Annotated in this window: 181 protein-coding genes, 3 tRNA genes, 3 rRNA genes, 1 pseudogene and 1 riboswitch (2 of these 189 cut by a window edge); of the genes and pseudogenes, 87 read left to right on the top strand and 101 right to left on the bottom strand. The window is 35.7% G+C overall.

Annotation, left to right across the window (positions count from 1 at the left end):
* Together tilS and metC are read right to left on the bottom strand one after the other, a co-directional pair.
* Positions 1-1,237: the 5' portion of a tRNA lysidine(34) synthetase TilS gene (gene tilS, locus ACSYSW_RS00500; RefSeq protein WP_491705208.1), read on the bottom strand. It extends 68 nt beyond the left edge of the window; 1,237 of the gene's 1,305 nt are visible here — the first part of the coding sequence; the start codon lies at positions 1,235-1,237; its stop codon lies beyond the left edge, outside the window.
* A 90-nt stretch (positions 1,238-1,327) separates the two neighbouring features.
* Entirely contained in the window at positions 1,328-2,518 is a 1,191-nt protein-coding gene (gene metC / locus ACSYSW_RS00505) for a cystathionine beta-lyase (protein WP_491705207.1), read from the bottom strand.
* Between the two features lie 96 nt (positions 2,519-2,614).
* On the opposite strand from metC, the gene ACSYSW_RS00510 reads away from it, so the two are divergent.
* The gene (locus ACSYSW_RS00510; protein WP_491705206.1) at positions 2,615-3,241 is read left to right on the top strand and encodes a 4'-phosphopantetheinyl transferase family protein; all 627 of its coding nucleotides are present in this window, start codon (positions 2,615-2,617) and stop codon (positions 3,239-3,241) included.
* Positions 3,242-3,284: 43 nt separating this feature from the next.
* Here ACSYSW_RS00510 and ACSYSW_RS00515 read toward each other — a convergent pair whose 3' ends face one another.
* Complete coding sequence (locus ACSYSW_RS00515) at positions 3,285-4,058, bottom strand: tyrosine-protein phosphatase (RefSeq protein ID WP_491705205.1); 774 nt, start codon at positions 4,056-4,058, stop codon at positions 3,285-3,287.
* Between the two features lie 106 nt (positions 4,059-4,164).
* Here ACSYSW_RS00515 and pepB point away from each other — a divergent pair, with 106 nt between their 5' ends.
* Positions 4,165-5,436 (top strand): aminopeptidase PepB, encoded by a 1,272-nt coding sequence (gene pepB, locus ACSYSW_RS00520; RefSeq protein WP_491706133.1) that lies wholly within the window; start codon positions 4,165-4,167, stop codon positions 5,434-5,436.
* 122 nt (positions 5,437-5,558) lie between these two features.
* On the opposite strand, the gene folK is transcribed toward pepB, so the two are convergent.
* The 4 genes from folK to syd all read right to left on the bottom strand — a co-directional run bounded on the left by folK (position 5,559) and on the right by syd (position 9,415).
* On the bottom strand, positions 5,559-6,041 hold the full coding sequence (gene folK, locus ACSYSW_RS00525) for a 2-amino-4-hydroxy-6-hydroxymethyldihydropteridine diphosphokinase (RefSeq protein ID WP_491705204.1): 483 nt from the start codon (positions 6,039-6,041) through the stop codon (positions 5,559-5,561).
* A gap of 178 nt (positions 6,042-6,219) precedes the next feature.
* Positions 6,220-7,569, bottom strand: coding sequence for an MATE family efflux transporter (locus ACSYSW_RS00530; protein WP_491705203.1), 1,350 nt, complete (start codon positions 7,567-7,569; stop codon positions 6,220-6,222).
* A gap of 5 nt (positions 7,570-7,574) precedes the next feature.
* A complete protein-coding gene (locus ACSYSW_RS00535; RefSeq protein WP_491705202.1) occupies positions 7,575-8,750 on the bottom strand; it encodes an amino acid aminotransferase in 1,176 nt (391 codons plus the stop codon).
* 122 nt (positions 8,751-8,872) lie between these two features.
* Positions 8,873-9,415, bottom strand: a complete 543-nt coding sequence (syd, locus tag ACSYSW_RS00540; RefSeq protein ID WP_491705201.1) for a SecY-interacting protein — start codon at positions 9,413-9,415, stop codon at positions 8,873-8,875.
* A gap of 725 nt (positions 9,416-10,140) precedes the next feature.
* Between syd and rne the strand changes: the two genes are divergently transcribed.
* From rne to pgi, 7 genes are all read left to right on the top strand, one after another.
* A complete protein-coding gene (gene rne, locus ACSYSW_RS00545; protein ID WP_491705200.1) occupies positions 10,141-12,942 on the top strand; it encodes a ribonuclease E in 2,802 nt (933 codons plus the stop codon).
* A 73-nt stretch (positions 12,943-13,015) separates the two neighbouring features.
* The gene (locus ACSYSW_RS00550) at positions 13,016-13,945 is read left to right on the top strand and encodes an ABC transporter permease subunit (protein ID WP_491705199.1); all 930 of its coding nucleotides are present in this window, start codon (positions 13,016-13,018) and stop codon (positions 13,943-13,945) included.
* Entirely contained in the window at positions 13,938-14,801 is an 864-nt protein-coding gene (locus ACSYSW_RS00555; protein WP_491705198.1) for an ABC transporter permease subunit, read from the top strand. Before ACSYSW_RS00550 ends, ACSYSW_RS00555 begins: the two co-directional genes overlap by 8 nt.
* A gap of 2 nt (positions 14,802-14,803) precedes the next feature.
* A complete protein-coding gene (locus ACSYSW_RS00560) occupies positions 14,804-15,793 on the top strand; it encodes a peptide ABC transporter ATP-binding protein (protein ID WP_491705197.1) in 990 nt (329 codons plus the stop codon).
* A 19-nt stretch (positions 15,794-15,812) separates the two neighbouring features.
* Entirely contained in the window at positions 15,813-16,622 is an 810-nt protein-coding gene (locus ACSYSW_RS00565; protein ID WP_491705196.1) for a peptide ABC transporter ATP-binding protein, read from the top strand.
* A gap of 198 nt (positions 16,623-16,820) precedes the next feature.
* Entirely contained in the window at positions 16,821-17,753 is a 933-nt protein-coding gene (metA, locus tag ACSYSW_RS00570) for a homoserine O-succinyltransferase MetA (RefSeq protein ID WP_491705195.1), read from the top strand.
* Positions 17,754-17,846: 93 nt separating this feature from the next.
* Positions 17,847-19,496: a glucose-6-phosphate isomerase gene (gene pgi / locus ACSYSW_RS00575; protein ID WP_491705194.1), complete on the top strand. Its 1,650-nt coding sequence runs from the start codon at positions 17,847-17,849 to the stop codon at positions 19,494-19,496.
* 107 nt (positions 19,497-19,603) lie between these two features.
* Here the strand turns inward: pgi and crr are convergent, their stop codons facing one another.
* From crr to ptsH, 3 genes are all read right to left on the bottom strand, one after another.
* Positions 19,604-20,107 (bottom strand): PTS glucose transporter subunit IIA, encoded by a 504-nt coding sequence (gene crr, locus ACSYSW_RS00580; protein WP_491705193.1) that lies wholly within the window; start codon positions 20,105-20,107, stop codon positions 19,604-19,606.
* A gap of 9 nt (positions 20,108-20,116) precedes the next feature.
* Positions 20,117-21,844, bottom strand: coding sequence for a phosphoenolpyruvate-protein phosphotransferase PtsI (gene ptsI, locus ACSYSW_RS00585; RefSeq protein ID WP_491705192.1), 1,728 nt, complete (start codon positions 21,842-21,844; stop codon positions 20,117-20,119).
* Positions 21,845-21,910: 66 nt separating this feature from the next.
* Positions 21,911-22,168, bottom strand: coding sequence for a phosphocarrier protein Hpr (gene ptsH, locus ACSYSW_RS00590; RefSeq protein WP_491705191.1), 258 nt, complete (start codon positions 22,166-22,168; stop codon positions 21,911-21,913).
* A 369-nt stretch (positions 22,169-22,537) separates the two neighbouring features.
* On the opposite strand from ptsH, the gene ACSYSW_RS00595 reads away from it, so the two are divergent.
* The gene (locus tag ACSYSW_RS00595) at positions 22,538-23,080 is read left to right on the top strand and encodes a UPF0149 family protein (protein WP_491705190.1); all 543 of its coding nucleotides are present in this window, start codon (positions 22,538-22,540) and stop codon (positions 23,078-23,080) included.
* A 77-nt stretch (positions 23,081-23,157) separates the two neighbouring features.
* Complete coding sequence (gene pepP / locus ACSYSW_RS00600; protein ID WP_491705189.1) at positions 23,158-24,471, top strand: Xaa-Pro aminopeptidase; 1,314 nt, start codon at positions 23,158-23,160, stop codon at positions 24,469-24,471.
* Between the two features lie 213 nt (positions 24,472-24,684).
* Here the strand turns inward: pepP and ACSYSW_RS00605 are convergent, their stop codons facing one another.
* Entirely contained in the window at positions 24,685-25,506 is an 822-nt protein-coding gene (locus ACSYSW_RS00605) for a TonB family protein (RefSeq protein ID WP_491705188.1), read from the bottom strand.
* Positions 25,507-25,659: 153 nt separating this feature from the next.
* Between ACSYSW_RS00605 and ispB the strand changes: the two genes are divergently transcribed.
* The gene (gene ispB / locus ACSYSW_RS00610) at positions 25,660-26,646 is read left to right on the top strand and encodes an octaprenyl diphosphate synthase (protein WP_491705187.1); all 987 of its coding nucleotides are present in this window, start codon (positions 25,660-25,662) and stop codon (positions 26,644-26,646) included.
* Positions 26,647-26,712: 66 nt separating this feature from the next.
* On the opposite strand, the gene ffh is transcribed toward ispB, so the two are convergent.
* Entirely contained in the window at positions 26,713-28,080 is a 1,368-nt protein-coding gene (gene ffh / locus ACSYSW_RS00615) for a signal recognition particle protein (RefSeq protein ID WP_491705186.1), read from the bottom strand.
* Positions 28,081-28,272: 192 nt separating this feature from the next.
* On the opposite strand from ffh, the gene ACSYSW_RS00620 reads away from it, so the two are divergent.
* The 4 genes from ACSYSW_RS00620 to galU all read left to right on the top strand — a co-directional run bounded on the left by ACSYSW_RS00620 (position 28,273) and on the right by galU (position 31,540).
* The gene (locus ACSYSW_RS00620) at positions 28,273-28,659 is read left to right on the top strand and encodes a RidA family protein (protein WP_491705185.1); all 387 of its coding nucleotides are present in this window, start codon (positions 28,273-28,275) and stop codon (positions 28,657-28,659) included.
* A 226-nt stretch (positions 28,660-28,885) separates the two neighbouring features.
* Positions 28,886-30,079 (top strand): amino acid aminotransferase, encoded by a 1,194-nt coding sequence (locus ACSYSW_RS00625; RefSeq protein ID WP_491706132.1) that lies wholly within the window; start codon positions 28,886-28,888, stop codon positions 30,077-30,079.
* Between the two features lie 133 nt (positions 30,080-30,212).
* Entirely contained in the window at positions 30,213-30,362 is a 150-nt protein-coding gene (locus ACSYSW_RS00630) for an entericidin A/B family lipoprotein (protein ID WP_491705184.1), read from the top strand.
* A 257-nt stretch (positions 30,363-30,619) separates the two neighbouring features.
* Positions 30,620-31,540 (top strand): UTP--glucose-1-phosphate uridylyltransferase GalU, encoded by a 921-nt coding sequence (gene galU, locus ACSYSW_RS00635; protein WP_491705183.1) that lies wholly within the window; start codon positions 30,620-30,622, stop codon positions 31,538-31,540.
* A 127-nt stretch (positions 31,541-31,667) separates the two neighbouring features.
* On the opposite strand, the gene cobB is transcribed toward galU, so the two are convergent.
* Positions 31,668-32,366 carry a Sir2 family NAD+-dependent deacetylase gene (gene cobB / locus ACSYSW_RS00640; protein WP_491705182.1) on the bottom strand — a complete coding sequence of 233 codons (699 nt, stop codon included), beginning with the start codon at positions 32,364-32,366 and terminating at the stop codon, positions 31,668-31,670.
* Positions 32,367-32,553: 187 nt separating this feature from the next.
* Between cobB and ACSYSW_RS00645 the strand changes: the two genes are divergently transcribed.
* Complete coding sequence (locus tag ACSYSW_RS00645) at positions 32,554-33,558, top strand: LacI family DNA-binding transcriptional regulator (RefSeq protein ID WP_491705181.1); 1,005 nt, start codon at positions 32,554-32,556, stop codon at positions 33,556-33,558.
* Between the two features lie 130 nt (positions 33,559-33,688).
* On the opposite strand, the gene ACSYSW_RS00650 is transcribed toward ACSYSW_RS00645, so the two are convergent.
* The gene (locus ACSYSW_RS00650; protein ID WP_491705180.1) at positions 33,689-35,158 is read right to left on the bottom strand and encodes a glycoside hydrolase family 32 protein; all 1,470 of its coding nucleotides are present in this window, start codon (positions 35,156-35,158) and stop codon (positions 33,689-33,691) included.
* A 308-nt stretch (positions 35,159-35,466) separates the two neighbouring features.
* Here ACSYSW_RS00650 and ACSYSW_RS00655 point away from each other — a divergent pair, with 308 nt between their 5' ends.
* Positions 35,467-36,429, top strand: coding sequence for a PfkB family carbohydrate kinase (locus ACSYSW_RS00655; protein ID WP_491705179.1), 963 nt, complete (start codon positions 35,467-35,469; stop codon positions 36,427-36,429).
* A gap of 162 nt (positions 36,430-36,591) precedes the next feature.
* Here the strand turns inward: ACSYSW_RS00655 and ACSYSW_RS00660 are convergent, their stop codons facing one another.
* From ACSYSW_RS00660 to gss, 12 genes are all read right to left on the bottom strand, one after another.
* Positions 36,592-38,016: a vWA domain-containing protein gene (locus tag ACSYSW_RS00660; RefSeq protein WP_491705178.1), complete on the bottom strand. Its 1,425-nt coding sequence runs from the start codon at positions 38,014-38,016 to the stop codon at positions 36,592-36,594.
* A gap of 116 nt (positions 38,017-38,132) precedes the next feature.
* Entirely contained in the window at positions 38,133-38,615 is a 483-nt protein-coding gene (locus ACSYSW_RS00665) for a hypothetical protein (protein WP_491705177.1), read from the bottom strand.
* 2 nt (positions 38,616-38,617) lie between these two features.
* Positions 38,618-39,301 carry a hypothetical protein gene (locus ACSYSW_RS00670; protein WP_491705176.1) on the bottom strand — a complete coding sequence of 228 codons (684 nt, stop codon included), beginning with the start codon at positions 39,299-39,301 and terminating at the stop codon, positions 38,618-38,620.
* A 3-nt stretch (positions 39,302-39,304) separates the two neighbouring features.
* A complete protein-coding gene (locus ACSYSW_RS00675) occupies positions 39,305-40,873 on the bottom strand; it encodes an SUMF1/EgtB/PvdO family nonheme iron enzyme (protein WP_491705175.1) in 1,569 nt (522 codons plus the stop codon).
* A 1-nt stretch (position 40,874) separates the two neighbouring features.
* The gene (locus tag ACSYSW_RS00680; protein ID WP_491705174.1) at positions 40,875-42,098 is read right to left on the bottom strand and encodes an ABC transporter permease; all 1,224 of its coding nucleotides are present in this window, start codon (positions 42,096-42,098) and stop codon (positions 40,875-40,877) included.
* The gene (locus ACSYSW_RS00685) at positions 42,091-42,816 is read right to left on the bottom strand and encodes an ABC transporter ATP-binding protein (protein ID WP_491705173.1); all 726 of its coding nucleotides are present in this window, start codon (positions 42,814-42,816) and stop codon (positions 42,091-42,093) included. The genes ACSYSW_RS00680 and ACSYSW_RS00685 overlap by 8 nt, the downstream gene beginning before the upstream one ends.
* A 14-nt stretch (positions 42,817-42,830) precedes the next feature.
* Entirely contained in the window at positions 42,831-44,801 is a 1,971-nt protein-coding gene (locus ACSYSW_RS00690) for a vWA domain-containing protein (protein ID WP_491705172.1), read from the bottom strand.
* 20 nt (positions 44,802-44,821) lie between these two features.
* Complete coding sequence (locus ACSYSW_RS00695; RefSeq protein ID WP_491705171.1) at positions 44,822-45,856, bottom strand: hypothetical protein; 1,035 nt, start codon at positions 45,854-45,856, stop codon at positions 44,822-44,824.
* Positions 45,857-45,947: 91 nt separating this feature from the next.
* Positions 45,948-48,617, bottom strand: a complete 2,670-nt coding sequence (locus ACSYSW_RS00700; RefSeq protein WP_491705170.1) for a putative virulence factor — start codon at positions 48,615-48,617, stop codon at positions 45,948-45,950.
* Positions 48,614-51,640 carry a virulence factor SrfB gene (locus tag ACSYSW_RS00705; protein WP_491705169.1) on the bottom strand — a complete coding sequence of 1,009 codons (3,027 nt, stop codon included), beginning with the start codon at positions 51,638-51,640 and terminating at the stop codon, positions 48,614-48,616. Before ACSYSW_RS00705 ends, ACSYSW_RS00700 begins: the two co-directional genes overlap by 4 nt.
* A 9-nt stretch (positions 51,641-51,649) precedes the next feature.
* A complete protein-coding gene (locus tag ACSYSW_RS00710; protein ID WP_491705168.1) occupies positions 51,650-53,170 on the bottom strand; it encodes an SrfA family protein in 1,521 nt (506 codons plus the stop codon).
* Positions 53,171-53,369: 199 nt separating this feature from the next.
* Positions 53,370-55,244 carry a bifunctional glutathionylspermidine amidase/synthase gene (gss, locus tag ACSYSW_RS00715; RefSeq protein WP_491705167.1) on the bottom strand — a complete coding sequence of 625 codons (1,875 nt, stop codon included), beginning with the start codon at positions 55,242-55,244 and terminating at the stop codon, positions 53,370-53,372.
* A gap of 173 nt (positions 55,245-55,417) precedes the next feature.
* On the opposite strand from gss, the gene ybeD reads away from it, so the two are divergent.
* Positions 55,418-55,684 carry a DUF493 family protein YbeD gene (ybeD, locus tag ACSYSW_RS00720; protein WP_491705166.1) on the top strand — a complete coding sequence of 89 codons (267 nt, stop codon included), beginning with the start codon at positions 55,418-55,420 and terminating at the stop codon, positions 55,682-55,684.
* A 177-nt stretch (positions 55,685-55,861) separates the two neighbouring features.
* On the opposite strand, the gene adk is transcribed toward ybeD, so the two are convergent.
* The 11 genes from adk to putP all read right to left on the bottom strand — a co-directional run bounded on the left by adk (position 55,862) and on the right by putP (position 67,202).
* Entirely contained in the window at positions 55,862-56,506 is a 645-nt protein-coding gene (adk, locus tag ACSYSW_RS00725; RefSeq protein WP_491705165.1) for an adenylate kinase, read from the bottom strand.
* 43 nt (positions 56,507-56,549) lie between these two features.
* A complete protein-coding gene (locus ACSYSW_RS00730) occupies positions 56,550-56,801 on the bottom strand; it encodes a YfgJ family double zinc ribbon protein (RefSeq protein WP_491705164.1) in 252 nt (83 codons plus the stop codon).
* A 4-nt stretch (positions 56,802-56,805) separates the two neighbouring features.
* On the bottom strand, positions 56,806-58,287 hold the full coding sequence (gene der / locus ACSYSW_RS00735) for a ribosome biogenesis GTPase Der (protein ID WP_491705163.1): 1,482 nt from the start codon (positions 58,285-58,287) through the stop codon (positions 56,806-56,808).
* 18 nt (positions 58,288-58,305) lie between these two features.
* On the bottom strand, positions 58,306-59,478 hold the full coding sequence (gene bamB, locus ACSYSW_RS00740) for an outer membrane protein assembly factor BamB (RefSeq protein ID WP_491705162.1): 1,173 nt from the start codon (positions 59,476-59,478) through the stop codon (positions 58,306-58,308).
* 82 nt (positions 59,479-59,560) lie between these two features.
* The gene (locus ACSYSW_RS00745) at positions 59,561-60,253 is read right to left on the bottom strand and encodes a YfgM family protein (RefSeq protein WP_491705161.1); all 693 of its coding nucleotides are present in this window, start codon (positions 60,251-60,253) and stop codon (positions 59,561-59,563) included.
* A 17-nt stretch (positions 60,254-60,270) separates the two neighbouring features.
* Entirely contained in the window at positions 60,271-61,551 is a 1,281-nt protein-coding gene (gene hisS, locus ACSYSW_RS00750; protein ID WP_491705160.1) for a histidine--tRNA ligase, read from the bottom strand.
* Between the two features lie 92 nt (positions 61,552-61,643).
* Positions 61,644-62,753 carry a flavodoxin-dependent (E)-4-hydroxy-3-methylbut-2-enyl-diphosphate synthase gene (gene ispG / locus ACSYSW_RS00755; RefSeq protein WP_491705159.1) on the bottom strand — a complete coding sequence of 370 codons (1,110 nt, stop codon included), beginning with the start codon at positions 62,751-62,753 and terminating at the stop codon, positions 61,644-61,646.
* Positions 62,754-62,841: 88 nt separating this feature from the next.
* The gene (locus tag ACSYSW_RS00760; protein ID WP_491705158.1) at positions 62,842-63,279 is read right to left on the bottom strand and encodes a helix-turn-helix domain-containing protein; all 438 of its coding nucleotides are present in this window, start codon (positions 63,277-63,279) and stop codon (positions 62,842-62,844) included.
* A 56-nt stretch (positions 63,280-63,335) separates the two neighbouring features.
* Positions 63,336-64,202 (bottom strand): pyridoxal kinase PdxY, encoded by an 867-nt coding sequence (pdxY, locus tag ACSYSW_RS00765; RefSeq protein ID WP_491705157.1) that lies wholly within the window; start codon positions 64,200-64,202, stop codon positions 63,336-63,338.
* A gap of 15 nt (positions 64,203-64,217) precedes the next feature.
* The gene (gene tyrS / locus ACSYSW_RS00770) at positions 64,218-65,489 is read right to left on the bottom strand and encodes a tyrosine--tRNA ligase (RefSeq protein WP_491705156.1); all 1,272 of its coding nucleotides are present in this window, start codon (positions 65,487-65,489) and stop codon (positions 64,218-64,220) included.
* A 222-nt stretch (positions 65,490-65,711) separates the two neighbouring features.
* Positions 65,712-67,202 (bottom strand): sodium/proline symporter PutP, encoded by a 1,491-nt coding sequence (gene putP, locus ACSYSW_RS00775; protein ID WP_491705155.1) that lies wholly within the window; start codon positions 67,200-67,202, stop codon positions 65,712-65,714.
* 212 nt (positions 67,203-67,414) lie between these two features.
* On the opposite strand from putP, the gene nth reads away from it, so the two are divergent.
* Both nth and smrB read left to right on the top strand, forming a co-directional pair.
* Positions 67,415-68,056, top strand: a complete 642-nt coding sequence (gene nth, locus ACSYSW_RS00780) for an endonuclease III (RefSeq protein WP_491705154.1) — start codon at positions 67,415-67,417, stop codon at positions 68,054-68,056.
* A 3-nt stretch (positions 68,057-68,059) separates the two neighbouring features.
* Positions 68,060-68,605 carry an endonuclease SmrB gene (smrB, locus tag ACSYSW_RS00785; protein ID WP_491705153.1) on the top strand — a complete coding sequence of 182 codons (546 nt, stop codon included), beginning with the start codon at positions 68,060-68,062 and terminating at the stop codon, positions 68,603-68,605.
* 212 nt (positions 68,606-68,817) lie between these two features.
* On the opposite strand, the gene cgtA is transcribed toward smrB, so the two are convergent.
* From cgtA to rplU, 4 genes are all read right to left on the bottom strand, one after another.
* Positions 68,818-69,981, bottom strand: a complete 1,164-nt coding sequence (gene cgtA, locus ACSYSW_RS00790) for an Obg family GTPase CgtA (protein WP_491705152.1) — start codon at positions 69,979-69,981, stop codon at positions 68,818-68,820.
* Positions 69,968-70,945 carry a DMT family transporter gene (locus ACSYSW_RS00795; RefSeq protein ID WP_491705151.1) on the bottom strand — a complete coding sequence of 326 codons (978 nt, stop codon included), beginning with the start codon at positions 70,943-70,945 and terminating at the stop codon, positions 69,968-69,970. Before ACSYSW_RS00795 ends, cgtA begins: the two co-directional genes overlap by 14 nt.
* Before the next feature lie 126 nt (positions 70,946-71,071).
* Entirely contained in the window at positions 71,072-71,332 is a 261-nt protein-coding gene (gene rpmA, locus ACSYSW_RS00800; RefSeq protein ID WP_491705150.1) for a 50S ribosomal protein L27, read from the bottom strand.
* A 19-nt stretch (positions 71,333-71,351) separates the two neighbouring features.
* Entirely contained in the window at positions 71,352-71,660 is a 309-nt protein-coding gene (gene rplU, locus ACSYSW_RS00805; protein WP_491705149.1) for a 50S ribosomal protein L21, read from the bottom strand.
* Positions 71,661-72,075: 415 nt separating this feature from the next.
* Between rplU and ACSYSW_RS00810 the strand changes: the two genes are divergently transcribed.
* The 10 genes from ACSYSW_RS00810 (at position 72,076) to citG (ending at position 84,559) form a co-directional block, all read left to right on the top strand.
* On the top strand, positions 72,076-73,977 hold the full coding sequence (locus tag ACSYSW_RS00810; protein WP_491706271.1) for an SLC13 family permease: 1,902 nt from the start codon (positions 72,076-72,078) through the stop codon (positions 73,975-73,977).
* Positions 73,978-74,028: 51 nt separating this feature from the next.
* Positions 74,029-74,970 (top strand): methionyl-tRNA formyltransferase, encoded by a 942-nt coding sequence (fmt, locus tag ACSYSW_RS00815; protein WP_491705148.1) that lies wholly within the window; start codon positions 74,029-74,031, stop codon positions 74,968-74,970.
* A gap of 298 nt (positions 74,971-75,268) precedes the next feature.
* Entirely contained in the window at positions 75,269-78,616 is a 3,348-nt protein-coding gene (locus ACSYSW_RS00820; protein WP_491705147.1) for a T6SS effector BTH_I2691 family protein, read from the top strand.
* A 13-nt stretch (positions 78,617-78,629) separates the two neighbouring features.
* Entirely contained in the window at positions 78,630-79,565 is a 936-nt protein-coding gene (locus ACSYSW_RS00825) for a putative type VI secretion system effector (protein ID WP_491705146.1), read from the top strand.
* Between the two features lie 7 nt (positions 79,566-79,572).
* The gene (locus ACSYSW_RS00830) at positions 79,573-79,896 is read left to right on the top strand and encodes a hypothetical protein (RefSeq protein WP_491705145.1); all 324 of its coding nucleotides are present in this window, start codon (positions 79,573-79,575) and stop codon (positions 79,894-79,896) included.
* 13 nt (positions 79,897-79,909) lie between these two features.
* The gene (locus ACSYSW_RS00835; protein WP_491706272.1) at positions 79,910-80,845 is read left to right on the top strand and encodes a putative type VI secretion system effector; all 936 of its coding nucleotides are present in this window, start codon (positions 79,910-79,912) and stop codon (positions 80,843-80,845) included.
* A 26-nt stretch (positions 80,846-80,871) separates the two neighbouring features.
* Positions 80,872-81,177, top strand: coding sequence for a hypothetical protein (locus tag ACSYSW_RS00840; RefSeq protein ID WP_491705141.1), 306 nt, complete (start codon positions 80,872-80,874; stop codon positions 81,175-81,177).
* A gap of 13 nt (positions 81,178-81,190) precedes the next feature.
* A complete protein-coding gene (locus ACSYSW_RS00845) occupies positions 81,191-82,126 on the top strand; it encodes a putative type VI secretion system effector (RefSeq protein ID WP_491705140.1) in 936 nt (311 codons plus the stop codon).
* 601 nt (positions 82,127-82,727) lie between these two features.
* Positions 82,728-83,570, top strand: a complete 843-nt coding sequence (locus ACSYSW_RS00850; protein WP_491705139.1) for a hypothetical protein — start codon at positions 82,728-82,730, stop codon at positions 83,568-83,570.
* Between the two features lie 95 nt (positions 83,571-83,665).
* Entirely contained in the window at positions 83,666-84,559 is an 894-nt protein-coding gene (citG, locus tag ACSYSW_RS00855; RefSeq protein ID WP_491705138.1) for a triphosphoribosyl-dephospho-CoA synthase CitG, read from the top strand.
* Positions 84,560-84,601: 42 nt separating this feature from the next.
* Here the strand turns inward: citG and ACSYSW_RS00860 are convergent, their stop codons facing one another.
* Both ACSYSW_RS00860 and ACSYSW_RS00865 read right to left on the bottom strand, forming a co-directional pair.
* On the bottom strand, positions 84,602-85,288 hold the full coding sequence (locus ACSYSW_RS00860) for a response regulator (RefSeq protein WP_491705137.1): 687 nt from the start codon (positions 85,286-85,288) through the stop codon (positions 84,602-84,604).
* Positions 85,289-85,303: 15 nt separating this feature from the next.
* Entirely contained in the window at positions 85,304-86,899 is a 1,596-nt protein-coding gene (locus ACSYSW_RS00865) for an ATP-binding protein (protein ID WP_491705136.1), read from the bottom strand.
* 178 nt (positions 86,900-87,077) lie between these two features.
* On the opposite strand from ACSYSW_RS00865, the gene ACSYSW_RS00870 reads away from it, so the two are divergent.
* The 9 genes from ACSYSW_RS00870 (at position 87,078) to ppnN (ending at position 97,467) form a co-directional block, all read left to right on the top strand.
* A complete protein-coding gene (locus ACSYSW_RS00870) occupies positions 87,078-88,427 on the top strand; it encodes a 2-hydroxycarboxylate transporter family protein (protein ID WP_491705135.1) in 1,350 nt (449 codons plus the stop codon).
* A 110-nt stretch (positions 88,428-88,537) separates the two neighbouring features.
* Positions 88,538-89,383, top strand: coding sequence for a fumarylacetoacetate hydrolase family protein (locus tag ACSYSW_RS00875; protein ID WP_491705134.1), 846 nt, complete (start codon positions 88,538-88,540; stop codon positions 89,381-89,383).
* A gap of 3 nt (positions 89,384-89,386) precedes the next feature.
* Positions 89,387-90,505 (top strand): [citrate (pro-3S)-lyase] ligase, encoded by a 1,119-nt coding sequence (gene citC, locus ACSYSW_RS00880; protein ID WP_491705133.1) that lies wholly within the window; start codon positions 89,387-89,389, stop codon positions 90,503-90,505.
* Positions 90,502-90,792 carry a citrate lyase acyl carrier protein gene (gene citD / locus ACSYSW_RS00885; RefSeq protein ID WP_491705132.1) on the top strand — a complete coding sequence of 97 codons (291 nt, stop codon included), beginning with the start codon at positions 90,502-90,504 and terminating at the stop codon, positions 90,790-90,792. Before citC ends, citD begins: the two co-directional genes overlap by 4 nt.
* Complete coding sequence (gene citE, locus ACSYSW_RS00890; RefSeq protein ID WP_491705131.1) at positions 90,789-91,676, top strand: citrate (pro-3S)-lyase subunit beta; 888 nt, start codon at positions 90,789-90,791, stop codon at positions 91,674-91,676. The genes citD and citE overlap by 4 nt, the downstream gene beginning before the upstream one ends.
* Positions 91,677-91,789: 113 nt before the next feature.
* Positions 91,790-93,313 carry a citrate lyase subunit alpha gene (gene citF, locus ACSYSW_RS00895; protein ID WP_491705130.1) on the top strand — a complete coding sequence of 508 codons (1,524 nt, stop codon included), beginning with the start codon at positions 91,790-91,792 and terminating at the stop codon, positions 93,311-93,313.
* 135 nt (positions 93,314-93,448) lie between these two features.
* Complete coding sequence (gene citX / locus ACSYSW_RS00900; RefSeq protein ID WP_491705129.1) at positions 93,449-93,997, top strand: citrate lyase holo-[acyl-carrier protein] synthase; 549 nt, start codon at positions 93,449-93,451, stop codon at positions 93,995-93,997.
* A 510-nt stretch (positions 93,998-94,507) separates the two neighbouring features.
* Entirely contained in the window at positions 94,508-95,893 is a 1,386-nt protein-coding gene (locus tag ACSYSW_RS00905; RefSeq protein ID WP_491705128.1) for a hypothetical protein, read from the top strand.
* A gap of 197 nt (positions 95,894-96,090) precedes the next feature.
* Entirely contained in the window at positions 96,091-97,467 is a 1,377-nt protein-coding gene (gene ppnN, locus ACSYSW_RS00910) for a nucleotide 5'-monophosphate nucleosidase PpnN (protein ID WP_491705127.1), read from the top strand.
* Between the two features lie 95 nt (positions 97,468-97,562).
* On the opposite strand, the gene radA is transcribed toward ppnN, so the two are convergent.
* The 3 genes from radA to rsmB all read right to left on the bottom strand — a co-directional run bounded on the left by radA (position 97,563) and on the right by rsmB (position 101,302).
* Positions 97,563-98,942, bottom strand: a complete 1,380-nt coding sequence (gene radA / locus ACSYSW_RS00915; RefSeq protein ID WP_491705126.1) for a DNA repair protein RadA — start codon at positions 98,940-98,942, stop codon at positions 97,563-97,565.
* A 9-nt stretch (positions 98,943-98,951) separates the two neighbouring features.
* The gene (gene serB, locus ACSYSW_RS00920) at positions 98,952-99,926 is read right to left on the bottom strand and encodes a phosphoserine phosphatase (protein WP_491705125.1); all 975 of its coding nucleotides are present in this window, start codon (positions 99,924-99,926) and stop codon (positions 98,952-98,954) included.
* Between the two features lie 86 nt (positions 99,927-100,012).
* Positions 100,013-101,302, bottom strand: coding sequence for a 16S rRNA (cytosine(967)-C(5))-methyltransferase RsmB (gene rsmB, locus ACSYSW_RS00925; protein ID WP_491705124.1), 1,290 nt, complete (start codon positions 101,300-101,302; stop codon positions 100,013-100,015).
* 394 nt (positions 101,303-101,696) lie between these two features.
* On the opposite strand from rsmB, the gene ACSYSW_RS00930 reads away from it, so the two are divergent.
* The 15 genes from ACSYSW_RS00930 (at position 101,697) to ACSYSW_RS01000 (ending at position 120,964) form a co-directional block, all read left to right on the top strand.
* Entirely contained in the window at positions 101,697-102,518 is an 822-nt protein-coding gene (locus tag ACSYSW_RS00930; protein WP_491705123.1) for a sugar phosphate isomerase/epimerase family protein, read from the top strand.
* 38 nt (positions 102,519-102,556) lie between these two features.
* Positions 102,557-103,429, top strand: a complete 873-nt coding sequence (locus tag ACSYSW_RS00935; protein ID WP_491706130.1) for a shikimate dehydrogenase — start codon at positions 102,557-102,559, stop codon at positions 103,427-103,429.
* 109 nt (positions 103,430-103,538) lie between these two features.
* On the top strand, positions 103,539-104,303 hold the full coding sequence (gene aroD / locus ACSYSW_RS00940; protein WP_491705122.1) for a type I 3-dehydroquinate dehydratase: 765 nt from the start codon (positions 103,539-103,541) through the stop codon (positions 104,301-104,303).
* 164 nt (positions 104,304-104,467) lie between these two features.
* Positions 104,468-105,328: an SDR family NAD(P)-dependent oxidoreductase gene (locus tag ACSYSW_RS00945; RefSeq protein ID WP_491705121.1), complete on the top strand. Its 861-nt coding sequence runs from the start codon at positions 104,468-104,470 to the stop codon at positions 105,326-105,328.
* A 264-nt stretch (positions 105,329-105,592) separates the two neighbouring features.
* Entirely contained in the window at positions 105,593-105,883 is a 291-nt protein-coding gene (locus tag ACSYSW_RS00950; protein ID WP_491705120.1) for a putative quinol monooxygenase, read from the top strand.
* 196 nt (positions 105,884-106,079) lie between these two features.
* A complete protein-coding gene (locus tag ACSYSW_RS00955) occupies positions 106,080-108,122 on the top strand; it encodes an oxidoreductase (protein WP_491705119.1) in 2,043 nt (680 codons plus the stop codon).
* Between the two features lie 149 nt (positions 108,123-108,271).
* On the top strand, positions 108,272-110,746 hold the full coding sequence (gene plsB, locus ACSYSW_RS00960) for a glycerol-3-phosphate 1-O-acyltransferase PlsB (protein ID WP_491705118.1): 2,475 nt from the start codon (positions 108,272-108,274) through the stop codon (positions 110,744-110,746).
* A gap of 276 nt (positions 110,747-111,022) precedes the next feature.
* On the top strand, positions 111,023-114,091 hold the full coding sequence (gene fdnG / locus ACSYSW_RS00965; protein WP_491705117.1) for a formate dehydrogenase-N subunit alpha: 3,069 nt from the start codon (positions 111,023-111,025) through the stop codon (positions 114,089-114,091).
* A 16-nt stretch (positions 114,092-114,107) separates the two neighbouring features.
* Positions 114,108-115,079 (top strand): formate dehydrogenase subunit beta, encoded by a 972-nt coding sequence (fdxH, locus tag ACSYSW_RS00970; RefSeq protein WP_491705116.1) that lies wholly within the window; start codon positions 114,108-114,110, stop codon positions 115,077-115,079.
* Entirely contained in the window at positions 115,072-115,755 is a 684-nt protein-coding gene (locus tag ACSYSW_RS00975; RefSeq protein ID WP_491705115.1) for a formate dehydrogenase subunit gamma, read from the top strand. The genes fdxH and ACSYSW_RS00975 overlap by 8 nt, the downstream gene beginning before the upstream one ends.
* Positions 115,756-115,865: 110 nt before the next feature.
* On the top strand, positions 115,866-116,789 hold the full coding sequence (gene fdhE, locus ACSYSW_RS00980) for a formate dehydrogenase accessory protein FdhE (RefSeq protein WP_491705114.1): 924 nt from the start codon (positions 115,866-115,868) through the stop codon (positions 116,787-116,789).
* An 89-nt stretch (positions 116,790-116,878) separates the two neighbouring features.
* Entirely contained in the window at positions 116,879-117,838 is a 960-nt protein-coding gene (locus ACSYSW_RS00985) for an ABC transporter substrate-binding protein (protein ID WP_491705113.1), read from the top strand.
* 323 nt (positions 117,839-118,161) lie between these two features.
* Positions 118,162-119,151, top strand: coding sequence for an ABC transporter substrate-binding protein (locus tag ACSYSW_RS00990; protein ID WP_491705112.1), 990 nt, complete (start codon positions 118,162-118,164; stop codon positions 119,149-119,151).
* A 72-nt stretch (positions 119,152-119,223) separates the two neighbouring features.
* Entirely contained in the window at positions 119,224-120,165 is a 942-nt protein-coding gene (locus ACSYSW_RS00995; protein ID WP_491705111.1) for an ABC transporter permease, read from the top strand.
* 4 nt (positions 120,166-120,169) lie between these two features.
* Entirely contained in the window at positions 120,170-120,964 is a 795-nt protein-coding gene (locus ACSYSW_RS01000; RefSeq protein ID WP_491705110.1) for an ABC transporter ATP-binding protein, read from the top strand.
* A gap of 585 nt (positions 120,965-121,549) precedes the next feature.
* Here the strand turns inward: ACSYSW_RS01000 and rrf are convergent.
* The 14 genes from rrf to tsaE form a co-directional block, all read right to left on the bottom strand.
* Positions 121,550-121,665, bottom strand: a 5S ribosomal RNA gene (gene rrf / locus ACSYSW_RS01005).
* A gap of 92 nt (positions 121,666-121,757) precedes the next feature.
* Positions 121,758-124,652, bottom strand: a 23S ribosomal RNA gene (locus ACSYSW_RS01010).
* Positions 124,653-124,846: 194 nt separating this feature from the next.
* A tRNA-Glu gene (locus tag ACSYSW_RS01015) sits at positions 124,847-124,922 on the bottom strand.
* A gap of 52 nt (positions 124,923-124,974) precedes the next feature.
* Positions 124,975-126,516: ribosomal RNA gene (locus ACSYSW_RS01020) — 16S ribosomal RNA — on the bottom strand.
* Together the 16S, 23S and 5S rRNA genes with 1 tRNA gene alongside form the textbook arrangement of a ribosomal RNA operon.
* Before the next feature lie 436 nt (positions 126,517-126,952).
* Positions 126,953-128,134 (bottom strand): formate-dependent phosphoribosylglycinamide formyltransferase, encoded by a 1,182-nt coding sequence (gene purT / locus ACSYSW_RS01025; protein WP_491705109.1) that lies wholly within the window; start codon positions 128,132-128,134, stop codon positions 126,953-126,955.
* Between the two features lie 97 nt (positions 128,135-128,231).
* Positions 128,232-129,530 (bottom strand): adenylosuccinate synthase, encoded by a 1,299-nt coding sequence (locus ACSYSW_RS01030; RefSeq protein ID WP_491705108.1) that lies wholly within the window; start codon positions 129,528-129,530, stop codon positions 128,232-128,234.
* A 3-nt stretch (positions 129,531-129,533) separates the two neighbouring features.
* Entirely contained in the window at positions 129,534-130,487 is a 954-nt protein-coding gene (gene hflC, locus ACSYSW_RS01035) for a protease modulator HflC (RefSeq protein WP_491706129.1), read from the bottom strand.
* A gap of 14 nt (positions 130,488-130,501) precedes the next feature.
* Complete coding sequence (gene hflK, locus ACSYSW_RS01040; RefSeq protein ID WP_491705107.1) at positions 130,502-131,707, bottom strand: FtsH protease activity modulator HflK; 1,206 nt, start codon at positions 131,705-131,707, stop codon at positions 130,502-130,504.
* Between the two features lie 34 nt (positions 131,708-131,741).
* Positions 131,742-133,025 carry a ribosome rescue GTPase HflX gene (gene hflX / locus ACSYSW_RS01045; protein WP_491705106.1) on the bottom strand — a complete coding sequence of 428 codons (1,284 nt, stop codon included), beginning with the start codon at positions 133,023-133,025 and terminating at the stop codon, positions 131,742-131,744.
* Between the two features lie 22 nt (positions 133,026-133,047).
* Positions 133,048-133,293: an RNA chaperone Hfq gene (hfq, locus tag ACSYSW_RS01050; protein ID WP_491705105.1), complete on the bottom strand. Its 246-nt coding sequence runs from the start codon at positions 133,291-133,293 to the stop codon at positions 133,048-133,050.
* Positions 133,294-133,582: 289 nt separating this feature from the next.
* Positions 133,583-134,503 carry a tRNA (adenosine(37)-N6)-dimethylallyltransferase MiaA gene (gene miaA, locus ACSYSW_RS01055; protein WP_491705104.1) on the bottom strand — a complete coding sequence of 307 codons (921 nt, stop codon included), beginning with the start codon at positions 134,501-134,503 and terminating at the stop codon, positions 133,583-133,585.
* Positions 134,504-134,505: 2 nt separating this feature from the next.
* Complete coding sequence (mutL, locus tag ACSYSW_RS01060; RefSeq protein ID WP_491705103.1) at positions 134,506-136,350, bottom strand: DNA mismatch repair endonuclease MutL; 1,845 nt, start codon at positions 136,348-136,350, stop codon at positions 134,506-134,508.
* The gene (locus ACSYSW_RS01065; RefSeq protein ID WP_491705102.1) at positions 136,350-137,120 is read right to left on the bottom strand and encodes an N-acetylmuramoyl-L-alanine amidase; all 771 of its coding nucleotides are present in this window, start codon (positions 137,118-137,120) and stop codon (positions 136,350-136,352) included. The genes mutL and ACSYSW_RS01065 overlap by 1 nt, the downstream gene beginning before the upstream one ends.
* 27 nt (positions 137,121-137,147) lie before the next feature.
* Positions 137,148-137,615, bottom strand: coding sequence for a tRNA (adenosine(37)-N6)-threonylcarbamoyltransferase complex ATPase subunit type 1 TsaE (gene tsaE, locus ACSYSW_RS01070; RefSeq protein ID WP_491705101.1), 468 nt, complete (start codon positions 137,613-137,615; stop codon positions 137,148-137,150).
* Positions 137,616-137,758: 143 nt separating this feature from the next.
* Between tsaE and tusB the strand changes: the two genes are divergently transcribed.
* From tusB to ACSYSW_RS01085, 3 genes are all read left to right on the top strand, one after another.
* Positions 137,759-138,052: a sulfurtransferase complex subunit TusB gene (tusB, locus tag ACSYSW_RS01075; protein ID WP_491705100.1), complete on the top strand. Its 294-nt coding sequence runs from the start codon at positions 137,759-137,761 to the stop codon at positions 138,050-138,052.
* Positions 138,053-138,113: 61 nt separating this feature from the next.
* Positions 138,114-138,677 carry an L-threonylcarbamoyladenylate synthase type 1 TsaC gene (gene tsaC / locus ACSYSW_RS01080; RefSeq protein WP_491705099.1) on the top strand — a complete coding sequence of 188 codons (564 nt, stop codon included), beginning with the start codon at positions 138,114-138,116 and terminating at the stop codon, positions 138,675-138,677.
* 3 nt (positions 138,678-138,680) lie between these two features.
* Positions 138,681-139,808, top strand: a complete 1,128-nt coding sequence (locus ACSYSW_RS01085) for an anhydro-N-acetylmuramic acid kinase (protein ID WP_491705098.1) — start codon at positions 138,681-138,683, stop codon at positions 139,806-139,808.
* A gap of 73 nt (positions 139,809-139,881) precedes the next feature.
* Here ACSYSW_RS01085 and ACSYSW_RS01090 read toward each other — a convergent pair.
* From ACSYSW_RS01090 to rpsB, 11 genes are all read right to left on the bottom strand, one after another.
* A tRNA-Asn gene (locus ACSYSW_RS01090) sits at positions 139,882-139,957 on the bottom strand.
* 81 nt (positions 139,958-140,038) lie between these two features.
* Positions 140,039-140,671, bottom strand: a complete 633-nt coding sequence (locus ACSYSW_RS01095) for an MBL fold metallo-hydrolase (protein WP_491705097.1) — start codon at positions 140,669-140,671, stop codon at positions 140,039-140,041.
* 19 nt (positions 140,672-140,690) lie between these two features.
* On the bottom strand, positions 140,691-142,076 hold the full coding sequence (locus tag ACSYSW_RS01100) for an MFS transporter (protein WP_491705096.1): 1,386 nt from the start codon (positions 142,074-142,076) through the stop codon (positions 140,691-140,693).
* A 206-nt stretch (positions 142,077-142,282) separates the two neighbouring features.
* The gene (panS, locus tag ACSYSW_RS01105) at positions 142,283-143,275 is read right to left on the bottom strand and encodes a ketopantoate/pantoate/pantothenate transporter PanS (protein WP_491705095.1); all 993 of its coding nucleotides are present in this window, start codon (positions 143,273-143,275) and stop codon (positions 142,283-142,285) included.
* Between the two features lie 11 nt (positions 143,276-143,286).
* A complete protein-coding gene (locus ACSYSW_RS01110; RefSeq protein ID WP_491705094.1) occupies positions 143,287-144,120 on the bottom strand; it encodes a TatD family hydrolase in 834 nt (277 codons plus the stop codon).
* Positions 144,121-144,194: 74 nt separating this feature from the next.
* Positions 144,195-147,449 (bottom strand): exodeoxyribonuclease V subunit gamma, encoded by a 3,255-nt coding sequence (gene recC / locus ACSYSW_RS01115; RefSeq protein ID WP_491705093.1) that lies wholly within the window; start codon positions 147,447-147,449, stop codon positions 144,195-144,197.
* Between the two features lie 154 nt (positions 147,450-147,603).
* Complete coding sequence (locus ACSYSW_RS01120) at positions 147,604-148,578, bottom strand: DMT family transporter (protein ID WP_491705092.1); 975 nt, start codon at positions 148,576-148,578, stop codon at positions 147,604-147,606.
* Between the two features lie 260 nt (positions 148,579-148,838).
* On the bottom strand, positions 148,839-149,396 hold the full coding sequence (gene frr, locus ACSYSW_RS01125; RefSeq protein WP_491705091.1) for a ribosome recycling factor: 558 nt from the start codon (positions 149,394-149,396) through the stop codon (positions 148,839-148,841).
* A gap of 30 nt (positions 149,397-149,426) precedes the next feature.
* Complete coding sequence (gene pyrH / locus ACSYSW_RS01130; RefSeq protein ID WP_491705090.1) at positions 149,427-150,161, bottom strand: UMP kinase; 735 nt, start codon at positions 150,159-150,161, stop codon at positions 149,427-149,429.
* Positions 150,162-150,283: 122 nt separating this feature from the next.
* A complete protein-coding gene (gene tsf, locus ACSYSW_RS01135) occupies positions 150,284-151,144 on the bottom strand; it encodes a translation elongation factor Ts (protein WP_491705089.1) in 861 nt (286 codons plus the stop codon).
* An 82-nt stretch (positions 151,145-151,226) separates the two neighbouring features.
* On the bottom strand, positions 151,227-151,964 hold the full coding sequence (rpsB, locus tag ACSYSW_RS01140) for a 30S ribosomal protein S2 (RefSeq protein WP_491705088.1): 738 nt from the start codon (positions 151,962-151,964) through the stop codon (positions 151,227-151,229).
* Positions 151,965-152,468: 504 nt separating this feature from the next.
* Between rpsB and ACSYSW_RS01145 the strand changes: the two genes are divergently transcribed.
* Both ACSYSW_RS01145 and ACSYSW_RS01150 read left to right on the top strand, forming a co-directional pair.
* Complete coding sequence (locus tag ACSYSW_RS01145) at positions 152,469-154,649, top strand: M64 family metallopeptidase (RefSeq protein ID WP_491705087.1); 2,181 nt, start codon at positions 152,469-152,471, stop codon at positions 154,647-154,649.
* 712 nt (positions 154,650-155,361) lie between these two features.
* A complete protein-coding gene (locus tag ACSYSW_RS01150) occupies positions 155,362-157,818 on the top strand; it encodes a S8 family serine peptidase (RefSeq protein ID WP_491705086.1) in 2,457 nt (818 codons plus the stop codon).
* Between the two features lie 169 nt (positions 157,819-157,987).
* Here ACSYSW_RS01150 and ACSYSW_RS01155 read toward each other — a convergent pair whose 3' ends face one another.
* The 6 genes and pseudogenes from ACSYSW_RS01155 to miaB all read right to left on the bottom strand — a co-directional run bounded on the left by ACSYSW_RS01155 (position 157,988) and on the right by miaB (position 166,151).
* Positions 157,988-158,866, bottom strand: a complete 879-nt coding sequence (locus ACSYSW_RS01155) for a LysR family transcriptional regulator (protein ID WP_491705085.1) — start codon at positions 158,864-158,866, stop codon at positions 157,988-157,990.
* Between the two features lie 491 nt (positions 158,867-159,357).
* Positions 159,358-160,506, bottom strand: coding sequence for a serine hydrolase (locus ACSYSW_RS01160; RefSeq protein WP_491706316.1), 1,149 nt, complete (start codon positions 160,504-160,506; stop codon positions 159,358-159,360).
* Positions 160,507-160,567: 61 nt separating this feature from the next.
* Positions 160,568-161,675, bottom strand: a pseudogene (mrdB, locus tag ACSYSW_RS01165) (peptidoglycan glycosyltransferase MrdB).
* On the bottom strand, positions 161,675-163,618 hold the full coding sequence (gene mrdA, locus ACSYSW_RS01170; protein WP_491706127.1) for a penicillin-binding protein 2: 1,944 nt from the start codon (positions 163,616-163,618) through the stop codon (positions 161,675-161,677). Before mrdA ends, mrdB begins: the two are co-directional and overlap by 1 nt.
* Positions 163,619-163,665: 47 nt before the next feature.
* Positions 163,666-164,658, bottom strand: coding sequence for a PhoH family protein (locus tag ACSYSW_RS01175; protein ID WP_491705083.1), 993 nt, complete (start codon positions 164,656-164,658; stop codon positions 163,666-163,668).
* A 65-nt stretch (positions 164,659-164,723) separates the two neighbouring features.
* Positions 164,724-166,151 (bottom strand): tRNA (N6-isopentenyl adenosine(37)-C2)-methylthiotransferase MiaB, encoded by a 1,428-nt coding sequence (gene miaB / locus ACSYSW_RS01180; protein ID WP_491705082.1) that lies wholly within the window; start codon positions 166,149-166,151, stop codon positions 164,724-164,726.
* Positions 166,152-166,414: 263 nt separating this feature from the next.
* On the opposite strand from miaB, the gene ACSYSW_RS01185 reads away from it, so the two are divergent.
* The gene (locus ACSYSW_RS01185) at positions 166,415-167,644 is read left to right on the top strand and encodes an N-acetylmuramoyl-L-alanine amidase (protein WP_491706126.1); all 1,230 of its coding nucleotides are present in this window, start codon (positions 166,415-166,417) and stop codon (positions 167,642-167,644) included.
* A gap of 64 nt (positions 167,645-167,708) precedes the next feature.
* On the opposite strand, the gene rsmG is transcribed toward ACSYSW_RS01185, so the two are convergent.
* Both rsmG and mnmG read right to left on the bottom strand, forming a co-directional pair.
* Complete coding sequence (rsmG, locus tag ACSYSW_RS01190; protein WP_491705081.1) at positions 167,709-168,317, bottom strand: 16S rRNA (guanine(527)-N(7))-methyltransferase RsmG; 609 nt, start codon at positions 168,315-168,317, stop codon at positions 167,709-167,711.
* Entirely contained in the window at positions 168,295-170,187 is a 1,893-nt protein-coding gene (gene mnmG, locus ACSYSW_RS01195) for a tRNA uridine-5-carboxymethylaminomethyl(34) synthesis enzyme MnmG (RefSeq protein ID WP_491706273.1), read from the bottom strand. The genes rsmG and mnmG overlap by 23 nt, the downstream gene beginning before the upstream one ends.
* Before the next feature lie 584 nt (positions 170,188-170,771).
* Between mnmG and hda the strand changes: the two genes are divergently transcribed.
* From hda to ACSYSW_RS01220, 5 genes are all read left to right on the top strand, one after another.
* Positions 170,772-171,437 (top strand): DnaA regulatory inactivator Hda, encoded by a 666-nt coding sequence (hda, locus tag ACSYSW_RS01200; protein WP_491706317.1) that lies wholly within the window; start codon positions 170,772-170,774, stop codon positions 171,435-171,437.
* A 1-nt stretch (position 171,438) separates the two neighbouring features.
* Positions 171,439-172,218, top strand: coding sequence for a Cof-type HAD-IIB family hydrolase (locus tag ACSYSW_RS01205; RefSeq protein WP_491705079.1), 780 nt, complete (start codon positions 171,439-171,441; stop codon positions 172,216-172,218).
* Positions 172,219-172,564: 346 nt separating this feature from the next.
* On the top strand, positions 172,565-174,262 hold the full coding sequence (locus ACSYSW_RS01210) for a ShlB/FhaC/HecB family hemolysin secretion/activation protein (RefSeq protein ID WP_491705078.1): 1,698 nt from the start codon (positions 172,565-172,567) through the stop codon (positions 174,260-174,262).
* A gap of 226 nt (positions 174,263-174,488) precedes the next feature.
* Positions 174,489-181,925 (top strand): two-partner secretion domain-containing protein, encoded by a 7,437-nt coding sequence (locus tag ACSYSW_RS01215; RefSeq protein WP_491706274.1) that lies wholly within the window; start codon positions 174,489-174,491, stop codon positions 181,923-181,925.
* Between the two features lie 4 nt (positions 181,926-181,929).
* Positions 181,930-182,199: a hypothetical protein gene (locus ACSYSW_RS01220; protein WP_491706275.1), complete on the top strand. Its 270-nt coding sequence runs from the start codon at positions 181,930-181,932 to the stop codon at positions 182,197-182,199.
* Between the two features lie 94 nt (positions 182,200-182,293).
* Here the strand turns inward: ACSYSW_RS01220 and ACSYSW_RS01225 are convergent, their stop codons facing one another.
* The 5 genes from ACSYSW_RS01225 to fkpA all read right to left on the bottom strand — a co-directional run bounded on the left by ACSYSW_RS01225 (position 182,294) and on the right by fkpA (position 185,403).
* The gene (locus ACSYSW_RS01225; RefSeq protein ID WP_491706276.1) at positions 182,294-182,398 is read right to left on the bottom strand and encodes a SymE family type I addiction module toxin; all 105 of its coding nucleotides are present in this window, start codon (positions 182,396-182,398) and stop codon (positions 182,294-182,296) included.
* A 104-nt stretch (positions 182,399-182,502) separates the two neighbouring features.
* Positions 182,503-183,672, bottom strand: a complete 1,170-nt coding sequence (gene nagA, locus ACSYSW_RS01230) for an N-acetylglucosamine-6-phosphate deacetylase (protein WP_491705075.1) — start codon at positions 183,670-183,672, stop codon at positions 182,503-182,505.
* Positions 183,673-183,813: 141 nt separating this feature from the next.
* Positions 183,814-184,167: a sulfurtransferase complex subunit TusC gene (gene tusC / locus ACSYSW_RS01235; RefSeq protein ID WP_491705074.1), complete on the bottom strand. Its 354-nt coding sequence runs from the start codon at positions 184,165-184,167 to the stop codon at positions 183,814-183,816.
* A 15-nt stretch (positions 184,168-184,182) separates the two neighbouring features.
* Positions 184,183-184,563: a sulfurtransferase complex subunit TusD gene (tusD, locus tag ACSYSW_RS01240; protein WP_491705073.1), complete on the bottom strand. Its 381-nt coding sequence runs from the start codon at positions 184,561-184,563 to the stop codon at positions 184,183-184,185.
* A gap of 15 nt (positions 184,564-184,578) precedes the next feature.
* A complete protein-coding gene (fkpA, locus tag ACSYSW_RS01245; RefSeq protein WP_491705072.1) occupies positions 184,579-185,403 on the bottom strand; it encodes an FKBP-type peptidyl-prolyl cis-trans isomerase in 825 nt (274 codons plus the stop codon).
* A 239-nt stretch (positions 185,404-185,642) separates the two neighbouring features.
* Between fkpA and fabZ the strand changes: the two genes are divergently transcribed.
* Genes fabZ through rnhB form a run of 4 tightly spaced genes read left to right on the top strand, consistent with a single transcriptional unit; the run spans position 185,643 to position 188,656 of the window.
* Positions 185,643-186,089: a 3-hydroxyacyl-ACP dehydratase FabZ gene (gene fabZ / locus ACSYSW_RS01250; RefSeq protein WP_491705071.1), complete on the top strand. Its 447-nt coding sequence runs from the start codon at positions 185,643-185,645 to the stop codon at positions 186,087-186,089.
* Positions 186,090-186,129: 40 nt separating this feature from the next.
* Positions 186,130-186,909, top strand: coding sequence for an acyl-ACP--UDP-N-acetylglucosamine O-acyltransferase (gene lpxA / locus ACSYSW_RS01255; RefSeq protein WP_491705070.1), 780 nt, complete (start codon positions 186,130-186,132; stop codon positions 186,907-186,909).
* Positions 186,909-188,063 (top strand): lipid-A-disaccharide synthase, encoded by a 1,155-nt coding sequence (lpxB, locus tag ACSYSW_RS01260; protein WP_491705069.1) that lies wholly within the window; start codon positions 186,909-186,911, stop codon positions 188,061-188,063. The genes lpxA and lpxB overlap by 1 nt, the downstream gene beginning before the upstream one ends.
* Positions 188,060-188,656 (top strand): ribonuclease HII, encoded by a 597-nt coding sequence (gene rnhB / locus ACSYSW_RS01265; protein WP_491705068.1) that lies wholly within the window; start codon positions 188,060-188,062, stop codon positions 188,654-188,656. The genes lpxB and rnhB overlap by 4 nt, the downstream gene beginning before the upstream one ends.
* 50 nt (positions 188,657-188,706) lie before the next feature.
* Here the strand turns inward: rnhB and ACSYSW_RS01270 are convergent, their stop codons facing one another.
* On the bottom strand, positions 188,707-189,999 hold the full coding sequence (locus ACSYSW_RS01270) for an NAD(P)/FAD-dependent oxidoreductase (RefSeq protein ID WP_491705067.1): 1,293 nt from the start codon (positions 189,997-189,999) through the stop codon (positions 188,707-188,709).
* 265 nt (positions 190,000-190,264) lie between these two features.
* On the opposite strand from ACSYSW_RS01270, the gene ACSYSW_RS01275 reads away from it, so the two are divergent.
* The 4 genes from ACSYSW_RS01275 to rraA all read left to right on the top strand — a co-directional run bounded on the left by ACSYSW_RS01275 (position 190,265) and on the right by rraA (position 194,240).
* Positions 190,265-191,236, top strand: coding sequence for an HlyD family secretion protein (locus ACSYSW_RS01275; protein WP_491705066.1), 972 nt, complete (start codon positions 190,265-190,267; stop codon positions 191,234-191,236).
* Positions 191,218-192,366, top strand: coding sequence for an ABC transporter permease (locus tag ACSYSW_RS01280; RefSeq protein ID WP_491705065.1), 1,149 nt, complete (start codon positions 191,218-191,220; stop codon positions 192,364-192,366). Before ACSYSW_RS01275 ends, ACSYSW_RS01280 begins: the two co-directional genes overlap by 19 nt.
* 2 nt (positions 192,367-192,368) lie before the next feature.
* Complete coding sequence (locus tag ACSYSW_RS01285; protein ID WP_491706124.1) at positions 192,369-193,514, top strand: ABC transporter permease; 1,146 nt, start codon at positions 192,369-192,371, stop codon at positions 193,512-193,514.
* 231 nt (positions 193,515-193,745) lie between these two features.
* Positions 193,746-194,240 (top strand): ribonuclease E activity regulator RraA, encoded by a 495-nt coding sequence (rraA, locus tag ACSYSW_RS01290; protein WP_491705064.1) that lies wholly within the window; start codon positions 193,746-193,748, stop codon positions 194,238-194,240.
* Between the two features lie 56 nt (positions 194,241-194,296).
* Here the strand turns inward: rraA and dprA are convergent, their stop codons facing one another.
* Positions 194,297-195,397 carry a DNA-processing protein DprA gene (gene dprA / locus ACSYSW_RS01295; protein WP_491705063.1) on the bottom strand — a complete coding sequence of 367 codons (1,101 nt, stop codon included), beginning with the start codon at positions 195,395-195,397 and terminating at the stop codon, positions 194,297-194,299.
* Positions 195,398-195,579: 182 nt separating this feature from the next.
* On the opposite strand from dprA, the gene def reads away from it, so the two are divergent.
* Positions 195,580-196,092: a peptide deformylase gene (gene def, locus ACSYSW_RS01300; RefSeq protein ID WP_491705062.1), complete on the top strand. Its 513-nt coding sequence runs from the start codon at positions 195,580-195,582 to the stop codon at positions 196,090-196,092.
* Positions 196,093-196,245: 153 nt separating this feature from the next.
* Here the strand turns inward: def and polA are convergent, their stop codons facing one another.
* Positions 196,246-199,014 carry a DNA polymerase I gene (gene polA, locus ACSYSW_RS01305; protein ID WP_491705061.1) on the bottom strand — a complete coding sequence of 923 codons (2,769 nt, stop codon included), beginning with the start codon at positions 199,012-199,014 and terminating at the stop codon, positions 196,246-196,248.
* A 287-nt stretch (positions 199,015-199,301) separates the two neighbouring features.
* On the opposite strand from polA, the gene ACSYSW_RS01310 reads away from it, so the two are divergent.
* Positions 199,302-199,553 (top strand): YfhL family 4Fe-4S dicluster ferredoxin, encoded by a 252-nt coding sequence (locus tag ACSYSW_RS01310; RefSeq protein ID WP_491705060.1) that lies wholly within the window; start codon positions 199,302-199,304, stop codon positions 199,551-199,553.
* 16 nt (positions 199,554-199,569) lie between these two features.
* On the opposite strand, the gene ispH is transcribed toward ACSYSW_RS01310, so the two are convergent.
* The 5 genes from ispH to folE form a co-directional block, all read right to left on the bottom strand.
* Positions 199,570-200,520 (bottom strand): 4-hydroxy-3-methylbut-2-enyl diphosphate reductase, encoded by a 951-nt coding sequence (ispH, locus tag ACSYSW_RS01315; protein ID WP_491706123.1) that lies wholly within the window; start codon positions 200,518-200,520, stop codon positions 199,570-199,572.
* A gap of 68 nt (positions 200,521-200,588) precedes the next feature.
* On the bottom strand, positions 200,589-201,059 hold the full coding sequence (gene lspA, locus ACSYSW_RS01320; RefSeq protein WP_491705059.1) for a signal peptidase II: 471 nt from the start codon (positions 201,057-201,059) through the stop codon (positions 200,589-200,591).
* Positions 201,060-201,228: 169 nt separating this feature from the next.
* Entirely contained in the window at positions 201,229-204,036 is a 2,808-nt protein-coding gene (gene ileS, locus ACSYSW_RS01325; protein ID WP_491705058.1) for an isoleucine--tRNA ligase, read from the bottom strand.
* 254 nt (positions 204,037-204,290) lie between these two features.
* Positions 204,291-205,259, bottom strand: coding sequence for a bifunctional riboflavin kinase/FAD synthetase (ribF, locus tag ACSYSW_RS01330; RefSeq protein WP_491706122.1), 969 nt, complete (start codon positions 205,257-205,259; stop codon positions 204,291-204,293).
* A 184-nt stretch (positions 205,260-205,443) separates the two neighbouring features.
* Positions 205,444-206,103, bottom strand: a complete 660-nt coding sequence (gene folE, locus ACSYSW_RS01335) for a GTP cyclohydrolase I FolE (protein ID WP_491705057.1) — start codon at positions 206,101-206,103, stop codon at positions 205,444-205,446.
* Between the two features lie 228 nt (positions 206,104-206,331).
* On the opposite strand from folE, the gene ACSYSW_RS01340 reads away from it, so the two are divergent.
* Positions 206,332-207,519: an efflux RND transporter periplasmic adaptor subunit gene (locus ACSYSW_RS01340; protein WP_491705056.1), complete on the top strand. Its 1,188-nt coding sequence runs from the start codon at positions 206,332-206,334 to the stop codon at positions 207,517-207,519.
* Between the two features lies 1 nt (position 207,520).
* Positions 207,521-209,488, top strand: a complete 1,968-nt coding sequence (locus ACSYSW_RS01345) for a MacB family efflux pump subunit (RefSeq protein WP_491706121.1) — start codon at positions 207,521-207,523, stop codon at positions 209,486-209,488.
* Positions 209,489-209,563: 75 nt separating this feature from the next.
* On the opposite strand, the gene ACSYSW_RS01350 is transcribed toward ACSYSW_RS01345, so the two are convergent.
* Positions 209,564-210,406 carry a DsbA family protein gene (locus tag ACSYSW_RS01350; RefSeq protein WP_491705055.1) on the bottom strand — a complete coding sequence of 281 codons (843 nt, stop codon included), beginning with the start codon at positions 210,404-210,406 and terminating at the stop codon, positions 209,564-209,566.
* Between the two features lie 15 nt (positions 210,407-210,421).
* Entirely contained in the window at positions 210,422-210,691 is a 270-nt protein-coding gene (locus ACSYSW_RS01355) for a YihD family protein (RefSeq protein ID WP_491705054.1), read from the bottom strand.
* A gap of 375 nt (positions 210,692-211,066) precedes the next feature.
* Here ACSYSW_RS01355 and mobA point away from each other — a divergent pair, with 375 nt between their 5' ends.
* From mobA to metF, 3 genes are all read left to right on the top strand, one after another.
* Complete coding sequence (gene mobA, locus ACSYSW_RS01360; protein ID WP_491705053.1) at positions 211,067-211,642, top strand: molybdenum cofactor guanylyltransferase MobA; 576 nt, start codon at positions 211,067-211,069, stop codon at positions 211,640-211,642.
* Positions 211,643-211,782: 140 nt separating this feature from the next.
* Positions 211,783-214,056 carry a 5-methyltetrahydropteroyltriglutamate--homocysteine S-methyltransferase gene (gene metE, locus ACSYSW_RS01365; RefSeq protein WP_491705052.1) on the top strand — a complete coding sequence of 758 codons (2,274 nt, stop codon included), beginning with the start codon at positions 211,783-211,785 and terminating at the stop codon, positions 214,054-214,056.
* Between the two features lie 128 nt (positions 214,057-214,184).
* On the top strand, positions 214,185-215,063 hold the full coding sequence (gene metF, locus ACSYSW_RS01370; RefSeq protein ID WP_491705051.1) for a methylenetetrahydrofolate reductase [NAD(P)H]: 879 nt from the start codon (positions 214,185-214,187) through the stop codon (positions 215,061-215,063).
* 54 nt (positions 215,064-215,117) lie between these two features.
* Here metF and ACSYSW_RS01375 read toward each other — a convergent pair.
* From ACSYSW_RS01375 to carA, 3 genes are all read right to left on the bottom strand, one after another.
* Positions 215,118-215,194, bottom strand: a tRNA-Met gene (locus tag ACSYSW_RS01375).
* Positions 215,195-215,377: 183 nt separating this feature from the next.
* Positions 215,378-218,596, bottom strand: a complete 3,219-nt coding sequence (carB, locus tag ACSYSW_RS01380; protein ID WP_491705050.1) for a carbamoyl-phosphate synthase large subunit — start codon at positions 218,594-218,596, stop codon at positions 215,378-215,380.
* A 2-nt stretch (positions 218,597-218,598) separates the two neighbouring features.
* Positions 218,599-219,759, bottom strand: coding sequence for a glutamine-hydrolyzing carbamoyl-phosphate synthase small subunit (gene carA, locus ACSYSW_RS01385; protein WP_491705049.1), 1,161 nt, complete (start codon positions 219,757-219,759; stop codon positions 218,599-218,601).
* A gap of 295 nt (positions 219,760-220,054) precedes the next feature.
* On the opposite strand from carA, the gene argF reads away from it, so the two are divergent.
* Together argF and ACSYSW_RS01395 are read left to right on the top strand one after the other, a co-directional pair.
* Positions 220,055-221,065: an ornithine carbamoyltransferase gene (gene argF, locus ACSYSW_RS01390; protein ID WP_491705048.1), complete on the top strand. Its 1,011-nt coding sequence runs from the start codon at positions 220,055-220,057 to the stop codon at positions 221,063-221,065.
* A 90-nt stretch (positions 221,066-221,155) separates the two neighbouring features.
* Positions 221,156-221,656: a phosphatidylglycerophosphatase A gene (locus ACSYSW_RS01395; protein WP_491705047.1), complete on the top strand. Its 501-nt coding sequence runs from the start codon at positions 221,156-221,158 to the stop codon at positions 221,654-221,656.
* 20 nt (positions 221,657-221,676) lie between these two features.
* On the opposite strand, the gene nadK is transcribed toward ACSYSW_RS01395, so the two are convergent.
* On the bottom strand, positions 221,677-222,555 hold the full coding sequence (gene nadK / locus ACSYSW_RS01400; protein ID WP_491705046.1) for an NAD(+) kinase: 879 nt from the start codon (positions 222,553-222,555) through the stop codon (positions 221,677-221,679).
* Positions 222,556-222,716: 161 nt separating this feature from the next.
* Between nadK and grpE the strand changes: the two genes are divergently transcribed.
* Positions 222,717-223,301, top strand: coding sequence for a nucleotide exchange factor GrpE (gene grpE / locus ACSYSW_RS01405; RefSeq protein ID WP_491705045.1), 585 nt, complete (start codon positions 222,717-222,719; stop codon positions 223,299-223,301).
* A gap of 145 nt (positions 223,302-223,446) precedes the next feature.
* On the opposite strand, the gene asd is transcribed toward grpE, so the two are convergent.
* Positions 223,447-224,550 carry an aspartate-semialdehyde dehydrogenase gene (gene asd / locus ACSYSW_RS01410; protein ID WP_491705044.1) on the bottom strand — a complete coding sequence of 368 codons (1,104 nt, stop codon included), beginning with the start codon at positions 224,548-224,550 and terminating at the stop codon, positions 223,447-223,449.
* A gap of 306 nt (positions 224,551-224,856) precedes the next feature.
* A riboswitch (molybdenum cofactor riboswitch) is annotated at positions 224,857-224,992 on the top strand.
* Between asd and moaA the strand changes: the two genes are divergently transcribed.
* Positions 224,986-225,960 (top strand): GTP 3',8-cyclase MoaA, encoded by a 975-nt coding sequence (gene moaA / locus ACSYSW_RS01415; RefSeq protein WP_491705043.1) that lies wholly within the window; start codon positions 224,986-224,988, stop codon positions 225,958-225,960. It overlaps the preceding riboswitch by 7 nt.
* A 25-nt stretch (positions 225,961-225,985) precedes the next feature.
* On the opposite strand, the gene gluQRS is transcribed toward moaA, so the two are convergent.
* Positions 225,986-226,870: a tRNA glutamyl-Q(34) synthetase GluQRS gene (gene gluQRS, locus ACSYSW_RS01420; RefSeq protein WP_491705042.1), complete on the bottom strand. Its 885-nt coding sequence runs from the start codon at positions 226,868-226,870 to the stop codon at positions 225,986-225,988.
* 220 nt (positions 226,871-227,090) lie between these two features.
* Positions 227,091-227,546 (bottom strand): RNA polymerase-binding protein DksA, encoded by a 456-nt coding sequence (gene dksA / locus ACSYSW_RS01425; protein ID WP_491705041.1) that lies wholly within the window; start codon positions 227,544-227,546, stop codon positions 227,091-227,093.
* A 391-nt stretch (positions 227,547-227,937) separates the two neighbouring features.
* On the opposite strand from dksA, the gene gltX reads away from it, so the two are divergent.
* Positions 227,938-229,362, top strand: coding sequence for a glutamate--tRNA ligase (gene gltX / locus ACSYSW_RS01430; RefSeq protein WP_491705040.1), 1,425 nt, complete (start codon positions 227,938-227,940; stop codon positions 229,360-229,362).
* 209 nt (positions 229,363-229,571) lie between these two features.
* Positions 229,572-230,686: the 5' portion of an asparagine synthase B gene (gene asnB, locus ACSYSW_RS01435; RefSeq protein WP_491705039.1), read on the top strand. It continues 556 nt past the right edge of the window; only the first 1,115 of its 1,671 coding nucleotides appear in the window; its start codon is at positions 229,572-229,574; its stop codon lies beyond the right edge, outside the window.

Genomic DNA, 230,686 nt, shown 5'->3' on the forward strand with positions numbered 1-230,686 from the left:
TTAACTGTTCATTATAATAAATAAGTGGAATACGGTTACGTTGCCACGGTGCAATCGCCAGTTCTTGCCATAATTTTTTTAGTGGGCGGGAGCCTTGTCGACCAACAATTCTAAATTGCCCTTGTGCATGAAATCTAACCGTTATTTTTTCATGCTCAAGAGGCTGACGACAAATTAAATCAGATTCAAGACTAAACGTTAAATTACCTAAATTATCAGGTAGCGTTAAAGGTAATGAAAGTGTCCAATCCAATTTGCATTGCTGAATATCGTTGAAAATCGGTAATAAATAAAGTTTATTTTGAAAACGGCGAATTTGTTTATCATTTAAAATAAATTGTGGATTGGCATCTTGACGAGCTAATACCATTGTTTGCCAAATTGCCGTTAATTGTATTTGACTTGGCATACTTATTGCTTGCGATTTTAACCACATACGTAATAACGCATTGCGTTTAGAGTCAGAATAGGATTGTAATGGTGTAATATGTAATCGCTGCTTTTTATCGACAACTAAATTAAAATCATCAGTTAATAATTCGTTTAACAGGCTTTCTTGTTCCTGACAATGTTTAGCACTACGCGCCACCATTTTTGAAAAATGTGCCCATCTTTGCGTTAGTAATGGCATCACCTTTAAGCGCAAAAAATTACGATCATAATGCTCATCTTGATTACTTTCATCTTCAATCCAGGCTAATTGATGTAAATGCGCATATGTTTCGATTTGGTGCCTGGAGATAGTCAATAAAGGACGAATATGTTGATTTTTTTCTTGCGGCATGGCAGATAAACCCGCAAGTCCACTACCTCGTTTTAAAGCAAGCAAAAAAGTTTCAGCTTGATCATCAAGGTGTTGCGCTGTGCATAATATTTCATTGTCTTGGCGATGATGATAAATAGCTTGATAACGAGCCTTGCGAGCTTGTTCTTCGATATTGCCTTTTGTTGTATCTAAATAGACTTTTTCAATAATTAAAGGGATTTGCCATGTGTTACAGATCACTTGGCAATGGGTTGCCCATTCATCAGCATGGTCGCTTAATCCATGATGAATATAAATTGCTCTTAATTGCAAATCGACTAGCCCTTGTTTTTTTAAGCGATATAATGCATATAATAAGACTGTTGAATCAATACCACCACTATAAGCAATAAGCAATTTTCTCTTATCTTTTATCGCCGTTAATAGCGTTTGTTCAATAGTATCATTAATAAGAATTTGAGGATTTTTCATACAATCAAATTTATAGAATGCCTATTAAAAACGTTTAAACTATAACTAAAATTTAAACGTTTTTTAATAATGCATAGGTAAGCGCTAGATTTAGGTATTGACCGAATCAATACGAGCAAGTCCCTCGTCTAGATCATTAATTAATTCATCGACATCTTCAAGCCCAATATGTACCCGAATTAAAGTTCCTGTAAAATCAGCACCTGATATTGGACGTATTTCCGCGATTTCTTCCGGTTGATTGGCTAATATTAACGATTCAAATCCGCCCCATGAATAAGCCATTGCAAAATAATTCAAATGATCTAAAAAGGCTGACAATTGTTGATCGGTTAATTTTTCTTTCAATATAAATGAAAATAAACCACACGAGCCTTGAAAATCGCGCTCATAAAACTCATGTCCTTTACAGCTGGCTAAAGCAGGATGATTAACCCGTTCTACTTTGGGGTGATTTGCAAGCCATTGCGCAATTTTAAGACTGCTTTCATGATGTTGTTTTAATCTTACAGCCAAAGTCCGTAAACCGCGAAGCGCCATATAAGCTGTATCGGCATCGCACATTTGCCCCATTAAATAAGAACGATTTTGTAACCTATGCCAACAACGCTTATTGGCAACAGCAGTTCCTAACATCGCATCAGAATGACCAATTAAATATTTGGTTCCAGCTTGAATAGAAATATCAATATCATGTTCTAACGCATTAAATAAAACACCTGCTCCCCACGTATTATCGATCATAATAACGATTTCTGGATTAACCGATCTTATTGCTTTAACAATAGTTGGGATGTCCATAATTTCCATCGTAATTGAACTTGGAGATTCTAAAAACACAATTTTTGTATTTGGCTTAATCAGATCAGCAATTTCAGCGCCAATTAATGGTGGAAAATAATCCGCACTAACACCAAAATCTTTTAACACTTGATTAGTAAAGGTCTGTGTAGGCTCATACACCGCTTCTGAAAGTAAAATATGATCACCTTGTTTAACAAAAGCTAAAATTGCATTGGCAATAGCAGCCGCGCCGCAAGGATAGAGATAACACCCTGCTCCACCTTCAATTTCGGATAAGGCTTCTTGTAAAGCAAAATGGGTTAAGGTGCCTCGACGACCATAATATAAATGGTGTTTGGTATGATTTTTGGCGGCTTCTTTTTTCGCATCAACCGTATCAAAGACAAGTGACGAAGCACGTTGAATAACTGAATTAACCGCACCTTGCGTGAAACGTTTTTTTCGACCTGCATGAACTAATTTTGTTTGTAAAGCCATAATTTTCCTTTTTATGTTTATAGATTTTATTACCGATTAGCATAACATGCTGGTAAAATAGTAAAAAATAATTTTCATCTAATCACTAAGAAACTTATGCTTATCGTCCAGCTCGCTGATATTGATAAAATCTCGCTCGATTTATCATTACTTCCTCAATCCCTTCTTGACGAAGCAAAACAATTAACACCTTTTAGACAAAAACAATTTTTAGCGTCTCGCTGTTTACTCACAAAACTGCTCAAGCAATATTACAACGATAAAATACAGATTTTACCGCCTATGATGCGTAAAGAAAATAATCGACCTACTTTTAGCGATGTCACTTTGCCCGATTTTAATATCAGTCATAGTCAAAATTGGCTAGCCGTTGGATTATCTTTACAAGGGCAATTAGGCATTGATATTGAAATCGCCCGTAATAATCATAATTACTTAAAAATTGCTAAGCAGTTTTTTTCAACACACGAATACCAATGGTTAATCAATCATTGTGATCCTTTATCGGCTTTTTGGCAATTATGGACATTAAAAGAATCTGCATTAAAACTTTATGCTAAAGGCGTTTGGCAAATAAAATCCATTGCAGTCAATATCCAAAATCAGACCATTAGTGCCCCTTTTGCAGATTCTTTTTTTTACAATTATCAACAAATCGATTCCATTCATCTTGCCATTAATAGCAATCGCACTTTTGATAAAATTATGTTGTTAAAGGATTAAATGTTTCCTTTAATTTTATGCCATCAGGAATTATCTTTTATACTTAGCACAAATACTTATCTTTTAATAATTTTATCTTATCAGCCGTTAAATGATAATCAACCGCTAACCAATTTTCAAACGTTTGATAACGTTTTTTTATGGCATCAAACGCAGCTAAAAGATAATCTTTTTTAGCCGCAAAAATTTGTTCTTGGTGACGAATATCAATACTTGATAATTCGTGCTGATATTGGCTTCGTATCATTGTCAAATAATCGGCTAGCAACTTTTCAGTTTCGAGGTAATCGTCTAATATTGTTTCTTCACTGACACCTAACGCCAACAATGTAAGCGCAACCCCGACCCCGGTTCTATCTTTTCCAACCGCACAATGTTGTACAAGGGGTCTTGCCTCTTTATCTAATAAAAGTGCTATCAACTTGTGATACGCGGGATTGTTAAAAGGTAACAATTGGTAAAGTTTAATCATAAAATCTTTCGGAAATTGCGTTTTTAATTTCAAAGGATCATCTTTTAATTCAGTGGTTAAACTTGCTGTCACATCGGCGTTAAAAGGGTTAGCTGGCACGTTAATATAATTTGTCGTTTGCCAAAGTTTATCGGGATATTTTTGAATTTCTGACAAATCTCGATAATCTAATATATGATAAAGTTTTAAATCATTTTCTAAAAATTGTTGCTCATCAGACGTGATATCTGCAAAAGAGCCTGAACGAAATAATAAACCTGATTTAATCTCTCGATTATCTTTTGTTTTAATGCCACCAAGATCTCTAAAATTAATCCCATTTTTAATTGGCACAATATTTGTCATAACTATTCCTTTTTTACCTTTCATTAACATGTTATGTTAGCATGATTTTTATAAAAATAGATTATTGTTTTCTTTATTCATTATCGAGGTCTTTATTATGTCAATGATGCCTGTTTTACTTTCTGACGAAGTCGCTAAAGCCCAATGGGGGAAAAATGCCCTGCTTAGTTTTACTGATGATGCCATAACCATCCATTACAAAAATGATCAACGCTTAGATGCGATTGCAAAAGCAGGGCGTAAATTAGATACAATGGGTATTTCTGCTGTCAAATTAACAGGCGATAACTGGCAATTAGAAGATTGTTGGCATTTTTGGTCAGCCTATCGAAATGCTAAAAATACTAATAAAATCACTTTTAGCCCATTAAATAGTGACGATAAAAAAGAACTTGATGATAGATTAGCGATTATTGATTGGTGTCGTGATATTATCAATCAATCTGCCGAAACATTATCCCCTTTCGATTTAGCCCAAAAAAGCGGCGATCTTATTTGCCAATATACTAAAGATGTTACCTACCGCATTATTTCTGGCGAACAATTACAAGTCCATAATTATTTAGGGATTTATACAGTCGGCAAAGGTTCAAATAGACCATCAGCTTTACTAGAACTTGATTATAATCCAAGCCAAGATAAAAATGCGCCCGTGATGGCAAGTTTAGTCGGTAAAGGGATCACCTTTGATTCGGGTGGTTATAGTTTAAAACCCAGTAATTTTATGGAAACTATGCGCTCTGACATGGGCGGTGCGGCTTTAATCACAAGCGCCCTCGCTTTAGCTATCGCTCGTGGTTTAAAACATCGCATTAAATTATATCTATGCTGTGCAGATAATTTAATCAATGGCAATGCCTTTAAGCTGGGTGACATTATCCATTATCGTAACGAAACGACAGTCGAAATTATTAATACTGATGCTGAGGGGCGTTTAGTTCTCGCTGATGGGTTAATCAATGCCAGCCTTGATAAACCTAACTATATTATCGACTGCGCAACATTAACTGGCGCCGCTAAAATTGCCGTCGGCAATGATTATCAATCCATCTTGAGTTTTGACGATAATTTAGCCAAGCAGTTATTACAAGCAAGCGAAAAAGAAAACGAACTCTTTTGGCGTTTACCTTTAGCCGAATTCCACCGCTTACAATTTCCATCTTCATTTGCTGATATTGCTAATTCTGGATTGCCAAATACTGCCGGCGCTAGCACTGCTGCCGCTTTTTTATCGTATTTTGTGGAAAACTATAAACATAATTGGCTTCATGTTGATTGTTCGGCAACTTTTCGCAAAAGCCCTACCTCATTATGGGCAACTGGAGCAACAGGTATTGGCGTCAGGACATTGGCGAATTTGTTAGGTGATTTAAAATAGAAAACAACATGTATTTTATACAAAAAAACAAATGATTATGTCGTATACCCTAATCTCTTAGGCGTTACCATTAGTATAAAAACTCATTAGTCATTTATCATGCACAAATGACTAATGAGTTTTTATGACCACAGCATCATTCCCTTCTTATCACACTGCTCAACCAAGGCTTTAAGGACGACATTATCAGGTAGGATTAAATCGGGTGCGATGTCATAAAGTGGGTAAAGAACAAATTCGCGATTTTTCATATGATAATGCGGTACGGTTAATCGCTCACTATTAAGAATAAGGTTATCATACAATAAAATATCAAGATCCAAACTGCGTGCGCCCCATCTGTTTTCTTTTCGTACGCGTCCTTGTGCTTGTTCAATAGCCTGCAATTGATCCAATAACGCAATCGGAGTTAATTGTGTTTCTAATTTTATCACAGCATTTAGATAATCATCTTGATCTTGTGGTCCCAAGGGTTTACTACGGTAAAAAGGTGATACACAGATAACTTTTGTATCAGGTAACTGTTTTAATGCAATAAGTGCCAAATTAGCTTGTTGTAACGGGTCACTTAGATTACTTCCTAATGCAATATACGTAATTGCCATATGATTCTCGTTTTATTTTGTGTTGCGATAAAAGATAATTTTAAAACCGTTAATTTTTAAAACCATTAATTAATGAAAAGTGTATTAACTCATAAATGAGTTAGATTTAAAATCAAGCACATTAAGTTGATTTCAAATCTAACTTTTTAAAAGAATAGATTATTATATTAAAATACCATTAAGCGATATCTAATCGCTTGCTTTCCCATTTGCGAGATTTCCAGCGCAAGGCGTTGACAATGCCTCGTAACCATTCATCACAGGTAAATCCAATCCAAATACCTAATAAACCTAAATGGAAATGAATACAAAGTATATAACCAATTGGAATGGCAACCCCCCACATAAAGATGAGTGACATATAAAACGGAAATTTAGCATCGCCCGTTGCCCGCAAAGCGTTGACCATTATAATATTTTGCGTTCGACCTGGCTCTAAAATCAACGATAAGAAAAATAAGGGTAAGATCATATTTATCACCGTTTGATTATCACTGATCATATTTAGCAAGGGTTCACGAATAATAAAAAAAGCAATGGCAACTATCGAGGTAACAATGATAGTCAGTTTTAGGCTTTTCCATGTGCGTTGATAAGCATCATTAAATCGTTTAGCGCCGACAAGATGACCAACAATTATCTCGTTTCCGACCCCTAATGAAATGGCAAACAGCATCATAAAATAAGAAATCTGGAAAAAGATAGTTTGAGAGGCAATGGCTGTTTGATCATTAAGTAGATTAATAAATGCTAACATAACCAGTGTTTGCCCTGACCATGATAAATTTTCACCGGCCGATGGCAATCCAATTTTGCACATTTTTTTGAGCTGCTCAATATTCCAACGCCAAAAAAGTGAAAAACATAAACGGATTTTTGTTCGATAAAATAGTAAATAAAATAATAAGATAACACCAACTATTCGACCAACAACGGTTGACCATGCGACACCGATGATACCTAATTTTGGCATATCAAAATAACCATATAAAACTATCATGTTTCCTAAAATCGTTATCGCATTAATCACTAATGAAACAAACATGGCCTCTTTAGAATATCCATAAACACGTAAGCAAGATGCCAAAATAATAGCTACCGCTTCAAATATTAAGCAAATACCTAAGATATGAAAATAATCATAACTTGCACCTAAAATATCTTGCGGCGTATTCATCCACTCTAAAACTTGATAACCTAAAACCAAAATAAAAATATAACAAATCACACTTAATAAGAAATTAAATGAGATAGCTAAATGGATGATTTCCCTCGCTTGCGAACGCTTACCAGCCCCTAGATATTGCGCAATAACGACGCTACAGCCAATGCCGATAAAATTAAAAATAGGAATAAAAATATCAAAAATTTGGTTGCCTACAGCTGTCGCAGCGACTGAGGTAATACTAACATGACTTATCATGTATGTATTTATCATCAGCGTCGCCATATGTAGAAAAATATCGATAAAAATAGGCCAACTTAACGAGAATAAAGATTTATTTATAACTGAGTTTTGACTGTCCATAGTATTTACACTGTTTCTATTATTGATTCACAAAGCCTTGACATATTATCTAATGTCATACCTGCTATATTAATTCGTCCAGAATTAACCATATAAATGGCGTATTTATCGCGTAAGATTTGTACTTGCTGTTCATTTAATCCACTATACGAAAACATACCGTTTTGTTTTGTAATAAACGTAAAATCTTGTTGAGCTCCTTTATCTTGCAAAGTTTTCACAAATAACTGACGCATGCGTAAAATACGTTGTCGCATGCTTGTTAATTCGTTTACCCATTCCTCTTTTAATTCGGGGGTATTTAAAATATGCGCAACAACTTTTGCTCCATGAGCGGGAGGATTTGAATAATTTGCTCGAATGAGGGTTTTTACTTGGCTAAACGCACTATCTGCATTATTGCTAGTTGTCGCAATTAACGTTAATGCCCCCACCCTTTCATTATAAAGACCAAAATTCTTAGAATACGAACTGGCAATTAAAAGTTCGGGTTGCGTTTTAGCAAATAATCTTACGCTATACGCATCTTCGATTAAACCTTGCCCAAAACCTTGATAAGCAATATCAAATAAGGGTAACCAGCCTTTTTTTAACGCTATATCTGCAATAATCTGCCATTGCTCTGGCGTTGGATCAATGCCCGTTGGGTTATGGCAGCAACCATGAAAAAGAACGGCATCGCCAGCAGGTACTGAATTAAGATCCTCAACCATCCCCTCAAAATCAAGACGATGAGTTAGAGGATTATAATAACGATATTCACAAATCGAAAGCTTAGCTGCTTGAAACACATTACGATGATTTGGCCAAGTGGGATTGCTTATCCACACATTTTTGACATTAACGCGATGTGCTAAAAACTCTGCCATAATACGTAATGCGCCTGTTCCGCCAGGACAATGAGCTGTTCTTGCTCTCGCTTCTTCTTGTCCTAATAGTAAAACTTGAGTTGTACGATTAAAATCATTAAAGCCATCAATTGCTAAATAATTTTTAGATTTTTCATTTTCTACCAAAAATTGTTCTGCTTTTTTGACACTTCGTAAGATCGGGGTTTGCGTTGTTTCGTCTTTATAAATGCCCACGCTCAAATTAATTTTATTACATCTATTATCATTATTATAAAGATCTGTTAATCCTAAGATAGGATCAGCTGGCGCTGCGATTAAATGTTCAAACATATTTCACCTATTTTTATCGTCGTTGTTTGAATAGACTGCTAATATAAATGGTAACTGGTTTAAGCCATGATAAATAAAATAGTGCTATTACTTTAATTTAATATGTTATAACGTTTACTATATTAATTTAATTGATGTAAAAACGAACTTAAATCTTCTGCAAGAACGATTAATTCACCGGTCATTAAATTTTCGTCAACAACTTGTCCAGTTAAATTATTGATTGCGATGATTTTATTATCATTTTCTTCATTATTATCAGAATCATAAGAAGCAATAAATACTGTTGGCGTGCGTCTTAATTTTTGTTGCTGTAATAAATGACCGATTAGATTTTGTTCAAGTCGATTAAAGTCATCATCGTTCCAGATTTGTATTAACGTTAATTTAATATCATTGAATTGAGTAGCCATATTGGCAGCATATTGAGTACCATAAAAAACATGTGCGCTTGGATGTAAATTTAATACTATCGATTGCTCGACATAAGCCAAATCTTTGGGAGATTCGCGCACTATCGGTCGCCAATAAACTGATAAAAGCTTAGTTTTGACAATACAAGGAGAAGGGATGGCATGTAATGCTTCACTTTGGGGATGCTCATTAAATTGAGTTAACCAACGTGTTGAAAAGTCAAGTAAGGCCGTTTTATCCTGATGGAACATACCAAATTTATCCATAATAAAAATACGATACTTTACTATTATAAACACTCTATAATAAATATGCACGCGCTAACGAATAGGTCATCGCGTTAAAATAAACGGCTTAATTTTCTTGCTATCCTTTGCGGAAACGTGAATAATAGCGGGGATAATTTTGATTTTGTAATGCAGCAATGGCGTTAGACGTTACAATTTTACAAAATAAATAGAGTAAGTAGAACTTTTATGATTTGATATATAGTTTAGTTTGAGCAATTTAAATAGCAGTTAATTACAACCTAAATTAGGTTATTAAACATTGACTATCGACGCTTTGAATCATCAATTAAACGATTATAAATATTAAATGAATGTCAATGAGATAGGTTTCACATAAAATAATAATCAAAATAACATAAATAAAATAATGAATATCCTAAATAAAACATACTCAATAGCTTTTAAGATAGTTTTAATTGAAGCAACTTTCATAAATAGCTTTTGTATAAATTTATATAAAATAGCTACATGTAAGACTGTCTTTTATAAAACTATTTAAAGTAAATTGATGCGGGATGAAAAGGTTTTTTGTGCAGGATTTTGTTTTATGGAGCGTTTTCCCCATTAAGTTGGTTATTTGAGTATAATCCTAAATATGAATTGTGATTCATGTAAAAAGTAAACTAAATATCAATAATAATATTCTACCTGCAATTTAGTCACAGGTTAATTAAGAGTGTAGAATAATGAAACGAATGTTAATCAACGCAACTCAGCAAGAAGAGCTACGTGTTGCACTCGTTGATGGACAACGCTTATATGATTTAGATATTGAAAGTGTTGGTCATGAACAAAAAAAAGCAAATATTTATAAAGGTAAAATCACTAAAATAAATCCTAGTCTAGAAGCTGCCTTTGTTTCTTATGGTGGTGAGCGAGATGGATTTTTACCCTTAAAAGAAATCGCGGAAAGTTATTTCCCATCTAATATTACTGGTCGCCGAAGTATTAAACACCTTCAAGAAGGTCAAGAAGTTTTAATTCAAATTGAAAAAGAAATCCGTGGTAAAAAAGGTGCTGCGTTAACAACTTATATTAGTCTTGCTGGCAGCTACTTAGTATTAATGCCAAATGATCCACGTGCTGGTGGGGTATCTCGTCGAATCGAAGGCGAAGACAGAGCCGATTTAAAACGTATTATCGATGCGATTAATAAACCTCGCGGGGTGGGTGTTATTGCTCGGACTGCTGGCGTCGGTAAATCTCAAGAAGAGTTACAACAAGATTTAGATGCCTTAGTCAATTATTGGTCTGCTATTCAAAACGAAGCAAAAAACCATCCTGCTCCGAGTCTAATTCATAAAGAAAGCGATATTATTACACGCGCATTTCGTGATTATTTACGTGATGATGTTGGTGATATTTTAATTGATAATCCTAAAGTATTAGAGATCGCTAAAAAACGCCTTGCTGACTTAGGACGTATGGAATATATAAATCGCCTTAAGCTTTACGAGGGTGATGTTTCTTTATTTAATTATTTCCAGATTGAAGGTCAAATTGAATCGGCTTTCCAACGAGAAGTCAGGTTACCATCCGGTGGTTCAATTGTTATTGATGTGACTGAAGCATTAACAGCTATCGATATTAACTCAGCTAAATCTATCCGTGGTAGCGATATTGAAGAAACAGCTTTTAACACAAATCTAGAAGCGGCTGAAGAAATTGCCCGTCAATTAAGATTACGAGATTTAGGAGGCTTGATTGTTATCGATTTTATCGATATGACACCTATTCGTAATCAGCGCGAAGTTGAAAATCGCTTAAAAGAAGCCATGAAAACTGATCGCGCTCGCATCCAAACAACACGAATTTCTCGCTTTGGTTTACTTGAAATGTCTCGACAACGCCTAAGTCCTTCATTGCGCGAAGCGACACATCATATTTGTCCACGTTGTCAAGGAACTGGAACCATTCGTGATAATAATTCGCTTTCTTTGTCTATTCTGCGTTTAATTCAAGAAGAAGCCATGAAAGATAACACAGCTCGTATCGATGTTATTGTTCCTGTGCCTATTGCAAGTTATCTCTTAAATGAAAAACGCAATGCCATCATGAATATCGAGAAAATGCACCCAGATGTGAAAATTATTATCGCGGGTGATGATGAGATGGAAACGCCACTCTACAAAGTTATTCGTAAACGTCGAGGCGAAGAAAATGACGTACTGAGTTATAATCTGCCAAAATTAATACGTGAGCTGGAGGAAGAGGAAGAAGAATTATTTAATCCAGAAATTGTGATTGAAAAAGCGGTGTTATCGGGTCCTAAAGTAGACATGACAACAACGGCAAATACAAAAAATGAACCGACTTCAAAAGCAACGAAATCACCTGCTTTATTTAAACGTTTATTGACTAAATTACGTGGTTTATTTGTATCTAAAGAAAATAGTTCTACTGCCATTGTACAAGAAAAACCAAATAGACAACGTCGTCGTGAAAGAACACCTAATCGTCGTCAACGTCAACCAAATAGAACACAGGCAATTAATGCATCTTCAAACAATAATACGAGTGTTAACGAAGCCAAAGAAAACGTTAAAACAAACAACCGCCGTAATAAGCAAAATCTACAATCGAATCAACAAAATAATTCATCTTTAACGACCGCCAATCAAGCTAGCAATAGCAAGAACGAAAAGGTGATTGAAGAAGTTGTAAATAGTAAACAACGCGAAGCAAGACCTAGAAGACAACAACGTACGCTAACTAAAAGCGTTCGTGTTAAATCTAGCGATTTGACTGTTAAGAAAGATTTAGATGTTCAAGAACGTATTGTGATCCCATCACTTTTGCTTCCTGTTATTGCGGTGCCTGAACGCGATCATCAAGTTACATCTGACAATCAGCCTAGACGTCAAAGACGCTCAACTCGACATTTAAGAATAAGTAATCCGCGTAATAAACGTCGAACTAAACATAATGCTCTTAAACAATCGCCAATGCCATTACCATTTGCTGCAGCGTCACTTGAGTTTGCACTCGGTCGAGTCGTGATTGATTATAGTTTGATTACGCCTGATTTTAGTTACGAACCGATTCCTGTCATTCCGAGTTTATTACAACCCGTTATTATTAAAACTGATAATAATATTAATGATAAATCTAGTCATAATCGGGTTAATAACACGACTGATGGTAACGTTCGCGAGATACAACAAAATCATAATGCAATAAATACATCTGCTAATCAATTAAACGATTCTACATCATTAATTGAAAAAACAGCGGTTGAAAAAATAAATGCTGAAAAACCGACTCCAGTTGACGTTAAACCATTAGAGCAAGCAATAACTGCTGCAGGCCATTCATCGTCGGTGATGATGAGAGCGCCAGCGCTCGAAAGTGTTCCGTCAGAAGAGGTAGAAATTAAATCATATTCTTACGATAATTATCAATATGCAGGTAAAGGTAATGCCGGTGGATTAAGTGCATTAAGTCATGCCTATGCGGAGGCTGGCAAACCATTTAATTCTAAAGATTAATAGATCAAAATAGCAAAGTAAGATAATACTTATCTTCTTACTTTGCTATTTTACTTGCGATTAAAGACAAATAATGATTATTTATATTTTCAAAAAAATTTGTACTTTTCTATTTCTTCTTTTCGTGCTCGCGCAGCTCAGTTTTTGTCTTGTTTATTTTGTTCCACATTCTACTTATCAGCATTTAAATTTATTCTCAGCATATCAAACTTTTTTTATTCAATTAGTTAACGGTCAATTTGTATTATTGTTAGGCAAAAATTTTGCTTTTTGGCAAACGCTAAGCGCAACTTTTGAACTTTGTTTATTGGCGTTATTTGTTTCAATGTTAATTGGTATACCCGTTGGCATATTAATTGGTTTAAATCAATTTAAATGGTTAAACAACAGTATTCGAATTAGTTGTTTAATTATTTATGCATGTCCTATTGTCATGATAAGTCTGGTCGTTTTATTTTTTATTTCGCCGTCTCATAATTTTATGATGCATCATGATCAACTTTCTCCCGTAACAAATGTATCTTTATTTGATTTATTTCGTTCATCCGAAAAAGATAAATGGCCAATTTTACTTCAGTTATGGCAATATTTATTTATTCCAACTTTGATACTTGCTATTCAGCCTTGTATTTTAACTATTCAATTAGTCAGCGAAAGTGTCAAACAAACGGCAGGACATAACTTTATAAAAATGGCCATTATTCGCGATACTTCTTCATTCAAAATTTTATATCGCCATTTATTACCAAATTCATTACCTACGATCTTGCCGCAATTAACTTATAATACCAATACCTTATTATTTTCTACCATGGTTATAGAATTATTATTTAATCGAATCGGATTAGGACAATGGGTATTAATGGCGTACCATGAGCATAATTATTTTATTATTTCGATAGCGTTATTAGCATGTGGATTTGTGATCAGTTTATTAAGATTGTTAAGTGAAATTGCGACACTTATCATTTACCCAAGACGCCATAAGGAGATTTATGATTAGTCGTTTTCCGCGATTAGCACGATTAGTCAATCTGTGGCTAACAAAACAATACCATAATTATTATTTAATTATTGGTTTATATGGCATATTACTTATCGCTTTTATTTCACTTTCGACGACGTGGTTTTTCCATGCCAATCTCAAAAATATTTATACCCACTCATTACCACCCGCATGGTATATAAATGGAGATATTAACCATATTTTAGGAACCACTAAACAAGGACAAGATATTTTTGATTTCCTGCTAATCAGTTATCGTACCTCGATTACAATGACAGTCGAGACACTATTAAGCGTGATTATATTTAGTGGAATTATTAATTATCTTCTGTTTTTTATTCCCTCAATCCGTAGTTTTTTATTATTATTTTTGCGATTATTTAATGTGATCCCACCTTTATTAAGTACCATCATTATCAGCTTATTATTAACAGATTCCGTTACATCTATCTTATTAATTGTTGGTCTAACTTATATGCCAAGGTTTATTAATAATATTCATCAGCAAATTCAAAAAGAATCACAAAAAACCTATATTCTGGCATACCGATTAGATGGTTTATCAAGATTTACCATCTTAAATCATTTTATTTTACCGAATACTTTTCCAATTTATATTACTGAAATTGTTGTTCTATTTGGGCAAATTCTTTTAGCCATTACGACGTTAACTTTTTTAGGATTTGCTAATAATGCCCATTATCCTGATTTAGGTATGATGATGTGTACCATGAAAGATTTACTTTCAAGCAATTATTGGGCTTTTTTAGCACCAGGTTTAATGATTGTATTAACCATTGTGTTAGTCAATTTTCTTAATTTTGGTTTATTTGGTAAGAAGATAGGAAATTAACAATGGCTTTATTAGATATTCGCAATCTTACCATTGAATTAATTACCTCGCATGGATTACTACGCGCTGTTGATAGAGTTAATCTTAAACTTAATGAAGGTGAAATTAGGGGGCTAGTTGGCGAATCAGGTTCAGGAAAAAGCTTAATTGCAAAAGCCATCTTAGGATTAACTAATCATAATTGGAAAATTACAGCGGATCGCTTTTATTTTAATGATATCGATTTATTAGCCATAACACCTAAGGAAAGGCGCAAAGTCATTAGTACCCATATTTCGATGATTTTTCAAGAGCCGCAATCATGTTTAGATCCCTCCATGAAAATTGAACAACAATTAAAAGAAGCTATTCCTGCCCGTACTTTTAAAGGTCATTTTTTACAACGGTTATTTTGGCGTAAAAATCGTTCGATTGAATTATTGCATCGTGTTGGCATTAAAAATCACCAAGAAATCTTAAAATCTTATCCTTTTGAATTAACCGAAGGCGAATGCCAAAAAGTAATGATAGCCATCGCACTTGCCAATCAGCCAAAATTACTTATTGCTGATGAACCAACAAACGCGATGGATTCTACAACTGAATTACAAATCTTTCGATTGTTAGCCAGCATGAATCAAAATTTGGGCACAACCATTTTATTAATTAGTCATGATTTACAAATGGTGACTAAATGGTGCCGACGTATTAATGTTTTATATTGTGGGCAAACGGTTGAAATAGCAAATAGTGATGTTTTAATCACAACCCCATTTCATCCTTATACACAGGCACTCATTTATTCAATGCCAAATTATTATAAGGCAATGCCGCATAAAAGCCCGTTAAATGCATTACCTGGCGTCATACCGTCTTTAGAGCATTTGCCTATTGGCTGCCGATTAGGACCAAGATGCCCATATGCGCAACGAAAATGTATACAAGCACCGGCTTTAATCTCTGTCAAAGATCATGCTGTTGCTTGTCATTATCCTTTAAATTTGGATGATTAAACTATATTTAGGTATAACAATGAACCCTATTTTAAATGTCCGCAATTTATCAAAAAAGTTTAAGATCCCAAAAGGATTATTTGGTCATTTATGTATTAAAGCCGTTAATTCCGTCTCATTTTCATTAGATGAAGGTAAAACACTGGCGATTATTGGCGAAAATGGTTCAGGTAAATCCACATTAGCTAAAATGTTAGTGGGTATGATAAAGCCAACAAGTGGCGATATCTGTCTGGATGATAAAAAAGCCACTTATGGAGATTTTAGTAGCCGCTGTCAAATTATTCGTATGATCTTTCAAAATGTGGGGGATTCGTTTGATCCAAGGCTCCGTGTTGGTCAGCTACTTGACGTTACATTAAAATATAATAGCCGATTAACGGCCGCGCAGCGTAAAGACCGCATTGCCGAAGTATTAAAACAAGTTGGCTTATTACCCGATCATGCTCGCTACTATCCTTCCGTTATGGCTGCTGGGCAAAAACAGCGAGTTGCACTTGCTCGAGCTTTAATTGTTAAGCCTAAAGTGATTATTTTTGATGAGGCCATTGCTGCACTTGATATCTCGATGCGATCGCAAATTGTCAATTTATTGCTTGAACTACAAGAAAAGTATCAATTATCTTATATCTTTGTAACACAAGATATCGGCATGATGAAACATATTAGTGATCAAATCATGGTTATGCAATGTGGTGATGTCGTTGAATATGGTAATACAGCCGAAGTGCTAGCTTCACCATTAAGTGATATTACTAAAAAGCTTATTAATAGTTATTTTGATGAGGCACTAACAGCAGATTCATGGCGTAACGATGTTACATCTTAGTCAAGGTTATCATTCAGACAAGATCCGCACAAAAAAATGTAAATATAAAATTGCATATAGGTTAGATAAAAAACTCGACAAATAAATCTAAAACTTTTATATTACCGATTTAGATTTCTAGACGTCTATATGGTTAAATTAAAAAAATAATTAACCTCGTTATTGTAAGGAAATAAAGTGTATTAAGGAGTTTCTGCTATGCCTATTTGTATCCCTGATTCATTACCTGCTGTTGATGTTTTGCGTAATGAAAATGTATTTGTTATGACATCATCACGCGCTAAAACGCAAGAAATTCGTCCTTTGAGATTATTATTTTTGAATTTAATGCCAAAGAAAATCGAAACGGAAAATCAATTTCTACGCTTGTTGTCCAATTCATCATTACAAGTCAATATTCAATTACTACGCATTGATCAACATCAATCTAAAAATACCCCTATTGAACATTTAAACAGTTTTTATTGTGATTTTGATTCTATTCGCGAGCAAAACTATGATGGCTTAATTATAACTGGTGCGCCATTAGGTAAAGTTGCATTTAGTGATGTCGCTTATTGGTCAAAGTTAGTTGAAATCATCAACTGGTCAAAAGAGCATGTTACATCAACTCTTTTTGTTTGCTGGGCCGTGCAAGCTGCTTTAAACGTTTTGTATGATTTACCTAAATTTACGCGACAACAAAAATTATCAGGCGTATTTGAACATAGTACTTTACTCAATAATAACCTCTTAACTCGTGGCTTTGATGATAATTTTTGGGCACCCCACTCACGATTTGCTGATTTCCCATTAGATAAAATAAACACTTATACCGATTTGCAAGTATTAGCTGACTCAGCAATTACCGGTGCATATTTAATGGCAACTACAGATAAACGCATGGCTTTTATTACAGGTCACCCCGAATATGATGCGATGACACTCGCTAACGAATACTATCGTGATCTTAATGCAGGATTAAATCCCGCTCTTCCTCAAAATTATTTCCCGAATAATAATCCGCACTTACCCCCGAAACATGTATGGCGAAGCCATGCTTATTTATTATTTAGTAATTGGTTAAATTATTTTGTCTATCAATTAACACCTTATGATTTAACAACTCGCGATCTAACATGGGACGAATAATGACTTAATTCTATGCGTTACCTTGCATCATCCATAGCATAGTTATATTATTAGAGCAAGTTATATACATCTACATTGTTTAAGGGAATATTTATGTTAAAGTCTATCGATCCAACTACTACCTTATCTTGGCAAGCGTTACAAAACAGTTTTGAAAAAACAAAAGAAAAGACCATCGCACAAATTTTAAAAGATGAACCTAATCGCGTTAATAAACTTAGTATTAATTTTGACGACCAGATTTTTGTCGATCTCTCTAAAAATCGTATTACACAAGAAACGTTAGAACTCTTTTATCATTTAGCAGAAGAATGTGATTTGAAAGGCGCTATCGAAGCAATGTATAGCGGTCAAAAAATCAATCGCACCGAAGATAGAGCTGTTTTGCATATTGCGTTACGTAATCAATCAAATACACCTATTTATGTTGATGGAAAAAACGTAATGGATGATGTCAATGCAGTATTAGACAAAATGCAATCCTTTAGTGAAAAAGTAATTAGCGGTGAATGGAAAGGTTATACTGGTAAAGCTATCACTGATGTGGTTAACATTGGTATCGGTGGATCTGATTTAGGTCCTGTTATGATTACCGAAGCATTGATTCCATACAAAACTCGCCTTAATATGCATTTTGTATCAAATGTAGATGGCACCCATATCGCTGAAACCCTTAAACACTTGAATCCAGAAACAACCTTATTTTTAATCGCATCAAAAACCTTCACGACACAAGAAACCATGACCAATGCACAAACTGCTCGCCAATGGTTATTAGAAGCTGCGAAAGAGGATAGTGCGGTTGCTAAACATTTTGTCGCTTTATCAACCAATAGCAAAGAAGTCGCAAAATTTGGTATTGATACTAACAATATGTTTGTATTTTGGGATTGGGTCGGTGGTCGTTATTCGTCATGGTCGGCAATTGGACTTTCGATCGTTTTAGCCATTGGTTTTGATAACTTTAAGCAATTATTAGCCGGTGGACATAAAATGGATCAGCATTTCCAATCTACGCCTATCGATAAAAATATCCCTGCATTACTTGCCTTAATTGGCATTTGGTATAACAACTTTTTTGGTGCCGAGACCGAAGCAATTTTACCTTATGATCAATATATGCATCGTTTTGCTGCTTATTTCCAACAAGGTAATATGGAATCAAACGGTAAAAGTGTTGATCGTAATGGTAATAAAACACATTATTCAACAGGCCCTATTATTTGGGGTGAACCAGGAACAAATGGTCAACATGCGTTTTATCAGTTAATCCATCAAGGAACAAAATTAATCCCTTGTGATTTTATTGCACCAGCAATTAGTCATAATCCAATTGGCGATCATCATTTAAAATTGATGTCTAACTTCTTTGCACAAACCGAAGCATTAGCATTTGGTAAAGCAGAAGTCGTTGTCGAACAAGAATTTATTAGCGCTGGTAAAAATTTAGAAGAAGTAAAAAATATTATTCCATTCAAAGTCTTTGATGGTAATAAGCCAACTAACTCAATTCTTGTTAAAGAAATTACCCCTTATACTTTAGGTGCTTTAATTGCTATGTATGAACATAAAATCTTTACACAGGGCGTGATTTTAAATATTTTCAGCTTTGATCAGTGGGGTGTTGAGCTTGGTAAACAATTAGCTGGACGTATTTTACCAGAATTAGAAAATGATAAAGCGATATCATCACATGATGCATCGACAAATAATTTAATCAATCAATATAAAAAATGGCGTTAATAATTGCCAAAGTTTAATTTCATTGGCTTTTAACTTCATTGAATGATAAACATAAAAAAACCTTCAATTTCTTGAAGGTTTTTTATTGGAATTGATTTTACTACAGATTATTTTTTAACACGCATAATTGGCGTTTTACCTGCTTCAACCGTCCCAGATAATTTAGCTAATTCTTGGATACTATCCATATTTGAAATAACCACTGGTGTTAAAACAGATTTTGCTTTGCTTTCTAATAAAGGTAAATCAAATTCAATGATAGTGTCACCGATTTTGACTTGTTGCCCTTCATCAGCAATACGTTTAAAACCTTCACCTTTTAATTCAACGGTATCAATACCGAAATGAACAAAAAGTTCAATACCATCATCAGATTCAATGGCAAATGCATGATTGGTTTCGAAAATTTTCCCTATTTTACCATTTACAGGTGCAACAATTTTATTGCCTGTCGGTTTAATAGCTACGCCATCACCAACTATTTTTTCTGCAAAAACAACATCTGGAACATCTTCAATTTTAACAATTTCACCATCTAAAGGTGCAATAATTTCAATGCTATTTTTGTCATCGTCCGATACAAATTGTTTGATTTTATCGAAAAAACTCATCTTAGTCTCCTAACATATTTGCTTTTCAGTGGTGTATTTTTCAATTAAATCGACCACTTCTTCAGCTGTCGCTTTTTCTAAAACACTTTCAGCAAGTTTTTTAGCTTCGGCATAATTGGTATTACGAATTAGTTTTTTAATCTTAGGGATTGATACCGAACTCATACTAAACTCATCAAGTCCCATACCTAATAATAAAACAGTTGCCCTTTCATCACCAGCTAATTCACCACACATCCCTGTCCAAATACCCTCTTGATGAGAGGCATCAATCACATTCTTAATTAATGTTAATACTGCAGGTGATAAAGGATTATAAAGATGAGAAATAAGCTCATTACCACGATCAACCGCAAGGGTATATTGTGTTAAATCGTTTGTTCCTATACTAAAGAAATCAACTTCTTTTGCTAAATGACGTGCAATAACGGCTGCTGCAGGTGTTTCAACCATAACACCGATTTCGATGTCTTTATCAAATTCAATGCCTTCAGATGTTAATTGTTCTTTTAACATTTTAATTTCGGCTTTTAATTTACGAACTTCATCAACCGAAATTATCATTGGGAACATGATACGTAATTTACCAAATGCTGATGCACGTAAAATAGCACGTAATTGAGTATTTAGAACATCTTTGCGATCCATACCAATACGGATAGCTCGCCATCCTAAAAATGGATTTTCCTCTTTTGGCAAATGCATATAAGGAACATCTTTATCGCCACCAATATCCATGGTGCGAACAATAATTGGACGACCATGAGTTGCTTCGGCAACTTCTTTATAGGCTCTAAATTGTTCATCTTCATTTGGATACTCATCGCGATCCATAAATAAGAATTCAGTACGGTAAAGTCCGACACCTTCATAACCATTACGTTCAGCACCAGCAATATCACGCACTGTGCCAATATTGGCACCAATTTCAACCTGATGACCATCTAAAGTAACAGCCGGTAAATCTTTTAATTTAGCAAGCTCTTCTTTATCCGCTAAAAATTGTGCTTGAACTTGTTTTAGTTTTTCTTGCGTTGTGTGATCAGGATTAATATAAATAGCGTTATTAATCGCATCTAAAATAACAAAATCACCTTGTTTGATTTCTTTCGTCGCATTTGAGGTGCCTACAATGGCTGGGATTTCTAAAGAACGCGCCATGATAGATGTATGTGATGTACGTCCGCCTGCATCAGTAATAAAACCTCGAACCATATCTAAGTTTAGCTGTGCAGTTTCAGAAGGTGTTAAATCAGTTGCAACCAAAATACATGGGTGATTAATCGCACTTAAATCTACGATTTTGATACCTAAAATATTTTTAAGTAAACGTTTACCAATATCACGAATATCAGCAGCACGTTCTTTCAAATATTCATCATCTAGATTTTCTAATTCTTTAGCCTGGGTTTCAAAAACAGATTGCACAGCGGCATCAGCGCTTAAATGTTTATTTTTAATTAGAGAAATCACTTCAGATTCAAGATCTTCATCTTCTAGCAGCATAATATGACCTTCAAAAATCGCTGCTTTCTCTTCACCTAACGTTTTCTTTGCATTTTCCATAATGGCGTGTAATTGCTCGCTAGATTTTTCACGAGCCGTTTTGAAACGTTCGATTTCTGCCTCAATTTTATTATCAAGAATGGGTCTATTATTGATAACTATCGGCTCTTCTTTTAATAATAGCGCTTTCGCGAAAGCGATACCCGGAGAGACAAGTATACCTGATACCATATATGTTCCTTTTTAATTTTTAAAACAATTTTGTCTAATCGTTAAATTACGCTTAATTATAGCTCTTTATTCCAATGTAGGAATTAATTTAACGAGATGGTCAACTGCCGCTTTTGCGTCTTCACCATCAGCAGAAATTGTGATCGTTGTACCTTGATTTAAGCCAAGAGTTTGTAATTTAAATAGACTTTTAGCATTGGCATTTTTACCGTTTGATGTCACTGTAACATCAGAATTAAACATTTTCGCTTCTTTAACAAATTGAGCTGCTGGGCGAGTATGGAGACCGTTTGTCGCGGTAATTGTAACTTCTTGCTTATACATAATTAATTAATTCCAAAAAATTGATGATTTATGCGACCAATATTAAATAAAAACTATTTGAAAGGCTACAAAGTTTACTAAGCGCTTTCAAAACATCTTTGTTTATTTCGATCTTTAACTTTTATAAAGTCCAAAGTTATAAAATAATTATTTATAAAAATAATTCCTTTATTAACCACTCTAACCTGTTTATGATTTAGAGATAGATTATAACCGAAAGTAAGCTTTATTGCTGAAAAAATAGCTTATTATTTCAAAATATATATTAAAAAAAAAGCATATTTTTAGAATGCAAATCAACAAAATTATCCATTTCAGTCAGTTAAACAGATATTTTTATACTGAAATTTTAGAAAGCTGGAGAGTAAAATGCTAGAAAAAGTAAATTACAACGATCTAAATCATCAATTGATTCAAGATAAAATTGGTATTACTGCTGCCGAATTACATGGTTTTTTAACGGGCGTCTTATCGGGTGGAAATCAAGATATCAGTTGGCAGCCTTTAGTCGATAATATGCTAAATGACGGGCAAAAACTTCCTGAGCCTTTAGCAACAAAAATACAAAAGCTTTATAACGAAACACGCGCAGCTTTATCAGACGATGATTTTGAATTTCAACTATTACTTAGCCATGGGGATTTATTCCAACAAATTGATGATTTAGTCGGTTGGGTCAATCATTTTCTATTAGGGATAGGTCTTATGCAACCTAAACTTGCGACACTAAAAGGCGATGTTGGCGAAGCTATTTATGATTTAAGACAAATTGTTAAACTCAGTTATGATGATGAAGAAGATCCAGACGAGCTCGCTTTTGCATTTGAAGAAATTAAAGAATATGTGCGCATAACAGCAATTTTATGTTATGAAGAATTTAATGAAACTGACACGTCTACAACACTTCATTAATACAACTATATTTTAAGGTAATATTATCCTTTTAAACATTATCAAAACAAAACCGGCATTCAATTAAGGCTAAAATAATGATAAATAAAAAACATAAACAAGAAATTAGTACGCGTCGACAACGCTTATTTGCCCAAATGAAAAATAATAGTGTCGCTATTTTCTTTACTGCTCCCGAAGCAGTCCGCAGTAATGATACAAATTATCCCTACCGTCAAAATAGTGATTTTTGGTATTTAACTTTATTTGATGAACCTGAAGCCGTTTTGGTAATGATTAAATTAGCCCATAATAAGCAGCGCTGTATTTTATTTAACCGTCAAAAAGATCCCCTTGCCGAAACATGGACTGGTTATCGACTAGGACAAACACAAGCATTAACTAGCGTTTTTGTTGATGAAGCTTATCCAATTAATAACATTAATACGCTTTTAGCGGAATTACTCAATGATAAAGATGCCATTTATCATGCTAATGGGCAATATGCTTATGCCGATAATCTTATCAATCAGACGTTAGAAAAATTACGCAAAGGAGCAAGGCAAAATCTTAAAGCTCCAACAATGATCATTGATTATCGCCCGATCCTTCACGAAATGCGCATGTTTAAATCCGATTATGAAATTGAATTAATGCGTATCGCCGGAAAAATTAGTGCCCAAGGTCATATTCAGGCAATGAAGCGATGCCAACCGGATCTTTACGAATATCAATTAGAGTCTGAAATCCTTTATACATTTATCAATCATGGCGCTCGCTCTCCTTCTTATAATACGATAGTCGGCGGTGGAAATAATGGCTGTATTTTGCATTATGAAAATAATAATTGTCGATTAAAACATGGGGAGTTAGTATTAATCGATGCTGGTTGTGAATATGAATATTATGCCGGTGATATTACGCGCACGTTTCCAATTAATGGCAAATTTACAAAACCTCAACGAGATATATATGATCTCGTTTTAGCGATTCAATATAAAGCGATTAGTTTACTTAAACCAAATACGTCAATTCGAGAGGTCAATAATCAAATTATTCATACCATGGTTGAAGGATTAGTTAAGCTAAATATTTTAAAAGGCAATATTGAAGAGTTAATTGCTAGTAAAGCTTACCAAGCCTTTTACATGCATGGGTTAGGGCATTGGCTTGGTATTGATGTGCATGATGTTGGTAGTAATACTGATAGGAAACTTGAGCCCACTATGGTGTTGACCGTCGAACCAGGTATTTATATTAATCAGCAGGCAGATGTACCTGCGCAATATAAAGGGATTGGTATCCGCATTGAAGACAATGTTTTAATTACCGAAAGTGGCAATGAAGTATTAACCTATGATGCCCCAAAAGAGCCGGAAGAGATAGAATCACTCATGGAGCATGCGCATTAATTATTGCAATTTTATAGCAATAATTAAGCTTCTTTCTTATCCTCTAATAAGCAAACCTATTTTTGCTTATTAGAGAATTCATTTTAAGAGACGTTTTAGATTATTAATCATCTAAAAGACGAAGTGTTTAACATTACCCTCTTTTGTCATTATTATCAAAGTCTTATTTACAATAGCTTGTCTTTAATAAAAGTATTTATAATAAAATAGCAATTATACATCCGAAATCTTGATTGGCTTATTACGCTCAAACACAATTTTAATACTTAAATCTTTTGCGCTGATCGGTTCATATCGCCAAGATTTCATTGCTTGTGCAACCGTACGATTGAAAATATTATTTGGCACTGACTGCGTAAATCGAATATTTTCAACTCTTCCTTGTTGATTTATATCATAAAGTACAACAACATACCCCTCGATTCCCATATCTAACGCATGCCTTGGATATTCAGGCTGTCGTCGATTAATCGGTGATGGATTAGAAGAATAGCGTAGATTATCTGAAATTGAGGGTGCAACCGAAGTTTGAGCAACATTATCAAGCGCAACCTCTTGGCGTACTTGTTGATGAGAAGATCGCTGCATTTGTTTATTCTTTCGTTTTTTATCATGATGTTTTTGACGATCGAATTTTTGCTCGGTTTGCGTAATTTTAGTTTCTGGCTCAATTTTTTTATCTTCAACGACTTCTTTCTCGGATTCAATAATTGGTTCCGGCAGAACTTCATCTATCACTTGGTTATCAATAATCTTGCTGTTTTCATCACCTTTAATTTCTGGCGTTGTTTCAACTAATGATTGTTCTGGTGCCGCAAGCAGGGAAAGATCGACCATCACGGCTTTAATCGAATTATCTCCCTCATTACTAAGCACATTTTCTGCAAGCAAGGTAGAGCTGAATAATAATCCAATTAAAGTTAAGTGCGTAAATAAAGAAATAGAGGTATATTTATAACCACATTTAAGCTGTTTTTTTACAATAGGCGCTTTTTGATTTTGATCGTCTACATCGATATCAAAGTGAATCTTCATAATAATTATCATTTGCAACTAAGAGCCATATTTTAAATGAAAATGAGTATCATTTATAGTGTTTTCTAAAAATATCCTCACCAAAACTTGTTGCTAAAACATATTTATCAGATAATACTTTAAAATTTATTCCTATTTTTAATGGCTAGTTCGATGACAAAACCCTCAATGCAGCAAATTCAAGACCTTGTTCAAGACGATTTGATTAAGGTTAATCAAACTATACAAGCAGAATTAAGTTCTGACGTTGCCTTAATCAATCAACTAGGTAATTATATTATTAGCGGTGGTGGAAAACGATTACGCCCAATCATTGCTTTACTTGTCGCAAAAGCATTAAATTATCAAGGTGATAAACATATCCTGACAGCTGCTTTTATTGAATTTATCCACACTGCAACACTTTTACACGATGATGTTGTGGATGAATCTGATCTAAGACGCGGAAAATCAACTGCTAATGCCATTTTTGGCAATGCTGCAAGTGTTTTAGTTGGGGATTATATTTATACTCGATCTTTTCAAATGATGGTCAAAACTGAATCCCTCAAAGTGCTATCTATTATGTCAGCAGCCACTAATGTCATTGCCGAAGGTGAAGTTCAACAACTAATTAATTGCAATGATCCAAATTTAACTAAAGAACAATATCTTGACGTTGTTTACCGCAAAACAGCGCGCTTATTTGAAGCAACTTCTCATTCTGCCGCAGTATTAGCCAACGCAACTAAAGAACAAGAATTGGCTTTAAAAGAATACGGTAAATACTTGGGTACGGCTTTTCAAATTATTGATGATTTATTAGATTATAATGCCGATAGCAATCAAAAATTAGGTAAAAATTTAGGTGATGATCTTAACGAAGGAAAACCAACCTTACCTTTATTACATGCCATGCATCATACTCAAAATCCACAAGATGCTGAAATGATCCGTCAAGCCATTATTAATGGTAATGGCCGTCATTTATTAGATCGCATTCTCACCATTATGGCACAGTGTGATTCATTAAACTTTACATTAAATGCAGCTAAACTTGAAGCACAAAAAGCGGTCGCGGTTATTGATATTCTACCTGATTCAATTTATAAAAAAGCATTACAAGATTTAGCCTTATTATCCGTTCAGCGCGATAATTAATACCCAAAATTATTGGCGTTGAAAAAACAACGCCAAAATTAGTCAAAAAGGAAATTTTCAAAAGGATTAGCGAGGAGGCAATCCCATTTTTCCGCCCATGAGTCCCTGCATTTGTCGCATCATTTTCATCATGCCGCCACCTTTCATTTTTTTCATCATTTTTTGCATATCTTCAAACTGTTTAAGTAGTTTATTGACATCTTGCACTTGAGTGCCAGATCCCATTGCAATACGACGTTTACGTGATCCTTTAATAATCTCAGGATTAGCACGTTCTTTCAATGTCATTGAGCCAATAATCGCTTCCATTTTACCGGTCATTTTATCGTTCAATTGTGATTTAATATTATCAGGCAATTGTCCAATGCCGGGTAATTTGGCTAACATGGAGGTCATTCCCCCCATATTGCGCATTTGTTTTAATTGATCTTGAAAATCATTAAAATCAAACTTATCGCCTTTTTTAATTTTTTTAGCTATTTTTTCTGCTTTTTCGCGATCAACTTTATCTTGTAATTCCTCAATCAACGAAATCACATCACCCATACCTAAAATGCGCGATGCAATACGATCAGGATAAAAAGGTTCAAGCGCATCGGTTTTTTCGCCCATTCCTAAAAATTTAATCGGTTTTCCAGTTATATGACGAATAGACAGTGCAGCACCACCGCGCGCATCCCCATCGACTTTAGTTAAAATAACCCCCGTCAAAGGTAACGCATCATTAAAAGCTTTGGCAGTATTGGCGGCATCTTGCCCCGTCATAGCATCAACCACAAATAATGTTTCAATTGGATTAACGGCTTTATGAAGTGCTTTAATCTCGTCCATCATATCATTATCGACATGGAGACGACCGGCTGTATCGACAATTAAGACATCATAAAATTGTAATTTGGCATGACTGATGGCTTTATTAACAATGTTAATTGGATTTTCTTTACTCTCTGAAGGGAAAAATTCAACACCAATTGATTGTGCCAATGTTTCTAACTGTTTAATTGCTGCTGGACGATAAACATCGGCAGACACTACTAATACTTTCTTTTTCTGCTTGTCTTTTAAAAGTTTGGCTAATTTAGCAACGCTGGTCGTTTTACCGGCACCTTGTAAACCTGCCATTAAAATTACCGCTGGGGGCTGAGCTGCTAAATTAAGCGAACTATTTTCATCACCCATTGCATGCGTTAACTCAGCTTGTACAATTTTAATGAATTCTTGACCGGGGGTAAGGCTTTTATTAACATCAAGTCCAACTGCTTTATCTTTTACCTGATTAATAAATTCCCGCACAACGGGTAAGGCAACATCCGCCTCTAATAAAGCCATTCTCACATCACGTAGCGCTTCTTTTATATTGTCTTCGCTAAGCCTGCCACGACCACTAATATTTTTAAATGTTTGTGATAAACGATCGGTTAAATTCTCAAACATAAGCATTCTCAATAAAATAAATAAAATTGCCGTTATAATAACAGAAAATTATTTGCTAGCCCATGTTAAGCAGTAGAATAAAATGTTATTTAACTTAACAAAGAACTTACGCCCTATAGGCTAGATTAAAAAGATGAAGGCGTGTATATTTGTATTTTTATCACTATTTACTACATTAAGAGAAAATCTATTATGGGAAAAATTATTAATACAAATGATGCACCTGCAGCAATTGGTCCTTATGTGCAAGCTGTTGATTTAGGTAATATGCTTTATGCATCTGGTCAAATTCCATTAGATCCTAAAACTGGCAACTTAATATCTAAAGACATTCAAGAACAAACTAAGCAAAGCTTAGCGAATGTTAAGGGAATTGTTGAAGCAGCAGGTTATGAAATCAACAATATTATCAAAACAACTATTTTTATTACTGATATGAATGATTTCGCAGCTGTAAATAAAATCTACGAAGAATTTTTTGTTCAACATAAAGCGTCTTTCCCAGCACGTTCATGCGTTCAAGTGTCAAAATTACCTAAAGACTCGAATGTTGAAATTGAAGTTATTGCAGCTAAATAATTGCCGCTAACTTAATGATTTAAATGCATTAATATTCTTATAACTATTAATGCATTTATTACCTAATTCCACAATCATTCTCAACACCTACCATTATCAAATATATCACCCACTCGTTTTATTATTTCTATTTTTAGTAAGGATAAGTTTCCTGTTATAATTGATTGCTACCAAACTTAGTGTAATAATTTATCGCTTATTTTATAAAGAGGATGAAACAATGGAAATGTTTGAACATGTAGAAGCTTATGCCGGTGATCCGATTTTATCACTAGTCACTGATTTTAATAATGATAAAAGACAAGATAAAGTTAATTTAAGCATTGGCTATTATTATGATGAACAAGGACAAATACCACAATTAAATACCATAAAGCAAGCGCGTGATTATCATTATAATAACCATCTAAATGCACAAGCTTATTTACCGATGAGTGGTTTACCTTCTTTTGGTCAAGCTGTACAAACCTTATTATTTGGCAAGCATCATCAAGCCTTAGTGGATGGGCGAGTTGTAAGTGTGCAAACATTAGGTGGCTCAGGTGCTTTAAAAATAGGCGCCGATTTTTTGCATCATTATTTCCCAACTTCACAAGTTTGGGTTAGTGATCCCACTTGGGAAAATCATATCTCCATATTTAACGGCGCAGGGATTAAAGTCAATAAATACCCTTATTTTGATGCAAAAAATCACTGTGTCGATTTTACCGTCATGAGAGAAACCATCAGTCAATTACCGGCTAAAAGTATTGTGTTATTGCATCCTTGTTGCCATAATCCAACCGGCGCTGATCTCACCCATGAACAATGGGATGATTTATTAACACTTATGCAAAAACATGATCTTATTCCATTTATGGACATCGCCTATTTAGGTTTTGGCGTTAATATTGAACACGATAGTTACGCTATCAAAAAAATGGCAGAAATGGGATTATGTGGTTTTGTTAGCAATTCATTTTCGAAAACTTTCTCATTGTATGGTGAGCGTGTTGGTAGTCTATCTGTATTATGTGATAATCCTGATGTAGCCAAACGCGTATTTGGTCAACTACAAGCAACAATACGTAAAAATTATTCAAGCCCTGCTGCCTATGGTGTAACGTTAGCCAATTATGTGCTTAATCATGATGAACTTAAAATTGAATGGTTTAATGAAGTTAATGCGATGCGTGATCGTATTCAGGCAATGCGCCAAGCTTTAGTCGATGCATTAAAAGAGATTGCACCACACCTTAATTTTGATTTTATTACCAAGCAAAAAGGGTTATTTAGCTATACTGGTTTTACTAAAGAGCAAGTTGCGCAATTAAAAGATAAATATGGGGTTTATTTAGTCGGAAGTGGTAGAATGTGCGTTGCAGGATTAAATAAAGATAATGTTTATCGTGTTGCGAAAGCATTTGCTGCGGTATCATAATGATTTAATAAATACTTATTGTTCCATCCTTAAAAAGTATAATTTTTTAAGGCGAATTATTACAGCCATGGATGATTTTTATTGATAAAGGATTATTCTTTTATATTTTATTGCAATTTGAGGGAGTAAAAAAATGTTTCATAAAATGTTAATATTGGTCACAACTATTTTATTAAGTATCACAATTGTAGGATGTAATACCGTTAAAGGCGTTGGTGAAGACGTTCAATCAGGCGGTAAAGCAATTAGTAATACATCTGAAGCCGTTAGCAAAAAACTATAATATATATAATCAATAAACTAGTGAGTTTAATTAGATAACAAAATAACTATTATGTTATCCTTTTAAAACATGGCATTTGGAAAGATGCTCATAAACACTCATTATTGCTAAAAAACAATTAGTATTGATAATTGAAAAAGACGTGACTTACTTATTTTTAGTGTCACGTTTTTTATTGTCGACTAAAAACGATTTTATTATCATAGTGTCTTTATCTAACATAGAAATGCGATCATTGAATTTTTAAAGGAATTAAAATGACTCTCTTATTCGATCCTTCTTGTGAAGGAAAAATTAAAAAAGCTGTGATTCCAGTTGCAGGGCTTGGAACTAGAATGTTACCTGCAACTAAAGCTATTCCAAAAGAAATGCTCCCTGTCGTTGATAAACCTCTTATTCAATATGTTGTGAAAGAATGTATTTCGGCTGGCATCACTGAGATTATTTTTGTTACTCATTCATCGAAAAATTCAATCGAAAACCATTTCGATACAAGTTTCGAACTTGAAGCCATGTTAGAAGCGCGCGTTAAACGCCAACTTTTACAAGAAGTACAAAGTATTTTGCCTAAACATGTGACCATTAGTAGCGTACGTCAAGGACTTGCAAAAGGCTTGGGCCATGCGGTACTTTGTGCCTATCCACTTATTGGTGATGCGCCCTTTGCGGTTGTATTACCCGATGTTATTATCGACGAATATCAATGCGATTTAAGCAAGGATAATTTAGCTGCAATGATAAATAATTACAGCGAAAGCCAACATAGTCAAATAATGGTAGAGCCTGTGCCAAAAGAACTGGTTTCATCTTATGGAATTGTTGATTGCCGTGGTGCTGATTTAGCTGCCGGGCATGTTGCACAAATGTATGCCGTTGTTGAAAAACCTGCTATCGAAAAAGCCCCATCTAACCAATCTATCGTTGGTCGTTATATTCTATCAGAAAAAATTTGGCCTTTATTAGCAAAAACGCCTCTAGGTGCGGGTGGAGAAATCCAATTAACCGATGCCATTGCAATGCTTATTGAACATGAAGCTGTCGATGCTTATTGTATAAAAGGTCGTAGTCATGATTGCGGTAATAAATTAGGCTACGTACAAACTTTTGTTGAATATGCTATGCATCATAAAGACTTAGGCACCGATGTAACAGCATGGCTTAAATCACTAACATTATGATGTTATTTTAATCGATAAAAAAGGTGCCAAGGGCACCTTTTTTATTTCTCTTTTTATTACTCTTTTACTAACAAGAAGGATATTAATTAAAACGCGTTTAATTAATATCCTAATAGCGATTTTAGTATCATTTATTTAAATCCCTTAAAAGATGATTTATATATTCTGGAACAACCTGACTTGCAGGCCCATAAATTTTCTGTGCAAATTGGCTTTGTTTTAAACTTGGCTCTAGATTTAACTCAATCGTTTTGGCACCATTTAAGTTAGCCATTTGTACAAACCCTGCCGCTGGGTAAACATTGCCAGATGTTCCTATTGAAATAAAATAATCTGCTTTTATTAATGCTTCTTCTATTTTATTCATATAAAGAGGAATTTCTCCAAACCATACAATATGTGGGCGAATATTTTGATTTTGTTTATAATCAACATCCTTTGTACAATCTATTATTTGTCCTGTTTTTTCATCTCGAACTTTTAATAACTCGCCATGCATGTGGATAATATTTTTAGATCCTGCCTTTTCATGCAAATTATCCACATTCTGCGTAATAACAGTAACGTGTTCAGATCCAAGCTTTTGTTCTAAATTAGCTAAGGCATAATGAGCGGCATTTGGGTTTACATTAGGATCTGACAATTTATTACGAAGCATATTATAAAATTGATGCACAGCAATAGGATCACGCTGATAACCTTCATAAGTTGCGACATCATCAACATTATGCCCTTCCCATAATCCATTTTCGGCGCGAAAGGTCGATAATCCCGATTCAGCCGAAATCCCTGCTCCCGTTAAAATAACAATGGTCGGTTTATTCATGTTTAACTCCTATATATTCACTTTTGAGCCTACCGCGTAAATTTTGGATTATTTGCAGGCTAAATAACAGAAAATAATGACTAACTGCCACAGACTCATACTTTTTATCATTTTAAATTATGCTATTATCGTATTTGTATATCAAATTCGTTATTATTCTTATATTTTTACGTGGAAAGGAATTTTTATGGCTTCATTAAAGGATGTCGCGAAATTAGCCTCGGTCTCATTAATGACCGTATCACGAGCGATCAATGAACCGAATAAACTCAATAAAGAAACTTATAAACGTGTTCAAGATGCCATTGCAAAGCTTAACTATGTACCCGATTTATCTGCTCGTAAAATTCGTGGCAACAGTAAAGGACCGTTAGCTATTGGTGTATTAGCATTAGAAACGGCAACTACTCCTTTTTCAGTAGAACTTTTGCAAGCGATCGAAAAAACAGCACAAAAACATAATTGGATAACATTTATTGTCAATTTATTCGACGACAAATCTGCTGATCAAGCGATCAACACATTATTATCTTATCGTCCAGATGGGATTATCTATACAACAATGGGGCTAAGAGCAGTCAATCTGCCAACAAAATTAATCGGTAAAAATGTTGTTTTAGCCAATTGCTTAAGCCAATCTGAACAATTAGCTAGCTATATTCCTGATGATTATCAGGGGCAATATTTTGCCATGCAGCAAGTCATCCAAAAAGGCTATCAAAAACCATTATGTATTTATTTAGCGACGGATACAATAGCAGGTAAATTAAGACGTAAAGCCGCTGAGCAAGCATGGAAAGATGCCGGTTATTCTATCGATGATCTGTTAAGCTATCATATAAAATCAGCTCAACAAGGAAGTGAAAAAGAATATATGATAACTGTCGATATTCTTGATAAACATTGCCGTGGTAAACCTGATTTTGATGTGCTTGTTTGTGGTAATGATAGGATTGCTTTTGTTGCTTATCAATATCTATTAAGTAAAGGATTGCGCATTCCACAAGATGTGGCAGTGCTCGGATATGATAATATGGTTGGCACAGGTAGTTTGTTTTATCCCCCTTTGACAACTGTCGAATTACCACATTATCAAATTGGTGAGCAAGCCGCATTACATATTATCAATGGTCTAAAACATAAAAAAGTGACCTATGTCAAATCCGATTATTTACCCCGACAATCATTATAAAGCCATTCTATTAATCTTTTTTAGTGATTTATCTTCATTTTCTTATTTATCGGATTATGTAAAAGCAATAAAAAATGACTTTCAATAAAGGCTAATTACAATAATTAGCCTTTATTTTTAACATTCAATGCTATTCATAAATCGATTTTAATTGCCAGCTTTCAAGTTTATCAATTTTTGCTGTGCCATTTTCAGCAAATAGATTTACTTTGCGCTCGGCAGGTAATTGTGGATAAATACGACTCGAAAAACTATATAAATCATCATTCACAAAAACTTCAACCGATGAAGCATCAACAAAAATACGTAATTTTAATTTATCGGTGTTAGGTAATGGTGCGCTGCGATATCCTTTTAAATCTAATCCTGACAAACTGCGATCTAAGACAACACGATTAGATTGTAAATCTACATATACAAGAGTTGCTTGTTTGCCATCTTTGGTTGCCGCTAATTGCAGCCCAAAACGTTCTGCATTACTTTGCTTTAAATCAAATTCAATATTAATTTCACAAGTGACAGAATCAATATCCGTATTTTTAATTTCATTCGTTAAACTGATATTCGTTAAAACACTAGCGTTTGTACGTAGCGCTTCTAACTCACGAACTGGACGATTTCGAACATTATTATCTTTATCCAAAACAAGTTCACGCGGAATCGTAAATGCTCCCATCCATTTATCTTTTTTACTTGGCATAGCCGATTCCCACATATCCATCCAGGCGAAAATTAAACGTCTTTTATCTGGGGCTAAAAATGATTGAGGTGCATAAAAATCATGTCCTAAATCCATTTCTTGGAAAGGTTTAATCGCTTTGAACTCTTTACCAGGTTGCCAATCACCAACAATATAACCTGATTGGAAACGACTACGATATTGGTATCCCTTAGCCTGCATACCTTGTGGCGAGAACATCAATACCCATTTATCGCCAAGTGGAAAGAAATCAGGACATTCAAGCATATAGACGTCAGGATCGATATCACTAATAACAATATGATCAAAATCCCAATGTTTTAAATCATCTGAACGATAAAGAAGAATTTGCCCAACATCCTCTTTGGTACGTTGACCAACAACCATCCACCATTTACCCGCTTGTTGCCATACTTTAGGATCACGAAAATGCATAATCCCATCAGCAGGTTCAAGAATAGTGCCATATTTTTCAAAATGAATACCATCTTTGCTGGTTGCTAAACACTGAGTTTGACGAATAATTTCATTTTCACCCGTGCCGCTAACGACAATATGCCCCGTATAAATTAAACAAAGCTCACCATTATATTCAACTGCCGAGCCCGAAAAACATCCCGTTCTATCAAAATCATGATCAGGTGCTATCGCAATAGGTAATCTACGCCATGTGACTAAATCATCACTCACTAAATGCCCCCAATGCATGGGTCCCCAATTTTCATCATAAGGATGATGTTGATAAAAAGCGTGATATTGCCCTTTAAAATAAATAAGACCATTAGGATCGTTCATCCAACCTGATGTTGGGGCAAGATGAAAATGGGGATAATATTGTTTGTTCATCACTTTTTCTAATGCTTGAACAGATTGATTTGCTTTATCAATTGCGTGTGACATATTCACCTCTTTAGATTTTATTTTTAGAATCAATAACAACAAGGACACAAAATAGTTTTTCTAACATCATTTAAAGACATGACGATTATTTTATTCAATTAATATCGTTTTAAATTTATTTTTTAAATTTATTGCTTTAAATTAATCACGATTATGTTAACTTAATTTAAGTTGTTAACGTTAACTCTTAATACAATCAATCATTAAATTTGTGATAATAGTCACAGATTTCTATGAATAACAATGTAATTTTTTAAAAATAATTTAGTCTATATATCTTTAGCTACTTTTCCTAAACGAGTAATACTATGAATAAAAATAAAGTTTGGTCTCTTGGCGATGCAGTTGTTGATTTATTACCTTTAGGTGATATGAATTATCAAGCTTGTGCTGGCGGTGCGCCGGCAAATGTGGCAATAGGTATCGCTAAATTAGGGCTACCCTCCGCCTTTATTGGGCGCGTTGGTGATGATCCCTTCGGTCATTTTATGGAAGAAACGTTTTTATCCTATCATGTCGATTGCCAAAGTCTTGAAAAAGATAAGAAAAATAAAACCAGCACTGTAGTTGTAGATCTGGATAAAAATGGTGAACGCAGTTTTACATTTTTAGTTTCACCTTCTGCCGATCAGTTTTTATCTGAAAAATCTATTCCTGAATTTAATCAAGGAGATATCTTACATTTTTGTTCGTTAGCATTAGTTGGCAAAACGTGTCGAAGCACATTAAAAAACGCTATTGATCAATTAAAAAACAAGCAAGGCTCTATCAGTTTTGATATTAATCTACGTGAACAAATGTGGGCAGATAAAAACGAAATGCGTAAAATTATTATGCAATTTTGTTTAGATGCCGACATCTTAAAACTGTCCGATGACGAATTATTTTGGTTAACTGAAAGTGATGATTGGCAAATTGCTCTAGATAAACTAAAACACAATTACCCAGCAAACTTAAAATTAGTCACCAAAGGTGGCGAAGGTAGTATTGTGCTTTGGCAAGACAAAATATACTTTTTTGATGCTTATAAGGTTAAAAGTGTCGATACGACAGGAGCTGGCGATGCTTTTGTAGCAGGATTATTAAGTAGTATTGCGTCAGCAGGTATTCCCGACGATAAATTAATGTTAGAAAGCATAATGACCGTTGCTAGTGCTTGTGGTGCACTTGCGACAACCAAAAAAGGGGCATTAACCGCATTACCTGATAATGCGTATTTGAATGATTTTATTAGTCAAAATCCTGAATTAACAGCTAAATTGATGAGTTAATTTTGGAATAATTGAGATCGAAAAATACATCAAGAATGGTTTTTTTATTTATTCGATAATGCAATATTAAAGAGTTATCATGTTGCTAATGCGCTAACTTCTTCTTAAAGTGACGGATCTATTGTCACTTTAAGAATCATTCATAAATACATCGCCATATCACTATAATTTACAAATCGGTTTACTAATTTTCATATCTGAAACCGCTTTGTTCATTTGCGTAATCATTTCATCTTGATTATTAGCAACAAATACTTTTCCACCTGTTAAATTTGCCACACAATCAATACGATGTTCACCCGCGATATCAACAATATTAATTTTTAATCGAGGTTTTCTAGCTGCAATATTCGCGGTAATAGTACAAATATTATCACGTGAACAACTGTCTTCACCATCGCTAATAATCAACATATAGTCATCACGTTTAACACCGTCAAGCATATTACTGGCCGTTTGAATACCACTGATAAGTGGTGTTCCACCCATTTTATGAGGAACTAAATCCTTAATTTTATTTTTTAGTGTTGTACGTTCATTAAAAGAGTGAAACCTTGTCGATTGGGCACTTGGGCAGTTATCTAATGTAACTAAAGCAATATCAATATTAGCCTGAATTTTATCAATATTGTCTTTTGCGGTTTTTTTGCTGGTCGATAAACGATTAGGTAAACGCGTCATACGTTCCTCATAAATCTCAAAATCTTTCTGTGTTGGAAAAATGGGCCGATTGTAGTAATAATCGTGAGTAGATGCAGGCGATTCAAGTAATGATAATAACATTGATGGAGAATTATCAAAGACGATCACCATTTTTGAAGCTTTTTGATTATTAACAATTTCGGTTTGTAAAATACAATTAGGATCTTTTTTAACTTGTTTTACGGGTATAACAGGTTTAGGAACAACAGGCGGAGCAATATTTTCCGATGCGGGCTGAACAGGTAAAACAGGTTTAATCACGTCTTCTTTTATCGGCTCAACTATAGGGGCAGTTGGGAGTGGTGTTGTGATGGGTGAAGCAACGGGTAAAGGCTCTATTTTAGGTAATTCATTACGCCAAAAATACCAATAAGCCAACAGGGCAATCAACACTAACAATCCTAATAATAACGGTAACCAAAACCACCATCGCCATTTTTTAACGACAGGCGACGGCATTACAACAGGATCAGGTAATACGGGCGGTAAAAAAGTGTTAACAATCACGGGTTCATTATTAATGACATAAATCTGGTTAGCGATACTTTTTAAACGTGGTAACCATGATAATACCAGTTCATTGTTTGCTAATGATTTGTTTTTAATACTTGCTTCGATATCACATAATCGATCAGTTAATGTTTGTTCAATTTGTTTTTTCTGAGCTGAATTTTGTAATGACGAAAGTAACTCAGGTTGACCTTCAAGCTCACTATACCATGCAAGGTAAGTACCATTATCAAGCAACTTTGGTAATGCAAAAATAGAAAATTCTCTTGTTGTAAAATGCGGTTTAAGAAGAGAAAGTAACATCAAATATTCAGAAAATAATCTTTGTTTCTCTGTATTTGTCGCATCAAATGATTGTCGGACTATACGCTGCATGTTTATTCCTTAAATCTAACACGTCATTTAACTTTTGTTAGGATTAAGATTCAAATGACGTGCTTGAATAAATTACCATCAAATAACGACATGAATGATAATTTATTCACTTTTTATTATAAATTTAACGCTTTTTGCAAATGTTGCAATTTGTTATTCAAATTATCCAACTCAACTTGTTTTTCAGCTTCTGATTTACCCGTTTGGTTTAAATTATTCAATTGGTTGTTTATGTCATTTAATTGATTTTGCAAATCAGCTCTATCTTTAGTCTTACTTTTAAGTTCGCTTGTAAGCTTACTTAATTCTTTGCTAATTTTTTGTTGTTGCGCTTGCTTTTGTTTGATGGACAATGAAGTATCATTTTTTTGCTTCTCAATAATTGCTTGAATTTCTTTAAATTTTTGATTCGTTTCAACTTCATTATCTAACAAAATTTTTTTCTGATCGACACGTGTTTGATAATTGCCCGAAAACTGACAACTCATTTTATCAAAAATACCAATATCAGCATTGGCAGGATCGCACTGTTCAAGTGTGGTTGAACAAGCGGTTAGAAATAAAGCGGGAATAAATAAAACAAATGCATATTTTTTCATAATTAACTTACCTTTACAGATGAACGTACTTGACTAACTATATCTATTTGTCGTTCTAAAGCGGAAATTTGTTTATTTAATTGCGCTATTTGAACGTCTAATTTTGCAACATTATTTCCGGATTGCTTTTCTTCACTAGCAATACTTTGCCAGTCATCTCCAGTTTGATTAATACGAACAAGTTTATCTTTAAGATAGGCTAAATTAGCATCAATTTGCACTAATTCTTTTTTCACTTGCGCTTCTTCGATAGTTTTATTTTTAATTTGTGTATTAAGGTTATTTAGCGTAACTAGGTTTTTTTCAAGCACTTGTTTTGAAACATCCGTAATGGCTTTGACTTCCATGGTATTTTTTTGTATATCTTGAATATAGGCATTTAATCTTTGCTCATTATTAGCATATTCTGCTCGTTTAGCATCTAAATAATAATTTGCCCCCATTGCCAAACCACAGCCCACTGACGCAGAAATTAAACATTCTTTTGTATTACCATCTAACAATATACATCCAAGCCCAGCAAGACCTGCACCAATTGCACAAGATTGCCAGCTCGATTTACTAAAAAATTGGGCTGTATTACTTTTTGTTAAAGCCGGATCGACATTACGTGTACTTATGCCAGACTGACAACCAGACAAAACGAATAGACAACAAAATAAAACAACCATAAATTTTTTGTTCATTTCTTATTTTCCCTTAATGTTTTTGCATGATTTTAACCAATTATTACGTTCAATTTTGCCTGATTTTATATATTGATTAATGTGTGATAAATAAAGATCTAAATAAAGATGCATATTCGCCTTACCATTATTTTCTAATTTAAATTTAGTCGGGTTCGCTTGTTCATCAATGATATTTTCTTCGTAATTGGTTGCTGTATTAACCACCATATCAGAATAATATTTTAGAATAAAATCACGTGCATTTTGCGATTCCTTCCGATTGTTATCGAGATTATTTAATTTAGTCGTTGAACACATATTACTGGCATCTAGCTTATCTGCCTCGTTTAAATCGCAGATATTGGTTATCATTTGCTGATAAAGATTCTCATCATATAAGAATTTATCATCTAAATCTGATACATTAGCGCATAAAAAAGCGCCTAACTGTAATGCGGATTGTAATGAACGATTACGCTGTTCATCTCGCGCTTGATTAGCACTGCGCAACAAATTATTTAGTTGTTTTAATTCTTGTTTAGTTTTTTCATCATCAACATGACGCGTGATTTCCTCTAATTCATTAACAACATTATTGCCAAAATCCGGATTCTCATTACCTAACTTATCCCATTCCTTACTCAATTCTTGTATTGTATCGTTGCTATTAATCACTTCGCGCGTATAAATAACTCGAAAACCGGTATCTTTACTGGTTAATACGGAATTTTCAGTATAATAAGGTTTTTCAATTCGGTATGAACTCGTTATTGATGCCTCAGGTGTTAAATAACTGCCACCTCTTACTGTCATAGCACCTTGCTGTCCATGATATCTATCCAGTTTGTTCATTTGAAACGAATCAAACATCATCTCGTTAACATTACCGAGCATATCGTAGAGATCAAGTGGATTGGGTGAGAGCCGACCGATTAATTGTAATTTACCATTTGATGATTTATTACCAGAAAACCAAGCATAATTTTCTAAGCGATTATTATCCATCGGAAAACGAACCGCTCGAAATTCCGATTCGCTCACTTTTACCCCCCCACGAGCCGCATATTCCCATTCGGTATTGGTTGGTAATCTAATATAACCTTTCGGCACATCTCGCATAATTTTTTGTTTTTGTTGCGTTAACAACCAGCGGCTATATTTTTCGGTGAATCGAATAGCATCAAACCAACTGATTTCCGTTACAGGGAAAAGAAGTGTTGTTTGCGGGGTTGGACAAGTATCATTCATTACAGATTGATATTGCAGCTGAGTTAATTCGTACTTCGCCATCATAAAATAACGTTCTTTACCTTGATTGGCAAAACTACCAGCTATATAAGTTGGTGTTGCATATTCGGCAAAACCTAATTCTTTTTGATTGCTACCTAATATAATTTTACTGTCTTCTAGCGGTTCACGAGCCGGCGTAAAAATTTTTTTCATGACCATAAAACCGTTACATGGCATCGGTAAAATCACGTCATCCTTTGCTGGTTTCGGATTATAAAATTTACTATCCCAGTCAGCTGCATAACTAAGAGCAGGAAACAGTAAACTGCAAACTAAACTACCTAATATTAATTGTTTCATGCTAAATTTCTCGTAGACTTTCAGCTGGTTGAATTTTGATTGCATAGCGACCACCCATTGCAACAATAGTTGCTGAAATAAATAAGGTCATTAAAAAAGCAATAAAAAGATGATTTAACGGTAAGGCACTGACAACGGGTTGCGAAGCTAAATAACTGCCAAATAAAGCATTAAATGCAAAATCACCACATAAAAAAAGTAAATACGCACCCAAAAAGGCAAAGCAACTAAGCCATAACGATTGACATAATAAATAATATAAAACACTTTTTTGCGTAAGGCCTAATAAACGTAATAAGGCAATATCTTTACGCTTACGTTCAATATTTGATAAAAATGCACCGATCAGTGACAAAATACACCCTAAAATAGCCGTAATGGCAATAATCGCAAATATCATTGTTAATACATAATTAATCGCCTGCATATTTTCAATAGCATTAACTTGCGTGCGTGTTTCGATATTTTTTTGCCGTAATTTAAACGCCAAAGGTGCCACTTGTTCAAGTGATTTAGCGTATAAACGTGCCCTTGCAAAGGTACTATGCTGCTTAGCATTAAATTCCCCTAGCTGGGGTAAAAAATAACTATTTTGCAAACCATCGTAAAAATCTTCCATTGCCATTAATAAATCAAGATTAACAAAAGCACCTGCACGGCTATAATAACTTTCAGAAACAATACCAATAATATGGAGCTTTGTTTGTCCCTTCTCAATTTTTCCATCTCGCTGCCGTGTTAGCAACATTTTGACAGTATCACCGACGTTAACTTGCATTTTTTCAGCCGCTAATGCCGTTAAATAAATATCATTACTTTGCGTGATGAGCGGTAAAGATTGCGTTAATGGATCTTGCTTAGCTGTTGGTAATACATCAACATTATTAACAAAATGGGTATTATCTTTCATCAAATCCGCTTGAGTATTTAAAGAGCGCGTTAACGGGATCACAAACTCGACTTCGTCTTGCGCTTTTAACCAATCAAACATCTCTGTATTAAATTGCAAATTACCGACAATTTTAACTTCTAGATTTTGTGGATCACTCACCAGTTTTTCACGTAATTCAGAAATTACGCCATATTTAAGACTAAATAATAATAATAATGGGGTAATGACCGAAATTATCGAAGCAATAATACAAAATGAGACTTTTTTGTCATACCATAAATCAGCAAAAGATAATCTTATGATTAACCTTATTTTTTTTATTAAATTAACCATGTAATTCCCTTTGCATATCGGGCAAAAATTCACATTCATGTCGAGAAAGCAGATTTGCCCGATAAGTTAATAAATCCTTACTTGCTATCCTTTCGATATCATGCGTTACAATTATCGCGGCAATATTATCTTCTTGCGCTTGTTCAATAATTAAATCAAATAAAACATTCGCATGATAGGGATCTAATGCTGATGTTGGTTCGTCTGCCAATAATAAAGCCGGTTTATGCATAATGGCACGAATGAAAGCAACTCGTTGCCTTTCGCCAATAGATAATTGTTTTGGAAAATGATTAAGCAAATGAGTAATATTTAATTTTTCAGCTAAATAAGTTAAACGATATATATCCGCTTTTTTCTGCAATAATTCGCATGGCAATAATAGATTTTGTTTTACCGTTAAAAAAGGCAATAATCCGCCTGTTTGTAACATAAAGCCTAAATAACACGAGCGAATATAAGCTAATTTATTTTGCTGATTCTGTTTAATTAAATCAGCAATATTAAATTGCTCATCATTAGCTGACAGCAAAAAAGTGTCAATCTGATTGGGCTTTAATATCATCCCTATCATTTCAAGCAACGTGCTTTTACCGCAACCACTATTGCCTTGAACAACAACAACCTCACCGGCAGATAAAGACATCGCGGGTAATCTTATACAATAAGAGGCGTTACCTTTTCCTCGACATAACGAAAGTTGTTTTAGTGATAGCATTTATTTTGTTCTGATTAAGGTAACATCTCTAACGGTATAGGGTATACATTGTCGCGTAAATCACTATTATCAGCAAGCGGGATCCAGCGATCGACATCAGCATTACAGGTTTGATAGTAACGAATTTTACTATGCAGATTCATAATAAATTTTTCTTGCTCAAGTCCTGTCATACTTTTCCAAACTTGCTCATCTAAACTGGCAATATCACTTTTATAGGGAATATCAGCAAGATATTCACCTAAAAGTCCCATATCAGCAATTTTAGTCACTGAGCCGGATTTCAATTTATTCGGATCTTGCCCCATAGCGGCAGCAACTGATCGTAACTGAGCAAACATATCATCAGGTGAAATTAATCCATCGGTTGCTGCATTTGCAATCTTTGTCACAACATCACTTAAATCACTTAATTGTGATTTAGTAAGGAGTATCCGCGGCTCGGCGGTGCTAACTGTTGGCTTAATTAAATCTTTATCGGCGATCCAACCTTTTAAAACGGTCGGGGCTTTAGTACCTTTAACCTCACCTAAATAAGCAAGCTGCATGGCTTTACCTAACAGTTTAGTATCACTTAATAAATCATCATCTTTAGAATTTACAGCACTACCAATTGCCTCATCGCCCTGATAAGCTAATTTAACTTGCTCCGCTAATGCAATAGCCAACAAATCCACTTTTTTACCAAATTCATTGATATCACCAGCATTAACAGGATAATAAAGCGATTTATGGATAAAATCGTTATAAGTAAGATCGGAATATTGCGCCGCAGCCTTAGCATGATCTTGCTTGCCACTTGATGTTTTAAGGTGGAGTGCATAAATTGCAACCCCTTTATGCTGCGCTTCAAGACGAAGTTGCGAAGAATCTAACCCAGTGCTTGATAATTTGTCATTGCCAGTTATCGCACTAGCATCAGTAATTAAAATAATATAACGGGCGCCAAAATTTTGCCAGTTAATGTCCGTTAGTGCTTGCGCAATGCCAGCATAAGCATCTTCCGAAAAATAAGCCGTCGATACATTAGCTTGTTTTAGACTTGACGCTTTATTAATAAAATCATCTTTATCTACAACATTATTTGGATCCACAAAAATTTTACTCACAAATTCTAATTGTTTTGAGGCTTGTAAACTGGAACGAAACGACACCAAACCAAATTTGACTTGATCGACTAAATGCTCCTTTTCAATTTGCTTATGAACGCGAACCAACGCATCACGAGTCCGGTTAATATAAGGATCCATCGAAATCGTTGAATCAATTACAAATACAATGCCCGCTTTAAAAGGAACCACATGTTGCAAAGAATCTGAACTTGCCGCAGTATTGGTATGATTTTGTTGATTGCTTGTTACTGATGGTTGTTTACTTAATGAGGCAACTTCTAAAATTCGTTCATAATACCCCTGAGCATTCATCACTTCTTCGCCTTGAATAATCGGCAGTAAATAAAAATTCGTTTTGAAATCTATATAAGTATCGGGTTCTTTCGTTATCACATGGCTAACCACTTTATTAGCATTCAAATCCGCACGTATAGGTTTTACTAATTTTGCAGGATCATCTGAATTAATAATACGTGTCAGTGAATCTTTATCTTTAAAAAATAATAGCGGATCACGATCGACTGGATTAGTAAAAACAAGTGTCATCTGCGTATTCCATGCTATTGCACATTGACTACTAATCCATCCCACGGTTTTACCAAATGAATCAGGACCGACATTTAACCATTCTTGATTGTTATCTTGCTTACGATCATAAACATAATAACGGCTAAACGCAGGAATAAAATCGCCCTTTACCGAGTTAAGCTGGGGCTTTAATTCACAGGTTGGCGTACTTAATACACGTTGATATAACGTTGTTTTACCGGCTTGTTTTAAAGGTTCGGCGGCAAAACTCAATGTCGATAAACTGGCTAAACCTACCGTAATTAGCATTGATTGGATGCCTAAAAACGCTGTTTTTTTCATCATAATTCCCCGTATTTAATTTGCTAATTCTTTAATTCTTCAAGTCGTTTTTTAGCAACTTGATTATTATTATCAAGATTTAGCACGGTTTCATACCAATAGGTTGCGGTTTCCTTATCGACGCTAAAGCAGGCATTGGATTGATAAAATTTATCATCATATTCTTTGGCATAATTTAGGGCAATAACGGCATTTTGCTGAGCTTGATTTGCATAAACGCGTTGAGCAATATTGCATTTTTTAGCGGCTTTTGCTTGTTGTACAAGTTGTAATATTTCTTGATTAGTCGGTTTAGATCGCAAACAATCACGCATAAACGCTAATTCGTCTTCGCCGACATTATCTAAACTGCAAAGATTAATCCCAGAAGTCACACCTGTCGAATTAACAATCGTCGAGCTAACAACGGCTGAATCGGTCATCTTATCGTTATCTTTCAGCAAAAAATACGCCATAATAACGGCAATCACCAATAAAATAGCAAGAATTAGCGCAATAATACCGATTCTTTTTTTGGTATTATTAGGTGGCGGCATTATCGCTGTGTCTAAATCGATTTCCTCTGATTGTATATCTGATTCTGGTGGTTTATTTTCTTCAACTAATTCAACAACAACGGTCTCTAACTCGTCTGGCTGTTCAACTGTGTTAAGTGATTGCGCTAAAGGAGTCTCTTCGACAATTTGATTTTCTGGCGGTTGTTTATTTAATGCCTCGGTTGATAGAACAGAGTCGGCAATATTAATCACACCTTCATCGACATAATCCGTATTTTCGTTATCACGAATGTGCATTAAAAAACGGACTTGGCTTTCTTGTGTAACTAGCTCATCGACTATCGCTTGCTCAAAAATTCCTATTAATTGGCTATGATTAAGCTCTAGGCTACTCAACAAATGCCAACTTTTTTCAGGAAGCCACAAAAAACGATTCGATAAGTAATATCCATCTTGATTACGCTGAATCAAAATCGATACTTGTGCACTTCCCTGCCATTTTTGCACAATCAAATGGGTTATACCGGGTTTCTCACTGATTAATTCAATTCGTAATGTCATGGTTGTTTTATTACCTTCAGTTATGGTTTACACCTAAATCAAAAACTCTTTTACGTTAAACTTTTTCTTATAGGATTAATTTTTAATGCTATCAGTCGATTATTTTTGCTTGCATAAAACGCGTTAATATTTCGCCCAATTGGCTATTTTGTTCTTGGCTTATCTCTCGACCAGCATGATGACCCACATTTTCTTGGGCTAATTGAGCAAAAGCAATAAACCAATCGAAAATAGCATATTGAGAATAATTTTTGGTTTTCTCATCTAACATCGGTAATGGATGTGATGAGGCAGTAGAAAATTCGGTAATAGGTGTTGAAAACAAAGGTTTACCTTGATTAAAACGGCTCATTGGCACGTCTGTTTGCCCATTAATAAAACCAAGCCATGCAATAAAATCGGCTAATAAAATACTGTTACTGCTTACTTGTCTTGATGCAATGTCATCACGTTTATTACCGGTATTTTCATTTTGTAAGATATTATCTGTTAATTGTTGTGCAATATTCAATCGACTTGCACCTGTGATAAGTTCTTCAACAATAAAAGATAAATATTTTTGATCTAAGCCAAAAAATTGTAATACTTGTTTATCTAATACTAGCGAACGTAAATGTTCAATCCACGCCATAAATACGGCTTTAGCAAATTTTGATTCGGTTAATTCGCTGGTCTTAATGGGTGTTTTTGGACTCGTTGTTTCAGGAAATAATTCAAAATCCATATTAAATGCAAATTCATCAGATAGCGGCGCAGCTAACATATCATCATGATTTGACGATTCAAATTGTTGGTTTTCGCTAGAATGGTAAAGTAATCGAAGCGTATTTTCAGGCAAAGCAAATAAATTCAATAATTCACCCAATAATAAAGCTTTACCTTGCAGTGCTTTGACAACATCATTGATGATTTGTTTTTTCTTCGCTAATTCTTGAAAATTATCACCCTCATACCAACTGTCAAACCGTAAACGAACAATATAATCAATTTTATTGTTAAGTTGTTCGATAATACGCTTTTGTTTTATTTCAGGAACTGCAACCTGTTCTAAATATTGGCTAATACCTGTCATACCACCATCATTTAGCCTAAGCATGTTATCCCAAATTTGTTCGGGATTGGCGATATAATCTTTAATATCATCATTTTGTGCAAAACTATCTTTTAGTTGTGCCATTTTGGCTTCATAATTTTGATTAAGCGATAATTCTTGATGTGATTTTGGATCAACCTCTAAAAATGGCACATCAAACCCCGGTTTACGCACTAAATAAACGTTATTAAATTTTTGTCCATTTGACCAATTAGTTAACCAATCATAATTACCAAAACGTTCTAAAATAGTTTGCTGTAATAATCCACCTTTACCCCAACTATTTATCAAATTACCATCAGCTAATTGTAAGGAAGAGGCAATACGTTTATCAAACATAGTGATAGCCCACAGTAAACCTGCTTTTTTATTGCTGCGCTCTTCTGCATTCTCACCTTGTGTTTTGGCGATCCAACGTTCTAAAACGGGACCAACATCGTTAACATCCGATTGTTTATCGGATGGAGTACAAACGACAAGCACATTCATTTCTTGATTATCGGTGTATTTTTCAAAAAGATAAGCAACTTTACCGCGTAACAATAATTGTGCAATCGGATTGCCTTCTTTAATCTCGCTGATACTGGTTAAATTTAAACGACCACGATAGCCAGGAAAATCTAACAAATCGACATTTTCAAATGTCGCAACGCGCGTTTTATTAACAAGTGGAAAAATTAATTCTGTCGTTAAAAATGCGAGTTCTGCCATTGAAATCTCAATTTGATTACCTTCGTTTGGCATAATGTTGACTTGCGAATCTCTATCACTATTTATGCGTTCAAGCATATCTACATTCATAATGCTGTCGCTTTGTGATTTAATACCATTTTGTTCTTTGATTAAAACCGTTAAAGGTGCATAAACTTTCTCTGCATGATTTAAACGACCGAGCGTTGTTGCTAATTGGCAATACATTTGCGTAAGTTCGCTAATATTTCCCCACAAGACAGCAAATAATTGCCCACGATCTTCAGTCGAAAGATAAGGTGCAAGCATCATTGCGTGTTCCCAATACCCCCCTTTTAGTGCTTCGAGTGAATTGGCAAAATTTTCGGAAACATAATCATATAAATCAACAATATCATCTTGATTGATACCTAAAACAGGGCTTGCTTGTTTTTTTGTTTCTAACTGCTTTAAGACTTGATTCAACTGTGCAAAATCGATTTTATGACTCATGCGTTGCTGATCGAAATCTTTAAAATATGAATTTAATAAAATTTTGACGAGTTCAATTTCTTGAAATAATTTTAATTCTAACGGAAAACCGTCAACACCACCTTTAGCAATTCGGCTAAAACGCGTGACAAGCCCTGTCGCTTCTTTACCACTGCCAACAGGATTAACATGATCGATAAAATCTAAGATTTGATCGCCAATTTGCGTTTCAAGCTTACCATTTTCACCAGCAGCTAAAGCTGAAATAAGGTAAGATTTACCCGCTTGTGATAAACCAAAAAACCCAACGGCAACTGATTTACTTGCAACGTCACCTAATCGTTTAGCTGTATTACGTAAACGCCGTAAGTCAAAAATTAAATTATCTGCTTCGTTATTCAAACGTTTTGATGAATCGCGAGTTTGCTTTACCCAATTAATCGCTTGTTCAGATGCTTGATAGACCTGTTGCCAAGATTCTGGCAGCTGTGTATTTATAGTTTTCATCGTTTGATAATCCCACTATCTAGCCAATATTGCGTACTTACTAATCCGGAATTGACTAGCGTATTTAGACTTAATTTAATATCGGTGTTTTTATTACATGTGCGTCCATCTGACGCTTTCACATCTTTAATATAAAAATTTTCACCGACATTATTTTTATTTTTGATTCCTAATGTGACATTAAGGACGATACCATTTTCACTTAATCGTTTAGCAATATCTTTATTTTCAATCGTTAAAATATAAAGAGGCGAAGCTGACCAGCGATCTATTTCTAATTGTTTAAAACCAAGGCGTGTAGCACCACGAATTTCAAACGATATATCTGGAAAATCATAATCCGGATTATCTAAATCGATATCGCGATAATAAACATTTTCTTGTTTAATCATATTAAGATTATCTAATTGACCGATATATTTCACGGTTGAATATAATTCCATAATAGAAGAACGAAAATAGAAATTAGTTAATCTTAAGTTTTTACTTAAAAAACATAACATCGCACCTACTGCCGCGGTTGTTTTTGGATCGTCAATACGTTCTTGTTTGTGGAAAGGATACCAGCTACCTGTATGATAACCATGGAGAGGTAAAATGCGACCAGCGGGGATTGAAGCGCGAGATCTAAAATAACTGATAACGCCAGGTAAACGCGATGGGCGTCCCGTTAAAAGTAAAACATCGCATTGATAACAACTAATAATTTCTGATAAAGCATCAAATGTTTTACAAATATTATAGTAATCACCACGAATAAATAAGCGATGCACTTTGCTTAAATTAATCTCTATTGTCATATCAAGGACATTAAATTCTGGATTATTTAGCGCACGTCGAATCGGTTCATTAATAAAATTAAGGACACTCTCAGTTAATGTATTTTGTTGTAATAATTCGCTTATCACTCTATGGCGCGAATGTTCTGTTGCGTGAATGGGATCATATAATTCATATTCTTTTAAGATTTGTAATCCAATTGGCATAAATAATTGTAAGGTCAATTGTTGCCGTAATACCGCATCTTGAATTGATAATTGTTGTGAACCAATAATTTGTGAAAGAACCGGACTTGGATCACTTAACCCCGCCAACTTCAATCCATTTGTAAGAGCGACTAAAACGGTATCTTGAATTAAATCCAATAAAATATCATCACCCGCAACTTTAAAACCATCACGAAAACGTTGCTGTGGTACGATATAAGCATTACTACCGCCAACTTGTTTATTTTCGCCATAATCTAATGCGTAATCATTGATAATTAAGTCAGTCGTACCCCCGCCAATATCAACTGTTGCTATCGTTAATATTTGTTTATTTTCTTTTTCGGGTCTTACCATATTGGCAATAAATTCTTCTGGTCGACCATTATAATTATTTTGTGTTTCATTAAATAAATACACAACTTGCCCGCAGGTTGCTTCGTCCCACTGGATATGGACTTCGGGTATATTAGGGTACACGCGTGTTAAATCAGCAGGATCGTTAAAATTAATATTATTTTCAGTCGTATCCCAACCGAGACTCTTCCATACAAGACCAACCGCTTGATAAACACAATTTTTAAAGATTTCTTGTTCCGGTTTTGGCATTGCCGGTGGGATCGTTAAAATAATCGAACGTAAATACCTTGGCGTTTTAGCATGTTCTAATTTATTACGCTGTGCAACACTATTAATTTGCATTAATGCATGCATAAGAACTTCGCATAACATAAATGTCATTAATGAGCTGCGGGAGTATTTAGGGTGGAAAACCGGTATTTTTCGTGCAAATTCAGCATCATTATTATCATTTAAACTATGTAATGCTTCACCATATTCATTGATAAGGCTTGAAAAAGGCTCGGCTGTGGCAAAAGGTTCATGCTCACTTTTTACATATGAACTATTAAAACGCCAACCTTGTTCATATTTTGTTTGATCCCATAAATAACGTTTAGGGCTTGATAAGCCTGTCGAGCCTTCATTACCTTCTCGGCGACTTGCTAAACGGCTGGCTTCCTTTCCGACACGAACAATACTTGCCCAACGAAATGCATCACGCCTGCCACTTTGTAATGAAAAATGTTCTTTTCCAAAAAACGTTTGTGAAAACTCAACGCGACTTTCAAACGGTTCATTATAAATATATTCAGGTTTAGTTAAATCGCGGATCTCAAGTTCATAACGACGATTTAAACTATCTTTATCTTGCGCATGCTCTTCAATAAGAATGCCACATGTCCTCGAATTACCAACATCTAAAATCATATCAACAGGGATCGATTGTTTAATATCATCACGTAAATTTGACGCGATTTTAATATTTGGTAAATTCAACGCACTGTTTACCATATTAATAATGTTTAAGTAATGCGCATAATAAGCTTTGTTTTTTATCTCGCTAGCAATATCATCTTTATGCATCTTTAAACGTTCAGGCTCTGGCGCAAGGGTTGAAAAAAGATCGATTAACCAATTAGTAATCCAATTTAATTCTAAATACCAATTAATTTGATTTGAGCTAGAGGCTAAGTTAAAAATAGCTCCGGTTTTTACATCATTCTCGGTTGGAGCAAGGTAAGCAACATCTTGTAAATTAGCAAAAATTTTTGTATCAAATGCAAAGGTAACCCGATGCGTATTACCGTCAGGATCTTCGCCTTCGGGAATACTAACAATGCGCATACGACTCCAGTTATGGGGTCCTTTTTCAAAATGATCAGGAGGCGTTACACGCAAAATAGGCACGGGTAGCCATACACCGTCATATAATGCTAAGGACTGCTCAACACTGACTTCATAAGTCGGATCGACAAAAAATGAAGGATTATCTTGTGCATAAAATTGTCCGGTATCGGTATTTTCAATTAAACGTACAAGCGCACCACTTTCTGTTGGATCAATAAAACTGCCATTGATTTGGCTGCGCCAGTTTTTATCTTTCCAATCAATTTTAAGCGCGAATTCAAGAAATTGAATTCCGCTATTCATAATCAGTGTAACTTCTTGTCCATAATGACGTAATTCTGGCAACATAAGAAACCTTTATTGTTTTTTTATCGAGATAGGGAAATATTCCCCTTGCTTATAATATCCTTGGCATTGGGCTTGATTATTCTCATCTGGCGCACACTTAATCTTCGGTAATGCATATTTAGAATTATCACTACATAATGCGTCATTGTCACTGATAATATTTAAATTATTATTATCGATGCCACTACCCACTTTACCAACACAACTAACGCCATCACTTCTTGTAACAGTCACGTTTCCTTGACCCTGATTAAAATCGTATTTTAATTGTAATGGTTTACCTGTTGTACTATCTTGTACTCCACCATTAACGCCCCATGCACCATCTAAAAATTGAGTTGACCCCGATTTTAATGTTTGATCAGACAAGGCAAGTTTATTATTGTTTGCTTTATTAGAATTATCTGCCTTTTCAATAGTCGGTTGGGATTGATCCGTTTTATTCTGCTCAGGAGGAATTTGTGCCGGATCCGTTTTTGTATTATCGCCATTCTTTTCAGAATTATTTTCTGGTGTTTTCTCTATATTATTATCATTATCTGAATTAGGATCCTTAATATCTGAAGCTATATTATCTTCAGGTTTCATGGCAGGGTCGATATCAGATTTAGCTATTTCAGGATTAGCCATGCTATCAATCGCATCCAGGTTTGAAGTTTGTATCAATGAATTAGCATCAGATGATGGGATGACTGTATTAGATTGAATGACAGAATTACCGACAACAACCGGTTTTTTACGTATCGGATCTTCTTTCTTATTGATAGGGGCAACCACTTCCTCGGTTTTAACCGGCAAATTATTTAACGTCAGCTCTGGTTTAAAAAAATAACCACGTAAAACAAAAAACCATAATAATGCTAAGAGTAAAAGTAATAATAAAGGCAATAATAACCAAAACCACAAGCTTTTATACCAAGGTTTAGGCATTACTTTTAATGGCGCTGTCTCTAACGGAATCGTTGATTTAATAACATTAGCGGGTTTTAAGCTAGCTTCTAAACGATAAAACGGTGATCCCGATAAATCGGTGTTCGGATCTGCAAATCCCCAAAAAGTAATGACGGGTTTACCGTCAACAATATAAACAAATTCTTCATTTGGATAACGAATTGCAAGCAGTGAGGGAGCTTCATCTGAATTTTTTACCGCATAAATTAAGCGGCTAAAAAGAAGTAAATCACCTTGTAAATCGGGTTGATTAGCAAGCTTCTTACCTAATAACCTGACATTTTCAGCAAAATCTTGTAATTGTTCTAATGCTGCGGCTTGTTCTTCAGGACTTGCAGATGTCCATGGCACAATGTTATGTTGACCATCATCATTTTGTGATGCAAACGGGATATACCAATCTATAACATTACCCTGATCATTACGTTGTGGGATGGCTAAAAAATCGGCGTATTTTTCACCTAATTTAACACTAAACGTTTTGCGAATTTGCGCTGCAAATTGATAAACAGCCTTACCGTCTTGACCTAATATCTTAAAATTTTTCAGCAAACCACTTCTTAATAAAGTATAAGCCATACTAATTACATAAATTTAACAAATAATTTCTTATTTTAACAGAAACTTACTCCTTGTCATGAGTAAATTAATGATTACGTAAATAAATTATTTCTCTATTATGATTTAAATAAATGCTCATTTAAGCGATTTTTTATCTTATCTTTGATTTATTGCTATCTCCTCTTATGTAAAAGTATTGGTCTTTTTTTAATATTTATCAATCAAATAGATCATCTTGTAATACGCGTAATCCTTGCATATCACTTTCGCCTTTAATCACTAAGCTAGGATCGGAACGTAAACATAAGCCAGCAAAATGACCACCAACTGTAAAAGTACACACTTGCAGATAAACATCCTCAACTTTTGGTAGACACCAGAGTTCTTGATAAATATTTTCTTGTTTAGCAAATTGACCATTCGTTTTACCAAGAATTTGTTCTTTTTGATCAACGAGTTGAATATTACTGCCTCGCCTTCCCGCAATCGGTTTTACCGCATAGCCTTTGTGAATAAGGTTATCATTTAATTCAAACGCAGCTTCTAATAAATAATGATGGTTCGGAAATAATGACCAAAGGACAGGTAAAATAGCTTTATTGCTGGGGATAAGTGTCCATAAAGGTTCATATACCGTAACTTCCGGTCTTAATAAAACATCCATTAATCTGACATTTGGTAAAGGTTTAAGACGATAATTAGAGCATGGTTGTTCTTTTTGTGCCTCGCTTTCATCACGTAACTGTTCAAGGACAGTTTCCCATGCCCATGTCTTCCACACACAAGTAACAGGATTATTTTCATTATCGATTAATTGTTGATTATCATCCCACCTTAATGCCGCTAAGCCATGCAGTATTTTACTTTTAAAGCCCGCTTGTGTGATGGCTTTTTGCATAAATAACGCATGATAATTTTCTTCTTTATCGTTATCTTGCATGATGTGGATAAAAGGTTTAGCTTCACTGCGTTTCCAACAATCGACCAAACAATTAAACAGTTGTTCACCTGGATCTTGTCCCTGCACATAATCGGCTTGCTGCGCCCATTTGCCTAAAATTAACCCCGCTTCAGTATGACAAGAGGCAGAATCAGCATTATATTCATAGGCTTTAATACCTCTTTCATCCATACAAAAATCTAACCGTCCGGTTATCATTTGATAACGCCTTTGTTGCCATGATGTTCGTAATCTCGACCATAAAATAGAGGGAATATTGAAATTTATCAGTAGCCTATCATCTTTTAAGACTTTTTCGGTTGCATGTAAATACATTAAATGTAATTCATTGGTAGCTCTTATCAATTCTTGTTGAGCTCTTTCTGATATCGAAAAATATCGATATTGGTCATCATGATTGATTTTTTGTCCACTGGCTTGTACATAAGCATGAATAATAGGATCTTGTTCATTTAACCAATCATGATTAAATTGCCCTTCATTTTTAACATGTTCACTATGTATTTTAAGATAATTAGGTTGCGTTTCAGGTTGTGGTAGGCTGTATGTCGTATCACTGGTTTGAATCATCCAGCCTAAAATTGTTGTATCTTCAAACGTGTCATGTAAAAAATGACCGCTTGGTGAAACGCTCATTTTTAACTCTCTTGACCAATTTTGTCCATCAGGTAGACGCTCATCTGTGACATTTTGTTCAGCAATGCGCACTCTATCCGTTAAAACTTCAGTAATAATTGCTGCATGCCCTGTACGGCTAAAAACGCCGCCATCATCCCAGACTAAAATCGCGCCGGCTTCTGGAGCTTTTTTACTGCCATTAGCAAATGCTTGCAATGGTAAAAGCGCTTCATCAGTAATATGCCTTAAAAAGCGTAATGAAAAAATTTCGTGCGCCATCCCTACATCAGAGAAAACCGTTCCATAATTAAGATATAAAAAGCGACGCGCAAATTCGACACATTGCCATTTAAATCCCATAAATTCATTATTAATATAACTTCGATAAGAATTATAATCAGGAAACTGTTGTTTATCTGCCTGATCATAATCAGAAGAATACATGGCAACCCCGCCCGGCGCATAGCCTAATAACGTATCAAAAGGCTCTTTTTGTTTAACATTTATTGACATAGCGCTTACCTTTTATTTACAGTTATTCATTATAATAAATCAATTTTATTTAGTTACAATAAGATATACATAAATTACTTGAAGTCTCCCAAAAAGACTATATATGGTGATTATGGTTAATTTTAGTCACTAAAATTGAATTTATCTTACTTATCGTTTGCGAGAAAATCCCTATGCAACCAACTAAATTACACGAATTATTAGAATTTCCCTGTTCTTTTACTTATAAAATCATGGGCGAGGCAAAACCGGAATTAATTGATAAAGTTATTGAAGTTGTGCAACAAACTGTCCCGGGTGATTATATGCCGATTGTTAAGCCGAGTAGCAAAGGGAATTATCAGTCCGTATCAATTACTATCAATGCAACGAATATTGAACAAATTGAAAAATTATATAAAGAACTTGCCGAAATAGATATTGTAAGAATGGTGTTATAAATTTTAAATGCACTTATGAATATTATGGACGGTGATTTTTAACGAAAACTTTTTTACTCATTGAATAATCATGTCGAATAAAACAAATAAGTGGGCATAAATCTCCACTTATTTGCCTAAAAATTAAGTCTATCAATTTAACACTTAATCTAAAATTTAATATTGATCTATTTTAAATTAAGCCAGTAAACGGTTAAGTTCTTGCGTTACTTCGTTAACTTGTTTTGTACCATCAATTTGACAATACTTGACTTTACCTTCACGCGCTTCTTGTTTGTAGTAAAGGACTAATGGTTTAGTTAGTTCGTGATATTCAACAAGACGTTTACGGACAATTTCTTCATTATCATCTTTACGGATAGTCAAAGGTTCGCCCGTCACATCATCAATATCTTCAACTTTAGGTGGATTATGACGAATATGATAAACACGACCTGATGGTGCATGAATACGACGTCCACTCATTCTATCAATAATCACTGAATCTGGCACATCAAATTCAATAACATAATCTACATCAATGTGTGCGGCTTTCATCGCATCAGCTTGTGGCAATGTGCGAGGAAATCCGTCTAACAAAAAACCATTAGCGCAATCAGGTTTAGAAATACGTTCTTTTACTAACGCAATGACAAGATCATCCGTTACTAATTTACCCGATTCCATTAATACTTTTGCTTGAAGGCCAAGAGGTGAACCTTCTTTAACTGCTGCTCGCAACATATCACCGGTCGATATTTGTGGAATGGCATATTTTTGCATAATAAATTGCGCTTGTGTTCCTTTCCCTGCTCCAGGTGCGCCTAATAAAATAATTCGCATGAAATAACCTCTGATGCTGTTAAAAAATATAATATAAAATTAATTATTCTGATAATTGATAATGAGTAATAATTTTTCGGCTAGAAATTAAGCCATCAATCCGACATAAATAACTTACTGAACCACAACCTTTAATTTGTTCTAATTGATCATGACAGATTGGACAGTTGAATTGTTGAATATAGTTGTGTTTACATGCGGGACAATGATAACGATTTGCTGAAATTAATGCCATTTCACCATGACAAACAGGACAAAGTTTGTTATCGCAAGATGACATTAGCGTTGAAATCATAAAATTATTTGCGCCCTTTAACATGCTGCATTAAACGACGACGTTTACGTTGTTGTACTTTTGTTAACGTATTTTTACGCCCTTCAAACGGGTTAACACTTTCTTTAAATTGAATACGAATCGGTGTCCCCATGATTTGTAAAGAACGCCTAAAATAATTCATTAAATAACGTTTATAAGAATCGGGTAAATCTTCGACCTGATTGCCATGAATAACCACAATCGGTGGATTATAGCCTCCAGCATGCGCATATTTTAATTTGACCCGTCGACCTCGTACCAAAGGTGGTTGGTGATCATCTTGTGCCATTTGCATTATTTTGGTTAATAATGCGGTATTAACGCGCCGTGTTGCACAATCATAAGCTTCTTGAATTGAATCAAATAAATTGCCAACTCCACTACCATGCAAGGCAGAAATAAAATGTAAGCGAGCAAAATCAATAAAATCTAAACGATCATCGAGGGTACTTTTAATCTGTTCTTTAATTTCTAAAGATAATCCATCCCACTTATTGACAGCAATCACTAACGAGCGACCGCTATTAATGATAAAGCTGAGCAGTGACAAATCTTGATCAGAAATCCCTTCTCGTGCATCAATCACTAAAATGACAACATTTGCCTCCTCAATCGCTTGTAAGGTTTTAATAACTGAAAATTTCTCAACAGTTTCAGTTACTTTACCGCGTTTTCGGACGCCAGCAGTATCAATTAGGACATATTCGCGCTCATCACGCGTCATTGGGATGTAAATACTATCGCGTGTTGTTCCCGGCATATCATACACAACAACACGATCTTCACCTAAAATACGATTAGTTAAAGTCGATTTGCCGACATTCGGTCGACCAACGATGGCGACTTTAATCGGCTTATCGATAAGCGCTTGCGTTTCATCAATCTCGTCTGCATCGCGAGCCGATTCATTTATATCGTTAATATCTAAAAATTCATCGCTGTCATCATAAGTGTCAGTATTCTCATTAGAAAAATGAAAAACCGGATCTAAAACAGATTCAATTAAGGCTGTAACTCCCCGTCCATGGCTTGCAGCTATAGGGTAGATATCGCCAAAACCCAGCGAATAAAAATCCCCCATTGCGCTATCAGCGTCTATTCCATCTGTTTTATTAGCTACTAAAAAAGTCGCTTTTTGACGTGTTCTTAAGTGATTAGCTATTGCAAAATCCGCAGGCATAACGCCTGCTCTTGCATCCACTAAAAATAAAACAATATCGGCTTCTTCAATCGCTTGCAAAGACTGCTGGGCCATAAAGCTTTCGATACCTTCTTCTGAGCCATCAATACCACCGGTATCAATAACCAAATACTCATTGCCTTTAATTTCGGCTCGACCATATTTACGATCGCGTGTTAACCCAGGAAAATCCGCAACTAACGCGTCTCTTGTTCGTGTTAATCGATTAAATAACGTCGATTTTCCGACATTGGGTCGACCAACTAATGCAACGACAGGTACCATGTTTACTCTCAAATTAATTTAGTTTTTTGTAAAAGCATAAATATTGCCATTTTTTGCTTGTACAATTAATTTATTATCTACAACAATCGGTTTTGCCATAAGTCCACTGCTACTCACTTCTGTTTTAGTCACAATGTCCCCACTTTCTATATCTAACCAATAAAGGTAACCCTCAAAATCACCAACCACAATATAATTTTGGTAAATGACAGGATCCGTTAATTGACGATTTAATAAACTCGATTGCTTCCAAATAGTGCCTCCGCCATTTTTCTTAGCGGATAAAATATTATCGTTTTGATCAACAATAAATAAATGATCAGAATCAGCAGTAAAGCTATGCGTTGAGCCAATTTCCTTGCGCCACATGATTTGCCCATTACTTAAATCCAAGGCAACAAGATTACCGTTATATCCAATGGCGTAAACAAGTGCACCATCAATAATTGGTGTTGTATCAACATCATTAAGTTTAGCAATCTCGGTAGAGCCTGTAGGCTGCGAAATACGTTGTTGCCAAATCAATTGACCATCTTTTAAATAAAAAGCGTTAACGCGTCCGCTATCATCTCCAATAATAATAGCGCCATGAGCAATACTCGGCACTGAATTACCACGTAATGATAAATTAGGCACTTCAAGGGTTAAATCCCAAACTTCATCGCCAGTATCACGATCAAAAGTTTGAACATAACCGTTAGACGTATGCACAACTAGCTTATTTTCACTCGATATGGGTTTTGCAAGAACTTCGCCTTTAGCTTTTTTTTGCCAGATAAGTTTACCGCTTTGACGATCGATAGCATAAACGACTGCACGTTCACTACCAAGATAAACGTTTTTTTCGTCAACCGTTACACCGCCTGAAAATAAAGCACTATGACTACTAAACAAAGTGCTATTTGACAAATCGATATTCCAAAGGGTATTGCCATTTATACTATCAATTGCCTTCACCTGTCCGTTACGCCCAGCAACATATATCACCGAATCATAATTTGCCGGACTAAGTGTTGAATAAACTGTCGGATTACCTGATGTGCTGTTATCCCAAATTTTAGTGACATTAAATTTATTGTCTACTTTTGGTATAGGAGCGACTTGCACTACATCTTCATCACCGCCAAATAATGAACATCCAGCAAGTGAAAACATAACAAGACCAGTAAAAATATATTTTGATAACTTCATTTAATCGATCCTTATTGCATTAATTATTTGTACTCGTTGGCGTTAATTATTATTGCGCCTGATCTTTTACTTCTTGTTGTTCCTACTGGTTATTTTCAGTTGTGTTTTTTTGAGACTCGGCTTCTAACTCATCAATTTGTTTAGCTTTTAAGTATTCGGCTTGATTAAGTTTTATCTTGATATTTTGCTGAACTTGCTTATCTTCAACTAAAGGTAATGCGGTTTGATATGCTGTAACAGCATCGGCTAAACGATCTAATTTTACAAAAATATCACCCTTTATTTCATCAACAAGTGGAGCATAGCTGGCAGATTTAACCTTATCTAAATAGGCTAATCCCTCTTGATATTGAGCTAATTGATAATGCAAACGCGCTATACGAATATAAATAAGTGTTTGGACAGACTCAGCATTCGTTTGATTAAGTGCATCTTTTAATAAATCAATAGCACCAGGATAGTCTTTTAAATTATCGACATAAAATTTAGCAGCTTTTAAATCAGCATAAACACGATAAATGGTATTATCTTGTTTAGCAAAAGCAACCAGATCATTTACTGATTCAGGTTTACTATTATCTAATTTTTCTAATAATTCTGTATAACGTTCAGATGATTCAGCTGCACGTTTAGATTGCTCAAATTGCCAATATTTATAACCACCAAAAGCGACGATTCCAACTATGATAAGCAAGATTATAATGGTTACTTTAAATTTAGGCGAAATTCCTTTTTTTGTGGAAACTTGACGCTCACTGTTTAATTGATGACTCACGTTCTTCTCCTATTACCTTACATTTTTATCGCTAAACAATTCGGCACAACATCATTTTGTGCTATTTCGATTTGCTCGCCAGTTTGTAAATTTTTAATGGTTGCTGTTTGATTAATGGCTTCATTTTCGCCAATAATAATCGCTATTTTAGCACCTAACTTATCGGCTTTCGCAAATTGTTTTTTAAAATTACCCGATCCATAATGAGTAACAACTCGTTTATTAGGCAAATTATCGCGCAATTGTTCTGCAAGAGATTGCGCAACTGAAATCGTTTTTTCATCACCCGATGATATCATATAAATATCAATCGAATTATCGACGCTAAATTCTGGATTAACAGCTTGAATTAATAAAACTAATCGCTCCATGCCCATGGCAAATCCAACAGCAGGTGTTTGCTGACCACCTAATTGTTGCACAAGTCCATCATAACGACCACCACCGCAAACCGTTCCTTGCGCCCCTAAACTATTTGTGACCCATTCAAAAACAGTGCGATTATAATAATCTAGCCCACGAACAAGGCGCTGATTGATATTATATTTTATGCCAGCATTATCAAGTAAGTAACAAAGCTGTGTAAAATGTGCTTTTGAATCTTCATCAAGGTAATCAAATAACTTAGGAGCATCATTTAATAATGCTTGCACCTGCGGATTTTTTGAATCTAATACCCGCAAAGGATTAGTATACATACGACGTAAGCAGTCTTCATCTAATTTATCTTTGTGCTGCTCTAAAAATTCGATTAATGCTTTACGATAATTCGCTCTCGCTTCTAAAGATCCAATTGAATTTAATTCTAATGAAGTATGTTCAGCAATACCTAATGCTTTCCAAAATCGCGCAGTGAGTAAAATGAGTTCAGCATCAATATTTGGACCTTCAAGCCCAAACACTTCAACGCCTAATTGATGAAATTGACGATAACGACCTTTTTGCGGTTTTTCGTAACGAAATGCAGGACCAAAATACCATAAACGTTGCTCTTGGTTATAAAATAAACCATGTTCAATACCTGCACGAACACAACCCGCTGTGATTTCGGGTCTTAATGTAATGCTTTCGTCATTACGATCATTAAAGGTATACATTTCTTTTTCGACAATATCTGTTACTTCGCCAACAGCTCGCTTAAATAATGCCGTATCTTCAACGATAGGAGTACGAATTTCATTGTAACCGTAACTATTTAAAATCCCTTTCACAATCGTTTCAATTTTTTGATAACTTGCACTTTCAGTCGGTAACAAATCATTCATACCACGGATAGATTGTATTTTTTTATTGGTCATTCTAATATTCACTTTAATCAAATTATTCTAGTCAGTTTATAAGTATTATGCTAAATAGTAAAACATCACTTGTGCAAATTCGTTGTTAATTATTAAACATCTTTAGTGACAATCCGATTTTTCATTAATTGCGCTTTGGCTCGGATCCTTGCTTCAAGTTCATCAATCATACCTTCATTATCGATGCGACCTACTCGCACGCCATCATCATAAAAACCACTTTTATTATGCCCACCCGCAACGCCCATTGTCGATGCCAATGCTTCACCAGGACCATTAACAACACAGCCAATAATTGAAACATCCATTGGCGTAATAATATCTTCAAGACGCAGCTCTAATGCATTAACGGTATTAATCACATCAAACTCTTGTCGAGAACAGGTTGGACAAGCAATAAAATTGATCCCTCGCGATCGTATTTTAAGTGATTTTAATATATCAAATCCGACTTTCACTTCTTCAGTCGGATCGGCGGCTAATGAAACCCTTAGCGTATCACCGATGCCTTCTGATAATAATAGACCAAGCCCAATTGCTGATTTTATTGCACCCGCTCTGGCTCCGCCTGCTTCGGTAATACCTAAATGTAACGGTTGCTCTATTTGTTTAGCCAATAATCGATAAGCACTAACTGCTGTAAAAACATCTGACGCTTTGACACTAACTTTAAACTGATCAAAATTAAATTTATCTAAAATATCAACATGCCGCATAGCAGATTCAACAATAGCCTCGGCTGTTGGTTCGCCATATTTTTCTTGAATTTCTTTTTCAAGGGATCCTGAATTTACGCCGATACGAATCGGAATATTATGATCTCTTGAGCAATCAACAACAGCGCGAATACGTGATTCATTACCAATATTACCCGGATTAATACGTAAACAATCGACACCATATTCTGCCACTTTTAAAGCTATTCGATAATCAAAATGAATATCTGCAATAAGCGGAACATTGACTTGTTTTTTGATGAGTTTAAAGGCTTCAGCAGCATCCATAGTTGGAATAGATACACGCACAATATCGACACCGACTCGTTCAAGTGCTGTAATTTGAGCAACGGTTTTGTCAACATCTGTGGTACGTGTATTTGTCATTGATTGGACTGAGATGGGTGCGCCCCCACCGACAGGCACATTACCAACATAAATCCGTTTAGATTCTCGCCTGATTATCTTAGAATCTTTGTGGCTCATAATATATCTGACCATTATAACAATAATAACTAGGCGGCAATCTTAACAAGAAATAGGGCAAATGTCTGTATTAGAATCAGAATATTTACTAACTACTAATCACACCATTAGATGAATCTGGCGTGACATAATGACTGACTTCAATCAGATGGTTTTGATTGTCTTTCCAAATACAAAAACCACTAACACCAACAATACCTAAAAGAACAATCATCATTATCATAAAAATACGACGCCGAATTTTTTTGTGTCTATTATAAGATTTTTGGATTTGATATTGAGAATCAGCTTGGTTATTTAAGTCATCTATATAAGGTTGGTATACGTCTTCAGGCATACCAACAATTTTAGCATAGGAACGAAAATAACCTTTTACAAATACTTGCGGAATATGATCAAGATTATCTTCTTCAATGTTTTTTACAACGCTTTTACTGATATAAATTTTTTCAGCAATTTCATCTTGAGTTAATCCTAATTTTTTGCGTAATTCAGCGAGTATATAACCTAATGAATTATTTTCCATTTTTCCCCATATTAACGGAAATTTAACACATACTTTATTTTTACATATTTTAATAATTAATCAATTTTTTTTGCGTTAAACCACTCAGTTGGATGCGCGATTTCATCTTGCGCAGCGACAAGTTGCAGTTCATATTCATTACGTTTAAGCGTTTCAATCATAACTGCATAAACGGCAGATGTCGTATGTTCAAATGATTCAACCAATGATTTACCAAGCAAAATATTTGCTAAAAATAAACCACTTGTCATATCGCCAACACCTACTGGTTGTTTTTCACCAAAATCAACTAATGGTCTATGAATGTGCCAAGCTTCATCAGCCGTGACTAATAACATTTCAAATCGATTCGTTTGCTCTCCTGCTCGACTTAAATGTTTAACTAAAATAATTTTTGGTCCTTTTTTACAGATTTCTCGACAAGCGATAATTGCCTCTTCAATATTATGGATTGTCTGCTTTCCATTTAATTCTTCAAGTTCTAAAATGTTTGGTGCCATCATATCTGCAATAGCTACAGCTGTATTACATAAAAAATCCGATACCCCAGGTGCAACAAAACAGCCTTTTTCAGGATGCCCCATAACCGGATCGCAAAGATAAACCGCATCAGGATTATTCGCCTTAACTTTTTTCACAATATCAATAATGGCTTGTCCTTGCTGTGCCGATCCCATATAACCACTTAATACAGCATTACAGCGCTTTAATTCATCAATAGCTTCAATACCATCAGCAATTTCAACTAGGGCTTCAGCTGGCATTACTGTCCCTGTCCATTGACGATATTGCGTATGATTCGAGAATTGTACGGTATTTAAAGGCCAGACATTAACACCGATTCGACGCATAGGAAAAACTGCAGCACTATTACCAGCATGCCCATAAACAACATGTGATTGAATGGAAAGTATATTTTTCATAACAGTTATCCTCGGTTATTGCCAAATTAATAAGCAGTAATATTTTTTACCGCGACGTAAAAGCGTATAACGATTAAATAATTTATCACTATCTGTAAAATGATAATCCGCCGCTGATTGTTTTTTCCCATTAATAGCTATGGCGTTTGATTCTATCATGGTTCTTGCTTGTCCTCGAGATGGCGCAAAATCAGCATTAACAATAGCTTGTTGTAAATCCGCTGTCGATTCGATATTAATCGTTGGCATACCATCTTGTGCTAATTGTTCAAAATCAGCTTCAGACAAATCACTTAATTGCCCCGAAAATAAACTTTGGGTAATGCGTTTTGCGGCCGCTAAGCCTTCCTCACCATGCACTAATCGCGTGACTTCCTCAGCAAGAACATATTGAGCTTTTGGTGCAACACCGCTATTTTTATCTTCTTGCTCTAATGCATCTATGTCACTTAACGGCATAAACGTAAAGAATTTTAAGAAACGATAAACATCAGCATCAGCTGTGTTAATCCAAAATTGATAAAATTTATAAGGACTGGTCTTTTTAGGATCTAACCAAACTGCACCACTTTCTGTTTTACCAAATTTAGTACCATCGGTCTTGGTAATTAATGGAACTGTTAAACCATAAACTTGTTTTTGACGTAAGCGACGAGTTAAATCAATGCCGGCAGTAATATTACCCCATTGATCCGAGCCGCCTATTTGTAAAATCACATTATGTGATTGATTAAGCGAGGAAAAATCATACGATTGCAATAAACTATAAGAAAATTCAGTAAACGAAATACCAGCTTCATCACGATCGATACGCTGTTTTACCGATTCTTTATTGATCATGGCGTTAACCGAAAAATACTTACCAATATCTCGTAAAAACGATAAGACATTCATGCCCCCAAACCAATCATAATTATTAGCAACAGTGGCAGCATTATCGCCGCAACTAAAATCTAGAAAAGGCGAGACTTGTTGCTTTATTTTTTCGCTCCATTCTATGACAGTTTGTTCCGTATTTAATTTTCGCTCAACGGCTTTAAAGCTAGGATCACCAATTAATCCCGTTGCGCCACCCACTAATGCAACGGGTTTATGACCCGCTAATTGAAAACGTTTTAGACAAAGTAAAGGCACTAAATGCCCCAAATGCAAGCTATCTGCGGTTGGATCAAATCCACAATAAAGTGCGATAGGGCCTTGTTCTATTTGTTCTAATAACGCCTTTTCATCGGTGATTTGTGCGATAAGTCCACGCTCTTGCAGTTGTTGAATTACATTGACTGTCATAATATTTTACCTATTTAATTTTTTGATGATTAGAACATCTAATGAAACCATGTTTTAATATTGTTATGCTTAATTTTTTTAAACATTATTGCTTAACCAAAACACGATTTATTTTTTAACTTTTCAGTTTATTTGATGATTATGTGAAATTTTCTCTTAAAATCATCGTCATTTTAACATTATTTTTTAGTGGATTTTTTTATTTTATTTGCTCATATTTATTTATAATTTTGTTTGTTCGCAATAAAGCGCAGTAGCTTTGTCAAAATGCTCAGTAATCTGCTTACTTGGTTTTTTATCAAGTAAACTCACAATGACAATCATAAGTGAAGCCAACAAAAAGCCGGGAATCAAGGCATAAAGTCCAAACCATTGAAATTGAACCCAAACTAAAACAGTAATGGCTCCAGTTAGCATACCTGCTAATGCGCCATTTCGTGTCATACGTGACCAAAACACAGAAAATATGACAATTGGACCAAAAGAAGCCCCAAACCCTGCCCACGCATGGCTGACTAAATTAAGGACATTTTCATCAAGCGTAACGGCTAACAATATCGCAATAACTGCGACAGATAATACTAATATTCGACTAACCCAAACTAATTCACTTTGTTTAGCATTCGGTCTGATAAAAACACGATAAAAATCTTCGGTTAATGCGCTCGAACAGACTAACAATTGACAGCTTAATGTGCTCATAATGGCAGCTAAGATTGCTGCAAGTAAAATGCCGGCAATCCACGGATCAAATAATAGTTTAGAAAGTTCAATAAAAATACGTTCATTATTATCACCGGCTACAAGCGCATAAACGGCTGGATTATTGGCAAAATAAGCAATACCAAAAAAGCCGACGGTAATTGCGCCGACTAAACATAAAATCATCCATGTCATGCTGATTTTACGGGCATTTTTCATAACGCTTGCGGAATCTGCCGCCATAAATCTGACTAAAATATGGGGTTGACCAAAATATCCTAGTCCCCAAGCCAGTAATGAAATAATGGCAATTACATTCATATTAGCGAATATATTCGTATAATCAGCATTTAACTTATGAATATTTGCAATCGCATCTGTAAAACCCCCAGCATTAATAATCACCATGATTGGCGTTAAAATAAGGGCAAACATCATTAAACTTGCTTGAATCGTATCAGTCCAACTGATCGCTAGAAATCCACCAATAAACGTATAAAGAATGGTAACCCCTGCGCCTACAAAAATTGCCCATCCATAACTCATTCCAAATGTACTTACAAATAGTTCCGCACTTGCAACAATGCCTGACGCACAATATAAAGTAAAAAAAATCAAGATAATAACAGCGGAAATAACACGTAATAATGAACTGTTATCATTAAAGCGACGAGAGAAATAATCTGGCAACGTTAACGCATTATGATTAATTTCAGTAAACACTCTTAATCGACCAGCAATAAGTAACCAATTAGCATAAGCACCGATAATAAGCCCTATCGCAATCCAACTTTGTGAAATACCTGCAACAAAAACCGCTCCTGGCAGTCCCATTAAAAGCCAACCACTCATATCAGATGCGCCGGCCGATAACGCCGTAACAACACTACCAATACGGCGCCCACCTAAAATGTAATCACCAAAATTGCGTGTTGCTAAAAAAGCAAATAAGCCAATAGCAATCATGCCAATTAAATAAATAGCAAAGGTAACAATCATAGGTAAGGACATGCCGAAAAGCCTATATAAAAAGAAAATAAGTCGGCTAGCTTATCATAAAAGTTGCATGCTAAAAAGTAATCTAATGCCGATATAACTAAAAATTATTACAGCAATGATTTGTTTAGATTTCTATTCACAATAGTGTAATGATTCTATACAGCAGAAATAAAGATAAAAATAGGGTATAATATCGGCAATTTTTAATTGAACAGTTTATCAATGTGAAGCAGTCCACTCGAATTAAAATTCTTGAGCGTTTAAAAGATCATATTAAAGATCCAACGACCGAGCTTGTCTACCAAACCCCATTTGAATTATTGATTGCTGTCGTCCTTTCGGCACAAGCAACCGATGTGAGCGTCAATAAAGCAACAAAACCGCTATTTGCAATTGCCAATACACCGGAGCAAATTTTAGCGCTCGGTGTAGATAAACTTAAAACCTATATTCGAACAATTGGTCTTTATAATACTAAAGCCGAAAATATTATCAAAACATGTCAAATTTTGGTGGATAAGTATCAAAGCCGAGTCCCTGAAAATTTTGAGCAATTAATCGCCTTACCGGGTGTTGGGCGAAAAACAGCAAATGTTATTTTAAATACCGCTTTTGGCTGGCCAACAATTGCAGTCGATACGCATATTTTTCGTGTTTGTAATCGCACAAAATTTGCTCCCGGCAAAACTGTTGAGGCAGTCGAAGAAAAATTATTAAAAGTCGTTCCTTTTGAATATAAAATAAACTGTCATCATTGGCTAATTCTACATGGTCGTTATACCTGTATAGCCCGTAAACCTCGCTGTGGGTCTTGTGTGATTGAAGATCTTTGTGAATATAAAGATAAAGTTTACCCAGGTGAATAAAATATGGCAGAAAAATTTCATTTAAATCGCGCTGATATTCAGCTATTTAAGCAAAGTATTGGTAAAACAAAAAAATTGCAACAAGATACGGTAATTCATAAACCGCAAAAACGATCGCTAAAAGTCACTGAAAAACAAAAATTTGTGCACGAAAAAATCAATAATGAATTTTATTTTTCCGATGACTATCAACCTTTGTTACAAGAAGATCCGATTAGGTATAGCCGCGAAGATGCCGATGCAAACGAGATTAAAAAATTGCGTCGTGGTTTTTATGAGCCACAGCTTTTTTTAGACTTGCATGGACTCACGCAACTTCAAGCTAAAAAAGAAATTGCTGCTTTAATTGCGACTTGTTTGCAAGAGGGGTTAGCTTGTGCCTCAATTATGTACGGGCATGGTAAAAATATTCTTAAGAAACAAACACCGATGTGGCTTGCCCAACATCCTAATGTGATTTGTTTTCATCAAGCCCCCAAAGAATTTGGGGGAGCGGCTGCTTTATTAGTTTTATTTGAACTAGATGATAAACATCATCATTACAGATAAAGGTTCGCCTTAACGAGAAAGTATGGATAAAAATGTTTGATAAACACAAAAAAGCCAACCTAGTTAGACTAAGTTGGCAAACATTGGAAGCAATGTGAGCAATGTCATACCTTATCAGATATCGTAAGCTCTCTGATAAAGCATGATTTAATGATAATAATTCTCATTTTTAATTGCAACAATTATTTGTTTATTTTTTAAATATTTACACTTTATCTTTCATAAAAGGTCTCGACACCTTCTTCATCACTCTCATCCCAATCGTCAAACTCATCATCTTCAAGCGCCTCTTCAATAGCTTGTTGATGATAATCATCCCATTTAAATTCCACTTTTTCGGATGATTGTGTTTCTTGCTCTGCTTCACGAGGGTGTAAATCGATATATTCCATTAAATTCCAGCATAACTCTTTAACACCTTCGCCATTAACTGCTGAAATAAGATAATATTTATCTTGCCAATCTAAAGCTTGTGCAATTTGCTCAGCAATTTTGGTACTTTCTTCAAGCCCTAGCACATCAATTTTATTAAAAACTAATAAACGAGGTTTATTCGCTAACTTTTCACTATAGTTATGAAGTTCTTGAATAATGATCTTTGCATTTTCGACAGGATCGCTACCATCAATCGGCGCAATATCAATTAAGTGCACAAGAATACGACAGCGTTCTAAATGCTTCAAAAATCGAATCCCTAATCCGGCACCTTCGGATGCACCTTCAATCAATCCAGGAATATCAGCAATAACAAAACTCTGCTCATTGCCCATTCTTACAACCCCTAGACTAGGAATTAATGTTGTAAAAGGATAATCGGCAACTTTGGGTCTTGCCGCCGATACTGAACGAATAAACGTTGATTTACCCGCATTTGGCAAGCCAAGCATACCCACATCAGCCAACAAGAGTAATTCTAAAAGTACATCCCGCTTTTCGCCAGGGGTTCCATCCGTTTTTTGACGAGGTGCTCGATTGACAGACGATTTAAATCTGGCATTACCCAACCCATGATACCCCCCTTTTGCCACCAAAACTTTTTGCAAGTTATGCGTTAAATCGCCAATAAGTTCACCTGTGAATTTATCGGTGATCCGTGTGCCAACGGGTACTTTTACCGTAATATCCGCGCCGCGTTTACCGGTGCAATCCGATCCTTGTCCGTTTTTGCCACGCTCAGCGCGATAATTTTTTTCAAATTGGAAATCGACAAGCGTATTAAGATTCTCATCAGCAATAAAAAAAACATCACCACCATCACCACCATCACCCCCATCTGGGCCGCCTTTAGGAATATATTTTTCACGGCGAAATCCAACACATCCATTACCACCATCACCGGCTTCTACTCGGATTGAAGCTTCATCAACAAATTTCATTATTCTTCCTCTTTTTCCGGTTAATTAGCCATCCTTCTCGTGGATGCCATATATAATGTCCAATAGTCGCAAACATAGCGCCAGCAACTACCGACAATGCACCAATATAGCCTAATATATTTAAATGTTGCATTGCAAACTGTTCAGGCCAAATAATGGCAAATAAATCTGAAAAAATTAATGCAAAAAGTGGTGTTAACGTTGTTAAAGCACTCACTTGTGCCGCTTGCCAATGTTCCATCGCCATAACAAGCGCGCCATAAGCGATGAGGGTATTTAAACCACAAAAAATAATCGCAAACAATTGGCTACTATTGGCATTTAAAAATTTAGCTGGCGAAATAAATGGCAATAAAAAAATCGCGCATATTATATAAACCAACCAAAGTATTTGTACTGAGCTTAGTTTTTGCAATAATATTTTTTGTGCAACGGCATAACATGCCCACGATATCGATGCCATAACACCTAACCAAACACCTAAACCATAAGTCGACATATGGGTAAATAGCTCAACAATATTTCTATTAAAAAATAAAATTAATCCTAATAATAAGATACTAATACCTATAATCTGCGTTGGTCGCATTGTTTCTTTAAAAATAAATACACTTGCAATTAAAAATATCACAATTCCTGTTTGTGCTATAACTTGACCTGTAGTTGCTGATAAAAATTGCATGGCGCACGCAAACAACGCAAAATTGCCACCTAAACCTAATCCAGCAATCATTAGAGTGATAAATCGACGACGTTTTTTAAAGAGCGCTAAATTAGGAAAATTCTTTCTATAAGCAAGCCATATACTCAGCCCAATCGCAGAAATGGTTAATCTTGACCAAGCCAATGTATAAGGATCAATGACAACTAAGGCATATTTCAAGGCAATAGGAACTAGTCCCCACATTACAGCGGTTAACATTGCCAAAAGAAAGCCTAATTTAACATTTTGTTGTTTTATCATGTGATTAAACTACGTATTTATTATAAGTATTTATTATGGATATTTATTGATAAATAAGGTATTTGTTAAGAAACGAAAAAAGCCCCACAAAACTTGTGAGGCTTCTTGAACACTAAACCATCTAAACTAGCTATTAGCAACTACACTAACATAACGACGATTTTTAGGTCCTTTAACTTCAAATTTAACTTGCCCATCAATTAAAGCAAATAGAGTATGGTCACGACCACAACCTACGTTAATGCCTGGGTGGAATTGTGTTCCACGTTGACGAACTAAAATATTACCAGCAAGAACTTCTTGACTACCGTAACGTTTAACACCTAAACGTTTACTCTGGGAATCACGACCATTACGTGATGAACCACCAGCCTTCTTATGTGCCATTGTTCGATACTCCTATTTATTAAGCGATTGAAGTGATCTTCACATCAGTAAACCACTGACGGTGACCTTGTTGTTTACGGTAATGTTTACGACGACGGAATTTTACAATTTTAACCTTATCGCCACGACCATGTTCAACAACTTCTGCTTTAATTGTTGCACCTTCAACAAACGGAGCACCAACTTTGATGTCTTCACCATTTGCTACCATTAAAATTTTATCGAAAACAACTTGTGCACCGGTTTCGATTTCTAATTTTTCCAAGCGAACGACTTGTCCTTCGCTAACTCGGTGTTGTTTACCACCACTTTGGAAAACTGCGTACATACTTAACTCCGCAATAAAAACAGACAATTACTGATTCAATATGTCTGAGTTGATTAATCATATAGGGTGCGAATTTTACGCAAAAATAGTTATAGTTGCAAGTACTGTTTAAGAAAAGATCATAAAAAAATAAAATGATCTCTTTGCTTTTCGTTACTGTTTGATTACCGCTTGTTATTTTTCATTTTTAGTTATCGCTTAAATAAACAAGATCATACAAGTAAAACTGTAATTTTTTAAACGTAATAGTACAAAATCAGAAATGCAAAAAATAAAGCGCACAGCCAAAAATTTAACCAATAAATAATGTCGAGATTATGTTAATTAATGAATAATAGCCTGTAAACGTATATTCACATTTGCTTAAATAAATGTAAAATATAAGCTATTTTTTGCTATCAACGAGTTTAAGTCTGTGGGACAGTCATCATTTTGGTATAGCATCGTCGCGTCGGCAAAGATCCCGAATTATTTTATTGAATATTTTCCACTTATTTTAGTTTGCCTCTTACTTCTTATTGCCATTTTCCTTTTTTTATTCAGTAAATTACGTATGGATGTGATTGCCCTACTTATCATTATGGCAATTTCGCTTACTGGTATTTTAACGCCTGCCGAGGTATTAGCTGGTTTTGGTGATCCTAACATCGTTTTAATCGCATTGTTATTCGTGATTGGTGAGTGTTTAGTTAGAACAGGCGTATCATTTAAGATTAGTGAATATATTCTTAAAGTCGCCGGTAAAAATGATATCCGCATAATTACCTTTATCATGCTTGGTGTTGCTTTATTAGGATCGGTGATGAGTTCGACGGGAGTGGTTGCAATTTTTATTCCCGTTGTTATCAGCATTGCAAATCATACAGGCATTCACGTAAAAAAATTAATGATGCCACTTTGTATAGCCGCGCTCATAAGCGGTATGATGACTTTAGTTGCAACAGCACCAAATCTTGTCGTCAATAGTGAATTAAATCGCGCCTCGTTAGACGAATTTAAATTTTTTTCCATTACCCCAATTGGACTTGGCGTTTTATTTGTTGGTATTATTTATACAGTATTAACACGTAATTGGTTACTCACGTCAGCACAACAGCAACAAACCCAATCTGTATCAAATAGACGCAAAATCACTGATTTAATCCGCGATTATAAATTAATTGGACGTGCACATCGAGCACAGATCTTAATGGGATCACCATTTATTGGTCGAACGATCGACGGCTTACACCTACGTAGCCAACATGGCGTAAATGTCATTGGCATTGAACGATGGCGTAAATTTCGTAAAGTGTTAATTCCCGTACGTGGCTCTACCGAATTTCGAGAAAATGATATTTTACTATTAGATATGTCACACTCAGACGCCGACTACCGCGAATTTATTACCGAAAATAGCCTAGAGCCAAAAATTTTACGTGGTGAATATTTCTCGGATGAAGTCAAAGAAGTCGGCATGGCAGAAGTCGCAATATTACCTGAATCTCGCTTATGTGGTAAAACGCTTAACGAAATTGATTTTCGTGGCAAATATCAATTAACAGTTATCGGTATTTGGCGAAATCATGCTCCTGTTGATGCAACAAATTTATTCCAAGAAAAATTAGTAATGGGCGATACCTTATTAGTTTGTGGTGACTGGGCATCAATCCAAAAATTACAAACCCGCACAAATGATTTTGTCGTGCTAGATTACCCTGCTGATATAGATGATATTGCACCAGCAAGTTCGCAAGCCTTAGCGGCATTAATCAATCTTGCCATCATGATTATCTTAATGGTGACAGGTATTGTCCCTAACGTCATTGCCGCTCTTATTGCCTGTCTGTTAATGGGAATAACACGGTGCATTGATATGAATAGCGCCTATAAATCTATTCATTGGCCAAGTTTGGTATTAATTATCGGTATGATGCCTTTTGCTCTAGCTCTCACAAAAACAGGCGGCATCGCCCTTATTTCAAGTGGTTTAGAAAACTATTTACAAGATCTTAGCCCAAGACTGGTATTAATGTTTGTTTTTTTACTTTGTTCAACAGTTGGACTTTTTATTACAAACACAGCAACCGCCATTTTAATTGCTCCCATTGCTATTGAGCTTGCGACAAAATTTGGTTATTCTCCTTATCCTTTTGCCATGACCGTTGCCATCGCAACTTCAGCATCATTTATTACGCCAGTCTCGTCTCCGATAAAAACCATGGTTGTTGCGCCAGGTGGATACAGTTTCAGTGACTTTGTTAAAATTGGTGTTCCATTAACTTTTCTGGTGATGGCGGTCGATGTCGCCTTAGTACCACTTTTCTTTCCATTTTAAAAAAAGAAAGAAGATAACTTTATAAAGTGACAGACAAATTAGGACTTATTTATGAAAATTATTTTTGCAGGCACGCCCGATTTTGCTGCCAAACATTTACAAGCGTTAATCGAATCAAAACATGAAGTGATCGCAGTATTTACACAACCGGATCGCCCTGCTGGACGTGGTAATAAACTTACGGCGAGCCCTGTCAAAAATTTAGCTTTAGCGCATGACATACCGATATATCAACCCGCGACCTTAAAAACACTTGAAAATCAGCAAATTATTCATGATCTTAATGCCGACATAATGATTGTTGTCGCTTATGGATTAATCTTACCGCAAGCCGTACTTGATGCACCTAAATTAGGCTGCTTAAATGTGCATGGCTCACTCTTACCAAAATGGCGAGGTGCAGCGCCAATACAACGCGCTTGCTTAGCTGGCGATCATGAAACAGGCATCACGATAATGCAAATGGATGCGGGATTAGATACCGGTGACATGTTATATAAACTAGCCTGCCCTATCGAATCAAATGATACCAGCGCTTCATTATACGAAAAATTAGCCCTACTAGGTCCAAAAGCATTATTAACAACCCTAACATTAATTGAACAAGGCGAAATACATCCACAAAAGCAAATGCCGACACTTGCCACTTACGCCGATAAATTATCTAAACAAGAAGCCAAACTGGATTGGAACTTACCCACCGCACAGTTAGAGCGCAGCATACGTGCTTTTAATCCATGGCCAGTGAGTTATTTTAATATTCAAGGAGAACCGATAAAAGTCTGGCAAGCAAACACAGCACTAAACCCCCATCATCTGCCAGCAGGTACTATCTTAAATGCCGATAAAAATGGCATCACCATTGCAACCGCTGACGGCGCCTTAAATATGACCCAGTTACAACCTGCTGGCAAAAAAGCCATGTCAGCGCAAGATCTACTTAATTCACGTCAAGATTGGTTTATTGTGGGTAATAAGCTAGAGGATAATTAATAATAAAATTGGAAAATAATTTTTACTAAAAGTATACAATCTAAATAAATTATTTGCTTTACATTCATTATCATTGTATTTTTCCATATAAATCAACTTAATTAAGTTGATTAAATTATAATAGGAAAGGAAATAATATAATGATTCAACTGCATTTTATCTGCTTTAATGCAGATTTAATTTATAATTTGTATAAAGAAAACATTTTTTTACTATTTAGCAACAAACTTCCTTCTAAAATGCATGCTTTGACGTTTACAACCGTTGATTTTAATCATCAAATCCTAGGAGTAAACTAATGAGCGCATGCAACGTCTGTCAATCAAAAGGATTACCTATCTATCCGGTGCGTTATGCTGTTGCACCAAGCAACATGCATAATAGCCTACCTGATTGGGTAAAAAAAGAAAATCTCCCTAAGCTAAGTGAATACAGCAAATATACCTTAAGAGCCATGCGCGCGGGTTACCTTTATTTGTTAAGCCACTATAACAATGAAGAAAACCTAACCCTATCGGTTTATCGTGTCGATGAGGAAGGCGGATTTTGGCAGCAAGACTTAACCCGCGATGTTGCTGCAATGGAGTATGGTCAACATTTATTAACGAGTCAAGTTTATTGCCCTTTAGCGCCCATAGCGCCCCTATGTGGCAGTAAAAACCATCAACCACATAATATTCAATTTATCACACTGCCAAGAGCCGAGGAATGTGAAACCGCGTGGCTTGCCTTTAGTGAGCACCGCTGGAGTTTTACGACTTTATATCAATATTTAAATGACCCGATGCTGCGTAATTTACGTATGCAAATCATTCAACCAAAGCAATGGTTAGCGTATCAAACCGGTCAAGAAAACGTAGCCGTTGCCAATGAACAAAACCTATCTGCTGTGATGGAGATGAGTTTAACGGAGCCGTTTAATCATTTAAACAATCGATACCCGTATATTTTTCCCTATGTTTATGATGAAGCACTCAATGCACAGCAAGAACGCTTTAAGCAGCCTATTTCAGCGACCAGTCATCAAGAAGGCAAAGCCTTTACCTATCATCGTGAACGAATGACAAGTCGAGCTACCTTAACCCCCTGGGGCAAAACCAGAGGTGAAAAGTTTGATAGGTCGACAAGTTCATCTTATGTGCATTACTTGGCAAGCAAAATGGCACAAGGTGAGCGTAATGATGGCGGTAAAGTGCCGATGATGGTTGCTGTGATGGATAGTATCGGTATTACTGCTGAATTAAGTCATTGGAGTAATAGCGCTATCCATGCATTAAAAACGGTGCTAGATGAACGCCAATGGCAAAATGCAAGCTGTAGCAGTATTTCGCTATTAGAAGAGACGGTTAAAGAGCGGGAATATGCCAAAAGAGAAAAGGATTATACAAATTTTGTCTATAAGAAAAATCAGCAATTTATCAATAAAGCTAAAAATTTCGAGTCCGCCATGGAGGCAGCGAGCAGGGACTCCGACGCACAAGTAAGTATTTTGATGCCTCGTCCAAAAACGGGCTCCGACAGTTTATTAGCATTTCGCATTGATACTATTTTACGTGCTGAAAAAGAAAGTCACTATTTAACAAACAATGCCGAAAAAAGAGAAAGGTATGCGGATTTAACGCGTAGTGCTCGTCGTTTGATGAATTATATCACCTATCATTATAGATATAAATATTTAACGGATGGGGCTCATCTTTCCCTACTAAAGCGCATTCACTCACTCAAGGGACATGAAAGCATTGACGAATTAAAGTCACTGAAACAACAAGTCGATACCTTGTGGACACATTATCATACGCAAGCTGAGGCTTATCAAATTAGGTGGACTAAAAAGAATACGGACGTGAAAGTCGATAAAGAATGGGAAAAATATAAACACTGTTTAAACGTTGATTATTATGAAAACTACAAACACGATTATGCGACGTTTTTAAATAAGTGTGATAGCTATATGAGTGCCTTAATTGAAGATACCTTAGCGTGGGTCAATTGCTCGACGTTAGCCATCCGTCATCCTCTATCCTTAGCGGCGGATGATATGGCACGTGATAGTCGTCATTATCGGGGATTTGCGAATGACATTTTAATGACACTTGGCATGCGAATTGATGAGCCGTCTATTAATGACTTTATGCTTAAGTTGGTTGAAGATAACACCTTAAATGGGCACAATATTTTATGGTCAGCCGTATTTGCAGACAAAGACATTGATAAGGCAACGCAACGCCGTGTTGTGACCCTTTTATTATCGTTAGATAAAACGACATCATTTAACACGATGACGTATAGCGATTTACTTGATAAGTTAGAAACGGTATTGGTTTTTGCAGAAGATGACTCACCCAATCGGGAATTAATTGTTCATTTATCGACTGAAATTGAACAATTAAAAGATTCGATATTTTCTGAAAGTGAGACGCATTATGTGACAGATACCGGCCAAGCGATGCTGAGTTTTGTCGATAGTCAACGGGGGGAGAGCCATACTATAGACCCAAGCTCACCCATTACCGCGGCACATATCAACAATGTTAAAGCCAGTTACCCTTCTTACCTCATGGTATTATTACGTTATCTCCTAAAAATTGAGGGCAATGTCTCCTCTGAATTTGCCCGTGCATGGTTAATTTTATCGCTGCCACGTGGGCTTAGGCGAGATACTATCATCACGCTGTTACAAGGTTACGATAAGATTAACCCCCAACTTATTATGGCCATAAAAAGCAATGTTAATTTAACGGCTCAAAAAATAGGGAGAGGATACCAAGCGGTTACCGATATCACCCGAAACGTGTTAGCGGCTAAACATGCTAATAGTACGGTGGTTTATGGATTACTGGCACTGCAAATCTATCATCTTTTTCAACTGATGAATGATGACAGTTTAAAGACTCACAAACAACAAAATGAAATCAATGCCCAGCTTGCGGTGGCAGGCTCGGCGGCGTTATCGCTCAGTTTACGCTTAGCGACGGATTATTCAACACGTTTTAGGGTGAGCGAGAGTGTATTAAGTAAAGTGAAATTTGGTGGCAATATTTTTGGTTTTATCTCGGGACTGGCACAAATTGGGGTGATGTGGGGGCAAGATAGCAGCCAAAAAACAGGTGGTGAAAAATTCATTTATCGTATGTCTCTTGCTAATCAAGCGATTAGTACTGCTGATTTATTTTTTAAGATGAGAAATACCAGTCTTGTCGAGTTTTTAAAGACGTATGGTAATGTAGTCATTAGTTTAATACGAAATAATATCATTCGGTTTATCACAATTGCGGTTTTTGGCTCATTAATTCAACTTGTTCTTATCTTTTTAAACCCGTGGGTAGCATTAGGATTATTTGTGATTGAACTGCTCTTTGCGCTCTTTAAAGATGATGAAATTGAACATTGGTTAAAGCGTTGTTATTTTGGTCTATATCAACACGACCACCGCGCCTATTGGAAGAAAAAAAGTTATAAAACCCAGACTGAAGAAACGGATGCGTTAAAAGCCATATTTGAAAAATATGAGCAAGAACTTAATACGTATTACCAAGAGCAAGAAGAAAAAAGGCAAGCCGAGGAGAGCAAGAGAATACAAGATGAGTTCGCGCCTTATCTACTTAATTGGCCTGCAAAATTACAAAGTCTTGGTCCACTTAATTAATATAAGGAATACTATGCCATACGCTAAATTTAATGATGATGATAAATGTTATAGCAGTAAAGAGGAGTTATTTAAAGAGACGGGGATCCAAATTGAGGACCCAACATTACCACCTAAAAAACTGGTCAAACTAAAAGGGATCCTTTCAGAGTTTAAAGCTATTGCTTGCCAAGCACCGTTATTCGATCGTGCATTTTTAACCGAAAAGCAAAAACAAAAACGTAAACGGCAATGGCAACGCAGTGCTAAAGTGGCCATGTTAACCGGTAATACAACGGGGGCATTAGCCGCGCTTAATCATACCGATGATAACGATGATCGTTATGATTATATCCCCGCCATATATTTCACGGCAAAACTGAATGATGACATTAATTTAAAAGGTTGGCTGGGTTTTTACCATTTTCATGATGGTGATGAGGTTGAAGTGGTTGCCGAAAAACACGACGATCATTACGAAGCCTATGCAATGCTAAAACCGAGTGAACAAATTATTTCGATTATGCCCCCTTGCAATGGCGGGCGTTGGCGATTATTGCAGGTTTTTATCCCTTCTTATTTTGTCTTTTATGTTTTGTTTTCTTTATTTGTGACGCTACCTTTTGAGTTTACACTAGAAAATTTAATTGATTCATTTGCTGCAATGGGATTAATGCTAGGGGCTGCAGGTATTTATCTTTATAGATATTATAGAAATAGTTTTGCGTTATTTGCTGAACGAATTTTTACGACATTGGGTTGGCAAAATCCGAAAAGCATTAATTTACGAAAAATGACCCGCAAGCATATTGATGAATTACTAAAAGCGGGTAAATATCCATTAAAGTGGGAGCCAAGTAAATATGCGTTCACCTTACCAGCAAAAAACTTTTTACGCTCCGAGCCCGGTCTTTTTTATTATCAGCTTGATGTTGTCTTTGGTAAGAAAAAATCAAAAATTAAAAAATAACCCCTGGGTGGCGTTAGGATTATTTGTAATTGAGCTGCTCATTGCGTTCTTTAAAGATGATGAAATTGAACATTGGTTAAAGCGTTGTTATTTTGGCCTATATCAACACGACCACCGCGCCTATTGGAAGAAAAAAAGTTATAAAACCCAGACTGAAGAAACGGATGCGTTAAAAGCCATATTTGAAAAATATGAGCAAGAACTTAATGCGTATTACCAAGAGCAAGAAGAAAAAAGGCAAGCCGAGGAGAGCAAGAGAATACAAGATGAGTTCACGCCTGATCTACTTAATTGGCCTGCACAATTACAAAGTCTTGGTCCACTTAATTAATATAAGGAATACTATGCCATACGCTAAATTTAATGATGATGATAAATGTTATGAAAATAAAGAAGAGTTATTTAAAGAGACGGGGATCCAAATTGAGAACCCAACATTACCAGCCAAAAAACTGGTCAAACTAAAAGGGGTCCTTTCGGAGTTTAAAGCTATTTCATGTAATGCGCCCTTACTTGATGGCGCTTATTTAACGCCGGAACAAAAACAAAAACAAAAACGGCAATGGCAACGCAGTGCTAAAGTGGCCATGTTAACCGGTAATACAACAGGAGCATTAGCTGCGCTTAATCATACCGATGATGACGATGATCTCTATAATTATATCCCTGCCTTATATTTTACGGCAAAACTGAATGATGACGTTAATTTAAAAGGTTGGCTAGGGTTTTACCAGTTTCATGATGGTGATGAGGTTGAAGTGGTTGCCGAAAAACACGACGATCATTACGAAGCCTATGCAATGTTAAAACCGAGTGAACAAATTATTTCGATTATTCCGCCTTGCAATGGCGGGCGTTGGCGATTATTACAACTTTTTGTCCCACCTTATTTTGTCTTTTATGTTTTGTTTTCTTTATTTGTGACGTTACCTTTTGAGTTTACACTAGAAGAGTTAATTGATTCATTTGCTGCAATGGGATTGATGTTCGGGGCTGCGGGTATATATGCATATTTAGGTTTTAGAAATAGTTTTACGTTATTTGCTGAACGAATTTTTACGACATTGGGTTGGCAAAATCCGAAAAGTATTAATTTACGAAAAATGACCCGCAAGCATATTGATGAATTACTAAAAGCGGGTAAATATCCATTAAAGTGGGATCCGAGTAAATATGTCTTTACCTTACCGGCAAAAAGTGCTTTACGTTCAGAGCTTGGGATTTTCTATTATCAGCTTGATGTTGTCTTTGGTAAGAAAAAATCAAAAACTAAAAAATAACCCCCTGGGTGGCATTAGGATTATTTGTGATTGAGCTGCTCTTTGCGCTCTTTAAAGATGATGAAATTGAACATTGGTTAAAGCGTTGTTATTTTGGTCTATATCAACACGACCACCGCGCCTATTGGAAGAAAAAAAGTTATAAAACCCAGACTGAAGAAACGGATGCGTTAAAAGCCATATTTGAAAAATATGAGCAAGAACTTAATACGTATTACCAAGAGCAAGAAGAAAAAAGGCAAGCCGAGGAGAGCAAGAGAATACAAGATGAGTTCGCGCCTTATCTACTTAATTGGCCTGCAAAATTACAAAGTCTTGGTCCACTTAATTAATATAAGGAATACTATGCCATACGCTAAATTTAATGATGATGATAAATGTTATGAAAATAAAGAAGAGTTATTTAAAGAGACGGGGATCCAAATTGAGAACCCAACATTACCAGCCAAAAAACTGGTCAAACTAAAAGGGGTCCTTTCGGAGTTTAAAGCTATTTCATGTAATGCACCCTTACTTGATGGCGCTTATTTAACGCCGGAACAAAAACAAAAACAAAAACGGCAATGGCGACGCAGTGCTAAAGTGGCCATGTTAACCGGTAATACAACAGGAGCATTAGCTGCGCTTAATCATACCGATGATGACGATGATCTCTATAATTATATCCCTGCCTTATATTTTACGGCAAAACTGAATGATGACGTTAATTTAAAAGGTTGGCTGGGTTTTTACCAGTTTCATGATGGTGATGAGGTTGAAGTGGTTGCTGAGCAACATGAAAATCATTATGAGGTTTATGCGATGTTAAAACCGAGTGAACAAATTATTTCGATTATTCCGCCTTGCAATGGCGGGCGTTGGCGATTATTGCAACTTGTTATCCCACCTTATTTTGTATTTTATGTTTTATTTTCTTTATTTGTGACGTTACCTTTTGAGTTTACACTAGAAAATTTAATTGATTCATTTGCTGCAATGGGATTAATGCTAGGGGCTGCGGGTATATATGCTTATCGAGCCTTTAGGAATAGTTTTGCGTTATTTGCTGAACGAATTTTTACGACATTGGGTTGGCAAAATCCGAAAAGTATTAATTTACGAAAAATGACCCGCAAGCATATTGATGAATTACTAAAAGCGGGTAAATATCCATCAAAGTGGGAGCCAAGTAAATATGCGTTCACCTTACCAGCAAAAAACTTTTTACGCTCCGAGCCCGGTCTTTTTTATTATCAGTTTGATGTTGTCTTTGGTAAGAAAAAATCAAAAACTAAAAAATAACCCCGTGGGTGGCGTTAGGATTATTTGTGATTGAGCTGCTCTTTGCGCTCTTTAAAGATGATGAAATTGAACATTGGTTAAAGCGTTGTTATTTTGGCCTATATCAACACGACTATCCCGCCTATTGGAAGAAAAAAGGCAAGCCGAGGAGACCAAGAGAATACAAGATGAATTCGCGCCTTATCTATTTAATTGGCCTGCACAATTACAAAGTCTTGGTCCACTTAATTAATATAAGGAATACTATGCCATACGCTAATTTTAATGATGATGAATGCTATAGCAATAAAGAGAAGTTATTTACAGAAACAGGAGCAACATTATCGAACCTAATTTATCGATTAAAAACTTAACTAAAATAATAGGGACGTTATCCGAATTTAAGGCATTATGTGACTTATACTAATTATTTAATCATCCCGCAGGTACAATCTTAAAAACCATCAATATAAGTTCTGCTTAATTCACGCCAAAATCAGTTTATTGTGAATAATAAATTAAAGTAAAATGAATTGATACTAAAAAGTTAGAAGCCACCTTGAATAAAACTTGGTTATTACTTCGCTTATAACAATTTTTATGAAGATAAAGGAATAACATTATGCAGCGTTTAGTCCGTGAATTATTTAATATAAATGATGCTGAAAAACAAACACAACTAACCGAATATCAACGCTTATTATCGTTAATTGCGCCTTATTTATCAGCTCGCGTTTTTTCGATTTTCGCAATACCGACGCTAATTGATAATGATAAATATATTGCATGGTATTCTAGTCTTGAAGGGCAGCCACAATTATTATCGGCGATACAAGATGAGCATCTTAAAAAGCAAATACAACAAAAGCTTGATAAGCGAATAGATGATCTTAATGCAAGTATTCAATCATCTGAACTGGCAGACGATGAATTAGTTAAAAAATGGTTACCGAGCCTTAAAAGTTTAGCTAATCAGTTTTATGTTATTAATAATGAACCTGTCATGGTTAACACTTTTTTACCGCCTGTGTTGCCAAAGACTGCATTTAATCCTGCTCCTCCATTACAAAAAAGCCTTTTTTGTCGCTTGTTACCCTTATTTTTAAGTTTAGCATTGTTGATTTTATTGGCATTATTAGCTTATTGGTATTTCTTCTATCGTCAAATAAAAACCTCAGAAACACCCGAAGTGATTGCAGCACTAATTGAAAAAGTTGAAGAGATACAAATAAAACCAGAAGAAATAACCATACCGGAAAAGGTCGAAAAGATAGAAGCGAAACCTGAAGAAACCATTACAACCATCGAGCCTGAAAAAATTCCAGAGCCTGCTCTTGAGCCTATTAAAATTGAACCGGAAAAAACAGTGGTAACACCACCTAAACCCGCCAAGGTTAAGAAAGCAGCGCCGAAAAAGCCTAAAGATCAAAAAACCGTGCCATCGTGTGGCTGTGGGTCACATTGATAAATGAGCTAAATATTGATAACTTTGGTAATATTGAGATAAATAATTAACGGATAAATAGATAATTATTATAATATAATTAAAACGGGCATTTTATGATATTGTCTAATATAAAAAAGCATAACTTCGATAAAAAACAGTTAAAAGAGCCACGTTATCGGGTAGCTAAGCTTGCGCAAACTGCGTTATTAAATGAGGTTTGTTTATCACCTAAACCAGGATTAGTCGATCTTATTAATAATGGTGCACATAACGATATGGATTTTTATACTTTTATCGTAAGTATTGAAGCCATTTCGCCCTGGTTAGATGTGTTTTATCTTTATGGACGAGATAATAGCCAGCAACCTTACCCATTATTTTTAACGGGACTAAGGCAAATAGGCATGGCTTGCGAAAATGCGATGTTTACAGCAACTAAAAACATTAATACGCATAAAGGGGCAATTTTTGCTTTTGGTTTAATTTTAGCAATAATTGGTCGATTAGAAGCAAAAAATAAGACCGTTAATTATCTTACCATTTGTGAACATGTCGCTAAAATGTGTGCAGGTCTTGTAAGGCAAGAGTTAGGAAATCAAAATAAGTCACATACTGCGGGTGAAAAATTATATCAAACTTATCAATTAAGCGGTGCGCGCGGTGAAGCGGAAAGTGGATATAAAACTGTTACTGAAATCGCCCTACCTGTTTTTTTTACATTATCTGCAAAAGGCCTTGATGACGAAACCATTTTATTACAAGTCATGTTGCATTTATTAGCTTATAACAATGACACAAATTTGGTTGCTCGCGGTGGTATTGAGGGTCTTTTGTTTGTGCAAAATCATGCTAAGCACCTTTTAGAGCAAGGTGGAATAATTCATTCTAATTGCATTTCGGATCTGATTGCCTTTGATCAGCTATTAATTAGCAAGCATTTAAGCCCCGGCGGTAGCGCTGATTTGATTGCTGTTACATGGTTTTTAGCGCAGTTTTTGCCTTATTGAAGGGCTGATAAAAAAGAATAAATTATTATTCTTTTTTGATGACTATTCACCAAGCTTTTTATAATGCCTTTCTGGTCGACCGACTTTACCATGATGAATTTCGATGGTTAATAATTGTGTTTGTACACAATATTCAAGATAACGACGCGCCGTTGTTTTACTGATACTCGTTTGACGAACAATCTCATCAACCGTCAATGGAAGATGATTATTCATAAATAAATCTTTTATTTTTTGAAGGGTAATATCTTCAATTCCTTTTGAGTGACGATTGGCATCGACAAAATCTTTCGTTTGTAAATTAAATAATTCGTCAATTCGCCGTTGATTAAGATGTTTTTGCATCCCTTGTCGGTAGATAAATAATTCAAAACGCGCTAAAGAATGTTTGAGTCTTTGATATGAAACTGGCTTAACAAGATAATCAAAAGCGCCAAAACGTATTGCTTTACTGCACGTTTCAATATCACTCGCGGCTGTGATAAAAATGACATAAGTTGGAATATTATTGAGAATAATATAGTCGAATAATTCAATGCCTAAACCATCAGGTAAGTAATTATCAAGTAATAGTAGATTAGGTTTGAGTTTATCTAACATCATTTTAGCATCGGCTAAATTAGAGGCGATGCCAACAACATTGACTTTTGCATTTCGTTGAATAAATTCAGTATTTAATTCGGCTAAAATAGGTTCATCTTCAACTATTAATACATTAACGGTGTTCATTTAGACTCTCCTTATTTATACGAATTTAGGGATAAAAACGGAAAAAATAGCGCCAGTTGGATTATTATGGTCAACAGTAATAAATCCGAGTGCTTTTTGTACATAAGTCGCGACAAGATATAAACCAATGCCATGATGTTTTGAATCTTGACTTGTAATGCCTTGTTGAAAAATAGAATCGTGTAATTTGGGATCAATACCACAACCATTGTCACTGACTTCAATGACAACCTCATGGGTTGCATCGCTTAAATAAAGATAGATCTCTTTACTTCCTTGTAGATTTTTTAGGCTGGCATTGAATGCATTATCAATTAAATTACCGATAATTGAGTTAAATTCTGTTTCAGACAATTTATTAGGAATGGACGACAGTTGGCAAGCAGGATCAAAGATCAAATTTAAGCCTAATTCGTGTGCTCTTGACCATTTACCAATTAATAAACCGCAGGTATTGGGATTTTTAATATTTTGGGTAATAAAATCAATACGTTCTTGATTAATCGTCGATTGCAAGGTAATAAAATCTTCGGCATCTCGATATCGTTTCATATATAACATGCCCGATAATGTTGCAAGCCAATTAAGATGTTCATGGCGTAATGTTCGTAGATTATCTGCATATTGTTGTATTTGTGAGAGTTGCGTTGATAATAGGCTGATTTCATCTTTATTGCGTAGGCTAATCACCCAACCAAGAATTTTATTATCACAAATCACACGTAAGCAATTAACGATGACAATTTTATCGTTTAAATAGCATATTTTATCGTGGTAATCTTGTTGCACTTTATCTATAAACAATTGGCTATTATGAATATAATGGCTAATATTTGTACCGGTGATCTTTTGTGTATTTTCTGTAATGGATAACATTTGCCTTGCCGCCTTATTGATATTCGTAATTTTATAATTTAGGTCAATGGCAATTAATCCTTCATAAATCGACTCCATAATGGCTTCTTGTTTTTTAACTAATAACGCGATTTCTTTCGGCTCTAAATTGAACATTTGTTTCTTAATAAAATAGGAAAAAATGAAAGAGAAAATAAACAATCCTAAAAAAATAATCACAAAAAAAGCAAATAATGGGATTAATTGATTTTGATGCTCTTTTTCGATGTAATTTAATAAATAACCTACTGAAATTAAGCCAATTACTTGTTTATTATCATCAAAAATAGGCGTTTTACCGCGTAATGAGTAACCTAATGACCCATCCCTTAAACTGATGATTGAATCACCATTTAAAACATCATCATTATCACCACCTTGCATAGGAACAAATAACGGTGCTTTACCACTATGATAGAGGCGCTCCCCTTTATTATTACCAAGTACAATAAAGCTAGCATCACTTTGTTGATATAAATAATCTAAAATTAATTTTATTTTATCATGATCTTTTTGCTGAATTGCTTTCGATAACTCAGGTATTACAGCAAACTCTTTGGCTTGAAGTAAGGCTTTTTCACCTATGTTTTTATATAAATTGCTTTCCATTGCATGCCAAATATAGCTATAAGAACATAAAATACCTACTGCACAAAACAAAGTTAACGCGATAAATAGTTTTTGTGAAAAGGAACGATAAAAGCAAAATTTACGCATAATATTGATATTATTATCGAATTTATGAATGATAAAAATTTTAACATTTAATTAAAATTAATAGAGCCTTTAAAACCATAAAAACCACAATTAAATAATGATGTATGTCACAAAAATGAACATTAGAATCTGCAAAGATGATATTTAATTTATTAGTATTATTTTTGGAGATTTTGCCATGGTAGAAAAAATATTAAAAACAGAAACGACAAAAGAAACAAAATTTTGGCCCTATGGGTGGTGGCGCTGGATGGATCAGTACAAGATAGGCGTGATACCTTTACCTTTTTTTATTCTCGCCGGAATATTAATTTTTACTGAATATTATGTCACGAATAAATTACCATCAGAAATCGTCGTCATGATCGTCACTTGTGCGTTTTTTGGATTTTTGTGTGGCGAAATTGGTAAAAGATTACCAATAATTGGTAAGATGGGCGCCGCAGCGATATGTGCTACCTTCATTCCGTCAGCCATGGTTTATTATGGCATATTGCCAAAGCCAATTGTTGAGGCAACAACAGTGTTTTATAACAGTACGCATATTTTGTACCTTTACATTTGTTGTATTATTGTAGGTAGTATTATGAGTATGGATAGACGCATGCTTATCCAAGGTTTTTTACGAATTTTTGCACCTATGTTAGCCGGTGAGATTGTCGGTATGATTATTGGTGTTGGAGTGGGTTATTTGCTGGGCTTATCGCCATTTCAAACTTTCTTCTTCTTAGTTTTACCGATTATGGCAGGTGGCGTGGGTGAAGGAGCAATACCACTTTCAATTGGTTACGCAACTATATTAGGTTTAAATCAAGGTGAAGTATTAGGTCAAGTATTACCCATTGTTATGTTAGGTAGCTTAACCGGTATTTTATGTGCGGGTATCTTAAATCGTATTGGTAAAGCTTACCCGCATTTAACCGGTAATGGACGTTTGCTCCCGCCATCGGATAAAGATAATAATTTTAAATCTAACGTTGTTGAAGAAATTAAATTCGATGTGACTAACCTTGCCTCAGGGGTTTTACTGGCTGCTATGCTTTATATGGTTGGTATGATTGGTCATAAACTTACCCAAATTCCTGCCCCTGTTGGAATGTTGTTTGCTGCCGTTTTTGTCAAATTAATTCACGGCGTTTCACCTAAAGTCATAAATGGCTCTCAAATTGTTTATAAGTTTTTCCAAACTTCTGTCACCTATCCTATTCTTTTTGCAGTTGGTGTTGCTATTACACCGTGGGACAAAATTATCGAAGCTTTCACAATCGTTAATTTAGTTGTCATTATTTGTACGGTTGTCAGCCTTGTCGTTACTGGGTTCTTTGTTTCTAAAAAATTAGGTATGTATCCCGTTGACGCCGCTGTTATTTCATGTTGCCAAAGTGGGCAAGGTGGAACTGGTGATGTCGCAATTTTAACCGCAGCAGAACGAATGGAGTTAATGCCTTTTGCGCAAATTGCGACTCGACTTGGTGGAGCAATTAATGTTTCAGTTTCTTTATTAATATTAGGAAATTTTTTAGTGTAATTGTGTGATGTTTTTAAATCACACATTAGTTGTTATTAGTTGTTAAATAAGTAAATTATTTAATTTTTAATCGGAAATTAATCATTCCGAAGTTATGAAAAGGAGTTAATATGAAACTTGTCAGTTATCTAATACTAGGTAAGCCGAGTTATGGAATTTTAATCAATGATGGCGTTATTGATCTCAAAAAACAACTCGGTGACAAGTATCCAGATTTAAAATCATTACTCAGTGATGAAAATGGACTACAGGCTGCTGCAAATTTGCAGCAGTTACCAGCAGATATTAAAGAAAAGGACATTACCTATTTACCAGTTATTCCAAACCCGAATAAAATTTTATGTGTAGGGATGAACTATGCCGAAAAGCGTAAAGAGTTTAATGAAACGATTGATGCGCCTACAATATTCATTCGTTTTGCCGATTCACAAACAGGGCATAATACGGGCGTCATTAAACCCTCAATCACAAACGAAATGGATTATGAAGGCGAACTTGCTGTAATTATCGGTAAAAAAGGTCGATACATTCCAAAAGAGAAAGCCTTAGATTATGTAGCGGGTTATAGCTGTTATATGGATGGTTCAGTTCGTGACTGGCAATTTACTTGGTTTACTGCCGGTAAAAACTGGCCTCGTACCGGGGCTTTTGGTCCTAATTTAACAACAACCGATGAAATCCCCGATCCTAAAATATTAAGTTTAAAAACCATCTTAAATGGGCAAGAAGTCCAATATGATGAAATAAAAAATTTAATTCGTTCAGTACCAGATTTAATTGCTTATATTTCGACATTTACTGAGCTTTCTGCTGGTGATGTGATTTTAACCGGCTCTCCTGGTGGCGTAGGTAAAAAACGTAATCCGCCTTTATTTATGAAAGAAGGGGATATTATTGAAGTGGAAATTAGTCATATCGGACGCTTAAAAAATACCATTGAGGCAGAAAAGAGGTAGGATATGAACAATCTTCTGGTTGAGTATCGAATTATCTATCTGCATAAAAACATATTGCTTAATCATGCAATATCTAATGATAAATTGCATAAAAACAAGATCATTAAACTTGAAGCTGACAAGCAAGCAATTATGGATTTATTAACGCAAGCAAATTTAAAATTGGATGAAACCGTTCAAGTTTTTATTGTTGCTGAAATTAATGATCGTATTATTGCTTGTGCCGGGCTCGATAATAATGTCATTAAATGCGTTGCAATTGAGGCAAGTTATCGTGGTGAACAATTAAGTTTAACCTTAATAAATCATGTGATTAATTATGCAAATGAGCAGGGATTTTTTCATTTATTTTTATATACAAAACCAGAAAATAGCAATTTCTTTAAAGGCTGCGGCTTTTATCCATTAATTAATGTCCCTAACCTCGTTACCTTTATGGAAAATACGCCTTCAGGCATTAAACGCTATTGCCAATCTTTAGTTGCAGAAACACCGAGTATCCCCCTTCCAAAGGCACCGAAAATAGCTGGCATTGTGATGAATGCAAATCCCTTTACTAAAGGGCATTTATATTTAGCCGAACAAGCCGCTATTACGATGGATATAGTACATATCTTTGTTGTGCAAGAAGAAGCCTCTTTATTTTCGTTTGCTGAACGATTGCAATTAGTTAAACAAGGCGTTGCGCATTTACCTAATGTTTTTGTTCATTCTAGCGCTTCTTATTTAGTCTCTAAAGCGACTTTCCCAACCTATTTTTTGAATAATCCGGAGCAAATAAATCAAGCTTATATGGCGGTTGATTTACTTATTTTTCGACAATATATTGCCCAAGCTTTACATATTAATTATCGATTTGTAGGCAGTGAACCAGCAAGTTTGGTTACACATACCTATAACGAATCGATGCAATATTGGTTAACTGATCCTAAAGTAAGTCAATCCCCCCCTTTAACCGTTGTTGAAATACCACGAGTAGAAATCAATGATATCGTTATTTCTGCCTCAAAGGTCAGGCAATTATTAGCAGTAAAAGATTATGCGGCTATACGCAATTTAGTGCCTGATTCAACATATCGATTTTTAGAAAATAAATTTATACAAGTAGGACATCAGTCATGAAAATTGAAAAACTTGCAACAGTTGGAACACTTGAATCGAGTGATCTTATGGTTAAAGTTGAACCTAATAATGGTATAGAAATTATTATTAATAGCGAAGTTGGTAAACAATTTGGTAAACAAATTGAATCTGTCGTTGCAAAAACGATCGATGAATTAGGTCTTACTGATGGGTTAATTATTGTTGATGATAAAGGTGCACTAGATTGTGCAATTCGGGCGCGTATTCAATGTGCAATTTTACGTGGTGCGGATATTGAAACATTGGATTGGAGTAAATTACTATGAAAAAATTACGTCGCAGTATGCTTTTTATTCCTGGCTCAAATGCAGCCATGTTATCAACTTCTTTTATTTATAAACCTGATTCAGTCATGTTTGATCTTGAAGATGCCGTCTCTTTAAAAGAAAAAGATTCAGCGCGTTTGATGGTTGCTCAAACGTTAAAACTACCTATTTATCGTGAAAATGGTATTGAAACCGTTGTTCGTATTAATGCACTCAATACGCCTTTTGGAGAACAAGATCTTGAAGCGGTTGTACGCGCTGGTGCTGAGGTGATCCGTTTACCGATGACAAATACCGCAGCTGATATTCAAGAATTAGAAAAACGCGTCGCCCGCATTGAACAAGAATGTGGTCGCGAGATCGGTAGCACCAAACTCATGGCAGCTATAGAATCAGCCGAAGGGGTAATAAATGCCGTTTCAATTGCAACTTCGTCAAAACGTTTAATGGGGATCGCGTTAGCAGCGTTTGACTATTTAGTTGATATGCAAACTGAGCGGGGTGATGGCACGGAACTATTTTATGCTCGATGTGCTGTTCTTCATGCGGCAAGGCTTGCCAAAATTGATGCGTTTGATGTCGTTTATTCAAATGTTAATGATGACGAAGGGTTTTTAAAAGAGGTCTATCTTGCTAAAAAATTAGGCTTTAATGGCAAATCCCTGATTAACCCACGGCAAATTGAACTTCTGCATAATGCATATGCACCAACGCAAAAAGATGTGGATTATGCTTATAGAGTGATAGAAGCCGCTGAAGAAGGTGAGCGTGAAGGATTAGGCGTTGTCTCTTTAAATGGCAAAATGATAGATGCGCCTATTATTACTCGTGCCCATAAGGTCATTGAGCTGGCGCATGCTTCGGGTATTCGTAAAGAAGTGTAATCTTTATACACCATAACCCTAAATAATATAGCCCTATAAAAAGCTTTTAGCCAATGACTAATTCATTTTGCCTTTTGCGCTATATTCAAAAAAATGAGAGCAGGATAACGATTATGACAACCATTATTGATGAATTAAGTAAACAACAACCGATATTAAAAAATCTTGTTCCTTTTACAGGAGCAAATACTATCACACCGTATTTAAACGATCCTGAAGAAAAACATTGCCGTAAATTATGTCAATCTATTGAAGATGCTATTGATAAATGTGATCTTAAAGATGGCATGACGATTTCTTTCCATCACGCTTTTCGTGAAGGCGATAAAGTCATTAATCGCGTCATGGATATCGTTGCTAAAAAAGGCTTTAAAAATCTTACTTTAGCACCAAGTTCATTATTAGCTTGTAATACCCCTTTAATTGAACATATTAAAAATGGGGTTATTACTCAAATTTACACGTCTGGGATGCGTGGTGAATTAGCTGATGCTATTTCACATGGTTTGATGGATAAGCCAATACATATCCATTCTCATGGCGGACGAGTCCATTTAATTCAATCGGGTGAAATTAATATAGATGTGGCTTTTTTAGCCGTTTCAACCAGTGATGAATATGGCAATGCTAATGGCGTATCTGGTAAATCACAATGTGGGGCTCTAGGCTATGCAATGGTTGATGCACAGTTTGCTAAAAAAGTCATTTTATTGACAGAAGAAATCGTCAGTTATCCGAATAATCCAGCCAGTATTCGTCAAGATCAAGTTGATTATGTGGTAAAAGTCGATGAAGTCGGTGATCCATCAAAAATTAGTGTTGGCGCTGCGCGTATAACAAGTAATCCTCGAGAACTGCTTATTGCCAGACATGCAGCAGATGTTATTGAATATTCAGGATATTTTAAAGATGGCTTTTCGTTACAAACAGGTTCAGGCGCGTCATCTACAGCAGCTACACGGTTTTTAGAAACGCGAATGAAAGCCAAAAATATCACCGCTAATTTTGCACTTGGTGGTATTACGGCAAGTATTGTTGATTTATTTGAAAAAGGGCTTATTAAAAAGCTAATTGATACGCAAAGTTTTGATAAAACTGCGATTGCATCGTTAGCTAAAAATAAGGATCATCTTGAAATATCCACTAATGGCTACGCCAATCCAACGTCGAAAGCTGCCGCTTGCGATGAATTAGACGTTGTCATTTTAAGCGCTTTAGAGGTCGATCTTGATTTCAATGTTAATGTAATTACTGGCTCTGATGGTGTGATGCGCGGTGCCTCGGGTGGCCATTGTGATACAGCTGCCGGTGCTAATTTAACCATTATTGTTGCCCCTTTGATTCGTAGCCGCATTCCAACGGTGATTAAAAAGGTGACAACAATTGTCACACCAGGCGAAAGTATTGACGTTCTTGTTACCGATAACGGTATTGCCGTTAATCCAAAACGCCCTGAAATTCGTGAAAGACTATTAGCCGCGCACTTACCCGTAATGAGTATTGAGGAGCTTTATCACAAAGCGATATCACTGACGGGAGAACCTGAACCCATCCAATTTAATGAAAAAATTGTTGGTGTTATACGTTATCGTGATGGATCTGTTATTGATATCGTCAAACAAGTGAAAGATGATTAATACTAGGTTGTTAAATACTATGTTTTAAAAATCATATTTTAAAAGCATGTTTTAAATTAATTCATCTAAGGCAAAAAAGCGGCTTTTCTCATTTTATTAGGTAAAGCCGTTAAGCTAAATTATTGAGAAAAAATTATGTACTCACTTAAAAATGGTGAACAAAGCACATTAGCTCAAGTATTATTGGCACGCGAAAAGCGCGCTGAAAGGCAAATTGCTTTTCAGCATCAATATCGAGCGTCTTTGATCTCTTTAACGATGATCATTCCTGGTATTTTTAAAAATAGCCTAGGAGTACAATATTTATTTAAACACGCACTTAACGAAATCATTTACCAACTTGATCATCACAATATTGCCGTTATTCATCAGCAATGTTTTTATGAAAGCACCGGTCCTGAAGCCATTTTTGTTATTAATCATCCCGCTTTGCATCTTAAATTACTTTCTACACAAATCGAAGAAACACATCCTTTAGGACGATTATGGGATATTGATGTCATTGATGTAAATACATGTAGTAGTATTTCACGAACTAATCTCAATTTACCGGCTAGATCCTGTTTTGTGTGTGGCGAGAAGGCTAAATTGTGTGCACGCTCAAAAAAACATGATATTGATGAGTTATATAATCGAATTCATACCAATATCATGGCATTTGTTGATAGTAAAGCTAAAATTTAACGTTAAAATTGAACTTAAGTAATACTTAAATAACGAAATTAATGATTTGTCATTAGTTGTTTTAGAAAATTCAAACATAGAATCCAAGATTAAAATTTCTTAATTTTGTCCCCTTTTTATATGCTTTAATATCTTTTAAAGATTGTCTTCACCATAAAAATCTATTTTTAATCAAATAAATAAAAATTGTTTTACAATTAATAAAAGTTTTTTAACAAAAAAAAAGTGGAATAATTTATTAAAATTTGTAAAACTACCTACCGACTTTGAAGAAAATTAGATAAGCAATTGAAAATTAAAGACTTAATAAGATTAATTACTTATTTAACTACCTAAATTTATCATTCATTTAATCCGTTTATTTCAGTTTAGGATAAATTATGACAAATTTTGTCCTTCAAACGCTCATACAACTTAGTATTTCCAATCTCCACAAAGTAAACAAATTTAATAACCTGTTTGTATTAATATATTTAATACAAAATAATAGATTTAAATGATAAGGAAAAAATGATTTACTTTAAAATGATTAGTATCATCCACGAAAGATTTAAACTTAATGTATTGGTAAAATATAACAAATTATGTTTTTTACTGTTAGGGAGTTCAATACTTTGTTTACAATCTGTTAATGCAAATAATTTAAGCGCTTCTACAAGAGGAATAATACAAGGCACATTGCCGTATTTTACCCTTGATAATGGTGCTACTCGATCACAAAATTATGATGATTTATTGACAATTAAGTTATCCGATGGGCGAATCTATCATAAACAAGATGCTACAAACTTTTCCGAAAATAACCCAATTATATTAACGAATAAAGAAACAACATTTATTGATGTGTTTACATGGATACCTGCAAATTCAACAAGTGTACCCCTTACTAATTTTTCCGAAGATTGGCGGGATGAAGAAGGAGATAACATTACCAATATCACTGGAAATATTGAAATAACAATAAAGGATAAAGACAATATATTACTTAATAATACTGAAATATTGACTCGTTGCCTTTCACCTTATAAATTTACATTTTCAAATGAAACAACAAATATTACGACAGTTTATGGTTTTCCAAGAGAAATAACCTTACCAGCAAATACAACAACTTATTATTTCAATGCGTATCTAGAGCGCCCTATTGTATGTTTCGCACAACCTGTATTGTATTCATCACATGAAGATAATTATACTTCAGGCGCAAAAAAAATATGGAATAAAAAATACGGTTATTTACCACAAAATATTAATAACCCATCGTCTAATTTTCCTAGTAATGGTATAGATCAAGCCGATTTTACTTTATTGTTTGAGGGTATTGAAGAGGGTTCTTTACAAAGCACTAAATCTCCGTCTAATTCTCCTGTTAACATAACAATGGCTTGGACAACCAATGATAATGATAATTTACGTCCAAATCCTGAACATAAACGTGGCGTTAAAATACTTTTATCTGGACCAAATGAAAATTCAAATGCAAATGATGCCATGCAATTTAAACCCACTACATTTAATATTTTTTTAGCCAATGATTTAATAAATCCAATTTATAGTTTTACCATTAATAAATGGTTTATTTTTTTAAGTAGTGATAATAATACCTTTAATAAGGCACAAGATGCCTGTAAACGTTATGGATATCGAATACCCACAGTCAATGAGTTAACAAATACTAAACACATAGGTATGTGGGGAGAAACGAACTCTTATCAAGATGACTATTATCGCATTGGTGGCGGAATTATATCTGAATGGGCAAGTTATTTAGTTGAAAAAATAGGGTTAAGATTTATCATAACTAATGATAATCGATATATAGTCTATACAGGATTGGGGCAAGTGATTAATTATTCATCTTATGATAATCGTTATGCTATGTGCATGTCACCTTAATATTTTAACTTATTTTTATCATCCTTAATTAAACGTCAATTTACCTAATTGATTTTTTAATTAAGGAATTAAATTATTTTATATCAAAAAATATTTTAAAAAATTTTTTTATGGGCTTAAGCACTCCTTCCCTCTCAAGTAATCCTGTTTCTATGTATAATAAACACCTAATTAAAAAACCAACAATTAGAGGTGTTATGATAACCCGTATTAGTCCTTTAGGCTCAATGGAACTACTTGCTCAGTCAGAAGTGGATATTTTAAAAAATTCAGCACATAGTGAATTATATCAACTATTTCGTAATTGCTCTCTTGCGACGCTTAATGCAGGTAGTAAAACCGACAATACGAATGAACTACTCGATAAATTTACCTCTTTCCAAATCAACGTTATTAGCCGTGAACGAGGCGTAAAATTAGAATTGATAAATCCGCCGAAGACGGCTTTTGTTGATGGTGAAATTATCCGTTCTATACAAGCCAATTTGTTTGCCGTATTACGAGATATCTTATTTTTAAATACACAAATAAGAACAATTAAAGAGCTTATTGGTTACCAAAAATTGGAAAAAGATCCCTCTTTTTATATGACAAATCTTGTCTTTGCAATTTTACGCAATGCCAAAGCTTTACATGTTGGTGAAGAGCCTAATTTAGTCGTTTGTTGGGGTGGGCATTCCATTAACGAAACTGAATATTATTATGCAAGACAAGTTGGCTTACAATTAGGATTAAGAGAATTAAATATCTGCACCGGTTGTGGACCTGGCATTATGGAAGCCCCGATGAAAGGAGCCGCTGTCGGTCATGCGCAGCAACGTTATAAAGATAGTCGCTTTATTGGTATGACCGAACCTTCTATTATTGCAGCAGAGCCACCTAATGCCTTAGTTAATGAGCTCATTATTATGCCTGATATCGAGAAAAGATTAGAGGCATTTGTACGTATGGCACATGGTATTATTATCTTCCCAGGTGGTCCAGGAACAGCTGAGGAACTCCTTTATATTTTAGGGATATTATTAGAGCCAGCGAATCAAGATCAAGTTTTTCCGTTGATATTAACGGGTCCAAAAGAAAGTGCAACCTATTTTACAGCTATTGATAACTTTATTCGTGATACGCTGGGTGAACAAGCAACTAAACTTTATGAAATTATCATTGATGATGCTGCTAAAGTTGCACGTTTAATGAAAAAAGGCATCAAAAAGGTTAAAGCTCAGCGTCTTGCGACAACCGACGCTTATAGTTTTAATTGGTTACTTAAAATTAATGAATCACTGCAGCTCCCTTTTCATCCAACACACGAAAATATGGCGCAACTCAATCTTTATAAAGATCAACCAATAGCAGAGTTAGCGGCTAATTTACGACGCGCTTTTTCAGGTATTGTCGCTGGGAATGTTAAAGAAATTGGCATGAAGCAAATTAAATTACATGGTCCTTATAAATTACATGGCGATAAAGAAATCATGCAAAAATTAGATACCTTATTACAAATTTTTGTTGCTGAGCATCGAATGAAGTTACCGGGCGGGACGAAATACCAGCCATGTTATGAAATTTGTTATTAATTAAAATGAAAAAAGCAAACTTTAATCAGTTTGCTTTTTTATTAGGTTATTAATTTCCCCTTTTTTAATTAAATTAAATCGTTAAGATAACTATTTTATAAATCCGCCAAAATAGTTAAAACTTCAGATACTTTTTTAACGCCAAAGATTTGCATATTATCCGGTTTCTTTTTCGGCATATTGGCGCTTGGTACAATAGCCTTTTTAAAACCGTGTTTATAAGCTTCAGATATTCGTTCTTGACCACTCGGTACTGGGCGAATTTCACCGCCAAGCCCAATTTCACCAAAAATAACGATATCATGAGGTAAAGGTCGATTACGAAAGCTTGAGACTAACGCAGCAATTAACGCCAAATCAACGCTTGTCTCGCTGACCTTAACGCCCCCAACGACATTGACAAAAATATCTTGATCTGCCATTTGAACGCCGCCATGGCGATGCAAAACAGCCAGTAATAAGGCTAAACGGTTTTGATCTAAACCAAGCGTCACTCGACGTGGATTACCATAAGTTGAATGATCAACTAACGCTTGAATTTCGACTAATAATGGTCTTGTCCCTTCCCAGAGCACCATCACTGAGCTACCCGACAGCATTTCATCTCCTCGGCTTAGGAAAATAGCTGAAGGATTACTGACTTCTTTTAAGCCTTGTTCTGTCATCGCAAATACCCCAAGCTCATTGACAGCACCAAATCGATTTTTATGGCTTCGTAGTGTTCGAAAGCGCGAATCGGCATCACCATCTAATAATACCGAGCAATCAATGCAATGTTCGAGCACTTTAGGACCCGCCAGCGATCCATCTTTGGTAACATGACCAACCATAATAATTGCGATGCCATTGGTTTTAGCAAATCGGGTTAGATACGCTGCCGTTTCACGCACTTGCGCGACGCTCCCCGGTGAGGATTGAATATCGGCTATATGCATCACTTGAATAGAATCAATCACCATCAATTTAGGTTGTGATTGATTTGCAAGCAAACAAATCTGCTCAATACTAGTTTCAGAAAGCATATTAATATTGTCAGTTGCTAAACCTAAACGATGCGCGCGCATAGCGACTTGCTGTAAAGATTCTTCGCCTGTCACATACAGCGTATTCATTTGCGACGACAATTTGCTCATAGTCTGTAATAATAATGTACTTTTACCCGCACCCGGATTACCACCGATTAATATCGCGCTCCCCGGCACAACGCCACCGCCTAACACGCGATCAAATTCAGAAAATCCTGTCGAAAAACGGGGCAATTCAGCAAGACTGATTTCAGATAATTTTTGAATTTTAGATTGACCAATAATATTACCGGCATAACCGGTTAATTTATCATTGCGATTACTCGTTGTCGCAAGCCTTACCTCGGTAATTGTGTTCCATGCTTGGCAAGTGCTACATTGACCTTGCCACCTAGGGTAATCTGCGCCACAATCATTGCAAACATAAGCACGTTTTACAGTTTTCGCCAATCTAAACTCCTAACTTTCACTCAATAAACTGGTAGATAAAATACACCATAAACCCATTAAATTAGCATAATTGATGCTAATACGAGCCTTTTCGACAACTTTTGGTTTACCATGATAAGCAACACCTAAACCCGCAACCCGTAGCATCATTAAATCATTAGCCCCATCACCAATGGCAACGGTTTGCTCTATCGGAATATTTAATTCGGTTGCAAATTGCTGTAAAGCACGTGCTTTTTCTCTAGCATCAACAATACGACCAACCACTTTACCGGTTAAGCGATTATTTTTAATTTCTAATTCATTGGCACAAACCGCGACTAATTTTAATTTTTGTTTTAAAAAATCGGCAAAATAAGTGAATCCACCTGAAGCAATAGCAACATGCCAATGACGTTTTTGTAATTCTTTCACTAAAAATGTCAGTCCAGCTGTTAATGATAATTTATTTTTTATTTGCTCAAGGATTACCTCATCGGCATTTTTTAAGGTAGCGACACGTTTTTTTAAGCTAGTTGCAAAATCTAACTCACCACGCATCGCTTGTTCAGTCACCGCCAATACTTGATCACCAACACCATATAATTTTGCCAATTCATCAATACATTCAAAATTAATTGCCGTTGAATCCATATCCATAACAAGAAGTCCTGGCGATTCTAAAGTAGGTATATTATCAATAGGTGAAACATCAATTCCTAAACTATAGGCAATAATTTTGGCTTTTTTGGGAATCGCTCCCGCAATACGGACGATTTGGTAATTTTTAATTTTCCATGATGATACAATAACCATTGGCATATTAAGCTGCTGTTGAAATTGCGAAAGAATAGTTTTATTTAATTTACGACTATAAATAATCCAACCCGTTTTACCCGCATTATAATCAAGCGGCACAACTTCGCGACCATTTAAAGAAAGCGGTAACCCTTGCCAGTCTTGAATGCTTTCAGGCAGATCGCCATAGGTGAGTATATAAGCCATAATAGGATTTATTACCAAAAGTGATATAAATTTGACAGAAATTTATCATATATACAATAAATTGTCCAAATGACAGTCTTATTAACTTATTTTTGTTTTTTTAGTACAGCGTAAAAAAAGCCATCACCTTTCTCTTCATTCGGTAAAATTTGCTTTAATTCTCCTTGCAATATGGCATCATCCGTTTCTTTTAAAAAACGGGTAATTTGCTGACTATTTTCATCGGGCAAGATAGAACAGGTTGCATAGACTAAAATCCCCCCTTTTTTTAAATAAGACCAAATTTGCGTTAAAATTTGATATTGAATGTCAGTCAAAGGTTGAATATCAGCATCTTTACGTAACCATTTAATATCGGGATGGCGCCGAATAACACCGGTTGCAGAACAAGGCGCATCCAATAAAATGCGATCAAATTGTTTACCTGCACACCATGTTTGTGGCTGCGTTGCATCGGCAACAATCACCTGAGCTTGTTGTTTTAAGCGTGCAAGGTTTTCATTGATACGTTTTACACGACCCGCATCAATATCAACGGCTAAGACTTTCGCTTTCGGCGCGAGCTCTAAAATATGAGTCGTTTTACCGCCAGGTGCCGCGCAAACATCCAAAATTTCATCATCATTTTGCGGATCTAATAAATAAGCGGCATATTGCGCAGACAAATCTTGAACCGTGACGGCACCTTCTGTGAAATAAGGTAATTTATTAACATTAACAGGTGCTGATAATCTTAACGCATAAGGGATTTTATCATCTAAATGTGAATCAATATTAAGATTGGTTAAAAGATTTTGATATTGCTCGCACTCGGTATATTGTTGATTGATTCTAAGCCACATAGGCGGTTTTTGATTATTCACATCAATGATTGATTGCCAATCATTTGGATAAGCCTTCTGTAATCGTTCAAGTAACCATGATGGGTGCAACAACCGAAATGAGGCTTGCGGCAGTTCGATAAATTGCTGTTTTAATGATTCTTGCTTGCGTAAAAATTCGCGTAAAACGGCATTAACCAGCCCTTTAAATTGTTGTTTTTTTAATATATTTACTGCATTTACTGTTTCAGCAACTGCCGCATGCGTTGGAATACGCATATAAATAATTTGATACAGTCCAACCATTAATAAGTCATGTAAAATTCGATTTTTACCGACTAAGGGTTTATTCATAAGAGAAGAAAGGTAGAAATTAAGCTCCGGTAATACTCGCATTACGCCAAAACAAATTTCCTGTAATAATCCACGATCTTTTTCAGTGACTTTCTGGTTTAAATTCGCAATCGCTGACGTAAGAGATTGCCCATCTTCAAGAACATTAAAAATAATTTTTGCACTAATTGCTCGTGGATTTTGATGTGATTGATTTTGCATAATTAATGAAGTACCTAAAAAGCCCGTATTTAATATTATAGGTATAAATATAGATTATCCCTTACAGGGAGAAAAAATACTAACTTATCTTGATTAAAATGATAAATAAAATTTTATTCCTTAAATGTAAATCCTTTCTTTTGCTCTATTAATCGCCAAAGAAGAAGTTTAAAAAGAATCCAAAAACAAGATAAAAAGAAGATAAAAAGAAGATAAAAAATGGTTTTATTAACACCTTTTAATTATTTATTTCTTAATTTATTGCTCAATAAAATAATAAAAAATATGAATAGAAATCAACTTATTTATAGATATTTTATTATATATAATTATAATGGTTAGCAAGCAAAGAAATTTTAATTTTTAGATTTGAATTGACTATTAAGGAGACATTATGTCTGAACGTCCTATTGGCTTAGCAGCCTTGACGGTGCTTGATGTATCACCAGCAAATCAAGTTATTGTTGCGGCTGAAGCAGGTTATACTCATGTCGGATTGCGACTTATCCCAGCAACACCAACCGAGCCAGTTTATGCAACTGTCGGCGATACTCCGATGATTCGTGAAGTCGAACGTCGTCTACAAGAAACTGGCATTAAAGTATTAGATATCGAAATCTTTCGCTTAAAACCTGATACACGTGTGATTAACTTTTTACCGGTACTTGAAACAGGGGCAAGATTAGGGGCAAGCCAAGTGCTTTTAGCCGGTAATGATCCTGATGCCAATCGTTTAGCCGATAATTTTGCCGCCCTTTGTGAAATTGCAGCTCCTCTTGGCATTGCCATCAATATTGAACCTATGCCATGGACAAATATTCCAACCGTTTCATCTGGCGTCGAGTTATTAAATAAATCTAATCAAAATAACCAAGGCCTAATTATTGATCCTTTGCATTTTGATCGCGGTTCGAATACGCTTGAAGATCTAAAGAAAGTTCCTAAAGATTGTTGGCGTTATATGCAGTTATGTGATGGAACGAAAGAAAAACCGCAAGATACCGAAGGCTTATTATATCAAGCTCGAAATTATCGCTTATCACCAGGAACAGGGGGCATTGATTTAGTCTCATTACTTAAAGCCTTGCCTGAAATGCCAATTTCAATTGAATGTTGTAATGACGAATTAGCTCTTTCTAAATCACCTATTGAACGAGCTAAAATGTATATAGCAGATACACGTGCTTTATTAAAACGTGTGGCTGAAGAATCTTAATTTAATACCTTAGCTAAGGTTATTGTTGGAGAATAATGATGAAAAGTAACATCGACGGGCACTATGAATTAATTGGTTTAATGGCCTACCCAATTCGACACAGTTTATCCCCACAAATGCAAAATACTATTTATGCAAAGCTTAATCTTCCTTATGTGTATTTAGCCTTTGAAGTTGATCAAGCAAAACTACCCGATGCAATTAAAGGATTAAGAGCGATGGGTTTGCGTGGTTCGGCTATTTCAATGCCGAATAAACAACTTGTTTGTCAATATCTTGATAAGTTAACACCGGCTGTTGAAATGAGCGGTGCTTGTAATACTATCTCAAACGAAAACGGTGTCTTAACCGGTTATAATACCGATGGCATTGGCTATATGCGTTCATTAAAAGAAGAAGGTATTGATGTCATTGGTAAAAAGATGACTATTCTTGGTGCTGGCGGTGCGGCAACAGCTATTGTTGTGCAAGCTGCTTTAGATGGCGTTAAAGAAATTGCTATCTTCAATAGACAAGATGAATGTTTCCCTAAAATTCAAGCCGTTGCTGAAAAACTGAATCAAAATACAAATTGCACTGTACGCGTTATTGATTTAGCCGAAGAAGAACAACTTCGTCATGAAATCGCAACAAGTACTGTACTTTGTAATGCGACAGGCGTCGGCATGAAACCATTAGAAGGTCAAAGCTTAATTACAGATCCAACCATGTTACGCCCTGATCTTGTTGTAACAGATTGTATTTATAGCCCGCGCAAAACTAAATTGCTCGAAATGGCTGAGCAACAAGGCTGTAAAACCTTAAATGGTATTGGCATGATGCTATGGCAAGGTGCAGCACAAGTTAAAATTTGGACAGGTGAAGATGCGCCTATTGATTATGTCAAAGAACAAATGGGTTTTAATCAATAAGGGTTTAATTACTCATAATTTAATTATTAATAAGATGTTTATTTATTAATCATTCTAAAATGAAAATGTTATTCTAAATGCATCTTATTGATTATTTATAGGATTTACTATGAACACCATTACCGTAAAAAATATTGAAATTGGCAAAGGCGCACCAAAAATTATTGTGCCTATTGTTGGCAAAACAGCAACCGAGCTTGAAGAAGAAGCTCTTTTTTTACAATCGATTGATTTTGATGTGCTGGAATGGCGCGTTGATCATTTTAGTCAAATTGATGATATCAATGCTGTTAAGCAAGTTGCAAAACGCATTGCCTCATTGTTGCCGACTAAACCTATTTTATTTACTTTTAGAACGATTAAAGAAGGTGGCGTTAAAGATTGGCCTCTTGATGCTTATATCACCTTAAATAAAGAAATGGCGGCAAGTGGTTTAATCGATATGATCGATGTTGAAGTCTTTATCGGTGACGATCATGTCAAAGAAATTATTGAAGTCGCTCACAAACATAATATTGTCGTTGTCGCCTCAAACCATGATTTTGCTAAAACGCCATCGCAAAGCGATATTGTTTATCGTTTACGCAAAATGCAAGATCTTGGCGCTGATATTCCAAAAATCGCCGTCATGCCTCAAACAACTGCCGATGTTTTAACATTATTAGCCGCCACGAGCGAAATGCACGAAAAATATGCAACTCGTCCTTTAATCACTATGTCGATGGCTGGACTTGGTGCCATTAGTCGCGTATCGGGTAGCACATTTGGATCGTCGATGACATTTGGTGCGGCTAAAACCGCCTCTGCACCTGGGCAGTTAGATGTTAAAGAATTACGTTTTATATTAGATGTATTAGAACGTAGCCGTGCTTAAAGAGCCATAGTCGCTTAACTATTTTTAAGATTATTATTAGATAGATAATGAGCATTATGATTATAACGATAAAAAAGATAAATAATTTACCATTATGCTTACTGTATCTATCTAATAAAAAATCGACGAATTAATGTAAAGAATTAAATAACGTTGGAGTTTTTATGAGTAATGTAGAAAAAAACACAAGCTGGTTAGGTTTAGAGAATGATGTTTGTGTAATTACGGGTGCCGTTGGTGGAATGGGCTCAGAAATTTGTCGTGAATTTGCTAAACAAAAAGCAAATCTTGTTTTAATCGATTTAGATGAAGCTAAATGCCAACAATATGCTAAAGAATTAGCTGACGAATATGATATTAAAGCAATAGGTTTAGCTTGCAATACCACAAATGAATCTAGCGTTGATGCCGCAGTTGCTAAAGTCAAAGATATATTTGGTCGTTGCGATGTTCTTGTTAATACTGCCGCTATTTTGCGTTTTTGCCCGATTGAAGATTTACCGCTTGATGAATGGAATGCCACCATTAATGTTAATATGACCGGTTATTTTTTAATGTCACAACGTTTTGGTCGTTTAATGATCGCACAAAAATCTGGCCGTATGGTTCATATCTCAACTGTCGCATCACATACCCCTGAAACCTATAGTGGTGCTTATAGTGCAACTAAAGCTGCTGTTTCGATGATGTCTAAACAATTTGCTGCTGAATTAGGTCAATTTGGCATTCGCAGTAATGCCGTTTGCCCATGTTTTGTAAAAACGCCTTTATCTCGCAAATTCTATGAAGATAAAGCGGTTGAAGAAGGACGTACTCGCATGATAGCAAGTCGCCGTATTGGTGAAACCATGGATATTGCTAACGCTGTTTTATATTTAGCCAGTAATCGTTCTGATTATTCAAATGGTACAGAACTTGTCGTTGATGGTGGTTATGAAGTGATGTTAGGTGATTTGGTACCTCGTCCTGGTGGTCGTCGTCAATTTGCTATTGAACAGCATGCTGCTTCAAAACAAGCAAAATAAGTTAATTTAACCATTAAAGTTAGTTCTATAAATAAATCATTGCATTATATTTACTATAACCTGTTTCACATTGTTAAATGTTGAAACAGGAAAAATAATTAAAGTGTAAAGCAAAATGTTAATTTTTCAATAAAATGATGAAAATTAAGTATTTACGATAAAAACAACTATTGAAGCATAAATTTTGACCGTTATAATAAATTACTTTATTTAATTTAATGATTCCTAAATTTATGGTGATAAAACAATAAATTAGGAGCAATTATGACGCAAATCAACCTTATCGCAATTCATCAAGTAAAACCTGAATTTAAAGATGCTTATCAACAAGCAGCCAAAGATGTGATCATGGCAAGTCGACAAGAACAAGGTTGTATTAGTTATGATTTAACGATTGATCTCAATGAAGCTAATACTTTTGTATTTATTGAAACTTGGGCATCACAAGAGGCTCTGTCTTATCATAATAGCACTGAACATTTTTTAAAATTTGTATCATTTTTAGAGAATAAATTAACCAAACGTATATTCTATAAATTAGAAAAAATTCAATAAAAATCCATTTAGTTTAATTAATGGCTTTCGTTTGATTAAGCGAGAGCCATTAGCTATACCTAAATTTATAGAATATTTAGATTAATTATAAAATATTTATAGAATTTAATTATAAATTAAGGAGTTCCTAACTGGTCAGCCACTAGGAAAACCAACCGAATTTAAAAATATCTTTATTATATTATAGGAGACAAATATGCCTAATTATTCAGCTATATTTGAACCATTTGTTATTAATCGAACCGTTATCCGTAATCGAATAGTTATGCCACCTATGGGCAGTAATTATGCAACATTAACAGGTGAGATTGTTGAAGATCATATCCAATATTATGAACAACGCGCTAAAGGCGGCACTGGATTAATTATTCTTGAAAATGTCTGTGTTGATTTTCCTTATGGAACCAACGGAACCACCCAATTAAGATTAGATAATGATCAGTATATTCCTGGGCTATATAATTTTACTGAGCGCATGCATCGTCATGGCGCATCAGTTGCCGTGCAAATTAATCATGCTGGAGCTTCTGCCTTTCCAGGGCGCTTAAATGGATTACAACCTATTTCATCGTCTAACATTCCGTCTAAAACTGGCGGTACTTGCCCTCGACCTGCAACAATTGAAGAGATCCATCATGTTATTAAGCAATATGGCTTAGCTGCAGATCGAGCAAAACGTGCCGGTTTTGATGCTGTTGAAATTCATGCAGGTCATTCTTATTTACTCAGTCAATTTTTATCGCCATTATTTAATAAGCGTACCGATGAATTCGGCGGTAGTATAGAAAATAGAGCGCGATTAACACGTATGGTTATTAATGAAATTCGGGCAAAAGTAGGTCCTTTTTTCCCTATCTTATTACGGGTTAGTGCCGTTGATTTTATCGATGGGGGCAACACCTTAGAAGATACTTTACAAATTTTAGAATATTTAAATGATGAAGTTGATGTATTTGATATATCAGCCGCGCAAAATGATACAATTCAATTCCAAATCGACCAAATGAATTTACCTGACGGTTGGCGTTCTTATATGGCTAAACAAGTGCGCGATAAATTCAAAAAACCGACTATTGCGTCTGGTAACTTTCGCGATCCTGAAATTGTCGCAAGAACAATTGAAGAAGGCATTGCCGATTTTGTGGTGCTTGGTCGTGGTCTGATTGCAGACCCTTATTGGGTCGAAAAAGTCCGTAATAACGAGATAGATACTATCCGTAAATGTATTTCTTGTAATATTGGTTGCGCCGACCACCGTATTGCACGTGCTAAACCAATTCGATGTACGATTAATCCAGATGTTATTAGCTATGAAGATTATAAACGTTACCAAGTTTCAACGCCGGTTAATGTGGTTGTCATTGGTGGCGGTTCTGCTGGGTTAGAAGCAGCTTGTACCGCTGCCGAAGTAGGCTGTAATGTAACGTTATTTGAACAAAAGCCGTTCTTAGGTGGACTTTCTACCATGATAGCGCGTTTCCCTGATAAAAAACGTATCGCAGATTTACCTTTGTTCTTAATTAATCGCGCTAAAAAATTAAACAATCTGGCTATTCATTTAAATACAACGGCAACACCGGAATTAATCGAAGAGTTAACACCAGATTTAGTCGTCATGGCAACAGGCTCTAAACCTTTATTGCCACCGATTAAAGGTTTACAAGAACAATTAACGGCTCAAGATAAAAAAGTATTTTCAATTTTCGATATTATGGAAAACTTTGAACAATTTACTGATATCCAAGATAAGAAAGTAGTAGTCATTGGTGGTGGTGCTGTTGGTCTTGATGTGGTCGAATATTTTACAGGACAAAAAGCCAAACAAGTTTCCATTGTCGAAATGAAACCTGTCATGGCTGAAGATTTAGATTACATTGGTCGTATTTCAATGATGGCAATGATTAAAGAAAATAATGTTGATGTCCATTTATCAACAACATTGCTAGAAGTTGCTGAAAATTATTTTTTAGTTAAAGACAAACAAGGTAACGAGCTTAAGCTTGATTTTGATTATGGTTTTGTTTGTTTAGGGATGATGTCTGAAAATACTATCAGCTCAGCCTTAACTGAACATGCTAAACAACATCATTACATTTTGCAAAAAATTGGTGATTGTAAACAAGCACGTAAATTAATTGAAGGAATGCGTGAAGGTCGTGATATCATTACGCAAATTCAAACTATTGAGCGAGACAAAGGAAAAGATATTCGCGGCATCGATATATACAAACCTCTTTAATCTCTTTCAAGATCGTTATAATATTGTCCACTATTAAATGAGTAGTGGGCAATTTCATTATTCATTAAAAATATACTCACAATTTTTGAATTACTATCAGTTATATATTATGAGCTATCTCGATCAAGCTTTTATAATTATGATTATATATGTTATATATAATTGAAAGTAAATATAATAATATCTTACGAGGTTTATTTGTTATGTCATCTTGGTGGACTAAAGTCTATTTTTCTATTATTCAGTTTTCTGTAAGACTTTTCGTAAAAAGTAAATCAATACCAACCGATCCAATATCTGAATTAAACCTTGATATTAACAGCCCTATTTTATACGTACTTCCTTATAATTCTAAAGCCGATTTAATGGTCGTTCGTCAGCTCGCTTGTCGTTATGGTTTACCCGATCCCCTTCATGAAATAACAATTGATGGTAAAACGTTACCCTCTTATCTTTTTATTGATAAAGGGCACGGGATTTTTGCTTCGAAAAGACAACAACAAAAATCGATCGAAATTTTAAGTAGTTTTATTTCTCTTCATCAAAAAAATCGTGCATTAAATATTCAAATGCTACCGGTATCGGTTATGTTTGGTCGAAAACCTGATAAAGAAGGTAAAAAATTACCATCGTTACAAGTTTTAAATGCACCAAGTAAATTCTTTAAAATGTTATTTTCAGGACGAGACTGTTATGCTCGATTTTCCCATTTCGTCTCATTTAAAGATATTAAAGTCAATAGCGAGGCAGATCTTGCAAAGCATGGGCATAAACTTTCTCGTGTGGCACGGATTCATTTTTCAAAACAACGCATGGCATCGATTGGTCCAAAATTACCCGTTCGTAAAGAGATGTTAACGAAATTATTAGAAAGCCCTGTAATTAGTGAGGCAATTGCCGAAGATGCTAAAAGTAAAAACATCGACCTTAGTACCGCAAAACAAAATGCATTAAATATACTCAATGAAATTGCCGCTAATTTTTCGTATCGTATGTTACGCATTACTGATTGGGTTTTAACATGGGCTTGGCATCGACTCTATCAAGGATTAAAAGTTACCAACGCCGATCCCGTTCGTGAGCTGGCGCAAAATGGGCATGAGATTGTTTATGCGCCATGCCATCGTAGCCATATGGATTATTTATTATTATCTTATGTGCTTTATCGGCAAGGTTTAGTTCCTCCGCATATTGCCGCGGGTATTAATTTAAATTTCTGGCCTGCCGGTCCTATTTTTAGGCATCTTGGCGCCTTCTTTATACGCCGCTCTTTTAAAGGCAACAAACTTTATACAGCTGTCTTTCGAGAATATTTAGCTGAGCTTTTCACTCGCGGTTATGCGGTTGAATATTTTATTGAAGGTGGTCGCTCACGTACCGGTAAATTATTAGATCCAAAAACCGGTATGCTAACGATGACGATTCAAACCTTATTACGAGGCGATGCTAGACCTATCACTATCGTTCCTGTCTATATCGGTTACGAACATGTTCTTGAAGTTGCAACTTACGAAAATGAATTACGTGGAGCTAAAAAACAAAAAGAAAGTTTGTGGCGTACGCTTAAAGCCTTATCTAAATTAAAAAAATTAGGCTATGGCTATGTCAATTTTGGCGAGCCAATTCCTGTTAATCAATTTTTAAATCGCCATGTGGTCGATTGGCGAGAATCAATTGATATAACGGGTACACAACGACCTAATTGGCTTACTCCAACAACCAATTTATTAGCTAAAAATATTATGGAAAATATTAATACATCTGCCGCGGTTAATGCCATGAATTTGTGTTGTTCCATTTTATTAGCCTCTGACCAACGGACATTAACTAAAACTAAATTAATAAAATTACTGGATGAATTATTAATTATTTTGCGCCATGTTCCTTATTCAGATTTAGTTTCAATTCCAAATGAAACCGCCGAAGAGTTATTTGAACACGCTAAAGAAATGGGTAAATTTATTATTACAAAAGATCAAGGTAGTGAATTCATCGGTCTAACATCTGATCAAGCGATATTAATGACTTATTATCGTAATAATATTCAGCATTTACTTATTATTCCTGCGCTAACAGCCCGTATTTTATTTAAGCATTCGCGCATTAATCAAACTGAAATAATGGCAGAAATTAAGCTATTATTTCCATTAATTAAAGATGAGTTATTTTTATATCAAGATGAAACTCAACTTGAAAAGTATGTTAATGATATTTTAGAAACATTTATACAATTAGGCTATGTTGAACGTATAAATAATGATTTTAGCGTCAATGTATCAAATAAAACGAATTTACAATTATTAGCCACGACTTCAAAAGATAGCTTACAGCGTTATGCGATCGTCTTCTCGTTATTACAAAACGATCCGACTATTAGTCGAATGGCGCTCGAAAAAGAAGGATGCGCATTAGCAGAACGATTGTCTATTTTACATGGCATAAATTCCCCAGAATTTTTTGATAAAGGTATATTTTCGACATTAGTCTACTCATTACGAGAACAAGGTTATTTAGATGATGCGGGTGATGCCAATATTGAAAAAATTCATCATATGAATACGATTTTGCAACCTTTAATAACAAATCGTGTTATGCAAACTATTGAAGAATTTCAAGTTAACTAAGATTTTTTTATTTACAAAGCCCCGCGTAATTTTTCTATTTCGTGGGGCTTTTTTTATTATTTTAACTTTAACTCTTAAACTTAAAACAAAATCATTTATGAAAAACAAAATAATCCATTTTTATTTTAATAAATTTGTGATCATCAACGAAGAATTACTCTTTATTTCATTATCATAAACGATTACTATATTTAAGATTGTCCATAATTTTTTATTAATCAAAAATAACAATATAACAATGTTTTGTTTGTAATGTCAGTTTTATAAGGAGTTCGTATGCTATTTAACCGTCGTCAGTTCTTTAAGATCTGCGCTGGAGGCATGGCTGGAACGACAGTCGCCACGCTGGGCTTAGCCCCCAATGTTGCATTTGCCCAAACCCGCCAATATAAATTATTAAAATCAAAACAAACCCGTAACAACTGTACTTATTGTTCTGTTGGTTGCGGAATTTTACTTTATAGCCTAGGCGACGGTGCTAAAAATGCCGTTTCTTCTATTTTTCATATCGAAGGTGATCCTGATCATCCTGTCAGCCGTGGCTCTCTTTGCCCAAAAGGTGCTGGGGTTTTAGATTTTATTCATAGTGAAAACCGAGTCAAATATCCCGAATATCGAGCCCCTGGCTCTGATAAATGGCAACGCATCAGTTGGGAAGAAACATTTGATCGTATTGCACGTTTAATGAAAGATGATCGTGATAAAAATTTCATTGCTAAAAACGATCAAGGGACAACGGTAAACCGTTGGACAACAACCGGCTGGCTAGTCAGTTCTGCTGCCAGTAACGAGACCGGTTGGCTAGCCTTTAGAATTGCTCGCGCAATGGGTATGCTAAGCCTTGAAACACAGGCTCGTGTTTGTCATGGACCGTCTGTTTCTAGCTTATCGGCAAGCTTCGGCCGAGGTGCTATGACCAACAATTGGACTGATATAAAAAATGCCAATGTTATTATTGTGATGGGTGGTAACGCTGCCGAAGCTCATCCCGTTGGCTTTAAATGGGCAATCGAAGCTAAAATTACTAATGGCGCTGAATTAATTGCTATCGATCCGCGTTTTCAACGTACGGCGTCTGTTGCCGATCGCTATGTCCCTATCCGAGCTGGCTCTGATATTACCTTTTTATTGGGTATTATTAATTATTTAATCAGTCATAACGATGTTAATTTTGATTATCTCATTGAACAAACTAACGCCAGTTTAATTGTTCGTGATGATTTTAATTTTGACGCTAATACCGGATTATTTAGTGGTTATGATGCCAGCACACGAAAATATGATAAATCAAGTTGGGCTTACCAATTAGATAGCAATGGTTTTGCACTACGCGATAAAACCTTAAGTCATCCACGTTGTGTATGGAATTTATTAAAAAAACACGTCAGCCGCTATACACCTGAAGTTGTCAATAATGTAACGGGGACACCTATTGATGATTTTTTACATGTTTGTCAAAAACTAGCCAGCACAAAAACTAACGATCGCGCAGCGACTTTTCTGTATGCATTAGGTTGGACTCAGCATACTTACGGTACGCAAATTATCCGTACATCGGCAATGATCCAACTTATTCTTGGTAATATTGGTGTAATGGGCGGTGGGATTAATGCACTGCGAGGACATTCTAACATTCAAGGTTTAACTGACGTTGGTTTATTATCTAATCGCTTACCCGCTTATCTTGATTTACCATCAGACTCACAAATTTCACTCGCACAATACCTTGCAGAAAAGACGCCTAAACCATTAGGCGCAACCGAAGTTAATTTTTGGAAAAATTATCCTAACTTCTTTGTTAGTTTTATGAAATCTATGTTTGGTAATGCATCGACTAAAGACAATGATTGGGGCTATGATTGGTTGCCAAAATGGGATAAAACCTATGATGTCTTGCAATTTAGCGAAATGATGCGTAATGGACAAGCTTCAGGGTTAATTTGTGAAGGATTTAATCCATTAGCTGCTTTTCCAGATAAGCAAAGCACGCACGAGGGATTATCTAAATTAAAATATCTCGTTGTCATTGATCCAATAAAAACGGAAACATCTGAATTTTGGAAAAATTATGGTGAAACAAATGATGTCGATCCGAGCCAAATTCAAACCGAAGTCTTCCGCCTACCTTGTAACTGTTTTGCTGAAGAAGATGGTACGATTGTAAATTCTGCACGCTGGTTACAATGGCATTGGTCAGCAGCAACCCCGCCTTTTGAAGCTAAATATGATGTTGAAATCATGTCAAATATCTTTTTACGAATTAAAGAGTTGTACGCAAAAGAAGGTGGTGCTTATCACGAACCGATGAATAAATTAGTCTGGAATTACGATATTAAAGATTTCCCATCGGCAGAAGAATTAGCACAAGACTATAACGGTCGTGCATTAGCTGATCTGACCGATAGCAATGGCAACGTGACAATTAAAAAAGGTCAATTATTAAGTAGCTTTGCACAATTAAAAGATGATGGTAGTACATCATCAGGGATTTGGGTCTTTTGTGGATGTTGGACAGAGCAAGGCAACCAAATGGCAAGACGCGATCCAAGTGATCCAACGGGTAAAGGGATCCATCCTGGATGGGCTTATGCTTGGCCTTTAAATCGTCGTGTTCTTTATAATCGCGCATCATGTGATAAAAACGGTAAACCACTTGATCCTAATCGTGTTCTTGTTGAATGGGATGGTAATCGTTGGATAGGAAATGATGTTCCTGATTTTACCGCTACATTATCACCTGATAAGGAAGCGGGCGCCTTTATTATGAATAGTGATGGTTTAGGTGGTTTATTCTGTTTAAATCGTTTAGTCGACGGTCCTTTTCCAGAACATTATGAGCCGTTTGAGACGCCTATAGCGACAAATCCACTGCATCCAAAACAAATTAATAATCCGGCAACGCGCGTCTTTAAAGATGATTTAAATCGTTTAGGAACAGCTAACGAGTTTCCGTATGTTGGCACAACCTACAGCATTACTGAACATTTCCATTTTTGGACTCAGCATGTTCGTTTGTCGGCTATCTGTCAACCTGAACAATTTATTGAAATCAGTGAAAATCTTGCTAATCAAAAAAGCATTAAACATGGTGATACCGTTAAGGTTTCCTCTTATCGTGGCTATATCAAAGCCAAAGCTGTTGTGACTAAACGTATTCCAACGTTACAAGTTGATGGTAAAGTTGTTGAAACGATTGGTATTCCTATTGTTTGGGGATTTACTGGAGTCACCAAAAAAGGATTTTTAGCCAATACGCTAACACCTCATGTTGGCGATGCCAACTCACAGACGCCAGAATATAAATCATTCTTGGTAAATATCGAAAAAGTGTCGCCAATGGCGTAATTAAGGAGAATATATTATGTCATTACAATCTCAAGACATTATTCGACGTTCTGGAACTAATCGACTAACACCGCCACCTCAAGTTAGGGATCATCAAGCAGAAGTCGCTAAATTAATCGATGTGACTACCTGTATTGGTTGTAAAGCCTGTCAAGTTGCTTGTAGTGAATGGAATGATTTACGTGCCGAAATAGGTAATAATGTCGGTGTTTATGATAATCCTGCCGATCTAGAACCAAAAGCCTGGACAGTAATGCGCTATTCTGAAGTTGAAATTAATGGAAAATTAGAGTGGTTAATTCGTAAAGATGGCTGTATGCATTGCGCCGATCCAGGTTGTTTAAAAGCATGTCCTGCTGAAGGTGCAATTATTCAATATGCCAATGGTATTGTTGATTTTCAATCTGAACAGTGTATTGGATGTGGTTATTGTGTTGCTGGATGTCCGTTTAATATTCCGCGCGTTAGTAAAGAAGACAATCATTCCTACAAATGTACGCTTTGTGTTGATAGAGTTACAGTCGGGCAAGAGCCTGCATGCGTCAAAACTTGTCCAACAGGTGCTATTCATTTCGGTACTAAAGTCGATATGATTCGTCATGCTGAACATCGTATTGTCGATTTGAAAAAACGCGGCTTTGAGCATGCAGGTTTATATAATCCTTCAGGTGTCGGTGGGACACATGTTATGTATGTTCTACATCATGCCGATCAACCTGAGTTATATCATGGTTTGCCGAAAGATCCGAAAATTAGTGAAGTCGTTAAATTCTGGAAAGGTATTTGGAAACCTATTTCTGCTGCCGCCTTTATTGCAACCTTTGGTGGATTACTTTTCCACTATATGGGTGTTGGGGCTATTGATGTAGAAGAGGAAGATATCGAAAAAGAAAAAGAAGAAGATGCACAAAATCGCCAGTCGCTTGGTTTACCAATGGCTAATCACAAAAATGAATCTCATACACAACAGGGGAATCACTATGAGTAAAAAAGGGATGATTTTAAGAACTCCGTTACTGGTTCGTTTTTGCCATTGGTGTATGGTTTGTCTTTTTATTTTGACGGCATTTTCTGGTCTATCATTATTTTTTCCATCGATTAAATTATTTGGATTAGTATTAGGTACACCACAATTAGTTAGGGAACTTCATCCTTTTACGGGAATTGGCGTTTTCATTTTATTAATGTATATGTTAATTAGATTAGCAAAGCATAATATTCCAAATAAAAACGATATTACTTGGCTGAAAAAATTCAAATACGTCATTATGGGTAATGAAGATGATATTCCCATTGGGAAATATAATGTTGGTCAAAAATTCTTATTTTGGTCAATTATGGGATTAATTACGGTTTTATTCGTTACAGGTCTTATCATGTGGCGTCGCTATTTTGCCGAATATTTCCCAATTCCAATAATTCGTATAGCGATATTTTTCCATTCCGTCGCAGCTATTGCGCTAATGTTGCTTATTATTGGTCATATTTATATGGCAATATGGGTTAAAGGCTCAATAACCGGCATGATAACGGGTTATGTTTCAAGAGCTTGGGCACGAAAAAACCATTCTCTTTGGTATAAAAAAGAAATGGATAAAGTCTATAAAAAAGAATTAGCTCAAAAAAGCCAATCGGAACAAATATCAAACGAAAATAATTCATAGCAATTTAATCTATTAAATGATGCTTTTGCGCGCTTAATGACATCTATCCTAGTGTAAATAACTCATGATAAATGTCATTAAGCTCAATACAAAAATGATGGAAATCCTTAATGAGTATAACAATTCGCCCTCAACAAGAAATAGAACAACAAGCTAATGCCTCAATCATCAAAAAAATTCCTTTATTATTTTATCCTTCGGCAAAAACGCTTTATACCCATCGAATGAAAAGATTAAAACAATTAGCACAAGAAAGCACATTTAGTGATTATCTGAATTTTTGTGCCAATATTGCAAAAGAACAAGCTAATTTGATTAAATCCCACCCTCTTGATATTGATGTATCAGATCTATTACATCATACAACAACACCTTTAAGTTTAACGAATTATCAACTACCACTAAAATGGCAAGATTATTTAATAAAATTATTAGATAATTTGACAATTCAAACGGACGAAATTGATCGTGTTATCCAAAATCTTAAACAAAATACACCCGAACAATTACAAGATAAGGCTATTCACTTATTAAAAAATGAATTTGATAAAGTCAATAGTGACGAATCGCTGTTTATTTGGTCCGCATTATCAGTTTTTTATGTATCCCTTGCCAGTCAAATCACAGGAAGAGCAACAGCTGAAAATGCAAAAAAGCATTGGTTATGTCCAGTTTGCAATAGTTTACCAATAGCTAGTGTTATCCATTTTGGTAATAACAATGGTTTACGCTATTTACATTGTAGTTTATGTGAAAGTGAATGGTATGTGCCGCGAATTCAATGTACAAGCTGTGATAATACCGAAAATCTTAATTATTTTTCCTTAGATAATAAACTCGCAGCAATAAAAACAGAATGCTGTGAAAAATGTAATAGTTATTTAAAAATTTTCGATCAAGATAAAGATCCATATATTGAAGTTGTTGCTGACGATATAGCCTCTTTAATTTTAGATATGAAAACCGAAGAGGAAGGATTTGCTAAAACGGGTCTTAACCCTTTTATTTTTATTCATGAAGAAGAACAACAATAATAATTAATCATTGTAGCAAAAATAATAGCACTTAACATTTTAATAGATAAGCGTTAGAATAAGACATTGTACTAGTTTGCGAGTTTATTATGAAACGCTTTTTATTATCTGTGATCTCCATCATGCTCATTCCTACTTTTTGTTGGGCTAACAATATTAAACAAGTTTCTATTATTGCTATTGTTGAGCATCCATCTTTAAATGAAATCCGCAAAGGTGTAGAAGACGAATTATTAGCTAATGGCTACATCGATAAACAGAATATCGCTATTCAATATCGAAGCGCCCAAGGTAGTAGTGCAACAGCGGGGCAAATTGCTAAACAATTTGTAGCAAGTAAATCTGATGTTATCGTCGCTATAGCAACCCCAAGCGCCCAGGCCGTCGCTGCCTCAACAAAAAGAATCCCTATCGTTTTTGCAGGTATAACCGATCCTATTGCCGCTAAATTGATTCGAAATTGGGAAGCCAGTGGTACGAATATAACAGGTGTATCTGATCACTTACCAATTGAACCACAAATCGAGTTTATGAAACAAATCGTCCCTAATTTGCAATCTGTCGGTTATATTTATAGTCCAAGCGAAATCAATTCGACTGTGGTATTAAAAGAACTACAAGATACCCTTAAATCGCAAAATATTAAAGTTAGAGCTGTGCCAGCAATGCGCACTGCCGATATTTCTACCGCTGTTAATAGCTTAAATGGTAAAGTCGATTTAATTTACACAACAACCGATAATAATGTTGTTTCTGCCTATGAGTCATTAGTTAAATTTGCTAATGAAAATAAAGTTCCTTTATTAGCCTCTTTTCCAGATGCCATCGAACGGGGCGCTGTAGCCGCTTATGGAATGAGTTATTACGATGTCGGTCGACAATCAGGCAAATTAGTCGTGCGTATACTAAAAGGAGAAAAACCCGGTTCAATTAAACCTGAATTAGGTGAAAAATCGAATTTGGTACTTAATTTAATGGCTGCCCAAAAACAAGGCGTTAATTTATCGCCGGAACTTATTCAATCTGCTTATAAAGTCATTGAGAATTAAAACATATTTTATTACGTGCAATAAATTTTAAACCACTCAACATCAGCATCTTAAGTCTTTAAGGTGCTTTCATTATCTCTTCCATTAATCGATTTTATCCATAACTATATTATTAAAAAAATAATTATCAACATGAAACTAAAAACAAAAAATGCGTTTTATTATCAATACTTCTTACAATTAAATTGTAAACATATATTTACAAAATGCGATAAATGGAACTATTTAAATGATAAAAACGATTAATTATAGTAAAAAATATCAATTTCCTTTATAGTAATAATCTATACATTATTGTAACAAAATCATTACAAGGTGGAAAAATGCATCGTAATCTTATACCTTTAATTATGTCATTTTTTTTATTAATTTTTGGATTTTCCACGTTTGCAGCTGAAAATTCAGCTGTTAATAGTCAACCCAAATTTGTTGCTATCACATCGATTGTAGAGCATCCGGCTTTAGATAATGTTCGGCGTGGTATTGAAGATGAATTAAAAGAAAATGGTTATATTGATGGTCAAAACCTTAAATTATCCTTTTTAAGTGCACAAGGAAGTAGTGCCAACGCAGCGCAAATAGCCAAAAAATTTGTTGCCAGTAAACCTGATGTTATTGTTGGTATTGCAACTCCAAGCTCTCAGTCGTTAGTTGCCAGTACAAAACTTATTCCCATTGTTTTTACCGCAGTAACCGATCCTGTTGCAGCTAAATTAGTTCCACATTGGCAAGCATCTAATACAAATGTTACAGGTGTTTCAGATGCTTTATCCTTATCCGAACAAATTGATCTTATTTTAAAAGTTAAGCCCGATGCTAAAAAAATTGGTTATGTGTATAGCCCAAGCGAAATTAATTCAACGATTATTCTTAAAGACCTCGGTAACGAGCTTGAAATGCGAGGAATGAAAATTGTAGCTGTTCCTGCGCAGCGTACGTCGGATATTTCAACAGCAGCACGTAGTTTAAAAGGTAAAGTCGATCTCATTTATACAACAACTGATAATAATGTCGTATCAGCTTATGAAGCGTTAACAAAAATTGCCAACGAAAATAAGATCCCTCTAATAGCTTCAGACCCAGACTCAGTACCCCGTGGTGCAATCGCAGCTTTAGGCATTAGTTATTATGATCTTGGTCGCCAAGCAGGTAAAATTGTTATTCGTATCTTAAATGGCGAAAAAGCGGGTGATATTCCAATTGAAATTGGAAAAATAAAACAGTTAATAATAAATACTAAAGCTGCAGAGCGTCAAGGAGTGACCTTATCGGATGAGCTTTTAAAATCAACGACACAAATTATTGATAAATAACTATTAATAAAAATGTGAATTTTCTTTTTGTCAAAATTATTGATGTATTAATTACTATATTGGATAAACTTAATGGATTTTGAATTTTTTTTAAATTCTTGCGGAATCGGACTAATATATGCGCTAGTCAGTTTAGGCGTATATATTTCCTTTCGCTTATTGGATTTCCCCGATTTAACTGCTGATGGAAGTTTTCCATTAGGCGGAGCTGTTTGTGGTACTTTTATTTATATAGGTGTTGATCCTTTATTAGCAACCTTATTGGGTATGTTAGCGGGCTGCGTAGCAGGTGCTATAACAGGTATCTTAAATGTAAAATTAAACATTTTACAATTATTATCAAGCATTATTGTTATGATTGCGCTTTATTCAATTAATTTACGTATTTTAGGTATTGCTCCTTATGTAATGGATGAAACCAATCGTTTAGCCGGTTCACCTAATTTATCATTATTAAATCTACCCACCCTATTTTCACCATTTTTAAATATTGATGAAAGTAATCAGTATTTAGTCCAACCTTTAATCATTTTGATTTTTGTAATCGTATGCTGGTTATTACTTTATTTATTTTTAAAAACTAAAATGGGCCTGGCTTTACGTGCAACAGGAACAAATCCGCGAATGGCAAGAGCACAAGGCATACCGACTGGAAGTATAACCATTCTAGGTATGGCAATTTCTAATGGATTAATTGCATTAGGTGGATCGTTATTTGTACAAACCCAAGGTAATGCAGATATTACTATTGGTGTCGGAACTATTGTAATAGGTTTAGCTTCTATTATTATTGGCGAAAGTATTTTCCCAACTAAACGTCTTTGGGCAATTATGTTCGCTGTGATTCTAGGTGCGATTTTATACCGATTATTTATTGCTTTTGCATTAGATAGTCAATTTTTACAGCATATTGGTGTAGGTACTGAAGATTTAAATCTGATCACCGCTATTTTAGTTGTCCTTGCACTTGTGATCCCTAAACAATTAAAAAAATGGTCAATAAAACGAGGATAACGTCATGCTAAAAGTTAAGCAACTACAATTGACCTTTAATAAAGGTACTCCTATTCAAAATCATGTTTTGCGTGGTCTTGATCTTATGATCGAAGAAGGAGAATTTGTTACCATTATTGGTAGTAATGGTGCCGGTAAAAGCTCATTACTTAATGCCATTAGTGGCGACCTGTTTGTTGATTCAGGAAGCATTTTAATCGATAACCAAAATGTGACTCGTATGCCTGCTTGGAAACGGGCTGATAAAGTTGCAAGAGTGTTTCAAGATCCAATGATTGGCACTTGCGAGAATCTGACTATCGAAGAAAATCTAGCGCTTGCCTATAATCGTGGGAAATCATTTAACTTACTGCCAGCATTAAATGAAGCATTAAAAACGATTTTTAAAGATAAACTTACAACTCTCGATTTAGGCTTAGAAAAGCGTTTATCCGATTTGATGGGATTATTATCGGGTGGTCAACGGCAAGCAGTAAGTTTATTAATGTCCACCTTACAGCCATCTAAAATATTATTATTAGACGAACATACAGCCGCTCTAGATCCCAAAACAGCACAATTTGTATTAGATCTTACCAATAAAATTGTGTCAGAAAATAAATTAACTACCATGATGGTAACCCATTCCATGAAACAAGCGCTAGAATATGGCAACCGTACAATTATGTTACATCAAGGACAAGTCGTTTTAGATGTCTCTGGCAACGAGCGTAATAAATTAACAGTAAATGATTTACTTAATATGTTTGGTAAAATTCGTGGTGAAGAAGTTAGTGATGATGCTCTCTTGCTTGGCTAAGTTATTAGATTTTTTGCCTACTTTCATCATAAAAAGCAATCTAGTAAAGAGATTGCTTTTTTATTAATATTATTTTTTCCTTTAAAATCGCACACCTGTAAAATAGATTTACTTCATTAAGCGCCTATTTCATTCCACAAATATAAAAGCATCTGAGCAATTTTGTTCGTTAATATACTGTGAAAGACTCAAGTCTTTCTGCTATTTTTCATTACTTATCGCCTTTATTGGTATCGAGGTCTTGAATATTAAAAAAATATTAATAGCAATAAATAATAGAATATTTAAAATAAATAAACCTTAATTTAAACCCTAAAAAAAATAAAATACTTTCATTTGATTTTTGACACTGTAAATTATACTTCAGTTAATATTCCTTGCTTTACACGATAGTTAACAAGACTAAAAAGATAATCTCAGCAGTTAATGACTGTTACAAATGGATTTGAATAGTAGGTAGGTAATAGATAGGTAGATAGGTAGATAGATAGATAGATAGATAGATAGATAGATAGATAGATAGAGTTAATTATTTCAAATAAATGCAAAAAAGCCCAGTATAAATACTGGGCTCTCTATATAAAAGTCTGGCGGCTCCCTACTCTCACATGGGTAATACCCACACTACCATCGGCACTACGGCGTTTCACTTCTGAGTTCGGCATGGGGTCAGGTGGGACCACCGCGCTCTTACCGCCAGACATATCCTGTCTCTCTTCTTCAACTAACTCTCGCTAGCTTCTCATTAGGCTCAAGCTAAATTCTTCTCGCGCTCCAAACAACTCCGAGTTGTAAGGTTAAGACTCTCGGTTCATTAGTATCAGTTAGCTCAATGTATCACTACACTTACACACCTGACCTATCTACGTCTTAGTCTTAAACGGACCTTACTAATTCTCATTAGGGAAAACTCATCTCAAGGCTAGTTTCGTACTTAGATGCTTTCAGCACTTATCTATTCCGCACGTAGCTACCGGGCAATGCAATTGGCATCACAACCCGAACACCAGCGGTGCGTTCACTTCGGTCCTCTCGTACTAGAAGCAAACCCTCTCAATTTTCCTACGCCCATGGCAGATAGGGACCGAACTGTCTCACGACGTTCTAAACCCAGCTCGCGTACCACTTTAAACGGCGAACAGCCGTACCCTTGGGACCTACTTCAGCCCCAGGATGTGATGAGCCGACATCGAGGTGCCAAACTCCGCCGTCGATATGAACTCTTGGGCGGAATCAGCCTGTTATCCCCGGAGTACCTTTTATCCGTTGAGCGATGGCCCTTCCATTCAGTGCCACCGGATCACTATGACCTACTTTCGTATCTGCTCGAGCCGTCACTCTCGCAGTCAAGCTAGCTTTTGCCATTGCACTAACCTCCTGATGTCCGACCAGGATTAGCTAACCTTCGTGCTCCTCCGTTACTCTTTGGGAGGAGACCGCCCCAGTCAAACTACCCACCAGACAGTGTCCCTTACCTCGATTCAGAAGTATAGGTTAGAGCATCAAACATTAAAGGGTGGTATTTCAAGGTCGGCTCCATACATACTGGCGTACATACTTCTATGCCTCCCACCTATCCTACACATTAAGGCTCAATGCTCACTGTCAAGCTATAGTAAAGGTTCACGGGGTCTTTCCGTCTTGCCACGGGTACACCGCATCTTCACGGCAATTTCAATTTCACTGAGTCTCGGGTGGAGACAGCCTGGCCATCATTACGCCATTCGTGCAGGTCGGAACTTACCCGACAAGGAATTTCGCTACCTTAGGACCGTTATAGTTACGGCCGCCGTTTACTGGGGCTTCGATCAAGAGCTTCTCCTCGCGGATAACCCCATCAATTAACCTTCCAGCACCGGGCAGGCGTCACACCCTATACGTCCACTTTCGTGTTTGCAGAGTGCTGTGTTTTTATTAAACAGTTGCAGCCAGCTGGTATCTTCGACTGATTTCACCTACGTCCGCATGGGATTTCAATTAATATCAGCGTGCCTTCTCCCGAAGTTACGGCACCATTTTGCCTAGTTCCTTCACCCGAGTTCTCTCAAGCGCCTTAGTATTCTCTACCTGACCACCTGTGTCGGTTTCGGGTACGATTGTCTATAACCTAGAGCTTAGAGGCTTTTCCTGGAAGCAGGGCATCAATTACTTCAGTGCCTTAGCACCTCGTCATCACACCTCAGCGTTTCAGTGACCGGATTTGCCTAATCACTCGCCTACATGCTTAACCCACCATCCAATAGGTGGTAAACCTAGCCTTCTTCGTCCCCCCTTCGCAGTTATACACAGTACGGGAATATTAACCCGTTTCCCATCAGATACGCCTCTCAGCCTCTCCTTAGGGGTCGACTCACCCTGCCCCGATTAACGTTGGACAGGAACCCTTGGTCTTCCGGCGAGCGGGCCTTTCACCCGCTTTATCGTTACTTATGTCAGCATTCGCACTTCTGATACCTCCAGCATGCCTCACAACACACCTTCTACGGCTTACAGAACGCTCCCCTACCCAACAACATTTCTGTCGCTGCCGCAGCTTCGGTGCATAGTTTTAGCCCCGTTACATCTTCCGCGCAGGCCGACTCGACTAGTGAGCTATTACGCTTTCTTTAAATGATGGCTGCTTCTAAGCCAACATCCTAGCTGTCTAAGCCTTCCCACTTCGTTTCCCACTTAACTATGACTTTGGGACCTTAGCTGGCGGTCTGGGTTGTTTCCCTCTTCACGACGAACGTTAGCACCCGCCGTGTGTCTCCCATGATTAAACTTGTCAGTATTCGGAGTTTGCATCGGGTTGGTAAGTCGGGATGACCCCCTAGCCGAAACAGTGCTCTACCCCCAACAGTTACTCATGAGGCGCTACCTAAATAGCTTTCGGGGAGAACCAGCTATCTCCCGGTTTGATTGGCCTTTCACCCCCAGCCACAGGTCATCCGCTAATTTTTCAACATTAGTCGGTTCGGTCCTCCAGTTAGTGTTAACCAACCTTCAACCTGCCCATGGCTAGATCACCGGGTTTCGGGTCTATACCCTGCAACTATTCGCACAGTTAATACTCGGTTTCCCTTCGGCTCCCCTATTCGGTTAACCTTGCTACAGAATATAAGTCGCTGACCCATTATACAAAAGGTACGCAGTCACATAACCTTAATTATGCTCCCACTGATTGTACGTACACGGTTTCAGGGTCTATTTCACTCCCCTCCCGGGGTTCTTTTCGCCTTTCCCTCACGGTACTGGTTCACTATCGGTCAATCAGGAGTATTTAGCCTTGGAGGATGGTCCCCCCTTCTTCAAACAGGATTTCTCGTGTCCCGCTCTACTCTTCAAGCTTCCACTTAAAGTACTTTCGTGTACGGGACTTTCACCCTCTTTCGTGCGACTTTCCAGACGCTTCCACTAATACCTTAAGCTACCCGCTTTGGGCTGACCCCCTTTCGCTCGCCGCTACTCGGGGGATCTCGGTTGATTTCTTTTCCTCGGGGTACTTAGATGTTTCAGTTCTCCCGGTTCGCCTTGTCTAACTATTTATTCATTAGACAATAATGTAGTCTCCTACATTGGGTTTCCCCATTCGGACATCGACGGCTCAACGCACTTTATCAGCTCACCGTCGCTTTTCGCAGATTAACACGTCCTTCTTCGCCTCTGATTGCCTAGGCATCCACCGTGTACGCTTAATTTCTTAACCTTACAACTCGCAGTTGTCTCGGTTTACGCTTTCTTCTCTTCTTATCATACTTCCGGCTCTCACCTCGTATCATAAGCCGAGAACTCGTTTCTTTCAGCTTGTTCCTAATTTTTAAAGAGCTTTATCTCACTATTAACGCATTCATATACGCATTAATACTCAGATAATATTCAAAGAAATAACCCATCTTAAAGTGGCGTCCCCTAGGGGATTCGAACCCCTGTTACCGCCGTGAAAGGGCGATGTCCTAGGCCTCTAGACGAAGGGGACGTGCTATCTCTTCTTCAACAAACAATCTGTGTGAACACTTGCAAGGTCTTCGTAAGGAGGTGATCCAACCGCAGGTTCCCCTACGGTTACCTTGTTACGACTTCACCCCAGTCATGAATCACACCGTGGTAAACGCCCCCCCGAAGGTTAAGCTATCTACTTCTGGTGCAACCCACTCCCATGGTGTGACGGGCGGTGTGTACAAGGCCCGGGAACGTATTCACCGTGACATTCTGATTCACGATTACTAGCGATTCCGACTTCATGGAGTCGAGTTGCAGACTCCAATCCGGACTTAGACGTACTTTATGAGGTCCGCTTGCTCTCGCGAGGTCGCTTCCCTTTGTATACGCCATTGTAGCACGTGTGTAGCCCTGGTCGTAAGGGCCATGATGACTTGACGTCGTCCCCACCTTCCTCCGCTTTATCAACGGCAGTCTCCTTTGAGTTCCCACCTCTACGTGCTGGCAACAAAGGATAAGGGTTGCGCTCGTTGCGGGACTTAACCCAACATTTCACAACACGAGCTGACGACAGCCATGCAGCACCTGTCTCACAGTTCCCGAAGGCACTCTCACATCTCTGCAAGATTCTGTGGATGTCAAGACCAGGTAAGGTTCTTCGCGTTGCATCGAATTAAACCACATGCTCCACCGCTTGTGCGGGCCCCCGTCAATTCATTTGAGTTTTAACCTTGCGGCCGTACTCCCCAGGCGGTCGATTTATCGCGTTAGCTTCGGAGCCCATCACTCTAGGCAACAAACTCCAAATCGACATCGTTTACAGCGTGGACTACCAGGGTATCTAATCCTGTTTGCTCCCCACGCTTTCGCATCTCAGCGTCAGTATCTGTCCAGAAGGCCGCCTTCGCCACCGGTATTCCTCCACATCTCTACGCATTTCACCGCTACACGTGGAATTCTACCTTCCTCTACAATACTCTAGTTAACCAGTTTTAAATGCTATTCCTAGGTTGAGCCCAGGGCTTTCACACCTAACTTAATTATCCGCCTACATGCCCTTTACGCCCAGTCATTCCGATTAACGCTTGCACCCTCCGTATTACCGCGGCTGCTGGCACGGAGTTAGCCGGTGCTTCTTCTGTGAGTAACGTCAATAATCTACACTATTCATGTAGCTACTTCCTCCTCACCGAAAGTGCTTTACAACCCGAAGGCCTTCTTCACACACGCGGCATGGCTGCATCAGGGTTCCCCCCATTGTGCAATATTCCCCACTGCTGCCTCCCGTAGGAGTCTGGACCGTGTCTCAGTTCCAGTGTGGCTGGTCATCCTCTCAGACCAGCTAGAGATCGTCGCCTTGGTAAGCCTTTACCCTACCAACTAGCTAATCCCATATGGGCTCATCAAATGGCGAGTGGTCTTGCGATCCCACCCTTTGGTCTCTCAACTTTATGCGGTATTAGCAGTCGTTTCCAACTGTTGTCCCCCTCCATTCGGCAAATTCCCATACATTACTCACCCGTCCGCCACTCGTCAGCAGTAAAGCAAGCTCTACCCTGTTACCGTTCGACTTGCATGTGTTAAGCCTGCCGCCAGCGTTCAATCTGAGCCATGATCAAACTCTTCAATTTAAAGTTTGATGCTCAATAACTGTCTCCGCTTCTTTCTTTAACTTTCGTCAAATGAATCTCGAGTTCACTTATTAAGACTTCTTAATTCTCGCCTCTCGGCTTCTATTCTTCTGCCTTACAAGTGCCCACACAGATTGTCTGTTTCTTAATTTTTAAAGAGCTGACAGCCCGTTATTTTTAACTCTTCACCTCTTCTTAATTAGTGAAGTTGCTGTCTCAAGGGTTGCGTATATTACGCTAGTGTTTTTTGTTTGTCAACACTTATTTTAAAAAATTTCTTTTTTTGATTTGGTTGATTACATTATCATCAAAACCTTTTATCTTAAAAAGAAAAATTCTACTTCCGCCTTATATTTAATTTTTATCTTAGAAAAAATTTATTCTAAAAACAGAAAATAAAATTTTTTAACATTCCCTCATTGCTAAGGGATGCTGATTATAACGTTATTTTTATTTGTTTTACCACATTAATTGCCTTATCTACTGCTAAGTGCACATTATTTGCTCTAGCCAGTGCAATTCCTAATCGCCTTGTGCTTATAATTTCGGGTTTTCCAAATAAACGAATATCCGTCTCTGGTTCACTGAGTGCTTTATCTAAATTTCCAAAACTAATCGTTTTTGATTGCCCTTCCGCTAAAATAACGGCTGATGCTGAAAATCCATATTGTTCGATATTTGGGATAGGTAACCCTAATATTGCCCGAGCATGCAAAGCAAATTCAGAAAGATTCTGAGAAATTAAAGTAACCATTCCGGTATCATGTGGCCTTGGTGAAACTTCACTAAACCAAACTTTATCACCTTTAACAAAAAATTCGACACCAAATAATCCATAGCCACCAAGTGCTTGAATGATTTTCATCGCAATTTGTTGCGCTTTTTCTATTGCTTGCGTTGACATTGATTGAGGTTGCCATGATTCTCGATAATCACCTTTTTCTTGTCGATGCCCAATTGGTTCACAAAATGATATACCCCCACTATGACTTACGGTTAATAATGTGATTTCATAATCAAAATCAATAAAACCTTCTACAATTACTTTACCACCTCCAGCTCTCCCCCCTTCTTGCGCATATTGCCACGCTTTTTCAATATCACCTTCATTTCGAAGTAAGGATTGCCCCTTACCTGAAGAACTCATGATGGGTTTAACAAGGCAAGGAAAACCCATTGATTTTATAGCTTGTTTAAATTCGCTTTTATTCGCGGCAAATTGATATGGAGAAGTTGATATTGATAATTGTTCTGCAGCTAATTTGCGAATACCTTCTCGATTCATGGTTATTTGAACAGCTTTTGCCGTCGGAATAACTGTAAATCCATCTTCTTCTAAGCTTACTAATGCATCTGTTGCAATTGCTTCTATTTCGGGAACAATATAGTCAGGTTTTTCATTCGCAACCAATTTTTTGAGCTTTTCACCATCAAGCATATTAATAACATAAGCGCGATGAGCTACTTGCATAGCAGGCGCATTAGCATAACGATCAATTGCAATGACTTCACAACCAAGCCTTTGTAATTCAATCACTAATTCTTTTGCAAGTTCTCCAGCTCCACATAATAAAACCTTAGTTGCTGTTGAAGATAAAGGTGTACCAATTTTAACCATGATAAATCCTCATTAACTATTATTACTATATTTTGAGATAACTTGTTTGAGATTAAAAATAAAAAACGGGATAATTATCCCGTTTTTTATTCTAAAATTACGCTTGATAAGGATCACGTAAGATAATTGTTTCTTCTCGATCGGGTCCTGTCGATATAATATCAATAGGTGTTTCGGTTAAAGTTTCAATTCGTTTAATGTAGTTTTTAGCAGCAACTGGTAATTCGTCATAGCTTTTCACGCCAAAAGTAGACTCACTCCAACCCAGCATAGATTCATATACAGGTTTAACGAGGCTCCATTCTTCAGCTGAAGCAGGTGCATTTTCAATAATTTCACCTGATGGTAATTGATAACCAATACAAAGTTTAACTTCTTTTAATCCATCAAGCACATCAAGTTTAGTTAAACAAAAACCTGATACTGAATTTAATTGTACAGCTTTGCGAACAGCGACAATATCAAGCCAACCCGTGCGACGACGACGCCCCGTTGTTGCACCAAATTCATTACCTTGCTTACATAAATATTCACCAACATCATCAAATAATTCTGTTGGGAATGGACCTGCACCTACACGTGTTGAATAGGCTTTTACAATTCCTAAAACATAACCAACATACCTAGGGCCAAAACCCGATCCCGTTGCAACGCCACCCGCTGTCGTATTTGATGAAGTTACAAAAGGATACGTACCATGATCAATATCGAGTAATGTCCCTTGAGCTCCTTCAAACATAATGCGATCGCCTTTTTTACGTGCATCTTCTAAAAGCGCTGGCACATCAGCAATCATTGCTACTAAAATATCAGCAATAGCTAACGTTTCATCTAAAACCGTTTGGTAATCGACAGCTTCTGTTTTGTAATAATTTACTAATTGAAAATTATGATATTCCATAATTTCTTTTAATTTTTCGGCAAAAGCTTTACGGTCACGAAGATCGCCAACGCGCACACCGCGACGAGCAACTTTATCTTCGTATGCGGGTCCAATTCCTCGACCTGTTGTACCTATCGCTTTATTACCTCGAGCTTTTTCTCGAGCCTGATCTAAAGCAATATGATAAGGTAAGATTAATGGACAAGATTCAGAAATTAAAAGTCTTTCTTTAACAGGAATTCCTTTATCTTCAAGATCTTTCATTTCTTTCATTAATGCATCTGGACTAAGTACCACACCATTAGCAATGATACTGGTAACACCATCACGTAAAATGCCAGAAGGGATAAGATGTAATACTGTTTTTTCGCCATTGATAACTAAAGTATGACCCGCATTGTGTCCACCTTGGTATCTAACAACATATTTTGCTTTTTCAGTGAGCAAATCGACAACTTTACCCTTGCCTTCATCGCCCCATTGAGTACCTAATACTACAACGTTATTACTCATATTTTATTTACTCATTTTATAATTTGATGTTAATTGCATATAACGGAAAAATTCGCTGTCTGGGCTAATAACCATGACATCATTACCTGTAAAACTTTGTTCATATGCTTTAAGACTGCGAATAAAACTAAAAAATTCGATATCTTTACCAAAAGCATCTGCATATAATTTAGCTGCATTCGCTTCACCTTCACCGCGAATTACACGCGATTGGCGTTCTGCTTCAGATAAGATTTTAGTTGCCTCAAGTGTCGCTTTAGCGCGTGTTTCTTCTGCTTCACGAACACCTTGGAAACGTTGATCTCGAGCAACAACTTCACGTTCGGTGCTCATTCTTGCATATATCGCACCAGATACTTCAGACGGGAAATTAATTTGTTTAATACGGACATCAATGATATTAACGCCAAAAGCTCGCATACTTGTATTAGCTAATAATGATTGATCTGAATTTTTATTACCTATTTGATTCTCTGTATCAATAGATTCTGTACCATTTAAAGCATTTTTTACGCGTAGCATTAACGAATTTCGAGAATTAACATCTTCATTTGAATCATTAATAATATCACGAATAGCTAATTTACCAATTTCAGCGCGTAAACGTCCGTTTAAACGTGCAAGTAATAAATCTTGAACATTATTACCACCAGCAACAGTTTCATAATAACGATTAAAATCGACAATTTTCCATTGTACAAAATAATCGACAATAAGATCTTTTTTCTCACGAGTAATAAATTTTTGTTCACGTGAACTATCTGTTGTCTGGATTTTAGCATCTATTACTTTGACATGATCAATACCTGGAATTTTAAAATGTAAGCCAGGATTAGATAATCCAATAATTTTATTAAATCTTAGTACAACCCCTCTTGAGCCTTCTTCAATCACATAAACACTAGCAAAAAATATACCGATTAATAATAAAACTATAGGAATTAATAATTTACGCATTTTCATTTTTCTCCTTATCTTCGTCCTATAGTACGAGTAGTATTAACGCTGTTTGTATTATTACTTGATGAGTTAATATTATTTTGCTGATTCATTAATGATTGATTAATTTTAGTCGATTCATTATTCGACGAACCTAAATTAAAATTATAACCATTATTAGGATTGGATTGATTTAAATGACTGATATCATTTGTATTTTTTAGCAGTTTTTCTAAAGGTAATACCATTAAATTGCCACTTTTATCATTTACCATGACTTTATTGGTATTGCTTAAGATTTTTTCCATTGCTTCAATATAAAGACGTTCTTTAGTGATTGCAGGAGCTGCTTTATATTGCGGCAGAATTTGCTCAAAGCGAGCAATATCACCGGCGGCTTCTAATTCAATACGTACTTTGTATGCATTTGCATCTGCAAGGATTCGTGCGGCTTTACCTTCGGCCTGTTGGACTAATTGTACCTTATCGGCTTCAGCTTTATTGATTTCTCTTTCCCGGTCTTCTCGAGCTTTAATAGCGTCATTATACGCATCTTGGACTTGTTCTGGTGGGCGAGCAGATTGGAAATTGAGATCAACTATAGTAATTCCCATATCATAATTGGAAATAATTTTAATAAGTTCATCTTTTGTGTGTGTCTCTAATATTGAACGTCCATCAGTTAAAATAGCATCCATATTAGAACTACCCACTTCAGTACGCAAAGCACTATCAGCCGCTTGACGTAAGCTATCTTCAACATTAGTCACATTAAATAAATAATTTCGCGGATTTGTGATACGATATTGAACGTTCATTTCCACAAAAATTAAATTTTCACCGGCAGTGATCATAAATCCTTGCACATTAAAATTACGTGTCCCTTGGGTATCAATTAAATAAACTTTATCAATTAATGAAGGTTTCCAATTTAACCCAGGCTCTATAATTTGTGGTTGGATTCGACCAAAACGAGTAATTACACCACGTTCACTTTGATTGACGGTATAAAATCCACTAATAGCCCATAATAAAATAGCTGCAACTGCAACAATTATGATGAGCATTGTTGTATTAAAAGGTAATTTGGTAGAAGAGCCTTTACCATTATTAGGGTTACCTTTTTTGAATAGGTTTTTCATTGTATCCAATGGACTTTTCGATGAGCCACTTGGTTTATTTCTATTACCCCATGGATCGTTATCTTGTCCGTTATTGCCGGGCTGATTCCACGCCATATATTATAACTCCAGTTAACAGTTAATTATCATTTTAAGAAGTGAGTAAGTATAGCAGATCTGGCTCTTGTTTACAGAGTCGATTCCACTCTATTAATGGTAGTCGAATATCTAGACTAAAACTACCATCTTCATTAATTTTTTCATGTTCTATGGCATTTAAGTGATATAAACGGCTACGTAACTTAGCTAATTGCATCGGTAAATTTAAGTGACAAACTTTAAGTTGTTTAGCTAGCCTTTCTTTTAATGCCGTAAAAAGAAGATCTAATCCTAAATTGTTTTGCGCTGAAATCCAAACCCGAATAGGTAAACCATTTTCATTTCGATCAATGCGAGGGGTTATTCCTTCTTCTAAGTCAATTTTATTCATAACTAAAAGAACGGGAATATTATCAGCGTCAATTTCAGCAAGGACTTCATCGACCGCTTGCATATTTTCAATTAAATTACTATCGGCTACATCAACAACATGCAGTAACAAAGCGGCTTCTTGTGTTTCTAATAGTGTTGCTTTAAAAGCAGCAATTAAATCATGTGGTAAATGGCGAATAAAACCAACTGTATCTGCCAATACAACTTCACCGACATCATTGATATTAATACGTCGTAATGTAGGATCTAATGTCGCAAATAACTGATCGGCTGCATAAACATTTGCTTGAGTTAACGTATTAAATAAGGTTGATTTGCCGGCGTTAGTATAACCAACTAATGAAATAGTAGATAGATTTGCTTTATTCCTGTACTTGCGATTTTGGTTACGTTGTTTTTCGACTTTCGCTAATCGATTTAAGATTAATTGCATTCGATTACGAATTAACCGCCTATCCGTTTCAAGTTGCGTTTCACCTGGACCTCGCAGCCCAATCCCACCTTTTTGCCTTTCTAGGTGAGTCCAACCTCGTACTAAACGTGTCGATAAATATTGTAGTTGCGCTAATTCGACTTGTAATTTTCCTTCGTAAGTTCTTGCTCGTTTTGCAAAAATATCAAGAATCAAACCAGTTCTATCAATAACTTTACATTGGAAAATTTTTTCAAGATTTCTTTCTTGAGAAGGGGTAATTGAGTGATTAAGAATAACAACTTGGACATCAAGTTGTTTGATTTTTTCAGCAATTTCTAAGGCCTTACCTTCGCCTATAAAATATTTAGATTGCGGTGTTTTTCTTGAAGTTGTAACAATATCGAGGATTTCTATTTGAGCAGAAGAAACAAGTTCTTCAAACTCATTGAGATCCTCGATATCGCTTTCTTGAGGGAAAAATACATGTACTAATAAAGCAGTTTCACCGCCTCTATGTCGTTCAAACAATCAAAATCTCCACTGAAGTAAATCAGTTTTCCGTTTCCTCTTCAGATTGAGATAACATTCCAGAAATAGGTCTTGATGGAACAACTGTCGAGATTGCATGTTTATAAACCATCTGACTTACAGTGTTTTTTAATAAAATAACAAACTGATCAAAAGATTCAATTTGGCCCTGTAATTTAATGCCATTCACCAAATAAATTGATACAGGAATATGTTCCTTGCGTAACAAATTTAAATAAGGATCTTGTAATGATTGCCCTTTTGACATGATAGTTTCCTTTAAGATACAAATAATAAGATAGATTAATAATTATAAGTAAAACTAGATAAAAACGTCTAATTTTACTACTCAGTTAAAATGTGTTCACATTAACATAAAAAAATACCCCTTTAAAACTAATAAACTAAATTTATCCACAACTTAGTACGATTCAATTTAAAATAATTAAATCGATAAAAATCAATATATAAAAAGTAGGTGATTATTAAATTTATTAATGGGATTTTTAATTATGTGCAAGTATTATAACATAATTTTATAATCCTAAATAAACAATTTAAACATTGTTAACAAAATAGCTTTCAATACCATCAATATTATCAACATTTAACCAATTTACAGGATGTTTCCAACCCCGGAGCCAAGTAATTTGTCGCTTAGCTAATTGTCTTGTCGCACAAATACCTTTAAAAACCATTTCATCGTAGCTGATATCACCTTGCAGATATTCCCACATTTGGCGATAACCAACACAACGCATTGATGGTAAGTTCAAATTGATATTAGGTAACTGAATGATTTTTTCTACTTCTTCTGCAAATCCTAATTTTAACATTTGTAAAAATCTATCTTCGATTCGCTGATGTAATACTGCTCTATCCGTTGGCATAATTGCAAATTGGACAATATCATAATTAAGAGTTTGCCCTGTTTCTTTTGTTAATTCAGTCAAACTTTTACCTGTTAATAAATAAACTTCATAAGCTCGATTTATTCGTTGCGGATCGTTTGGATGAATGCGTTTAGCCGAAACAGGATCTACTTGCTTTAATTCTTCATGAATAGCTTGCCAACCTAATCGATCCGCTTTTTCAGCTATTTGCTGACGAATCGTATTATCTGCTGCGGGTAATGGCGAAAGCCCTTCAATGAGCGCTTTAAAATAAAGCATTGTACCACCCACTAAAAGTGGTATACGCTTATTTGCTAGACTTGCTTCTATTTCAAAAATGGCATCTAAACGAAAATTAGCGGCAGAGTAGCTGTCAGTTGGAGAACAAATATCAATCAATTTATGCGGGTATTGTTGTTGCTCCGCTATCGTTGGTTTTGCAGTACCAATGTCCATACCTCGATAAATAAGCGCTGAATCAACACTAATAATATCAATAGGGTATTTATCACATAATGCCATCGCCAAAGCAGTTTTACCGGATGCTGTCGGTCCCATTAAAGTAAAAATTTTAGATTTGTTCATAATTAACTAGCTTGAATAAATAATTTGAGATCAATTGGAAATAAAAAAGCATCATGCTGTAAAAGAGGCAAATCTATTTGTTCAAGATCTGCAAGTAATTGAATAACTTTACTTACATTCCATTCCTCAACGTTGTTTTCATTATATTGTCCTGCTAACCAATTGGCTATAACCGTCGGATCCTTAATTTCGTTATCCTTCGACTCGATTAAAAAAGAAAGCATAACAGGTAATAATTGCTGCCAATTTAAATTTCGCAACATTTTAGGCACACTTTGTAAATAGAGCTTATTTTTTTCTATATAAAAATCAAAACCTAAAAAAGTTAATGACGGTTTATTTAGATTTAAAGTCTGTTGTTCTTGTTTAGAAATCAAAATTACCAACGGAATTAATAAATTATCACAATCATGTGCTAATAATTTAATGGCAATTAACCGCTTTTTGGCATCGGCTAATTTCATTAACATAAAAATTTGATCATTATCTTGCTGTTTTTCTAATAAAGCTAAATCAGGTTGTACAACCGTTAAAACTCGGCCAAATTGAAAAACGGATGAACTCGTTATCGTTGAAGTTATCGCATTTAATGAAGGTAAAGGATTATTGCGCTTTGGAAATAAAGATTCAATGACAGCTTGTTGAGACTCGGTTATCGATGAATCTGGTAAATCTACCTTTATTGATGGAATGATAGCTTCATTAGGGGGATGGTTAATCAATTTACCATACAAGGCATTCTCTGCAGCATGATTACGAGATCGCTTAGTTGATGAATAAGGTGATGGATACACAATTGAATTAGCAGATGTATTAAAAATATTTAAACCAGCGGCTGGTCGATTCTCATTAAATATGGGTTTATCTTGTGTGCTTGTTTGCCCAGACTCTAACGCCATAACAACCGCTTGATAGACAAAATCATGCACAAGTCTAGCTTCATGAAAACGAACTTCATGTTTAGCCGGATGGACATTAACATCGACTTGTTTAGGATCAATTTGTAAAAAAATAACATAACTTTGTAAGCTATTATCTTGCTGAGTATAAGCTTGTTTTAATGCGTGATTTAATAATTTATCTTTAACAACTCGCCCATTCACGTAAAAATACTGTAAGTCAGGAATATCTAAATTAGCCACCCATCCTTCAATAGCAAGATCATCGTGTTGCCAATCTAGCTTAACAGCATTTTGCATAAATAATGTACCACATACTGCTGATACTCTTTTTTCTAACGATTCTTTGCGATATTGTTTTACTAATTTTTTATTATGCGTCAAATTAAAACTAACATCTGGATAAGCAAGCGCAATCCGTTTTATAAACGTTTCAATATGCATAAATTCTGTTTTTTCGGTCTTCAAAAAACGACGACGTGCAGGGGTATTATAAAATAAATCTAAAACTTCAACACTTGTCCCAACCGGGTGAGAGGCTGGATTAATGATGGGCGTCATATCGCGCCCTTCTGCATACACTTGCCAAGCTTCAGATTGTTCTTGAGTTCGAGAAGTCAATGTAAGACGAGAAACTGAACTAATACTTGCTAAAGCCTCACCTCGAAAACCTAAACTCATAATCGTATCCAGATCGTCCAAACAATCAATTTTGCTCGTCGCATGGCGCGCTAATGCTAAACACAACTCAGCTTTAACAATACCGCAACCATTATCGCGAATATGAATCAATTTATTGCCACCTTGTTCAAGGGAAATATCTATTTGACTTGCACCAGCATCTAAACTGTTTTCAATTAATTCTTTTATAACGGATGATGGACGTTCAACAACTTCACCCGCCGCAATTTGATTGGCTAATTGTTGTGATAAAATATGAATAGCCATTAGTGTTGCTCTCCAAATCGAGGATGGCTTTTTATATAGTTTTTAATACCTAAATAAATTGCCTTGGCTAATTTATTTTGATGTTCATTATTGGCCAATAAAATTTCTTCTTGTCGATTAGAAATAAAACCAACTTCGATTAAAATTGATGGAATATCGGGCGATCTTAATACCCCTAAACTCGCATATTTGGGTTGTTTGATATGAATTTTTGTCGATTTTGCTAATTCTTGTAATACCTGCTCCGCAAGTTCATAACCGACACGCTGAGAATAAGAAAATTGTAAATCTAAAATAGCTTGACTTAAATGAGGATTATTATCATCACTAAGCGCATCGCCGGCGCCACCTAACAATTCTGATTGTTTTTCGTGTTGCTCGATCCATCGACCTAATTCTGTATCGGCGCGTTTAGTTGATAACACCCAAACTGAAGCACCATTGGCTTTAATATTTGGTGCAGAGTCAGCATGAATAGAAATTAATAAATTGGCTTTACTTTTACGGGCAATCTCAGAACGCTGCGAAACCGAAATAAACTGATCACTATTGCGCGTCAACACACTTTTAAATTGTGGATCTTTATTTAATAAAATGTCTAATTTTTTTGCAATCGACATAGTGACTGTTTTTTCATAAAAACCTTTGTTGCCTATTGCACCAGAGTCTTTACCGCCATGACCGGCATCAATAGCCACAACGACTTTTGCAGCTTGCGCTGAAAAGCAAAATAAACAAATAATAATAAAGATCACACTAGATTTAATCATAACGTTTTTAATTTGAATAATAATAGATTAAGTTTGAATAATAAAAAGCCCCTTATCAGACAAGGCTTTTATTGATAAGCTACGTCCTAAGCCTTCGTAAGACAAAGAAATTTCAATATCTGCCTTAGGTAAAATTCCCTGAGCCTGATTTGGCCATTCAATTAAACAAATAGCATGTGAAGAAAAATATTCTCGAATACCCATATATTCGAGCTCTTCTGGATCGATCAATCGGTATAAATCAAAATGATAAACTGAAAAATCACTAAATTGATAAGGTTCAACTAAAGTATAAGTTGGGCTTTTTACATTACCCTGATGTCCTAACGCTTGTAAAAAACCGCGACTAAAAGTGGTTTTACCAGCACCTAGATCACCCATTAAATAAATTACTATAGCTTCGTCATGAATCGATAAATAATGTAAACATTGTTTTGCCAATTGTTGCCCAGCATGAATGGTTTCTGACTCATCTGCTAAAATAATAGACTTCATGGTATATACTTTACAGTTTAAAAAGTAATTATTATATACTAATTCGCCCTTTAGATATATGATCTAAAAATCATTTTAGCATCGAAAATTAGTTAAAAAATTTACGATATTTAACGCAATATACCGACGATAAAGACAAAGCCATGTTACATACAATATCAACAGCCAATATTTCAATTCGTGAATTATTGCCTAGCAATCTCGGCTTGATAACTTCTTGTGATCATGTTCTTTTTTGGCAAAATGGCGTTTTATTAGCATTAAAAAACCATGCAATTTTAGAACAAATATTACAGAAAACAACTCAGTGCTATGTTTTAGGAGATGACGTAATTGCTCGAGGACTTAGCAACTTAATCGATCCAAGAATAAAAAAAATAACGATGCAACAAGTTGTCGATTTAACGGCTGCTGTTTATCCCCAATTAAATTGGTAAACAATTAAATTGATAAATAACCAAATTGATAAATAACTAAAAAATTGAAATTTTACATGTTATGCAAACTCTACTCACTTTAAATGAAGGTTATCAACGATTAATCAATAGCGATGTAATTGCCTATCCAACTGAAGCTGTATATGGATTAGGTTGTGATCCTGATAATCAAGATGCCGTTTTAAAAATTTTAAAACTGAAACAACGACCGATTGAAAAAGGACTTATTCTAATTGCCAGTCATTATTCACAATTACAACCTTATATTGATGAATCAGCCATAAGTGCAAAGCAAAAACAACACGCTTTTGCCACCTGGCCAGGTCCTATAACATGGCTCTTTCCAAAGCATGCTAATACCCCTTTTTATTTAACTGGGCAATTTAATACAATTGCTGTTAGGGTTACAAATCACCCGATCGTTAAACAGTTATGTGATCTATTTGGTAAACCGATAGTATCAACCAGTGCTAACTTATCCAATCAGCCAGCTTGCCTTAGCGTCGCCGAAATTAGGCAGCAATTTGGCGATAATATAGCCATTTTACAAGGAGAGTTAGGGCATCGAACCTCACCATCAGAAATTCGTGATATTCAAACTGGAAACATTATTCGACAAGGATAAAAAATGCAAAAATATTATATAGGTGTCATGTCTGGAACGAGTATGGATGGGGTCGATATTGCATTAATCGAGATTGACAATAATACAATCAAACCGCTTGTGAGCAATTGCTATCCTATTCCTAGCACGCTTAAGCAACAATTATTAATCTTATGTGAAAAAAAACACGCGTCACTTCAACAATTTGGTGAACTTGATCATCAATTAGGTCAATTATATGCAAATTGTATCAATCAATTTATTAGTGATAATCAACTAGATAAAAAAAATATTCGCGCAATTGGCTGTCATGGACAAACTATTTATCATGCACCACAAGGTGAGTACCCATTTACTTTACAACTCGGTGATGCCAATATTATTGCTGCAAAAACCAATATAACGACAATCGCTGACTTTCGACGTAAAGATATGGCTTTTGGCGGTCAAGGTGCGCCACTGGTGCCGGCCTTTCATCAAGCTATATTATTTGATAAACAAAAAAATCGCATTATTGTTAATATTGGCGGCATCAGCAATATTACGCTCCTTATCCCTAATCATCCTATTATGGGTTATGACACGGGCCCTGGAAATGTATTATTAGATAGTTGGATTAATAAACACCTTAATCAACCGTATGACAAAAATGGGCAATGGGCAAGCACGGGTAACATAAATCAACCGCTTTTAAATCAACTTTTAACTGAACCTTATTTTGGCTTAACAGCACCTAAAAGTACTGGACGTGAAATATTTAATATATCTTGGTTAAATAAACATCTAAATGCAATCACACCGCTCCAGCATGATATTTCTCAACAAGATATACAAGCAACGCTAGTCGAATTAACTGCAAAAACAATTGCCGATCAAATCAAAAAAGCCGCCATAGACCCATTACTTGCTTGTGAACTTTTCGTATGCGGTGGTGGTGCGAAAAATCAACTTATTATGCAACGATTAACTAAACTATTAGCTAATTGGCAAGTACAAACAACCGATCACCTAGGCTTCAATACAGATGATATGGAAGCGATAGCTTTTGCATGGTTAGCTTATGCCAAAATACACCATTTACCTTCAAATATCCCAACAGTAACAGGGGCTACAAAAGCAGTAAGTTTAGGGGTTTTATATGATAAAGATTAAATGATATAACATTAAATCGTTTTTCTAAAAGGGAAAGAATATAGAATATACAAAATAACTAAGTCTGAGAAGTTGGCTCCCCCAACAGGACTTGAACCTGTGACATACGGATTAACAGTCCGCCGTTCTACCGACTGAACTATGGAGGAACCGAAATGTAGCGCGAATATTATAGACTTTATGACAATCTGTCAATAGTTAATCTATTCAAACAGCTATTTTATGAACAATTAACGCAAATAAGGGTTAGTTAATCTTTCTTGACCAATAGTTGACATAGGTCCATGACCGGGAATAAATGCAAAGTCATCACCTAACGTAAATAATTTTTGTTTAATCGACGCGATTAATTGTGCATGATTTCCACCAACAAGATCGGTGCGTCCAATACTGTTGTGAAATATAACGTCTCCGACAAAAGCTAATTTAGCTTGCTGATTGATAAAAACAACATGACCGGGAGCATGACCGGGGCAAAATAAAACGTCAAGTGTCACGTCACCTATTGTGATTTGATCACCTTCTTGCAACCATTGCGTTGGTAAAAAAGATTTAATATAAGGAAAACCAAAACGTAAGCATTGTTCAGGTAACATATCAAATAATATTTTATCTTCGATAGCCGATCCTAAAATATCAACCTGATAAAACTTAGCTAATTCATCAGCAGCTCCTACATGATCAAGGTGACCATGGGTAATTAATATTTTAGTTACCTTAACACCGAGCTTTTCAACGGCTTTTTTTAATAATTCGGCTTCACCACCCGGATCGATAATTGCAGCTTGTTTGGTTTTATCGCACCAAATAATGCTGCAATTTTGTTGAAAATCCGTAACCGGGATGATTTGATAATTAAGCATAAAAATTGCCCCCAACTTATTAACGAGAAATTAAATTTTGCCCATCTTCTTTATGTAAAAATGCAAAGACAAGGCTTGAAAAAATAGTCACTAAACCTAAAATAATAAAAGTGATTTGAAAAGCATGAATTAAATTTGTTTTATCACTAATTAAACGGACAAGTACCGCACCAAAAGCAATTCCAAAACTAATCGATAACTGTTGATTAACTGCCATTAAACTATTACCACTACTTGTTTGTTCGCCATGTAACCCTGATAAGGTAATACTATTCATTGCGGTATACTGCATCGAGTTAATACTGCCAATACAAAATAATAATAAACAAATTAAAATTGTCGGTGTCGATAAATTCACGAATGATAATAATAAAATTAATATACCGGCTAATAGGGTATTGGTCACTAACACAAATCGATAGCCACCTTTACGTAAAATTCGCGGAATAAATGATTTCATCAATAATGACGCAATCGCCATAGGGATAAGCATAATACCTGCGTAAATCGCTGAATAACCAAATACGACCTGCAATAATAAAGGTATTAAAAAAGGAACGCCTGAAATACCTAAGCGGCTAACTAGATTACCAATAATTCCGATTTTAAAACTGTGGATCTTAAATAAAGAAAGCGGAAACAAAGGCTCAGTAACTTTTTGAGCATAACGGTAATAAATATAAATAAAAAGTACGCTTATTACAGCAAGCATTATCGATATATAGACATTAATCCCATCACTTAAAAATTCAAGACTGAGGGTTGAGGTAATAAACCCAATCACGATAAAAATAAAGCCAAAGGTATCAAAACTTAGCCTTGTCCCTTTAAAATTAGGCATATAACGCCAGCCAAAAATAATACCTAGTATACCGATTGGTAAATTAATTAAAAAAATCCAATGCCAACTAACCACATCAACTAAATACCCACCGACAACAGGGCCAATAATTGGACCAATTAATCCTGGAATTGACGCGGTATTTAATGCCGATAAAAAATCACTTCGTTTATAAGATTTAATTAACACTAAACGTGATACAGGAACCATCATAGAGCCACCAATACCTTGAATAACGCGCGCAATATCCATAAAAAATAAAGATTCCGATAATGCGCATAATAATGATCCAAGCGAAAATAAAAAGACCGCAATAACAAATATATTACGCGTACCATATTTATCGGATAAATAGCCACTAACAGGAATAAATAATGCTAACGTTAAGGCATAGCTAATAACAGCCGATTGCATATTGAGTGGAGATTCATGCAAATCTTTAGCAAGGGCAGGTAATGCCGTGTTTAAAATAGATGTGTCTAACGATTGCATTAAAAATGCAATGGCAGCAATCCACGGCAAAATACGGAAAACAAAAGGGGATAATTGTACTTTTTCGTCCACAATAATTTACCTAATTAATGATAAGCGACAAGATAATAAAAATAAGATCATAAAAACATTATCTCATTTTTCCTATAATAAACAGCAAAATACCTATTATTAAAATTTAGAATCGCCAACAACATTGAAGCGCCAATATCTATCCTATTAAATCGCGCTACAATTAAGAAAATCTTTGTGAACAAATAATCATTAATTGTTCGTTATTATTGTGCTTTTTTAACTTTTTTAGCTTTAATTGATTTTCCTTGCCAAATAGTTGCAATAATTGAGCCTGATATATTATGCCAAACTGAAAATACCGCCGCCGGTAATGCTGATAAGGCAGAAAAATAATTAGTTGCAAGCGTTGCGGCTAATGCTGAATTTTGCATACCCACTTCAAGCGACATGGTTCGACAAGTCGATTCATCAAACCCGAGCAAACGTCCACCCCAGTAACCGCCTAATAATCCAATTCCATTATGTAAAATAACGGCTAAAATAACCATCATACCGACTTGGGCAATTTGCGATTGACTCGCTGCAACAACACAACCAATAATTGTTAAAATACAAAGCATTGAAGCAATTGGAAAAATAAGTTCACATTTTTTAACAAAAGCCGTTAAAAAATGATGGCAGATTAATCCTAATACAATAGGAATAAGAACAATTTCAACAATATGCATAATCATGCTAGAAACAGACACATTAACTGATGTATCAACCAAAATATACGTTAATATTGGCGTAATAAAAATACCCACTAATGTTGAAACCGATGAAATTGTAACTGATAATGCCACATCACCTTTTGCAATATAAATCATAAAATTCGATGCCGTTCCACTTGCAACACTACCGACGAGTACCATACCGACTAATAATTCTGTCGACATCGAAAACAATTTTGCAATGATTAACGCAGTTATTGGCATAACGATATAATGTAATAAAGTACAAACGATAACAGCTTTAGGTCTTGTAATCACACGTTTAAAATCATCAATACTTAACGTCACACCCATCGTAAACATAACAAACATTAATAAATAAGAAACATAACTTTTTAACGGTAAAAAGGTAACAGGAGAAAAGTAAGCTACAATCGCAAAAAGGATTGCCCATAATGGAAATAAACGTGTTATTGAATTAATAGCACAGCTCAATGCTGAACAACTAGATTGAGGGGTCTGTTTAGTATTATTTGTTGACATTATAACCTTCCTTATTTGTTTTTATTATCCGATTGATATCTATCTTGATAAGATGAATCGCTACCTAAACCATTAATTTTATTTACTCGAGTAAATAGGGTCAAGGTATTTGTTAAGATTTGTTGCATTAAATTATCGGCTGATTCTGAGCGCAATTGGGTTAATATTTGAAAAATTTGTACAATATTCTCAGGACGATTTGGCTGACCTTGTTGACCATTTAATGGCATATCAGGGGCATCGGTTTCTAATAATAATCTTTCGATAGGTAAACGCGTAATACAATTGCGCGTTTTACTCGCTCGAGGATAACTTATCACACCGCCAACACCAATATAATAACCTAAATCAATAAACTGCATAGCTTGTTGATAACTTCCTGAAAAACCATGAATCACGCCTTTAGCCGGCAAATTTGCACGCTTTAATTCACGATATAGCACATCATGCGTTCGCCTTGAATGAAGTAAAATGGGTAAATTAAATTGTTTAGCTAACTCTAATTGCGCACAAAAATAATAAAGTTGCGTTTTTAAATCTATCGCTAAATTATACTGATCAAGCCCAATTTCTCCCATAGCGACCAGCTTTGTAGGCTGTTCACTTAATTTATCGGCTAAATACATTAAATCAGCGGGTTTATGTTGAAAGATAGGATGCAAACCTAATGCAGCATAAAGTTCAGTGAATTGTTCAGATAATGATAATACCTTAGCAAATCTATCCGCAGTTACTGATGGCACAATTAAACCGAATAAACCTGCTTGTTTAATGAGCTTAATTGATTCATAAGGATGATGCGAAAATGGCGGAAAATCAAAATGACAATGCGTATCAATAAACATATTTCCCCCATGTTAGATCAGCTAAAGATGGCATTTATCATAAAATCATTACCATTTGTATTAAGCAATGTGAATTAAGCAAGATGCCTTAATATTGGTAATAAATATTGCTTGGCATTGAAGCCAATTTGCTTAATGAGTTCATCCGTCAATTCAGGATAAATTCGGGTATAATACTCATCGCATTCGCCTTCTTTTGCAAAATTACCCTGCCAATTTTGGTAAAGTTGCTTTTCGGCTTTTGGATTTTCGTTAATCAAATCTGTTTTTTTATCATAAACGATATTGAGCCATTGCCAAGCAGATTGAATCGGTAACAGCAGAGGTTGATTAATACCCATCATATAACCAGCCATTAAATCTGTTAAATAAGATAAAGCTTGTTCCTGTTCAATAACTAAAAATCGCCACTCACTTTCATCACGCCCATATAAACGACTTTGATTCAATGATTGATTCGGATTTAAAATACAATAAAGTAAATGATCAATCCAAAAAACAATCCCTTCACGAATCGATAATTTCATAACACGCCACGCTAATAAACCATCTTCTTGCACCTGCGTTAACCAGCCATTTAACTGGCAAACTTGCTTATCTGGCATCATGACGGATAAATTCACTTCTTGCGTGATTTGCGTTAATCTTTCTTGTTTGATTTTAGTTGCTAAATCCCGCATTAACAAACTTTGTTCTTGAAATAAAATTTCCCCAAAAGCGCCATCCGGTAAAAGTCCCGTTAATCGTGTACGTTCATAAACCTCATTGATAATGTCTTCATCTTTTTTGTTCATATCACTTAACAGATGATTTAAAAGATGCTGATTTAATGTATAACGTTCTAGCCCATTTAAGGTAAAATTTTCCGCTTCGGGGAGATTATTATCTACGTCATGTAGATAATAATTAAACCGTTTTTGTAAAAAAAATCGCACTGAATGTTGATAAAAACGTTTAAGATCTTCAAGGTTGATAATGTCTGTATTTAGGGCAGAAATGTCATTTAAAAATGCCACTTTATCACCTTGTTGTAAAGCGGCCGGTAACCATTCATCTGCATAACTTTTAGGTTCTTGCGAATAATTTAATGGATTAAATGGCGTTCTTGTATGAAAAACACGTAAAAAATCAATCACCTCTAATGGTTTCGCTACTGATTCTTGTAGGTTAGATGATTGTTTCTCTTCTTTTTCGTCTATAAAAGACACGCCATAATGCTGGTTAATGTATTCCCAAAGCTCCTCGACCAACACAGAAGGATAACGTTCACTATCATCTTTAATATCGCGACCAATATAACTAATATAAAGTTGTTTTTGTGCCGATAAAATCGCCTCTAAAAATAAATAACGATCATCATTACGGCGACTGCGATCCCCGCGCCGTGTTTTATAGGCAATTAAATCAAAATCCATCGGTACCGAGGTTCGAGGGTAATCACCTTCATTCATACCTAATAAACACACAACTTTAAAAGGAATCGAGCGCATTGGCATCATCGTACAAAAATTAATTTTACCAATTAAAAAACGATGTGCTAAAAAATTTTGCTCTAAACGAGATTGCATAGCATCATGCAAAATCGTCATCGATACGGCGTCATCAAAATGGGACTGCAAACCACCCGTTATCATTTTTTGCCATTCTTCTTCGATTAACAATAAAATTGCTTCACGATTTGGATCAGTTGCAAAAAAATCATTTAATAACGCTAAACAACATCCTTGCCATTCAGATAAAGGTTTAGGGATAGATAAATAATTTTGCCATTGACGAATTAGTTGCACAAATTCAGCAAGTTGCCCAATCAACTGCGCATCTAAACCAGTTGCACCTTCGTAAGGTAAAATCTGTTGCCAATCTCCCTGCTCACTATTCATGGTATAACCTAAAATTAAGCGCTCTAAGCCAAATAGCCAGCTATGTTTATCATCTAAACCAAAACGGATCCCGGACTCTATAATCCACGTCCGTAAAGTAACTAATTGCGATTCATTAATGGCAAATTTTTCAGCAACAGCGGGAATTTCTAATAAATTAAACAGTTCTTCTGACGTGAAACGACTTTGCGGAAAAGCTAAAATTGCAAAAAAACCTTGTACGATAGGATCGATATTACGCGCTTTTTGATCGGAAATCGTAAACGGTAAATAACGTTTATCGCTTGCATTACCAAATACCGCACGAATATAAGGAACATAACGATCAATATCTGATACCATTACAATGCAATCCCGTAATTCTAAGTCAGGATCGTTCTCAAATGCATTAAGCAGATAATCATATAACACTTCAACTTCACGTTGCTCACTATGGCAAGCATGAAATGAAATCGAGTTATCGCTTTTATCGATTATTTGCTGACCTGCAGTCGTTGGATATAATTCTAAAATATCTTGTTGGATATGATGCAATAGTTGATTAGATTGATTATCGACAAAAGCTTCAATATCGCGCTTACCTGGCAATTCTTGTAATAAAAATAAATTATCGCGTCCTAATTTACCCATTGAGGTTAATAAAGCATTCGGTTTATTTTCGTTATTGCTAGTTTGCGTTATTAATTGCTTATCAATAATATCTCCCCAATACCATTTACATGGATTATTAAACATTAAATGTACATCAATATGCTGACTTAATGCATAAAACAAATTAAGGTAAATTGGTGGCAACGAATTAATACCAAAAATAAAAATCCGCTTTGGTAAGCTTTTTAATATACTGTCATCTAATGATGGCTGCATTAGCATATCTAAAACTTGCCAATAAATATTAGCACGATGAAAAGGAGGTGTTGCTAATACTAATTGACGCCATAATTCTGCTTGCCATATTTCAGCTGAGTGATGATTTAGCTCATCTACCGTTTGCAAGTCTTCCCATTTCGCTATCCAATCAGGTCGATAGACTAAATACTGATCAAATAAATGCGCGATGCGCATCGCTAATTGATATAATTTACGTTCGCTTTGATTGATATTAAGATAATTTTTAATGGCCTCTAATTTAGGAGAATCAATAATTTTAGGGAGTAAAGCATATAATTGCCACGTCATCGATTCAATTGTAAAGCTATTTTCTAAAGGAAGATCAGGTAATAATAATTGATATAATTGCCGAATAAAAAAGGTAGGAAAAGGGAATTCAATATTTGCAGCAATACCCATCTCTTGCGCCAACTGAATTTGTAACCATTGTGCCATGCCTTGACTTTGGACAATAACCGTTTCAGGCGTAAAAACATCGTCTAAAGGATCGCGTTGCATTAGTTCGCTAACAAGGGTTTTTAGCAAATCAATTTGATTGGAATGATAAATAGTCAACATATCAATAAATCATAATTAGACTATCTTTTTAAGACAATCTTTTAAAAGAATAGCTAAGATTATCGCTGATAAGTCCTTATAAATCCAGTTATAGAAAATCCTTGCTTAAAAAAACAAGGATTTAAGATAAAAACAGCAATTAAATAATTTATGATTATTTTTTTTGCAAACCAAAAAGATTCGGTTTAGTAACAACAATGATACCCAAACTAACCAAAATTAAACCTAATAACACCGGAACAGTTAGGCTATCTTGCCCAATTAAAATCGCTAATAAACTACCAGAAACAGGCATTAAAAATTTATACATCGACACTTCACCCATTTTGGCATATTGGATAACCCAATACCAAAGCCCAAATGCAACACTTGAGAGTAATGCTAAAAAGATAAGTAAACTAATACCGAGTGAATTCCATTCAATAAATTGCAATCGCCCACCCATAAAGATACCAATAATACCCAGTATAATTGAGCCAATAATAAGGTTCCATCCCGTTAAAATAAACACGGGTAAGTTAGATCCAATTGCCCTCGCTTGCATCATGCCAATTGCCGCAACTAATCCATATAACAACATAAATCCATCGCCTAATAAATCAAAACTAAATAATTGCGATATATGAATAGTGGGTTTACTGATATTTACAATGATTAAACCGGCAAAACCCAAGATTAAACCTATCCATTTAGCTAAATTCATTTTATCGTTTTTATAAGCAAAATGGGCTAATAGGATAGAAAAGAAGATAGACGCTTGTGCTAATATTGTCGATTTAATCGTTGAAGTATGCATAAGCCCTATTGTAAAAAAGAAATACGCGGCTGTTGTACTAATTAGCCCCATTGAGCTGATATCAAACCATTGTTTTTTATTAATCGCAAAAATCTTTTGCTTCATACAAAGTGCCATGATTAAGGTAATAATTCCGGCTAATAAAAAACGTAAACTAATGACGGTAATAACTTGTCCATTATAAGCATCGCCTAAATTATCTGCTTGAATATTCATTTCTTGATACATGACTTTAACTAATGGAAAAGGTGTACCCCATAAGACATTGACAAAAATTGCTGTTATCGTCAATGTTAATGCAGTAGGTACTGCTTTTTGGGCTAAAAAGTTCATACTCTTATTATTCCTGTTATATTGAGCTGTTAAATTCAAAATAATAACGATATTATTCGATTAATTAATTATCGTAAATAACGATTTTATAAATACCTAAAATTTACTAATCACTATAAATAAACTTATTAATAGAAAATTTTATAATAAGATTGTTTAATAAAGAAAAATACATAATCTAAAAAAAAGGATGATAAAAATTATCATCCTCAACATTATACTAAACTTACTAGATTAAAATCATTTAGTAGAGCGACTAATTAAAATTCCATTAACTCTTTTTCTTTATCGGCAAGTGCCATATCTAGCTTTTTAATCGCTGCATCGGTTGCTTTTTGTATAAGATCTTGAGATTTACGCTCATCATCTTCCGAAATTTCTTTGTCTTTTAATAAAGCTTTGATCTGATCGTTAGCATCTCGACGAATATTACGAATTGATACACGACCTTGTTCAGCTTCATTACGAACAATCTTAGTCAGATCGCGTCGACGTTCTTCCGTTAAAGGAGGTAATGGAACACGGATCACAGTACCTGTCGATGCGGGATTTAAACCTAAATCCGAAGCTAAAATTGCTTTCTCAATACTTGGCGTTAATGATTTATCAAAAACGGTGATTGCAAGTGTTCTTGAATCTTCGGCAACTACATTGGCTAATTGGCGTAATGGCGTTGCACTTCCATAATATTCAACCATAATGCCATCTAATAAACTTGGAGAAGCACGACCCGTTCTTACTTTAGAAATATGGTTTTGAAAAGCTTCAATGCTTTTTTCCATACGTGTTTGCGCTTCTTTTTGAATTTCATTTAACATAATAAAAACCTTGTTTTAACTTAGAAAAAATTAACAAGTCACAGTCGCTTGATTATTAATTAATGTTCCTTCGTGTTCACCTAATATGACACGACGCAACGCACCGGGTTTATTCATATTAAACACACAAATAGGTAAGTTGTGATCACGCGCTAAAGTAAAAGCCGCTAAATCCATTACTTTAAGTTCATCATCTAGCACTTTATCATAATTTAGGGTTTTATATAATATCGCATTAGGATTTTTAACAGGATCCGCTGAGTAAACGCCATCAACTTTCGTTGCTTTTAAAACAACATCGGCTTCAATTTCAATACCACGTAAACAAGCAGCTGAATCTGTCGTAAAAAAAGGATTACCCGTTCCAGCTGATAAAATAACCACTTTACCTTGTTTTAATAGGCTAATCGCTTCGGTCCAACGATAATCATCACAGACGCCATTTAAAGGGATCGCCGACATCAAACGCGCATTGACTTCAATTCGATGTAAAGCATCGCGCATAGCAAGTCCATTCATGACAGTTGCAAGCATACCCATATGATCACCAACAACACGATTCATACCTGCTTTAGCAAGACCAGCACCACGAAATAAATTACCACCACCAATGACAACCGCCACTTCAACGTTCATTTCGATAAGTTCTTTAATTTCTTTTGCCATGCGTTCTAAAACAGTTGGATCAATACCGAAACCTTCTTCACCTTGCAAAGCTTCGCCACTGAGTTTTAGAAGAATCCGTTTATAATGGGGAGTTTTCATAATAAAATCTCTTGTTATTTTGTTATGTTAAGTAATCAGCAGATGCTTCTAGTTACTCTTTGAAGATAATTAAATAATTTGCGGATAAACAAAACCGCCTTACGGCGGTTTTAATAAAACAATTAAGATTGTTTAGACATTGCAGCCACTTCTGCCGCAAAATCAACTTCAACTTTTTCGATTCCTTCACCCACTTCAAAGCGGATAAAGTTAGCCACAGCAGCTTTCTTTTCAGTAAGTAAATCACCGACAGTTTTACTTGGATCCATAACAAACGGTTGACCCGTTAATGAAACCTCACCGGTAAATTTGCGCATACGTCCTTCAACCATTTTTTCTGCGATTTCGCGTGGTTTACCAGATTGCATTGCAATATCAATTTGGATTTGACGTTCATGCTCAACAACATCAGCAGGTACATCAGTTGGAGCAAGATATTCAGGTTTACTTGCTGCAATATGCATAGCAATATGCTTAACAAGTTCATCGTTGGCTGCTGCATTTGCCGCAACTAACACACCAATACGTGCACCATGTTGATAACTACCCACGATATCACCAGAGATATCGGCGATACGACGAATACCAATATTTTCACCAATTTTAGCAACAAGCGCCGTACGTTCTTCTTCAAATTTAGCTTGTAATGCAGCAATATCAGTGATGCGTTCATTTAACGCAGTCGTTGCAACTTTATCGCTAAATGCTAAAAAACCGGCATCTTTAGCAACAAAGTCTGTTTCACAGTTAACTTCTAAAATTACACCATATTTTTTATCAGCAGAAATTTTAGAAATAATCACACCTTCAGCTGCAACACGACCCGCTTTTTTAGCCGCTTTTGCTTGACCTGATTTACGCATGTTATCAATGGCAAGTTCAATATCACCATTTGTTTCAACTAATGCTTTTTTACATTCCATCATACCTGCGCCCGTTCTTTCGCGCAGTTCTTTAACCATAGAAGCGGTAACTTCAGCCATTTTTTAACCCTCTATTTTAATCTTTGCTATAATTTTTATCAAAATGGGTCGAACAAGTACGACCCTAAAAATCATTGCGTTATTACTCGGTAACTACATCTTCTTCAACGAAGCTTTCTTCTGAAATTGGAGATTGATTTTGTTCACGACCAGAGCGAACAGCATCAGCTGCTGATTGAGTATATAATTGAATAGCACGAATCGCATCATCATTACCAGGGATAATATAATCAATACCATCTGGATCTGAGTTTGTATCAACAATAGCAATGACAGGAATACCTAAGTTATTAGCTTCTTTGATTGCAATGTGTTCATGGTCAGCACCAATAACAAAAAGAATGTCCGGTAAGCCACCCATATTTTTGATACCGCCAAGGCTGTTTTCTAATTTAACCATTTCACGTGTACGCATTAATGCTTCTTTTTTGGTTAATTTATCAAATGTGCCATCAGCAGCTTGTGTTTCTAAATCTTTTAAACGTTTGATTGATTGGCGAACGGTTTTCCAGTTAGTTAACATCCCACCTAACCAGCGATGATTAACATAGTATTGCCCACAACTTTCAGCAGCTTCTTTAATCGCTTCGCTAGCTGCACGTTTAGTACCAACAAATAAAATTTTACCTTTATGCGCTGCAATTTTTGTTAATTCAGCTAACGCTTCGTTAAACATTGGGACAGTTTGTTCAAGATTAATGATATGAACTTTATTACGAGCACCAAAAATAAATGGTTTCATTTTTGGATTCCAATAGCGGGTTTGGTGTCCAAAGTGTACACCGGCTTGCAGCATATCGCGCATAGATACTGTAGTCATGATTTCCTCATTTTGACGTTGGGGTTATGCCTCCACATATCCGCTTTTACCGACCTTACTTGCTTAATCTATTCTTTTACTTTTAAAAAGAATTTAACACAAAAGGCACCCCGGAAAAGTGTGATGATATGTGTGTGTTATAACGTTAATTAATTAAATTTAGCCACTCATTTATTTTTCGTGTTGCAATAAACACAGAAAAGTGAGATAAGCGCGCGTTTTATATCATATTTGACCTGCCTTTACTAGTTTTATTTACTAATTTCGGGCTAATAAGCAGTAATAAAGACTAATAATGAATAATTAAATAGCGGGCTTTGTTTAATTCTTGCCTAAAATTATTTTAAATCATTTTACGGATCACTGACTTTATTTATATTAAAATAGTTAATCACAACAAAATAAAAAATTATTCACAATTGTTGAAAATTAATTCAGTAACGATAGGTAACAAAATATAGTAAGTTACAGTTTCTGTTTTTTATTTTTATAAGGATAATTTAAATGAAAAAGTTTTCTCTAACAACTGTAACAATGTTCGCTTTGTTTTCACAAAGCGCTCACGCCGATAATCTTTGGTTAAATATCACAGGTGCGCAAGATAATGCCGATTTGCTGCAAGTCGTTGATATGAAAAAAGGTGAATTTCGACTCACTCCCGCACAAAGCAACTTAACGCCACATAATCAAAAAGGATGGGAAGTTGTGGCATTAGACAAAAAAGGTAAAGAAATTTACCGTACTTTTGTAAAAGATTCACGCCATGTGCGATTTGAATCTTTCTCGCCAGAGAAGGGCGAAATTGAACACGTTCAAGATGTTTTTATTGCCGAAAATAAAAGCAATGTGGTTTTACCTTATGCGGATTCTTTATCGGAGATAAAAATATCTTCTGTTGATGCTGATAGCCTTGAAAAAGGGAAAAAACCGAAGATCAGTCAAGAGCTTATTCTCACTCGCGATAATATTGAAAAAATGGTTTCAAAACCTGCAACTAAAGCTTTCAAAGATAAAATCAAATCTGAAACAATTCTCGCCGCATCAAAAGCAACTAAGCGCCCATTAATTGTGGCTGTTGTTGGGGATGGATATACGTCAGGTGAAATGAGTAAATGGAAAACTGATGCGCAAAAAGTTGTGCAAGGGTTTACTGCCGATCCTTTAATAAATGATCTAAAAGCTAGCTTTGAATTTGTCCGCGTCGATTTAGCAAGTCGCGATTCTGGGATCACAATAACAAATCAAGTAACTAAAAATACCGCTTTGCAAAGTGAACTTGGTTGCTATAACACCGAGCGTTTGCTATGTACAAATACCAATCTTGCTCATTCAGCCGTAACCAATGCATTGGGTTATGGAAATTACGATCAAATATTGGTTGTCGCAAATACAATGAATTACGGCGGCGCCGGTTATCCTGGTGTTGGTACTTTAACGATGAATAGTGCAGCAACTGAATTAGCATTACATGAATTTGGTCATTCTGCCTATGATTTAGCCGACGAATATGATTATGGTGACTGTAGTATTGGTGCCGAGCCAAACAAAGTTAATGCAACGCAAGAAACAAATAGAAATAAAATTAAATGGAGACATTTGATTGATGCAAGTACACCAATTCCGACAACACATAATAAAAATGGCATTGTTGGTCTATTTGAGGGGGCGGACTTTTGTACTAAAGGCAAATATCGTCCAACTTACAACTCTAAAATGAAAACACTTGGCGCAAATTGGGATCCCGTAAATGAAGAGCACATTCGTAAAGTAATGAAGGAATTTGGTTCATCAGATAATAATGATCAAGCCAATGATCAAACTTTCTTAAACGGTTTAAATTTGAAGATCTCTTCTCAAGATAAAGGTGATAACGTTCAATTTACGGCAAACCTAGCGAGTAATGCTAAACCTGTTAGTCAACCAACCTATAGCTGGACATTACCTGCTGGTGCAAATGGTAGCAATAGCAATAAAGCAGATCAATCTTTTAGCGTAACAAAAACAGATAAGAACCAAACACTTACTTTAACGGTTGACGTAAAAGTAGGAAAAGTTTCAAAAACCTTTAAAGAATCTGTGCATATTCCTGCTAAAGGAAGCCGTTATAATCTACCAATTACGAATAATGTCAATGTTGAAGCGAATGTGGTTGCACAGGCGCTAGAAAAATATGATGCTATCGATATTAAAATTGGCAATGGGGCATGGGTACCAAAAGTTTATATTCCTGCAGCTGTAAAAGCGAATAAACATATCGCAGTTACAACTAGCGCAACATGGAACACGAGCATTAATTATGGCGTAACCGAAACCATTATTAATTCGGGAGAAGAATTAAACTTTCGCTCTATTTCCGGTTGGAAAGTTGATAACCATAAACAATCTATTTCAATTCCTAGCGAAAAACGATTTAGCATTCCCGTTGTAAATGGCGTTGATATTCAAGCGAGTGTAATTGCTGAAGCGTTAGAAAAGTATGATGCTGTTGATATAAAAGTAGGTAATGGTGCCTGGGTTGCAAAAATTTACATTCCTGAAGCAATCAAAGCCAATAAACATATCACAATAACAAACAGCGCAACATGGAATACAAGTATTAATTATGGCGTAACAGAAGTCATCTTAAATTCAGGGGGCGAATTAAACTTTAATTCATTCTTAGAATGGGATGTGACTAAAAAATAATCGCTGTTGACTTTCAAATCAAAAAGAAAGTGATATTTAATCAGGGTAGGAATAACTCCTACCCTTAATCAAAAATCAAACATATAATCTAATCAACTTCTCTAGAAAATCTCATATTTATAGCAAAATAAACGCATCACTCCACATCGTATTAAATTTTAATCAAATTGATTCATCGATCTTATTTGTTCTATTAGAGTTGTATAAATCCATCTTATTTAAAATCTATTTAATAGGCTCAAACAAGTAACAAAACTCATGATAAAAATTAGTTCAATTTTACTAATTTTTTAATGATAAATTTGCTAAATCACCCTCCTAAAAAAACGTCTAATCGTTGATTTATTGCGCATAAAATATCACTAAAAAAAGCTAACCTTTTTAGATAATTTTTTTAATTTAAATATTTATAAAAAAAACGCCTATTTAAATAAATAAAAATTAAATAAAAACATATTTATATATATTTTTTTATTTTTATAAAAATAAATTTTTTGTTGTAAATTTTTTCACTAATTTCCATAAAAAACTCACGCGACAAATAAGGGTATAAAAAAATATAATAACTATAAGATTTATGATATCAATATAAGTTAATCTAAATAACATTAATTTTTATTTATATTCATAATCTTTTTTCATTCGGAAAAAGTCAGCAAATTTTTGCGAGTTTTAATGATAATAGCAACAAAAATTACCATGGAGGTAACATATGAAAATTGAAGCGTTTAATTTTATCGATCTTGATGGCAGTTCTTTAATTGTTAGATTTGATAATGAGAAATCAGAATTAGTTAAGCTTGATTTAATGCTAAATGGAAAATGCATTGATTCAGTTGAAACAACCAAAGATAATCATCTTTTCGAAATTGATCTTTCAGGTTCATATCATATTGAACTCTCTTATAAATCAATTGAAAAAAATAATGAACTTTATAAATCTAATACGTTAAAAATGAATGCTGTTAAAAAAACACCATCATCTAAAACGACATTACCACAAGTAAAAACAGTCAATCAAAAAATCAAAGGCATTGATAAATACTTCTTAGAAATCAAAGTTGAAAAAGGAAAAGGGCAATTAATCAGCGCAGCTTTTCACCTAAAACTTAAAAAAATTGAATTAGATTTATCAATCAGTTTTGACAAATCAGCAAACGATTATGAATATTTCACAAGCCATGATGAAGCAGATTTCGAACATTTATCAGAAATCGCTGAGTGTATTGAAAGTTTAGATTATGTTGATTATTGTTGTGTAACGCCTGATATGACTAATTATCAGCTTCCAGAAGAGTTATTACGTCAACAAGAAGATTTTATTCAAAAAGATGAAGGAAAATCAACAACACCAAACTATAATCACTTGCAAACCTATATGGATGAACCCAAAGGTATGAATACCAAAAAAGTTTGGGATAAAAATTTATTTGGTTCAAGAGCAACCGTTAGACATCTTGACTTCGGTATTTACCGTAATCATGAAAATTTTGCAGGTTCGAATATTACCGTTGTTAATAGTCGTCCTGAAACACAAGATTGTCACCATGGTACAGCATCTGTCGGCGTTATTGTTGCTGCGAAAAAGAATTTCGGTGTAACAGGTATCGCACATCAATGTAAATTTTATTTCTATGATACCGGTGATATCGATAGACTAGCTAATGATGCTAAAGCCGGTGAAATCATCAGCCTTGACGTTCAATTATCGAAAAATAGAGATGATCTCGTCCCTGTTACAGATAGTAAAAGTTGGTGGGAAAAAATCAAAATTATGATCGATAAAGGTGCCATCGTTATTTTAGCTGCAGGAAATGGTGGTATTGACTTAGTCAAATCAGGGATCATGACCGAATATGGTGATAATGGTAGTATATTAGTTGGTGCTTGTAACCACGATAACGGCAGACGCACCTCTTTTTCTAATTATGGTCACTCAACATCATTAATTAACTCATGGGGAGATTGGACTGTTGTTACAACCGGTTATGGTGATTTATTCTTCTCTGGTAACGATAGAAGTTATACCAGTGAATTTGCGGGAACATCGAGTGCAACACCTTTATGTGCTGCTGCATTAGCATTAATTCAAGACTATGCAATGAGCAAAAACGCCATGTTATCACCACGGGTTGTAAGAGATCTGATTAAATTATCTAACTATACCCAAGGTGTTAGTGATGGGATTGGATATCGCCCTAATGTCGATTATTTACTAAGTAAAGTTGATAATTTAATTTCTTCAGGCTCTGGCGGCTCTGGTTCTGGTGGTTCTGGCGGTGATAACGGACAAGCAAACGACCAAAAATTTATCGATAGCTTAAAATTAAAGATATCATCTCAAGAAAGCGCGGATCGTGTGCAATTTACCGCTAACGTATCAGGTGATACTAAACCAGTTAGCCAACCAAGCTATTCATGGACATTACCAGCTGGCGCAAGTGGTAGTAATAGCGGTAAAGAAGATCTCTCTTTTAGTGTTATGAAAACAGATAAGAGCCAAACTCTTACCGTTAGTGTCGATGTAAAAGCAGGTAGTGCATCTCGTACAGTTAAGACTACAATTACTATCCCTTCTAAAAACCGCTATAACTTGCCAATCGTTAATGGTGTGAATGTTGAAGCGAAAGTCGTTGCTGATGCACTTGAAAAATATGATGCTATCGATATTAAAATTGGCGATGGTGCATGGGTATCAAAAGTGTATATTCCTGATGCAAGCAAAGCAAACAAACATATTTCCGTTTCAACTAGCGCCGCTTGGAATACAGGTGTTAATTATGAAGGAACAGAAATAACTATCAATTCAGGTGGGGAAGTAAACTTCCAATCTATTTCTGGCTGGAAAATGAATAAAAATAAACAAACGCTTTCGATTGCTCAAGAAAGAAGATTCACCCTTCCAATTACAAATGGTGTGAATGTTGAGGCGAAAGTTATTGCTGAAGCGTTAGAAAAATACGATGCTGTCGATATTAAAATTGGTAATGGCGCATGGGTTGAAAAAGTTTCTATCCCTGATGCAGTCAAAACCAATAAACAAATTACGGTATCAACAAGCGCAACATGGGGTACTAACATTAGCTATGAAGGAAAAGAAGTTACCATCAACTCAGGCGAGGAATTCAGTTTCGAATCTTCATTTAAGTGGAATGTAACTAAAAAATAAGTCTCGTTGAATTCTTGTTCTAACAAAGAGTTCTAATTAATAAGGGTGAGAAATATTCTCACCCTTAATTTATCGATTCAATTTGCTTAACCAACTACACATAAACTATCTAATAAACAATTGATAGCTAAACAATTTTTTAATTATTATTTAACTATCAAAAAAACAATTACTGAGTATACACTTTTATAGCTGAAATCATTTCAGAAAGTTCATTTCTTTTTTTCTGTAAAAAATAGGCTTTTCTTGAAATGATGCACTCGAATGGGAAAGGTTTTTTTATATAAATAAGATTTTTGTTTTTTAGATTCCAGTTTTCATAAATATCTTCAGTACAAATCGTAAATCCCATTCCCTTACTAATACAATCAATTAAAGCCATTTCATTAATAGACATTAGTTTTGCTTTAAAACCCAAATCGTTAAGTTTTTTGAGAAGTTTTTTAAAAGTAGTATGCTGTAGAGTAGATGGGGAATGGATTAATCTTTCTTTTTTAAATACTTTTTTTATGTTTTGATGTCGTTCATAATTATCCCGCTTTATTAAAATACCCACTTTTTCGGGATTAAGGTTTATTTTTTGAATTTTTTCATCCGTTATTTGTATATTAACGGTAGAAATTATAATATCTGAAAATTCTTTATTTAATTCATGTTTAATATTAGAAACTCTCTCTGATGTTACCGATATGATATTTCGAGGATTATCTTTATTTATTCTTTCTAATGCTGGAATTATTTTATGATAATAAATTCCATCCGTTTTAATTAGCGTTTCGGTTGCTGATTTTGATTTTTTATTCCTAAACATGGCTTCGTTTAGCTTATCAATGGGTTCCATGATTTCTTCATAAAAGATTTTTCCTGAACTAGTCAATATTAAACCAGAATTTGTTTTATTGAATAACTCAAAACCCAATGCTTTTTCAAGACTTTTAATACTATGGCTTATCGCTGAGGCTGTTATATGCATATCAGATGCTGCTTGTGATATAGTACCACTTTTAACAACCGACAAAAAATAAGCAATATTTTTTTTAAAAATCATAAAGATCCCTCTTATAAATTCTCCATAAAATGTGGGCTCATCATATAACTTTTTTTTTAGTTTTTGCACGCGAATAATATTCAATTCATAGCAAATATTTTATTATTTTTTTAGTTGTGCATGACTTATCCACAGATAAAAATCTGTTAGAAAACTTAACCTTTTAATTCGCGCATATTTTAGCGAAAGTTAAATATCAGAAAAATGTAGAATGATAGGAATTACATAAAAGTTAATAAGAAATTAATGACATACGATTTAAAATGGCAAATAAAAATAGGATGAAAAAAGAAATGCATCCTACTTTTTTAAAAACTATTTAGCAAACGTTTTAAATACTGTTTAGCAAATTCTGAATCATTCTTAACGCTTATGTAAAGAAACATTCAGTTAAATAACACTATTTTTACTAAAAATAAGTCTGTAACTGTGACAAATCTTAAATAAAATCGTGTTATTTTTTGCTATATAGCGCTATTTTTAACATTGATTTATGAAAAAAGATTATGAATCATCAAAGCAAACCAGTCGAAAATACGACCAAAAAAGCCCGCTTCGTTTACGTCTTCAAGTGCAACTAAAGACTGCTCGCTAATGACTTTATCATCTAATATAAATTGCATTTTGCCGACATTTTCACCTTTTTGAATGGGCGCCTTAATCACATTATCAAGACTATAAAGAACTTTGACATCAGCCGCTCGTCCTTTCGGTACCGTTACATAACTTCCAGCAATGGATCCAAGTGCAATTTTATTTTTGTCGCCATACCAGATTTTTTCATTAACTAACGGTACCTGTGCTTTAACAGGGTAGGCGGTTTCAAAAAAGCGAAAACCCCAAGTTAGTAATTTTTTACTTTCTGCTTCGCGTCCTTTAAACGTTTTTCCGCCTAATACGGCTGAAATTAAACGGGTATTCCCATCAACGGCTGACGCAACTAAATTATAGCCCGCAGCATTAGTGTGACCGGTTTTTATACCATCAACATTTAAACTCGTGTCCCATAATAATCCATTACGATTTCGTTGTGGTTTAGATAAATTATAAGTAAATTCTTTTTCTTTATAGATGACATATTCATCAGGAACATCACGAATTAAGGCTTGCCCTAAAAGAGCCATATCTTTTGCGGTGGTATATTGACCGGGATCATCTAATCCATGAACCGTTTCAAAATGGGTGTTTTTTAAGCCAATTTTTTTGCTATATTCATTCATTAAATTAACAAAAGCCCCTTGGCTACCGGCAATATGTTCTGCCATGGCAATACTGGCATCATTACCTGATTGAATAATAATACCTTTATTAAGATCACCAACCGAGACTTGTTTACCAATTTCTAAAAACATTAATGATGATCCTCGTAAAACGGGATTACCCGTTGCCCAGGCATCTTTACTTACTGTTACCATATCTTCATTATGAATTTTACCGGATTTAAGCGTTTGTCCTACAACATAACTGGTCATCATTTTCGTCAAACTGGCAGGATCACGCCTAACTTCAGCATTATATTCCGCCAAAATATCACCTGTTTTTGCATCCATTAAAATATAAGCTTCTGCATCTAACTTTGGTAATTCAGGCGCATTAAAAGATGTGTCGGCGATAGCCAATTGACTGTATGACGTTAACATAGAGGCACAAAAAGTAAGCATAAAAGATAAGTTAAATTTCTTTTTCATGAGAAAGATTCCATTAAATATTTTTAGATAACATATATCGGTGGGTATGAACAGACATAATAATGCCAAAACTCGCCATCAGGACTATTAAAGAAGAGCCGCCATAACTAATCAAGGGTAATGGTACACCAACTACGGGTAAGATTCCACTTACCATACCGATATTAATAAAAACATACACAAAAAAGACTAATATTAAACCGCCAACTAAAATGCGACCAAAGGTTGTTTGTGCTTGTGTTGCTATAAATAAACCACGTACGATTAGGCATAAGAATAAGAGTAATAATGCGATTGCACCAATAAAACCAAATTCCTCAGCAATAACCGAAAATATAAAATCTGTATGCCTTTCGGGGATAAATTCAAGTTGAGATTGTGTCCCTTTTAACCAACCTTTACCATAAATTCCCCCCGATCCTATTGCCGTTTGCGATTGTAAAATATGATAGCCTTTGCCAAGGGGATCACGCTCTGGATTAAAAAGAGTTAGTACTCGCTCACGTTGATAATCATGCATGAGGAAAAACCACATAACAGGGACAAATATCGCAATCAAAACCAACGAAATAATAATAAAACGTAAATGAACACCCGTTAAAAAAAATAAAAATACCCGATAATGCTATTAAGATTGAGGTTCCTAAATCTGGCTGCATAGCAACCAGTAAGGTCGGCACACCAATAATAACCAAGGTTTGTAATGTTGTTTTTATACTGGGCGGACATCCTTCACGATTAATAAATTTAGCCACCATTAACGGCACCGCAATTTTGGCTATTTCGGAAGGTTGAAAACGTAAAAAACCTAAATCTAACCAACGCTGGGCACCTTTACTTGTATAACCAAAAATATCAACCAACAATAAAATTAAAATACAGACGACATAAAGATAAGGAGAAAATTTTTCATACGTTCGAGGTGAAAATTGTGCAAGAAAAATCATTACCACAAATCCAAAAATAATTTGCCCAATACGCTTTTCTACCATAACAACATCTTGCCCGCTTGCACTCCATAAAATATATAAACTATAGGCAAGTAAAACTGAAATAATTAAGAAAAAAAGGGGATCGATATGAACCTTTAGCCAAAATGATTTATGTATATGATTTTTCATTAATCTTCTAATCCTACTGTGTTAACAGGCTCATTAAGTTGAAATGAATCGATACCTTCTAGATAATAATCAAGGATTTTACGAGCAATAGCACCGCCATTAGAGCTCCCACTTCCGCCATTTTCTAAAACAATCGCTAAAGCAATCGTTGGTTTCTCGTAAGGACCATAGGCAATAAATAAAGCATGATCGCGTAAATGTTCTGGTAAATTTTGTGCATTATACGTTTCATTCTCTCTTAAACTATAAACCTGCGCCGTTCCTGATTTACCGGCGGCTTGATAGTTGGCATCAGCATATATTTTACGTGCTGTTCCTCGAGCACCATACATGACTTTATGCATCCCTTCTTTCACGATTTTCCAATAGTTCGTATTAATTTCACCTTGTAAACTATTTGGCTCAACATAATTAAGCTGGTTTGTGATAGCACTATTATTAGCATTTAACTTATCGCTTTTTTTATAAAGTAAAAAATGCGGCGTATAGGTTTTACCATCATTAATTAAAATCGTTAATGCTTTTGCCATCTGAATAGGCGTTGCTGTCCAATATCCTTGCCCAATACCGACCGGAATTGTGTCACCTTTTAACCACACTTGTTTATAACGTTTCTTTTTCCACTCACGATTAGGCATAACGGCCTTTGTTTCTTCATTAGACATAATATCAACACCGGTTCGCATGCCATAACCGAACTTGTTCATCCATGACGATAAGCGATCAATACCTAGATCATAAGCAACTTGATAAAAATAAGTATCAACTGACTCTTCAATGGCTTTCATTACATCAACGCGACCATGTCCAAAACGTAACCAGTCACGGTAACGCCTATCTGTGCCCGGTAATTCCCAATAACCCGGATCATAAATAGAACTTTTAGGCGTAATCACACCTTCACTTAAAGCAGCTATTGCCACATAAGGTTTCACTGTTGAAGCAGGCGGGTAAGCGCCTAATAATGTCCGATTAATTAAAGGTTTATTAGGATCTTCAAGCAAAGCTTTATATTTAGATGATGAAATACCACCAACAAATAGGTTAGGATCATAACTTGGGCTTGACACTAATGCTAAAATCTCGCCATTATTGGGATCTATCGCAACAACAGCGGCTTTACGCCCATCCAATAATTTCTCAATATAAAGCTGTAATTTAAGATTAATGGATAAATAAATATCCTCACCCGCTGTTGGTGCATGGTGATTAAGTAATTTAACGATTCGACCACGGCTATTGACTTCGGTTTCTTCATAACCTGGCATGCCATGTAAAACATCTTCATAATAACGCTCTATTCCCATCTTACCGATATTTGTCGTTCCCACATAATCACTCGTTTTGTTGCTATCTTCTAAACGCTGTTTATCATCATTATTGATTTTAGAGATATAACCCAAAATATGCGTTAACGAGGCTCCAAAAGGATAATAACGATGTTGTGTTCCCGAAATCGACACAAACGGAAAACGATGTTGATTGACAACAAAGCGTGCAATTTGCAGTTCGGTTAGATTATCTTTTAAAGGAACAGGGCGATGTGCTTTATAATTTCGTCTTTCTTTCTGAAAAGCGTCAATATCTTCACTAGTTAAATCAACAATCGTTGCTAATTGTTCAAATTGTTCATTAAGATTTTTAATTTTATCAGGAATAATATTCAGTTGATAATTCATATTATTAACCGCAAGAGGTGTGCCATTACGGTCATAAATAGTGCCTCGACTAGGAGGAATAGGAATAATTTCGATACGATTATTATTCGACTTTGTACTATAATAACTAAAATTTCTTATTTGCAAATTAGCTAAATTAATCAACAGAATAATGATTAAGACAATAATCATAATAAAAGCAAATAACGCTCGTCGAAAAAATAAATTCGCCTCAGCGGAATGATCACGAATTTCGATGCGGGCTTTTTTACGTGCAACTGGGATAGCAATACTCCTTAAAACGTTTTTAATTATTATCTCGCTTGTTAAAGTTAATGATTTTCATCCCACTTTTCATAAGCATTTACGATTTGTGCAACAACGGGATGACGCACAACATCATGGCTTTGAAAAAAATTGAAACTAATTTCATTAACTTCATTTAGTACGTCAATCGCATGCCGCAAACCCGATTTTTGATAATTAGGCAAATCGATTTGTGTGATATCACCAGTAATAACCGCTTTAGAATTAAAACCAATACGCGTTAAAAACATTTTCATTTGTTCAATAGTGGTATTTTGGCTTTCATCTAAAATAATAAAAGCATCATTTAACGTCCGCCCACGCATATAAGCCAAAGGCGCTATCTCAATAATGCTTTTTTCAATCAATTTTTCGACCTTTTCAAATCCTAACATTTCAAAAAGGGCATCATAAAGGGGTCTTAAATAAGGATCGACTTTTTGGCTTAAATCGCCCGGTAAAAAACCTAACTTTTCACCAGCTTCAACTGCTGGGCGCGTTAAAATAATACGTCTTACGTGTTGCTTTTCAAGCGCATCAACAGCAGCTGCTACCGCTAAATAGGTTTTACCGGTACCTGCAGGGCCAATCCCGAAGGTAATATCATGATCTAAAACATTCGCCAAATAAATAGATTGATTTAAGGTACGCGGTTTTATAACACCTCGTTTTGTTTTTATCATCACTAATTTAGCATTATTATCGATATAAGCTGGAATATCATCAACCGGCGTTTCAATCGTAGCTAATTCTTTGATCGCTAAATGAATATGTTCAGGCAAAATATCAACAATGCAATTTTTAACTTTTGTTTTTTTATAAAGAGATTCTAATATCAAGATAGTTTCTGGAACACTAACATCACTACCTGTTATTGAAAAGACTTCACCACGAAGATTAATGCCAACACCTAATCGCTTCTCAATTAATTTAATATTATGATTATGTGCACCACATAAACTATTTAAACGTTGATTATCAATAGGCTCTAATATTAATTCACTCGTTACATTATTCATGGTTCAATCCTCTCAACAAATAGATTTTTAGACCAAATGAATGATACTACCAATCTCAATACCATTTAAGGTTGATAGATTCCTACACCTAAATCATTTTCTTTACGTGTTCTTGCAATAACCGATAGTGGCGATTCATTAACACGTAAATTCATTTCATTCTCGACTCGAACAACTTTACCCCGTAAAGAATTAGGATAAACATCGGTAATTTCAACATCAACAAATTGACCTATCATATCTTTTGTTCCTTCAAAATTAACAATACGATTATTTTCCGTTCGTCCGGTTAATTCCATTACATCTTTCTTTGAAGGACCTTCAACAAGAATACGTTGCACGGTATTTAACATAAGCCGGCTATAACGCATTGCTTGTTGATTAATACGTTGTTGTAAAAGATAAAGCCTTTCTTTTTTCTCATCTTCGCTGACATTATCTTCCATTTCAGCAGCTGGTGTGCCCGGTCTTGCTGAATAAATAAAACTATAACTAGTATCGAAATTAACATCACTAATTAATTTCATTGTTTGTTCGAAATCGTCTTTTGTTTCACCAGGAAAACCAACAATAAAATCTGAACTAATTTGAATATCAGGGCGTACTTTACGAAGCTTACGAATAATTGATTTATATTCAATTGCGGTATGGGTACGTTTCATTAAATTTAAAACATGATCCGAGCCACTTTGTACAGGTAAATGTAAAAAGTTAACTAATTCGGGTGTATCACGATAAACATCAATAATATCATCAGTAAATTCAATCGGATGACTTGTTGTAAAACGGATCCTATCGATACCATCAATCGCTGCAACTAAACGTAATAATTCAGCAAAAGAACAAATTCCGCCATCAAACGTCGCGCCTCGATAAGCATTCACATTTTGCCCAAGTAAATTTACTTCGCGCACCCCTTGCTCAGCGAGTTGTGCTATCTCATAAATGACATCATCGCAAGGTCGGCTGACTTCTTCACCTCGTGTATAAGGAACAACACAATAAGTACAGTATTTATTACATCCTTCCATGATAGAGACAAATGCCGTTGGACCTTCGCTACGCGGATCAGGCAAACGGTCAAATTTTTCAATTTCAGGAAAACTCACATCAACCACATGTGCATTATTGCCAGCTTTAATTTGTTCAATCATCTCAGGCAAACGATGAAATGTTTGTGGACCAAAAATAATATCAACAAATGGCGCGCGTTTACGTATTTGAGCACCTTCTTGTGACGCAACGCAGCCACCTACGCCAATAATAATATTTGGATTGGTTTTTTTAAGATTCTTCCAACGCCCTAATTGATGGAAGACTTTTTCTTGCGCCTTCTCACGTATAGAACACGTATTTAAAAGCAGAATATCTGCTTCTTCAGCATCATCTGTTAAGGTAAGATTATGAGTTGAATTTAGGAGATCTGCCATTTTAGATGAATCATATTCATTCATTTGGCATCCCCAAGTTTTGATATGTAATTTTTTGCTCATCAATGACTCAGTTCAATTAATTGTAAAATGAAAACGGCTTTAACTCCGCGATTTTAGCGGGCTATATTGTAAACTTTTGTGTAAATCGGATCTAGCGACTTTTTTCAGCTAAATCATAAAAAACAGTCTTTATCTTAAATTTAAACCATAATGCCTTTATTTTGCTTAAAAATAGCAGAAAATACAGATAAAGATTAACTTTAGACTTTAAAATACTTTCTTGTTAATATTTAGTTCTTTCATACTACATCAAAAGCAATTTAATTATGGTAAAAACATTTAGTTCAACAAGGCGACTTCTGATTAAAGGAATTATTGCAAGTTGTTTACTATCTGTGACTCGTATAGGATTTGCGGCATTAGCACAAATTATCGCTATTCGAGTATGGCCATCATCAACTTATACACGTATAACAATTGAGACTAATCTTGCCATAACCTATAAAAAATTTACCTTAAAAAATCCAAGCAGAATCGTAATTGATATAAATAATCTTAATTTAACAGCAGCAATGAAAAATATATCATCGCAAGTTTTAAGTAACGATCCTTATATTAAACAGCTACGAATTGCGCAATATACGCCTGAGACAGTTAGATTAGTTATTGAATTAAAACAAGATGTTAATCCAAATATTTTTAAACTTAAGCCCATTGCAGAATTTAAAAATCGCCTCGTCATCGATCTTTACCCATCAACACAAACACTCACTAACGACGATCCTTTATTAGCGCTGTTAAAAGAATTTAATCAAGGTGATCTTAGCGAAAAACAAAACGATCTAAAACCGATCGCCAAAAAAAATAATAATACAATTATTGTTGTCCTAGATCCTGGTCATGGTGGTGAAGATCCGGGGGCTATTGGCTATCGTAAAACGCGCGAAAAAGATATTGTGCTCCAAATTGCACGCCGAACACGTAATTTATTACAAAAAGAACCGAATATAAAAGTTTATATGACGCGTAATGAAGATGTCTTTTTACCGCTCAATGTCCGTGTTGCAAAAGCAAGAACATTACGGGCTGATTTATTTATTTCTATTCATGCTGATGCATTTGCGAATCGCTCGGTGAAAGGCTCATCTGTTTTTGCACTATCAACGCGTGGCGCAAGTAGTTCAGCTGCCAATTACTTAGCACAAACACAAAATGAAGCCGATGAAATAGGTGGCGTTAGTCGCAGTGGTGACGATTATTTAGATAATACTATTTTGGATCTCGTGCAAAAAACAACCTTAAGTAATGGTGTTTTACTTGGCTCTGCAATTTTAAATCGTATGAAAGGGATCAATCATTTACATAAACCAGAGCTAGAAAAGGCCGGCTTTGCCGTTTTAAAAGCGCCGGATATTCCATCGGTTTTAGTCGAAACAGCCTTTATTAGTAATACAAGCGAAGAGCAAAAACTTAAAACGGCCGCCTTTCAAAATCAAGTATCAAGAGCGATTGTAAGTGGTATAAAAGATTACCTGAAAAGGCGGAAAAATTAAACGCGATTAAAATCGCGTTAATGGTTAATTATGCAATATATTCAAAAAATATCTTAATACATCCTCATTTATCAGCACGAATAATCATTAAACGTCTTTCGGCCTCCAACTCTGGGATCGTTAATAAAATGTTTTGTGAAATCATAAAGCCTGTAGGCAGCTTATCATTACCTGTCCCTTTTAACGCATAAAAGGCTCCATTTTGATTAGGTAAATGCTGACATAGCGTTAACATATCTTTCAATTCGGCAAAAGCACGGCTAATTACGCCATCAAATTGTTTTTGCTGATATTCTTCAATGCGACATTGCACAGGATGAATATTTGTTAATTGCAATTCAAATTGGACTTGCTTTAAAAAACGTATTCGTTTACCTAAACTATCGACAAGATCAAATTGTTTATTGGGATTAATAATCGCTAATGGGATCCCAGGTAAACCAGGACCTGTACCGACATCAATAAAATGATCTCCTTGCAAATAAGGCGAAACGATTAAACTATCCATAATATGTTTAATCAGCATTTCATAAGGATCCCGAATAGCCGTTAAATTATAAGCTTTATTCCATTTAGTCAGCATTTCAACATAGCGGATCAATTGATCCACTTGTTCATCATTTATAACAAGATCCGTTTTATTAATCAGATCAATGAGTTTCTTTTTTAACATAATTTTTCTTTTTTAAATAAACTAATAGCATCGAGATCGCCGCTGGTGTAATCCCCGAAATTCGCGACGCTTGACCAATAGATACAGGTTTATGTTGTTGCAATTTTGCAATAACTTCATTTGATAAACCTGAAATATCAGCATAATCAATCTGTTCAGGAATTAACGTTTCTTCATTTCGTCTTTGCCTTGCGATCTCTTCCATTTGCAGCTTAATATAACCATCGTATTTTGTTTGTATTTCAACTTGTTCAGCGGCTTGCAAATCATCAAGCCCAGGTGCAAATAATGACAAAGATTTTAAGATAGGATAATTCATTTCTGGACGTTTAAGTAATTCTAAGCCATTAGCTTCTTTGGTTAAATTAGCACTTAAAACCGCATTCACCTCATTGATCGTTTCAATATGCGGATGCACCCAAATATCACTTAATCTTGCTCTTTCTTGTTCAATGGCTTCTAATTTTTGATTGAATAATTGCCAACGCGTATCATCAACCATACCAAGATTGCGCGCAATTTCTGTTAAACGAATATCTGCATTGTCTTCACGCAACATTAAACGATATTCCGCTCTCGATGTGAACATTCGATAAGGCTCATTTGTCCCTAAAGTACAAAGATCATCAACTAATACCCCTAAATAAGCTTGATCTCGACTTGGGTGCCACATTTCTTGCTCAAATGCAAAGCGCGCTGCATTAAGACCGGCTAACAATCCTTGAGCCGCAGCTTCTTCATAACCGGTTGTCCCGTTTATTTGACCCGCTAAAAATAAACCTTTAATAACTTTACTTTCGAGCGTTGGTTTAAGATCTCGAGGATCAAAATAATCATATTCGATAGCATAACCTGGTCTTACAATCGTTGCATTTTCTAACCCAGGCATTGTGCGCACAAAAGCAAGTTGTGTATCAAATGGTAAACTTGTTGAAATACCATTTGGGTAAATCTCATTGCTATCTAATCCTTCCGGCTCTAAATAGATCTGATGAGAATTTCTATCTGCAAAGCGCATAATTTTATCTTCGATAGAAGGACAATAACGCGGTCCAATCCCTTCAATCACACCGGTATACATTGGACTGCGATCTAAACTATTACGGATAATTTCATGCGTTTTTTCATTGGTATTTGTGATAAAACAGGGAATTTGTTGAGGGTGTTCAGTTGCTTTACCTAGAAAAGAAAAGACAGGAACAGGATCATCACCATATTGTGTACCTAATTTTGTAAAATCAATGCTACGTGCATCAATGCGAGGTGGGGTACCTGTTTTTAAGCGACCCATTCTAAAAGCATAATGATGTAGTGATTTAGAAAGACCGATAGAGGCTGGATCACCTGTACGACCACCACTATAATTATTTAATCCTATATGGATCTTACCGTCTAAAAATGTGCCCGCGGTGAGTACAACAGCTTTAGCCCGAAATTTTACGCCCATTTGCGTAACAACACCTGTGATCTTATCATTTTCAATGATCACATCTTCAACAGATTGTTGAAATAACATTAAATTTTCTTGATTTTCAAGCGCAGTTCGAACCGCTTTACGGTAAAGTGATCTATCTGCTTGTGCGCGAGTTGCACGAACAGCAGGACCTTTACTACTATTTAAGATCCGAAATTGGATCCCTGATTTATCAATAGCGTGCGCCATAAGCCCACCCATGGCATCAATTTCTTTAACAAGATGCCCTTTACCAATCCCACCTATTGCCGGATTACAAGACATTTGCCCAAGGGTATTAATATTGTGCGTTAATAATAACGTTTTGCGCCCCATTCTCGCTGATGCCATCGCGGCTTCTGTTCCTGCATGACCACCGCCAACGATGATGACATCAAAAAGATCTGGATAAAACATATAAGCCTCGTATTTTTTAATTTATTCAATTGATCGCGCTAATAACAAATAAAATTTGTCTAAATTAGGATTGCGATTGTACTCATCTTTTTGCACGCGTCAAATGATCTATTCAATCCGGCTCATTAAATATATTAGATCTTTTTAGATGATCTTTTGTTTTTATATTTATTAAGATCGATCTGTTTTGTTGATAACTTGAAATTTCCTATATTTTATTGGATCTTAACGATGGATCTTTATTGTTAATAGATCGTTTGCATCTAGATTTAGATCTGTGCGTAATTTTATTAGTTATCCACAGCTCTCTCTTTTTTTTAGGTTATTCATCTCCATCTCACAGCTTATAAACGGATCTTGTCACAGAGTTATCCACAAAAAATAAATTTGATCGCTGGTTTTTTTACCGATTTCTTTTGATTGTTTGTACACCGCATTTATGGATCTTTTATCTGATCTCGTTTATTTTTAGATCTTCTAAAATTATGTTTTTTGTTTGTTTAAAATACATTGCATTTTGCAACAGCAAACATATACTGGTAGTATTTTATTTTAGGTGAGGTCTGTTTATTTTTTCACAACTTCTGTTACCTCTTTCGTTAACAAATCGAGAAACGTTAGAAAGTTTTTATGTAGGAGAGAATCAATTACTATTTGATTCTTTGACGAGCTTATTAGATGAAACAGGTTTTAAAGTCTTTTACCTGTGGTCTGCTAATGCTGCCGGTAAAACGCATTTATTACACGCAGCCAGCCAAAATAAATTAGCCAGTTATATTCCTTTTAAACAACATTATCATTTTGAGCCAGATATCTTACAAGGACTTGATGATTACGACGTGGTTTGTCTTGATGATATTGCAGCAATAGCAGGGCTTCGAGAGTGGGAAGAAGCAGTATTTGATCTCTTTAACCGATTAACCGAAAAAAATATTAGTAAATTATTGATAACAGCAAATGCTCCTGCCAAACAAATACCTTTCATTTTGCCTGATTTACAATCACGTCTTTCATGGGGGCAAGTCTATCAATTACGTGAATTAACGGATGTTGATAAGTTAAAAGCTTTACAATTAAGAGCGCAAATCATGGGATTTGAATTGTCAACTGAAGTGGGTTTATTCTTATTAAAACGTGTAAACCGTGATATGAGGACGTTATTTTCTTTACTTGAAAAGTTTGAGATAGCGACCTTATCACAACAACGAAAATTAACTATTCCTTTTATAAAACATATTTTGGATCTTTAAAATGAATAATAAGCCTGAAGCTCTCGTCTTTTTTGATTTAGATGGTACTTTATTTACAAGTGAGCTCGATATAGCGAAAAGCTCAATTGATGCGATTATAAACCTCAAAAAAAATAATATCATGCCCCTCTTATCGACAGGGCGTACTTATTGTGAAGTCAAACATATTATGAACAAGATCGGGATTGATTCGATAGTTGCGATGAATGGGCAGGCAGTAATCTATCAAGGTGAAAATGTTTATAGTAATGATATTAATAGCAAACTTGTCGATAGAATTTATCAATATTCCAAGCAAAAAACCGGTATTCCACTTGCTTTTTATAATAATGATATACGCTATGTGTCAGAAATTAATCAAGCAACGATCGATTTTTATCAAGATCTAAAACAACCTATCCCCCCTGTTGACGATAAAATTTATCATACCTTACCGCTACAAATGTTATTGTTATTATGTCAAAAAGGCGAAGAAGAATATATCGAGGCTTTTCCAGAATTAACGTTTATTCGTAATACGGTTTATTGTGTTGATGTATTTAATCATGGAGGATCTAAAGGCAATGGTATTACCCAGCTATTAACTAAAAAAGGTTTTACCGATATACCGACTTATGCGTTTGGTGATGGGATGAATGATTTTGAAATGTTTGCAACGGTTAATCATCCAATTGCGATGGCAAATGCGGTCGAACCTTTAAAACAACAAGCGGAATATATTACCGATTCTAATAATCATGATGGAATTGCTAAAGGATTAAAACACTTTGGATTAATTTAATGATTAAATCATTTAATGATTAATTTCATAAATTTTACTTACTAATCAATTTGAGGTTATAAGCCATTTTGTTTATAACCTGACTTCTTATTTGTGTGATTAAATGCCCTTAATTAAGCTATTTGTTGCCCTGTAAATTATGTCCTTTTGGGCAACGACGATATCAATAACGCCTCGATATTCCTTATCATCACATTATTTTGATCAGTATTTTTTATCAAAAAAGAGATCTAAAAACAATCTTAAAGAGCGTTCTTTTCGATCAACAAATGCTGGAAAAGTTATTTTTTTTGTGTATGATAGCGCCCACTTTTTTATAAAAATTATAAATTTAATGGATCGAAGTATGTTATCTAGCATTAATAAATATACATTTATCTTTTTTACGTTATTTATCCCTTATTGTTATGCCGCATCTTTACCTGATCCTAAAACAATCAGTGATCAGCAACTGATTTTTCAACAAGAACGCGATAAAGCATTGCAAGAAACGTTAACGCCCAAATCACCGGATGTTCGTTATAATTTACCAGCAACGAATTATTATCATTTACAATTTCCTATTGAAGATATTTGTTTTCAAATTAATCAAGTAACGCTATTACAGCGAAATACATTACCTTGGTATATTCCTCTTAATCGTATAGCCAAACAAGCCGAAAATCATTGTTTAGGTGAAAATGGCATTAATTTACTGACAACCCGTTTACAAAGCATGTTATCTAATGCCGGTTTAATTACATCACGCGTTGTTATTCCTGAACAAGATCTTAATAATGGCACGTTAAATCTACTTATTATTGACGGTAAAATTCGAAATATTGATTACTCAGCCGATAGCGACAAACATGCCACCTTAATTACCGCTATGCCAGTTTCTAAAAATACGTTGTTAAATATCCGCGATATAGAGCAAGGGCTAGAGAATTTACAACGATTACCAACTGTTCACGCCGAAATGCAATTAATTCCGACGCCACAAATAGGTGAAACCGATATTTTAATTACTCGCAAGCAAGAAAAATTTTGGCGTACCAGCTTTTCGTTAGATGATTCAGGCACGCGCACAACGGGTCGATATCAAGGGGGATTAACGTTTTATTTAGATAATATTCTCGGCTTAAGTGATAGTTTTTATGTAACAGGTGGGCATGATTTAGATCATAAAGGCAAATACGGCTCTAAAAATTACTTATTTTCTTATTCTATCCCTTATGGATACTGGTTATTTAGTGCTTCACTCAGCGGTAATAAATATGAACAAACTGTCGCCGGTAACATTGTTAATTATAAATACAGCGGGCGTAGCCGCAATGCCAACATGCAAATTAGCCGAATTATTCATCGTAACGAAAGTCAAAAAACCACACTAAATTATGGCATTAATTTAAAACAGTCGCATAACTACATCGATGACAATGAAATTGAAGTACAACAACGTAAAACCACTAATTGGTATTTGGGAATTAGTCATCGGCATTATATTGATGATATCACGCTAGATGTCGGTGCAACTTATCAAAAAGGCGTTCGTTGGTTCAATGCCATAAAAGCGCCAGAAGAAAAGAACAGCGAAGATGATGCCAGTGCCTTAGCCAATATTATCAAATTAAATTTATCGGCAGCGATTCCTTTTGCCATTAGTAACCAACGCTTTAAATATAATCTAGATTATCAAAGTCAATATACGAGAGGTGGGCACCTTACTTCACCCGATCAGTTTTCAATAGGGGGGCGTTGGACAGTACGAGGTTTTGATGGGGAATTAACGCTTCGAGCAGATAGAGGCTGGTTTATCCGTAATGAACTTTCTTGGCAAGCACCATTTAATCAAGAGCCCTATATTGGCATTGATACGGGTGGCGTTTCTGGTGCTAAAAGCGAATATCTGCTTGGACGGCACCTAACCGGCGGAGTAATGGGGATCCGCGGGCAACAATTTGGGATTTATTATGATTTATTTGCGGGTAAACCGCTGGCAAAACCGGCTGGTTTTAAAACAGATTCCGTAAATTTAGGTTTTTATATGAGCTATACGTTTTAGCAAAATATCGAAAACACGTTATTAGACTCGCAAGTCATTGCAATAAATAAAATTAATATTAATCAATATATTAAAAGCAATATTAAGAAATTTTATCTTAAAACTTCATGAGTCAATAAAACCAAGAATTAATCATATTTTAGAATTTAAATAATTTAAATAGGAAATAAGAACAATGAACAAGTACTGTTATCGAGTGATATATAATCGCGTGCGCCGGTTATGGATGGTGGTAAGTGATATCAGCTCAGGTCAGGGGCATCAAGCGAGCGGTCATCGCCTAAAACCGAATAAGCTGCATCATTTTAAGGTATCGCTATCACCGCTACGTTTTAGCTTGCTGTTGGCATTAGGGATGGTGCTTGTTAATCCAACCGCCATGGCGGCGGGGATTGTTGCTGACAGTCGTGCGCCTTCGCCCTATCGTCCTGTTATCAGTGAAACGGGTAATGGACTGCCGCAAGTCAATATCCAAACGCCGAATAAAAACGGGTTATCGCATAATAAATATCAGCAATTTGATGTTGGACAAGGCGGGGCGATATTAAATAACAGCAGCAAACTTAGTGAGACACAGCTCGGCGGATATGTGCAGGGTAATGAGCTGCTACAAGGGACGGGACCGGCAAAAATCATTTTAAATGAAGTGAACTCAAGTCATGCGAGCAAGCTTAATGGCATGGTAGAAGTGGCGGGAGGGCGAGCGGAAGTGATTATCGCCAACCCATCGGGCATTACGTGTGATGGCTGCGGCTTTATTAATGCCTCGCGCAGTACGCTAACAACGGGCACGCCACAAATTCATCAAGGCGACTTAACCGGGTATGTTGTTAAAGCGGGTCGGGTTGTGATAACCGGTGCAGGGCTAGATGGACGCGAGCAAGACCACAGCTTAATTATGGCGCGGGCGGTTGAGATTAATGGCAAACTGTGGGCCAATTATGCGCAGGTAGTTGCGGGTCAAAACGAGGTTAGCCGCGATGGCGGTGAGGTGATTGCCATTGACACGGGCGACGGCAAAAAACCCGAGTTTGCGTTAGATGTGTCAGCGGTTGGCGGCATGTATGCGGGTAAAATTTATTTAGTGGGCACAGAGCACGGCGTTGGGGTTCGTAATGCGGGTGAGCTTGGGGCAACGTCGGGCGATTTTAGGTTGCAGTCCGATGGCAAAATCGTCAATCTGGGTAAAATACAAGCCAGTCAAGGTATTGACATAAAAAGCCAATCAAGCCTTGATAATCAGCGCACTATCACGGCAAAAAAAGACGTCACTATCACGGCAAAAGCGGCAGTCAATAACGAAGGCTCATTGATTGCTGGGCAGCAGTTAACGCTGCAATCTGGCTCGATAAATCAAACGGCTGCGGGCTTAATGGCGGCAGGCATTGATGATAACGGTAAGCTTAGCCAAACGGGCAGTGTGACAATTAATAGCGAGCACGCCACCTTAAAAGGCAAAAGCCTTGCGACCAATGCGGTGCGAATTAAAACGACGGGTCAAACCGATTTAGATGATAGTGTTATTGTGGCAGATACCCTTCATGCCAGTGCCAAGGTAATTAGCGCTAAAAACAGCCAGCAGTCGGCAACCGGCACGATTGACTTAACGGCACATGATGAGATTAATTTACAAAACAGCCAACTTATTGCGTTAGGTGAGTTAACCATCAGCGCCGAGTCGGTTGACAGCCAGCAGGCAAATTGGCAAGTTGGCGGGCTTAGCTTGCAAGCCGAGCACGTCAATAACCAAGGTGGGACGATAATTAGCCAAGGGGATGCCCGCATTGATGCGACAAGTTTTAATCATAAGGACGGCACACTACAAGCCCATAACCTGAGTCTGCAGCTAGATAGATTAAGTGGAGATGGCAAATTATGGGCGACAGGGGATATGACCCTGCGATTAAAAGAGGATTTTCATCACCAAGGTGAGATGATTGCCAATCAAGGGATAACCATCACCACCGATAAGACGATAACCAATGAGAGCTTAATACAATCTGGACAATCATTAACGTTAAATAGCCAAGGTTTATTTAACACCAAAACGGGTGAGCTGATAAGCGGCAACGTAACCCTTACGCATATCGATGTGATAAATCGTGGACTGATAGACAGCCATCAACTGCAGTTAACCGCTGACAGTGTGCAAAATGTGGGTAGTGGTCGCGCCTATGGCGATATTATCACAATAAAAGCAAACAGCCTCAAAAACCAAAGTGAGCCGCGGTCAGACGGCACAAAAACGAAGGACGTGGCACCGGTGATTGCCGCGCGCGAGCGTTTTATTATTCATGTTGACCACTTACTGAATCAAGGTCATGCGCTGTTACTCAGTTTAGGGGATATGGTGCTTGAGGGAACGAAGATAGCCAATCACTCAGCGCGGATTGAAGCGATGGGCAATCTTGCGATAACGGCGGATGAGATTAATAATATCAATGATGATTTACAAACCGAGGTGGTAATCGTTAGTGAGGAGCAGGTTAATGAATACAGCTTTTATGACAGTCAAGACCGCTACGCAGGTGATAATGCCAAAGTTACATGGGGACATGGCAAACGCAAATACCCAACGCTAACGATTATAAAACCGGATGGCTCGACTGAATCGCGTTATAAATACATCGAATACAATTACACAAAAACCCACTATCAAACGCAAATCACCCAGACCGACCCAGCTGAAATCCTCGCTGGCGGCGCAATGACGATAAAGGCCAATCAGCTATTAAACGATAATAGTAAAATCCTTGCTGGTGGTCATTTACAGTTAACGGTTGATAGACTCGAAAATATCAACACGGAGGGTATTGATAAATATGTTTCAAAAGGGACACAGATACGTTATGACCGCAAATGGAATGGCGGCACTGACCGAGATTATTCGTCAAAAAGGCGATATAGCGATTATAACGATATTATTGAAACGAGTTTGGATTTAAACACCGGTAAAATTTTAGATTTTCAGGTGGTCGTGACGCCGCCAGCGGTAACGGTGCCGGAATCGAGCCAAGTTGATGGCGGTGGCACGATTAAGCCGGTGTCGATTAATGAAGTGAGCACCATATCGCCGAATTTGACGATTCCCGTGGGTGGTTTATATCAGCCCGTGACGGAGCCAGATAAAACCTACCTCATTGAAACCGACCCCCAATTTACGCATAAAAAAGACTGGCTGAGCTCGGATTATATGATATCTCGCCTAAAACGCGACCCAAACAACATTCAAAAACGGTTAGGGGATGGCTATTATGAGCAGCGCCTTATTCAAGAGCAAATCACAAACCTCACGGGCTCGCGTTATCTTGATGGCTACGAAAATGACTTTGAGCAATATAAAGCGTTAATGAATGCGGGGGTGACGTTTGCTGAGCGTTATTCGCTGAGTATTGGCGTTGAGCTGACGGATGAGCAAATGAGGGAGCTCACGAGCGACATTGTGTGGCTGGTCAGTAAAACGGTGACGGTAAACGGCAAAACGGAGCAGGTGCTGGTGCCGCAGGTGTATTTAACAAATCGGGCGCATGTGAATGCGAGCGGGGCGTTAATCAGTGGTAATACGGTTGCCATTCAAAGTAACGATACGATTAAGAGCACAGGGCAGATTGTTGCGAAAAATCAGCTGCTTGTTACGGGTAACCAGCTGAGTCAGGAAGGCAACTGGCTGGCAAACACGATTCAGGTCCAGATGAATGACAGCATAACAAGTCATGGCAGTTTTGTTGGAAAATCGGGGGTGATGTTATCGGCAGGCAAGGATATCACGCTTCAAACCACAACGAAGACAAGTCAAGTCAATTATGGTAAAAACCAAAACAGCCACACGGTGATTGACAAGGTAGCTGGCATAAAAACGGACAATGGCAAAATCGTGCTTGAGGCAGGGCAAGACGTATCGCTTGCTGGTGCGATGCTTGTTGCGGGAAGTCAGTCAACGCCTTTGGCGGAGCATAAAGGGGCAAAGGTCAACGAGACAAAATCCGAAGGTCATCTCCAAATAAGCGCAGGTCGCGACATTAATCTGTCGCAGGTTGAGACAGCGGATTCCTCAGCGGCGTATTTTGGTAAAAAGGACTACCGCATAACGGACAATCAGCAAGCGACAGGCAGTCAGCTAATTGCAAACGGCGATATCACCTTGAGCGCGGGGCATGATATAAAAAGCCAAGCGGCACATATCACCGCCGATAAGGCGCTAAATGTAAACGCGGGACATGATGTTATGCTTAATGCGGCAAGTGAGCATAGCTCGCTAACTGACCATCATGAAAAGAAAAACGACCGCTTACTCAATCAAAAATTAACGTCGCATCATATTGAGACAGACAATCACACGCAACAAGGCAGTGAGCTGCATGGCGATACGGTCAACATCACGTCAGGGCATGATATGGCAGTGATAGGCAGTCAAGTGACCGCAAGTCACGATGTGAATCTCACTGCGCAAAATAACCTTCACGTCGGCGCAGCCGAGGAGTCTTACTACCATCATGAAGAAAAGATAAAGACGGAATCGGGGTTAATGGGCAGTGGGGGTCTTGGCATAACGATAGGCAAGATGAACGAAAGCCTAAAAGCGACAGACAGGCAGCAAGGTTACCTGGGTAGCACAATCGGTAGCACGGGGGGGAGTGTCAGCCTAAGTGCCGGAAAAGACATAAAAGTCAGTGCCAGTGATGTGATAGCGAAAGAAAACCTCAGCTTGCAAGGGGAGAATATCCAGGTTGAATCGTTAGATGCCAAAACGACGTATCACGAAGAATACAAAAAGGAGACCTCGGGACTGACACTGGCGATAACGGGCACGTTAAATGAGATGTACGAGGCGGGTCAGGCGGTGAATAATGCGTCTAAACGGGGTAATGACACGTTACTTGCGCTACAAAGTATCAAAGCGGGTTTAACGGCAACCAATGCGTATTTAGATACACAAACGACGGATGGCAAGGGTAAGTCGGAAGCGTCGATTGGGGTGAGTGCGATGGTTGGCACGCAAAAGAGCGAGCGAACGCTAGAGCAAGAGCAACATACGGCGATGGGGTCGGGGCTATCGGCGGAGAAAACCATCACGATTATTGCCAGCGGGATTAACCCAGCGAATAATGAGTCAAATCAACCAAATCAACCAAATCAACCAAATCAATCACATCAACCCAATAAAAGCGGCAATATTGACCTTATTGGCAGTGAAATCCACGCAGGTCAAGACATAAAGCTGAGTGCAGCCAATGACCTTAACGTGATAGCAGCCATTAACACGCAGCACAGTGACCGAAAAGAAAATAGCGACAGTGCGGCAGCGGGGATAGTGCTACAGCTGGGGGGTGATGATAGTGGCTTTCGGTATAAGGGTAGCTATGCGTTTAGCAAAGAGCGAGAGAAGTCAAACGGCAGTGCGTGGAGTGAGTCCATTATCCAGGCGGGTGGCAATTTAACGGTCAACACCGGCAATGACCTAACGGTGACGGGGGGTAAGCTTGAGGGCGATAAGGTGGAGATTAATGTGGGCAATAACTTAAGCTTAACGTCGCTGCAAGATACGGATTATTACGACTATGACAAGCTCACGGGGTCGGTGAGTGGCAGTGCAGGCTATGGGGGTTGGGCGGCAAGTCTTGGCTTTTCGAGTACCGAGATGGAGAGTAACTGGGCGAGTGTGACGGACCAAACGGGGATATATGCAGGGAGTTATGGCTATGATATTACGGTAGGCAAACACAGTGAGCTTACGGGAGCGGTGATTGCTTCAAGTGCGAAAGACAAAAAAGACAACACGCTAGAGACGGGTACAATCGGTTTTAGTGATATTAAGAACAAAGCGGATTATCAGGTTGACCATATTGGGCTCAGTATTGGCATGAGCAGTAGTGGGGGCGCCTCGGTGAGTGCGCCAAGCATTTATCATGACAGTGACAGCGCCAGCAGCATAACGCACTCGGCGGTTGAAGAGGGGAATTTAATCATTCGGGATACAGCGAATCAAAAACAAGACATTGATACGCTCAGTCACGATACCGAGCATGCTAATAACGAATTAAAACAGCTGTTTGACAAACAAAAGCAGCTTGACCGAATAGAGGCGATAGACACCATAAAAGACATCGCCGCGCAGGTGCATGATACGCTAAGTAAGGTCGATAGATTAAATGCAGAAAAAGACTATGGTAAACTGAGCGATGAAGAGCGAGCGAACAAAACGCTGGATGAATTTATAATTGACCGCAGTAAAGACAACCTGGGCACGATGGGCAATACGGTCAGCAAGGGCATTGATGCGGCAACAGCGATTATAACGGGCATTATAACGGGTGATATCACGGGCGGGCTTGCGGGTGCTAGCGCCCCTTACCTAGCTGGCATCATCAAAGAGAAAACGCAAGATGACCCGAATGCGAACTTAATTGCGCATGCGATACTTGGCGGGGTTGTTGCGCAGCTGCAAGGCAATAGTGCCATCGCGGGTGCTGTAGGCGCGGCGGCGAGTGAAAAAGCGGCTGACCTTATCCAGCATGCGCTGTACGGTGATAAAAAGACATCAGCGCTTAGCGAAGCGGAAAAACAAAACATCAGCGCCCTAACGCAGCTGGCAACGGGACTGGCAACGGCGGCGGCAACCAGTGGCAGTGTGGGGGATGTTGGCACGGCTGTGTCGGCGGGGAAGAATGCGGTTGAGAATAACTCATTAGCGGGTGATAAATTTAGGGAAGAGCATAAAAACAGCGCTGAGTATTGGAAAGATAAGGTAAGGGAAACGGTTGGTGAAAATACCCTTTCGCAAATTACCAATGGTATCATTACCGCCTATGGTGATACGGTTGATTTTGCTGCAGGCGGCATTGATACCATTGCCGATAGCGTCTTAGCGTTAGGCAGCTGCAGTATCGGCGTGAGCTATTGCGATACGGCACTGGCTGATTTAAGAAAAGCGGATAAAACCGCACAAGATGCGGTGTGGTCAATTGTTAATGGCGATGCTTGGGACTCGATAAAAGATACGGTGATTAAAGCGAGCAAAGGCGATCAGTTAGCATTAGAAGAAGTGGCGAGTTTATTATCGGCTACATTGGCGCCATCGAAGTTAGTAAGTAATGCGGACAAAGTTGTTCATAAAGGTGATGCCGTTGGTATTGTTGATAAAGTAGAAAATAATACGAATAAAAACAATGCGCTAGATAAAACAACGGTAGATAAAATTCTAGCAACAGAAAAAGGTAATCGTCCAGATCCATCCACTTATATGTCTCAAGCAGAAATTGATGCGCATTTGGCGAAGTTTGATGATGGGGCAGTAAGATTTACGTCTAAATCTAAATATGAACAATACGGCACATATGGTCAAGATGGTGGATTTGTTATGCCTGCGTCTGAATTTAATCAATTAATGAAGGAATCAAAAGGAGATTTACGAATAGTAGAAAAAAAATTAGGATTAGATAAAGGGTACTTAAATCATTCAGATACCATGGCAATTTATATAAAAAAAGAAGATTTTAAAGGATTAAAAATACCATCAGGTAATGAAGATGGCGCTAATCAATTTTGGAAGCCGGGGGGTAAAACATCTGGTGGAATATCAGAAGCAACTATGGATTTTTCTAAAATATCTAATGCTGGTAAAATCGACTTAGAAAAAATTAAATCAGCACTTTCGGGGAAGTAATATTATGAATAAAGAAATAATTAAAGGTAAATATTTTGATTTTGAAATAACCCCTATAAAAAAGAAAGATCCCATTTTACAAGAAGGAGAGTTTTCAACAGATCCAAGCTGGTGGCGAATAAAAGAAGAAAACGGTAAATATTTATTTCGTTGTTTATCAGGTGCTTTAGCTGGGGGGGAATGTAAAACCGAGATCACTAAAGAAGAATTTGATAAACTTCATACCGGTGAAATAACACCAAAGGATATTTGTTATAAATATAATATTGGTTGATTATCATTTGTAAAAATCCCAGCCAAAAACTGGGATTTTTTGTTTTTTACGATCTATCTCACAAAATAAACTAATTATTAATCATCTTTTCGATTTAGCTCGCAATTTCAACAATCAACTTGCCGTGTTCAGCCGTAATTGTGACAAGTTGCCCAGTTGCAAAGCCTGCCTCTTTTAACCAATCACCTTTTAAATGCAAGGCGGGGTATTTGCTGTAATAGGTATCGCTTGGGGTATCTTAGCTAAACAACAGAGCATGATATTTAACACCATCATTCCCTATTTTCAATTACTTATGCCACTTCACTCAACCGTATTACCACTGTTTGATTTAAAATCCCATAAACCATTAACAATGGTCTTTTTGACATTAAAATAATCATCAAAAATAACTAGGTTAGCAATTTTACCTTCAATAATGCTGCCTAATTTATCATCTACACCAATTGCGCGAGCTGGGTAAAGGGAAGCCATTTTTAACGCTTCGTCTAAAGCAATGCCGACGTTTTGAACGCTATTTTTTACCGCGGTAATCATATTAAGTGCTGAGCCTGCTAAAGTGCCTTTTTCATCAACACAGCGACAATTTTGATAATAGATAGTTTTGCCGGCAAATGTGGCTTTGGGTAAATTTGTGCCAGCAAGTAACATGGCATCAGTAATTAAAATTAAGTGATCTTGTTTGATTTTATGGCTATTACGGATATTTGACCAGCTTACGTGTTCACCATCAGCAATGATACCACTATAGACATGAGCGGCTTCATAAATTGCACCGACAATACCCGGCTCACGACCTAAAATAGGTGGCATGGCGTTAAAAAGATGAGTACCTAGGCGAATGCCAGCATTAAATCCACGCTGACAGTCAGTATAGGTAGCGTTGGAATGACCGACTGAGATTTGTATCCCCGCTTCAGATAATTGCCTTATAAATTCTGTTTTTACTTTTTCAGGCGCGAGTGTAATGATTTTAATCACATCGGCATTATCACATAAAAAATTAATATCTTTTGCATTTGGCTCGCGAATGAATTTTTCATTGTGGATGCCTTTTTTTATTGGATTGATAAACGGTCCTTCAAGATGTAACCCTAATGCTTGATTATGATGAACTTTAAGATAATCACGCATAACACTAATCGCTTTATGCATAAATTCATTGCTTGATGTAATTAAGGTCGGTAAAAAATTAGTACATCCTGAGCTAAGATTCGTTTTTGCCATTAATTCTAATGTATTTATTGATAATGAATCTAATCTTTCATTAAATTGTACGCCACCACAGCCATTTATTTGAAGATCAATAAAAGCAGGTGCTAACATGGCGCCTTGGAGGTTTTTTTGAGGAACATCTTTTGATAGCGTTTCTTGTGCAACAATAGCCTTAATTTTATCCCTTTCAATAATAACCGCATGATTATCTAAAATTTGATAACCAGTATAAATACGGCAATGTGTTAACGCATACATAAGGCTTTCCTGTATAAAGTAGCTTTTTAGTTCTATTATAAAAATGAAAATAATAAAGCGAAATGTAAATATTTTCGAGGTTTAAATAAGAGGAAATATTTACGCTAACTTAATAGTTTTAATTATAAAGTGATTAGAAAATTAAAAATGTAAGATAACATCTTGATTATTAAGTTTTTGTTTTAATTCGTTAGATTCGATGAGTTTAACATCAAGATTAAAGTCAGCTAAGTTTAAGTGATTAAATTTAATTGACGCATGGCAGGCGTAAATATCTTCAATATCATATAATTCAAGCATATTGAGGGTTGCGATATAATCGCGATTTAAAATGAGTTCAGGTAATTGCTTCGGTAATAAATGAAAAACACCGTCATTAATAAAAAAAACAGAAACGTGATTTATATCTGATAAAGCTAAAGCCATATCTAACGCTTCGCGACCTTTCGATGTACCATGTGGAGATTCATTAAAAATGATTGCAATATTTTTCATAAGGATAAAAAACGTTTAAAATTGCATAATGCGATCTGATTTAAGCATGGCTTCGCTTAGCTCTCCTAATCCAGCCAAATAAAAGTTCTCAGCAAGATTATGCTCACCAACTCCTCGCCGTTGCCCAGCCGCAATACATATCGCTAATTTTAACGAGTACTTTTCGGCTAATTGTTTCCAAGCAGCGGTTAAATCAAATTCATCATTAGCAGGATCGTTAAAACGATTGGCATTATAAACGCCGTCGGCATAAAAAAAAACGGATTTAATAGTATGAGGGGAATCTAATAGAAGTGTCTTTGCAAATTGATAAGCACAATAAGCAGCTTGAGCCCCATAAGCGGGGCTCATTACAACAAGCGTATAGCTTAATGATTGCTTTGATTGATTAAGCAAATGAATACCATATTCTTAATGAGCGTTATCATCATGTTGATTTGCGTCAGTTTTATCATTAGCTTTATCAATAGAAACTAATTCTATATCGAAAACTAGGGTTGATGCCGGTTGTATGCCTGCATTCTCGCCATGTCCATCGATATTTTGTTTACCATATGCTAATTCAGGTGGGATAACTAATTTAATTTTACCGCCTTTACCGATTAATTGTAGACCTTCAGACCAACCAGGAATAACTTGATTAAGTGAGAATTTTACGGGTTCATTATAATCATATGAACTATCAAATTTACGTCCATCAATCAATTTACCTGTATAATTTACAGTAACAATATCGTCAGCTTGAGCGGTTGGTTTACTGCCTGTATCAATAATTTGATAAAGCAAACCGGATTCAGTTTTTTTCACATTAGGTTCTTTGGCAAACTCTTCACGGAATTTATCACCAGCAGCCGTATTTTCAGCAATTTCTTTGTTAGTACTTTCTTGCGCTTCTTGTTGAATGCGTTTACTAAAATTATCTAAAATTGTTTTAACTTCTTCTTCAGATTTTTGCGGTGCACCTTTAAATGTTTCGGTAAATCCGTTGATAAAATAGTTAGAATCAAAAGTAATCTTGCCATTTTTTAGATTACTTTTAACATAACTAGCAAATGATGAACCCAAAGCATAAGATTCTACTTCTGCTTCGGTTGCTTTTGTTAGAGGAGATGTAGTTTCTACAATAACAGTCGATTCTTCTGCGGGTAAGGATTCACTTTGATCTTTTTCATTACAGCCAGCTAGCGCTAATACAATTGCACTACTTAGCAATGTCATTTTAATTAATGATTTCATAAACTCTCCAAATTAAAAAGGTTCATACATAAAACTAAATAATTATATATGAATTATTTTTGTTAACAATAAATTATTTTTGATGTAAATATTCTCTTTTTGAATCGATCGATTTAGGCGAACTTTATATTTTTAATAAAGGATCTGCTTCAGTAAATTTAATTAACCTTGAGTGTAAATATCTTCCTCGATATAATGCTGAAAATTGTTAATAATTTAATGTAATAAGGATAGCTATTTTGACTACCGAACTTAATTCTCTTGATATTGAAGAGATCATCCGTTTACTTCCCCATCGTTACCCATTTCTGATGGTTGATCGTGTCATTAGTTATGAGAAAGGAAAAACGCTAAAAGCAATCAAAAATGTCACCGTGAATGAACCTTTCTTTCAAGGGCATTTTCCTAATAAACCAATTTTCCCGGGTGTTTTGATTTTAGAAGCCATGGCACAAGCAACGGGTATTTTAGCATTTAAAAGTATTGAAGAATTGACGCCAGGGCAGCTCTATTACTTTGCCTCTATTGATAAGGCACGTTTTAAACGTCCTGTCGTACCAGGAGATCAGCTGATGTTAGATGTTGAATATATTAAAGAACGTCGTGGCATTGCACTATTTCATGGCGTCGCAACTGTCGATGGTAAATTAGTTTGTGAAGCCGAGATGATGTGCGCGCGTAAATAACGGCATCGTTAGATAGCAAAATTAAAGTTAAGGAAAGACAATGGCAACAGAAATACACCCAAGTTCAATTATTGAAGAGGGTGCAAAAATTGGCGATAACGTTAAAATTGGACCTTTTTGTTTTATCGGTAAAAATGTCGAAATTGGTTCCGGTACGTTTTTAAAGTCTCATGTCGTCATTAATGGTCATACAAAAATAGGACAAGATAACCAAATCTATCAATTTGTTTCAATTGGTGAAGTTAATCAAGATCTTAAATATCGTGGTGAGCCTACGCTTACTGAAATTGGCGATCGTAATATGATTCGTGAGAGCGTAACAATCCATCGTGGCACAATTCAAGGTAGTAATCTAACCAAAATAGGTAGTGATAATTTACTGATGGTTAATGCCCACGTTGCTCATGATTGTGTGATAGGTGATCGTTGTATTTTAGCCAATAATGCAACGCTTGGTGGCCATGTTGAATTAGGTGATTTTGTGATTATTGGCGGTATGACTGCTGTGCATCAATTTTGTAAAATTGGCTCTCATGTTATGGTTGGTGGTTGTTCGGGTGTTGCGCAAGATGTGCCACCTTATATTATTGCTCAAGGTAATCATGCAACTCCTCATGGTGTCAATTACGAAGGTTTAAAACGCCGTGGTTTTAGCAAAGAAGCATTACAAGCTATTCGTAATGCTTATAAAATTCTTTATCGCAATGGGTTAACATTAGATGCCGCTAAAACTGATCTTGATGAATTGGCGCAATCTTCTCCTGAAGTTAAACTTTTTATTGATTTCTTATCTTATTCGACGCGCGGAATTATTCGTTAATGATAGATAAACCTTTAACGATTGCATTAGTTGCCGGTGAAACATCCGGTGATATTTTGGGGGCGGGTTTGATAAAAGCCCTAAAATCTTGCTATTCGAATATTCAATTTGTTGGTATTGCTGGTCCTAAAATGCAAGCGGAAGGTGCCATAAGTTGGTTTGATATGGAAGAATTATCTGTCATGGGCATTGTTGAGGTTTTAGGGCGATTGCGGCGTATCTTAGCTATTAGGCGTGATCTTACCCAGCGGTTAATAAAACTAAAGCCTGATATCTTTATTGGTATAGATGCGCCTGACTTTAATCTTTCGCTCGAAGGTAAATTAAAAAAAGCAGGGATTAAAACCGTTCATTATGTTAGCCCGTCTGTTTGGGCATGGAAACAAAAACGCGTTTTTAAAATTAAACGTAATACGGATTTGATTTTAGCCTTTTTACCTTTCGAAAAAGCATTTTATGATAAATATCATGTTCCTTGCCGTTTTATTGGTCATAAAATGGCAGATGATATTGCGCTTGAGCCTGATCAAATTAAAGCGCGTAAGCAATTAGCTATTCCATTAGAAAAAACCTGTGTTGCCATATTGCCAGGTAGCCGACAAAGTGAAGTTGCTTTGCTCTCGCAGCCTTTTTTAGAAGCAGCAGAATTATTAGCGTCGAGGTATCCCAAATTACATTTTATCGTTCCTTTTGCAAATGCGAAAAGGCGCAAAGAATTTTTAGAAATTAAACAGCAAGTTGCACCTGCTCTTAATATCCAATTTTTATATGGGCACGCGCGTGAAGCTATGATTGCGAGTAATGCTACAATTTTGGCATCAGGCACGGTTGCTTTAGAATGTATGTTAGCGAAATGCCCGATGGTTGTTGGCTATAAAATGAAGCCTTTCACTTTTTGGTTGGCTAAAAAGCTGATCAAAATTCCTTATGTTTCGTTACCGAATATTTTAGCCGCTAAAAAAATTGTGCCAGAATTATTACAAAAAGATTGTAATCCTGAAAATATTGCCAATCATATTATTCCTTTTATTGAAGAGAAGAATAATAATATTGAATTAAAAAATACCTTTTTAGCGCTTCACCAACAAATTTGCTGTAATGCAGATGAACAAGCCGCATCAGCAATTATGGATGTGTTAGGGTCATCACATTGAATACTGTTTCTTTTAGTTATCCTAATATTTCGTTAATTGCGGGTGTTGATGAAGTCGGGCGAGGTCCTTTATGTGGCGACGTTGTTACTGCAGCGGTTATTTTAGATCCGAATAAAGATATTGAAGGTTTAACAGATTCTAAAAAATTGACTGAAAAGAAGCGAGAACAGTTATTTGAGAGAATTTTAGAAAATGCTTTAAGCTTTTGTGTTGCAAGAGCAACTGTTGCAGAAATAGATGAGTTAAATATTTTACATGCAACTATGTTGGCGATGCAGCGTGCTGTTGCTGGACTTTCTATAAAACCTAATTATATTTTAGTTGATGGTAACCGATGCCCAGATTTTGGCATTCAATCACAAGCTGTTATTAAAGGCGATTTATTAGTAAAAGAAATTAGTGCAGCATCTATCTTGGCTAAAGTTGTTCGTGATCGTGAAATGGTGGCTTTAGATAAACAATACCCCCATTATGGTTTGGCAAAACATAAAGGTTATCCGACAAAGGATCATATAGCAGCAATAAAAAAACATGGTGTTAATCATCTTTATCGCAAAAGTTTTGCGCCAGTTCGTTGTTTATTATCTAATTAATATTTAAAGAGCTTCGCTGTTTTTATAGACAGCGAAGCAAACAGACATGATTAATTACGATGAGAAAAAATAGATGATGATTTGATGCGATGCATAATCTTACTCGCTTTAGCAAATCGAAGTGTCCTAAAAATCCCTAATAATTTAGCTTGATGCATACGATATAATAAACGATGAATTAAAAGTGCAATAAAACCTTTAACTCCCATCTGTTTTTTAAATGGTAATAATGTGACAACACCTTGCGCAGTATCATGTAAAGAAATGATTGTGCCTTTATCGGTATATTTGAAATTTTTCAATGGTTTATTGTCAATGAGATGTTCAATATTGATTGCACATACATTAGCCATTTGGTTAGCACCTTGCGCTGTCGGCGGTGCTGGTCTGCCATTACTTTGCATGCAAGAAGCACAATCTCCAATAGCAAAAATATTATCATCAAATGTTGTCTGTAAAGTAGGTTTAACGACTAATTGATTAGAGCGATTAGTTTCAAGCCCTGCAATATCTTTTAAGAAATCAGGCGCCTTAACACCTGCAGTCCAAATCATAATATCTGCTTTAATGACAGTTCCATCTTTTGTATGAAAACCATCATTTTCAGCTTTTGTGATCATAGTATTGGTTAAAACATGAATGCCTTCTTTCTGTAAAGTTTGGGTTACTCCCTCAGCAGTTTTTGGCGGTAGTGCAGGTAATATGCGATCGGTTGCTTCAATTAACGTAATATCTAATAATCCAGAAGGGATTTTTACTCGCCCACAATCACCAAAATTATCTATCATGCTTGGTAATTCTGATGCAAGCTCTACACCCGTTGCACCACCACCTACAATAGCAATGCGCATTTTATCTTCTTGATTATTTTTGTCTTGTTTGGAAAGAATACAAAAATGGGTAAAATGAGCAAGTAATAATTCACGTAATTTAAGTGCGGCATTCTGATCATCTAAAAAGATGCAATGTTCTTTAACGCCTGGTGTACCAAAATCGTTAGAAGTGCTACCGATAGCGATAACTAAAATATCATAATCAATATAAGATAAATTTTCTTTTGTATCATTGATCAATACTTTTTTTGCATCACGATCGATATTTAAAAAAGCGCCTTGTTTAAACGAAAAATGATGTTGATTTGCTTGCGATGAATAGTAGATATTATCAACTTGTTCATCAAGCACACCCGTTGCGATTTCGTGTAATAGTGGTTTCCAGATATGATAACTATTTTTATCAATTAATGTAATTTCGGCTTTATTATCGACACCTAATTCATCACCTAACGTTGTTGCTAGTTCAAGGCCACCAGCACCACCACCTATAATAACAATTTTTTTCATTTTGTTTTTCTGTCCCGTTGTTGTTGTTAATATCATACTAAATAAGTATGGTTTTATCTATTTTTTTAATTCAATATATTATTATTATCTATTAATTATACGCTCTAAACTATTGATTCCAATATAAAAAAGCTTAAAAGCTTAAAAGCTTAAAAGCTTAAAATACTAAAATAATGGAAATTAATACTGTCCAGATTTAAGCTTTAAGTTATTCATGTTATGCTATTTGCTTTAAAATTATTTATTGTTGATTTTATTGGCTTATATGAATAAAAGAATATTCCTAGTTATTACTTTTATTGTAATTTTACTTTCAATGACGATTTTAATTTTATCGCATAATAGTCAATTTATTTTGCAGGGCGAAAGTGATGCTCCGAATGTGACTGTTGTTTCAAAAGCGAAAGGTAGAGTTACACAAATCTATGTTAATCGAGGTCAAGAAGTTAAAAAAGATGAATTACTTATTACCTTAGATAGTCCAGAATTACTCGCTCAAGTTAACGCAGCGAATGCACAGCTTGATCAAGCAAAAGCTCAGCTTGCTCTTTCAGAAAATGGAACACGTGAAGAAAGTATTCGCTCATATACAGCTTTGCTTGCTGAAGCAAAAGTTAATTATGAGAATGCACTTAAAGAATATAATCGTAATAAAACGGTTTCAGACAAAGGGTATATCTCTCAATCTATGTTAGATAATTCAATTAAGGCGCGTGATTATGCTTTTCAACAAATGCAATCTGCCCAAGCTAATTTAGATGAAGCCGTCCATGGAGATCGCATTGAGCAAAGGCAAATTTACCAAGCAAAATTAACCGAAGCGCAGCAAAAACTAGAGCAATTAACTATTCAATACCAAGATTTAAATGTGAAAGCCCCTGTTGATGGTGAGGTTGGTTCAATCCCAGCTGAAATCGGCGATTTATTTAATGCTGAAACGCCTTTATTAACGATAACGCGCTTATCACAAGTCTATTTTGTATTTAATATTCGTGAAAATCTTATGCAAACCATTCGTAAGGGACAACACGTTGAGTTGACTGTTCCGGCATTAGGAAATAAAAAAGTAAAAGCTGAAGTACGTTATATTGCCGCGATGGGCGATTTTGCAACCAAAAGAGCAACTCGAGCAACAGGAGATTTTGATTTAAAAACGTTTGAAGTTAGATTATATCCCATCGAATCTATTGACGGATTACGAGCAGGTATGAGCACATTATGGTCAATCGACAATTAATTGATGATTTTATCCGTCATTTTAAAGATTCATTTAATGGTGAAATGCCCAATGTTTTTAAGCACTTTACCTTTCATTTATTAATGTGGATTATGCCACTAAGTTTATTTGTACTAATCAGTAGTATTTTCTATCAAGGCGTATTATATGATATGCCAGTTGGCTATATTGATTTAGATAAAAGTAAATTATCTCGTGAAATCATTCGCGATCTTGATGCTGGTGCGCATGCAAAATTAATTAATTATTCGGATCAGTTTAATCGTGCTGAACATGATTTACAAACAGCAAAAATCTATTCACTTCTTTACATTCCTGCTAATTTTGAAAAGGACGTATTATCTGGTAAACAGCCTGCGCCAACGCTTTATTATAATGCGTTATATTACAGCGCTGGTTTATATTCCATTATGGATTATACGGGGATGATAAGTGGTATAAATACGCAATATCAAACAACGATGGCAAGTCGTTTTGGTCTGACAATACCAAAATTAACTAAAGTTAATTTTAATTATGATGGATTATTTAACGCCAGTGGTAATTCGATGTATTTTCAGCAATTTATGGCGGTGGTGCATTTGTTACAGCTTTTTGTTGTAACCTTGACAATACATATTTTAGCAAAGTTATCACGCTTCACTCGTCCAACATATGCTTTTGTAATGGGAAAGCTTGCCCCTTATACGTTTTGGTATACGGCTTTACTAATTTTTGAAATTGCATTATTGGTAATTTTTTCAAAAGCGCGTGTATCTGGATCACCTTTTGCGATGTTAATCGTGGTATTTTTTTATGTTATCGCTGCGCAAAGTATTGGTATTTTGTTATTTACATTTACGAAATCATCCATTGATGCTTACACTTATATAGGGATACTTGTGGGACTTGCCTTAACTTATTCGGGCGTTGTTGTTCCTGAATTTGCCATGCCATGGATTGCTAGGGTTATCTCATCGATTGAACCTTTAACTTATGCGCTAAACCAATTATTTGATCTCTTTTTGAGGCATACAACGGTTGCAGCTATTTTTAAAACCTGCTGTGTATTATTAATTTATCCAATTATTATTACCTTATTGGTCCGAAAAAAACTTCCTCGCCGCTTACATCGTAAGGAAGTGATGTAATGATGAATCAATTTTGGGCAGCATTCAAAAAAACCTTATTGGTTTTATTAGGTAGACCACTTTGGTTATTATTGCTGCTTTCTGCTTCATTAATGAGTTTAGTGTATATGAATGGCACTATTTCTAACATGCCTGTTGCTGTTGTTGACCTTGATCATAGTTCAGAAAGTCGTTATTTAATTCGTGCCTTAAGTACCAACAGTAAAATTACGGTTGTAACTTACGAAAGTTCGTTGCAAGCCTATCAAGATATTAATGAGCGTAAAATTTTTGCGGTGCTGACAATACCTCGTAACTTTGAAAAGCAATTATTACAAGGTCAAACGATTTCGATTCAAATGTATAGCGATGCATCAAGCCGCCTAGCAAATGGTTTAGTCCAACAAGATCTCAAAGCGATGTATCAAAATATTTTGACAAACTATAATGCTCATCGACTACAAAATAAGGGTTTTTCGGCGAAGCAAGCTGAGATTGTATTAATGCCGATTAAAAGTCAAACGGTTCCTTTATACAATGCAGGAATTAGTTTAGCAGCGATTACTTTTCCTGGTTTACTGGTTATGTTATTGCAACATTCTTTTTTAATTGCTGCAACTCGTACGAATATAACGCTTAATTCCTTACCACAAGGTAAGCCCTCAAAAATGATCTATATGGGGAGTTTATGTGGACTATTACCTATTTGGTTATTTCTTTCAATTGTATTATTTGGCTTATGGCCACACCTGTTAGGTTATAGACAACTAGCAAGTATTACCGAGATTCTTTTTATGACCTTTTTATTATTAATTGGTGTAATGGGTCTAAGTAAATTTGTAACAGAATGCTTAAGGCGTGTTGAAATGATTTATCTTACAATTGCCTTTTTAACAACACCCGTTTTTTATCTCTCAGGGACAATATGGCCTATCGATGCGATGCCTTTGTGGGTGCAATGTATATCTAAACTATTACCTTCAACATGGGCGACTAATATGATTGCAAATATCAATCAAATGGGATTGTCTTTATCTGATAATTATATGAATATATTTATGTTACTTTGCCTTGGTGCAGGTTATGGCATAGCAGGTATTTTTATTTCATCATTAAGAGAAGGTAAAATCAGACAGTATATAAAAAAGTCACAAAAGTTTTTTTTGTAAAAAAAATGACAAATTAAATTAGCCTTTTATAAATAATAAACTTAAAATCGATAGCGTTAAATTTTTAAATAACCTAATGTAAATAAAGGTCAAATACAAAATGAAAAAGATCCAATCCATTTTTTATTTTAAATCCTTATTTACAATAATTACTATATTTAACACGATTGCTATTTAATGATTATTTTAGTTAATGTAACACGCAGTATACTGGTTAAAGGAGCTTAACTTATGGAATTTGATACTTCTATTCTTTGTGATTATTACCCTGAAGATATTAATGTTGTTGAGCCAATATTTTCTAATTATGGTGGATTAACTTCATTTTCTGGGCAAGTTGTCACAGTAAAATGTTTTGAAGATAACGGCTTGTTATATGAAATTTTGCAAACAAATGGGTTAGGTAAAGTACTTGTTATTGATGGCGGTGGTGCTGTAAGACGCGCATTATTAGATGCGGAGCTTATTGATATTGCTGTGCAAAATCAATGGCAAGGCATCGTTATATACGGCGCTGTTCGTCAAGTAGATTATTTAGCAAAGTCACAAATTGGGATTAAAGCATTAGCAGCTATTCCCGTCGGCGCCGATGATAATGGCATTGGTGAAGTCGATATTCGTATTAATTTTGCGGGCGTTACCTTTTTCTCGGGTGATTTTATTTATGCTGATAGTACAGGTATTATCTTATCCGAAATCGCCCTTGACATTGATGAAGATGACTAATCTTAATAAATGATTAAATTTGAATGTACTGATTAATTCCTAAACCGTATTTCTTTTTAGGAATTAATCGTACGAATATAGCCACCATGTATTGTTTTAATGATCCCTTCTAATTCCATATCTAATAATTTTATCGCCAGTTCAGGCACAGATAGGTTTAATTGCTCAGCTAAATTATCAATGGCGATAGGTTGATGATGAATAAGCGCAAAAACTTCAGGATATAAAATAGATTTATTTACCATGTCCTCATTAATATTTGCTTTTTTTAATGTTGACAGGTAATTTACATAATGCTCTAAAATATCACTTGGGCTTGTAACTAAATAGGCACCTTGTTTAATGAGCCAATGGGCGCCACTATAATTTTCATTATTAATTTCTCCCGTTAGTGCAAACACATCGCGATTTTGTTCTAAAGCATAACGAGCGGTAATTAGCGAGCCACTTTGCATCGATGCTTCGACAACGAATGTCCCTAAACTTAAGCCACTAATAATGCGATTACGGCGTGGAAAATATTCGGCTCTGGCTTGTGTAAAAGGCGAAAACTCAGAAACTAATAATCCGTTTTGTTGCACGATATCATCTGCTAAATTACGATTTGTTTGGGGGGTAATAAAATTAAGACCACTGCCTAATACGCCAATTGTATGCCCCGCTACTTCAAGCGATCCTCGATGACAAATCGAATCAATACCAAGCGCCAAGCCACTGGTTAGGGTTAATCCATGAATAGAAAGTTCACGAGCAAAATACCGCGCCCATGATGCCCCATATTCGCTATAATTTCGACTACCAACCATGGCTATTTGTGGTGTAGATAATAACTGTTGATTGCCTTTAACAAATAATAAACAAGGGGGTGAGCTAATTTGACGAAGAAGCGCAGGATAGGTTAAATCACAATAAGCAATCATTGAATGTGACTCATGGGCTATTAACCAATTTAATGTTTTTTTGATATTATTATCATCAATGGCTAATAATTTTTCAATTAATGCGTCCTCAAGCCCAAGCTTATTTAAGACATCCAAAAAATCGGTTAATGAATCGTCTAATCCATCTGGATAGCATTGCAAAATCTTTTTAAAAATGTCAAGTTTACCTTTTCCAAGCATTGAAATTCGTAAAAAGAGTTCATATTTCTTTATCATCTTGATAATTTACCTTAATCTTTATAGGATTTTGAGTTTGCATATTTTGAGCTTTGCAATAATTAATTTTACTAATATTAATTTAACTAATAGCCAGCGATGCCTTTTTATTAGTAAGATAAATGTTTACAATGCCAACAGCTTGTATAAATATGATTTTTGAGGAGTAGATCGAAAAATTTATGGCTATTTTACCGGTATTACGTTTTCCCGACGAACGGCTTCGCAAAATTGCTAAACCTGTCACACAAATCACCGATAAACATCAATCTATTATCGATAGTATGATTGAAACAATGTATGACGAAGGCGGAATTGGTTTAGCTGCGACACAAGTCGATGTTCATGAGCAAATTATTGTTATTGATGTTTCAGAAGATAAAAGTCATGTCTATGTGATTATCAACCCTGAGGTGATTAGCAAAGAGGGCGAAACAGGGATTGAAGAAGGTTGTTTATCCGTTCCTGACTGTCGTGCTTTTGTGCCTCGCGCTGAGAAAATTAAAATCAAAGCATTAGATAGGCATGGAAAACCTTACGAAATTGATGCAGATGATTTATTAGCGATTTGCATTCAACATGAAATGGATCATTTGAAAGGGAAATTATTTGTCGATTATTTATCGCCATTAAAACGTCAACGTATTGAACAAAAAATGAAAAAAATGACGCGTGAAGAAAAGCAACTTGTTTAAAATATAATTGCTTAAAATATAAAGTAATTTTCTTGAAAGGCGAGGTATAGTGATTTATCTCGCCTTTTTATTACGTTTTTTGCTAGTTTACTAACTAAAAAAGATCCGATTAATAAAACTATAATTTACTAATCGGGTCTTTTTTAGAATAACTTAATGTGCTTCATCCCAGTTATTACCTATGCCAATCTCGACCTTAAGCGGAACAGATAATTTATAGCAATTTTCCATAATCCGTTTTATCTGATCATGATAAGCATCAACACAATCATCCCTAACTTCAAAAACTAACTCATCGTGTACTTGCATGACCATTTTAATGGTATTAGGTGTTTGCTGTTTAATCCAGTCATACATTTTTATCATCGCTGTTTTAATAATATCGGCAGCTGTACCTTGCATTGGGGCATTAATCGCAGCACGTTCAGCAGCACGGCGCTCTATGCCATTGGTTGAGGTTATTTTAGGAAGATAAAGACGTCGACCAGAAAGGGTTTCTACATAACCTTTTTCAGCTGCAAGCACGCGGGTTTGTTCCATATAATGCTGCACGCCCGGATAACGTTCAAAATAACGATCAATATAAAATTGCGCTTCTTTACGTGGCATATTGATTTGTTTTGATAATCCAAAAGCACTCATGCCATAAATTAAACCAAAGTTAACGGCTTTGGCACGGCGCCTTTCTTCTGATGATACGTCGGATTCCGGTTTGCCTAAAATTTCGCCAGCGGTAACGCGGTGAATATCTTTATCATGATCAAAAGCATCCAGTAAACTTTTATCTTGCGAAAGATGTGCCATAATACGCAGTTCGATTTGTGAATAATCCGCTGAAATAACTTTAAATCCTTTAGGGGCAATAAAAGCCTGACGGATACGCCGACCTTCTTCATTGCGCACTGGAATATTTTGTAAATTGGGATCGCTTGAGGATAATCGACCCGTGACGGTGCCAATTTGATTATAATTCGTATGAATTCGATGATCTTTAGGGCTGATCATAAGCGGAAGTTTATCGGTATAGGTATTTTTAAGCTTCGCAAGGCTACGATAGAATAAAATCATCCGCGGTAATTCATATTCTTCTGCAAGTTCACTTAATACCTCTTCACTGGTTGACGGATCGCCTTTCGGTGTTTTTTTTAAGATGGGTAAATGATGTTTTTCAAATAAGACAGTTTGGATTTGCTTAGGAGAAGCCGGATTGAATTTTTCGCCAGCTAAATTTTGTAGATCTTGTTCAATCTCATTTAATTTAACCGCCAACTCGTGTGAATACACATTTAATTGTTTAGCATCGACTAATACGCCTGTGCGTTCCATATCGGCAAGAACGAGTGCTAATGGCATCTCAATATGTGTAAATAATTGCTCAAGTTTTCTATCTTGGCTGAGTTTTGCCCATAATTTATTATGCAATTGTAAAGTAATATCCGCATCTTCTGCCGCATATTGTGTGGTTTGTTCGATATCAATTTGATCGATGGTAAATTGTTTTTTATCAATTTTAGTCAGATCATTATAAGACGTTGTTTTGATATTAAGATATTTACTTGCCAAACTATCCATATCATGCCGATCATTACTATTTATAACATAGGATTCGAGCATGGTATCAAACGCGATATTTTGTACGTAAATATTATAATTAGCCAAAATGTTGTAATCAAATTTGGCATTTTGAGCAATTTTTTTAATCTTTTTATCTTCTAGTATAGGTTTTAATTTTGTTAAAACGTCATCGATATTTAATTGATCGGGGACACCTAAGTACTGATGACTCAGTGGAATATAAACCGCTTTATGTGGCTCAACGCTAAAAGACATGCCAACGAGATTAGCTGTTACATGATCAAGGCTATTTGTTTCTGTATCAAATGCAAAAATTTGGCTTTGTGCAAGACGATTAGCCAGCTCATCGAGCTGCTTAAGTGTTAAAATACATTGATAATCCGTTTCATTTTTATGGTTAAGCGCTGTTTCGGTATCAGTAAATGCGATTAAATCATTTTCGGTCACCGGCTCTTGTTCTTTTAAAAAATTGCCATCTTGTAATTCTTTTTGCCAACGATTAAAACCATAGCGCGCAAATAATTGATTTAACGCTGGTACATCTATCGCATTTGCCATTAAATCATCGTTAGTGAAATCTAATTGTACATCAGTTTTAATCGTTGCTAAGCGATAAGATAATTCTGCTTCTTGACGGTTATCGAGCAGCTTTTGTTTTAAGGATTTCGCGCCACGAATAGGTAATTTTTCAACTTCGTCGATACGATTATATAGATCGTCCATTCCCTTAAAATGCGTTAATAAACTTTGTGCTGTTTTTTCGCCAACGCCAGCAACACCTGGAATATTATCTGATTTATCGCCCATTAAGGCTAAATAATCAATAATTTTACTCGGTGTAATACCAAATTTATCTTCGACCCCTTGCGGATTAAGTACGGTATTATTCATGGTATTAATTAAGGTGATTTTATCATCAACTAGTTGTGCCATATCTTTATCGCCGGTGCTGATTAATACCGGTAAATTATGTGCTTTTGCTTGTTTTGCCAACGTACCAATTACATCATCAGCCTCAACCCCTTCAACACATAACAAAGGCAGTCCCATGGCTTTTAAAATAGTATGAATCGGTTCAATTTGTGGACGCAAATTTTCAGGCATCGCTTCACGCGTTGCCTTATATTCAGGATAAATTTCATTACGAAATGAGCCACCTTTTGCATCAAACACAACGGCAATATGTGTCGGTTTATATTGATTAATTAAGCTACGTATCATATTAATCACACCATAAATAGCGCCAGTTTGTTCACCTTGTGCATTAGTTAAGGGAGGGCATGCAAAAAAAGCACGATAAAGGTAAGAAGAGCCATCAATTAAAATAATAGGAGTGGGTTTAGACATAAATAGTTACTCAATCATCAAAAGAAATTCATCACATTATAACCCAATTAGCCATAATTATCTTAAGTACTGGAATTTTATCAACAAGATAACGTGAATTTAATAAGTGTTTATTTTAAATACATAAGCGTTTAATTCATAACTAAGCACAATTTTAAGATTTTTAACGTCAATAAAACAAAATATGTTTATAATGTCGCCCGATATAAACAAGATTGTAAAATTTATTGATTGTTTATCATGTGCTTGACCTTTTTGCTTTATTAATTAGTGGATAATTTTTTACCATGGCTTTAAAAATAACTGAACGTTGTATTAACTGTGATATGTGTGAACCTGAATGCCCAAATGAGGCGATTTCAATGGGGTTTGATACGTATGAAATTGATCCGAATAAATGCACCGAATGTGTCGGTTATTATAATCATTCGACTTGTCAGCGAGTTTGCCCTATTCCAAATGCCATTATTGCTGATCCTATCCATGTAGAAACGCAAGAAGAATTATTAGCAAAGTTTGAACGCATTAAAAAATTCTAATTTTTATATAAGAAAATTAGTATTGATTCAAAATATCTATTCGTAATGCTTTTGGAATTTCAAATGTAATATTTTCGAGAATGCCATCCATATCTAATACGGTTTTACATCCTAGCTCTTTTAAATGAGAAATCACTTGTTGAACTAAAATATCTGGCGCTGATGCGCCGGCCGTGACGCCGATTGTTGTTGCATTTTTTAGCCAGTCGCTTTGAATATCAGAAGCAAAATCAATTAAATAAGCTTGCGTACTTTCGCGCTGTGCTAATTCAGCTAATCGATTTGAGTTAGATGAATTTTTAGAGCCAACGACTAATACAACATCCGCTTTCGCAGCAAGGGCTTTTACTGCTTGTTGTCGATTGGTTGTTGCATAACAAATATCGTTTTTTCGCGGTTTACGAATATTAGGAAAACGAAGGGTTAAAGCTTGGATAATTTCGGAAGTATCATCGACCGATAAAGTTGTTTGTGTTGTAAAACAAAGGTTTTGCTCGTTTTTAACCTGTAAATTTTGTACATCGACTATTGATTCAACTAAATAAATCCCCCCCTTTGGATTACTGTATTGCCCCATCGTACCATCGACTTCAATATGACCGGCATGCCCAATTAAAATGACTTCTTCACCACGATAACTGGAGCGTGCAACTTCCATATGGACTTTTGTAACAAGTGGGCAGGTAGCATCGAAGACTTGTAATTTTCGTTGCTTTGCTTCTTCGCGTACGGCTTTTGATACTCCATGAGCCGAGAATATTAATATCGCGTTGTCGGGCACTTCGTTTATTTGTTCTATAAATATCGCTCCTAACTCCTTTAAGCGATTAACGACATAACGATTATGCACAACTTCATGACGAACATATACCGGGGCTCCAAATAGCTCTAATGCGCGCTCAACAATCGTGATGGCTCTATCGACACCGGCACAAAAACCACGTGGGTTGGCTAATAAAATTTGCATAGACATGTTTTTTTCGCTTATTTAATTTGTCTGGTTATGTTAGTTATTTAGATTACGGTTCATTGATATTATTTATCGTCTTTTTTATTTCGATAACTACAAAAAATAAAAAGAGCAATCCCAATACATATTGCACAATCTGCAATATTAAATGTTGGGTAATGCCAATTTCCAAAATTAACATCTAAAAAATCAACTACATAGCCATGGTAAATCCGATCAAATAAATTACCCACGGCGCCACCTAATACTAACGATAAGGAAAAATTTTCAAGTTTTTGCGATTTTCCATTACGATAAAGCATATAAATAATCACTAAACTTATTATGATAGCAATAATAGCCAGCAACCAACGGTGCCCTTCAAAAAAGCTAAATGCCGCACCAATATTACGGACATAAGTGATAGAAAAGAAAGGCAATAAATTAATCGATTCAAATAATGAGAAGTGTTTAATAATCCAAAATTTACTGGCGATATCAAGCAAAAAGATAATTACCGCAATTACTAACCAACAAAGTCCATTATTTTTTTTCATACCTGCTACTCATTAAGTAAATTACCGTTATTATTCGGCAAATATCTCACCCATCACGTATCGATCTATTCAATTTTAATCATCGATTTTTTGATAAGAAAGGCATTTAAGTCATTAATTGATGGCTTGCTCGTTGCTAATTTAGCAGATATCACAAGCCATTTTGTCATTATGCAAAGTGACGAATTTCACCAGCACCATTGATATTAATATCACAACGTTTACATAAATGTGTTGTCGGATCATTATCTACCGTGTAATGCCAACAACGCGGACATTTATCACCTAACGCTTTGGCTAAATCAATTTTCAGCCCAGCAATATCACTTTGTACGGCGGTTGCTGTAGCTTCAGATAATGGTTTAACGCTAGCTTGTGAAGTAAGTAACACAAATCGTAATTCATCACCTAATTGCGCCAGTTTTGCCGCAATTGCCTCATCGGCGTAAAGTGTCACAGCGGCTTCAAGTGAACCGCCGATAACTTTATCATTACGTCCTTGTTCTAAGATCTTATTGACTTCACTACGAATAGTTAAAATAGTTGACCAATAGTCATTATTTAATGCTTCATCTTTAGCGAGGGTAAATAAATCGGAGTACCATTCATCTGTAAAAATAAATTCAGATTTATTAGCCGCCGGTAAATATTGCCAAATTTCATCGGCTGTAAATGATAAAATAGGGGCAATCCAACGAACCATGGCCTCTGCAATATGATAAAGCGCTGTTTGACAGCTTAATCTTGCAATACTATCTTTCTTCGCTGTATATTGGCGATCTTTAATAATATCTAAGTAGAAAGAGCCCATCTCGATCGAACAGAACTGCATAATACGTTGCACGACTTTATGAAAATCGTAATTTTCATAAGCTTGCATAATATCATCTTGTGCTTCTTTTGCCATTGCTACAGCCCAGCGATCTAGTACCACCATATCTTCAGGCTTAACCATTTCTTTTGTAGGATCAAAGCCATTTAAATTTGCCAGTAAAAAACGAGCGGTATTTCGAATACGACGATAGCTATCTGCTGCACGTTTTATAATTTCATCTGAATAACTCATTTCGCCTGAATAATCGGTCGATGCTATCCATAAACGTAAAATATCGGCGCCAAGTTTATCCATGACTTCTTGCGGAGTAACAATATTACCGAGTGATTTTGACATTTTGCGACCTTGTCCATCAACCACAAAGCCATGGGTTAATACTTGTTGGTAAGGTGCTTTATGTTTAACGGCGGTCGATAACATTAATGATGACATAAACCAACCGCGATGTTGATCAGAGCCTTCTAAATATAAATCCGGTGCATGACTTTCAAATTCAGGACGAACAGCAACAACCGATAAAGATGTTGAGCCAGAATCAAACCAGACATCTAATGTGTCAGGAATTTTTCGGTATGTGTCCGCATCTGGTCCAAGTAACTCTCTTTCATCTGCATCCCACCATGCTTGAATCCCCTTTTTTTCGACTAACTGCGCAACTTTCTCAAGAAGTTCAAGTGTGTTTGGATGAAGTGTTTCAGTTTCTTTATGCACAAATAAAGGCATTGGCACGCCCCAAGTACGTTGCCGAGAAATACACCAATCAGGGCGATTTGCCACCATGGTTTCGATGCGTGCTTGTCCCCAATCTGGGATCCAGCGTACTTGCTTAATTTCGCCTAATGATTCTGCACGTAATTGTTTTTTATCCATACTAATAAACCATTGCGGCGTTGCACGATAAATAAGCGGCGCTTTATGTCGCCAACAACAAGGATAACTATGCTCAATAACGGCATGATGTAAAAGGGCATTTTTTTCGGTTAATAAGTCAACGATGATTTTGTTAGCTTTAAATACAAATAATCCGTCTAAACCGGCGCCTGTTCCTGTTACATAACAGCCTTTACCATCAACAGGGTTTGCAACTTCAATATTATATTTTTGACCGACCATAAAGTCTTCAACGCCGTGACCAGGAGCCGTATGTACAGCACCTGTACCTGCATCGTTGGTTACATGATCGCCAAGAATAATGGGTTCATCAAAATCTAAAAATGGATGAGCGAAACGAAGAAGCTCAAGATCAGTTCCTTTGCAAGTACCTAAAATTTTATAATCAGTTATATTGGCACGAGCTAATACAGTAGGGGCTAAATCTGATGATAAAATTAAACATTCTTTGCCGTTAATTTCAATTAATTGATATTCAAAATCAGGATTAAGTGAAATGGCACGACTTGCAGGTAATGTCCATGGTGTTGTTGTCCAAATAACGGCATAAATAGGCAGATCGGTTTTAACATGGAATTTTTCGGCGACCGCGTCATTGTCAACAGCTTTAAATTTAACATCAATAGCTGGCGACGATTTGTCGTAATATTCGACTTCCGCCTCAGCGAGTGATGACATACATTCGGTGCACCAATGGACGGGTTTTGCCCCTTTAACTAAATGACCGTTTTCAATCACTTTTCCAAGTGTGCGGATAATATTTGCTTCGGTAGAATAATCCATTGTTCGATATGGATTTTGCCAATCGCCTAAAACACCCATACGAATAAAATCTGTTTTTTGTAATTCGATTTGCGAAGCAGCATAATCACGACAAATTTTACGAAATTCAGCAGCCGAAACTTTAATGCCAGGTTTACCCACTTGTTCTTCCACTTTTTGTTCGATAGGTAAACCGTGACAATCCCATCCTGGAATATAGGGGGAATCATAACCACTTAACGTTTTGGATTTGATAATAATATCTTTAAGAATTTTATTAACGGCATGACCAATATGAAGTTTGCCATTTGCATAAGGAGGACCATCATGCAAAATAAAGGCTTTTTTGCCTTTTTTAGATTGGCGAACTTTACGATAGAGTTCGTTATTGTACCAATTTTGTAACATTGCCGGTTCACGCTTAGCCAGATCTCCCCGCATAGGAAAACCTGTTTCAGGGAGATTCAATGTGTTCTTATAGTCTGTCATGCTGATGTATTCCAGTTAAAAATGTTTATAAGATGATAAAGAAAATATAAATTGAGCTAATGATTTAGCCCCGTGTTTAATCATAATCTTTATGATTAATTGCTATCAATTTAGATCTTCATCAATTTTATCTTGATATGCATAATCTTAATGAGATTCTGCAAAACCTTATTTATTAGTTCTAAAAATAAGTAGCCTTAATAATAAATAATTTTAAAACTATTTTTTCACAACATTATTTGTCTAAACGTATTTTAAGAATTTAATGTTGCGAAGATTGTTTTAGCCTCTTCAACATCTTGAGTAATTTGTTGTTTAAGTGCCTCTAACGAATCAAATTTTTGTTCGTCACGTAATTTTTCTATAAATAAAATACGCAAAGTTTGCCCATAGATATCACCCGAAAAATCAAAAATATGCGCTTCTAATACGGCATTTTTACCATTAATCGTTGGTCTTAAACCGATGTTCGCAACACCATAATAATGCTGTTTTGTACAAAGATTGAAGATTTTAACGACATATACCCCCGATAAGGCGGGTTTTTTACGTTGTAAAAGAATATTGGCAGTTGGGAAGCCTAATTTCCGAGCAAGTGCATTACCATGAATCACGCGTCCTTGAATCGTATAATCGCGCCCTAACATTGTGTGCGTTAATTCAAAATCATTATGTTGTAGTGCTTCTCGTACCGCAGTACTACTAATACGCATTTGACTAGAATCTTGTAAATTTTTTCTGATCAACGATGGCATACTTTCAATCTGAAAAGCACCACGTGATGCATAGTCATTTAATAATGCTAGATTTCCTTGCCGTTTTGCACCAAAACGAAAATCATCTCCAATAATGATATATTGTGCTTGTAGCTTATTTATCAACCATTGTTCTATAAAATTTCTGGCTGATAGAGTAGCAAACTTAGTCGAAAATGGAACCACGATTAAATAATCAATGCCTAATTTTTCGATAAAAATCACTTTTTCGCGTAATGATGTTAATCGAGACGGTGCATTTAAATTGTGATTTTGCGTTGCAAAAAACTCTAATGGTTGTGGCTCAAAAATCATCACAACTGTTGGTAAATTTAATGCGTTACCTTGCTTGATTAGGCGATTTAATAATTTCTGATGTCCTAAATGCACGCCGTCGAAATTGCCCAAAGTGAGAGCACATCCCGTAAATTGATGAGTTAAATTTTCGATGCCGCGGATAATCTTCATGAAAACGGTATAATTAGCAAAAGTAGCCAAGAATTATACCAATCTTTCTTGAAGATGCACGTACTATAAAAGGGATTTTTATAATGACGTTTCGACATTAGATTTATTTTACAATCAAATCAGAATAAACATTAATATTTAGCTTATTTGGATTTTTATTGTAAAAAAAGCAAGATAAGCGAATTTAATAATGATTTAAAGCACGTAAAAATTCTTGTCGTGTACTTGGATTTGTTTTAAAGCCGCCGCCTAATGCTGTTGTCGTTGTGATGCTACTAGAATCTTTAATACCGCGCGCTTTAACACAATAATGCGTCGCATCAATTGAAACTGCAACATTAACAGTACCTAAAAGCGTTTGTAAGGCAACGAGAATTTGTTGTGTTAATCTTTCTTGCACTTGTGGGCGCTGTGAAAAAAATTCGACGATACGATTGATCTTCGATAAGCCAATGACGCTATCTTTAGGAATATAAGATACTGTCGCTTTACCATCAATAGTAACAAAATGATGTTCGCAAACACTGGTTAAGGTAATATCTCGAACGGTGATCATTTCATCGACTTGCATTTTGTTCTCGATCAAGGTGATTTTGGGGAAATTTTCGTAATAAAGTCCCGCGAAAATCTCGTCGACATACATTTTAGCGACACGGTGCGGCGTTTCTTGCAAACTATCATCAGCAAGATCCAACTCCATTAATTTCATTATTTCCCGAAAATGGGATTCAATTTGTTTTTTACGATCGGAATTATCCATTGTTAGGCGACATAATGGCGTTTCAAGGTTTTTAGCAGCAAGGGCTGCTTTTACTTTGTGGGCTTCAGGACTGATTTCGTGCATATCACAGGCTCGTCTTATAAGGTTAACGCATTATATACTTGAGTTTGCTTAAGATGAAATAAAATAAATAAGCAGTAAAAATAAACCGATGATACTATTTCTATGTAAAAGATTCTATGTAAAAGAAAATTTAGTTGTTGCTTAATACGTAAATGATATTGATAATAATTATCAAATGAGCAAAAGGTATCATACATTGATGCAAAAATAACAGAAGGATGAATTAGATTGTCAAAATATTTTAAAATCAAATGGTTAATATCGGCAGTTTTATTATTAATTATAGTCTATATCGGTAAAATTATTTTTTTCCCAGCGCCAGCAACGGTGAATTACATCACCTCAAAAGTGACTAATGGTAATGTGAAGCAAACCGTTTTAGCTGATGGTGTGATTAGTGCATTCAAACAAGTAAGTGTTGGTGCGCAAGTATCGGGGCAAATTAAAAAATTGTATGTGCAGTTAGGGGATGAAATCCAGCAAGGTGATATGATTGCTGAGATTGATGATCTCAAACAAAATAATGATCTTAAACAAGCCGAGGCATCATTAACGAGTCTTGAAGCACAGCGCCAATCAAAAGAAGCGAATTTGGTAAATTATCGTTTAACTTATGAACGGCAATTAAAGCTGATTAATAAAGGTGTTGGGGCGCAATCTGATCTTGATGCGGCAAAAGCTAATTTAGATGCCATTAAGGCTGATATTCGTGCCTTGGATGCTAATATTATCAGCGCTAATATTGCGGTTGATACAGCAAAGGTTAATTTAGGTTATACCAAAATTACCTCACCTATTAGTGGTGTTGTAGTTGCGATTCCTGTTGATGAAGGTCAAACCGTTAACTCAGTGCAAAGTGCACCAACTATCGTTAAAGTTGCGCAATTAGATAAAATGACGGTTGAAGCACAAATTTCAGAAGCTGACGTGATTAACGTCAAAAAAGGTATGCCCGTTTATTTTACTATTTTAGGTCGTCCTAATGAGAGTTTTACTGGACTCACTTTACGTGCTATTGAACCCGCACCTGATTCGATTAATAGTGAAAGTACAACTAGCGCCATTAGCTCATCGACGACATCTGCTATCTATTACAATGGTTTGTTTGATGTCGACAATCCCAATCATATTTTACGTATTTCGATGACAGCGCAAGTCTATATCGTGTTAGCTGAAGTCAATAATGTGCTTACTATACCAGCGCAAGCCATTCAAAAAAGCTTACCGGATAATAATGCCCTTGTTTACGTATTAGAAGACGGTAAATTAAACCAGCAAAAGGTTAAACTTGGCATTAATAATAATGTTGAAGTTGAAGTAAAATCTGGATTAAAAGAAGGGCAAACGGTTGTTATCAGTAGTACCAATGGCGGCACAATTAGCAATAATTCAAGAACACCAAAGGTACGTTTCTAATATGATATCAACAACACCTTTAATTCAACTTACTAACATTGTTCGAGAATTTCCTGCTGGTGATACAACTATTCGTGTTTTAAAAGACGTTAATTTAACGATTAATGCAGGTGAAATGGTTGCGATAATAGGCTCTTCTGGCTCTGGTAAATCGACTTTAATGAATATTTTAGGGTGCCTTGATAAACCGAGTTTTGGCACTTATCTAATTAGTGGACGCAATACCGGACAATTATCATCAGATGAGTTAGCCGAACTTAGGCGAGAACATTTTGGTTTTATTTTCCAACGTTATCATCTTTTAAATACTTTAACCGCTGAAGGTAATGTCGAAATTCCAGCAATTTACGCTGGTATGAATAGTGATGAACGTAAACAAAAAGCGGATTCTATTTTAACGCGCTTAGGACTGGGCAATAAAATTCATAATAAACCTAGCCAATTATCGGGTGGGCAACAACAACGTGTGAGTATCGCTCGAGCATTAATTAATGGCGGGCAAATTATTTTAGCCGATGAGCCAACGGGTGCGCTTGATAAGCAAAGCGGGTTAGAGGTAATGACGATTTTACGTCAACTGCATGCCCAAGGGCATACTGTCATTATCGTTACTCACGATAGTAATATTGCGCAAAGTGCTGAACGTATTATTGAGATTAGTGATGGCAATATTATTTCCGATCAACCTAACGCCCATTTTAAACCTATTGAAGATCATACGACGCCTGCGAAACAAATTGCTGCCACAAAAACACAGGATAATTTGTTGGCTAAATATGGACGTTTTAAAGATGCCTTTAAAATGGCAATTTTATCGATGCTTTCTCAGCGTTTACGAACCTTTTTAACAATGTTAGGCATTATCATTGGTATTGCCTCTGTTGTTTCGATTGTTGCTTTAGGCAATGGTTCTACAAAAAAACTGCTTGATGATATTAATTCGATGGGCACAAGTACGTTAGAAATATACCCAGGGAAAGGATTTGGTGATCGCAATGCCAGCAAAATAACGACTCTAAATTCAGCTGATGCAGATTTTTTAGCACAACAAAGTTTTATTCACAGTGCGACACCAAACATAGCAACCAGTGTTTATTTCAGAGTAGGAAATCAAGCGGTTAATGGTATGGTTAATGGTGTTGGTGAGCAATTTTTCGAAGTGCGTGGTTACACAATTACACAAGGTTATGCCTTTAATCAAACGAGTGTTGCCCAATCTGCTCAAGATGCTGTGATCGATGAGAATACGGTTAAGCGTTTATTTGCTAATACGGATCCTATTGGTAAAATTTTAATGGTAGGTAAATTACCCGTTAGAATTATTGGTGTGGCAACTAAATCGCAGCAAGGATTTGGAAGTAACGAAAGCTTAAATATTTGGTTACCTTATACGACAGTGATTAATCGAATGGTTGGGCAAACTTCGTTAAGAAGCATAACGGTACGTATTGAAGATAATGTCGACTTATCGATGGCTGAACAAACGATCAATAAAATGATATTACAGCGCCATGGTGTGCAAGATTTTTATATTTTTAACTCTGACAGTATTCGGGAATATGTCGAATCAACGACATCTGTGATGACATTATTAGTTTCAGCGATTGCATTAATTTCATTAGTTGTCGGCGGTATTGGTGTCATGAATATTATGCTCGTCTCAGTAACGGAAAGAACGCGTGAAATTGGTGTTCGCATGGCTGTTGGGGCGCGTTCGAGTGATATCTTACAGCAATTTTTAATTGAATCGGTTCTGGTTTGTTTAATTGGTGGCACTTTAGGCATTTTATTATCTTTTATAATTGGGATATTTTTTGATCTGTTTGTCACTCAATTTGCGATGAGTTTTTCTAGCACGGCAATTATTGCTGCTTTTACCTGTTCAAGTTTAATCGGTGTTATTTTTGGTTATCTACCCGCAAGTCGTGCAGCCAAACTCGATCCAATTTATGCTTTAGAAAGAGAATAATTAACGATTTTATCGCTACCATAAAAAAGGGTATACCAATTAGCATAATGGTATACCCTTTTTTACTTTACAGTCTTATTTGCTTTTTGTTTGCTTAGTACCTGCTTTTTTAGTTGTCTCTGTTTTATTTTTATCAGTTTTTGCTTTTTCTGTTGATGTTAATGTCGTTAAAAAAGCAGTCGTACGTGCATAATCGTTGATGGTATCTTCTGGGCTAATTGAGTTTAGACCGCGCGGATTGACATAATATTTACGATTAACGACGACAGCAGGAATTGAATTTGGGCGAATTTGATCTAAAGCTTCATTTTGCTGCGCGATAAAGGCGCGCGTTAAAAAGCTATTTGCTGCTTTATCATAATCTTCATTACTAATGCCGATGTTATTAAAAATCACTTTAATATCATTTGCCGATTTAAGTGAATTTTCGTTGTGAATGGCATTATAAAATGCATGGGCTATTTTATCTTGCACATTTAAAACGTTAGCAATCGCCCAAGCTTCGGATAATTCAGGAGATAGTGGACCAAAATCACCTAAATGATATTGGCGAAATGAGACATCTGCCGGTAAAGCATTAGCTATCTTTTCAGGTCCATGATAGTCCATTTCAAATTTATAACAGCTAGGGCAGTTAAATGAAAAGAATCCAATGACCTCTTTATCAGGTGATTGCGCCGTTGATAAAACAACATATTGTTTATCTTTTTCAATCGCTTCAAAAGGTGTGCCTTGAGTTGTTGTTTCAATCACGGTCACTTTTTTAGGAGTCGGTTTTTGATCAGATGGTGTTTGTGGGTTTTCAGCATTAACTGTTTCGATTTTAGAACTCTCTGTCATTGCTTTTGCATTAACATCATTTGCAAAACAGTTCATTGAAAATAAAATTGTACTAACAGCAATTAATGTTTTTTTCATTAATTATTCTCCTTGTTATTCCTTAATTATGCCACGAGCTTTTAATAATGCAGTTTTAAAATCGTCTTCATAATCTTTTTTTAAGCCTGGTATGACTGCATTTTTATCACAATCGCGCATTTTTAAATGGTAAATTAAAACTTCATCACTTAAATCGCTCAAGTCGCCGCTAAATCCAGCTTCTTGACCTAATTTAGCTAAAAACTGTAATAAATTTAAGTCAGCATCATTTTCCCATGCATTTTGTAAAAGTTCAATTAACTCATCAATACGGTGACATTTCATAATTAATAACCTTTATTTTATCTTTAATTAGCATCAAAGATTTTTTAAAAATTTAACTTACTGAAACGAATTAGTTCACTTAAGTCATCATTAAATCACTTTAACGATAAAATATGCCAATATTTACTTTTTAAAATAATCATGATTCAAAAAGTCGTTTATTAAAGTGATAGTGTATTAAAATAATAATTTATTAAAGCAATAGTTTATTAAAACAATAGTTATCTAACAAAAATAGGCGATAGCGCGACTAAATCCTTACAGAATGAATTCTTTCTAAAGTTATCTTACTTAAAACTAAGACATAAACTTGCAAAAAGATGGATCTATAGTAATGTTATTTTGTTTTTTCGCAATGTAAAAGAGCAATATTTTATGCAAAAACCGACCTTAACTGCGATTATTTTAGCGGGGGGACAAAGTACCCGTATGCAAGGCAACGATAAAGGGTTGCAGCTTTTGCATAATAAACCTTTGTATCAGCATGTTATAAAGCGTGTTTTGCCACAAGTAAATTATCTACTGATTAATTGTAATAAGAATAGGCAAGAATATGCTATTTCGGGCTTTGAAACTTTTTGCGATGATTTTAGTGGTTACTTAGGGCCTTTATCTGGTATTTATAGTGGACTTATTCGTAGTCAAACAGATTGGAATCTTTTTGTTAGTTGTGATACGCCATTTTTACCCGATGATTTAGTGACTCGATTAGTTTTTGCAATTGACAATCAATTAGCCGCTTATCCTTATGATGGGCAATATTATCATCCAACTTTATTACTAATTCATAAACAAACCGCTGTAAAATTAGCACAGTATTTAAAAAGCGGTCAGCGTAAACTTATGCAATTTTTAGCACAAATTGATGCAATTGCAGTAGATTTTGCTGATAAATCGTCCTCTTTTCAAAATATCAATACCTTACAACAACTTGACCAGTTGCATCATTAATATCGTCGACAAATGGCTTGTTAATATAGATAAAAACTATAACAAACAATAAAAATTTGCCATTATTCAATAGTATTTTTTTTTGTTATCTTTTTAAACCAGAGAATTTTTACCTATAACTAACTTTAAAAGGATGAAATATGAAGACTGCTGTTATTGGTTACCCGCGTGTGGGTAAACTTCGAGAGTTAAAATTTGCTACAGAAGCTTATTTCAAAGGTAACAAAACGCAAAGTGAATTATTAGAAGAGGCTAAAAAATTACGCGTTGAACATTTAAAACTGCAAGTAACTCATCATATTGATTTTATTTCTTCAAATGATTTTTCATTTTATGACGCCATTTTAGATACGGCGTGTTTATTAAATGCGGTTCCTAAACGTTATCAAGATTTAGGTCTATCAGACTTAGATCGTTATTTTGCGATGGCAAGAGGTTATCAAGGTGATAAAGGTGATGTGCGTGCGCTTGCAATGAAAAAATGGTTCAACACCAACTACCATTATTTAGTGCCTGAAATCGACGATTCTGTACAAATTAAATTAGCAAGCACTAAACCTTTTGATGACTATCAAGAAGCGAAATCATTAGGTATTCAAACAAAACCGGTTATTATTGGCCCATTAACATTTTTAAAGCTAGCTCACTTTACGGGTCAGAAGAATAGTAATGATATTAAAGGTGATATCATTACCACTTATCAAACCATTATTCAACGCTTCAATCAATTAGGCGCGAACTGGTTACAGTTAGATGAACCTATTTTAGTCACGGATCTGACTAAAGACGATATAGCTTTATTTGACGAGCTTTATCAAGCCATTTTATCAACTAAGGGGAATACCAAAATCGTCTTACAAACTTATTTTGGTGATGTCCGTGATTGCTATAAGACATTAGTTAATTTGCCTTTCGATGGTATTGGTTTAGATTTTGTTGAAGGTAAACAAACGCTTGATTTAATAAATAAACACTCATTTCCGTCCAATAAAGTCCTTTTTGCTGGCGTGGTTAACGGTAAAAATATTTGGAAAAACAATTATCAAAAAACGTTATCCTTACTTACTGAGCTAAAACCCCTGGTTAATGATTTGGTGATTAATACCTCGTGTTCTTTATTACATGTTCCTTATACTTTACAAAACGAAACAAAATTAACAGAGCAACAACGTGCATATTTTGCTTTTGCGCAAGAAAAGTTACAAGAGCTTGCCGATTTAGGACAATTAGCTGAACAGGTAGATAATACGGCTCATTCGCTATTACAAGCGAATCAACAATTATTTAACCAAACTCGTGAAGGCATCAATGCACAAGTTCGTAAACGGGTTGAAGATTTAAAACCTGCTGATTTTACGCGCGAGCCGGCTTTTCCCGTACGTGAAGTTGCTCAAAAAAATGCCTTTAATTTTCCCTTATTACCGACAACAACGATTGGATCTTTTCCACAAACACCAGATGTTCGCCTAAATCGTGCTAAATTTAAAAAAGGGGAGATTTCATTCGACGCCTATACAGAATTTAATAAACAAAAAATTGCTGAATGTATTCAATTACAAGAAGATATTGGTATTGATGTGTTAGTGCACGGAGAATTTGAACGTAATGATATGGTCGAGTATTTTGGTGAAAGTTTAAATGGTTTCCTTTTTACCGAAAAAGCATGGGTACAATCTTATGGTACACGTTGCGTTAAACCACCAATTATTTGGGGTGATGTGTCGCGCTCCAAACCGATCACAGTGGCTTATTCTAAATATGCGCAAAGTTTAACGGATAAGCCGGTTAAAGGCATGTTAACGGGTCCTGTGACTATCTTAAATTGGTCATTCCCGCGTGAAGATATTTCTCAAAAAGACTCGGTATTTCAAATTGCCTTAGCGATGAGTGATGAAGTACTCGATCTTGAAGCGGCGGGTATTCGAATTATTCAAATTGATGAGGCGGCATTAAAAGAGAAATTACCCCTTCGCCATGCCGATTGGCATAGTGAATATTTAGATTGGGCGATCCCTGCTTTCCGTTTAATGCATAGTAAAGTCAAAGTAGTAACACAAATTCATACACATATGTGTTATAGCGAATTTGCTGATATTATTCGTGATATAGATGCCATGGATGCCGATGTTATCTCATTTGAAGCATCTCGCTCTAACCTTCAATTAATTGATGTATTAAAAGCGAACAATTTCCAAACTGAAGTTGGACCGGGTGTTTATGATATTCATTCACCACGTGTTCCATCGGTCGAAGAAATTAAACAAACTATTGATAAATTACTCACCAAAATCGATAAGCAAAAATTATGGATTAATCCAGACTGTGGTTTAAAAACGCGTGGTGAAAAAGAAGTGGTGTTAAGTCTAAAAAATATGGTTGAGGCGACATTACAAGTCCGAAAAACATTAAATTAATATTTATGACTTAAATGATAAATCAGTTTAGGTGATAACCTAACATGAATCATTTTAATAGATAGCACATAATGAAAGAAAGATGGGACTTGATAATAGTCCCATCTTTATAGAAAGGAATAAAACAAATGAAGACAAATCAATTATTTAAAAAAAAGACGGTATTGTCATTTGAGGTTTTCCCACCTAAAAAAACTTCACCAATTGAAACAATTTATAGCACTTTGCGTGAACTTGGCTATTTTAAGCCCGATTTTATTAGTGTGACTTATGGTGCCGGTGGCAGTTTAAATAATCAAACCAGTCTTGAGATTGCACATGCTGTAAAACATACTTATGGTATTGAAAGCGTTGCCCATTTACCCGGCATTAATTTTACTAAGCAAGATATGAAACAAATGCTTGCTGATCTGGCAAGTGCTGGCATTGATAATATCTTAGCTTTACGCGGCGATATCGGACCGAATGTTGTACCAAAAAATGATTTTAACTATGCCAGTGAACTTGTTGCTTTTATTAAAGAAAATGGCGATTTTAATGTCATTGGCGCGTGTTATCCAGAAGGGCATCTTGAGGCATCAACCTTAAAACAAGATCTGATTAATTTGAAAGAAAAAGTTAATGCCGGCACGGATCAGTTAATTTCACAATTATTTTTTGATAATGAATATTTTTATTCTTTTTTAGACAAGGCGAAAGATCTGGGCATTAATGTTCCTATTGAAGCCGGTATTATGCCTGTCACCAATAAAAATCAAATTGAAAGAATGGTGACTATGTGTGGCGTTAATTTACCAAAGAAATTTAAGCAAATGATGGATAAATACGAGCATCATCCTGATGCATTTCGTGATGCGGGTCTTGCCTATGCCATTGATCAGATTGTTGATTTAATTTCGCAAAATGTTGACGGCATTCATCTTTATACGATGAATAATAGCTATATAGCAAGACGCATAAATGAATCGGTTTCAAGTTTGTTTGAAGTATCAGCCAAAACGTATTAGCTAAAGTCGTGGATTTAATAAAGAGAGAAAAATGACAATCTTGATAACTAGAAATGGTTGCGGGGGCTGGATTTGAACCAACGACCTTCGGGTTATGAGCCCGACGAGCTACCAAGCTGCTCCACCCCGCGTCAAAGAGGTGTGTATCTTATAGCAAAATAGTAAGAATGCAATAGTTTTTTTGTAAAATAGGTGGTTATTGGCATTTTTGAATGAATCTTTACGTTATTTTAAAGGTAATTTAACGGCGTTATCCTATAATAAAGCGAGGTGTTCCTCGCTCTATTATTTTTAAGTTATTTAAGGTTACTCATTTATGCCAATTGATAAAGCGTCTGTAATGAAATAACAGATTGCGTTGGATCATAGTCTAAGCCGGCGAGCGTTGCAAAGCTGGCATTTATGGTTGTGTCATAATGGACTTTATATTGTATCGCACTGCGCCTTAGTATTTTGGATGCTTCAATTGCTTCTCGTCCCGATGTTGTATTTAAAATATAACTGTATTCGCCATTTTTTATATGATCATGAATATTTGGGCGTCCTTCGTTTTCTTTACGGACGACTTGGCACTCGATGCCAGCTTGATTGAGTATTTCAGCTGTGCCAGAAGTCGCGGCTAAGCTAAAACCATGCTGACATAATTTTTTAGCGATATCGATAAGATGATGTTTATCATGATCGCTAACTGATAGTAAAGCTTTTCCCGATTTTTTCATCGTTGAAAAACTAGCCAGTTGTGCTTTAGCAAAGGCTTCGGCAAAAGTTTTAGCAATGCCCATGACTTCGCCTGTTGAGCGCATTTCTGGTCCTAAAATTGGATCAACGCCGATAAATTTATTAAAGGGCAATACTACTTCTTTAACGGAATAATAAGGTGGGATGATTTCGCTTGAGATCTGTTGTTTAGCGAGAGATTGACCCGTCATGATACGTGCGGCAATTTTGGCTAAAGGCACCCCCGTTGCTTTAGAGACAAATGGCACAGTACGCGCAGCCCGTGGATTAATTTCAATCAGATAAATTTGGTTATCTTTTATCGCGAATTGCCCATTCATTAAACCTTTAACATTCAGCTCAATGGCTAACTGCGTTGCTTGTTTTCGTAAATTATCCAACATATCGGCGCTTAATGAATACGTTGGCAATGAGCAGGCTGAATCGCCTGAATGAATACCCGCTTGTTCAATGTGCTGCATAATGCCACCGATGACGACCTCCTTACCATCGGCTAAGACGTCAATATCGATTTCAATCGCCTCATCTAAAAAATGATCTAATAAAACAGGGGCATTATTGGATTCACTGATGGCGGTTTTAAAATACTTGATGAGATCGTCATTGTTATAAACGATTTCCATTGCGCGTCCACCAAGTACGTAAGATGGGCGAACAACAAGGGGATAACCAATTTGAGCTGCTTTTTGTAAGGCTTCTTCTATATTCATCACTGTTGCATTTACTGGCTGCTTAAGTTGTAATTTATCGACTATATTTTGGAATTTTTGGCGATCTTCGGCGCGGTCAATAGCATCGGGTGAGGTACCAATAATTGGTACGCCTGCTTTTTCTAACGCGCGCGCTAATTTAAGCGGCGTTTGCCCACCATATTGCACAATGACGCCAAGAGGTTTTTCGAGTTGCACGATGGCAAGGACATCTTCAAATGTCACCGGCTCAAAATACAGTTTATCCGAAGTATCATAATCTGTTGATACGGTTTCTGGATTACAATTAACCATAATGGTTTCAAAACCATCTTCACGCAGAGCTTGTGCGGCATGTACGCAGCAATAATCAAATTCAATGCCTTGCCCAATTCGATTTGGTCCGCCACCAAGAATCATAATTTTAGGGCGATTAAATTGTGGGTTTGCCTCGCATTCTTGTTCATAAGTTGAATATAAATAAGCGGTATCTGTCGCAAATTCCGCTGCACAGGTATCAACGCGTTTATAAACAGGATGAATCTGAAATTGATACCGTAGTTCTCGAACTTCATGCTCTTCGACTTGCAATAATTGCGCTAATCGTTTATCTGAAAATCCGCGGCGTTTAAGCTTACGTAAGGTGTCTACATTAAGATCGGTTAATAATGTTCCTTTTAGATTATTTTCAATAGTTATTAATTGTTCTATTTGTGCTAAAAACCACGGATCAATATGGGTTAAGTTAATGACTTCATCTAACGTGATCCCTTGTCGAAACGCATCGGCAATATACCAAATTCGCTCAGCGCCGGCTTCTTGCAATTCATAACGAATTTTAGCTAATGAAGCTTGGGCATTATCTTTTATTTTAGGATCAAATCCACAAGCGCCAACTTCAAGACCACGTAACGCCTTTTGTAGTGATTCTTGAAAAGTGCGACCAATTGCCATCACTTCGCCAACGGATTTCATTTGGGTCGTTAATCTATCATTACTACCCACAAATTTTTCGAAATTGAAACGCGGAATTTTTGTTACCACATAGTCAATGGAAGGTTCAAAAGAGGCGGGCGTTTTGCCGCCGGTAATATCGTTTGCGAGTTCATCTAATGTATAACCCACTGCGAGTTTTGCCGCAATTTTAGCAATGGGAAACCCCGTTGCTTTCGAAGCTAATGCTGATGATCGGGATACACGTGGATTCATCTCAATCACAATTAATCGTCCTGTTTTGGGATCGACCGAAAATTGCACATTAGAGCCACCTGTCTCAACGCCGATTTCTCGTAATACCGCAATCGATGCGCTGCGCATAATTTGGTATTCTTTATCGGTCAATGTTTGCGCTGGGGCAACTGTTATCGAGTCGCCTGTGTGTATTCCCATAGGATCAAAGTTTTCAATCGAACAAACAATAATACAATTATCATTTTTATCGCGTATGACTTCCATTTCATACTCTTTCCAACCAATTAATGATTCATCAATCAACAGTTCACTTGTTGGCGATAAATCCAGCCCACGCGTGCAAATATCATCAAACTCTTCACGATTATAAGCGATACCACCGCCTGTTCCACCCATGGTAAAAGAGGGGCGAATAATACACGGGAAGCCTACTTTTTCAAGCACGGTATAAGCTTCGTCAAGCGTATGCGCAATGCCTGAGCGTGCCGTTTCCAGTCCAATCTTTTTCATGGCTAAATCAAATCGCTTGCGATCTTCGGCTTTATCAATCGCATCGGCTGTTGCGCCAATCATTTCAACATTAAATTCCGCTAAAACGCCATGTTTTGCTAAGGCTAATGCACAATTTAACGCGGTTTGTCCGCCCATGGTTGGTAAAATTGCATCGGGGCGCTCTTTTTCGATAATATTACGTACCGAGCGATAATCAATCGGCTCGATATAAGTCGCATCTGCCATTTCGGGATCGGTCATAATGGTTGCAGGGTTGGAATTAACTAAAATAACGCGATAGCCTTCTTCACGCAGTGCTTTACAAGCTTGTGCGCCAGAATAATCAAATTCGCATGCTTGACCAATCACAATCGGACCTGCTCCAATAATTAAAATACTTTTAATATCTGTTCGCTTCGTCATGTTTATTGTTCCTGCTGATAAGTTTTAATTAAATCAATGAAGTGATCAAAAAACAATGCGGCATCGCTTGGACCGGGGCTCGCTTCGGGGTGACCTTGAAAACTAAATGCGGGTTTTTCAGTATGATGAATACCTTGAATTGAACCATCAAATAATGATTGATGGGTAATTTTAATTTGTGCCGGTAAACTGGTTTTATCAACGGCAAAACCATGATTTTGTGCTGTTATCATCACTTTTTGAGTTGATAGATTTTGTACAGGGTGATTGCCGCCATGATGACCAAATTTCATTTTAATCGTTTTAGCCCCACTGGCTAAGGCTAATAATTGATGACCTAAACAAATACCAAAAATCGGGATATCTTGGTCTAAAAATGTTTTTATTGCGTTAATGGCATAATTACAAGGCGCAGGATCGCCAGGTCCATTTGATAAAAAAATACCATCAGGGTTAAGCGCAAGAACTTGCTCGGCAGGTGTTTTAGCTGGAACCACTGTTAAATGGCATCCTCTATCAACTAACATCCGTAAAATATTACGCTTGATGCCAAAATCATACGCAACGACATGATAAGGTAAATCAACAGTCGTTTGAGGCGAAGTAAGATCTTTAATAATATTGATAGAGCCATAACGCCATTCATAAGGTAATGAGCAGGTCACTTTTTGTGCTAAATCTAATCCTTTTAGTCCCGCAAAGGTATTGGCTAATTTAATCACATTATTTAATTTTAAATGTAAAGCCGATTTAGAATCACCTGTAATAATCACACCATGTAAAGCGCCTTTTTCTCGGAGGAGTCGGGTTAAGCGACGAGTATCGATATCAGCAATAGCGACAATATGATGATCTTGTAAATACTTAGGCAAATCTTGTTGATAACGATAATTACTTGGGATTAATGATAGATCTCGAATAATGAGTCCTTTAGCATAAATTTTTGTGGATTCTTCATCGATATCATTGGTACCTACATTGCCAATATGAGGCTCTGTTAAGGTAATGATTTGTTCACTATAAGACGGGTCAGTTAAAATTTCTTGATAACCTGTCATTGAGGTATTAAAAACAACTTCACCGAGTGTTTGCCCATCAACGCCAATGGATTGACCTAAAAAGTAGGAGCCGTCTTGTAAGACGAGTAAAGCATAATTGTGCATAATTAACCGACCTTACTGTTGAATAAAAAATCATTATATATGAATATAAATTCAATCCATTTTACATGGATGACGTAAGCTAGCAAGCATTTTATTACATTGTTAATGATAAAGACACTAGCAATTAAAAATATATTATCTCATCATTTATTATTAATTTTGTCTAAAAAATGAGATTTCTCTTATACTAGAATCTTCGATTATTGATTTTTTGTTACGTGGCTTGAATTTGAATAATTATTCAAATAGAATCAAGTTCAAATTTTTATTCGATTTGTCCTTTTAGGAGTTAAGTATGTACGGTTTTTACAAGCACCATTTTTTACGCCTATTAGATTTTACGCCAGCCGATATTAATCAATTAATTCGCTTAGCCATCACACTCAAAAAGGCTAAGCAACAAGGTGATGAAGTGCGTCATTTAGTTGGTAAAAATATCGTCCTCATTTTTGAAAAAGATTCAACTCGCACTCGCTGCGCTTTTGAAGTGGCGGCTTTTGATCAAGGGGCTAATGTGACTTATTTAGGCGCAAGCGGCAGTCAAATAGGACATAAAGAATCGATTGCTGATACGGCAAGGGTTTTAGGTCGTATGTATGATGGTATTGAGTATCGCGGTTATGGGCAAGCGATTGTTGAAGAGCTTGCTAAATATGCCGGCATTCCGGTTTGGAACGGACTTACTACTGAAGCCCATCCGACGCAGATTTTAGCGGATTTTATGACTATGCAAGAACATATTGGCTCTCGTAAATTAAATACTGTTAAATTTGCCTACCTTGGCGATGCGCGTAATAACATGGGTAATTCTTTAATGGAAGGGGCGGCATTAATGGGTATGGATATTCGCCTTGTAGCACCAAAAGTATGTCAACCTGATCCTAAATTAGTTAACCAATGTCAACAAATTGCTAAAACAACCGGCGCAAAAATTTTGCTGACGGAGGATATTGCTGACGGAGTAAAAGACGTTGATTTTTTATATACCGATGTTTGGGTTTCAATGGGCGAAGCTAAAGAAGTCTGGCGTGAACGTGTTAAATTATTATCCCCTTATCAAGTCAATCAACATGTTTTACAATTAACGCAAAATCCAAATGTTAAATTTATGCATTGCTTACCGGCTTTTCATGATACAAATACCCTTATCGGCAAACAAATGGCTCAGCAATTTGGTTTAACAGATGGGCTTGAAGTTACTAATGAAGTTTTTGAATCAAAACATAGTATTGTGTTTGATGAGGCAGAAAACCGTTTGCATACGATTAAAGCAGTTATGGTTGCAACCTTAACAAAAGATAACTAATATGCTTTAACGCTTTTTATGTTGATTTAAAGAGTGATGATAAAATTGCCCTCATTAACATCACTCTAATTAATAACAAAATAATTAATCATGAATATTCACCCAAAAACAAAAAATAGTTTTATCAAACAAATCCGTTTAACAAACCCTATCCATTTATTGGCTGTTGGTCTAGGCAGTGGATTATCGCCGATTATCCCCGGTACAATGGGATCGCTTGCGGCTATCCCACTATGGTTACTTATTCAACCTTTACCTTCTTTTTTGTATTGGTTATTTATTATTGTCAGTTTTGTATTTGGTTGTTATATTTGCCAAAAAACATCTGTTGATACTCAGTCTCATGATTCTGGCCATATTGTGTGGGATGAATTTGTTGGTATGTGGATCACTTTATTTTTTATTCCACAACAAACCTTATTGTGGATAACCATTGCCTTTATCACCTTCCGCTTTTTTGACATGTTAAAACCGTTCCCTATTCGCTGGTTTGATAAACAAGTCAAAGGCGGCTTTGGTATTATGCTCGATGATGTTATTGCAGCTATTTTTGCTGTTGCTGTCGTGTTAGGACTATCTTTTTTGTTTTAATAATGCATTTTAATTTGATCTTAATATATTTTTTTAGCCCAACCTAATTTTGTCGATAGATTATTAAAATAATTATAATCGCTGGCATGAATAAGATGAAATTCATAAGGCGAACGGCGAATAATTACGTCTTGATTAGGTTTAGTTGGGTAAATTAATTGGCTGTCGCAAGCAACATTTAGCTCAAGCGCTGTGGTTGGGAATTTTAACCGAATAACCATATTACTGTGGATAACTAAGGGGCGAGCTGATAGCGATTGTGGAAACATAGGCGTAATAATTAATGCTTCTAAGCTTGGCGCTAAAATTGCACCACCAGCAGAAAGTGAATAAGCAGTTGAGCCTGTTGGGGTTGAAATTATTAGACCATCGGCACGTTGTGAAAAAGCATGGGATTCGTTTATGTAGACGTCATAATCAATCATGTGCGCGATAGCATTTGGCATTATCACGACTTCATTAACAGCGATGCCTGTATTAATTAATTTATCGTTTTCAATAATATTAACTTCAAGTAAAAAACGCGTATCATCAATATATTGCCCTTTAAGGACTAAACTTAATTGTTCTATGGCATCTTCCGGTTTTATATCTGTTAGGAAACCGACATTACCACGATTAACGCCGATGACTTTTATATCATAATGAGAGAGTGTGCGAGCACAGCGCAACATGTTACCATCGCCACCAATAACGATGGCTAAGTCAGCAAGTTCACCTATTTGATCGATGGTGGCAAATTCAGCGACAGGAAATGGAATAAGTTCGGCTAATTTATCTTCCACTAATACAGAAATCCCTTCTGAAACAAGCCAATCATAAATAAGATGATGGGTTTCGAGCGCTTCTAATTTTCGAGGTAAACCTATTAATCCAACACATTTGAATCGCGTTTCCATTATATTTCCTTAAAATTCAACTTATCTGTTCATTTATTTTTTTAAGTTAACGATAATCATTAAAAAAATAAATATCCTCTGGTTATTAAGCTTGTAATAAAAAAAAATGACCCCATAATAACTGGTATTCACACAGTTTTCGACTAAATTTGGAGTATAGTATGACTGAGCAAGATAAAACGACGTCAGAAAATGAAACTAATGCGGATCTTAATACCGAATCAACGGCTGAATCTCAATCTACATCAGAAATTAATTTCGATGAAGAATTAAAACGTAAAGATGAGCAAATTCTTAAACTTGAACAAGAGTTACAACAAGCTAAGAAAAACGAAAGTGAAGCGATGATACGTGCTCGTGCTGAAATCGATAATGTGCGTAAACGGGTAGAGCAAGATGTCGATAAAGCACGTAAATATGCGTTAGAGAAGTTTTCGAATGAATTATTGCCTGTTATTGATAATTTAGAGCGTGCTTTAGAATCAACCGATAAAACGAATCCTGAATATAAAGCAACAGTTGAAGGATTAGAGTTAACTTTAAAATCGTTTTTAGATACCGTTAAAAAATTTGGTATTGAATTAATTGATACCGAAAAGGCTTCATTAAACCCAGATTTGCACCAAGCTATTAGCATGGTTGAATCACCTGATCATGAATCAGGTCAGATTGTTAGCTCGATTCAAAAAGGTTATACCTTAAATGGTCGTTTGCTTCGCCCAGCTATGGTTATTGTTGCTAAATAATCATCAAATTTATTATTTTGAGCAATGGGTGCTTGCAATAATTGACGAATGAAAAAACACCGCAAAAGTTTATTTAATTTTTGCGGTGTTTTTTTATGGGGATCTATTTTTTACGTTGATTTCTTGCTCAAAAATGAGCAAATGATTAAGCAATAATACGTAAAATACGACGTAATGGTTCAGCGGCGCCCCATAACAGTTGATCACCAACGGTAAATGCCGATAAATAATCATTACCCATATTTAATTTACGTAATCTTCCAACTGGAGTATTTAATGTCCCTGTTACTGCTGCTGGCGTTAATTGTTGCATCGATATCTCGCGATCATTAGGAATAACTTTTACCCACTCATTTTGCGCAGCCAGTAATTGTTCAATGTCAGGAATGCTAATGTCTTTTTTCAATTTAATCGTAAATGCTTGGCTATGACAGCGTAATGCCCCAATACGAACACATAAACCATCTATAGGTATAATCTGTTTGCTTGCTAAAATTTTGTTTGTTTCTGCTTGTCCTTTCCATTCTTCTTTACTTTGCCCATTTGGTAAAGCTTTATCAATCCATGGAATTAAGCTACCGGCTAATGGTACGCCAAAGTTATCCGTTGGAAAACTCTCATCACGCATTTTATAGGTAACTTTTCGTTCAATATCTAAAATTGAAGAATGGGGATCAACTAATTCGTCTTTAACTTCATTGTATAATGAGCCCATTTGTAAAAGGAGTTCACGCATATGGCGAGCACCTGCTCCTGATGCGGCTTGATAGGTCGCAACCGATACCCAATCAATTAAGTTTTCGGTAAAAAGTCCGCCTAACGACATGAGCATTAAACTGACTGTGCAATTTCCACCGACAAAGGTTTTTATTCCTTGGTTAAGAGCGTTATCAATATGGGATCTATTGATGGGATCTAACACAATTACAACATTGTCTTCCATGCGAAGTGTTGATGCTGCATCAATCCAATATCCTTGCCATCCTCTTGCGCGTAATTTGTTATAAACAGCTAAGGTATAATCGCCACCTTGACAACTTACAATAATGTCAAGAGCTTGTAATGCATCAAGATTAAAAGCATCTTGCAAAGTAGATGATTTACCCGTAAAACTCGGTCCAGCTTGTCCAATTTGCGAGGTTGAAAAAAATATGGGGTTAATGTGATCAAAATCATGTTCCTCAACCATACGCTGAATTAATACAGAGCCTACCATTCCTCGCCAACCGATAAAACCGACATTTTTCATAATATTTTCCAAAAAGTTTAAAAGATTTATTTTGTGTTTTTATTTAACTTTTTAGTAAATTGTTAATTGACGCTCGTTAAATAATTTACAAAATATCATAATGAGTAAGCTGTTATTAAATCAAAATATTTGCAAAAGACAAGGTAAGATAAAATTATTTATTTAGTGTTATAAATTATAATTAATACGAATGATAGTTTCTTTTATATAATGCGTTAATTTAAAGAATTAATTCATTTTAGTTATCTTATTCTCGTTGTAAGATTTATGATGAGCTCCATAGAAAGTCTTATATAGCTATGTTAAAATCAATGAGAACTCTGAAGCTTTTTCACCTAAGTAATATTTATACTTATTGAATGTTATAGGGTGCTTAAGCCGCGGTATAGTACAGAAATGGCTATACTTCCCGTATTTGGATAAGGTGTTTTATAGATGCAACTCATTGATAATTACGAACGTCGATTCCAGTATCTGCGTTTGTCGATAACCGAACTGTGTAATTTTCAGTGCCAATATTGTCTACCTGATGGTTATCAGCATAATAAAGAACATAAATTTTTATCACTTTCCGAAATTGATCATATTGTGGCGGCTTTTACCGAACTTGGTGTGAAAAAAATTCGCCTAACAGGTGGAGAGCCGACGCTTCGACGTGATTTTCTAGAAATTTTATCGTTAATTTCTTCTTACTCTAAACTGAATGTAATTGCTTTAACGACTAATGGATCGCGATTATTAAAAAATATTAATCAATGGCAGCAAGCGGGTTTAAATGCGCTTAATGTCAGTGTTGATAGTTTACTGCCACATACATTTAAATTGATTACTGGTCAAAATCGTTTAAGTGAAGTGTTATTAGGTATAGAAAAGGCATTGGAGCTTGGCATTGAAACAATAAAAATAAATGTCGTTTTAATGAAAGGGCTTAATGATAATCTCAATAATTATCTAGATTGGATTAAAGATAGACCAGTTGAATTGCGACTAATTGAATTGATGGAAACCGGTGAAAGTCGTACGATGTTCGATAAATTTCATGTCTCTGGTCATATTATTGAAGCTCAATTAATTAAACAAGGTTGGCAGTTGCTTGATAAAGAGCGATTGTCAGGACCGGCAAAAGTCTACCGGCATAATGATTATAAAGGCAAAATTGGGTTAATTATGCCTTATTCTAAAGATTTTTGTGCGGGTTGTAATCGATTACGTATTTCTTCATTAGGTAAATTACATTATTGTTTATTCGGTGATGCTGCGGTTGATTTACGTGATTTGTTAGTGAGTGCTAACCAAAAAGAGCAACTAAAAAACAAAATATTGACCTCTCTTAAAATTAAACCAGCAACTCATTTTTTACATGATCATAATGTTGGGATCACACAAAATTTATCTTATATTGGTGGGTAAACTTATTCGAAAATAAGCGATCTTGTCATATATCGACAAGCGTTTTATTATGCTGAGAAATAGCATTAAGATCCCAATGCTTGATAGCAAATGCTAGTAATTCTATTTGCTTGGCATCTTGCCAATTATCAGGAATGGGTTGACCTAAAAATTGTAAAGCATGTATGAGTAGTTGGTTAGTATTGTTTGCATCAATTGCTTTAGCATGATTTTGTTTGGATAATTTTAATCCATTGGCATTAACGACTAAAGGTAAATGGCAGTAGTTTGGAATTTTCCAGCCCATAAGTTGATAGAGTGAAATTTGTTGTGCTGTGACGGGTAATAAATCGGCACCACGTACAATTTCGTTCACACCTTGATAGTGATCATCAAGTACAACAACTAAATTATAAGCAAATAAACCATCACGCCTGAAAAGAATAAAGTCCTCTTTTGCTTTTGCGTTATCAACTTTTTGTAATTGATAAATCCCGTCGATAAATTGGTCAATATATTGTGTTTGTCTTAAGCGAATCGCCATACTTTTGTGTTGATGGGGATCTAATTTTTTTGTTCTGCAATGATTGTCATAATATCCATTAGGTAATTGATGAATTCTGCTGCGATGACAATCGCAATAGTAGGCGAAATTTCGATCTAATAAATCAGATAATATAGTGCGGTAACGATCATGACAGTGTGATTGATATAAAATTTCGTCATCCCAATATAAGCCAAACTTTTCTAAGGTTTTTAATATTAAAGACGCCGCCCCTTTAACTTCGCGAGGCGGATCGATATCTTCAATACGAACTAGCCATTTTCCTTGCAGGGATTTAGCTTGCAAATAGCTCCCTAATGCCGTGACTAATGAACCAAAATGCAAAGGTCCAGAAGGCGATGGGGCAAAACGACCGATATAACGCATAAAAAGTTATCCGTTACTATTTACGATGGGGCAAATAAATTATGTTGATTGAATTTAATCATTATTTTAATAAGAACATATAACAAAAACATATTCATGTGTATTTGCGCTGATTAAAATGATTATGCCTATTAATATATACAATTTTATTTAAGAAATTGTATCTGAAAAGTTGATGATTTTATTAAGAATAACTGTAAAACAAATGGGAAATATTGTTTTACATTCCCATTTGTTTTTCGCGCAATTCAGCTAATGTTTTACAATCAATACATAAATCAGCAGTTGGTCTCGCTTCTAATCGACGAATACCGATTTCAATACCACACGAATCGCAGTAACCAAAATCGCCTGTTTCGATTTTCTTTAATGTTCTTTCTATTTTTTTAATAAGTTTACGCTCACGATCACGTGCACGAAGTTCTAAACTAAATTCTTCTTCTTGCGTTGCTCTGTCCGCCGGATCAGGAAAGTTTGCAGCCTCGTCTTGCATATGCGTTACGGTTTTACCCATCTCAGATTGCAATTGAGTTAACCAAGCTTCTAAAATTAGCTTGAAATGATTAAGCTGTTTCGGATTCATATATTCTTCATCTTTTGCTTCTTGATAAGGCTCAAGCCCAGCAATAGCAAGTAGGCTAAGTGAAGAAATATTCATTTTTTGTTCTTTTTTCATAACAATCTCCTTAATACAGATTATTTGAGGCGCTAGAATATAGCAATAATTTCACCAATGGCAAATCTTTTTTACAAGTTATTAAAATAAATACGTAAAAATAATAACTTACAGATGATTTGAAAAATCATATTAATGCCCTTCTGATCAGAATGGAAAAGAGGTTTTTAACTCCATATGGATTGAAAAATAGATTGTTACATATTTATCTTTTTTGTTTAAAAGATAAATATTCACTTTTATTGCTGAAAGTTATTGATGTGTTAAAATACTTAGTTATCATTTTTTAGTGTATTTATATATTGTTTCGTTGACGTTGATTGAGAGGTCATGTCATTTATTAATAATGACAAATGAGCAATCCCTTTTCGGTTATTATTAGGATTAATTCATGAAAATTAAAACTCGTTTTGCGCCAAGTCCAACTGGTTATTTGCATGTTGGTGGTGCACGCACTGCTTTGTATTCGTGGTTATTTGCACGCCATGCAAAGGGTGAATTTGTTTTACGTATAGAAGATACGGATTTGGAGCGATCTACTTCAGAAGCAATTGATGCCATTATGGACGGTATGAACTGGTTACAATTATCGTGGGATGAAGGTCCATATTTTCAAACCAAGCGCTTTGATCGTTATAATCACGTGATTGATGAAATGTTGCAGAAGGGAACTGCCTATCGCTGTTATTGTTCTAAAGAACGTCTTGAAAAATTGCGCGAAGAACAAATATCTAAAGGCGAAAAGGCACGATATGATGGCCATTGTCGCTGTACTTCAGAGCAACAAAAACATTCTGCAACCGAGCCTCATGTCGTGCGTTTTGCTAATCCAACAGAAGGATCCGTTATTTTTAAAGATTTAATTCGTGGTCCAATTGAGATTGCTAATAAAGAATTAGATGATTTAATTATTCGCCGAACAGATGGATCCCCAACGTATAATTTTTGTGTTGTGATTGATGATTGGGATATGGAAATTACTCACGTTATTCGTGGAGAAGATCATATTAATAATACGCCAAGGCAAATTAATATTTTAAAAGCATTAGGCGCACCTTTACCGGAATATGGTCATGTGTCGATGATTTTAGGGGACGATGGACAAAAATTATCAAAACGCCATGGCGCTGTGAGTGTTATGCAGTATCGTGATGAAGGTTATTTACCTGAAGCTTTATTGAATTATTTAGTGCGTTTAGGTTGGTCACACGGTGATCAAGAAATTTTTTCATTAACCGAAATGAAAAACTTTTTTACTTTAGATGCGGTGAGTAAATCCGCAAGTGCATTTAATACTGAAAAATTATTATGGCTTAATCATCATTATATTAATCATTTAAGTGCTGATTATGTTGCTGAACATTTAATGTGGCATATGAAACAAAATGGTTATGATTTAAGCCAAGGACCTGACCTTATCACAATTATTAAATTATTTGGTGAGCGTTCTAAAACATTAAAAGAGATGGCAGATAATTGTGCTTATTGTTATCAAGATTTTGCAGATTTTGATCTAGATGCGGCAAAAAAACATTTGCGCCCTGTCGCAAAAGAGCCATTAGAGTTGGTTAGAGCTAAAATTGCGGCTATTGCTGATTTTGATTGGCAGATTGATAAAATTCATGATGCTATTGAAACAACAGCCAGTGAGCTTAATGTCGGTATGGGTAAAATTGGTATGCCACTTCGTGTAGCAGTAACGGGCGTTGGGCAATCACCATCAGTTGATGCAACCGTTCATGCTGTTGGTAAGGCAAGAACCCTTGCAAGAATTGATAAAGCCTTAGCTTATATTACGGATCGTAGCCAAGCATAAGGGCAATATTTGCAGTTTTGATATTGCGTGTTAATATCTATAGTACATAGGTAAAATTTATCGTTAAAGATAGAGCTTTAAGTAATGGGCGAAAATAGCGCCCGATGTTTTCCTTCGGTTTCCTTCGTGTTATTCCTCGGGACTTTATCTTTAGTAATTACAAAACATTAAAAACATATCGCAAAAGCGATTTTAAACGGAGAAACTCAATGTGTTCGATTTTAGGTATTCTAGATATTAAATCAGATCCAGAACAGCTACGAACTAGAGCATTAGAATTATCAAGTCTAATGCGTCACCGTGGTCCTGACTGGTCTGGAATTTTTGCGTCAGACAATGCGATTTTAGCGCATGAGCGTTTATCGATTGTTGATGTTAATACAGGCTCACAACCTTTATTTAATAAAGATAAAACACTTGTATTAGCAGTAAATGGCGAAATTTATAATCATCAAGACATCCGTAATCGTTATAAAGACCGTTATGAGTTTCAGACTGGATCAGACTGCGAAGTTATTTTGGCACTCTATCAAGAAAAAGGCATCGATTGCCTTGATGAATTACAAGGTATGTTTGCTTTTATTTTATATGATACCGTTAAAAATACTTACTTTATTGGTCGTGATCATATTGGTATTATTCCTCTTTATATGGGTTATGATGAACATGGCTCTTTGTATGTAGCTTCAGAAATGAAAGCCCTTGTACCTGTTTGTAAAACATTAAAAGAATTCCCTGCAGGAAGTTACTTATCAAGTGTTGATGGTGAAATTAAACAGTACTACAAACGCGATTGGATGGATTATGACAATGTTAAAGATAATGTCACTGATCCTAATGCGGTACGAGTTGCTTTAGAAGAGTCAGTCAAAAGTCATTTGATGTCAGATGTTCCTTATGGTGTTTTATTATCAGGTGGTCTTGATTCATCTATTATTTCGGCTATCACAAAGAAATACGCCGCTCGCCGTGTTGAAGAACATGAAAAAACAGAAGCTTGGTGGCCACAATTACATTCATTTGCTGTGGGTTTAAAAGGTGCGCCTGATTTAAAAGCGGCACAGGAAGTTGCAGATCATTTAGGCACTGTTCATCATGAAATTAATTTTACTGTTCAAGAAGGTATTGATGCGATTCGTGATGTGATTTATTTCATCGAAACCTATGATGTAACAACAATTCGTGCGTCAACTCCCATGTATTTAATGGCTCGTAAAATTAAAGCGATGGGCATTAAAATGGTACTTTCAGGTGAGGGAGCTGATGAAGTATTTGGTGGGTATTTATATTTCCATAAAGCACCAAATGCTCAAGAATTCCATGA

Source organism: Gilliamella sp. ESL1225 (assembly GCF_058502635.1).

Excerpts from the sequence above, each read along its gene's own strand:
- miaA (WP_491705104.1), bottom strand. The coding sequence starts at position 134,503 with ATGAACAAATCTAAAATTTTTACTTTAATGGGACCGACAGCATCCGGT.
- ACSYSW_RS01215 (WP_491706274.1), top strand. The coding sequence starts at position 174,489 with ATGGTGGTAAGTGATATCAGCTCAGGTCAGGGGCATCAAGCGAGCGGT.
- ACSYSW_RS01280 (WP_491705065.1), top strand. The coding sequence starts at position 191,218 with ATGGTCAATCGACAATTAATTGATGATTTTATCCGTCATTTTAAAGAT.
- ACSYSW_RS01000 (WP_491705110.1), top strand. The coding sequence starts at position 120,170 with ATGCTAAAAGTTAAGCAACTACAATTGACCTTTAATAAAGGTACTCCT.
- fdxH (WP_491705116.1), top strand. The coding sequence starts at position 114,108 with ATGTCATTACAATCTCAAGACATTATTCGACGTTCTGGAACTAATCGA.
- dprA (WP_491705063.1), bottom strand. The coding sequence starts at position 195,397 with ATGATAAAGAAATATGAACTCTTTTTACGAATTTCAATGCTTGGAAAA.
- fkpA (WP_491705072.1), bottom strand. The coding sequence starts at position 185,403 with ATGAAATCATTAATTAAAATGACATTGCTAAGTAGTGCAATTGTATTA.
- crr (WP_491705193.1), bottom strand. The coding sequence starts at position 20,107 with ATGAGTTTTTTCGATAAAATCAAACAATTTGTATCGGACGATGACAAA.
- ACSYSW_RS00550 (WP_491705199.1), top strand. The coding sequence starts at position 13,016 with ATGATTATTTATATTTTCAAAAAAATTTGTACTTTTCTATTTCTTCTT.
- ACSYSW_RS00595 (WP_491705190.1), top strand. The coding sequence starts at position 22,538 with ATGCTAGAAAAAGTAAATTACAACGATCTAAATCATCAATTGATTCAA.
- ispG (WP_491705159.1), bottom strand. The coding sequence starts at position 62,753 with ATGAGCCACAAAGATTCTAAGATAATCAGGCGAGAATCTAAACGGATT.
- ACSYSW_RS00705 (WP_491705169.1), bottom strand. The coding sequence starts at position 51,640 with ATGTTGCCAGAATTACGTCATTATGGACAAGAAGTTACACTGATTATG.
- ACSYSW_RS01220 (WP_491706275.1), top strand. The coding sequence starts at position 181,930 with ATGAATAAAGAAATAATTAAAGGTAAATATTTTGATTTTGAAATAACC.
- pepB (WP_491706133.1), top strand. The coding sequence starts at position 4,165 with ATGCCTGTTTTACTTTCTGACGAAGTCGCTAAAGCCCAATGGGGGAAA.
- ACSYSW_RS00835 (WP_491706272.1), top strand. The coding sequence starts at position 79,910 with ATGCCATACGCTAAATTTAATGATGATGATAAATGTTATGAAAATAAA.
- ACSYSW_RS00820 (WP_491705147.1), top strand. The coding sequence starts at position 75,269 with ATGAGCGCATGCAACGTCTGTCAATCAAAAGGATTACCTATCTATCCG.
- ACSYSW_RS00530 (WP_491705203.1), bottom strand. The coding sequence starts at position 7,569 with ATGGACAGTCAAAACTCAGTTATAAATAAATCTTTATTCTCGTTAAGT.
- citG (WP_491705138.1), top strand. The coding sequence starts at position 83,666 with ATGATATTGTCTAATATAAAAAAGCATAACTTCGATAAAAAACAGTTA.
- ACSYSW_RS01310 (WP_491705060.1), top strand. The coding sequence starts at position 199,302 with ATGGCTTTAAAAATAACTGAACGTTGTATTAACTGTGATATGTGTGAA.
- ACSYSW_RS01155 (WP_491705085.1), bottom strand. The coding sequence starts at position 158,866 with ATGATTTTTAAAAAAAATATTGCTTATTTTTTGTCGGTTGTTAAAAGT.
- pgi (WP_491705194.1), top strand. The coding sequence starts at position 17,847 with ATGTTAAAGTCTATCGATCCAACTACTACCTTATCTTGGCAAGCGTTA.
- ispB (WP_491705187.1), top strand. The coding sequence starts at position 25,660 with ATGACAAAACCCTCAATGCAGCAAATTCAAGACCTTGTTCAAGACGAT.
- tusB (WP_491705100.1), top strand. The coding sequence starts at position 137,759 with ATGTTACATACAATATCAACAGCCAATATTTCAATTCGTGAATTATTG.
- aroD (WP_491705122.1), top strand. The coding sequence starts at position 103,539 with ATGAACACCATTACCGTAAAAAATATTGAAATTGGCAAAGGCGCACCA.
- ACSYSW_RS00700 (WP_491705170.1), bottom strand. The coding sequence starts at position 48,617 with ATGAAAACTATAAATACACAGCTGCCAGAATCTTGGCAACAGGTCTAT.
- ACSYSW_RS00560 (WP_491705197.1), top strand. The coding sequence starts at position 14,804 with ATGGCTTTATTAGATATTCGCAATCTTACCATTGAATTAATTACCTCG.
- ACSYSW_RS00665 (WP_491705177.1), bottom strand. The coding sequence starts at position 38,615 with ATGAAAAAATATGCATTTGTTTTATTTATTCCCGCTTTATTTCTAACC.
- def (WP_491705062.1), top strand. The coding sequence starts at position 195,580 with ATGGCTATTTTACCGGTATTACGTTTTCCCGACGAACGGCTTCGCAAA.
- moaA (WP_491705043.1), top strand. The coding sequence starts at position 224,986 with ATGCAACTCATTGATAATTACGAACGTCGATTCCAGTATCTGCGTTTG.
- tsaC (WP_491705099.1), top strand. The coding sequence starts at position 138,114 with ATGCAAACTCTACTCACTTTAAATGAAGGTTATCAACGATTAATCAAT.
- hflK (WP_491705107.1), bottom strand. The coding sequence starts at position 131,707 with ATGGCGTGGAATCAGCCCGGCAATAACGGACAAGATAACGATCCATGG.
- pyrH (WP_491705090.1), bottom strand. The coding sequence starts at position 150,161 with ATGAAAACTCCCCATTATAAACGGATTCTTCTAAAACTCAGTGGCGAA.
- ACSYSW_RS00565 (WP_491705196.1), top strand. The coding sequence starts at position 15,813 with ATGAACCCTATTTTAAATGTCCGCAATTTATCAAAAAAGTTTAAGATC.
- panS (WP_491705095.1), bottom strand. The coding sequence starts at position 143,275 with ATGTCAACAAATAATACTAAACAGACCCCTCAATCTAGTTGTTCAGCA.
- citE (WP_491705131.1), top strand. The coding sequence starts at position 90,789 with ATGAAAAAATTACGTCGCAGTATGCTTTTTATTCCTGGCTCAAATGCA.
- citD (WP_491705132.1), top strand. The coding sequence starts at position 90,502 with ATGAAAATTGAAAAACTTGCAACAGTTGGAACACTTGAATCGAGTGAT.
- ACSYSW_RS01270 (WP_491705067.1), bottom strand. The coding sequence starts at position 189,999 with ATGAAAAAAATTGTTATTATAGGTGGTGGTGCTGGTGGCCTTGAACTA.
- rne (WP_491705200.1), top strand. The coding sequence starts at position 10,141 with ATGAAACGAATGTTAATCAACGCAACTCAGCAAGAAGAGCTACGTGTT.
- ispH (WP_491706123.1), bottom strand. The coding sequence starts at position 200,520 with ATGCAAATTTTATTAGCCAACCCACGTGGTTTTTGTGCCGGTGTCGAT.
- ptsI (WP_491705192.1), bottom strand. The coding sequence starts at position 21,844 with ATGGTATCAGGTATACTTGTCTCTCCGGGTATCGCTTTCGCGAAAGCG.
- ACSYSW_RS00760 (WP_491705158.1), bottom strand. The coding sequence starts at position 63,279 with ATGGAAAATAATTCATTAGGTTATATACTCGCTGAATTACGCAAAAAA.
- ACSYSW_RS00625 (WP_491706132.1), top strand. The coding sequence starts at position 28,886 with ATGTTTGAACATGTAGAAGCTTATGCCGGTGATCCGATTTTATCACTA.
- ACSYSW_RS01285 (WP_491706124.1), top strand. The coding sequence starts at position 192,369 with ATGAATCAATTTTGGGCAGCATTCAAAAAAACCTTATTGGTTTTATTA.
- smrB (WP_491705153.1), top strand. The coding sequence starts at position 68,060 with ATGGCAGAAAAATTTCATTTAAATCGCGCTGATATTCAGCTATTTAAG.
- citX (WP_491705129.1), top strand. The coding sequence starts at position 93,449 with ATGTACTCACTTAAAAATGGTGAACAAAGCACATTAGCTCAAGTATTA.
- lspA (WP_491705059.1), bottom strand. The coding sequence starts at position 201,059 with ATGAAAAAAAATAATGGACTTTGTTGGTTAGTAATTGCGGTAATTATC.
- ACSYSW_RS00795 (WP_491705151.1), bottom strand. The coding sequence starts at position 70,945 with ATGATAAAACAACAAAATGTTAAATTAGGCTTTCTTTTGGCAATGTTA.
- ACSYSW_RS00645 (WP_491705181.1), top strand. The coding sequence starts at position 32,554 with ATGGCTTCATTAAAGGATGTCGCGAAATTAGCCTCGGTCTCATTAATG.
- ACSYSW_RS01085 (WP_491705098.1), top strand. The coding sequence starts at position 138,681 with ATGCAAAAATATTATATAGGTGTCATGTCTGGAACGAGTATGGATGGG.
- ACSYSW_RS00650 (WP_491705180.1), bottom strand. The coding sequence starts at position 35,158 with ATGTCACACGCAATTGATAAAGCAAATCAATCTGTTCAAGCATTAGAA.
- metC (WP_491705207.1), bottom strand. The coding sequence starts at position 2,518 with ATGGCTTTACAAACAAAATTAGTTCATGCAGGTCGAAAAAAACGTTTC.
- hisS (WP_491705160.1), bottom strand. The coding sequence starts at position 61,551 with ATGACCAATAAAAAAATACAATCTATCCGTGGTATGAATGATTTGTTA.
- ACSYSW_RS01175 (WP_491705083.1), bottom strand. The coding sequence starts at position 164,658 with ATGAATAATGTAACGAGTGAATTAATATTAGAGCCTATTGATAATCAA.
- ACSYSW_RS00695 (WP_491705171.1), bottom strand. The coding sequence starts at position 45,856 with ATGACATTACGAATTGAATTAATCAGTGAGAAACCCGGTATAACCCAT.
- miaB (WP_491705082.1), bottom strand. The coding sequence starts at position 166,151 with ATGAGCAAAAAATTACATATCAAAACTTGGGGATGCCAAATGAATGAA.
- ACSYSW_RS00630 (WP_491705184.1), top strand. The coding sequence starts at position 30,213 with ATGTTTCATAAAATGTTAATATTGGTCACAACTATTTTATTAAGTATC.
- rraA (WP_491705064.1), top strand. The coding sequence starts at position 193,746 with ATGGAATTTGATACTTCTATTCTTTGTGATTATTACCCTGAAGATATT.
- ileS (WP_491705058.1), bottom strand. The coding sequence starts at position 204,036 with ATGACAGACTATAAGAACACATTGAATCTCCCTGAAACAGGTTTTCCT.
- mutL (WP_491705103.1), bottom strand. The coding sequence starts at position 136,350 with ATGGCTATTCATATTTTATCACAACAATTAGCCAATCAAATTGCGGCG.
- ACSYSW_RS00905 (WP_491705128.1), top strand. The coding sequence starts at position 94,508 with ATGATTTACTTTAAAATGATTAGTATCATCCACGAAAGATTTAAACTT.
- rpsB (WP_491705088.1), bottom strand. The coding sequence starts at position 151,964 with ATGACTACAGTATCTATGCGCGATATGCTGCAAGCCGGTGTACACTTT.
- ACSYSW_RS00690 (WP_491705172.1), bottom strand. The coding sequence starts at position 44,801 with ATGATGAAAAAAACAGCGTTTTTAGGCATCCAATCAATGCTAATTACG.
- fdhE (WP_491705114.1), top strand. The coding sequence starts at position 115,866 with ATGAGTATAACAATTCGCCCTCAACAAGAAATAGAACAACAAGCTAAT.
- recC (WP_491705093.1), bottom strand. The coding sequence starts at position 147,449 with ATGTTGACTATTTATCATTCCAATCAAATTGATTTGCTAAAAACCCTT.
- lpxB (WP_491705069.1), top strand. The coding sequence starts at position 186,909 with ATGATAGATAAACCTTTAACGATTGCATTAGTTGCCGGTGAAACATCC.
- ribF (WP_491706122.1), bottom strand. The coding sequence starts at position 205,259 with ATGAAGATTATCCGCGGCATCGAAAATTTAACTCATCAATTTACGGGA.
- tsaE (WP_491705101.1), bottom strand. The coding sequence starts at position 137,615 with ATGAAGTCTATTATTTTAGCAGATGAGTCAGAAACCATTCATGCTGGG.
- mnmG (WP_491706273.1), bottom strand. The coding sequence starts at position 170,187 with ATGTTTTATCCAGATCTTTTTGATGTCATCATCGTTGGCGGTGGTCAT.
- ACSYSW_RS00945 (WP_491705121.1), top strand. The coding sequence starts at position 104,468 with ATGAGTAATGTAGAAAAAAACACAAGCTGGTTAGGTTTAGAGAATGAT.
- der (WP_491705163.1), bottom strand. The coding sequence starts at position 58,287 with ATGGTACCTGTCGTTGCATTAGTTGGTCGACCCAATGTCGGAAAATCG.
- ACSYSW_RS00850 (WP_491705139.1), top strand. The coding sequence starts at position 82,728 with ATGCAGCGTTTAGTCCGTGAATTATTTAATATAAATGATGCTGAAAAA.
- ACSYSW_RS00860 (WP_491705137.1), bottom strand. The coding sequence starts at position 85,288 with ATGAACACCGTTAATGTATTAATAGTTGAAGATGAACCTATTTTAGCC.
- ACSYSW_RS00870 (WP_491705135.1), top strand. The coding sequence starts at position 87,078 with ATGGTAGAAAAAATATTAAAAACAGAAACGACAAAAGAAACAAAATTT.
- gltX (WP_491705040.1), top strand. The coding sequence starts at position 227,938 with ATGAAAATTAAAACTCGTTTTGCGCCAAGTCCAACTGGTTATTTGCAT.
- ACSYSW_RS01110 (WP_491705094.1), bottom strand. The coding sequence starts at position 144,120 with ATGTTTATTGATACGCATTGTCATTTTGATTTTCCGCCATTTTCGCAT.
- tsf (WP_491705089.1), bottom strand. The coding sequence starts at position 151,144 with ATGGCTGAAGTTACCGCTTCTATGGTTAAAGAACTGCGCGAAAGAACG.
- nagA (WP_491705075.1), bottom strand. The coding sequence starts at position 183,672 with ATGTATGCGTTAACACATTGCCGTATTTATACTGGTTATCAAATTTTA.
- lpxA (WP_491705070.1), top strand. The coding sequence starts at position 186,130 with ATGGCAACAGAAATACACCCAAGTTCAATTATTGAAGAGGGTGCAAAA.
- galU (WP_491705183.1), top strand. The coding sequence starts at position 30,620 with ATGACTCTCTTATTCGATCCTTCTTGTGAAGGAAAAATTAAAAAAGCT.
- fdnG (WP_491705117.1), top strand. The coding sequence starts at position 111,023 with ATGCTATTTAACCGTCGTCAGTTCTTTAAGATCTGCGCTGGAGGCATG.
- folE (WP_491705057.1), bottom strand. The coding sequence starts at position 206,103 with ATGCACGAAATCAGTCCTGAAGCCCACAAAGTAAAAGCAGCCCTTGCT.
- hfq (WP_491705105.1), bottom strand. The coding sequence starts at position 133,293 with ATGTCAAAAGGGCAATCATTACAAGATCCTTATTTAAATTTGTTACGC.
- ACSYSW_RS00555 (WP_491705198.1), top strand. The coding sequence starts at position 13,938 with ATGATTAGTCGTTTTCCGCGATTAGCACGATTAGTCAATCTGTGGCTA.
- ACSYSW_RS00685 (WP_491705173.1), bottom strand. The coding sequence starts at position 42,816 with ATGCTATCACTAAAACAACTTTCGTTATGTCGAGGAAAAGGTAACGCC.
- folK (WP_491705204.1), bottom strand. The coding sequence starts at position 6,041 with ATGGCAATTACGTATATTGCATTAGGAAGTAATCTAAGTGACCCGTTA.
- ACSYSW_RS00730 (WP_491705164.1), bottom strand. The coding sequence starts at position 56,801 with ATGATTTCAACGCTAATGTCATCTTGCGATAACAAACTTTGTCCTGTT.
- ACSYSW_RS00975 (WP_491705115.1), top strand. The coding sequence starts at position 115,072 with ATGAGTAAAAAAGGGATGATTTTAAGAACTCCGTTACTGGTTCGTTTT.
- putP (WP_491705155.1), bottom strand. The coding sequence starts at position 67,202 with ATGTCCTTACCTATGATTGTTACCTTTGCTATTTATTTAATTGGCATG.
- rplU (WP_491705149.1), bottom strand. The coding sequence starts at position 71,660 with ATGTACGCAGTTTTCCAAAGTGGTGGTAAACAACACCGAGTTAGCGAA.
- ptsH (WP_491705191.1), bottom strand. The coding sequence starts at position 22,168 with ATGTATAAGCAAGAAGTTACAATTACCGCGACAAACGGTCTCCATACT.
- ACSYSW_RS01210 (WP_491705078.1), top strand. The coding sequence starts at position 172,565 with ATGTTATCTAGCATTAATAAATATACATTTATCTTTTTTACGTTATTT.
- syd (WP_491705201.1), bottom strand. The coding sequence starts at position 9,415 with ATGTTCCATCAGGATAAAACGGCCTTACTTGACTTTTCAACACGTTGG.
- ACSYSW_RS00710 (WP_491705168.1), bottom strand. The coding sequence starts at position 53,170 with ATGGCTTATACTTTATTAAGAAGTGGTTTGCTGAAAAATTTTAAGATA.
- rsmG (WP_491705081.1), bottom strand. The coding sequence starts at position 168,317 with ATGTTAAAAAAGAAACTCATTGATCTGATTAATAAAACGGATCTTGTT.
- carB (WP_491705050.1), bottom strand. The coding sequence starts at position 218,596 with ATGACGAAGCGAACAGATATTAAAAGTATTTTAATTATTGGAGCAGGT.
- bamB (WP_491705162.1), bottom strand. The coding sequence starts at position 59,478 with ATGAAGTTATCAAAATATATTTTTACTGGTCTTGTTATGTTTTCACTT.
- ACSYSW_RS00605 (WP_491705188.1), bottom strand. The coding sequence starts at position 25,506 with ATGAAGATTCACTTTGATATCGATGTAGACGATCAAAATCAAAAAGCG.
- ACSYSW_RS00845 (WP_491705140.1), top strand. The coding sequence starts at position 81,191 with ATGCCATACGCTAAATTTAATGATGATGATAAATGTTATGAAAATAAA.
- hflC (WP_491706129.1), bottom strand. The coding sequence starts at position 130,487 with ATGCGTAAATTATTAATTCCTATAGTTTTATTATTAATCGGTATATTT.
- ACSYSW_RS01345 (WP_491706121.1), top strand. The coding sequence starts at position 207,521 with ATGATATCAACAACACCTTTAATTCAACTTACTAACATTGTTCGAGAA.
- cobB (WP_491705182.1), bottom strand. The coding sequence starts at position 32,366 with ATGAATAAACCGACCATTGTTATTTTAACGGGAGCAGGGATTTCGGCT.
- pepP (WP_491705189.1), top strand. The coding sequence starts at position 23,158 with ATGATAAATAAAAAACATAAACAAGAAATTAGTACGCGTCGACAACGC.
- ACSYSW_RS01095 (WP_491705097.1), bottom strand. The coding sequence starts at position 140,671 with ATGCTTAATTATCAAATCATCCCGGTTACGGATTTTCAACAAAATTGC.
- tusC (WP_491705074.1), bottom strand. The coding sequence starts at position 184,167 with ATGAAAAATATTGCAATCATTTTTAATGAATCTCCACATGGTACATCG.
- ACSYSW_RS00535 (WP_491705202.1), bottom strand. The coding sequence starts at position 8,750 with ATGTTTGAACATTTAATCGCAGCGCCAGCTGATCCTATCTTAGGATTA.
- pdxY (WP_491705157.1), bottom strand. The coding sequence starts at position 64,202 with ATGAAAAATATACTTTCCATTCAATCACATGTTGTTTATGGGCATGCT.
- citF (WP_491705130.1), top strand. The coding sequence starts at position 91,790 with ATGACAACCATTATTGATGAATTAAGTAAACAACAACCGATATTAAAA.
- ACSYSW_RS00825 (WP_491705146.1), top strand. The coding sequence starts at position 78,630 with ATGCCATACGCTAAATTTAATGATGATGATAAATGTTATAGCAGTAAA.
- argF (WP_491705048.1), top strand. The coding sequence starts at position 220,055 with ATGTACGGTTTTTACAAGCACCATTTTTTACGCCTATTAGATTTTACG.
- ACSYSW_RS00620 (WP_491705185.1), top strand. The coding sequence starts at position 28,273 with ATGGGAAAAATTATTAATACAAATGATGCACCTGCAGCAATTGGTCCT.
- gss (WP_491705167.1), bottom strand. The coding sequence starts at position 55,244 with ATGTCAATAAATGTTAAACAAAAAGAGCCTTTTGATACGTTATTAGGC.
- ACSYSW_RS00680 (WP_491705174.1), bottom strand. The coding sequence starts at position 42,098 with ATGGTTAATTTAATAAAAAAAATAAGGTTAATCATAAGATTATCTTTT.
- cgtA (WP_491705152.1), bottom strand. The coding sequence starts at position 69,981 with ATGAAATTTGTTGATGAAGCTTCAATCCGAGTAGAAGCCGGTGATGGT.
- ACSYSW_RS00990 (WP_491705112.1), top strand. The coding sequence starts at position 118,162 with ATGCATCGTAATCTTATACCTTTAATTATGTCATTTTTTTTATTAATT.
- ACSYSW_RS00510 (WP_491705206.1), top strand. The coding sequence starts at position 2,615 with ATGCTTATCGTCCAGCTCGCTGATATTGATAAAATCTCGCTCGATTTA.
- ACSYSW_RS00995 (WP_491705111.1), top strand. The coding sequence starts at position 119,224 with ATGGATTTTGAATTTTTTTTAAATTCTTGCGGAATCGGACTAATATAT.
- ACSYSW_RS00515 (WP_491705205.1), bottom strand. The coding sequence starts at position 4,058 with ATGACAAATATTGTGCCAATTAAAAATGGGATTAATTTTAGAGATCTT.
- gluQRS (WP_491705042.1), bottom strand. The coding sequence starts at position 226,870 with ATGCGTTATATCGGTCGTTTTGCCCCATCGCCTTCTGGACCTTTGCAT.
- ACSYSW_RS00660 (WP_491705178.1), bottom strand. The coding sequence starts at position 38,016 with ATGCAGCGTATAGTCCGACAATCATTTGATGCGACAAATACAGAGAAA.
- ACSYSW_RS00930 (WP_491705123.1), top strand. The coding sequence starts at position 101,697 with ATGTCTGAACGTCCTATTGGCTTAGCAGCCTTGACGGTGCTTGATGTA.
- adk (WP_491705165.1), bottom strand. The coding sequence starts at position 56,506 with ATGCGAATTATTTTATTAGGCGCACCTGGAGCAGGGAAAGGAACACAA.
- rsmB (WP_491705124.1), bottom strand. The coding sequence starts at position 101,302 with ATGCAAAATCAATCACATCAAAATCCACGAGCAATTAGTGCAAAAATT.
- ACSYSW_RS00985 (WP_491705113.1), top strand. The coding sequence starts at position 116,879 with ATGAAACGCTTTTTATTATCTGTGATCTCCATCATGCTCATTCCTACT.
- dksA (WP_491705041.1), bottom strand. The coding sequence starts at position 227,546 with ATGAAAAAAGAACAAAAAATGAATATTTCTTCACTTAGCCTACTTGCT.
- purT (WP_491705109.1), bottom strand. The coding sequence starts at position 128,134 with ATGGTTAAAATTGGTACACCTTTATCTTCAACAGCAACTAAGGTTTTA.
- ACSYSW_RS00670 (WP_491705176.1), bottom strand. The coding sequence starts at position 39,301 with ATGAACAAAAAATTTATGGTTGTTTTATTTTGTTGTCTATTCGTTTTG.
- ACSYSW_RS00955 (WP_491705119.1), top strand. The coding sequence starts at position 106,080 with ATGCCTAATTATTCAGCTATATTTGAACCATTTGTTATTAATCGAACC.
- frr (WP_491705091.1), bottom strand. The coding sequence starts at position 149,396 with ATGTTAAATGAAATTCAAAAAGAAGCGCAAACACGTATGGAAAAAAGC.
- ACSYSW_RS00950 (WP_491705120.1), top strand. The coding sequence starts at position 105,593 with ATGACGCAAATCAACCTTATCGCAATTCATCAAGTAAAACCTGAATTT.
- ACSYSW_RS01395 (WP_491705047.1), top strand. The coding sequence starts at position 221,156 with ATGAATATTCACCCAAAAACAAAAAATAGTTTTATCAAACAAATCCGT.
- ACSYSW_RS00865 (WP_491705136.1), bottom strand. The coding sequence starts at position 86,899 with ATGCGTAAATTTTGCTTTTATCGTTCCTTTTCACAAAAACTATTTATC.
- ACSYSW_RS01065 (WP_491705102.1), bottom strand. The coding sequence starts at position 137,120 with ATGATTAAATCTAGTGTGATCTTTATTATTATTTGTTTATTTTGCTTT.
- ffh (WP_491705186.1), bottom strand. The coding sequence starts at position 28,080 with ATGTTTGAGAATTTAACCGATCGTTTATCACAAACATTTAAAAATATT.
- ACSYSW_RS01160 (WP_491706316.1), bottom strand. The coding sequence starts at position 160,506 with ATGTTAACGTCATACAGTCAATTGGCTATCGCCGACACATCTTTTAAT.
- nadK (WP_491705046.1), bottom strand. The coding sequence starts at position 222,555 with ATGGAAACGCGATTCAAATGTGTTGGATTAATAGGTTTACCTCGAAAA.
- ACSYSW_RS01205 (WP_491705079.1), top strand. The coding sequence starts at position 171,439 with ATGAATAATAAGCCTGAAGCTCTCGTCTTTTTTGATTTAGATGGTACT.
- ACSYSW_RS00655 (WP_491705179.1), top strand. The coding sequence starts at position 35,467 with ATGAATAAAAATAAAGTTTGGTCTCTTGGCGATGCAGTTGTTGATTTA.
- metE (WP_491705052.1), top strand. The coding sequence starts at position 211,783 with ATGAAGACTGCTGTTATTGGTTACCCGCGTGTGGGTAAACTTCGAGAG.
- rpmA (WP_491705150.1), bottom strand. The coding sequence starts at position 71,332 with ATGGCACATAAGAAGGCTGGTGGTTCATCACGTAATGGTCGTGATTCC.
- ACSYSW_RS01150 (WP_491705086.1), top strand. The coding sequence starts at position 155,362 with ATGAAAATTGAAGCGTTTAATTTTATCGATCTTGATGGCAGTTCTTTA.
- ACSYSW_RS01145 (WP_491705087.1), top strand. The coding sequence starts at position 152,469 with ATGAAAAAGTTTTCTCTAACAACTGTAACAATGTTCGCTTTGTTTTCA.
- polA (WP_491705061.1), bottom strand. The coding sequence starts at position 199,014 with ATGTCTAAACCCACTCCTATTATTTTAATTGATGGCTCTTCTTACCTT.
- serB (WP_491705125.1), bottom strand. The coding sequence starts at position 99,926 with ATGGCTTATATACTCACCTATGGCGATCTGCCTGAAAGCATTCAAGAC.
- ACSYSW_RS01030 (WP_491705108.1), bottom strand. The coding sequence starts at position 129,530 with ATGAGTAATAACGTTGTAGTATTAGGTACTCAATGGGGCGATGAAGGC.
- asd (WP_491705044.1), bottom strand. The coding sequence starts at position 224,550 with ATGAAAAATGTCGGTTTTATCGGTTGGCGAGGAATGGTAGGCTCTGTA.
- grpE (WP_491705045.1), top strand. The coding sequence starts at position 222,717 with ATGACTGAGCAAGATAAAACGACGTCAGAAAATGAAACTAATGCGGAT.
- fmt (WP_491705148.1), top strand. The coding sequence starts at position 74,029 with ATGAAAATTATTTTTGCAGGCACGCCCGATTTTGCTGCCAAACATTTA.
- metF (WP_491705051.1), top strand. The coding sequence starts at position 214,185 with ATGAAGACAAATCAATTATTTAAAAAAAAGACGGTATTGTCATTTGAG.
- tyrS (WP_491705156.1), bottom strand. The coding sequence starts at position 65,489 with ATGACAGTCAATGTAATTCAACAACTGCAAGAGCGTGGACTTATCGCA.
- ybeD (WP_491705166.1), top strand. The coding sequence starts at position 55,418 with ATGCAACCAACTAAATTACACGAATTATTAGAATTTCCCTGTTCTTTT.
- ACSYSW_RS00875 (WP_491705134.1), top strand. The coding sequence starts at position 88,538 with ATGAAACTTGTCAGTTATCTAATACTAGGTAAGCCGAGTTATGGAATT.
- plsB (WP_491705118.1), top strand. The coding sequence starts at position 108,272 with ATGTTATATATAATTGAAAGTAAATATAATAATATCTTACGAGGTTTA.
- ACSYSW_RS01350 (WP_491705055.1), bottom strand. The coding sequence starts at position 210,406 with ATGAAAAAAACATTAATTGCTGTTAGTACAATTTTATTTTCAATGAAC.
- ACSYSW_RS00675 (WP_491705175.1), bottom strand. The coding sequence starts at position 40,873 with ATGAAACAATTAATATTAGGTAGTTTAGTTTGCAGTTTACTGTTTCCT.
- ACSYSW_RS01120 (WP_491705092.1), bottom strand. The coding sequence starts at position 148,578 with ATGAACTTTTTAGCCCAAAAAGCAGTACCTACTGCATTAACATTGACG.
- ACSYSW_RS01275 (WP_491705066.1), top strand. The coding sequence starts at position 190,265 with ATGAATAAAAGAATATTCCTAGTTATTACTTTTATTGTAATTTTACTT.
- metA (WP_491705195.1), top strand. The coding sequence starts at position 16,821 with ATGCCTATTTGTATCCCTGATTCATTACCTGCTGTTGATGTTTTGCGT.
- citC (WP_491705133.1), top strand. The coding sequence starts at position 89,387 with ATGAACAATCTTCTGGTTGAGTATCGAATTATCTATCTGCATAAAAAC.
- ACSYSW_RS00935 (WP_491706130.1), top strand. The coding sequence starts at position 102,557 with ATGAAAAGTAACATCGACGGGCACTATGAATTAATTGGTTTAATGGCC.
- carA (WP_491705049.1), bottom strand. The coding sequence starts at position 219,759 with ATGCACAATTATGCTTTACTCGTCTTACAAGACGGCTCCTACTTTTTA.
- ppnN (WP_491705127.1), top strand. The coding sequence starts at position 96,091 with ATGATAACCCGTATTAGTCCTTTAGGCTCAATGGAACTACTTGCTCAG.
- mobA (WP_491705053.1), top strand. The coding sequence starts at position 211,067 with ATGCAAAAACCGACCTTAACTGCGATTATTTTAGCGGGGGGACAAAGT.
- ACSYSW_RS01355 (WP_491705054.1), bottom strand. The coding sequence starts at position 210,691 with ATGAAATGTCACCGTATTGATGAGTTAATTGAACTTTTACAAAATGCA.